The 230686-nt window shown below is 42.8% G+C and carries 206 protein-coding genes, 1 tRNA gene and 5 pseudogenes (1 of these 212 cut by a window edge); 112 read left to right on the top strand and 100 right to left on the bottom strand.

Annotated features, from left to right (window positions below; all coding sequences use genetic code 11):
• Nucleotides 1–416, top strand: the final stretch of a protein-coding gene (locus GKR48_RS01845) for a peptidase (protein ID WP_154626524.1). Its footprint begins 793 nt before the window's first position; only the last 416 of its 1209 coding nucleotides appear in the window; its start codon lies off the left edge, out of view; its stop codon occupies nt 414–416.
• Between the two features lie 7 nt (nt 417–423).
• A complete protein-coding gene (locus tag GKR48_RS01840) occupies nt 424–1143 on the top strand; it encodes an Lnb N-terminal periplasmic domain-containing protein (RefSeq protein ID WP_230088559.1) in 720 nt (239 codons plus the stop codon).
• 101 nt (nt 1144–1244) lie between these two features.
• Here the strand turns inward: GKR48_RS01840 and adiA are convergent, their stop codons facing one another.
• Together adiA and GKR48_RS01830 are read right to left on the bottom strand one after the other, a co-directional pair.
• Nucleotides 1245–3515: an arginine decarboxylase gene (adiA, locus tag GKR48_RS01835; protein WP_154626522.1), complete on the bottom strand. Its 2271-nt coding sequence runs from the start codon at nt 3513–3515 to the stop codon at nt 1245–1247.
• 96 nt (nt 3516–3611) lie between these two features.
• Nucleotides 3612–4472 carry a MurR/RpiR family transcriptional regulator gene (locus tag GKR48_RS01830; protein WP_154626520.1) on the bottom strand — a complete coding sequence of 287 codons (861 nt, stop codon included), beginning with the start codon at nt 4470–4472 and terminating at the stop codon, nt 3612–3614.
• A gap of 251 nt (nt 4473–4723) precedes the next feature.
• On the opposite strand from GKR48_RS01830, the gene murQ reads away from it, so the two are divergent.
• Together murQ and murP are read left to right on the top strand one after the other, a co-directional pair.
• Nucleotides 4724–5635, top strand: a complete 912-nt coding sequence (gene murQ / locus GKR48_RS01825) for an N-acetylmuramic acid 6-phosphate etherase (RefSeq protein WP_154626518.1) — start codon at nt 4724–4726, stop codon at nt 5633–5635.
• Between the two features lie 27 nt (nt 5636–5662).
• On the top strand, nt 5663–7132 hold the full coding sequence (gene murP / locus GKR48_RS01820; RefSeq protein ID WP_154626516.1) for a PTS N-acetylmuramic acid transporter subunit IIBC: 1470 nt from the start codon (nt 5663–5665) through the stop codon (nt 7130–7132).
• 141 nt (nt 7133–7273) lie between these two features.
• Here the strand turns inward: murP and GKR48_RS01815 are convergent, their stop codons facing one another.
• Entirely contained in the window at nt 7274–7879 is a 606-nt protein-coding gene (locus GKR48_RS01815; protein WP_108478756.1) for a LysE family translocator, read from the bottom strand.
• A 113-nt stretch (nt 7880–7992) separates the two neighbouring features.
• Between GKR48_RS01815 and GKR48_RS01810 the strand changes: the two genes are divergently transcribed.
• From GKR48_RS01810 to GKR48_RS01800, 3 genes are read left to right on the top strand one after another with little or no spacing between them, the layout of a single operon-like run.
• Entirely contained in the window at nt 7993–8976 is a 984-nt protein-coding gene (locus GKR48_RS01810; RefSeq protein WP_154626514.1) for a hydrolase, read from the top strand.
• The gene (locus GKR48_RS01805; RefSeq protein ID WP_108478754.1) at nt 8973–9191 is read left to right on the top strand and encodes a YheU family protein; all 219 of its coding nucleotides are present in this window, start codon (nt 8973–8975) and stop codon (nt 9189–9191) included. The genes GKR48_RS01810 and GKR48_RS01805 overlap by 4 nt, the downstream gene beginning before the upstream one ends.
• Before the next feature lie 48 nt (nt 9192–9239).
• Entirely contained in the window at nt 9240–10106 is an 867-nt protein-coding gene (locus tag GKR48_RS01800; RefSeq protein WP_154626512.1) for a phosphoribulokinase, read from the top strand.
• Between the two features lie 79 nt (nt 10107–10185).
• Here GKR48_RS01800 and GKR48_RS01795 read toward each other — a convergent pair whose 3' ends face one another.
• Nucleotides 10186–10590 (bottom strand): OsmC family protein, encoded by a 405-nt coding sequence (locus GKR48_RS01795; RefSeq protein WP_154626510.1) that lies wholly within the window; start codon nt 10588–10590, stop codon nt 10186–10188.
• A 324-nt stretch (nt 10591–10914) separates the two neighbouring features.
• Between GKR48_RS01795 and crp the strand changes: the two genes are divergently transcribed.
• Nucleotides 10915–11547: a cAMP-activated global transcriptional regulator CRP gene (gene crp / locus GKR48_RS01790; protein WP_006659550.1), complete on the top strand. Its 633-nt coding sequence runs from the start codon at nt 10915–10917 to the stop codon at nt 11545–11547.
• 211 nt (nt 11548–11758) lie between these two features.
• The gene (locus tag GKR48_RS01785) at nt 11759–13297 is read left to right on the top strand and encodes a hypothetical protein (RefSeq protein ID WP_154626508.1); all 1539 of its coding nucleotides are present in this window, start codon (nt 11759–11761) and stop codon (nt 13295–13297) included.
• Between the two features lie 60 nt (nt 13298–13357).
• Here GKR48_RS01785 and GKR48_RS01780 read toward each other — a convergent pair whose 3' ends face one another.
• The 3 genes from GKR48_RS01780 to ppiA all read right to left on the bottom strand — a co-directional run bounded on the left by GKR48_RS01780 (nt 13358) and on the right by ppiA (nt 16298).
• On the bottom strand, nt 13358–14572 hold the full coding sequence (locus GKR48_RS01780; RefSeq protein ID WP_154626506.1) for an aspartate aminotransferase family protein: 1215 nt from the start codon (nt 14570–14572) through the stop codon (nt 13358–13360).
• A gap of 131 nt (nt 14573–14703) precedes the next feature.
• Nucleotides 14704–15279, bottom strand: a complete 576-nt coding sequence (locus GKR48_RS01775) for an aminodeoxychorismate synthase component II (RefSeq protein WP_154602318.1) — start codon at nt 15277–15279, stop codon at nt 14704–14706.
• Between the two features lie 446 nt (nt 15280–15725).
• Nucleotides 15726–16298: a peptidylprolyl isomerase A gene (gene ppiA / locus GKR48_RS01770; RefSeq protein WP_108478750.1), complete on the bottom strand. Its 573-nt coding sequence runs from the start codon at nt 16296–16298 to the stop codon at nt 15726–15728.
• A gap of 267 nt (nt 16299–16565) precedes the next feature.
• On the opposite strand from ppiA, the gene yihA reads away from it, so the two are divergent.
• On the top strand, nt 16566–17186 hold the full coding sequence (gene yihA / locus GKR48_RS01765) for a ribosome biogenesis GTP-binding protein YihA/YsxC (RefSeq protein WP_132496945.1): 621 nt from the start codon (nt 16566–16568) through the stop codon (nt 17184–17186).
• A gap of 113 nt (nt 17187–17299) precedes the next feature.
• Here yihA and GKR48_RS18290 read toward each other — a convergent pair whose 3' ends face one another.
• The 5 genes from GKR48_RS18290 to GKR48_RS01745 form a co-directional block, all read right to left on the bottom strand.
• A complete protein-coding gene (locus GKR48_RS18290) occupies nt 17300–17347 on the bottom strand; it encodes a hypothetical protein (protein WP_438361642.1) in 48 nt (15 codons plus the stop codon).
• A gap of 522 nt (nt 17348–17869) precedes the next feature.
• Nucleotides 17870–20674 carry a DNA polymerase I gene (polA, locus tag GKR48_RS01760; RefSeq protein ID WP_154626504.1) on the bottom strand — a complete coding sequence of 935 codons (2805 nt, stop codon included), beginning with the start codon at nt 20672–20674 and terminating at the stop codon, nt 17870–17872.
• Nucleotides 20675–21003: 329 nt separating this feature from the next.
• Nucleotides 21004–21627, bottom strand: coding sequence for a thiol:disulfide interchange protein DsbA (gene dsbA, locus GKR48_RS01755; protein ID WP_036948659.1), 624 nt, complete (start codon nt 21625–21627; stop codon nt 21004–21006).
• Nucleotides 21628–21660: 33 nt separating this feature from the next.
• Nucleotides 21661–22662 (bottom strand): serine/threonine protein kinase, encoded by a 1002-nt coding sequence (locus GKR48_RS01750; protein ID WP_418055364.1) that lies wholly within the window; start codon nt 22660–22662, stop codon nt 21661–21663.
• Nucleotides 22663–22932 carry a YihD family protein gene (locus tag GKR48_RS01745; RefSeq protein ID WP_006659561.1) on the bottom strand — a complete coding sequence of 90 codons (270 nt, stop codon included), beginning with the start codon at nt 22930–22932 and terminating at the stop codon, nt 22663–22665. It lies immediately after the preceding gene.
• Between the two features lie 214 nt (nt 22933–23146).
• Between GKR48_RS01745 and mobA the strand changes: the two genes are divergently transcribed.
• Entirely contained in the window at nt 23147–23740 is a 594-nt protein-coding gene (gene mobA, locus GKR48_RS01740) for a molybdenum cofactor guanylyltransferase MobA (RefSeq protein ID WP_154626502.1), read from the top strand.
• Nucleotides 23737–24255 carry a molybdopterin-guanine dinucleotide biosynthesis protein MobB gene (gene mobB, locus GKR48_RS01735; RefSeq protein WP_154602313.1) on the top strand — a complete coding sequence of 173 codons (519 nt, stop codon included), beginning with the start codon at nt 23737–23739 and terminating at the stop codon, nt 24253–24255. The genes mobA and mobB overlap by 4 nt, the downstream gene beginning before the upstream one ends.
• A 34-nt stretch (nt 24256–24289) precedes the next feature.
• On the opposite strand, the gene GKR48_RS01730 is transcribed toward mobB, so the two are convergent.
• The 6 genes from GKR48_RS01730 to GKR48_RS01705 all read right to left on the bottom strand — a co-directional run bounded on the left by GKR48_RS01730 (nt 24290) and on the right by GKR48_RS01705 (nt 30105).
• On the bottom strand, nt 24290–25303 hold the full coding sequence (locus tag GKR48_RS01730) for a LacI family DNA-binding transcriptional regulator (protein ID WP_154626501.1): 1014 nt from the start codon (nt 25301–25303) through the stop codon (nt 24290–24292).
• Nucleotides 25300–26040, bottom strand: coding sequence for a ribonuclease Z (locus GKR48_RS01725; RefSeq protein ID WP_154626498.1), 741 nt, complete (start codon nt 26038–26040; stop codon nt 25300–25302). The genes GKR48_RS01730 and GKR48_RS01725 overlap by 4 nt, the downstream gene beginning before the upstream one ends.
• Nucleotides 26030–27106, bottom strand: a complete 1077-nt coding sequence (locus tag GKR48_RS01720; RefSeq protein ID WP_154626496.1) for an ABC transporter ATP-binding protein — start codon at nt 27104–27106, stop codon at nt 26030–26032. The genes GKR48_RS01725 and GKR48_RS01720 overlap by 11 nt, the downstream gene beginning before the upstream one ends.
• 12 nt (nt 27107–27118) lie before the next feature.
• Complete coding sequence (locus GKR48_RS01715) at nt 27119–27931, bottom strand: carbohydrate ABC transporter permease (protein ID WP_154626494.1); 813 nt, start codon at nt 27929–27931, stop codon at nt 27119–27121.
• Between the two features lie 2 nt (nt 27932–27933).
• Nucleotides 27934–28797: a carbohydrate ABC transporter permease gene (locus GKR48_RS01710; RefSeq protein ID WP_154626492.1), complete on the bottom strand. Its 864-nt coding sequence runs from the start codon at nt 28795–28797 to the stop codon at nt 27934–27936.
• A 90-nt stretch (nt 28798–28887) separates the two neighbouring features.
• Nucleotides 28888–30105: an ABC transporter substrate-binding protein gene (locus GKR48_RS01705; RefSeq protein WP_154626490.1), complete on the bottom strand. Its 1218-nt coding sequence runs from the start codon at nt 30103–30105 to the stop codon at nt 28888–28890.
• 222 nt (nt 30106–30327) lie between these two features.
• Here GKR48_RS01705 and GKR48_RS01700 point away from each other — a divergent pair, with 222 nt between their 5' ends.
• Together GKR48_RS01700 and GKR48_RS01695 are read left to right on the top strand one after the other, a co-directional pair.
• On the top strand, nt 30328–31026 hold the full coding sequence (locus tag GKR48_RS01700; RefSeq protein ID WP_154626488.1) for a helix-turn-helix transcriptional regulator: 699 nt from the start codon (nt 30328–30330) through the stop codon (nt 31024–31026).
• A 50-nt stretch (nt 31027–31076) separates the two neighbouring features.
• The gene (locus GKR48_RS01695; RefSeq protein WP_154626486.1) at nt 31077–31676 is read left to right on the top strand and encodes a glutathione S-transferase family protein; all 600 of its coding nucleotides are present in this window, start codon (nt 31077–31079) and stop codon (nt 31674–31676) included.
• An 87-nt stretch (nt 31677–31763) separates the two neighbouring features.
• Here the strand turns inward: GKR48_RS01695 and gorA are convergent, their stop codons facing one another.
• Both gorA and GKR48_RS01685 read right to left on the bottom strand, forming a co-directional pair.
• Nucleotides 31764–33116 carry a glutathione-disulfide reductase gene (gene gorA / locus GKR48_RS01690; protein WP_154626484.1) on the bottom strand — a complete coding sequence of 451 codons (1353 nt, stop codon included), beginning with the start codon at nt 33114–33116 and terminating at the stop codon, nt 31764–31766.
• 117 nt (nt 33117–33233) lie between these two features.
• Nucleotides 33234–34076, bottom strand: coding sequence for a 23S rRNA (adenine(2030)-N(6))-methyltransferase RlmJ (locus tag GKR48_RS01685; RefSeq protein ID WP_154626482.1), 843 nt, complete (start codon nt 34074–34076; stop codon nt 33234–33236).
• A gap of 229 nt (nt 34077–34305) precedes the next feature.
• Here GKR48_RS01685 and GKR48_RS01680 point away from each other — a divergent pair, with 229 nt between their 5' ends.
• Both GKR48_RS01680 and yhjD read left to right on the top strand, forming a co-directional pair.
• Nucleotides 34306–34707, top strand: coding sequence for a DUF1090 domain-containing protein (locus GKR48_RS01680; RefSeq protein ID WP_154626480.1), 402 nt, complete (start codon nt 34306–34308; stop codon nt 34705–34707).
• Nucleotides 34708–34882: 175 nt separating this feature from the next.
• Entirely contained in the window at nt 34883–35875 is a 993-nt protein-coding gene (gene yhjD, locus GKR48_RS01675; protein ID WP_154626478.1) for an inner membrane protein YhjD, read from the top strand.
• Nucleotides 35876–35938: 63 nt separating this feature from the next.
• Here yhjD and GKR48_RS01670 read toward each other — a convergent pair whose 3' ends face one another.
• A complete protein-coding gene (locus tag GKR48_RS01670; RefSeq protein ID WP_154626476.1) occupies nt 35939–36997 on the bottom strand; it encodes an NAD(P)H-dependent flavin oxidoreductase in 1059 nt (352 codons plus the stop codon).
• 244 nt (nt 36998–37241) lie between these two features.
• Here GKR48_RS01670 and GKR48_RS01665 point away from each other — a divergent pair, with 244 nt between their 5' ends.
• The gene (locus GKR48_RS01665) at nt 37242–38234 is read left to right on the top strand and encodes a serine hydrolase domain-containing protein (RefSeq protein WP_154626474.1); all 993 of its coding nucleotides are present in this window, start codon (nt 37242–37244) and stop codon (nt 38232–38234) included.
• A gap of 60 nt (nt 38235–38294) precedes the next feature.
• Here the strand turns inward: GKR48_RS01665 and GKR48_RS01660 are convergent, their stop codons facing one another.
• From GKR48_RS01660 to glyQ, 10 genes are all read right to left on the bottom strand, one after another.
• The gene (locus GKR48_RS01660; protein ID WP_154626472.1) at nt 38295–39830 is read right to left on the bottom strand and encodes a M16 family metallopeptidase; all 1536 of its coding nucleotides are present in this window, start codon (nt 39828–39830) and stop codon (nt 38295–38297) included.
• Between the two features lie 354 nt (nt 39831–40184).
• Nucleotides 40185–40883 carry a HAMP domain-containing protein gene (locus tag GKR48_RS01655; RefSeq protein ID WP_154626470.1) on the bottom strand — a complete coding sequence of 233 codons (699 nt, stop codon included), beginning with the start codon at nt 40881–40883 and terminating at the stop codon, nt 40185–40187.
• 195 nt (nt 40884–41078) lie between these two features.
• Entirely contained in the window at nt 41079–42089 is a 1011-nt protein-coding gene (gene dppF, locus GKR48_RS01650) for a dipeptide ABC transporter ATP-binding subunit DppF (RefSeq protein WP_154626467.1), read from the bottom strand.
• Nucleotides 42086–43066, bottom strand: a complete 981-nt coding sequence (gene dppD, locus GKR48_RS01645; RefSeq protein ID WP_036948618.1) for a dipeptide ABC transporter ATP-binding protein — start codon at nt 43064–43066, stop codon at nt 42086–42088. The genes dppF and dppD overlap by 4 nt, the downstream gene beginning before the upstream one ends.
• Nucleotides 43067–43078: 12 nt before the next feature.
• Nucleotides 43079–43981, bottom strand: a complete 903-nt coding sequence (dppC, locus tag GKR48_RS01640) for a dipeptide ABC transporter permease DppC (RefSeq protein WP_036948615.1) — start codon at nt 43979–43981, stop codon at nt 43079–43081.
• An 11-nt stretch (nt 43982–43992) separates the two neighbouring features.
• Nucleotides 43993–45012, bottom strand: a complete 1020-nt coding sequence (gene dppB / locus GKR48_RS01635) for a dipeptide ABC transporter permease DppB (RefSeq protein WP_036948611.1) — start codon at nt 45010–45012, stop codon at nt 43993–43995.
• Nucleotides 45013–45188: 176 nt separating this feature from the next.
• Nucleotides 45189–46799: a dipeptide ABC transporter periplasmic-binding protein DppA gene (gene dppA / locus GKR48_RS01630; protein ID WP_154626465.1), complete on the bottom strand. Its 1611-nt coding sequence runs from the start codon at nt 46797–46799 to the stop codon at nt 45189–45191.
• A 705-nt stretch (nt 46800–47504) separates the two neighbouring features.
• Nucleotides 47505–47581 (bottom strand) — tRNA-Pro (locus GKR48_RS01625).
• Nucleotides 47582–47812: 231 nt separating this feature from the next.
• The gene (gene glyS / locus GKR48_RS01620) at nt 47813–49882 is read right to left on the bottom strand and encodes a glycine--tRNA ligase subunit beta (protein ID WP_154626463.1); all 2070 of its coding nucleotides are present in this window, start codon (nt 49880–49882) and stop codon (nt 47813–47815) included.
• Between the two features lie 9 nt (nt 49883–49891).
• On the bottom strand, nt 49892–50800 hold the full coding sequence (glyQ, locus tag GKR48_RS01615; protein ID WP_006659589.1) for a glycine--tRNA ligase subunit alpha: 909 nt from the start codon (nt 50798–50800) through the stop codon (nt 49892–49894).
• A 201-nt stretch (nt 50801–51001) separates the two neighbouring features.
• On the opposite strand from glyQ, the gene GKR48_RS01610 reads away from it, so the two are divergent.
• Nucleotides 51002–51565, top strand: a complete 564-nt coding sequence (locus tag GKR48_RS01610; protein ID WP_154626461.1) for a DNA-3-methyladenine glycosylase I — start codon at nt 51002–51004, stop codon at nt 51563–51565.
• 205 nt (nt 51566–51770) lie between these two features.
• On the top strand, nt 51771–53027 hold the full coding sequence (locus GKR48_RS01605) for a valine--pyruvate transaminase (protein ID WP_154626459.1): 1257 nt from the start codon (nt 51771–51773) through the stop codon (nt 53025–53027).
• Nucleotides 53028–53246: 219 nt separating this feature from the next.
• Here GKR48_RS01605 and GKR48_RS01600 read toward each other — a convergent pair whose 3' ends face one another.
• Entirely contained in the window at nt 53247–54905 is a 1659-nt protein-coding gene (locus GKR48_RS01600; protein ID WP_154626457.1) for a putative transporter, read from the bottom strand.
• 330 nt (nt 54906–55235) lie between these two features.
• Between GKR48_RS01600 and GKR48_RS01595 the strand changes: the two genes are divergently transcribed.
• Nucleotides 55236–55589, top strand: coding sequence for a YceK/YidQ family lipoprotein (locus GKR48_RS01595; protein WP_154626455.1), 354 nt, complete (start codon nt 55236–55238; stop codon nt 55587–55589).
• A gap of 288 nt (nt 55590–55877) precedes the next feature.
• On the opposite strand, the gene GKR48_RS01590 is transcribed toward GKR48_RS01595, so the two are convergent.
• Nucleotides 55878–57206 carry a DUF3748 domain-containing protein gene (locus tag GKR48_RS01590; protein ID WP_195848211.1) on the bottom strand — a complete coding sequence of 443 codons (1329 nt, stop codon included), beginning with the start codon at nt 57204–57206 and terminating at the stop codon, nt 55878–55880.
• 123 nt (nt 57207–57329) lie between these two features.
• Between GKR48_RS01590 and GKR48_RS01585 the strand changes: the two genes are divergently transcribed.
• A complete protein-coding gene (locus tag GKR48_RS01585) occupies nt 57330–57944 on the top strand; it encodes a trimeric intracellular cation channel family protein (protein WP_036948588.1) in 615 nt (204 codons plus the stop codon).
• A 37-nt stretch (nt 57945–57981) separates the two neighbouring features.
• On the opposite strand, the gene ligB is transcribed toward GKR48_RS01585, so the two are convergent.
• Complete coding sequence (gene ligB, locus GKR48_RS01580; protein ID WP_154626453.1) at nt 57982–59694, bottom strand: NAD-dependent DNA ligase LigB; 1713 nt, start codon at nt 59692–59694, stop codon at nt 57982–57984.
• Nucleotides 59695–60006: 312 nt separating this feature from the next.
• On the opposite strand from ligB, the gene gmk reads away from it, so the two are divergent.
• Genes gmk through recG form a run of 5 tightly spaced genes read left to right on the top strand, consistent with a single transcriptional unit; the run spans nt 60007 to nt 65946 of the window.
• Nucleotides 60007–60630, top strand: a complete 624-nt coding sequence (gene gmk / locus GKR48_RS01575; RefSeq protein WP_036948585.1) for a guanylate kinase — start codon at nt 60007–60009, stop codon at nt 60628–60630.
• 56 nt (nt 60631–60686) lie between these two features.
• The gene (gene rpoZ / locus GKR48_RS01570) at nt 60687–60962 is read left to right on the top strand and encodes a DNA-directed RNA polymerase subunit omega (RefSeq protein WP_006659598.1); all 276 of its coding nucleotides are present in this window, start codon (nt 60687–60689) and stop codon (nt 60960–60962) included.
• A 19-nt stretch (nt 60963–60981) separates the two neighbouring features.
• Complete coding sequence (gene spoT / locus GKR48_RS01565) at nt 60982–63111, top strand: bifunctional GTP diphosphokinase/guanosine-3',5'-bis pyrophosphate 3'-pyrophosphohydrolase (RefSeq protein WP_154626451.1); 2130 nt, start codon at nt 60982–60984, stop codon at nt 63109–63111.
• A 30-nt stretch (nt 63112–63141) separates the two neighbouring features.
• Nucleotides 63142–63855 (top strand): tRNA (guanosine(18)-2'-O)-methyltransferase TrmH, encoded by a 714-nt coding sequence (gene trmH, locus GKR48_RS01560; RefSeq protein ID WP_154626449.1) that lies wholly within the window; start codon nt 63142–63144, stop codon nt 63853–63855.
• Nucleotides 63856–63864: 9 nt separating this feature from the next.
• Nucleotides 63865–65946 carry an ATP-dependent DNA helicase RecG gene (gene recG / locus GKR48_RS01555; RefSeq protein ID WP_154626447.1) on the top strand — a complete coding sequence of 694 codons (2082 nt, stop codon included), beginning with the start codon at nt 63865–63867 and terminating at the stop codon, nt 65944–65946.
• Nucleotides 65947–66063: 117 nt separating this feature from the next.
• Here the strand turns inward: recG and gltS are convergent, their stop codons facing one another.
• Entirely contained in the window at nt 66064–67278 is a 1215-nt protein-coding gene (gene gltS / locus GKR48_RS01550) for a sodium/glutamate symporter (RefSeq protein ID WP_154626445.1), read from the bottom strand.
• A gap of 235 nt (nt 67279–67513) precedes the next feature.
• Here gltS and GKR48_RS01545 point away from each other — a divergent pair, with 235 nt between their 5' ends.
• The gene (locus GKR48_RS01545; protein ID WP_154626443.1) at nt 67514–68902 is read left to right on the top strand and encodes a uracil-xanthine permease family protein; all 1389 of its coding nucleotides are present in this window, start codon (nt 67514–67516) and stop codon (nt 68900–68902) included.
• 125 nt (nt 68903–69027) lie between these two features.
• Nucleotides 69028–70821, top strand: coding sequence for an AsmA family protein (locus GKR48_RS01540; RefSeq protein WP_336431101.1), 1794 nt, complete (start codon nt 69028–69030; stop codon nt 70819–70821).
• A gap of 96 nt (nt 70822–70917) precedes the next feature.
• On the opposite strand, the gene fabY is transcribed toward GKR48_RS01540, so the two are convergent.
• From fabY to typA, 4 genes are all read right to left on the bottom strand, one after another.
• Nucleotides 70918–71841: a fatty acid biosynthesis protein FabY gene (gene fabY / locus GKR48_RS01535; RefSeq protein ID WP_154626441.1), complete on the bottom strand. Its 924-nt coding sequence runs from the start codon at nt 71839–71841 to the stop codon at nt 70918–70920.
• Between the two features lie 24 nt (nt 71842–71865).
• A complete protein-coding gene (gene dtd, locus GKR48_RS01530; RefSeq protein ID WP_154602280.1) occupies nt 71866–72303 on the bottom strand; it encodes a D-aminoacyl-tRNA deacylase in 438 nt (145 codons plus the stop codon).
• 54 nt (nt 72304–72357) lie between these two features.
• Entirely contained in the window at nt 72358–72972 is a 615-nt protein-coding gene (gene yihX / locus GKR48_RS01525; RefSeq protein WP_036948558.1) for a glucose-1-phosphatase, read from the bottom strand.
• A gap of 250 nt (nt 72973–73222) precedes the next feature.
• Complete coding sequence (gene typA, locus GKR48_RS01520) at nt 73223–75046, bottom strand: ribosome-dependent GTPase TypA (RefSeq protein ID WP_154601657.1); 1824 nt, start codon at nt 75044–75046, stop codon at nt 73223–73225.
• A 426-nt stretch (nt 75047–75472) separates the two neighbouring features.
• On the opposite strand from typA, the gene GKR48_RS17820 reads away from it, so the two are divergent.
• The 28 genes and pseudogenes from GKR48_RS17820 (at nt 75473) to GKR48_RS01385 (ending at nt 101104) form a co-directional block, all read left to right on the top strand.
• Entirely contained in the window at nt 75473–76213 is a 741-nt protein-coding gene (locus tag GKR48_RS17820) for a PadR family transcriptional regulator (protein WP_230088557.1), read from the top strand.
• 347 nt (nt 76214–76560) lie between these two features.
• A complete protein-coding gene (gene glnA, locus GKR48_RS01510; RefSeq protein ID WP_154626438.1) occupies nt 76561–77970 on the top strand; it encodes a glutamate--ammonia ligase in 1410 nt (469 codons plus the stop codon).
• Between the two features lie 164 nt (nt 77971–78134).
• The gene (gene glnL / locus GKR48_RS01505; protein ID WP_154626436.1) at nt 78135–79184 is read left to right on the top strand and encodes a nitrogen regulation protein NR(II); all 1050 of its coding nucleotides are present in this window, start codon (nt 78135–78137) and stop codon (nt 79182–79184) included.
• A 9-nt stretch (nt 79185–79193) separates the two neighbouring features.
• Nucleotides 79194–80642 carry a nitrogen regulation protein NR(I) gene (gene glnG, locus GKR48_RS01500; RefSeq protein WP_154626435.1) on the top strand — a complete coding sequence of 483 codons (1449 nt, stop codon included), beginning with the start codon at nt 79194–79196 and terminating at the stop codon, nt 80640–80642.
• Nucleotides 80643–80946: 304 nt separating this feature from the next.
• Entirely contained in the window at nt 80947–81468 is a 522-nt protein-coding gene (locus tag GKR48_RS01495; protein ID WP_154626433.1) for a fimbrial protein, read from the top strand.
• Nucleotides 81469–81521: 53 nt separating this feature from the next.
• Nucleotides 81522–82190: a fimbrial biogenesis chaperone gene (locus tag GKR48_RS01490; RefSeq protein WP_154626431.1), complete on the top strand. Its 669-nt coding sequence runs from the start codon at nt 81522–81524 to the stop codon at nt 82188–82190.
• Between the two features lie 22 nt (nt 82191–82212).
• Complete coding sequence (locus GKR48_RS01485) at nt 82213–84738, top strand: fimbria/pilus outer membrane usher protein (protein ID WP_154626429.1); 2526 nt, start codon at nt 82213–82215, stop codon at nt 84736–84738.
• An 11-nt stretch (nt 84739–84749) separates the two neighbouring features.
• Complete coding sequence (locus GKR48_RS01480; RefSeq protein WP_154626427.1) at nt 84750–85724, top strand: fimbrial protein; 975 nt, start codon at nt 84750–84752, stop codon at nt 85722–85724.
• A gap of 8 nt (nt 85725–85732) precedes the next feature.
• The gene (locus GKR48_RS01475; RefSeq protein ID WP_154626425.1) at nt 85733–86242 is read left to right on the top strand and encodes a fimbrial protein; all 510 of its coding nucleotides are present in this window, start codon (nt 85733–85735) and stop codon (nt 86240–86242) included.
• Nucleotides 86243–86312: 70 nt separating this feature from the next.
• A complete protein-coding gene (locus GKR48_RS01470) occupies nt 86313–86585 on the top strand; it encodes a helix-turn-helix domain-containing protein (RefSeq protein ID WP_154626423.1) in 273 nt (90 codons plus the stop codon).
• 510 nt (nt 86586–87095) lie between these two features.
• Nucleotides 87096–87630 (top strand): annotated as a pseudogene (locus GKR48_RS01465) (fimbrial protein).
• Between the two features lie 57 nt (nt 87631–87687).
• Nucleotides 87688–88354 (top strand): annotated as a pseudogene (locus GKR48_RS01460) (fimbrial biogenesis chaperone).
• Between the two features lie 26 nt (nt 88355–88380).
• Nucleotides 88381–90268, top strand: a pseudogene (locus GKR48_RS01455) (fimbria/pilus outer membrane usher protein); the annotation flags it as partial.
• A 21-nt stretch (nt 90269–90289) separates the two neighbouring features.
• Nucleotides 90290–90475, top strand: a pseudogene (locus tag GKR48_RS17720) (fimbrial protein); the annotation flags it as partial.
• A gap of 9 nt (nt 90476–90484) precedes the next feature.
• A complete protein-coding gene (locus GKR48_RS01450; RefSeq protein ID WP_006659627.1) occupies nt 90485–91000 on the top strand; it encodes a fimbrial protein in 516 nt (171 codons plus the stop codon).
• Between the two features lie 11 nt (nt 91001–91011).
• Nucleotides 91012–91509 (top strand): fimbrial protein, encoded by a 498-nt coding sequence (locus GKR48_RS01445; protein ID WP_154626421.1) that lies wholly within the window; start codon nt 91012–91014, stop codon nt 91507–91509.
• Between the two features lie 249 nt (nt 91510–91758).
• Entirely contained in the window at nt 91759–92034 is a 276-nt protein-coding gene (locus GKR48_RS01440) for a helix-turn-helix domain-containing protein (RefSeq protein WP_006659629.1), read from the top strand.
• Nucleotides 92034–92381 carry a helix-turn-helix domain-containing protein gene (locus GKR48_RS01435; protein WP_336431104.1) on the top strand — a complete coding sequence of 116 codons (348 nt, stop codon included), beginning with the start codon at nt 92034–92036 and terminating at the stop codon, nt 92379–92381. The genes GKR48_RS01440 and GKR48_RS01435 overlap by 1 nt, the downstream gene beginning before the upstream one ends.
• Before the next feature lie 89 nt (nt 92382–92470).
• Nucleotides 92471–93442, top strand: a complete 972-nt coding sequence (locus GKR48_RS01430) for a fimbrial protein (protein ID WP_154626417.1) — start codon at nt 92471–92473, stop codon at nt 93440–93442.
• 546 nt (nt 93443–93988) lie between these two features.
• Nucleotides 93989–94519 carry a fimbrial protein gene (locus GKR48_RS01425; protein WP_154626415.1) on the top strand — a complete coding sequence of 177 codons (531 nt, stop codon included), beginning with the start codon at nt 93989–93991 and terminating at the stop codon, nt 94517–94519.
• A gap of 66 nt (nt 94520–94585) precedes the next feature.
• Complete coding sequence (locus GKR48_RS01420; protein WP_154626413.1) at nt 94586–95257, top strand: fimbrial biogenesis chaperone; 672 nt, start codon at nt 94586–94588, stop codon at nt 95255–95257.
• Between the two features lie 24 nt (nt 95258–95281).
• Nucleotides 95282–97777, top strand: a complete 2496-nt coding sequence (locus GKR48_RS01415) for a fimbria/pilus outer membrane usher protein (RefSeq protein ID WP_154626411.1) — start codon at nt 95282–95284, stop codon at nt 97775–97777.
• Between the two features lie 11 nt (nt 97778–97788).
• Entirely contained in the window at nt 97789–98769 is a 981-nt protein-coding gene (locus GKR48_RS01410) for a fimbrial protein (RefSeq protein WP_154626409.1), read from the top strand.
• A 9-nt stretch (nt 98770–98778) separates the two neighbouring features.
• Nucleotides 98779–99285 carry a fimbrial protein gene (locus GKR48_RS01405; protein ID WP_006663083.1) on the top strand — a complete coding sequence of 169 codons (507 nt, stop codon included), beginning with the start codon at nt 98779–98781 and terminating at the stop codon, nt 99283–99285.
• 10 nt (nt 99286–99295) lie between these two features.
• Nucleotides 99296–99790: a fimbrial protein gene (locus GKR48_RS01400; protein WP_154626407.1), complete on the top strand. Its 495-nt coding sequence runs from the start codon at nt 99296–99298 to the stop codon at nt 99788–99790.
• 258 nt (nt 99791–100048) lie between these two features.
• Nucleotides 100049–100333, top strand: coding sequence for a helix-turn-helix domain-containing protein (locus tag GKR48_RS01395; protein ID WP_154626405.1), 285 nt, complete (start codon nt 100049–100051; stop codon nt 100331–100333).
• A gap of 178 nt (nt 100334–100511) precedes the next feature.
• A complete protein-coding gene (locus GKR48_RS01390; RefSeq protein WP_154626403.1) occupies nt 100512–100739 on the top strand; it encodes a helix-turn-helix domain-containing protein in 228 nt (75 codons plus the stop codon).
• A gap of 77 nt (nt 100740–100816) precedes the next feature.
• Nucleotides 100817–101104, top strand: a complete 288-nt coding sequence (locus GKR48_RS01385; protein WP_154626401.1) for a helix-turn-helix domain-containing protein — start codon at nt 100817–100819, stop codon at nt 101102–101104.
• A gap of 67 nt (nt 101105–101171) precedes the next feature.
• On the opposite strand, the gene GKR48_RS01380 is transcribed toward GKR48_RS01385, so the two are convergent.
• Entirely contained in the window at nt 101172–102062 is an 891-nt protein-coding gene (locus GKR48_RS01380; RefSeq protein WP_154626399.1) for a LysR family transcriptional regulator, read from the bottom strand.
• A gap of 154 nt (nt 102063–102216) precedes the next feature.
• On the opposite strand from GKR48_RS01380, the gene ampC reads away from it, so the two are divergent.
• On the top strand, nt 102217–103359 hold the full coding sequence (gene ampC / locus GKR48_RS01375) for a class C beta-lactamase (protein WP_230088554.1): 1143 nt from the start codon (nt 102217–102219) through the stop codon (nt 103357–103359).
• 286 nt (nt 103360–103645) lie between these two features.
• Here ampC and hemN read toward each other — a convergent pair whose 3' ends face one another.
• The 14 genes from hemN to greB all read right to left on the bottom strand — a co-directional run bounded on the left by hemN (nt 103646) and on the right by greB (nt 118194).
• Nucleotides 103646–105019, bottom strand: a complete 1374-nt coding sequence (gene hemN, locus GKR48_RS01370; protein ID WP_154626397.1) for an oxygen-independent coproporphyrinogen III oxidase — start codon at nt 105017–105019, stop codon at nt 103646–103648.
• A gap of 215 nt (nt 105020–105234) precedes the next feature.
• Nucleotides 105235–105753 carry a Der GTPase-activating protein YihI gene (gene yihI / locus GKR48_RS01365; RefSeq protein ID WP_154626395.1) on the bottom strand — a complete coding sequence of 173 codons (519 nt, stop codon included), beginning with the start codon at nt 105751–105753 and terminating at the stop codon, nt 105235–105237.
• A gap of 441 nt (nt 105754–106194) precedes the next feature.
• On the bottom strand, nt 106195–107529 hold the full coding sequence (locus tag GKR48_RS01360; RefSeq protein WP_154626393.1) for an NCS2 family permease: 1335 nt from the start codon (nt 107527–107529) through the stop codon (nt 106195–106197).
• 227 nt (nt 107530–107756) lie between these two features.
• The gene (locus tag GKR48_RS01355) at nt 107757–108509 is read right to left on the bottom strand and encodes an amino acid ABC transporter permease (protein WP_154626391.1); all 753 of its coding nucleotides are present in this window, start codon (nt 108507–108509) and stop codon (nt 107757–107759) included.
• 1 nt (nt 108510) lies between these two features.
• Nucleotides 108511–109263 carry an amino acid ABC transporter permease gene (locus GKR48_RS01350; protein ID WP_154626389.1) on the bottom strand — a complete coding sequence of 251 codons (753 nt, stop codon included), beginning with the start codon at nt 109261–109263 and terminating at the stop codon, nt 108511–108513.
• Nucleotides 109264–109337: 74 nt separating this feature from the next.
• A complete protein-coding gene (locus GKR48_RS01345) occupies nt 109338–110177 on the bottom strand; it encodes an ABC transporter substrate-binding protein (RefSeq protein ID WP_036948477.1) in 840 nt (279 codons plus the stop codon).
• 240 nt (nt 110178–110417) lie between these two features.
• A complete protein-coding gene (phoU, locus tag GKR48_RS01340; RefSeq protein ID WP_154626387.1) occupies nt 110418–111149 on the bottom strand; it encodes a phosphate signaling complex protein PhoU in 732 nt (243 codons plus the stop codon).
• 13 nt (nt 111150–111162) lie between these two features.
• Nucleotides 111163–111939, bottom strand: coding sequence for a phosphate ABC transporter ATP-binding protein PstB (gene pstB, locus GKR48_RS01335; protein WP_154602252.1), 777 nt, complete (start codon nt 111937–111939; stop codon nt 111163–111165).
• A 38-nt stretch (nt 111940–111977) separates the two neighbouring features.
• Nucleotides 111978–112859: a phosphate ABC transporter permease PstA gene (gene pstA, locus GKR48_RS01330; protein WP_036948467.1), complete on the bottom strand. Its 882-nt coding sequence runs from the start codon at nt 112857–112859 to the stop codon at nt 111978–111980.
• A gap of 1 nt (nt 112860) precedes the next feature.
• Nucleotides 112861–113817, bottom strand: a complete 957-nt coding sequence (pstC, locus tag GKR48_RS01325) for a phosphate ABC transporter permease PstC (RefSeq protein WP_154626385.1) — start codon at nt 113815–113817, stop codon at nt 112861–112863.
• A gap of 110 nt (nt 113818–113927) precedes the next feature.
• Nucleotides 113928–114971 (bottom strand): phosphate ABC transporter substrate-binding protein PstS, encoded by a 1044-nt coding sequence (gene pstS, locus GKR48_RS01320; protein ID WP_154626383.1) that lies wholly within the window; start codon nt 114969–114971, stop codon nt 113928–113930.
• Between the two features lie 575 nt (nt 114972–115546).
• Entirely contained in the window at nt 115547–116878 is a 1332-nt protein-coding gene (gene envZ / locus GKR48_RS01315; RefSeq protein ID WP_154626381.1) for a two-component system sensor histidine kinase EnvZ, read from the bottom strand.
• Complete coding sequence (ompR, locus tag GKR48_RS18105; protein ID WP_154626379.1) at nt 116875–117594, bottom strand: osmolarity response regulator transcription factor OmpR; 720 nt, start codon at nt 117592–117594, stop codon at nt 116875–116877. The genes envZ and ompR overlap by 4 nt, the downstream gene beginning before the upstream one ends.
• A gap of 114 nt (nt 117595–117708) precedes the next feature.
• Nucleotides 117709–118194 (bottom strand): transcription elongation factor GreB, encoded by a 486-nt coding sequence (greB, locus tag GKR48_RS01305; RefSeq protein WP_036948453.1) that lies wholly within the window; start codon nt 118192–118194, stop codon nt 117709–117711.
• A 162-nt stretch (nt 118195–118356) separates the two neighbouring features.
• Here greB and GKR48_RS01300 point away from each other — a divergent pair, with 162 nt between their 5' ends.
• From GKR48_RS01300 to GKR48_RS01285, 4 genes are all read left to right on the top strand, one after another.
• Nucleotides 118357–120699 (top strand): Tex family protein, encoded by a 2343-nt coding sequence (locus tag GKR48_RS01300; protein ID WP_154626377.1) that lies wholly within the window; start codon nt 118357–118359, stop codon nt 120697–120699.
• Between the two features lie 448 nt (nt 120700–121147).
• Complete coding sequence (gene feoA / locus GKR48_RS01295) at nt 121148–121378, top strand: ferrous iron transporter A (RefSeq protein WP_154626375.1); 231 nt, start codon at nt 121148–121150, stop codon at nt 121376–121378.
• A gap of 56 nt (nt 121379–121434) precedes the next feature.
• On the top strand, nt 121435–123753 hold the full coding sequence (gene feoB, locus GKR48_RS01290) for a Fe(2+) transporter permease subunit FeoB (RefSeq protein WP_154626373.1): 2319 nt from the start codon (nt 121435–121437) through the stop codon (nt 123751–123753).
• A 10-nt stretch (nt 123754–123763) separates the two neighbouring features.
• Nucleotides 123764–123997, top strand: coding sequence for a FeoC-like transcriptional regulator (locus GKR48_RS01285; RefSeq protein WP_154602247.1), 234 nt, complete (start codon nt 123764–123766; stop codon nt 123995–123997).
• A 39-nt stretch (nt 123998–124036) separates the two neighbouring features.
• On the opposite strand, the gene bioH is transcribed toward GKR48_RS01285, so the two are convergent.
• A complete protein-coding gene (bioH, locus tag GKR48_RS01280) occupies nt 124037–124810 on the bottom strand; it encodes a pimeloyl-ACP methyl ester esterase BioH (protein ID WP_154626546.1) in 774 nt (257 codons plus the stop codon).
• 56 nt (nt 124811–124866) lie between these two features.
• Here bioH and GKR48_RS01275 point away from each other — a divergent pair, with 56 nt between their 5' ends.
• The 6 genes from GKR48_RS01275 (at nt 124867) to glpD (ending at nt 130025) form a co-directional block, all read left to right on the top strand.
• Nucleotides 124867–125550 carry a phosphoribosyltransferase family protein gene (locus tag GKR48_RS01275; protein WP_154626371.1) on the top strand — a complete coding sequence of 228 codons (684 nt, stop codon included), beginning with the start codon at nt 124867–124869 and terminating at the stop codon, nt 125548–125550.
• Between the two features lie 63 nt (nt 125551–125613).
• Complete coding sequence (nfuA, locus tag GKR48_RS01270) at nt 125614–126192, top strand: Fe-S biogenesis protein NfuA (protein WP_036948432.1); 579 nt, start codon at nt 125614–125616, stop codon at nt 126190–126192.
• 99 nt (nt 126193–126291) lie between these two features.
• Nucleotides 126292–126615 carry a thiosulfate sulfurtransferase GlpE gene (gene glpE / locus GKR48_RS01265; RefSeq protein ID WP_036948430.1) on the top strand — a complete coding sequence of 108 codons (324 nt, stop codon included), beginning with the start codon at nt 126292–126294 and terminating at the stop codon, nt 126613–126615.
• Nucleotides 126616–126631: 16 nt separating this feature from the next.
• A complete protein-coding gene (glpG, locus tag GKR48_RS01260; protein WP_154626369.1) occupies nt 126632–127477 on the top strand; it encodes a rhomboid family intramembrane serine protease GlpG in 846 nt (281 codons plus the stop codon).
• 27 nt (nt 127478–127504) lie between these two features.
• The gene (locus GKR48_RS01255; RefSeq protein ID WP_036948423.1) at nt 127505–128263 is read left to right on the top strand and encodes a DeoR/GlpR family transcriptional regulator; all 759 of its coding nucleotides are present in this window, start codon (nt 127505–127507) and stop codon (nt 128261–128263) included.
• Between the two features lie 259 nt (nt 128264–128522).
• Complete coding sequence (gene glpD / locus GKR48_RS01250; protein WP_154626367.1) at nt 128523–130025, top strand: glycerol-3-phosphate dehydrogenase; 1503 nt, start codon at nt 128523–128525, stop codon at nt 130023–130025.
• Nucleotides 130026–130166: 141 nt separating this feature from the next.
• Here the strand turns inward: glpD and GKR48_RS01245 are convergent, their stop codons facing one another.
• Complete coding sequence (locus tag GKR48_RS01245) at nt 130167–130307, bottom strand: hypothetical protein (protein ID WP_154626365.1); 141 nt, start codon at nt 130305–130307, stop codon at nt 130167–130169.
• A 431-nt stretch (nt 130308–130738) separates the two neighbouring features.
• On the opposite strand from GKR48_RS01245, the gene GKR48_RS01235 reads away from it, so the two are divergent.
• The gene (locus GKR48_RS01235) at nt 130739–132322 is read left to right on the top strand and encodes an ATP-binding cassette domain-containing protein (protein ID WP_154626363.1); all 1584 of its coding nucleotides are present in this window, start codon (nt 130739–130741) and stop codon (nt 132320–132322) included.
• Nucleotides 132323–132369: 47 nt separating this feature from the next.
• Here the strand turns inward: GKR48_RS01235 and GKR48_RS01230 are convergent, their stop codons facing one another.
• From GKR48_RS01230 to GKR48_RS01220, 3 genes are read right to left on the bottom strand one after another with little or no spacing between them, the layout of a single operon-like run.
• A complete protein-coding gene (locus GKR48_RS01230) occupies nt 132370–132900 on the bottom strand; it encodes a DUF2569 family protein (protein WP_154626361.1) in 531 nt (176 codons plus the stop codon).
• Between the two features lie 13 nt (nt 132901–132913).
• Complete coding sequence (locus tag GKR48_RS01225; RefSeq protein ID WP_154626359.1) at nt 132914–133273, bottom strand: DUF488 domain-containing protein; 360 nt, start codon at nt 133271–133273, stop codon at nt 132914–132916.
• Between the two features lie 28 nt (nt 133274–133301).
• On the bottom strand, nt 133302–133799 hold the full coding sequence (locus GKR48_RS01220) for a DUF2569 domain-containing protein (protein ID WP_154626357.1): 498 nt from the start codon (nt 133797–133799) through the stop codon (nt 133302–133304).
• Between the two features lie 210 nt (nt 133800–134009).
• Here GKR48_RS01220 and GKR48_RS01215 point away from each other — a divergent pair, with 210 nt between their 5' ends.
• Nucleotides 134010–134927 (top strand): DNA-3-methyladenine glycosylase family protein, encoded by a 918-nt coding sequence (locus GKR48_RS01215; protein WP_154626355.1) that lies wholly within the window; start codon nt 134010–134012, stop codon nt 134925–134927.
• A gap of 67 nt (nt 134928–134994) precedes the next feature.
• Here GKR48_RS01215 and poxB read toward each other — a convergent pair whose 3' ends face one another.
• Nucleotides 134995–136719 (bottom strand): ubiquinone-dependent pyruvate dehydrogenase, encoded by a 1725-nt coding sequence (gene poxB, locus GKR48_RS01210; RefSeq protein ID WP_154626353.1) that lies wholly within the window; start codon nt 136717–136719, stop codon nt 134995–134997.
• Nucleotides 136720–137019: 300 nt separating this feature from the next.
• Nucleotides 137020–137988: a 3-oxoacyl-ACP synthase III family protein gene (locus tag GKR48_RS01205; RefSeq protein ID WP_154626351.1), complete on the bottom strand. Its 969-nt coding sequence runs from the start codon at nt 137986–137988 to the stop codon at nt 137020–137022.
• A gap of 369 nt (nt 137989–138357) precedes the next feature.
• On the opposite strand from GKR48_RS01205, the gene proP reads away from it, so the two are divergent.
• The 7 genes and pseudogenes from proP to GKR48_RS01175 all read left to right on the top strand — a co-directional run bounded on the left by proP (nt 138358) and on the right by GKR48_RS01175 (nt 144466).
• Nucleotides 138358–139860 carry a glycine betaine/L-proline transporter ProP gene (gene proP / locus GKR48_RS01200; RefSeq protein ID WP_154626349.1) on the top strand — a complete coding sequence of 501 codons (1503 nt, stop codon included), beginning with the start codon at nt 138358–138360 and terminating at the stop codon, nt 139858–139860.
• A gap of 25 nt (nt 139861–139885) precedes the next feature.
• Nucleotides 139886–141310 carry a deoxyribodipyrimidine photo-lyase gene (phrB, locus tag GKR48_RS01195; RefSeq protein ID WP_154626347.1) on the top strand — a complete coding sequence of 475 codons (1425 nt, stop codon included), beginning with the start codon at nt 139886–139888 and terminating at the stop codon, nt 141308–141310.
• Between the two features lie 220 nt (nt 141311–141530).
• A complete protein-coding gene (locus tag GKR48_RS01190; RefSeq protein ID WP_230088553.1) occupies nt 141531–142934 on the top strand; it encodes an S-type pyocin domain-containing protein in 1404 nt (467 codons plus the stop codon).
• Entirely contained in the window at nt 142931–143437 is a 507-nt protein-coding gene (locus GKR48_RS01185; RefSeq protein WP_154626345.1) for a DUF6392 family protein, read from the top strand. The genes GKR48_RS01190 and GKR48_RS01185 overlap by 4 nt, the downstream gene beginning before the upstream one ends.
• Nucleotides 143434–143942: pseudogene (locus GKR48_RS18285) on the top strand (DUF6392 family protein). Before GKR48_RS01185 ends, GKR48_RS18285 begins: the two are co-directional and overlap by 4 nt.
• Nucleotides 143939–144109 (top strand): DUF6392 family protein, encoded by a 171-nt coding sequence (locus GKR48_RS18280; RefSeq protein ID WP_336298634.1) that lies wholly within the window; start codon nt 143939–143941, stop codon nt 144107–144109. Before GKR48_RS18285 ends, GKR48_RS18280 begins: the two are co-directional and overlap by 4 nt.
• Before the next feature lie 45 nt (nt 144110–144154).
• Nucleotides 144155–144466: a monooxygenase gene (locus GKR48_RS01175; protein ID WP_154602233.1), complete on the top strand. Its 312-nt coding sequence runs from the start codon at nt 144155–144157 to the stop codon at nt 144464–144466.
• A 45-nt stretch (nt 144467–144511) separates the two neighbouring features.
• On the opposite strand, the gene GKR48_RS01170 is transcribed toward GKR48_RS01175, so the two are convergent.
• From GKR48_RS01170 to paaZ, 3 genes are all read right to left on the bottom strand, one after another.
• A complete protein-coding gene (locus GKR48_RS01170; RefSeq protein WP_154626343.1) occupies nt 144512–144805 on the bottom strand; it encodes a type II toxin-antitoxin system RelE/ParE family toxin in 294 nt (97 codons plus the stop codon).
• Nucleotides 144798–145040: a type II toxin-antitoxin system ParD family antitoxin gene (locus GKR48_RS01165; RefSeq protein WP_006663118.1), complete on the bottom strand. Its 243-nt coding sequence runs from the start codon at nt 145038–145040 to the stop codon at nt 144798–144800. The genes GKR48_RS01170 and GKR48_RS01165 overlap by 8 nt, the downstream gene beginning before the upstream one ends.
• A 201-nt stretch (nt 145041–145241) precedes the next feature.
• Nucleotides 145242–147302: a phenylacetic acid degradation bifunctional protein PaaZ gene (gene paaZ, locus GKR48_RS01160; RefSeq protein ID WP_154626341.1), complete on the bottom strand. Its 2061-nt coding sequence runs from the start codon at nt 147300–147302 to the stop codon at nt 145242–145244.
• Nucleotides 147303–147628: 326 nt separating this feature from the next.
• Between paaZ and paaA the strand changes: the two genes are divergently transcribed.
• From paaA to paaY, 13 genes are all read left to right on the top strand, one after another.
• On the top strand, nt 147629–148567 hold the full coding sequence (gene paaA, locus GKR48_RS01155; RefSeq protein WP_154626339.1) for a 1,2-phenylacetyl-CoA epoxidase subunit PaaA: 939 nt from the start codon (nt 147629–147631) through the stop codon (nt 148565–148567).
• Nucleotides 148568–148587: 20 nt separating this feature from the next.
• The gene (gene paaB / locus GKR48_RS01150) at nt 148588–148875 is read left to right on the top strand and encodes a 1,2-phenylacetyl-CoA epoxidase subunit PaaB (RefSeq protein ID WP_036948387.1); all 288 of its coding nucleotides are present in this window, start codon (nt 148588–148590) and stop codon (nt 148873–148875) included.
• A gap of 10 nt (nt 148876–148885) precedes the next feature.
• A complete protein-coding gene (gene paaC / locus GKR48_RS01145) occupies nt 148886–149644 on the top strand; it encodes a 1,2-phenylacetyl-CoA epoxidase subunit PaaC (protein WP_154626337.1) in 759 nt (252 codons plus the stop codon).
• Nucleotides 149645–149649: 5 nt separating this feature from the next.
• A complete protein-coding gene (gene paaD, locus GKR48_RS01140) occupies nt 149650–150150 on the top strand; it encodes a 1,2-phenylacetyl-CoA epoxidase subunit PaaD (RefSeq protein WP_154626335.1) in 501 nt (166 codons plus the stop codon).
• A 10-nt stretch (nt 150151–150160) separates the two neighbouring features.
• Nucleotides 150161–151216: a 1,2-phenylacetyl-CoA epoxidase subunit PaaE gene (gene paaE, locus GKR48_RS01135; protein ID WP_154626332.1), complete on the top strand. Its 1056-nt coding sequence runs from the start codon at nt 150161–150163 to the stop codon at nt 151214–151216.
• A gap of 9 nt (nt 151217–151225) precedes the next feature.
• Nucleotides 151226–151999 carry a 2,3-dehydroadipyl-CoA hydratase PaaF gene (paaF, locus tag GKR48_RS01130; protein WP_154626330.1) on the top strand — a complete coding sequence of 258 codons (774 nt, stop codon included), beginning with the start codon at nt 151226–151228 and terminating at the stop codon, nt 151997–151999.
• 2 nt (nt 152000–152001) lie between these two features.
• Nucleotides 152002–152811 carry a 2-(1,2-epoxy-1,2-dihydrophenyl)acetyl-CoA isomerase PaaG gene (paaG, locus tag GKR48_RS01125; RefSeq protein ID WP_154626328.1) on the top strand — a complete coding sequence of 270 codons (810 nt, stop codon included), beginning with the start codon at nt 152002–152004 and terminating at the stop codon, nt 152809–152811.
• A gap of 2 nt (nt 152812–152813) precedes the next feature.
• On the top strand, nt 152814–154406 hold the full coding sequence (locus GKR48_RS01120; protein WP_154626326.1) for a 3-hydroxyacyl-CoA dehydrogenase: 1593 nt from the start codon (nt 152814–152816) through the stop codon (nt 154404–154406).
• A complete protein-coding gene (gene paaI, locus GKR48_RS01115; protein ID WP_154626324.1) occupies nt 154403–154843 on the top strand; it encodes a hydroxyphenylacetyl-CoA thioesterase PaaI in 441 nt (146 codons plus the stop codon). The genes GKR48_RS01120 and paaI overlap by 4 nt, the downstream gene beginning before the upstream one ends.
• Entirely contained in the window at nt 154840–156042 is a 1203-nt protein-coding gene (gene pcaF, locus GKR48_RS01110; protein WP_154626322.1) for a 3-oxoadipyl-CoA thiolase, read from the top strand. Before paaI ends, pcaF begins: the two co-directional genes overlap by 4 nt.
• A gap of 69 nt (nt 156043–156111) precedes the next feature.
• Nucleotides 156112–157425, top strand: coding sequence for a phenylacetate--CoA ligase PaaK (gene paaK / locus GKR48_RS01105; RefSeq protein ID WP_154626320.1), 1314 nt, complete (start codon nt 156112–156114; stop codon nt 157423–157425).
• A 152-nt stretch (nt 157426–157577) separates the two neighbouring features.
• Nucleotides 157578–158519, top strand: a complete 942-nt coding sequence (paaX, locus tag GKR48_RS01100) for a phenylacetic acid degradation operon negative regulatory protein PaaX (protein ID WP_154602220.1) — start codon at nt 157578–157580, stop codon at nt 158517–158519.
• Nucleotides 158520–158541: 22 nt separating this feature from the next.
• Nucleotides 158542–159135 (top strand): phenylacetic acid degradation protein PaaY, encoded by a 594-nt coding sequence (gene paaY / locus GKR48_RS01095; protein ID WP_154626318.1) that lies wholly within the window; start codon nt 158542–158544, stop codon nt 159133–159135.
• 53 nt (nt 159136–159188) lie between these two features.
• Here paaY and GKR48_RS01090 read toward each other — a convergent pair whose 3' ends face one another.
• Both GKR48_RS01090 and emrA read right to left on the bottom strand, forming a co-directional pair.
• Nucleotides 159189–160718: a DHA2 family efflux MFS transporter permease subunit gene (locus GKR48_RS01090; protein ID WP_154626316.1), complete on the bottom strand. Its 1530-nt coding sequence runs from the start codon at nt 160716–160718 to the stop codon at nt 159189–159191.
• Nucleotides 160719–160722: 4 nt separating this feature from the next.
• The gene (gene emrA / locus GKR48_RS01085; protein WP_154626314.1) at nt 160723–161895 is read right to left on the bottom strand and encodes a multidrug efflux MFS transporter periplasmic adaptor subunit EmrA; all 1173 of its coding nucleotides are present in this window, start codon (nt 161893–161895) and stop codon (nt 160723–160725) included.
• Nucleotides 161896–162370: 475 nt separating this feature from the next.
• Between emrA and GKR48_RS01080 the strand changes: the two genes are divergently transcribed.
• On the top strand, nt 162371–164422 hold the full coding sequence (locus GKR48_RS01080; protein WP_154626312.1) for a TonB-dependent receptor domain-containing protein: 2052 nt from the start codon (nt 162371–162373) through the stop codon (nt 164420–164422).
• Between the two features lie 15 nt (nt 164423–164437).
• Nucleotides 164438–165358 carry an alpha/beta hydrolase gene (locus GKR48_RS01075; RefSeq protein WP_154626310.1) on the top strand — a complete coding sequence of 307 codons (921 nt, stop codon included), beginning with the start codon at nt 164438–164440 and terminating at the stop codon, nt 165356–165358.
• Between the two features lie 64 nt (nt 165359–165422).
• On the opposite strand, the gene GKR48_RS01070 is transcribed toward GKR48_RS01075, so the two are convergent.
• From GKR48_RS01070 to GKR48_RS00980, 19 genes are all read right to left on the bottom strand, one after another.
• Nucleotides 165423–165683 carry an acyl carrier protein gene (locus tag GKR48_RS01070; RefSeq protein ID WP_154626308.1) on the bottom strand — a complete coding sequence of 87 codons (261 nt, stop codon included), beginning with the start codon at nt 165681–165683 and terminating at the stop codon, nt 165423–165425.
• A 9-nt stretch (nt 165684–165692) separates the two neighbouring features.
• Nucleotides 165693–167495, bottom strand: coding sequence for a hypothetical protein (locus GKR48_RS01065; protein ID WP_154626306.1), 1803 nt, complete (start codon nt 167493–167495; stop codon nt 165693–165695).
• A gap of 54 nt (nt 167496–167549) precedes the next feature.
• Nucleotides 167550–168659, bottom strand: coding sequence for a hypothetical protein (locus GKR48_RS01060; RefSeq protein WP_154626304.1), 1110 nt, complete (start codon nt 168657–168659; stop codon nt 167550–167552).
• 6 nt (nt 168660–168665) lie between these two features.
• Nucleotides 168666–169979 carry an IpaC/SipC family type III secretion system effector gene (locus GKR48_RS01055; RefSeq protein WP_154626302.1) on the bottom strand — a complete coding sequence of 438 codons (1314 nt, stop codon included), beginning with the start codon at nt 169977–169979 and terminating at the stop codon, nt 168666–168668.
• A gap of 19 nt (nt 169980–169998) precedes the next feature.
• Nucleotides 169999–172377 (bottom strand): type III secretion system translocon subunit SctE, encoded by a 2379-nt coding sequence (gene sctE / locus GKR48_RS01050; RefSeq protein WP_230088551.1) that lies wholly within the window; start codon nt 172375–172377, stop codon nt 169999–170001.
• Nucleotides 172378–172390: 13 nt separating this feature from the next.
• Nucleotides 172391–172909 (bottom strand): type III secretion system translocator chaperone SicA, encoded by a 519-nt coding sequence (gene sicA / locus GKR48_RS01045; protein WP_154626300.1) that lies wholly within the window; start codon nt 172907–172909, stop codon nt 172391–172393.
• A 128-nt stretch (nt 172910–173037) separates the two neighbouring features.
• Nucleotides 173038–174111, bottom strand: coding sequence for an EscU/YscU/HrcU family type III secretion system export apparatus switch protein (locus GKR48_RS01040; protein ID WP_154626298.1), 1074 nt, complete (start codon nt 174109–174111; stop codon nt 173038–173040).
• 32 nt (nt 174112–174143) lie between these two features.
• Entirely contained in the window at nt 174144–174938 is a 795-nt protein-coding gene (sctT, locus tag GKR48_RS01035) for a type III secretion system export apparatus subunit SctT (RefSeq protein ID WP_154626296.1), read from the bottom strand.
• Complete coding sequence (gene sctS / locus GKR48_RS01030) at nt 174935–175207, bottom strand: type III secretion system export apparatus subunit SctS (RefSeq protein ID WP_036949954.1); 273 nt, start codon at nt 175205–175207, stop codon at nt 174935–174937. The genes sctT and sctS overlap by 4 nt, the downstream gene beginning before the upstream one ends.
• A 16-nt stretch (nt 175208–175223) precedes the next feature.
• Nucleotides 175224–175889: an EscR/YscR/HrcR family type III secretion system export apparatus protein gene (locus GKR48_RS01025; RefSeq protein ID WP_036949952.1), complete on the bottom strand. Its 666-nt coding sequence runs from the start codon at nt 175887–175889 to the stop codon at nt 175224–175226.
• A gap of 2 nt (nt 175890–175891) precedes the next feature.
• Nucleotides 175892–176821: a FliM/FliN family flagellar motor switch protein gene (locus GKR48_RS01020; protein WP_154626294.1), complete on the bottom strand. Its 930-nt coding sequence runs from the start codon at nt 176819–176821 to the stop codon at nt 175892–175894.
• On the bottom strand, nt 176821–178089 hold the full coding sequence (locus GKR48_RS01015) for a SpaN/EivJ family type III secretion system needle length determinant (RefSeq protein ID WP_154626292.1): 1269 nt from the start codon (nt 178087–178089) through the stop codon (nt 176821–176823). The genes GKR48_RS01020 and GKR48_RS01015 overlap by 1 nt, the downstream gene beginning before the upstream one ends.
• Complete coding sequence (locus GKR48_RS01010) at nt 178064–178516, bottom strand: hypothetical protein (protein WP_154626290.1); 453 nt, start codon at nt 178514–178516, stop codon at nt 178064–178066. Before GKR48_RS01010 ends, GKR48_RS01015 begins: the two co-directional genes overlap by 26 nt.
• Nucleotides 178516–179808, bottom strand: a complete 1293-nt coding sequence (sctN, locus tag GKR48_RS01005) for a type III secretion system ATPase SctN (protein WP_154626540.1) — start codon at nt 179806–179808, stop codon at nt 178516–178518. The genes GKR48_RS01010 and sctN overlap by 1 nt, the downstream gene beginning before the upstream one ends.
• Nucleotides 179809–179814: 6 nt before the next feature.
• Nucleotides 179815–180219 (bottom strand): type III secretion system protein, encoded by a 405-nt coding sequence (locus GKR48_RS01000; protein WP_154626288.1) that lies wholly within the window; start codon nt 180217–180219, stop codon nt 179815–179817.
• A gap of 11 nt (nt 180220–180230) precedes the next feature.
• On the bottom strand, nt 180231–182297 hold the full coding sequence (locus GKR48_RS00995; protein WP_154626286.1) for an EscV/YscV/HrcV family type III secretion system export apparatus protein: 2067 nt from the start codon (nt 182295–182297) through the stop codon (nt 180231–180233).
• A gap of 23 nt (nt 182298–182320) precedes the next feature.
• Entirely contained in the window at nt 182321–183433 is a 1113-nt protein-coding gene (sctW, locus tag GKR48_RS00990) for a type III secretion system gatekeeper subunit SctW (protein WP_154626283.1), read from the bottom strand.
• The gene (gene sctC, locus GKR48_RS00985; RefSeq protein ID WP_154626281.1) at nt 183424–185124 is read right to left on the bottom strand and encodes a type III secretion system outer membrane ring subunit SctC; all 1701 of its coding nucleotides are present in this window, start codon (nt 185122–185124) and stop codon (nt 183424–183426) included. Before sctC ends, sctW begins: the two co-directional genes overlap by 10 nt.
• Nucleotides 185114–185923: an AraC family transcriptional regulator gene (locus GKR48_RS00980; RefSeq protein ID WP_154626279.1), complete on the bottom strand. Its 810-nt coding sequence runs from the start codon at nt 185921–185923 to the stop codon at nt 185114–185116. Before GKR48_RS00980 ends, sctC begins: the two co-directional genes overlap by 11 nt.
• Nucleotides 185924–186141: 218 nt before the next feature.
• Between GKR48_RS00980 and GKR48_RS00975 the strand changes: the two genes are divergently transcribed.
• The 15 genes from GKR48_RS00975 to GKR48_RS00905 all read left to right on the top strand — a co-directional run bounded on the left by GKR48_RS00975 (nt 186142) and on the right by GKR48_RS00905 (nt 206742).
• Nucleotides 186142–187335: a PrgH/EprH family type III secretion apparatus protein gene (locus tag GKR48_RS00975; RefSeq protein ID WP_154626277.1), complete on the top strand. Its 1194-nt coding sequence runs from the start codon at nt 186142–186144 to the stop codon at nt 187333–187335.
• A gap of 13 nt (nt 187336–187348) precedes the next feature.
• Nucleotides 187349–187660, top strand: coding sequence for an EscF/YscF/HrpA family type III secretion system needle major subunit (locus GKR48_RS00970; RefSeq protein ID WP_154626275.1), 312 nt, complete (start codon nt 187349–187351; stop codon nt 187658–187660).
• 63 nt (nt 187661–187723) lie between these two features.
• The gene (gene sctI / locus GKR48_RS00965; RefSeq protein WP_154626273.1) at nt 187724–188020 is read left to right on the top strand and encodes a type III secretion system inner rod subunit SctI; all 297 of its coding nucleotides are present in this window, start codon (nt 187724–187726) and stop codon (nt 188018–188020) included.
• Between the two features lie 3 nt (nt 188021–188023).
• Nucleotides 188024–188779, top strand: coding sequence for a type III secretion system inner membrane ring lipoprotein SctJ (gene sctJ, locus GKR48_RS00960; RefSeq protein WP_154626271.1), 756 nt, complete (start codon nt 188024–188026; stop codon nt 188777–188779).
• Entirely contained in the window at nt 188763–189314 is a 552-nt protein-coding gene (locus GKR48_RS00955) for a hypothetical protein (RefSeq protein ID WP_154626269.1), read from the top strand. The genes sctJ and GKR48_RS00955 overlap by 17 nt, the downstream gene beginning before the upstream one ends.
• Nucleotides 189292–189990: a hypothetical protein gene (locus tag GKR48_RS00950; protein WP_195848210.1), complete on the top strand. Its 699-nt coding sequence runs from the start codon at nt 189292–189294 to the stop codon at nt 189988–189990. The genes GKR48_RS00955 and GKR48_RS00950 overlap by 23 nt, the downstream gene beginning before the upstream one ends.
• Nucleotides 189980–190465 carry a hypothetical protein gene (locus GKR48_RS00945; RefSeq protein ID WP_230088550.1) on the top strand — a complete coding sequence of 162 codons (486 nt, stop codon included), beginning with the start codon at nt 189980–189982 and terminating at the stop codon, nt 190463–190465. The genes GKR48_RS00950 and GKR48_RS00945 overlap by 11 nt, the downstream gene beginning before the upstream one ends.
• A 336-nt stretch (nt 190466–190801) precedes the next feature.
• Nucleotides 190802–191230 (top strand): winged helix-turn-helix domain-containing protein, encoded by a 429-nt coding sequence (locus GKR48_RS00940; RefSeq protein ID WP_154626267.1) that lies wholly within the window; start codon nt 190802–190804, stop codon nt 191228–191230.
• A 26-nt stretch (nt 191231–191256) separates the two neighbouring features.
• Entirely contained in the window at nt 191257–191682 is a 426-nt protein-coding gene (locus tag GKR48_RS00935; protein WP_154626265.1) for a YbaY family lipoprotein, read from the top strand.
• Nucleotides 191683–192010: 328 nt separating this feature from the next.
• Nucleotides 192011–192304: a LysM peptidoglycan-binding domain-containing protein gene (locus GKR48_RS00930; RefSeq protein WP_154626263.1), complete on the top strand. Its 294-nt coding sequence runs from the start codon at nt 192011–192013 to the stop codon at nt 192302–192304.
• Nucleotides 192305–192383: 79 nt separating this feature from the next.
• A complete protein-coding gene (locus GKR48_RS00925; RefSeq protein ID WP_154626261.1) occupies nt 192384–193583 on the top strand; it encodes an IS91 family transposase in 1200 nt (399 codons plus the stop codon).
• 200 nt (nt 193584–193783) lie between these two features.
• Nucleotides 193784–201814: an Ig-like domain-containing protein gene (locus tag GKR48_RS00920; protein ID WP_336431103.1), complete on the top strand. Its 8031-nt coding sequence runs from the start codon at nt 193784–193786 to the stop codon at nt 201812–201814.
• Nucleotides 201815–202766: 952 nt separating this feature from the next.
• Entirely contained in the window at nt 202767–203060 is a 294-nt protein-coding gene (locus GKR48_RS00915) for a helix-turn-helix domain-containing protein (protein ID WP_154626257.1), read from the top strand.
• 214 nt (nt 203061–203274) lie between these two features.
• Entirely contained in the window at nt 203275–205101 is a 1827-nt protein-coding gene (locus GKR48_RS00910) for an FUSC family protein (RefSeq protein ID WP_154626255.1), read from the top strand.
• A gap of 399 nt (nt 205102–205500) precedes the next feature.
• Entirely contained in the window at nt 205501–206742 is a 1242-nt protein-coding gene (locus tag GKR48_RS00905; protein ID WP_154626253.1) for a Zn-dependent hydrolase, read from the top strand.
• Nucleotides 206743–206824: 82 nt separating this feature from the next.
• Here the strand turns inward: GKR48_RS00905 and GKR48_RS00900 are convergent, their stop codons facing one another.
• Together GKR48_RS00900 and dcuC are read right to left on the bottom strand one after the other, a co-directional pair.
• Nucleotides 206825–208090 (bottom strand): amidohydrolase, encoded by a 1266-nt coding sequence (locus GKR48_RS00900; RefSeq protein WP_036949898.1) that lies wholly within the window; start codon nt 208088–208090, stop codon nt 206825–206827.
• A 15-nt stretch (nt 208091–208105) separates the two neighbouring features.
• Complete coding sequence (gene dcuC, locus GKR48_RS00895) at nt 208106–209380, bottom strand: C4-dicarboxylate transporter DcuC (RefSeq protein WP_154626251.1); 1275 nt, start codon at nt 209378–209380, stop codon at nt 208106–208108.
• A gap of 787 nt (nt 209381–210167) precedes the next feature.
• Here dcuC and codB point away from each other — a divergent pair.
• The 6 genes from codB to GKR48_RS00865 all read left to right on the top strand — a co-directional run bounded on the left by codB (nt 210168) and on the right by GKR48_RS00865 (nt 216633).
• Nucleotides 210168–211415: a cytosine permease gene (codB, locus tag GKR48_RS00890; protein WP_272521927.1), complete on the top strand. Its 1248-nt coding sequence runs from the start codon at nt 210168–210170 to the stop codon at nt 211413–211415.
• A complete protein-coding gene (locus GKR48_RS00885) occupies nt 211408–212706 on the top strand; it encodes a cytosine deaminase (protein WP_336431099.1) in 1299 nt (432 codons plus the stop codon). The genes codB and GKR48_RS00885 overlap by 8 nt, the downstream gene beginning before the upstream one ends.
• 172 nt (nt 212707–212878) lie before the next feature.
• Complete coding sequence (locus tag GKR48_RS00880) at nt 212879–213550, top strand: heavy metal response regulator transcription factor (RefSeq protein WP_154626247.1); 672 nt, start codon at nt 212879–212881, stop codon at nt 213548–213550.
• Entirely contained in the window at nt 213547–214908 is a 1362-nt protein-coding gene (locus tag GKR48_RS00875) for a heavy metal sensor histidine kinase (protein WP_154626245.1), read from the top strand. Before GKR48_RS00880 ends, GKR48_RS00875 begins: the two co-directional genes overlap by 4 nt.
• 109 nt (nt 214909–215017) lie before the next feature.
• Entirely contained in the window at nt 215018–216025 is a 1008-nt protein-coding gene (gene msrP, locus GKR48_RS00870) for a protein-methionine-sulfoxide reductase catalytic subunit MsrP (RefSeq protein ID WP_195848209.1), read from the top strand.
• On the top strand, nt 216025–216633 hold the full coding sequence (locus GKR48_RS00865; protein ID WP_154626241.1) for a sulfite oxidase heme-binding subunit YedZ: 609 nt from the start codon (nt 216025–216027) through the stop codon (nt 216631–216633). Before msrP ends, GKR48_RS00865 begins: the two co-directional genes overlap by 1 nt.
• Nucleotides 216634–216670: 37 nt before the next feature.
• Here GKR48_RS00865 and dmsD read toward each other — a convergent pair whose 3' ends face one another.
• The 13 genes from dmsD to GKR48_RS00800 all read right to left on the bottom strand — a co-directional run bounded on the left by dmsD (nt 216671) and on the right by GKR48_RS00800 (nt 230453).
• Nucleotides 216671–217285 (bottom strand): Tat proofreading chaperone DmsD, encoded by a 615-nt coding sequence (gene dmsD / locus GKR48_RS00860; RefSeq protein ID WP_154626239.1) that lies wholly within the window; start codon nt 217283–217285, stop codon nt 216671–216673.
• 108 nt (nt 217286–217393) lie between these two features.
• Nucleotides 217394–218251: a DmsC/YnfH family molybdoenzyme membrane anchor subunit gene (locus tag GKR48_RS00855; RefSeq protein WP_132496824.1), complete on the bottom strand. Its 858-nt coding sequence runs from the start codon at nt 218249–218251 to the stop codon at nt 217394–217396.
• 1 nt (nt 218252) lies between these two features.
• The gene (locus tag GKR48_RS00850) at nt 218253–218870 is read right to left on the bottom strand and encodes a DMSO/selenate family reductase complex B subunit (protein WP_036950397.1); all 618 of its coding nucleotides are present in this window, start codon (nt 218868–218870) and stop codon (nt 218253–218255) included.
• A gap of 11 nt (nt 218871–218881) precedes the next feature.
• Entirely contained in the window at nt 218882–221326 is a 2445-nt protein-coding gene (gene dmsA, locus GKR48_RS00845) for a dimethylsulfoxide reductase subunit A (RefSeq protein ID WP_154626237.1), read from the bottom strand.
• Between the two features lie 417 nt (nt 221327–221743).
• A complete protein-coding gene (locus GKR48_RS00840; protein ID WP_154626234.1) occupies nt 221744–221953 on the bottom strand; it encodes a hypothetical protein in 210 nt (69 codons plus the stop codon).
• Nucleotides 221954–222072: 119 nt separating this feature from the next.
• Nucleotides 222073–222504, bottom strand: a complete 432-nt coding sequence (locus tag GKR48_RS00835; protein WP_154626232.1) for a hypothetical protein — start codon at nt 222502–222504, stop codon at nt 222073–222075.
• Nucleotides 222505–222752: 248 nt separating this feature from the next.
• A complete protein-coding gene (locus tag GKR48_RS00830; protein ID WP_154626230.1) occupies nt 222753–223223 on the bottom strand; it encodes a helicase-related protein in 471 nt (156 codons plus the stop codon).
• A gap of 453 nt (nt 223224–223676) precedes the next feature.
• On the bottom strand, nt 223677–224354 hold the full coding sequence (locus GKR48_RS00825) for a fimbrial protein (RefSeq protein WP_154626227.1): 678 nt from the start codon (nt 224352–224354) through the stop codon (nt 223677–223679).
• A gap of 69 nt (nt 224355–224423) precedes the next feature.
• On the bottom strand, nt 224424–226040 hold the full coding sequence (locus tag GKR48_RS00820) for a fimbrial protein (protein WP_154626225.1): 1617 nt from the start codon (nt 226038–226040) through the stop codon (nt 224424–224426).
• Between the two features lie 25 nt (nt 226041–226065).
• Complete coding sequence (locus GKR48_RS00815; RefSeq protein ID WP_154626223.1) at nt 226066–228561, bottom strand: TcfC E-set like domain-containing protein; 2496 nt, start codon at nt 228559–228561, stop codon at nt 226066–226068.
• 19 nt (nt 228562–228580) lie between these two features.
• The gene (locus tag GKR48_RS00810; protein ID WP_154626221.1) at nt 228581–229264 is read right to left on the bottom strand and encodes a hypothetical protein; all 684 of its coding nucleotides are present in this window, start codon (nt 229262–229264) and stop codon (nt 228581–228583) included.
• A gap of 95 nt (nt 229265–229359) precedes the next feature.
• Nucleotides 229360–229968 (bottom strand): common pilus major fimbrillin subunit EcpA, encoded by a 609-nt coding sequence (gene ecpA / locus GKR48_RS00805; protein WP_154626219.1) that lies wholly within the window; start codon nt 229966–229968, stop codon nt 229360–229362.
• Nucleotides 229969–230132: 164 nt separating this feature from the next.
• Nucleotides 230133–230453, bottom strand: coding sequence for a helix-turn-helix domain-containing protein (locus tag GKR48_RS00800; protein ID WP_154626217.1), 321 nt, complete (start codon nt 230451–230453; stop codon nt 230133–230135).
• Between the last annotated feature and the right edge of the window lie 233 nt (nt 230454–230686).

The raw sequence follows: 230686 nt of genomic DNA, 5'->3' as shown, positions 1-230686 counted from the left end.
GCGATACAGCGCAATTTTTGCAGATATTAAAATCCACCGAGGAAAACAATGACACGGGAGTTTTTCAAATCAGCTATCTTGATGAAATGAAAATTGCGCCGCCATCAAACTTCAAATTAACCATTGAAGGGATCAGCAAAGAAAAATTAGACGCATTCTGGCAAGAGTACAGTAAAGACACGACTTATAATTTAACGAATCGCAATTGTTCAACCGTCGTTTCTTTGGCGCTAATAAAAAGTACCGAGGGATATTTTACTGAGAAAAAAGGCGGCTTCATGCTGCTACTTAAATTGCTCTTTAGCCCTGAGCTTTGGGTCATGTCCCAACTCAGAAAACATGCAAGTATAATGACGTGGACACCGGGCATTGTTTTAGATTATTCCCGCGCCATGTCTGTTTTATTAAAAATGTAGCGTGTAGATGAGCAATCTATTACCTCAAAATGAGTGGAGAACCGAGTATCGCTATAAATCCCATATGGATTTTAATCACGAAACTTCGGACGTCACCATTCATAATTTTCGCTCTTTTCAGTTTGCCGATAAGAATGAATACACTTGGGATACAAAGCATTACAACCTGTCTAACTTGCAAAGCGTAGACTTAGTTCAATCCCACTGGTCTGGTAAAATGATAGCCCATGTCTTTCTGAGCTTCGGTTTTACCAATGGGGACTATGTCTCTTTCTCTATCGAGACAAGGCGAAAAACACATCAACAATTTTCGGTTTGGAAGGGTTTTTTCTATAACTACGATATTATCTATGTGGTCGCTGATGAGCAGGATTTAATTGGTACTCGCGTTAATTTACGCAATGAGCAGGTCTATATTTATCCCTTAAATTTAGATAAGCCACTTATTACCGAACTGTTTCTCAATTATATGAGTAAACTTAATCAGCTCAAAGAGACCAATGAAAAATATCATTCTATGTGGAATAACTGCACGACCAGTATTTATAAAATTGCCAAGAAAACCTATCCTGATTTTAAATTTAACTGGAAACTGTTAGTCAGTGGCTACGCTTCTCAATATTGTCATCAATTAGGTTTTATTGAAGATAAAGATTATTTTAATAAACAAAAAATCCCAATCATTCCATTAATTAACCACACATTCTCACACCAGATAAGGCGTTAATTCCGCTCATAGTAACCGGCAGAAAGGTACAATAGATCCTTAGCTAATCCCTGATAAGGATCTATTTTCGGTATTAAGCCCTAAATTTAATTACATTCTCACTATCGAACTTTCACGCACATCACATGGTATTCACCATTAATTTTTTCTGTACCTTCCGTTTCATGTTCAAAGCCCGGAAACTCGCTATCCCACGCTTGTAAACTGCGTAAATAACCAATATGCGGGCTGTTGGTTTCGCCAAAGCTTTCGCCGGATAACAACATTGGGATCCCCGGTGGATAAGGAATAATCGAGTTCGCTGCAATACGCCCAGCCAGCTTATCTAACGGCACAGCTTCAACGCGGTTCGCAACAATCTGTTGATAGGCATCACGCGGACTCATCATGACATTGGGTAACTCTGAATAGGCTTGATTCAGCTGGCTACCCGGATTATTGCGCTGCAAGTAAGCAAACATCTTATCCCCCAAGTCTCTCAGCCCCATCTCACCATAAATTTCAGGCGCGACTTCCACCACTTCAGGTAACACTTTTTTCAGCTGCGTGTTGGCATCGTAGTGGCGTTTAAAGGAGAGCAATGCATTAACTAATGTGCCCCATTTCCCTTTAGTGATCCCCATAGAAAACAGGAACATAATTTGGAAATCGGTAGTACGGGTCGGCACAATACCATAATGATTTAGCCATGCGGTCACGAGCGCCGCAGGGACACCGGAATCGAGCAGCTTGCCATCGTCCCCCATTCCTGGCGCCAAAATACTCACTTTGATAGGGTCTAACATCGCCCAATCTGCGGGAATATTTTTGAAACCATGCCACGTATCTTCAGGGTTCATTACCCAACAGCTTTGCTCTTTCATCAGCAATTCAACAGGCGCAAACTCAAAATCGTAGCGCTCGCCAGTTGCAGGATCCTTCACCGTTTCCTGATTCCACGGTTTGAAAAACCACTCGCCATCATTTTGGAACTCTTTGTACAGATAGCCGAGTGATTGACGAAAGTCGATGGCTTCGCGGATCACTTCATCCGTTAATGAGCGCCCGCTATTCCCATCCATCATATCTGCCGCAATATCGTTTGAGGCGCAAATGGCATACAGCGGCGAGGTGGTTGCATGCATGTGATAGGCTTGATTAAAACGATTAAAATCAATAGCGTTACGTCCATTCCGCACATGAATAAACGAAGCTTGAGACAGCGCATTCAGTAATTTATGGGTTGAGTGAGTCGCGAAAATGGTAGGGTCATCCTCTTTGCGCTCTTCATCACGCATCGCGAAATGGTCACGGTAAATCGGGTTAAATCGCGCGTAACCGTACCATGCCTCATCAAAATGAATTCTATCGAGGGATTTATCCAATAGATTTTGCACTTTACGCGCGTTGTAGCAAACACCATCATAAGTGCAGTTTGTCACCACGCTATAGGCAGGTTTTTTGCCAACTTTATCCGCGGTGAACGGGTTGTTAGCGATTTTTTCTTGGATAGCTTCAGGAGACATTTCCGTTGGATAAATCGGCCCAATAATCCCATAGCGGTTACGACTCGGGACCATATAAACAGGTTTTGCTCCCGTTAAAATCAAGCCTTGTTCGATGGATTTATGACAGTTTCGGTCAATAACCACCACGTCGTCATCCGTCATGCAAGCTTGCATAATGGTGCGGTTCGAACCCGAAGTTCCGACCACAACGGAATAGGATTGGTCAGCACCAAAAATCCGTGCCGCGTTTTTCTCGCACTCCCCAAATGCCCCTGTGTGGTCGAGCAACGAACCCACAGCAACTCGCTCGATACCGATATCTGTGCGGAATAAATTTTCACCAAAAAAGTCGTGATAAATACGCCCAGCGGGCGTTTTGGTAAAGCCGACACCCCCTTGGTGTCCCGGCGCTGCCCATGAATGTTCATGTACATCACTGTATTTAATTAAACTTTTCATTAATGGCGGGAGTAACTGTGCACGGTAACGGATGATAGCAGCGAGCACGCGTCCGGCAATAAAGTCCGCCGAATCCTCTAAAATCCATGCAAACTCATCCACCTGCTCCATCATTTTTCTATCAAATGCCACTAAGGCTTCTTCACGATCACTCAAGAGAAAAACGGGTACATCTTCTTGGCGGCGATGAAGCTGGGTAATTAGCCGATGTGCTTGGGCTTGCTCTTCTTTATCGGACATATCTCGCCCGTAAAGCAAGCAGTCAATGCTGGTGTTTGAGCGAATATAGGCAAGACCGTCTTCAAAATCACGGATAATGACCGTTTCGACGTGTTCGTCATTCAGTTCGCTTGCCAGCCGTGCAACCGCATGGCTGATCACAGAATCTTCATCTGTTAGCTCGGTATAAACGATCAATGCCCTCATGGACTCTCCCTCAATGAATTGTTTTAAGCGAAATAATGCCTCCTTTAGTCTTAACGCAGATAAGATTATTTTGCAAAGTTATCGAGGTATTAATAGTTATTCGTCAAGTTTATTAATCATCACTTTGGCATTCATCACCAATGCTTTTGCTTTATCTTCCCGTTTTTGTAACAACGCCATGAACAGTAAATCGGTCAGGGTATTTTGTGCCGTTCTTGAAGAAATTGATGAGCTGCGCCATTCGTTCTCTTCTGCCACACTTTCCAACATATAGTCTGACATTTGAGCGAGTGGAGACTCTTTCGAGCGCGTAATAGCGATAACACAAGCGCCATTTTGGTGACCAATATTGGCAGCAGTGAGCATATCTTTGCGCTTTCCAGAGAAGGAAATCACGATTTGCACATCTTTCGGCGTCAAGGTTAATGCTGCCGCAATTTGAACGTGATGATCCGGCTCCACGAGCGTGGTAATGCCGATTTTCTGAAGCTTATAACTTAAATCTTTCGCAGTGAGTCCTGAGCCGCCAATCCCAACAATTTGCACGCGTTGTGCACTATCTATGCGCTGAATGATTTTTTCAAATTGTTTGAAATCAAGACGTTTTGTGGTTTCTGTGATGGAATAATTTTTCTCTAATGCCAGCTTCTGCGCGACCACCATCAAGCTATCCGTTTGCGTAATACGGTTATGCAACGCGCGGTGAGGCTCCCCCAACTCTTGCTGTTGGCGACCAATGATTTCACTTAGCGCCAATTTCAGCGCAGGGTACCCCTTTACACCTAACTTTTGACTAAACTTCACTATAGCGGATTGACTGATCCCCAATTGCTCCGCTAACTGTGAAGATGATAGTTTCAGCACATTTTCCGGACTTTCTAAGATAAATTGTGCAATTTTACGTTGATTTTCCGCAAGTCGCGGTAATAGGTACGTGATGGTATCGAGTAACGTCATAGTAGCCCTCAAGAAGATAAACCTTCATCGACAGAATAAATTTACAAATAAATTATTCCTTTAATAAGAACTCAATGCTTGGTAATTAATTATTAAAATTCAAATCACTATTAATTTACAGGGCAATAAATAACCAAATTTATTCGCTTATATTGACAAGAGAGAATAGATAGCACCGTGATGATTATCACATCAAAGGAATAAATAATTCCATAGCATACCCCTCATGATACGTTTAAGGAGTTATTACTATGTCGATTGATTTAAGCAAGATGGTCACGGAAAGCCGTAACGAAGCCAGCACCCACATTGACCAATTATCTACCATTGAAATGCTGCAAGTCATCAACAATGAAGATAAAAAAGTCCCTTTGGCTGTCGAAAAAACCTTACCGCAAATTGCACAATTGGTCGATAAAGTTGCGGCAGCTTTCCAACAAGGTGGTCGTCTAATTTATTCCGGGGCGGGTACTTCGGGACGTTTAGGGATCCTCGATGCCAGTGAGTGCCCTCCTACCTATGGAACCCCACATGAACAAGTGATTGGGCTGATTGCCGGTGGTCACCAAGCAATCTTCCGTGCCGTTGAAAATGCGGAAGATAAACCCGAATTAGGGGAGCAAGACTTAAAGAATATCGATTTCAATCAAAAAGATATTCTAGTTGGGATCGCCGCCAGTGGCCGCACGCCTTATGTTCTAGGTGCCATGAAATATGCACATTCCTTAGGTGCAACCGTTGCCTCAATTAGCTGTAACCCTGATAGCCCTGTCTCTCAAGCCGCTGACATTGCTATCACCCCGATTGTGGGCGCTGAAGTTGTCACCGGCTCTTCGCGCATGAAAGCGGGAACCGCACAGAAACTGATTTTAAATATGATCACCACTGGGGCGATGATCCGCATCGGTAAAGTCTTTGGCAATTTAATGGTCGATGTGGAAGCGACTAACGCTAAGCTCATTGAGCGCCAGACTAAGATTGTGATGGAAGCAACCGAATGCGACCGCCAAAGCGCAGAATCTGCATTACAACAATGTGATAGACACTGTAAAACAGCGATCTTGATGATTTTATCTGGCTTAAATGCTGATGAAGCTCGTCAATTGCTCGCTAAAAATCATGGCTTTATTCGCACTGCCCTCAACATCGCAAAATCCGTCTAATCGACGGATCTCTATGAGAGAAACAGTATGGCTAAAATAACAAATGAAATGATACAGCAGATCCTGCAACACGTGGGTGGCGGTCGCAATATTAAGCAGTGCGGTAACTGCATGACGCGTTTACGGCTTACCTTACATGATGACCAGTTTATCGATAAAACCGAAATCAAAAAAATCCCCGGCGTACTGGGCGTAATTGAAAGTGACGACCAGCTGCAAATTGTTTTGGGCCCTGGAAAAGCCCAAGCCGCCGCGGATTTAATGAAGCAAATGTTAGAAAATGGCGAAGCGGATGATGCCCATGACTCTGCTGCGACCCAAGATCTGAAAGAGATTGCTTCAGCCAATAAACAGCAGCTGAAGAAAAAACAAACCAGCGCCGTTCATCGCTTTTTATCTAAATTTGCGACTATTTTTACCCCATTAATTCCGGGCTTTATCGGCGCGGGTCTCTTAATGGGCTTGGCCTCATTACTCACATTATTATCAGCGAACCAAAACTTATTCCCTGCGGATTCAACCCAGCTTGCCCACCTCAAAAGCTTAATTGCGTATATGAGTGTATTCGGTAAAGGGTTATTCACCTTTATGGGATTGTTGATTGGTTATAACGCCCAAAAAGCGTTTGGGGGAAGTGGCGTTAACGGTGCCATTATCGCTGCGCTGTTTATTTTAGGTTACGACCCGGCGGCCACTAAAGGCTTCTATTCCGGTATGACAGACTTCTTTGGTTGGTATATTGACCCGAGAGGCAACATTATCGGGATCCTAATTGCCTGTATTTTTGGTGCTTGGGTTGAAAAACAAGTGCGTAAAATCATTCCGGCTAGTTTGGATATTATTTTAACCTCAACCATTACGCTGTTAATCGTCGGCGCTGCAACCTTTGTCTTCATCATGCCTATTGGCGTTTGGTTATTCGAAGGAATGTCTTGGCTATTCATGCACTTAAACGGAAACCCTATCGGCACAGCCGTCTTAGCGGGTCTGTTCCTGATTGCGGTAATGTTCGGTGTCCACCAAGGCTTTATTCCAGTGTATGTCGCGTTAGTTGAAGCGCAAGGGTTTAACTCGTTATTCCCAATCTTAGCGATGGCAGGTGCAGGTCAAGTGGGTGCGGCACTGGCACTGTATGTGAAGGCGAAGAAAGGCTCTGTTACCCGCAGCCAAATTGGTGGTGCACTCTTCCCCGGCTTCTTAGGTATTGGTGAACCATTGATTTACGGGGTGACGTTACCACGAGTGAAACCGTTTGTGACCGCCTGTTTAGGGGGCGCGGCCGGTGGTTTCTTTATCGGTGCCATCGCGTGGATGGGTCTACCTGTAGGGTTAAATACCGTATTCGGCCCTTCAGGATTAATCGCTATTCCACTGATGACGTCAGACCAAGGCGTGCTTCCTGCAATGGCGGTGTATGCAGGCGGTGTCTTAGTCTCTTATCTGTGCGGGTTTATTTTCACCTATCTGTTCGGTAGTAAAAATGTCGATTTAGACTAGAGGATAACGTGGATTGAAAAACAAAAAAGGCACCTAAGGTGCCTTTTTGTTACTTTCATATTGTGTTCGTCGGCTTACATCTTTCAGCGTCATAAGGAGAGCACCGTCTCTGTATCCCTACCCACTTAATTTATTGAGACGTTACTCCAACCAAATTAATGGCACACACGCGGCGGTCAGTATCCCCATCACTAGGTTGAAAATAAACCATGCACGGCGGCTACGTAAGAAAACCCCAATCAAAGAACCGAAGCCCATCCAAATCAAGCCTGCGACAAAATTCACAATCACAAAAGCGATGCTCATTACAATGATGGACTGAGTAAATAACTCGCCTGGAAGACTAAAACTCCCTACCGCCCCTAACCCCATCATCCATGCTTTCGGATTTAAGAACTGCAATAGTCCGCCTTGAAACCAAGTGACGCTTTTAGAGGCTTTGCTGTCTGTTTTGAGTGGCTCGTAGCTGGCGGTAGCGGTTTTCCATGCTAGCCATAATAAATAAACGCTACCAATGATTTTCAACACAATATGAATTGCAGGATATAATAGTAATAGTGCGGCAACGCCAAACGCAGACAAATATAAAATTGACTGCATGCCCAGCATAATTCCTAATAATAATCCGATACTGCGACGAAAACCGTAGTTAGCTGCACAAGAGGTCAACAACATGTTGTTAGGGCCGGGTGTGACTGCTGCAATGAATAAAAACGTAAAAAGCGAAAAAATTAGCCCCAGAGTCATTTATACTATGTTCCTCAACCTAAATTTGTTTCTAAGTTTGTTTACTTGCATCGCAGAAAAATAACAGTATGTTATGTGACTCACAAGCGTTCCACTAAATAAAAAATAAGGCCATGTCAGAAAATTTCCGCCCTATGAGTTGGGCAAAAAACCCTCATCTCCAAACCTTATTGCCAAGGATCTTTCGCCGTACCCCGAAAATTATCCCAACATGGCAGCGATTAGAATTGCCTGACGGTGATTTTATCGATCTTGCTTGGAGTGAAAATCCAGAAAAAGCGAGCAAAAAACCTCGTTTAGTGATTTTTCATGGGTTGGAAGGAAATTTTAAAAGCCCCTATGCCCACGGGATGTTAGAAAGCGCCCAAAAGCAAGGGTGGCTCGGCGTGATCATGCATTTTAGAGGATGCAGCGGTGAACCTAACCGTCAAAAACGTATTTACCATTCTGGTGAAACTAGTGATGCACGTTATTTCTTACATTGGCTAAAACAGACATGGGGGGAAGCACCAACTGCTGCTGTAGGTTATTCCCTTGGCGGTAATATGCTAGCCTGTTATTTAGCGGAAAATGGTGAGAAAGCTGAATTAGATGCCGGCGTTGTTGTCTCGGCTCCATTAATGCTCGAAGCCTGCTCCATGAAAATGGAGAAAGGAATTTCTCAGCTCTATCAACGCTACCTATTAAATGGGTTGAAACGTAACGCCACCCGCAAACTGGTACGCTACCCTGGTTCACTCCCTCTTAATTTGTTGCAGCTTAAACAGTTAAAACGCATTCGTGAATTTGATGATGTGATCACCGCGCGTATTCATGGTTTTGATGATGCTGCGGATTATTATCAAAAATGCAGCGCACTACCTAAGTTATCTCAGATTACTAAGCCAACCCTGATTATTCACGCAAAAGACGACCCGTTTATGGCGCCCGAAGTCGTGCCTGATTTAAGTCATTTACCTGAAAATATTGAATACCAAATGACGGAACATGGTGGACACGTCGGCTTTGTCGGCGGTAGTTTTAGAAAGCCACAAATGTGGTTAGAAACTCGTATTCCTCTGTGGCTAACAGCGTATTTGAATGAGCAAAAATCATGATTATTCCGTGGAAAGATCTCGCTCCTGAAACGCTCGAAAACCTTATCGAGAGTTATGTTTTACGCGAAGGAACCGATTACGGCGTTCACGAAAAAAGCTTGCAGGACAAAGTGAATGATGTGAAACGGCAGTTAGTTTCTGGCGAAATTGTGCTAGTCTGGTCTGAGTTACATGAATCGGTAAATTTCATGCCTAATAACCAGTTTCGCCCGTAGCGCTGTTTCTCAAAAATAGTGGTCATGGCGTAAAACAGGGAGTCCACTATGTCGAAGAAGCATCCGATTATTGCAGTGACGGGTTCGAGTGGCGCAGGAACAACCTCAACGAGCCAAGCTTTTCGTAAAATTTTCCATCAATTAAATATCCGCCCAGCCACCCTTGAGGGCGATAGTTTTCACCGTTATACCCGCCCTGAAATGGATATGGCTATTCGTAAAGCCCGCGAGCAAGGGCGCCATATCAGTTATTTCGGCCCTGAGGCCAACGATTTTTCTCTACTTGAACAGACGCTAATTGACTATGCTAAAACTGGCAGCGGTCAATCTCGAAAATATTTACATACTTACGATGAAGCGGTGCCCTATGGTCTGCAACCTGGTACGTTTACCCCGTGGGAATCGCTACCAGCCAATACCGATGTGCTGTTTTATGAAGGATTACATGGCGGCGTTGTCACCCCAGAACATGATGTTGCTCAGCATGTTGATTTACTTGTCGGTGTGGTGCCGATTGTTAACCTTGAATGGATTCAGAAATTGATCCGAGATACCACTGAGCGAGGGCATTCTCGTGAAGCCGTGATGGATTCGGTTGTACGTTCGATGGGTGACTATATTAACTATATTACGCCGCAGTTTTCCCGTACTCATATTAACTTCCAGCGGGTTCCTACCGTTGACACCTCTAACCCTTTCTCTGCCAAAGCAATACCTTCACAGGACGAAAGTTTTATCGTTATTCGCTTTAGAGGATTAGAGCAGATCGATTTCCCTTATTTATTATCCATGTTAAATGGCTCGTTTATTTCAGCGATGAATACCATTGTGGTACCCGGTGGGAAATTAGGACTCGCGATGGAACTTATTATGATGCCATTAGTGGAAAAATTAATGAAACAGCGAAATGGGTAGTTTGAGATTCTCATTAAAGAGATAAATAACAAGATGCTTATCTTAATTGTCGATAAGCATCTTAATAGCAAGAAAACAATTACGGCGTTTTAATTTCGAAGCTATGAGTCACGTTAACTGTTTTTTCTAACATGATAGCAACGGAACAATATTTTTCTGCAGAAAGTTGAACCGCACGCTCCACTACTTTGTCCGTTAGTTCACGTCCCGTCACAATAAAATGTAGGTTGATATCCGTAAAATAACGCGGGGCTTCTTCACGACGCTGTGAAGTTAACTTCACTTCACAATCAACAATATCCTGACGACCTTTTTGTAAAATAGAAACCACATCAATCGCACTGCATCCGCCTGCCGCCATTAGAACCATTTCCATCGGACTTGGTGCTTTATCGCCCGCATTACCATCCATCATAATTTGATGACCTGATGCCGACTCACCTAGAAAAGAGAGCCCTTCAACCCACTTTACGCGTGCTTCCATTTTTTATTCCTCTCGAAAATAGTGATATTTATCGCCATATTGTTCCATATATCTAGACAATGTTATATCAGCATTATTAGGCTGAAGCGATACAGGGAAGACTTTCGGCATTGGATATGATACAAACAATGGTCAGTTGATAGGATTAAGATCAAAACTCAACGATTTAATTGATTATATTATACAATTGATATTAATTTGCGTTGGCCTAGAGCAGCATTAATAATAGGCATCAATGCGACTTAATATGCTAAGCTAGACACTTTAAAGTCAGCCTTTTCCTACTTTTCGAAAGGTTGCAATAACATACAGAGGATAACGCTAATGGTTCTCGGCAAGCCACAAACAGACCCTACTCTTGAATGGTTTTTGTCACACTGCCATATTCATAAGTATCCATCCAAGAGCACTCTGATCCATCAGGGTGAAAAAGCAGAAACCCTTTACTACATTGTTAAAGGCTCAGTGGCTGTTTTAATCAAAGATGAAGAAGGCAAGGAAATGATTCTCTCTTACCTAAATCAGGGAGATTTCATTGGCGAACTTGGGTTATTTGAAGAAGGGCAAGAACGTACTGCGTGGGTTCGCGCGAAAGTTGCTTGCGAAGTCGCGGAAATTTCTTACAAAAAATTCCGTCAGCTGATTCAAGTCAATCCAGATATCCTGATGCGCCTTTCCGCGCAAATGGCGAATCGTTTGCAAACCACATCCGAAAAAGTGGGTAACCTTGCATTCTTAGATGTTACTGGTCGTATTGCTCAAACCTTGTTGAATTTAGCTAAACAGCCTGATGCGATGACTCACCCAGACGGTATGCAAATCAAAATTACTCGTCAGGAAATCGGTCAAATCGTAGGTTGCTCTCGCGAAACTGTCGGTCGTATTTTAAAGATGCTGGAAGATCAAAACTTAATCTCCGCACACGGCAAAACGATTGTTGTTTACGGTACCCGCTGATTTGCCTTTCAGCCTCACCCTTTTGGGTGGGGCTTCGATATTGAAATAGCTTTATACTCCACGTACAAAGCTATTTTTCTTACTTAGGATCCTTTATTTCCCCCTCTCATCTATATACTCTCATTGATGAGTATCGTTTCTTTATATAATTATAGTTAATTGTCAAACTAATATAGTGGTAACTAAACCATTATTAAGAGTTGACAACACGATGATTAAAAATATCAATCCAAGAAGCGAAAGTATCATTAATATCAATGATAATAAAACCATAACCACTTCATCATTATCTAATAAAATAAAAAAAACCAGTAATATTGGTTCATGCGTACCCGATAATAATCACCTATCTAATTTACATTATCAAAAAAAGCATTTCGCCGTATCGACTTGTCATTTTGAGCCAAGTGAACAAAAAGAAATTAATCTAATTAAATACTCACCTCCAGTAGAGAAAATAACACTTCCCTATAAATACCATGAGGCTATTGAAGCTAATGGTCATTTTCTAATTCTTAAATCCCCACGTATTTTCAACCATTCCGTCTCAATAAAAAATGAGCCACTTATTAATGAGAAACAGGATGCCGAACTAATGCTAATTGATAAAACAAGTACTCCAGAAACCAACGTTTTTAAAGATTTTAAATTAAATCGTTCATCAAGCAGATTTTCAAACTTGATTTTAGAAATAAAATCGACTCATGAAAAAGGCATTCGTTATTTAAAAAGTATATTTAATAAAAATAAGAATGAGAAATTTCGTGTTACTTTTAAAAAGGAAATTAAGATCCCAATAAAACATGAAGAAACAAGATCAAGTGAAGTAATCACTCATCAGAATACTGCATCGACTCAGAAGGTTGAGAACAACCTTAGCACTCTAAAATCATCACAAGCTAAATTAGCTGAACAGCTAAAAAAAATAGAGACAGACAAAGAGAATGAAATAAAAGCAGATGAAGAGAGAATAAGAAAAGAAGCTGAATCAAGTATGATACAGAAAGCTTCTATTTCAAAAATAAAAGATGAGAATGAAGCAAAGAGCAGTGATACCGAATTTGAGTTCAATGAGGAGTTTGAGTGGAATGATGATACCAATCATATTCAAGATAGTTTACAAAAAAAAATCACCGACCGTCTTGTTAGCTTAGCAATTCCATCAACACATCAACTAAATAAATTACTTATTGATGAGACTGACATGAAGTCAATAAATCGACACTTAGAAAATATGGATTCACTGAACAAGATAGAAAGTCAGTTATATTCTAGCAATGAAAGCTTAAATTCTAACTCATCAAGCCATTATTCGAATAATTCTAATGACTCTGGATATTTATCAGAAAATACAAAAGCACAGAAAAAAATAGAAACAGACTCCACTAAACTGAAAGATAATAACTCAAACCATGCCACATATAATAAAACTGATAAAGTATTACCTAGAAGAAATATAAAAGTAAAACCAACCGTTAGAACATATCAATTTAATGGGGAAATATACCAAACTAAAACATCAATGCTAAGAGCTAAACATAATAGTAAAAAATATCAGTTTCCACTAAATAGAAAATCACCAGAAATAGCATCAAATCAAGGAAAACCCGATACTAAAAAATTAGATGCGCTGTTGAAAAAAACGCAAGAAACCCTTCATGGTCTAAATAGTCTAAGCGAGCAAATATCCAAAGAAGAAGTACATTCTGCGAAGATTAAAATAAAATTAGCTAAGCTTAATAACAAGTAACAACTTGAAGAATAGTTCAGTGACAGAGGCAAATTTGCCTCTGTCACTATAAAAAGACAATTAAGCCAGCAGTTTGCTAATTGCAGTTTCCAATTTCGCCATACCGCTATTAATTTCATCTTCAGAAATAATCAGCGATGGAGTAAAGCGCAATACATTCGTGCCCGCATTAAGCATCATCAGCCCTTCTGCAGCACAAGCTTGTAGAATATCTTTTGAGCGATTCAGCAATTTGCCATTCAGTTCTGCGCCAATTAATAAGCCCATTCCGCGAATTTCAGCAAAAATTCCATATTGGTCATTAAGCTTGTTTAAATGGGCAACAAATAACTCACGACGCTTAGCAACACCATCGAGTACTTCATCGGTATTGATGATATCGAAAGCGGCATTACCGACCGCACACGCTAGCGGATTACCGCCATAAGTGGTTCCGTGTGAACCCACTTCCATAGTATTAGCAATTTCCGCGGTTGTGATCATCGCACTGATAGGGAAACCGCCTCCGAGCGCTTTTGCAGTGGTTAATATATCGGGAGTGACATCGTAGTGCATATAAGAGAATAATTTCCCCGTACGCCCCATTCCACTTTGCACTTCATCAAAAATAAGTAATGCATTATTTTCATCGCAAAGTTTACGAACTCCTTGCAGAAATTCTGATGTTGCTGGGGTTACCCCGCCTTCCCCTTGAACCGGCTCCAATACCACTGCGCAAGTATTTTCATCAATCACGGCTTTAACGGCATCAAGGTCATTAAAAGGCACGTGAATAATATCAGCTGGCTTTGGACCAAAACCATCTGCATATTTCGCTTGTCCGCCAACTGAGACAGTAAATAATGTTCTGCCGTGGAATGCTTGCTTGAATGCAATGATCTTCGTTTTATACGGGCTATATTTGGTGATGGCATAACGACGCGCTAGCTTGAATGCGGCTTCATTCGCTTCAGACCCTGAGTTCACAAAGAATGCACGATCCGCAAACGTTGCTTTCGTTAATTTTTGGGCTAGTTTTAACGCCTGTTCATTGGTAAAAACATTGCTCACATGCCAAAGTTTTTCGCTTTGCTCACGTACAGCCGCAACGAGGCTTGGATGGCAATGACCTAGCGCTAAAACCGCGATCCCGCCTGCGAAATCAATGTATTCTTTACCTTGCTGATCCCAAACGCGGCTGCCTTCGCCTTTAACTGGAATAAATTCAGCTGGCGAAAAAATAGGTAACATGACCTGATCAAAAGTCTGCCGATTGACTGCGTGTTGTTCTGACATACCCCTCACCTGCTCTTTATCGAATGCTTAAGTGAAAATATAAGCATCAAATATGAATAAAAAATCAATAAAGAGCAATAGGGAAGGGTAAAATATGCATAATTAATTTTGCTATTCGCGAAAATCAACCACTAATACTTGAGAAAATTACTCAACAGCTCATGACCTTGTTCGCTGAGAATACTTTCAGGATGGAATTGAACCCCTTCAATAGGCAGGGTTTTATGGCGGATCCCCATAATTTCATCGATATCCCCGTTATTCAGTGACCACGCGGAGACATCAAAAGAGGCGGGTAGCGTTTCTGCTGCAATCACTAAAGAGTGATAGCGAGTCACGGTTAAAGGCCGATTCAGTCCTTTAAATACCCCTTGATGATTATGGTGGATAGATGACGTTTTGCCGTGCATCACTTCTCGTGCTTTCACAACAGACGCGCCAAATGCTTGCCCAATAGCTTGATGCCCTAGGCAAATACCCAAAATAGGTAATTTTCCGGCGAAATATTTTATCGCTTCCAACGAAATTCCCGCCTCATCAGGCGTGCAAGGACCCGGTGAAATGACCAAATGGGTTGGAGCCAGTTGTTCAATTTCTTCAATGGTAATTTCGTCATTACGTTTCACCAGCACTTCCGCCCCTAGTTCGCAGAAATATTGGTATAAGTTGTATGTAAATGAATCGTAATTATCAATAAGTAAAAGCATAGTAGCCTATCCGACTGATTTTTATCATTATAAGTTTTTTGTTTATGCATAATTCGTGGTGGTTAGCAATTAGAACGCGTCCCAAAAACCATAAATTATCACAAAGGGCGGCTATCATAGCACAGCCAAGACAGGAAAATAGCTTATTTACGTCAAGCAACCCACTTTCAGTACAAAATTTCCATATAAAAATCATGGTATTATGTTCACAAAAATATAACAACATTCAAAATTTGATAATAAATGCTTTAAATACAATGGAATAAAATAGAAGCAATCAGACTAATAAAAAAACAATTAAACGCATGAGTGATGATGAAATAGAAGTGAGTTGGGATGACTTATAATGGAAAGAATTTAAGAAAAAATGCAAAGAAAGGCTTTATGATAAGAGGATGATTAACAAGAACCACCCTCTCTATTAGACGATATTACAGCAAACAGTATTAAGGCTTTTTAATCACTTCCGCGGAAATAATCGTAATAGGTTCAACAGGAACATTTTGATATGGACCTACGTTCTCTGTTTTCACTTTAGAAATTTTGTCTGCAACATCCATTCCTTTAACAACTTTACCAAATACCGCATAGCCGAAATCACGTTGCCCGTGATCTAAAAATGCGTTATCAGCAACATTAATAAAGAATTGGCTGGTTGCACTGTCTTTATTTGCGCTACGAGCCATTGAAATAGTGCCACGTAAATTACGTAAACCATTATCAGCTTCGTTAGCGATTGGTGCACGGGTTTGTTTTTGCTGCAATTCTTTATTAAAACCGCCGCCTTGGATCATAAATCCAGGAATAACACGATGGAAGGTTGTTCCGTTGTAATAGCCTTCATTAACATATTGTAGGAAGTTTTCAGTACTAACAGGGGCTTTTTTACTATTGAGTTCTAATTCAATATTACCTGCAGAGGTGACTAATTTAACGTAAGTTTCACCCGCGGCTAATGCAAGAGAAGTGGTGCTCATTGCACAGATTGCCAATAATGGCACAAAAATTCGTTTCAACATTCAAGATCCCTTTTGTTAATACCCAAAAACATATTAATGCCCAATTCTAGAGCGAAGCGGGGGTAATTGCTAAAGATTTACCTATATTTACGCCAAATAGTTAAATTTCGCTGAATTAAATTAATTGTAGAGCAATTTAATGAAAAAGCCTTCGCATAATGTCATTCTCAAATAGATATCACACCAAATATCCCCCTTTTGTTGTTTGTATGCTATTCAGTCGCTATAATCCCCCAGCCTTTTGAGGCTACTCAGGGAGAACCACCAATGGCAATTAAAAACCACAACTACCACATGACAAAATTTGTCATCAGTGCCCCCGATATCCGTCATCTACCAAAAGATACGGGTATTGAGGTGGCGTTTGCTGGCCGATCTAACGCGGGCAAATCCAGTGCATTAAATGCATTAACACAGCAAAAAAGCTTAGCGCGAACCAGTAAAACACCGGGAAGAACTCAGCTTATCAACCTATTTGAAGTTGAAGAGGGCATTCGCCTAGTTGACCTTCCGGGCTACGGTTATGCCGAAGTACCTGAAGAGATGAAGCGCAAATGGCAGCAAGCTCTCGGTGAATATTTGCAGAAAAGAGAATGTATCAAAGGGTTAGTGATTTTGATGGATATCCGCCATCCATTAAAAGACCTCGATATGCAGATGATCGAATGGTCCGTCGCCATGAGCATTCCTGTTCTTGTTCTACTGACTAAAGCAGATAAGCTCGCATCAGGCGCAAGAAAGAAACAGTTAATGGAAGTTCGCCAAGCATTAGCACCGTTATCAGCGGAAGGCGATATTGAAGTGGAATATTTCTCTGCCCTGAAAAAAATGGGTATCGATAAATTACGTATCAAACTCGACAGTTGGTATAGTAACGCCGCAGAATAATCTTTTCATTCCTTGTACGCCAATCGCGGCGTACAACGGTCTATGCCGTTAGCGCATCAGAATTTATGCAAAAAAAATGCTCCAGTCAAAAACTTGACTGGAGCAGCTAATATTCAGCTAAATCCGATTACGTGAAGTAAAAGGTCTGAAAGATAGAACATCTTACCTCTGTACCCTACGCCTGATAATGTACTTTATTTTCCGCTCGAAAAAAAGGCTTTTTGTAGTTTTTTTTCAAAGCTTACTACGATTCAGCCCTTTAAATTGCCTAATAATTCGTTAAAAACGTATTTTTACTACATATTTATGAGATCTAAGTCGCATAATAACAACCTTCTCCATCCCAGCGATATATTTAAAATTCAGTGTTTTACCCATGAATTATGTGAAATTTAAAGGGAATAAAACGCCTCCAATTTACTGCGTAAATACCACTATAAAAATATTCCAAACATAAAAAAACACCCCAAACATTGTCGCCAACCTTTGGGGTGCCTTACATTATCTTTTGCTTAGCTCTTGCTTTTAGTTTTTACATCTAAGATCGTTGTGCCAACCAATACTCTAAATAGTTCATGTTGTGGTAAGGCGGTGAACGAAGACAGCTTGGGGAGCATACACAAGTATGTGACCCAAGTGGCTGAGTGAAACCAACGCCGCCACAGCGTGAAATATGACGAGTATTAATGGGCTTCGTCCCAGTTCGAGCCAACCCCCACCTCCACTTTCAGAGGAACATCCAGTACCATACTCTGCTCCATCAGCGCCTGAACCTTCGCTTTCACCTTCTCTAACTCGGACTCTTTGACTTCAAACACCAGTTCATCGTGCACCTGCATGAGCATATCCGCATCTGGTTTTTCAGTTTCGAGCCAGTTATCTACCGCTATCATCGCTTTTTTGATGATGTCGGCAGCAGTACCTTGCATTGGGGCGTTGATCGCTTCGCGTTCTGCCGCTTTACGGCGCATACCATTACTGGATTTAATATCTGCAAGATACAATCTACGGCCTTCTAGTGTCTCAACATAACCTTGTTCAGACGCTTGCAGACGCGTATTTTCCATATAACGCAACACACCTGGATAACGCTCAAAGTAGAGATCCATATAACGCTGCGCTTCTCCACGAGGGATCCCTAACTGGCGAGCCAAACCAAATGCACTCATGCCATAAATCAAACCGAAGTTAATCGCTTTTGCACTACGGCGTTGGTCGCTGGTAACTTCCTCTAATGGAACCCCAAACACTTCGGCTGCGGTGGCTCTATGGATATCTTTACCTTCCGCAAACGCCGTCAATAAGCCTTTGTCTTGGGAAAGGTGTGCCATAATACGCAATTCAATTTGCGAATAGTCCGCCGCCATCACTTTGTAGCCATCACGCGCCACGAACGCTTGGCGGATACGGCGACCTTCTTCAGTACGCACAGGAATATTTTGCAAGTTCGGGTCACGGGAAGACAAACGCCCCGTCGCCGTTACTGCTTGGTGATAAGAGGTATGCACACGATGAGTTTTTGGATTAATCATCAGCGGCAGCTTATCCGTATAAGTAGATTTTAGCTTCGCTAAGCTACGATGCTCTAACAGTAACTTTGGTAATGCATGGTTTAATGCCAGCTCTTCCAATACTTCTTCGTTGGTTGAAGCGGCGCCACTTGGCGTTTTCTTGATAACTGGCAATTGCAGTTTTTCGAATAAAATCGTCTGCAACTGTTTCGGAGATGCCAAATTGAACTCTTCACCCGCTAACTCAAACGCCTGTTTTTCCAGCTCAGCTAAACGCGCGGTGATAACCTGAGACTGCGCTCCTAATGCCGCCGCGTCAATCAGTACACCTTTGCGCTCCATACGCACCAACACTGGCACCAACGGCATTTCGATATTTTGGAAAACGTGGGCTAATTTTGGCTCGGCTTCCAGTTGCGGATACAGCGCTTGATGCAGCAGCAATGTCACATCCGCATCTTCCGCCGCATAATTTGCCGCTTGTTCCAATGGAATTTGGTTAAAGGTTAACTGCTTTTTGCCTTTACCCGCTATCTCTTCAAAACTCACGGTCTTATGGTTGAGATGGCGATCTGCCAGGCTGTCCATATCATGACGTCCCATGCCTGCCACACTGTTCAACACATAAGATTCCAACATAGTGTCAAACTTGATGCCTTTTAGCGAAATATCGTAATTTAATAACACTTCCGCATCGTATTTTAGATTCTGACCGATTTTGCCGATTTTCTCATTTTCTAAGATAGGCTTCATCACTGCCAAAACGTCTTTTAAAGGCAACTGATCTGGTGCATCAAGATAGTCATGTCCCACGGGTAAATACGCAGCATGACCCACTTCGATGGCAAAAGACATCCCGACTAATCGAGCTTCTTGGGTATCCAAGCTGTCGGTTTCTGTATCAAAGGCAAACAGTGTTGCTTCACTGAGCTTTTTCACCCAGTTATCTAACTGTTCTTTATCGAGAATTGTTTGGTAATTTTCAGCACATAACGTTGGAACTGCTGGCTTAGATTTTGTCGCAGACTGGCTTTCTGGTGCACGGTAACTTTCTGCGGCTTTAGTCGGTTTTGCCCCTTTGCCATCCATCCAGCTACCATTTTCAACATCGGCCAACCAGCGTTTAAATTCATAACGGCTAAACAGCGAATGAAGTTTATCCGCATCCAGTTCCGTCACTTTGAGTTCTTCACACGGTTTTTCTAGCTCAACATCCGTTTTAATCGTCGCCAATTGGTAAGATAACAGTGCAAGTTCACGGTTCTCTTCCATTTTTGGTGCGAGGGTCTTAGAACCACGGAAACCGAGTGGAGCAATCGCATCTAAGTTTTTATAGATGTCATCTAAGCTACCAATACCTTGCAATAACGCTAATGCGGTTTTTTCACCGACACCCGGTACGCCCGGAATGTTATCGGATGAGTCACCCATTAAGGCTAAAAAGTCGATAATTAAGCTTGGTGGAACCCCATACTTCGCTTCCACTTCTTCAGGGCCTAAGATGGTATTGGTCATCGTGTTGATCAGGGTGATATTCGGCTCCACCAACTGCGCCATATCTTTATCGCCCGTACTGATCAGCACTGGCATCCCTTTGCTGCTCGCTTCACGCGCCAACGTACCGATGACGTCATCCGCCTCCACACCAGGCACCACTAGCAGCGGCAGCCCCATCGCTTCCACCATTTCATGCAATGGTGCGATTTGAGCGCGCAGATCGTCCGGCATTGGCGGGCGATGGGATTTGTAGCTTTCAAACAGTTCATCACGGAACGTTTTTCCCTTGGCATCAAAGACAACCGCCACATGACTCGGGGTATATTGCATGATCAGGCTACGCAGCATATTCAACACGCCATACATCGCTCCGGTCGGTTCACCAGCGCTGTTGGTCAATGGAGGGAATGCATGATAAGCACGGTACAGGTAGGAAGAGCCATCTACCAAAATAAGGGGATTTTCAGCAATCTGAGCCATAATCTGTCATCATCTTTTTTATCGGGAATGAATGGGGGATAGGATGCCACATTGTGGCTTCAGATACACCTTGAGATTCAATGTCCCGCCAAGTTATCCCATTTTTTACACGATAACTTCCTGTGGATAACTTTGTGAGTAAAATTTAGTTATCTAAAGGATTCAATGAGTAAGAGAATTGCAAGAAGAAAACAATAAAATAAAATCAATAAGTTAGCTAATGAGGCTTTGATTTATCGCAAATCAGGGGGAATGGTCGAATTGTGGATATTGATAACGGACAATCAGCAAATAAAAAGATAGCGGCAAATTGCCGCTATCTTCACGGATTATTTTTTACTGACTAAGAAGTTCACAACTTTTGAGTATTCTTTAGCATAATCCTCTGCGTTATCGACAGAAATTCCGTTATTACGGATTTGATATTTACCATCGACGAATAACGCTGGCACGCCACGCAGTTTTAAATCTTGTGCTGCATTTTGTTGCTTCGCGACGAGTGATTTCACGACAAAGCTATTCAGCGCTGCATCGTATTCTTCACCTGTTACGCCTGCTTTAATAAACGCATTACGGATATCTGCAGGGGTATTGATAGTTTGCGTTTTCTGAATGCCTTCAAACAGAATTGGCGTCACTTTATCTTCAACCTTCAGCACCATCGCCACAGCCCACGCTTGAGTCATTTGAGCGCCTAGAGGGCCTAAGAAATCAACGTGATAACGCGCTTTAGTGACACCTTCTGGCAGGTTTTTCTCAACCGTTTGTGGCACTTTGTAGATGCTTTCAAACTGATAACAGTGTGGGCAGTAGAATGAGAAAAACTCCAGCACTTGCGGTAAGTCTTGCACCGGAGGCTTAACATCCGTGTACTCTTTACCTTCTGAATAATTTGCTGCCGCAGCACCAAAAGACATGGCGATACCAATCAAAGCCAACATGATTTTTTTCATAGAAAACTTTCTCCAAAAACACAGTCTTAAATATTAAAATTGCGGGTTCAATTGCAAAGGAGCATCTAACAACCGCTCAGTTTGCTGTGCAAACTCGATAGATTGCTTTTGCCAAAAATCAGCAGATTGGATCCAAGAAAATGCTTTCGGGAAAGCGGGATCTTGCCAGCGACGAAGGATCCATCCTAAATAATGCACCATTCGCATCGCACGTAGCGGTTCAATCAGCTTTAACTCACGTACATCAAAATCACAAAACTCGTTATACGCTTCTAATAACGTATCCAGTTGGATAATTTGCTCTTGGCGCGAACCATTAAGCAACATCCATAGATCTTGCACCGCAGGGCCATTGCGTGCATCGTCAAAATCCACCAGCCACGCTTCATCACGCCACAAAATATTGCCGGGATGGCAATCCCCTTGTAGGCGAATAAAAGATTGCTGAGCAGGCCACAGGGCTTTAACTTGGGCAATCAACTTATCGAGTGAATCTATCAATGGTGCTTTATCACGCTCAGTAATTAATGAACTGGCGGCGATAATATTTCTCGGTTGGTCGAGATACTCTTCCACACCAAGAGTCGGACGAAATGCAAAGTTTCGCTGTTTACCGATTTGATGCACTCGCCCTAATAAATGGCCGACACCCTCAAGCTGGAATAAATTGTCCGTTTCATATTGGCGCCCTCCGATACTCGGAAAGAGTGCAAACATAAACCCACCAAACTCTAATACTGTTTGTCCGGCAAATTCTAACGGCGCAGCCACCGATAAGCCTTCATCTTGCAGCTCAAGGGTAAAATCATGCTCCTCTTGAATTTGAGAACGGTTCCAACGTTCAGGACGATAAAATTTCACCACATAGCGCTGGCGATTTTCATCCTGAAATTGGAAAACGCGATTTTCATAGCTGTTAAGCTCTGTCAGCCCTGATTCTGGGTAAATCCCCGCTTCCATCAGCGCATCAAGGATCAAATCAGGGGAGATCCCACTAAAGTGGAAGCTCGATTGTTCTGTTAAATCCATGTTCATTTAATCTTTTATGATGCCACGAGCACGTAGAATGGCCGTTTTAAAATCATCTTCGTAATCTTTTTGAATACCGGGGATCACCGCATTGCTGTCGGTGCCACGCATTTTTAGATGATAAATTAATACGTCGTCTGTCAGTTCAGATAAACTGCCTTTAAAACCTGCTTCATCTGCCAGTTTTTGCAGTAATTGCACTAAATTTAAATCTGAATTGTCCTTCCATACTGGATGCAGAAGTTCGATGACTTCATTTAAACGATGGCATTTCATGTTTATTCCTTATCACGAATATTCGATACAAGTTACCAATAATCCTACAAGAGAAAAAGGGAACAGTTGTCAATCTAAGTAAAGTTTAACCGTTTCTTGTATTAATATTCATTGATTTTATAGGAAAATAGAATAGATTTTAGCTGTTACTATACTCAAAAAACTACTTAAGTTCGTTAAAACATTTTCGCTAAGATTTTCAGAGATATTGAACATGTCATTTCGTCAGTCGATTACAGGCGTGATCCTCGCAGGGGGCAAAGGCACCCGCATGGGTGGCCAAGATAAGGGTTTAATTCCTTTATTGGGTAAGCCGCTATACCGCTATATTATTGAACGTTTGCAGCCGCAAGTCGGTCAATTGATGATCAATGCTAATCGCCACCATGCAGAATATGCACAAAGCCAGCTGCCCGTTTTCACGGATTTAACCGCAGATTTTTCGGGCCCCTTAGCAGGGATGCAAGCTGCACTTCATCAAGTCACCACCGATTGGCTGCTATTTGTCCCTTGTGATGTTCCCGAATTCCCAACTGATTTAGCCGAAAAAATGTTTCGCGAAAAAGGCAAGCACCTTGCCTGCTACGCCTGTGATAACGAACGAGAACACCCGACATTTACCCTACTCCATCGGTCTCTCCAGAAACCGTTGGATGATTACCTCGCAAGAGGAGATCGCAAATTGATGCTATTTATGCGTGAGATCGATGCAAAAGGCGTCATATTTACCTCTGAAACTGGCACATTTGCTAACTTAAATACGCCGGAAGATAGCCGTAACTGGGAGTTACAACAAAAAAAATCATGAACCAGAACACGTTACCTCTACTCGGGATCACCGCCTACAGTGGCACCGGGAAAACAACTTTGCTCAAGAAAGTTATCCCTTTACTGAGACAGCGTCATGTTCGTGTGGGCTTAATCAAGCACACGCATCACGATATGGAAATTGATACGCCGGGCAAAGACAGTTATGAATTACGCAAAGCAGGTGCAGACCAAACGTTAGTGGCAAGCAATCAGCGCTGGGCATTAATGACCGAAACCCCTGAATGCAATGAAATGGATCTGAGCTATCTCGCCAGCCGCTTTGATCCTGCTTCGCTAGATCTGATCTTAGTGGAAGGATTCAAGAGTGAGCCCATCGATAAAATCGCACTATTTCGCTCCGATGTAGGTAAACCGCTAAACGGCTTAATCGACGAGTACGTTGTGGCGGTTGCCAGCGACGAAATTATCGATACTGACGTCCCGCAATTGGATATCAATAATCCTGAACAGGTGGCGGACTATATTGTTTCCTGGTGGCAAAAAAGCCAGTAAATTGCCTCTCTAAATGCCTCATTCGAGGCATTTTTTATGCGCTTTTGCGCACAATCAGCTCAGGTTCAAGCTTGATAAGATTCGGTTGATTCTCTGACTGCGCCCAAATGCCTTCGAGCAAGGTAATCACTTGCTGGGCAATACGATTCACAGGCTGCGCCAATGTGGTGAGCTGATACCCTTGCCACCCCGCCATCGGAATATCATCACACCCCACGAGTCTGAGTTGTGCAGGAACCGCGATATTCAACTCTTGCCGGCAACAATCCATTACCCCCAGCGCCAAAGAATCTGCGGCACAAAATAAGCCATCCAGCGATTGAAGTTGCTGCTGATGCTGCAACGCCGCCTCAAAGCCTGCTTGATAACGATAACTCCCCGCGGATAGACATACGGGTTCAGGATAGCCCGCAGCCATTAAATAGCGTTTAAAACCTTGATAGCGCTCATTTGATGCCTGCCCATCTCCACGCCCTGCCAGAAATCCCAACTGAGTTAAGCCTAAACTTAATAGATATTTTGCCGCCATTTCCCCGGCTAATTGGTTATCTGTTTGTACTGAAGGGATCAATCCCGCATCATCACTGCGCCCCAATGTAATTAGCGGTAAAGAGAGCTTTAAACATTGATGAAAATGCTCCGCTGGCAGTGACCCCACCACAGCGACCACTCCATCAATTTGGTATCCCGATAATTGCAAAATCGCCGCATCAAGGTCGTCCGCCTGTTTCACATTCAATAGCATTGGCTGTTTCCTGTGCCCTTGTAATGCGCTGGATAAGGCTTCAAACAAATAGGATTCATACGGGTTCGATAAATCACTGACAAGGATCGCCACGATATTGGAACGTTTTTTCTGATTAGGCGTGCTCAGTGTACGAGCAAAAAAATTAGGTTGATAACCCAGTTGCTTCGCCGCATCTAAAATCTTTTGCTGCTTTTTCGGGTGGATACTCGCGCCCTCCGTAAATGCCCGGGATACCGACGAACGGGAAACGCCTGCCACCTCAGCCACATCCGATGCCGTCACTTTTCGATTTTGCATCATGATAAGCATTCCCCCTGCTGAGCCAACTGAAGAAACGGATATTCGACAATATGTTCACTCAAACTATCTCGGGAGCGCTGCTCAATATGATAAAGCCGCCATTGGCTATTCGATTTTGGAGATAACTTTTGTAATCGCTGCTGTAGTGACGCCCAAGAGCCATGACTCGGATGAATATCGAGGGTTTCACATTCCAAAAATACCCAATCACTTTGTAGTGCCAGTTGTTCCCCTTGGGGCGAAATCTCACCATCCCCTGAGTAAAACAGACTGCGCCCCGAATTCGCAGTCAGGTGCAAACTACGGTTACTGACCGAATGTTGAGTTAACGCCGTCGTCACTTTCCAATCACCAATAAATTGAATCTCTTCACTATTTTGTTGGATGATTTCAAAACCTAATTGCGCTTTAGGCCAATGGGCAAAGGCAAGAAGCGGCGCTAATAGCCCCCATTGTTCCCGCTGAGCAATAATCGTCAGTGGGCGCTTTCGCCGGTATGAATCCATCCAGTTAAGCAAGGAGGTTAGCCCCAAACAGTGGTCAGGGTGGGTATGGGTCAAGTAGATAGCATCTAACTCTTCCACATGCATTTTTCCAAACAGCGCTTGAGGCACCGTTGGACCACAATCCACCAGCAATTGATAATCTGACTCTTCCACCAGAATGCTGGCATTGATGCGCTCACTATCATAAGCATCCCCCGTTCCCACTACCGTAATTTGAAAGCTAGGCTGCATAGTTTTTCCTTGTTTTAGCCATTTCAATCCGTTGTTCTTGCTCATCAAAAAAGTGCAACGTCGAACGCGCTAAGCTTATGGGTAACTTATCTCCCAAACCATAAACTTGGTCACTTTCCACCACAAAATGCTGCCCTTGCAGAGAACCGGAGCCTTGTAGAGAACCGGAGCCTTGTAGAAAACCATAGTAGAGTCGTGAATGCCCGAGAGGCTCCACCACCGTGATTGGCATAAAGGCATCTGGATTTTGGCTATCCACCACCACTTGATTAGGGCGAACGCCCACACACTCTGCCCCAGCAGGGAGCGAAATATTGATTGAATCGAACATTTTCGGTGCGAGAAAATTCATCACCGGTGACCCAATAAACGACGCTACAAATTTATTGGCTGGCTTCTGGTACAGTGTTTCAGGTGTGCCGACTTGCTCAATACATCCTTGATTTAAAACCACAATGCGGTCAGCCAACGTCATCGCTTCAACTTGGTCGTGAGTCACGTAAATCATGGTGGCTTTCAAGTTTTGGTGAAGTTGCTTCAAGTAAATGCGCATCTCCCCGCGTAATTTGGCATCAAGGTTAGACAGTGGCTCATCAAACAAAAATAACTCAGGGTCACGCACAATCGCACGTCCAATCGCCACCCGTTGACGCTGCCCACCAGATAGCGCAGATGGGAGTCGGTCAAGTAAAGGGGTGAGTTGTAAACTCTCAGCGGTTTCCCGTACTTTTTGGGTAATTTCTTGTGCACTCATCCCCGCCATCTTCAGTGGGAATCCCATATTTTTCTCTACGCTCATATGGGGATACAGGGCGTAGGATTGGAACACCATTGCCACTTGTCGCAGTGAGGGATGTACATCATTTAGAGGTTGACCATTGAGTTTCAGCTCCCCCTCGGTGATGGATTCAAGCCCTGCAATCATGCGTAGCAACGTGGATTTCCCGCAGCCAGAAGGCCCGACAAACACCACAAATTCGCCATTGTCGATGGTTAAATCCACTTGCGGGATCACGCAGTGCCCTGCGTAGCTTTTACCAATGTTAATCAGTTCGAGTTTTTTCATGATAAGTGCCTACTATTTCAATCCCATCGAGAAGCCACGTAATAAATAGCGCTGCATATAGCCCGCCAGTGCCAACATCGGCAACGAAGAAACAATCCCTATCGCCATCATTTCTCCCCACGCGGTACCGTCTTCAGTCATAAAGTTGGAGATAAATAATGGGATGGTGAATTTGTCTGGCGTATGAATAAATAACAGCGAGAATAAAAACTCATTCCAGCCGAGGATCATGGAAAAAATCGCCGTCGCGACTAACCCCGGCGCACAAAGCGGAAAGACGATATAGGCTAAACGCCGCAGTAAGTTCGCCCCATCCATCGCTCCCGCCTCTTCAATTTCTAATGGAATATCGCGAATAAAGCCAAGCAGCATCCAGATACAAAACGGCAAGGTATACACCTGATAAGACAAAATCAGCCCAATGCGCGTATTCAGTAATCCGACATGGTTCATCAAGGAATAGAGCGGGATGGCAATCACAATCGGCGGCATCATTTTGATAATCAATACACCGAGCAAAAACACGTTATCGAGCTTAGCGGGGAAGCGATAACGCACTAAGGCGTAAGCACAAAAGAATGCTAGCACCACCGAAACCGCCGTTGCCCCCACCGAGACTAAAACCGTATTGCCCACTAAACGCAGTAAATCCCCTTCAAATAGCTTTTCAAACGACGATAAGCTCGGTTGACTTGGCAGTAATTGCGCCCCCGATTGCATAATTTCAGACGGGGATTTAAACGCGGTACCGAACATCCAAATAATCGGCAGCGTCATGAAAAACACCGCCAACCAAACTAACAATGTGTGTATTTTGGCTTTCATGATCAGCGTCCTTTCATGACGTTGCGGGCATAAATCAATGTCATCAGCAAGGAGATCGCCAACATCACTAACGCCGCCGCACTGGCCATGCCCAAGTCAAAGAAGCGGAAACCGTATTTATAGACAAACATGGATAATGTCTCGGTTGAATTTCCGGGGCCGCCCCCCGTCATCACATACACTTTGTCGAATAACTTAAAGGTATCGATAGAGCGCAGTAAAAACGCCAACATTAGTTGCTTTTTGATCAGTGGAAGCGTGATGTACACAAAGGATTTCCAGCCTTTTGCACCATCCACCATCGCCGCTTCACCAATATCTTTAGGAATGGATTGCAAGCCCGCCAAAATGATCAAAAATGCCATTGGCGTCCATTGCCATGTATCTACTAACGCAATGGAATATAAGGCTAAATCTGGATTGAATAACCACTCTTGGGCGGGTAAGCCCACCGCCACCAGCAGGCTATTTAAGAATCCAAAATCGTAGTTATACCAAGAGCGCCAAATCGAGGAGCACACCAGCGTGGAGAGCATCATCGGGTAGATAATGATGGGCAATGCAAATTTACGCCCAGAAAATTGACGGTTAAACAGCAGTGCTAGCCACAGCCCTAAAAGAACTTGGGCGATGGATGCCACGAGGGTAAAAATGAACGTATTTTTGATGGCTGCCAAAAAGAAAAAGTCATCAAACAATTCAGAGAAATTCGACCAGCCAATAAAATGGTAGCTGTCATCGATATAATCCACTTGCCCAAATGCGTGATACAGCACAGATACGATGGGATACAGCGTCAATAACCCCAGCATAATCAACGCTGGGAGGAGTAGCCAAAACAACTGTTTACGGTTTTCAAATAACATACTCAGCATTCCATAAAGGCGCTAGAAACTAGCGCCATGAAAACATCACTATTTTTTGGGTGCTATTTTTTGGGTGCTATTTTTTGGGTGCTATTTTTTGGTACTACGTTCAATGCGTTTTTGCGCTTGTTCCAAAGCTTGCTCAGCAGTCATTTGCCCCATCATCGCCATTTGTAAAAAGTCCCCAAGAATACTTTCCACTTCGGCCCAATTTTGAATGCGTGGGCGCGCTTTACCGGCTTCTAATGCGGCAGCTTGTTGCGGATACCAACGGTATTGACTGACAACTTGCGGGTCTGCATACACGCTATGGCGCGTCGGCGGCGTACCGAAGTTTAGTGCTAACGCTTTTTGCATTTCGGCGCTGCTAGCAAATGCGAGGAATTGCTCCGCTTCTGCTTTGTTTTTCGCGTCCGCCGGAATGGCAAGCTGCCAAATACCCAGCATCGGTGCTGGCTGTCCGATTTCTGCTGGCGGTGCCATCATTTCCATTTTGCCGACCACATTCGAGACTTTAGCGTTATCAAGATCAGGAACCCAAGCTGGCCACACTTCGATTGCCATCGCGGCAGTACCTTTTTGTAATGCATCGCGAACTTCATCGGCGTTAAACACATCCACCCCTTTCGGCGCATATTGCTTCATCGCTAAGAAGGTTTCTAACGCTTGTTTGGCTTGCAGGGTATTTAAGGTCGGTTTTCTGTTTTTATCGACAACATCACCACCATATCCCCATAAAATGGGTAAAAATCCCGTCACGATCGAGTTACCTTTCACACCACGATAAACCACGCCATTGGCTTTGCCATCTTGGCTAATGGTTTTCGCTGAGTTCAACACATCCGTCCATGTTTTCGGTTGCTGAAGTTTGTACTGGTCGAATAGGTCTTTATTCCACGCGAACATCGCTACGTTACCGACCATTGGCAATGCATAGCTCGCACCTTTGCCATCTTGGCGACCGATATCCACGGTGGATTGAATAAAGTCTTTATCTTGAAGTGAATCAGGAAGTGGAGATAACCACTTATTGGCTAGGAATTCAGGTGCCCATGTGTCATCCATTAAAATCACATCATAGTTACCGGTTTTTTCACGCATCGAGAGCACGACGCTTTCATACAACCCTTTACTTGGACGCTTCACTAAGGTGATTTCAGCCTTAGGATTATTTTTTTTATATTCATCGACCACAAACTGCATCGCATCACCGTAGCTGCTATCTCGTCCGGCAATAATTAATTCTGAGGCGCTAGCGCCAAGTGTTGAGGCTATCAGAGCGGATGTTAATAATGTGCGCTTAATCATTTGCTTCTCCTAGTGGGTGTCTCTTGTTTTTCTGTACGAATTTTCGGTTGAGTCGTTTTGCACACGCGTTCAAATTGCCATGGCAGGCTACGGCGGGAAGATGACAATCAGATTAAGGTGAAATGAAGGTTTTATTCAGAATGACAAAGACGATTGGAATTCAATAGCGGCTTTCTTTAGTATGATGGCAATTCTTTGCATAGCATCCTAACTGAGAGCCGAATGACTCGCACCCAACGCTTACTCACACTGATCCAGATCCTGAAAGAAAATCGCTATCCAGTCACTGCAGACGCCCTCGCCTGTCAGTTAGAGGTGAGTGTTCGTTCCATTTATCGGGATATTGAATCACTGCGAGATCAGGGGGCTGAAATTACCGGGGAAGCGGGCATTGGTTATCAGTTAAAAAGCGGATTATTACTGCCACCATTAATGTTCGATGAAAATGAGCTGGAAGCACTGATATTAGGTTTACGCTGGGTACAAAGTAATGCCGATGAAGAACTCAAAAACTCTGCCCTGCGCGCACTCAATAAAATTAATGCTGTGGTGGGTAAAGAGGCGCAGATCATCCTAAACAGTAATACGTTATTTGCCCCAACGACCCAACTTAATGAAATCGACGAGCATGTGGCTAAAAATTTACGCCTGAGTTTACGGGAAGAGCGCAAAGCCAAAATCGCGTATGTGGATATTAAAGGGCAATCCAGTGAACGGATTATTTGGCCCATTGCGGTAGGCTATATGAAAGACACCCAAGTGTTAGCTGCGTGGTGCGAGCTGCGTCAAAGCTATCGCCATTTCCGCTTAGATAGAATGCAATCTTACACCGTGTTAAGCGACACACTTCCCTACCCGAAAGGCTATTTACTCACCCGCTGGCAGCAAGAAGTCTTGTGCGTCGCTCCTGACAATTTCTGACACTGTCTTCGCTTATAGTCAGTGCTCTACTTCATTTAAGGAAAATCACGATGAGCGAGCTAGTTCTATTTACCAATGCAATGTCCCGCGGCAATACCGCTGAATTACTCTTAAAAATGATGGACGTTCCCTATAAGCGCATTGAATTAGCTTATGGTGCAGAGATGCACACCAAGGAATACCTTGCCATTAATCCGATGGCAAAAGTGCCCGCATTAGTTGATGGAGATGTCATTGTTACTGAATGTGCGGCGATTTGTCTTTATTTAGCCGATAAATTTATTGAAAAGGGCTTTGCTCCTGCGCTCAATAGCCCTGAGCGTGGTGCTTATTACCGATGGTTTTTATTCACCGCAGGTCCGATTGAATCTGCGTTTACCGTCCTTGATTTAGGTGTGGAATTAACAGAAGAACAGCAAAAATCGTCAGGCTTTGGCAGCGTTGAACGCACTTTAGCAACGCTAGATATCTGCCTAGCCAGCGCCAAGCCCTATATTTGCGGTGAAACATTAACCGCAGTGGATGTGTATGTCGGCTGCTTTGTGATGTTTTTAACTAAATATTGCAACTATACCGCCACCCCTGCGATGCAAACTTATATGGATAGCTTAGCAACACACCCAGAGATTGCTGCGCTGCTAGCGATATAGTACGTATTTTCATCACCGTGAAATACAAAAAGGCGCAGAATTAACCTGCGCCTTTTTAATTTCTCGCTAAAGAGAGTTAAACGATGCTTAACGCATTGTCACAAACTCTTCGGCAGCAGTCGGGTGGATTGCGACAGTGTTGTCGAAATCTTTCTTGGTTGCGCCCATTTTGAGAGCGACCGCGAAGCCTTGCAGCATTTCATCCATACCAAAACCGATACCGTGGATGCCGACAATTTTCTCTTCTTTACCCACACACACCAGCTTCATGCGGCATGGTTGGCGATGAGAAGTCACAGCGGTATACATCGCAGTAAATGAAGATTTGTAGCATTTCACTGCATCTTCGCCATATTTTTCAATGGCTTCTGGCTCGGTTAAACCTACTGTGCCAATTGGCGGATGGCTGAATACCACCGTTGGTACGTTGGTGTAATCTAAATGCTCGTCAGGCTTGTTATTAAATAAACGCTCAGACAAACGGCGACCCGCAGCAACCGCTACTGGCGTTAACTCTACCGCACCGGTGTTATCGCCTACCGCGTACACGCCAGCAACATTAGTATTCTGATATTTATCGACTTTAATATAGCCTTTCGCGTTTAGCTCAACGCCTGCCGCTTCAATATTCAGGTTATCCGTCATTGGCTCACGACCGATTGCCCAAATCAGCGCATCAACCGTTTGCTCGTGACCATTTTCTAATTTCAGTGTCAGTGAACCATCTGCATTTTTAACCACTTCTTTCGGAATGGATTCTGTGTGCAGCGTTGGGCCTTCTGCGTTCATCACTTCCACTAACGTTTCAACGATAAGTGGATCAAAGGCACGTAGAGGTGCATGTTTACGCACAAACAGGTGCGCTTCGCTACCTAAACCATTTAAAACACCCGCCAGTTCAACAGCGATATAGCCTGCACCGACGACAGCAACACGTTTAGGCAGCGCTTCCAGCTCAAAGAAACCGTCAGAGGTCATGCCATATTCTGCGCCAGGGATCGCAGGGATCACCGGACGACCACCCGTTGCGATCAGAATATGATCCGCGGTGTAAATTTCGCCATTCACTTCAACAGTATGTGCATCAACAAAACGAGCAAAACCTTTAATTACATCGACTTTATTATTGCCAAGTACGCGATCGTAAGATTGGTGGATACGGTCGATATAAGCTGTACGGCTCTCAATTAATTTCTTCCAGTTGAAATCATTGATAGTAGTATCGAAACCATAATCTGGACCATAAGCACGAATTGCTTCAGAAATTTGCGCTGCATGCCACATCACTTTTTTCGGTACACAACCGACGTTAACACAAGTGCCGCCTAACTCTTTAGCTTCAATCAGGGCACACTTTTGTCCGTACATCGCCGCACGGTTCATTGACGCAATACCGCCGCTACCGCCGCCAATTGCAATATAGTCGTAATGTTTGCTCATAACTTGGTTGTTCCCATTTGTTGAATTACGAATACGTTAATATTCTCTTATTATGCTATGTAAACATAAACATTTAAGATAGCTATTGCCTGTTACTGCAATAGCCAGAGTCTATTGTTACTCAGGTACAATCCACTCAACTAATGTATGCCCAGTGCCTTCTGGCACCAGTGTTTTATGTAACCATGGCAGGACATTTTTCATCTGCTGCTCAAGTTTCCAAGGCGGGTTAATGACAATCATACCGGATGCCGTCATGCCGCGTTGATCGCTGTCAGGGCGCACCGCTAATTCAATTTGCAGAATTTTACGGATACCCGTTGCTTCTAGCTGGTTCACCATACGTTTGATTTGCTGGCGCAGAACCACTGGATACCAAATCGCATAAGTGCCTGTTGCGAAACGTTTGTAACCTTCGACGACGCCTTTTACGACCGCTTCGTAGTCTGATTTCATCTCATAAGGTGGATCCATCAGCATAAAACCACGGCGGCTTTGTGGAGGTAATTTCGATTTTAACTGTTGATAACCATCTTCGCGGGCAACTTGTGCACGCTCATCGCGAGAAAATTCAGCACGCAATAGTGGATAATCACTTGGGTGTAACTCAGTTAAAATCAGTTTATCGTGCTCACGCAGTAAATGTTTCGCTAATAGTGGCGAGCCCGGGTAATAGCGTAAGCGACCGTTTTCATTTAAACGGCGTACAACTTGCATATAAGGCAATAGTTCCTCAGGTAAGTCCGGTTGCTCCCAAACTCGTGCAATCCCTTCGAGATACTCCCCTGTTTTTTCTGAATGTTCGCTGGTTAATTGATAACGACCCGCGCCGGAATGGGTATCCAGATACAGAAATGGTTTCTCTTTTTCTTTAAGAGACTCAATGATCAGACTTTGCACCGTATGTTTGAGAACATCCGCATGGTTGCCTGCGTGAAAGCTATGACGATAACTTAACATGTCGCGTTTATTTCCTGAGGAATTCAGCAGTCACTTTTGTGAATGCTGTTAATAGAATCTGTACAGAAGGTCTGTTGAATGAAAAATAGACCAAATAATTTCTTTCGCGCCATTATAGCTAAAATTTGATGGGATTGTCATAGTGACAAAACATGACAAAATTGCACATGACCTTTCCTTTCCAAAAAGTTATCCTAAGCAAAATTAAAAACCATAATAGGGAAAACAAATGAAACGAGTATTTATAATATCTTCCATATTAGCTGTATTTTTAGTGAATAATCCTGCAATAGCAGGTAATTCATCCCAAGGGTGTGAAATCAAAAAGCAGAAAATTGAAACTCAGCTCAAATATGCCAAAGCACACGGTAATACCTACCGTGTAAATGGCTTAGAGCGCGCACTCGAAAACGTTAACCGCTACTGTACCTCTGATTCGCTGTATCGCGATAGCCAGGAGAAAATTGCCGAAAAGCAAAAAAAAGTTGCTGAGCGCGAAGCTGAATTGCAGGAATCTATTCAAAAAGGTGACCCTGAAAAAATCGCTAAACATAAGCGTAAAGTTGCCGAAGCAAAGGCAGAGCTTCAAGAAGCCCAAGACCTTTCAGACATCTACAAAGATACCCTTTAATAAAAATTAAAGTTTAATCAAATAGTTAATTGTTATTCTTTATCTCACCCTATGCCTAATTTTGGATAAATAAAGGCATAGGGTGAAATTATCAACAAACTTAGGCTATAGTATAAAAGAATATAGAATGGTGAATTATAAGCATATTTTGATTAAGCAGTGAAAAGGGGAACGCATGTCAGACATGCAAGATGAGCAACAAAAAGAGACCAACAAATTAAAATCCACTCTAAACAAAAGCCTAGATGGCAGTAAAAAAGCCCTAACGTTCTCAATGAGGGTGGTTGATTTTGTTTGTGCAATTCCATTTATTGCACATTTAATCCGCACGGCTCAACGTTTTACCGATAGAATGGGTAACCAGTTTGGCGCCGCAATTACCTATTTCTCATTTTTATCTCTAATCCCCGTACTGATGTTTAGCTTCGCTGCGGCAGGTTTCGTGTTAGCCAGCAATCCTGAATTACTTGAAAAGCTCATTCGTGGCATTTCTGCCAACATTACTGATCCCACACTTGCCAATACTCTTGAACAGACCATTGATACCGCCATCCGCCAACGTACCACCGTGGGGTTAACGGGTTTAGCATTAGCCGTTTACTCTGGAGTTAACTGGGTGAATAACTTGCGCTTAGCCATTTTGGCGCAATCTCGTACCATTTGGGAACGGAATGAAGCCGAGCAAGAAAATATCATTTTCCGCTATGTTCGTGATTTTTTCGCGCTAATTGGCTTACTAATTGCGTTGATTGTCACTATTACACTGACCTCCGTAGCAGGCTCTGCGCAAGCGACCATTGTCAGTACACTTGGCTTAGACAGCATTGAGTGGCTTAAGCCCGTTTGGACCCTGATTGGTTTAGCGATTTCAATTACTGCTAACTTCTTATTATTTTTGTGGATTTTCTGGATTTTACCACGTATGCAGCACCGTCGCCGCTCACTGCTGAAAGGCACCTTACTCGCTGCTATTGGGTTTGAAATCATCAAATCTGTCATGACATGGATTTTACCAACCTTAGCCTCTTCACCATCGGGCGCAGCTTTCGGTTCAGTATTGGGGTTAATGGCATTTTTCTATTTCTTTGCCCGACTCACGCTCTTTTGCGCCGCGTGGATTGCCACGGATGAGCCGAAAGGTGGTACACAAGACGTTCTCACTTCTTAAATATCCATCATAGGGGAATGACGGATTTATCATTCCCCTCACTCATTTATTCCATTTCTTTGCTTATTGCATCTCTTTAATGAGCGTCGCCATCAAATCTTTTGCGCTCATTTCACGGACTTTTGCCACATTTTGTCCCGCCCAATGGGCTGCAAATTCATCACTGCCTGAGTGAGTAGCCGCGGCATTCAGCTGCTTACCCACATCGTAAGCAATCGGGTAATCTGGCAATTTATTCACATCATATTCCTGCCCTGCCTGCATAAATTGATTGAAAATACCTCGAGCAGGCCGCCCTGAGATAGCGGCAGTTAAATAAGTATTGTCCATCGTTTGGCTTTTCAGCTTACGACGATATCCTTCATTTGCCGCAGATTCTGGGCATAACAGAAAGGCGGTTCCTAATTGTGCGGCAGAGGCACCATGAGCAAGGGCTTGCTTGATATCCGCACCGTCCATGATCCCCCCTGTTGCAATAATCGGTAATTGGCTGTGTTTAGCAAGTAGAGCAACCAACTGATTGGTCGTCAGTTCTTCATCTTTGGATTGCATATCAAACATACCACGGTGTCCACCCGCTTCTATTCCTTGCGCCACAATCGCATCAATACCCGCTTGTTCAATTAACTGAGCTTCATGTAAGTTTGTCGCCGTCGCCATCGTAAAAATACCTTTTTCTTTCAAGGCATTAACAACTTCACGAGACGGCACATTGAAGTGGAAACTCACAACTGCGGGTTTCATTTCTAAGAAAAGCGCCAACATGGCTGGGTTATCTAAAAATGAGAGATAAATTTCATCCAATTGCTCCGGAGCTTGATGGTTAAATTGCTGAAATTTAGGCTGCAAATGTGCCAACCAAGCCTGTTCATTCTGGTTATTGCGTTGTGGTGTCGTATGGCAAAACACATTCACATTAAACGGTTTGTCCGTCAGTGCTTGAGTGGCAGCAATCATTGACCTTGCTTGATCTACCGAGCTCGCACCCAGTGCTAAGGAGCCCAATCCACCCGCCTCACAAACAGCGGCTACCAATGCAGGTGTTGAAACAACCGCCATAGGTGCTTGAATAATAGGATAACGTAGGTCGAGGCGATACAGTAATACATTGGAATGGCTCATACTTTCCTTACCTTTTTATGCTTACACGATAGATGAATAGCATGTTAATAAATTGCATATAATATGTATCTTTATCATTCTATCCCAATATTAATCCAATGAACCTAACTGTTTTTCGGAATGTGATAACAGCCGCATTTCTCATTACTATCATAAAATTAGCAAACTAAACTCATTCTAAGCGTGTATGTTATAGCGATAAACTGCCAAAGATACAGTGAGCCCGCGCCTAAGGAAGCCGACAATGCTAATCTCGCAATTGGAAAATCTATCTTGTGGTGTCGTCGTTTATTACCATAATCAGCCACAAAACTGCATTGGAACATTCTGCGCGCGAGGTAGCGATCTTGCGGGGAAACCATTAACTGTCGATACGCCTTTGCGCATTGCGAGTAACACCAAACCCTTTACCACCGCGGCGATTTTACGCTTGGCTGAAATGGGAAAACTATTTGTGGATGACGGTATTTCTCATTATATTTCACCAAAATACAATCAATTACTCTCACCAAAATATGACACTGAGGCGATTACCATCCGCTACCTACTCAACCACAGTAGCGGACTATTGGATCATGCCAACGAAGAATACCTCAAAGACGTCTTAAAGCGCCCTGATTATCAATGGACACGTTCAGAGCAAATTGAGCTATATGTTCAGCAAGACCACTCCTTTTTCCGTCCTTCCGAAGCTTTTATCTATTCCGATACGGGCTATATTCTGCTTGGAAATATTATTGAGCGAATGACGGGGCAAGCATTGGGAGAAGCCGTCCGAGAACTTTTGAAATTTAATGAAATTGGCTTGCAGAGCGCTTACTGGGAAACGTTTGAGTCCCCTGCCACAACGGAACCTCGTGCAAAACAGTACCTCGGAAAACTCGATTGCTCCGACATGGATCCTTCAATGGATGTGTATGGCGGTGGTGGCTTAGTGATGTCCTCGAAACAAATGGCGCAGTTCTTTGAAGCGCTATTTAGCGGTAAGATTTTTACCAAATCAGAAACCTTAGACACCATGTTAAGTGCAGGTTCCCATGAAGGGGCGCAAGGTTATCGACAAGGGATCATGGTCAACGAGGTTAACGGCATGACACTCTATTCCCATTTAGGCTTTTGGGGTTCCGTTGCGTACTACTCACCGGCAACTCAAACCAGTGCTGCGGGTTTTGTGGATAATCGAGATTCACGGAACGTACTGATAAACGCAATTGAAGCATTGTTGACGTCTAAATAAAGAGCTATCAACACAAAGAATAACCCTCACTAGTGAGGGTTATTCTTATTCAGTTGACCACTAACGAGTCAGCGGTGCTGGAATCGGTAACGCTGGTGCAGGTCCACCTTCTTGAGGCTCTGCTACGGCTGGAGATTCCTCCGGTGCTGCCTCCACAACCGCAGGCAATTTAGGCCATAACACTTGCGTGAATTTCTGACGAATTTGCTCCGCATCCATGGTCTGTTTTTCTTTCGGTTGCGCTAAGACAATCGCTGCTTCTTGAGACAGTAAACGACGCGCTTCCATGTTCACTTGTTCAAGATTTTGAGTCCCTAAGAACGCTTGTCTGAGTAATTGATACTGCTCAGGAGCGATATCCACAACACCATTTTGTTGTGAAATCAAACGCTGGCTAATTAACACATCTGTACTGGTACGCGCATATGCCGCAAACAGTTGTGATAATTGAACCTGCTTCTCTTTCATCATGTCATTGAACAGCTCTGGGTCAATACCATTTTGATTGATTGCCGCCAGCTCATTCAACGCCACATCCGCCACTGCGGCCATTTTTTCTGGTGGTGCAGAAATGGCTAACGTACAGCTCGCTTTTTGATACTGAACACGACAATCTAAGCCTGGAGTCACACCATCTTCAGCAAACTTTTGTTTAAAGGTTTTCTGCAATGAGCGGTAAATGGCTTCACGAGCGAGGTCGCTTCCCCAATAACGCAGCAAGACGTTGGAATCTTTAATTGGTAACCAATCGATATCCCAAATTAAAGAAAGCGTATCTTGCGTTGATTTATCTTGAAGAATATCAATTGCCTGAGGCTTAACTGACGATAAAACGGCAACCGAAACAGGCTCAGAGCGCTTGCCTTCTAATGATGAAAATGCTTGAGTAATACTGTCAGATAACATGCGAGAATCCACATGCCCCGCGACGTATAACGTCATAACATCAGGTGTGTACCATTTTTGATAGAACGAATTCACACTGGCTAAATCGACTTTACCGTTTGGCTTCTGCCCTGGATCATAACCTAGCATCGCCGACCCATTGAGACGAGCACGCCAAACAGGGTCATTGGCATTTACAGGCAAGGTAGCCACTGGAATATTAGGAGCGGTTAAGCCACTCTGCAATGAATTCTCAGTATACTGCGCCCCAGCGACAGACGTTGCCAACCAACTTAATGCTTGTTTCACCAAATCAGGGCGGTTGTTAGGCAGGCTTAAACTATAAATTGTGTAGTCGTAAGAAACCACGGCTGGAGGTAACGGCATATCAGGGTCGGTTGCCTGACGCCAAAAATTTTGTAATGTAGCTGCAGGGAAAGCTTCAGATTGATGGAATAGCGCCATTCGAGGGATCAGATAACTGTACCCTTTTTCACTGGCTTTTTCAGATAACGAACCTGTTTTAATGGCTAACCGAAGTTGGATTCGATCATTTGGACGCTGTGGTGTTTGTAATAACTGCCAATTAAAGCCATTCTCGAGCTTTCCTTGCTGCCATGCTGGATCGGGTTGTAAAGGTTCAGCACTAGCAAAACCAGTGACTGATAAAAGTACCACGCCGATGATATATCGCACTTTCAAACCCTGCATGTAGACCCCTATGTTCTTTATATCCTTGTATTTAACCGTAAACAGCAACAAAAAAATTAACGAAAAACGCTAATTGACTCGGTTAAGCGATATAGTTTGGCTTCATCAAAAATTTGATTATCACTATACCCGAAAAAAACATCGTTGCATGTTATTGAGATCATTGGACTGCACTCACTACACTAAGTCGCTACGTTGATCACTAAAATACATCTTGAATACCGCCATCTCAATGGAGGATGTTTTGTATTTTTGAACACTATAAATAGCGAGAGCCGCCTGAATCTTGTCACTAACAATATGATAGGTATGTGTAATGATATTAGACCACAAACCTTATAACATGTTCATGGCTTAATCTGAATTTTGTCGTTTTATTTGACGATGATAACCTTTCGCCAATAACCCTATCTCATCATCTTGATGATATTGAGAAACGTCCAAATGGTCGACGTGTGGATTTGCTTGCAACTCCCCCGCCATTTTACGCAGTGGGCGTACAATCATGCGGCTCACACACCACGTCATTGCAATAGAGATAATCAGCGCTAGCAGCAAATACGTTGTCGTTAACAACGCAAATGTGTTGAGTGCAAAACGATAAACCCGGTTAGAATCCACTTGTAACGTCAAATAACCTTGAGGTTTCGCTTGTGGCGCCATCGTGCCATAGGCATACAATGGGACAGTCATCTCCACCGGAATACCAATCAGCGGTAAAGACCATTCAGGGATCGGTTTCGGCGTGGCAAAGCTTAAATTCATTACCGTCGCATTATCCACCGTCACAATAGCTTTTCCCATAATCCCCGAGGTTTTCAGGCTCACAAGTAGCCTTTTGGCTTCGTTTAAATCGGAACTAAGTAGCGAATCCGTCAATGGTTTTTGGACTTGAACTACGGCATTACTCAGTTGATTTAAATAATCTTGTTTGCGCTGTTCTAAGAGGTAAGTAAATTGAATGGACAAAAAAAGTGCAAGAAAAAGCAACGTAATCACAAAGAATACGATCATGCTCTTAAACGTGAGTGAACGTTGGACACGAGTGTTCATTTCCCACAACCTTCCTAATCAAGCTGCTTTTTAAAGAAAAAATCGGACAAACAGTATACTTGATTTTCCGTATAAAAGTGCAGCTTTAAAAAAGAAAGATCACTTATTTAGGATAAGCTCCAAATTAACCGCTAAAGTGAGTAAATACAGCATGAAGAAACGGCAGAAAGTCTGCTTTTCTGCCGTCTAAAGTGATTAATTTGCGACTATTACCTGCTTTTCGTCTTCATCAACGGCAAAACAAGCGACTAACTGCTCACGGTAGTTTTTCAATGCTGGTTGAGATTGCGTGCATGGACCAAAAGCGCGTCGGCAACGTGCTGCAAACGCACACCCCGGAGGCGGATTCATTGGGCTCGGTAATTCTCCCGTTAATTTGATCCGCTCACGGCGCTGGTCAGGGTTCAAGCGTGGTGTCGCTGAAAGCAGCGCTTGAGTGTATGGGTGCTGAGGATTATTAAAAATCTGCTCTTTAGTCCCTTTTTCCACACAACGCCCCAGATACATCACCATCACTTCATCCGCGATATGCTCAACCACCGACAAATCGTGGGAAATGAACACATAGGAAAGTCCCAATTCTTGCTGTAAATCCATCATCAGGTTCAATACCTGAGCACGTACAGACACATCCAACGCCGATACTGGCTCATCCGCCACCACGACATCCGGATCCAACATCAATCCACGGGCGATAGCGATACGTTGACGCTGCCCACCAGAAAACATGTGTGGATAACGACTATAGTGCTCTGTTTTCAAACCTACTTTTGCCATCATCGACAACACTTTTTCTTTGCGCTGCTCTTTCGATAGCGAGGTGTTAATCAATAAAGGCTCTTCCAAAATTTGCCCGACTTTTTTACGCGGGTTCAACGAACCATACGGATTTTGGAAGACGATTTGGATTTTTTGACGACGTAATTTCTCTGCCGCTTTATCTTTAATCAGTAAGTTTTGATCACGATAATACAGTTCACCGTCTGATGGCTGCTCAATCATCGTTAACAGGCGCCCAAGTGTGGATTTCCCACAACCCGACTCCCCAACCACGGCTAATGTTTTCCCTTTTTCTAGTTCAAAAGAGACACCATCAAGCGCTTTGAGTGTTTTCTCCTTCGAGAAAACGCCGCCTTTCACAGAATAATATTTTTTTAAGTCCACCGCTTTTAAGAGCGGCGTTCCTTTGGCTTGTTGCTCACTCATAGCGTTGGTCTCCCCATATCATCCAGTGGCATGTGACATTTCACCTGACGGTCACCAATGGTTTGTAACGCAGGCTCTTCTTGGCGACAACGATCCGTTGCATACGGGCAACGCGGGTTGAGCAAGCACCCTTCAGGGCGGTCATACTTACCGGGTACAACACCCGGCAAGGAAGCTAAACGCGATTTGTTGCTAGCAAACTCAGGCAGTGCACGCAGCAATGCTTGGGTATAGGGGTGTCTTGGATGTTTAAAAATATCCTTCGCTTTCGCAGACTCAACCACTTGCCCTGCGTACATCACGATAATATGGTGCGCGGCTTCCGACACTAACGCTAAGTCATGGGTAATCAGTACTAGCGCCATATTTTCTTGTTGTTGTAATTCCAACAATAATTCGATGATTTGCGCTTGAATGGTCACATCAAGCGCCGTAGTGGGTTCATCGGCGATCAACAACTTTGGGCGACACGCAATCGCCATCGCAATCATAATTCGCTGACTCATTCCACCAGATAACTGGTGTGGATAGACGTCAAGGCGCGATTGAGGATCAGGAATTCCCACCATGTTTAGCAGATCAATTGCCCGCTGTTTACGGGTGCTTCGATTGCCCCCTTGGTGTACTTTTAACGCTTCCATAATTTGATAACCGACTGTAAAGCACGGGTTCAAACTAGTCATCGGGTCTTGGAAAATCATGGCAACATCTGCGCCGACAATTTGACGACGCTCTTTTTCAGGGATGGACAATAAATCACGTCCATCAAATTGCAACGATTTCGCCATCACTTTGCCGGGGTAATCAATTAACCCCATGATAGCCAGTGAGCTAACTGATTTACCTGAACCTGATTCACCGACGATCCCCACCACTTGCCCTTTCTCAACTTGGTAGCTGATGCGGTCAACGGCGCGAAACGGGGTTCCTTCGTCACCAAAGTGAACGGAAAGTTCTTCTACATTTAACAATGCCATTAGATTACCTCATCACTGCTTGAGTTTTGGATCAAAGGCGTCACGTAAACCATCACCCATCAGGTTAAACGCTAATACCGTTAATAAAATTGCTAATCCAGGGAACGTGACAACCCACCATGCGCTTTGTGCGAACTGCAACACATCAGACAACATAGTTCCCCATTCTGGAGTTGGTGGCTGCGCCCCCATTCCCAGAAAACCCAGTGCAGCCATATCTAAGATGGCATTCGAGAATCCTAAAGAGGCCTGTACAATCAGTGGTGCCAGACAGTTAGGTAAAATATTGACGAACATTTGACGCAACGCCCCTGCACCCGCCACTCTCGAGGCAGTCACATAGTCACGATTCACTTCTACCAGTACCGCAGCTCGTGTTAAACGAATATAGTGCGGTAATGCCACAAAGGTTAACGCTATCGAGGCATTGACAATCGAGGGACCGAAAATAGCCACCAAGACTAACGCTAACAGCAAGCTTGGCAGAGCCAACATAATGTCGACGACACGCATAATCAGCGCATCCACTACACCGCCAAAATAACCCGCGATCACCCCAATCGTTACCCCCATAATCAGGGATAACACCACCACGAGACAGCCCACTAATAACGAGAGCCTTGCTCCGTACATTAGGCGAGATAATAAATCGCGCCCAACATCATCCGTGCCAAGAATAAACTCCCATGACCCCCCTTCTTCCCAGACGGGTGGCGTCAACAATGCCTGACGGAATTGCTCATCAGGAGCATGAGGCGCTAATACCCCCGCAAGGATCGCAATTAACACCATTAAAATGATGTAGAACATCCCCACGACCGCGCCTTTGTTGCGCTTAAAATAATGCCAAAATTCTTGTAATGGTGTCATCGGCTTCGGGGCGCTGACAGCTTTCGACTCAGTTGTTTGAGACATGTTTGCGCTCCTTATTTCTTATGACGAATACGTGGGTTAACAATGCCATACAGCACATCAACCACTAAGTTAACGAAAATAATCAACGTTGCGACCAGTAAGACGCCACCTTGAACCACTGGATAATCTCGACGTTGTAATCCTTCAATTAACCAACGACCTAACCCCGGCCATGAGAAAATGGTTTCCGTCAAAATCGCACCGGCGAGCATCACACCGACCTGCAGACCAATTACCGTGACAACCGGCAGTAATGCGTTACGCAGGGCGTGAATTAAAATCACACGAGCACGACTAACACCTTTGGCTCTCGCCGTACGAATATAGTCTTCCCCTAATACTTCCAGCATCGCCGAGCGGGTCATACGCACAATCACAGCCAGTGGAATGGTTCCGAGTACAATGGATGGCAAAATTAAGTGTTCCACTGCATCTTTGAAGTCTCCCGCTTCCCCCCAAATTAGGGTATCAATCAGCATAAAGCCCGTGAGCGGATTCGAGTCATCAAGGAAAACGGTGTCACTTACCCTTCCCGCAACGGGAGTGAGATCCCACTGAACAGAGACCAGCATGATCAACATGATCCCCCACCAGAAGATCGGCATAGAGTAGCCCGTTAATGAAACACCGATCGCCGTGTGATCGAAAATTGAACCACGTTTAACTGCCGCTAAAACCCCGACAGGGATACCAACAGAAACCGCAAAAATCATGGCGCAAGTGGCTAGTTCTACGGTGGCTAAAAAGCGAGGTAAAAATTCTTCCCAAACGCCGATTCGGCTTTTTAAGGAGATCCCTAAGTCGCCATGCATTATGCCGTTCAGGTAATGGAGGTATTGTTTCCAAAGTGGCTGGTCGAGTCCTAATTCAGCCATTAAATAAGCGTGTCTTTCTGGGGATAATCCGCGTTCACCCGCCATAATCATGACAGGGTCGCCTGGGATCATGTGAACGAAAGCAAAAGTAAGTAGCGTGATACCGATAAAGGTGGGGATCACGAGCCCGAATCGTCGGAGGATAAATTGCAGCATATCCTGAGTCTCTTTAATAATGCCGTCGACGGCTCTTAGTCCGCTTGGCTGGTCAGAAAAACAACGTTTTCATCTGCTCACAAATAACTAAATTTATCTGCATCTTCTGAACGTCAGAGGAGAAAACGCCCTCCGCTGCAAAGAGGCAACGAAGGGCATTTACAGATTAAAAACAATTACTTATCAATGTCTACGTTTTCGAAGTGGTGTTTACCTAACGGATCAACCACGTAGCCTTTTACTTCTTTACGCACAGGCTCAAACACGGTGGAGTGAGCGATGATCAGCGCAGGCGCTTGTTCGTTCATGACCACTTGAGCTTGTTTGTACAGTTCGACACGTTTGTTGTGATCAGATGTCATACGTGCCGGCTGGATCACGTCTTCAAAGCTTTGATTACACCATTTAGAGTAGTTAGAACCCTGTTTTTTCGCGGCGCAGCTGAATAAGGTCGCGAAGAAGTTATCAGGATCACCATTGTCCCCTGTCCAACCCATCATCACCGTTTGAGGCTCGCCGCTCTTAGCACGTTTCAGGTATTCACCCCACTCGTAGCTAACCACTTTCGATTTAACGCCGATTTTCGCCCAGTCAGCTTGGATCATTTCTGCCATTCGACGAGCATTCGGGTTATATGGACGTTGAACTGGCATTGCCCACAGGTCAATTTCAAAACCTTCTGGGAAGCCCGCTTCCGCCAGCAATTTTTTGGCTTTTTCTGGGTTATATTCGGTATCTTTAATCGCGTCGTTGTAACCCCACATAGTTGGTGGAATTAAGTTTTTCGCTTTTTGACCCGCACCTTGATAAACCGCTTGGATAATGGCGTCTTTGTTCACTGCCATCGACAGCGCTTGACGAACTTTTTGGTTATCCAGTGGTTTTTTCTCAACGTTGTAAGACAGGTAGCCTACGTTCAGACCTGGCTGCTCCAACAAGGTAATGTCTTTATCTGCTTTCATGCGCTCTAAGTCTGCCGGGTTTGGATACGGCATCACTTGGCACTCATTTTTTTGCAGTTTAGCATAACGCACTGACGCGTCAGGGGTGATAGAGAAGACTAAACGGTCAATCTTCGGTACTGTGCCCCAGTAATCTTTGTTTGCTTTGTACAGAATACGAGAATCTTTCTGATACTGTTGCAGTTCAAAAGGCCCTGTTCCGATTGGGTTCAGGTCAACTTTCTCTGGGGTTTTTGCCTTCAACATTTGATCAGCATATTCCGCTGATAAGATTGATGCGAAGTCCATTGCCATATCCGCTAAGAATGGTGCTTCTGGGCGTGTTAATGTGATACGGACGGTGTTGTCGTCGACTTTCTCAACTTTGTCGATGATTTTATCCATGTCCATTCCCATAAAGTATTCATAGCTGCCGCCAGAAACTTTGTGGTATGGGTGGTTTGGATCTTTTTGGCGCATGAACGTGTAGATCACGTCATCCGCATTTAAGTCGCGGCTTGGTTTGAAATCTTTATTGGAGTGCCATTTCACGCCTTTACGCAGGTGGAATGTGTACACTTTACCATCGTCACTGACTTCCCAGCTTTCTGCTAAGCCCGGCTCAATTTCAGTTGTACCTAGCTTAAATTCAACCAAACGGTTATACAGAGGGATTGAACTCGCATCATAAGTTGTTCCAGAGGTGAATAACTGCGGGTTAAAACCTTCAGGTGAACCTTCAGAACAATAAACCAGTGTTTTAGCCTGTACTGAGGCTGATACCGCTAAAGCAGCTAATGTTAAGCCTACCGCCAATAAACCTGTCTTTTTCATCGAGAGCGTCATTGGTAATGCTCCTGTGGTGTATGTTGTTTTATCGAATACTGAAATCCATCTTGGATAAGACAGATGCCGTATCTGTATTTTTTGTTATTCACTATGCAATTAATCAACTGGAATACATTTCGTCAATAGCATTATTCACTGTAACAATTTCGCTTAAATAACATTTTTCGAATAATTTTGGTGTAAATATAGCCTTATATGTTACAAAAATGTTTATTTTATAGCGATTATAACCACAGAAACATTACTGGATAGATTTTTATAAGGACGTTAATTATTTGTATATTTGTGATTAAGTGCTGAATTACTGAGCGGAAATAGTGGGCAATACAAAAAATTGCAACATAAAACGCTAAATAGGATTCACATGAAACTATTTGTTAGCTGATTGTTTTGCATGTTTTTTATACTAAAAAGAATTATTGGCGGATTTATATATCCTCTTACCATTTTCAGGGGATCACGGGGGAAAATACCAATCACATTATGAAAGCGGGTTTTGATTAGCGGACTTGTTTTGATAGGTAGACTTGTTTTGATAGGTAGACTTATTTTGTTCTGAGGCGCTTAGCTTAAAAGCAATGGAAAGCTTATTAATACGTCATGTGCATTAAATGAGCGCAATAGTCGTCACTAAAAGTGAGCTGGAAAAATGAGAGAGATAGAAACGAAAAAACCCACCTCAATGAGGTGGGTTTTAGAATTTGGTCGGCGAGAGAGGATTCGAACCTCCGACCCACTGGTCCCAAACCAGTTGCGCTACCAAGCTGCGCTACTCGCCGAAAACGGTGTGAATAATACTGCCAAGAATGGGGATCGTCAACCCTATTTTTCGCTAAAACCGTTCGTATGCTGATAAAACCATCAAAATGGTATGGTTTCTTATTTTTACGTCTATTTTTGGGTAAAAAATAAGCGCTAAAAATATTTTAGCGCTTATTTATCCCAATCATTGGGAAGGTCATATTTATGCAATTATTTTCTAAATCAAAAATAACCGACTAAAAATCAACCTATTGAAGCAGTGAAATATCTGCTACTTTTAAGAATAGCTCGCGAAGCTGGCTTAACAGTGTTAAACGGTTATTCCGCACAGCAGGATCTTCATCCATCACCATAACGTTCGCAAAGAACTCATCAACCACTTCACGTAAAGAGGCTAACTCAACGAGTGCTTCTTGGTAGTTACGTTCAGCAAACATTGGCGCAAGCTTGTCTTGCAGTACCACAACGTGAGTCGCTAACTTCACTTCTTCTGGTGTTTTCAGTACAGACGCTAACACGCTATCAGCGAGTTTCTCCTCTGACTTACTCAGAATGTTAGAAACACGTTTGTTAGCAGCTGCCAGCGCTTGTGCTTCTTCTAAAGAACGGAAGTGAGTCACTGCTTTAACACGCGCATCGAAGTCAGCTGGCTGAGTTGGGCGACGTGCTAATACGGCTTGGATAGTGTCAATGCTGTAGCCTAGTTCTTGGTACCAAGAACGGAAGCGCCCCAGCATGAACTCAACCACATCTTCCACGACATTTTTGTTAGTTAGTTTATCGCCATACAGACGCACAGCCTCTTGGGTCATTTCCACAAGATCAAGCTGATAGCCTTTTTCAACGATAATACGTAACACACCTAATGCCGCACGGCGCAGAGCGAATGGGTCTTTATCCCCTTTCGGATGCTGGCCGATACCGAAAATACCTGCGAGGGTATCCATTTTTTCTGCTAATGCTAATGCCGCAGAAACATCGGTAGATGGCAGTTCATCCCCCGCAAAACGCGGTTGATATTGTTCTTTCAGTGCAAGAGCAACATCTTCTGACTCACCGTCATGGCGAGCATAGTGCATTCCCATGACACCTTGAGTGTCTGTGAATTCAAAGACCATGTTGGTCATTAAGTCACATTTAGCCAGTAAGCCTGCACGAGTTGCGTGATTTACATCCGCACCAATCTTGCTTGCAATCCAACCCGCTAACGCTTCTAAGCGGTCAGTTTTATCACGCAGAGTACCTAGCTGTTGCTGGAACAGAACGGTTTCTAAACGTGGTAAGTTATCTTCTAAGCGCTGCTTACGGTCAGTTTTGAAGAAGAATTCCGCATCCGCTAAACGCGGGCGAACAACTTTTTCGTTACCGGAGATAATTTGCTGAGGATCTGATGACTCAATATTCGCCACGAAGATAAAGTTCGGCATTAACTTGCCTGCATTATCATAAACAGGGAAATATTTTTGGTCGCCTTTCATGGTGTATACCAGTGCTTCAGCAGGAACTTCTAAGAATTTCTCTTCGAATTTTGCTGTTAATACTACTGGCCATTCAACCAAAGAAGTCACTTCTTCAACTAAGCTGTCGGTTAAGTCTGCTTTACCGCCCAACGCCTGAGCTGCTTTTTCTGCATCGGCAATAATTGTCGCTTTACGCTCAGCGTAATCTGCGATTACTTTACCGCGAGTGCGTAAAATTTCTGGGTATTGTTCCGCGTTATCGATAGTAAATTCAGCTTCACCCATAAAACGGTGACCGCGAATAATACGATCGCTCTTAATACCAAGAATTTCACCCTTCACAACATCGCTACCCAGCAGTAATGTCACAGTATGTACAGGACGTACAAACTGAGTTTCTTTATCTGCCCAGCGCATTAATTTAGGAATAGGTAATTTCGCCAGTGAACGGCTAACCATATCAATCAATAATTCGCTGACTGGCTGCCCTTTCATTTGTGCGCGATACAGTAACCATTCGCCTTTATCGGTAGTTAAGCGTTCTGCTTGGTCAACGGTGATCCCACAGCCACGCGCCCAACCTTCAGCTGCTTTTGTTGGTTTACCTTCAGCATCAAATGCTTGGGAAATTGCAGGGCCACGTTTTTCAACTTCGCGATCTGGCTGAGCCGCGGATAAGTTTTCCACTTTCAGCGCTAAACGACGAGGTGCAGCAAACCAGTTCACTGCACCATGAGCGATATCTGCACCATCTAATTCCGCAGTAAAGTTAGCTGCGAATGATTCTGCAAGAGAACGAAGAGCCTTCGGCGGTAACTCTTCTGTACCGATTTCCACTAGGAAAGTCTGTTGAGTCATGACAGCCTCTTAGTTCTTATGACACATAGGGAAACCCAGCGCTTCACGAGAAGCATAATAAGCTTCTGCCACCCCTTTCGTCAGGGTACGGATGCGTAAAATATAGCGCTGGCGTTCTGTGACTGAAATTGCCTTACGGGCATCCAGTAAGTTAAAGGTATGAGCCGCTTTTAAAATACGCTCATAAGCCGGAAGTGGCAAAGGCGTTTCTAAAGCAAGCAGATATTGAGCTTCTTTCTCATACTCTTCGAAGCACTTGAATAAGAACTCAACATTGGCATGTTCAAAGTTATACGTGGATTGCTCAACTTCGTTTTGGTGATAAATATCGCCATACGTGGTTTTACCAAGCGGGCCATCACACCAAACCAGATCGTACACGCTATCAACGCCTTGAATATACATAGCAAGACGCTCAAGACCATAAGTGATTTCACCGGTAACAGGCTTACACTCCAAACCACCCACTTGCTGGAAGTAAGTGAACTGAGTCACTTCCATACCATTTAGCCAAACTTCCCAGCCCAGACCCCAAGCACCCAGTGTTGGGTTTTCCCAGTTATCTTCCACAAAGCGGATATCATGGACTGTTGGGTCAATACCAAGTTCTTTTAATGAACCTAAGTACAACTCTTGGATATTGTCAGGTGAAGGCTTAATGATCACCTGAAATTGGTAATAGTGCTGTAGACGGTTCGGGTTTTCACCATAGCGACCATCTGTTGGTCGGCGAGATGGCTGAACATAAGCTGCCGCGATAGGTTCTGGACCTAAAGCGCGCAAACACGTCATTGGGTGTGAAGTACCTGCGCCGACTTCCATGTCCAGTGGTTGAACAATGGTACAGCCTTGGCGCGCCCAGTAATCCTGTAATGTCAGGATAAGACCTTGAAAGGTTTTGGTATCAAACTTTTGCATGTTAGATCCGCACGCGATACGTGAAATTTAAGAAAGTGACCAGTATACCCTTTGACCGCCAGATATACAGCAATGAATACGCCTGTAACCATTCTAAAAAGAAAAAAAATTAATTTCATCTCTTTAAAACTGTATTTTTATACAGTATAAAGATTCTATTCTTGCCCACAAGCTGAACATTATTAGAAAAAGGATGAAAAAATGGAAACTTCAGTTACTCGCTGTCATTGGGTCAATCAAGATCCCGAATATATTGCCTATCACGATAATGAATGGGGAAAACCCACCAAAGATAATCAAGAATTGTTTGAAATGATCTGCCTCGAAGGTCAGCAAGCAGGGCTCTCTTGGTACACCATTTTGAAAAAGCGCCAAGGGTACCGAGAGCTGTTCCATCAGTTTGATCCCGAAAAGATTGCCATGATGGATGAAAAAGACGTAGAGCGGCTTATGCAAGACTCAAGGATCATTCGTAATCGATTAAAAATTAACGCGATTATTGCTAACGCCAAAGCTTATTTAGCGATGAAAAACCAAGGAATAGATTTTTCTACTTTCATTTGGGGCTTTGTGAACCACCAACCCATCGTCAATAAATGGACTGAATCCGCACAACTTCCTACAGAAACAGAGCTTTCTAAGACGTTGTCTAAAACACTGAAAAAACATGGCTTCAAATTTGTAGGCTCTGTGACTTGCTACGCCTTTATGCAAGCCACCGGGATGGTTAATGACCACCTTGTAAATTGTTGCCAATATCGATAAATCAAAATTTATCGATGGAAACTGAACACATAACAACATAAATAAACTAAGCTTAGTCAATAAGTTAATCCAAAAAACCAATTTATTACCTATGTTTGACATTTTATATGAAAAAGAACTGCAATTAAGCTATTGAACTCTAGATAGGAGCGCGGTATGTTGGAAATTCCATTAACAACCTAATAAACAAATGTGAATAAATACAATGAATTTCTCTAAATTTGGTAATAAATTTGCTCAGAATTCAGGTATTTCAGAATTAATGAAAGACTTGAATGAAGGCCTCAGAACCCCCGGCGCTATTATGCTTGGCGGTGGAAACCCAGCTCATATCCCTGAGATGGATAAATATTTCCAAGACCTCCTCGCTGAAATGTGTGCCAATGGGCAATTAACCGATACCTTGTGTAACTATGATGGTCCTCAAGGCAAAGATGCCATGTTGAAAGCGCTAGCAGCAACTCTAAAAGCGAAACTAGGCTGGGATATCAGCGCGAAAAATATTGCGCTAACAAACGGCAGCCAAAGTGCGTTTTTCTATCTATTTAACCTACTTGCTGGTCGCTTTGAAGATGGTATCTCTCGTAAAGTTCTTTTCCCAATTGCCCCTGAATATGTGGGTTATGCAGATTCTGGACTTGATGACGACCTTTTTGTGGCAAATAAGCCGCAAATTGAGTTTTTACCTGATGGGCAGTTTAAATATCACGTTGATTTTAACACCCTTGAAATTACTGAAGATATTGGCGTTATCTGTGTATCTCGCCCAACCAATCCAACAGGGAACGTGATCACTGATGAGGAAGTTCTGCATCTTGACCAATTAGCTAAGCAACACAATATTCCATTATTGATTGATAATGCGTATGGCGTTCCCTTCCCCGGTATTATCTTTAGCGAAGCCACACCATTTTGGAATGAAAATGTCATTCTGTGCATGAGCTTGTCAAAACTCGGTCTACCAGGAACTCGTTGCGGGATTATTATTGGTAGCGAAGAGTTAATTGATGCCATCAGTAATATGAATGGCATTATTAGCCTTGCTCCGGGAGGTATCGGTCCAAGCATCGCGCTTGAAATGCTACAGCGTGACGATTTGTTTAAGCTTTCTCAGAATGTTGTTGGGCCATTCTATAAGCAGCGCGTGGAAGAAGTGATAAAGATCATTCGCCGCTATATTCCTGAAGATAAATGCCTAATTCATAAGCCTGAAGGCGCTATTTTCTTATGGTTGTGGTTTAAAGACCTGCCGATTAGTTGTTTAGAGCTCTATCAACGCTTAAAAGCACGTGGTGTGTTGATGGTTCCGGGACATTACTTTTTCCCAGGACTTGAAGAAGATTGGCAACATGCCCATGAATGTATGCGAATGAACTATGTGCCTGAACCAGAAAAAATTGAGCAAGGGATTCAAATCCTTGCTCAAGAATTAGAAAAAGCCTATCAAGAATCTGAACGCTGAATCTAGAAATTGAGTTAAAAAAAGCCCTTTCTATTGAGGAAAGGGCCAAAATTAGCGAGAACTCCATAATTGAAATCGAATATATTTGTTCACGACAAATTTTATTCGCGGTTATTAAACCACTTTTTTGATATCAGTTATGGCGAGAACAAAGACCAATTACACCTTTATATAGACGGATACTTTTTCTCCACACCCTATTCCTTTCATGACTCACAATCATAATGCCCAAAATAAGATGGCTAACAACTGCGGCGAAATAATGCGTAAAAACATGGCTAAAGGGTATACCGTGGCATAAGAAAGAGCCGGTGCTCCGCTGGTTGGGTGGATATTATTTGCAAAAGCTAATGCTGGCGGATCTGTCATAGACCCAGCCAACACACCGCATAGGCTTAAATAATTCATTTTGCCGAAAATACGAGCGACTAAGCCGGTGATAAACAGAGGAATAAAGGTAATTAATAGCCCATAGCCAATCCATGTAAGCCCATCCCCTTGAATAAGAGTTTCAATAAAACTCCCTCCCGAATTCAGTCCTACAACCGCTAAGAACATCACAATACCAAGCTCTCTCAACGCTAAATTTGCACTTGGTGGCATAAACCAATACAGCCGGCCAATGGTACCTATTCGCCCAAGAATCAAAGCAACAACTAATGGCCCGCCCGCTAAACCCAACTTCAATGCAGCAGGAAAGCCCGGTACAAATATCGGTAACGAGCCTAAAACAACTCCCAAACCTATCCCAATAAATACCGGCAGCATCTGGACTTGCTGTAATTTCTGTTTCGCGTTTCCAAGTATTGCAGTAACCGCTTCAATTGATTCAGGACGACCAACAATATTGAGAATATCACCAAATTGCAGTACGGAATTGTTGTTTGCCATCAGGTCAATCCCTGTCCGGTTCAAACGCGTTACCACCACATCATATTTCTGCTTGAGATTCAGCTCTTTTAAGCGTTTACTTAGTACAGCGTCATTAGTCACGACCACTCGAACAGAATGCAATACAGAACTGGAAGTTGATAATGACGCTTCAACCTCTTCACCAAGAATGAGGCGAACTTTATTTAAATCCTCTTTTTGCCCAACAACATGCAGTAAATCCCCAAGGTGTATTTCTGTCGTCGGTTGAGGTACCACCATCATTTCCCCGCGTTTTAGCCGCGAGCAAACAATATCTTCGCTGCCAAGCATGGGTATATCTTGCATCATCAAGCCATCAAGATTGGTATTGCGCACCGCGATGTTCATCGTTTGCAGTGAGTCACGATGCTGAACATTCGCACTATTGAACTCCGCGGCTTCTTTATCTACTGAGATACGGAAGACAATACGAACTAGCCACATCACCAGCAAAATACCGCAGATTCCCATCGGGTAAGCCATCGCATACCCCATTCCCATTTGTCCCACCAAACTCGGGTCTGACCCTAAATCAGATAGAATTTGCTGCCCAGCCCCTAACGATGGCGTATTCGTGACTGCGCCCGAGAAAATGCCCAAAATAATCGGTAGAGGGATATCTGCAATTTTATAGATAATAGCGGTAACGACTGCCCCTAAAATAACCACCATCAAGGCAAAGCCATTAAGTTTTAAACCAGAAACACGTAAAGAAGAGAAAAAACCGGGTCCAACTTGTATCCCGATGGTATAAACGAAGAGGATCAAACCAAATTCTTGAATAAAATGCAGCATGTCATTATTGAGAGACAAGCCATAACTTCGCGCAAAATGCCCAACAATAATTCCACCAAAAAGAACCCCGCCAATCCCTAAGCCCACATTGCGGATTTTCCAATTACCTATCCATAAGCCTAGTGCGGCAGCTAATGCTAATAAACTGACTGTAAGCGCTAATTCACTCATAGACCGCTATCCTTTTGACAACAATGAACCAAAATACGGGACATACGGAGTTATTACATTTGCAACTGAATCGATTGTGCCAAATAAACACAGAGGAAGTTGTGTGATAGAGCACAGTTCACAGCAATTCAATTGAGCAATTTTATACTTTAGTTAAAAACAATTTAATTGCTAATTATTAACATCACCGACATAAAATAATACAAAAAAGAGCTATTATTCAGAGGGTATCTTAAATAATAATAGGGTCGTTCGATTGTGAATTTTTAGTTTTTAGTTATTATGATCTCTGATTAGACAAAATCCATTTCAATGCAGGTCAACATATATATGCCAAGCTTGATTTTTTTTAGGTCGTTCGCATTTTCCACATTATTGACTCTTACATTAAGTGGCTGCTCCAGTATTATGACTCATGCAGGCCCTACTGATAGCTATTATCCTGGAACAAAAAATAGTGTTGATATGCTGCAACATGAAGATACGGGCTGGGTAGTTAAGCCATTACTGGTTATCGATTTACCATTTACTGCACTTATGGATACATTATTAATCCCCATGGATTATATGCATTCAAACGGCTCACAAGAGGCCGACTCACCGAAAAAACGTTTAGAACAACTTGATAAACAGCAACTTGATAAACAGCAACTTGATAAACAACAGCCAAAGAACCCTCAATGATTGCCCTATATTAAAGTAACTTATTGATGCTCTAATCAGGAATATAATACTTAAAATACAATTAATATTATTAACTTAATTTAGGTTAATAACACCTTTATCTTACTGACTAAATTTCCATCTTTTTTTATCTATTTTATTAATCCAATACTTATTAATTTCAAGTCAATATACTTTAATTGAATATTGAGCATTTAATTTAATGATGACCTGAACTCTCTTTTTCTGAAGAATAAAGAGATGAAATTCCATCTTTTTATTCTTCATAGGTGTTATTCCAGATAAAATTTAATTAGATAGTCCTGTTTCGACAATATAAATCTGCCTAAACCCATCAATATCTCGCATAAATGCTACAAATTTATCATTTGGAGAAAAGACAACGGCATCTGCAACAGGGGCTATTTCTGTTCTTTGGGTTAACCGTTCTAAATTTCCGGTCGCTACATGGCAACGCACAACGCTATTGTCATACACAAAGCAGAGATACTCACCGGTCTTATTCCAACTAAATGCAGACTGAATTGAAGACTCGCCAAATGTCACTTGGGTGGGTGTCCCTGTTGCCGTTGCCACCAACCATAGTTGCACAATGCCATGATCATCATGCATCAAACAAGCAATTGATTCGCCATTTGGTGAAGAACGTAACCAGTGTCTTGGCTGTTTCGCTAACCCTGGAAATTTCCGATGATGCGTATACGTTAAGCGCCTTTGTTTCACATTCTTAGGCGGCGCTGGCATGGTTTTTTCGGTACCTTGCAGAGGTTCATCACCTTGGATTTTGAATTCATTGGGGTCTTCGGGTAAATCAACTAAATAAACTTCAGGGATCACGTCACCATTTTGATGATGTGTATCTCCGATAAACGCTAATGCGCGTGCTTGCCACTGACCTTGTTGATCCATATAACCATGTTGACCAATCCATCCCTCTTCATAAGCTCGGCTTATCTCGTCACTATTCGGAGTTGGCGCCAAAGTCGTCTTCGTCACAACACTACAGAAAAAATTGCCGCTATATTCTCTTTCATGACCAATAGGTTCAACGGTCACAGCGCCTGCAGGTACAGCAACAGCCACATTGCGTTGGTCTAATTGGATATCGAGTTCATGCAAAACATGGTCATTATAGGTAAAGCTCAGCCACTTCCCGTCAGGGCTGAAAACATGAACATGCGTTCCGCCTCTGAGCGCACCCTCCATATAAGGTGGCGTAATACACATTGCATCAATCGGATGAGCAATACCAAGTTGGTTTTCATCAACGTAAATACCCCGGCGATGATGGAAATCATACTGCCAAGACTCATCGGGATATTCTGGTCCCTGAATAAAAGCATAACGAGGCGGATTTTCAGCGCTTACAGTGACTACGCCAACATGGGCACCATGCAATCCTCGATAGATTTCCACTTTTTGATGAGTTGTAACATGAATTTTTTCTATGGTTTTCCCTGTAAATGAACTGCCACTTGGTCGAACATCATAAGCTAACCACTGGCTATCTGGTGTCCAAACATTAATATTTGTAAGCTGATGACTCCGCGAATCCTCAGTAATACATATTTCTTTATAAGGCATTTTATTGTTCAATCTGTTATCCTTTGACATCATTTAACACAGGCTATCGGATTACTTTAACTAATCAATTCTTTAAGAGAATAAAAAATCTCAGTCGAGAAGTTTCACAAGTAATATTACCCTTAGACAATCACTATAGTATTGAATAAAACCATCATGTTATTAAGTGTTCTCTATATTATTGGTATTACTGCCGAAGCCATGACAGGCGCTTTAGCTGCTGGACGCCGTAAAATGGATGTCTTTGGCGTGATCATTATTGCTTCTGCAACAGCCATCGGCGGTGGCTCTGTCCGTGATATTCTACTCGGTCACTATCCTCTAGGTTGGGTTGCCCACCCCGAATACATCATGACCGTGGCAGGTGCTGCCATTGTCACCATATGGATAGCCCCGATGATGAAACACCTTCGCCGGCTCTTCTTAATACTTGATGCGATTGGTTTAATCGTCTTCTCTATTCTTGGTGCTCAAATCGCCCTCGATATGAATTATAGCCCTATCATTGCCGCCATTGCGGCCGTGGTTACAGGTGTATTTGGCGGTGTTCTTCGTGACATGCTGTGTAACACCATCCCTCTGGTTTTCCAAAAAGAAGTATACGCTGGCGTCTCTTTTGCTGCCGCATGGTTATATATCGGTTTGCTATATACACCGCTTCCGAAAGATATTGTGGTCATTATCACGTTGGTCGCAGGCTTAAGCGCGAGATTGCTCGCCATCCGCTACCGCTTGGGATTACCTATTTTTAATTACGAAAGCCAAGATTAACCAAAACTGATTTTCCTATCAGCCATTCGTTTAACCGCTAATGGCTGATATCTAGCTTCTGCAAAGTATACAGTTCCAGCAAAGTGTATAGCGCCTTCTGAATTTCAGGCTCTGCCAGCCAGTATTTTAATGCCTGTTTCCGCTTTTCAGATAAACCTAGCGCCTCCACAGTCTCTTGTTCACTCAATTCTTCTATCGTGGATATCTTGTTTAGCTGTCCGATTTCTAAAGGAATTCCAAGTCCTTTCAACCAGTTTACTATCGGCTGCATCGATGTTTTTTGTAGCTGACTCAGCGCATTTGTCGTTTTCTTATTCTTAGGTAATGAATCTTGCCAATGAGGAGAAAGCCAGCCAAGTAACGTTGAGAGTCCATATTTCTCCACCCATATCTTCCATGTTTTTTCACCCACCCCGCTAATCTTTAACTGTTTGCCTAGCCAAGCAAGGCGGGCAACAAATTGAGGTGCACAATCCGGTGTATATGATAAACAGCTCAATGAATGAAAACTTTCGAGAGATGATGTATCTGGATACTGACGCAGCTCTCGCCGCCAAATGACTTGCTCCATAAATGGAGTACCATGCCCAGATAATGTTAGCTGGACTTTATCCCCAACTAGCACATCCTTTTGCTTCCATGAATTGAGTGAGCCAATACGTATTTTGCTTACTTGTTTATCATCAATCGTGATGGGCTCAATGTTAGCAATAACATTTACTGCCCCTGATTTCCCTACCCGAAAAGTGAAATCAACAACTTCGGAAACCACGCTTTTTAATGGGTATTTCCATGCCACGCTCCAACTGTTTTGGTTTGCCTGCCAAGCTGATGCTGGTGGCGATGGAAAGCTTTTCAATACAATACCGTCAGTTGCAAATGGCATCGATGCTGAATAATAGTAGTCACGCCACTTGGCTGCTGATTGATAGTTTGCGATTGGATGGCTATATCGTTGTGCCAACTCAAATCCTAGCCTATTTAATTCACTCAATTGACGATTCATAGCGACAGAGTTATCAGGCCATGCCCAAATAAAAATGCCGATATCATCTGTGACCTGTGTAGGTAGCTCCTTGCGCATCAACCAACCCGCAATTTTACTCCGTGCATTTTTTCCACCGTCTGCATTTTGAACATGTCCATTGAGCCTCCAGAACAGTTCCCCCTGTAAAACAAGAGATTGCTTCGTTGAAATAGTTTTGGGGATAGCTTGAATAAAATCGGCTTTATCTCGCCAATTAAGCCCTTCACTCCCATTACCCCGACTGATCATTGACACTAAACGTCCATTTTCATAGTGCAGCGTCACCGCAACACCATCGACTTTAGGTTGCAACCAAACTTCATGACGAGGCGCTATCCATGTGGCTATTTCTTCTGATTTCAATTTTTTCAACCCCGTATGGGGTATGGGATGCTTTATTAATTGTTCAGTTTTAGGCTGTAATGGTTGTGTTAGAGTGTCAGGCAAATTTTGACAACGCTGTCCCTGCTGCCACTTCGCCAAAAGTTGATCATAAACTTCATCACTTACGCCGCTCACACCGTTGATTTGATATTGCCTATCCCACTCTTGTAGCTGCTCCCCCAACCGCAGCTGCTCCGTTCTTATGAATTCATTATCTAATGAGCGGCATGCTTGTTGAGAACCTAGCGTTTCCGCATCGTAGCCTATTGAAATAACAGATTGAAGTAATAGGCAGAACCAACCAAATTTCCAGAGTTTCCTGACTGAAAAATAATGCATAATATCCCTATTATATTTACGTTTAATACCATGTTCCGAACCGCTATGTGTTGCATTGCATTCTGAGTCAATAAATCAAGGGCGGCAGCAGGCAATGCCGTTAATTGCATAGCGCTTCGCAAAACAGATGGTATTTTCATTAAGTTAAATTTATTTTCTGGAAGGCGTTCACAATTTTCCAATAACCAAAATTTTTTTTACTCTTATTTCATGGTTAATTGATATCGCTGCATGTTGTCTTAAGTACGTGTATACTATGTAGGGTTTATCACTATCTTTTATGTCTAACCCACAAATATTCAAGAAATCATCATGATACAAGGCACGTTATATATTCTCTCTGCTCCTAGTGGCGCAGGTAAGTCCAGTCTTATCCAAGCATTATTGAAGACACAACCGTTGTATGACACTCAAGTTTCTGTTTCTCATACAACTCGAGCTGCACGCCCAGGCGAAATTCATGGCGAGCATTACTTCTTTGTTTCTGAAGCTGAATTTCTTCAGATGGTTGAGAACAATGACTTTTTAGAACATGCCTGTGTTTTCGGTAACTACTACGGCACCTCAAAACCTATTATTGAGGAAGTCTTGAATAGTGGCGTGGATGTATTTCTCGATATTGACTGGCAAGGTGCTCAGCAAATTCGCGCGAAAATGCCAGAAGCACGTAGTATCTTTATCCTACCGCCATCAAAAGATGAGCTATATCGCCGTCTGCGTGGTCGTGGTCAAGATAGTGATGAAGTCATTGAAAAGCGTATGTCACAAGCCGTTGGCGAAATTGAGCATTACAATGAATACGATTACGTCATTGTAAACGACGATTTCAACACCGCACTGAGCGATTTACAATCTATCATGCGTGCTGAGCGCTTGAGATTAGGTCGCCAAGTCCAGCGACATGATGCTTTAATCAGCAAATTACTAGCAGACTGAGAATAGTTTCAGTATCATATCAGGTCATTTTTTTATTTCTTTGGAGTAGCACACTTATGGCACGCGTAACTGTTCAAGACGCAGTAGAAAAAATTGGTAACCGTTTTGACCTCGTACTGGTCGCAGCACGTAGAGCTCGTCAGTTACAAACTGGTGGTAAAGATCCTTTAGTTCCAGAAGAAAACGATAAGCACACTGTTATCGCGCTACGTGAAGTAGAAGAAGGTTTAATTAACGGTCACATTTTGGATGTGCGTGAACGCCAAGAACAGCAAGAGCAAGAAGCCGCTGAAATGCAGGCAGTTTCTGCGATCGCTGAAGGTCGTCGCTAATTACTAAGGTGGGTCTGCCTTGTATCTGTTTGAAAGCCTAAATCTCATAATTCAACAATATCTCCCAAAAGAGCAAGTTGAATTACTGAAAAAAGCCTATGTTGTCGCACGGGATGCTCATGAAGGGCAGACCCGTTCCAGTGGTGAGCCTTATATTACTCACCCTGTTGCTGTTGCTTGTATTCTGGCTGAAATGCGTTTGGATCATGAAACACTGATGGCCGCGCTACTTCATGATGTGATTGAAGATACTCCAGCGACATTTCAAGACATAGAGCAACTGTTTGGAACCACCGTCGCCGGCTTAGTCGAAGGGGTTTCCAAACTGGATAAGCTAAATTTCCGCGACAAGAAAGAAGCTCAAGCAGAAAACTTCCGTAAAATGATCATGGCAATGGTGAAAGATATCCGTGTCATTTTGATCAAACTGGCAGACCGCACTCACAATATGCGCACGCTTGGGTCATTACGACCCGATAAGCGTCGCCGCATAGCGCGTGAAACACTGGAAATCTACAGCCCTCTCGCGCACCGCTTAGGTATCCACCATATTAAAACCGAGCTCGAAGAGTTAGGTTTCGAAGCGCTTTATCCAAACCGTTATCGTGTTATCAAGGAAGTGGTGAAATCCGCTCGTGGTAACCGTAAAGAAATGATCCAAAAAATCCTTTCTGAAATTGACGGTCGATTAACGGAAGCGGGTGTACATTGCACAGTCAGTGGTCGCGAAAAACATCTGTATTCTATCTATCGAAAAATGCATCAAAAAGAGCAGCGATTCCATTCGATTATGGATATCTATGCTTTTAGGGTCATCGTTGAAGACGTTGATACCTGCTACCGTGTTTTAGGGCAAATGCACAGTCTTTATAAACCTCGTCCGGGGCGAATCAAAGACTATATTGCTATTCCTAAAGCGAACGGCTACCAATCTCTCCACACCTCATTAATTGGGCCTCATGGGGTACCAGTCGAAGTACAAATTCGTACCGAAGATATGGACCAAATGGCCGAAATGGGTGTTGCTGCTCACTGGGCATATAAAGAACAAGGCGAATTGGGAACCACTGCGCAGGTGAAAGCCCAGCGTTGGATGCAAAGCTTGCTCGAACTCCAACAGAGTGCGGGAAGCTCATTTGAATTTATTGAAAGCGTAAAATCAGACCTCTTTCCTGATGAAATTTACGTCTTCACCCCCGAAGGTCGTATTGTCGAATTGCCGACAGGCGCGACCCCTGTGGACTTTGCGTATGCTGTGCATACTGACATCGGTCATGCCTGTGTGGGTGCGCGAGTTGACCGCCAACCTTACCCACTCTCTCAGTCACTTTCTAGCGGTCAAACGGTAGAAATTATTACTGCGCCGGGCGCTCGACCAAATGCGGCATGGTTGAACTTTGTCGTTAGCTCAAAAGCGCGTGCAAAAATCCGCCAGTTACTGAAGAATTTAAAACGCGAAGACTCCGTTAATTTAGGGCGTCGCCTACTCAATCATGCGCTAGGTGCAGGCACCAAAATCACGGATATACCTCGTGAAAGCATCGATGCCGAATTAGCTCGCATGAAGCTCCACTCGATTGATGATTTACTTGCCGAAATTGGTTTAGGTAATGCCATGAGTGTTGTGGTGGCTCGCAACTTGCAAAGTAACCCTCAAAGTGCTCAGCCAAGTGCCGTTGAAGAACCAGTGATTACGGAAAACCGTAATAAGCTGTCCATCAAAGGGGCTGATGGCGTCTTAATTACCTTTGCAAAATGCTGCCGTCCTATTCCGGGCGACCCAATTATTGCGCATATTAGCCCAGGTAAAGGATTGGTTATTCACCATGAATCTTGCCGCAATATCCGTGGTTATCAGAAAGAACCGGATAAATTTATGGCTGTCGAGTGGGATACCGAAACAGACACGGATTTTATCGCTGAAATTAAAGTCGATATGATAAACCATCAAGGTGCCCTTGCTAACTTGACCGCCGCTATCAATGATGCGAACTCAAGTATTCAAAGCATGAACACTGAAGAGAAAGATGGTCGTGTTTACTGTGCCTTTATTCGCTTGTCGATTAAAAACCGTATTCAGTTGGCTAACGTGATGCGTAAAATTCGTATCATGCCAGACGTTCTACGCGTCAGCCGTAACCGTAATTAGTCGATACCATTAAAAACACGAACTCTCACTATGAATGAACGCCGCTATCGCCGCATTTGCCAAATGATGGCGATGCGGCAGCCCGACCTAACACTCTGCCTTGAAGAAATTCATAAGCCTCATAATGTTTCTGCGATTGTGCGCAGTGCTGATGCTGTCGGGATCCACAAAATTCATGCCATTTGGCCAGACCAACAGGTTAAACTCTCTGTCTCTTCTGCGGCGGGGAGTAATAGTTGGGTAAAAGTCATTTCGCACCAGTCCACAGAAAGTGCCATTACTCAGATAAAATCCCAAGGTATGCAGGTTTTAGTGACAAATCTGTCAGATACGGCTGTCGATTTTCGAGAAATTGATTATACCCGCCCAACCTGTATTATGGTGGGGCAAGAGAAAACGGGCATATCAGACAAGGCATTAGCCCTTGCAGATCAACATATTATCATCCCAATGGTTGGTATGGTGCAGTCACTCAATGTCTCTGTCGCCTCTGCGCTTATTTTGTATGAAGCCCAGCGTCAGCGCCAACTCGCAGGCATGTATGAGCGAGAAAATAGTCTATTATCTGAGCAAGAACAACAAGAATGGCTATTTGAAGGTGGCTATCCTGTATTGGCTGAAGTGACTAAACGCAAAGGGCTTCCTCGCCCATTTATCAATCAGCAAGGTCAGATAGAAGCCGATGATGCTTGGTGGGCACAAATGCAGCTTTCTGAAAAAATGAAGAGAAAACAACTCAGTTAAGGAATCGACATGAACCGTGGTCTGCTTAATACCATTTCACTGACTTCACTTCATGGCATTGGTGCCAGCCAGTCAGAAAAAATGAGTAAAATCGGGTTGAACACAGTTCAGGACTTGCTTCTGCATTTTCCACTGCGTTATGAAGATCATACGCGTCTTTATCAGATTAAAGATTTGATGCCCGGCACAACAGCCACTATCACCGGTCACGTTCTACAAACCAAAGTCGTCTTTGGACGTAAAAGAATGATGACCTGCCTGATCAGTGATGGTACAGGCAACCTCACACTGCGTTTTTTCAATTTCTCTGCCGCGATGAAAAACAGTTTAGCCGAAGGCCGCCAAGTGACTGCCTATGGAGAAGTGCGTCGTGGTAATACTGGGCCTGAAATCATTCACCCTGAATATAAAGTCTCTCAAGAAACAGATAATATCGCCCTTCAAGAGAACCTAACGCCAGTTTATCCGACAACTGAAGGCGTCCGCCAAGCCACATTGCGTAAAGTGATGGAACAAGCGCTAGCCATGCTAGAAAGTGGCAATATTCAAGAATTACTGCCTGAAGAGTTCAGCCGTAGTCTAATTAGCCTCCCTGATGCCATCCGACTGTTACACACTCCGCCACCGGATGTTTCGTTAGATGAGTTGGAAAAGGGGCATCACCCAGCTCAAAAGCGTTTGATCCTTGAAGAGTTACTGGCTCACCATTTAAGTATGCTCGCCATTCGGGCGGGTAATGAGCGGCTCTATGCCGAGCCGCTGGTATCTTCAGGGAAATTTAAAACACCTTTACTGGCAAATTTACCGTTCTCACCAACTAACGCGCAAAAACGCGTCGTGGCAGAAATCGAAACTGATTTACAAAAAAATGCCCCCATGATGCGTTTGATCCAAGGGGATGTCGGTTCCGGTAAAACTCTTGTAGCTGCATTAGCCGCACTGTGCGCCATTGAAAATGGTAAACAAGTTGCCTTAATGGCACCGACTGAAATTCTTGCAGAACAGCACGCGAACACCTTTAAGCAGTGGTTTGAACCTCTAGGTATCAAAGTAGGCTGGTTAGCGGGTAAGCAAAAAGGTAAAGCGCGCCAGCAACAACAAGATGCCATCGCGAGTGGTGAAGTCTCGATGGTCGTCGGTACCCATGCAATCTTCCAAGAGCAAGTGAGCTTTCACTCTTTAGGGTTAGTCATCATTGATGAACAACACCGCTTTGGTGTTCACCAGCGGCTCGCTCTGCGTGAAAAAGGTGAACAACAAGGATTTCATCCACATCAATTAATCATGACCGCTACGCCAATTCCACGCACGCTGGCGATGACTGCCTATGCCGATCTCGATACCTCCGTGATTGACGAGCTTCCACCAGGAAGAACCCCAGTCACTACAGTAGCGATCCCAGATACCCGACGTAGTGATATTGTCGAGCGCGTTCGACAAGCCTGTTTAGAGGAAGGGCGACAAGCTTATTGGGTGTGTACATTGATTGATGACTCAGAGGTGCTTGAAGCTCAAGCTGCCCAAGTTACCAGCGAAGAACTCGCACTGGCACTACCTGAACTCAAAGTGGGGTTGGTACACGGTCGCATGAAACCCGCCGAAAAACAGAGCATCATGGCCGCATTTAAGAATAACGAAATCCAGTTACTTGTTGCTACCACCGTTATCGAAGTGGGGGTGGATGTTCCGAACGCAAGTCTGATGATTATTGATAACCCCGAGCGGCTTGGGCTAGCACAATTACACCAACTGCGGGGGCGAGTTGGTCGTGGCTCTGTCGCATCTCACTGTGTGCTACTTTATAAAACACCGCTCACTCACACTGCTAAACAGCGCTTACAAGTTTTACGAGATAGCAACGATGGCTTTGTCATTGCTCAAAAAGATTTAGAAATTCGAGGCCCCGGAGAGCTGCTAGGTACAAGGCAGACAGGAAATGCGGATTTTAAAGTGGCGGATTTGCTACGAGATCAATATATGTTGCCAGAAGTACAACGGTTAGCACGCCATATCCAGCAAAACTACCCTGAGCACGCCCAGAAGATTATTGAACGCTGGCTCCCTGAGCGCGAACAATATAGCCACGCTTAAATTTTTTCCTACCTTAAAATGAAAATTGCCGTGAACACATCCATGTCCACGGCAATACCTGCTTTATTTATACATTTAGTTATATATGTTTGTATTTACTTCAATACTTGTTCTGCACTAGCCGCCAATCGTTGGGAAAACCGGCAGCCATAAGTAGAACTTAATCACTAACGCATTCACAATATCGATAAAGAACGCTCCAACCATTGGCACGACTAAGAATGCGAGGTGGGATGGACCAAACTTATCGGTGACCGCTTGCATGTTAGCGATAGCGGTTGGTGTTGCCCCTAAACCGAAGCCACAGTGACCCGCAGCTAAAATGGCAGCATCATAGTTTTTGCCCATCACTCGGAAGGTAACAAAAATTGCATACCCTGCCATAACGCAAGCTTGAACGCCGAGAATGACTAACATTGGGATTGCTAAAGACGCCAATTCCCACAGTTTTAAACTCATTAATGCCATGGCTAAGAATAAGGATAGGCTGACGTTACCCATGACAGAAACCGCGCGGTCAAATACTCGGTAAAAACCAAGCAAAGATAGGCTGTTACTTAAGATAACACCGACGAACAATACGCAAACAAACTTAGGCAGTGCAAATGCGGTGCCTGATAGTAGCCCAGCAATCCAGCTTCCTGCTAGCAAACAGATAGCAATCAACGCAATAGTTTCAATCAACACCATCGAGTTGATCATACGGTTGGATTGTGGTTTTTCAAATGCGGTTGGAACATCTTTTTCCTCATCCGCTGTACCAGGTGTTGGGATATTGCGAATTAAGAAACGTGCAACAGGACCACCAATCAGTCCCCCAAGTACTAAACCAAAGGTTGCACAAGCCATCGCAACTTCAGTTGCACTCTTGAAGCCATAGTCTTCAGTAAAAATTTTACCCCAAGCGGCGCCTGTACCATGTCCACCAGATAAAGTGATTGAGCCGGCCAATAGCCCCATCAGAGGGTCTAAACCTAATAATTTCGCAAGTGCGATACCGACTGTATTTTGAACCAGCAATAAACCGACAACGACAAAAATGAAGATTAACAATGCTTTACCGCCAGCTTTTAAGCTCGCTAAGTTAGCATTCAAACCAATGGTTGCAAAGAATGCGAGCATCATCGGTTCTTGCAGTGATAAGTCGAAGGAGAGGCTCCAATCAAATACTTGCTTAACCACTAACAGGGTAAAAGCAACTAATAATCCCCCCGCAACGGGTTCGGGGATAGTGTATTTTTCAAGAAATGAAACTGACTTTACCAGTTTACGTCCGAGTAATAGCACGAGCGTGGCTGCCACCAGAGTGCCGTAGACATCGAGATGATACATTTACGTACCTCGTCTGTTGTTAATATTATTTAAAACTAATTAGACGTTATTTTTTTCCTTAAAACGCCAAAAGCAGGTGCAGGGATTAGAAAAAAAAATCGCGATAAATACAAGTTAAAACATATAAAAATGTGACACTCATAATTTTAATTGATACTTTCTTTTATTTGGCGCAAACGATTGCTTTTTGTGTAATTCTCTTTAAAATGCGCTTTTTGCTAGTGGAACTGGAATAATGAACTCAACGGCATCTGAAGAACAACATGTTGAAAAAACAGTACAAAATCAAAGCGAACTGATATATCGCCTTGAAGATAGACCGCCTTTACCTCAGGCGTTGTTTGCTGCTGGACAGCATCTATTGGCAATGTTTGTCGCGGTTATTACCCCCGCAATGCTGATTTGCCAAGCACTTGGGCTACCTGCTCACGACACCCAGCGCATTATCAGCATGTCATTGTTTGCTTCGGGAATTGCTTCCCTGATCCAGATCCGCGCATGGGGCCCTGTCGGCTCAGGATTACTTTCCATTCAAGGCACCAGTTTCAACTTTGTTGCACCGCTGATTATGGGCGGCGTTGCACTTAAACAAGGCGGAGCCGATATTCCATCCATGATGGCGGCGCTATTCGGTACATTAATGGTCGCTGCGCTAACCGAAGTTATCCTGTCTCGCTTCTTACATTTAGCTCGTCGAGTTATCACGCCGCTGGTTTCTGGTGTCGTGGTCATGATCATTGGTTTATCACTGATTCAAGTCGGTTTAACCTCAATCGGTGGGGGTTACAGTGCGCTTGCCGATAACACATTTGGTTCCCCTGATAACCTCATTCTTGCAGGCATTGTGTTAGCCGTCATTATCCTGTTAACGCGCCAGAAGAACCCGTACTTACGCGTTGCATCATTAGTGATTGCGATGGCAGTAGGCTACCTTGCTGCTTGGTGGATGAATATGCTGCCAACTGCTCAAACCAGTGATGCCAATCAACCTCTGATTACAATTCCTGAACCTTTTTATTATGGTCTCTCTTTTGATTGGAATTTACTCATTCCACTAATTCTGATTTTTATGGTGACCTCGTTAGAGACCATTGGTGACATCACTGCAACGTCGGATGTCTCTGAGCAGCCAGTGCGTGGCCCTCTGTATATGAAACGCATCAAAGGTGGCGTATTAGCAAATGGCTTAAACTCTATGGTTTCTGCGGTATTTAATACTTTCCCTAACTCCTGTTTTGGTCAGAACAATGGCGTCATTCAATTAACAGGTGTTGCTAGCCGCTACGTGGGTTACTTAGTGGCGTTGATGTTAGTGCTACTGGGTCTGTTCCCTGCGGTAGCGGGTTTTGTGCAACAAATTCCTGAACCTGTTCTGGGTGGTGCAACCATTGTGATGTTCGGCACAATTGCGGCATCAGGTGTGCGCATCGTTTCTCGTGAACCACTCAACCGCCGTGCAATTATGATCATTGCATTGTCTCTAGCTGTAGGAATGGGGGTTTCTCAACAACCACTGATCCTGCAATTTGCGCCTGACTGGCTGAAAACCCTATTTTCATCCGGTATTGCGGCAGGTGGTTTAACGGCAATCGTGCTGAACCTGATTTTCCCTCACGAAAAATAGTTCCCTTCACCGCCGCAAGAGTTGAACACGCCGGCGGTTCTTCTGTATGCTATCCTTGAGTTGCCGATATATTAAACATGTCGGCAATTTCTATTTTTATCTGATTGATAAGGGAGCAGACAAACGTGAAAGGGTTAATGAGGTTTTTCGGCTATATTTTTCTGCTTCTTTTGATTGTCTTTCTTGCTGGTTATATTGCCTTACAAACCCGATGGGGAGCAGGTTACGCCAGCCAACTTCTGAGTAAATTTACGCCTTACGATATTAACGTCGGCATTATGGGACATCAGTTCTCAGAGCCAGGTAAGTTTATTTTCCAAGACATTAAGATTGAATCAAACAACAAGCAGCTAGAATTAGATGCTCGGCAAATTGTGGTGGATATCAATTGGCGACATATTTTCAGTGGTGAAGCTATTCAACGCTTAACCATCACTCAAGGCGATTTATCTGCAAATTTTACCGATAACGCATCGCCGCTACCGCTTTCTGCGAAAGTCCTGCAATTTGAAAATAGCCAGATTCAATTAACTCAAGACAAAAACACCGTTCAAGTTGCAGGGTTTACTGGAGGTATAACCCCATGGAAACCGACAACTGAAAATCCATTTGGTTATGGTGATTTTCGCTTTACCACCAGCCAGTTAACCTTGAATTCCCTCCCTTTTAGAAATGTTGCGATCACGGGAAAATTACAAGAAAAAGTGACGGACTTTAGCCAAATCAGCGGCTACCTGAATAATGGGGCGATCACGGGTAAAGGAAAATGGTTTGCTGATGGTTCTATCACCATTGATAACCTGTCGATGAATAAAGTGGGCTGGCAGAATGACTTAACCTTTGATGCGCTGTTTGATGCAATAAACAGTGACCGAACTTTGCAAATCAACCAATTACAGCTGACCAATGTAGATATTCAAGGACGTGATTGGGCGCTGTCCGGCTTGAGCTGCGAAGTTGATCAAATTGCTTTGGTGAGAGGGAGTTGGAGCAGCCCCAAAAGCCATATTAATTTCAATGTCGATCAATTAGTTATCCAAGACCAACAAGTGGATACGCTCATCGGTGAGTTGAACATTGACGGTGATAACCTCAATGTTGATAAGCTCTCCGGCTACTACAATAAAGGGATTTTTAACCTGAGTGCGATTTGGCAACGTAATGATAAATCACTGACTATCACTGAAGGGACCCTCGCTGGGGTTCTGTATACCTTGCCAGATAATTGGCTGTCGTTCTTTGCTCAACCCGCACCTGCGTGGTTATCCACATTTGTTATTGATAATTTCACCGTCACGCAATCTTTGCTGATGAATATTCAACCTGAGTTTCCTTTCGAATTTACCGCGTTAAGCGGCAACATTCGCTATGTTGACCTGATCAAGCAGAAACAGTGGGGAATTTGGAAGGGACAAGCTACCTTCAATGCTGATGCAGGTACCATCAATCAAGTGATGATCCGCCGTCCTCTTTTAGAAATAGCAGGAAGTAATGGGCGTACCGCCGCAAGTCTCAGTGGCAGCGTTGACCGTGGTATCGCAAAAATCGGTTTACTAACGCAGCAAGAGCCGAATAAAGTACCTTTTGAATTACGTGCATCAGGCACCAACATTGATTTAGGTAATTTAAACCAGTGGGGCTGGTCAGGCTTTTCACCGCAGATGTGGGGGGATTTTGAGGCATCATTACAAGGGGATTTACTCGCATCACCTCTGGCATCAAGCCTCAACGGGAAGTTAACCGCTAAGCCACTTCAAGGAAGCGTTCAACTGCGTACTGTAGTTGATGGTCATGTGGCGTCTGGCATTGCTGCCGTAGAGCCATCAGCAAAGCCCCAAACCGAACCAGAATCACACACTGCACCAGCAGAGAATACCTACCCTGTTGATAGGCATGTTCCTGATATGGTTACTCAATAAGGCAGTGAATCAATAAGCAATAAAAAGCAGGCTCATCCCTTCGGATTGCCTGCTTTTTCGATGAATAACCTAAAAACAGTCAGTCACCTAAAGACATTATTCGCTTTTCTCTTTCTTCGTTTCTGGCAGCACCATATATACACCGCTAAATACCGCACCCACTTGGTTTTCTGCATTACTCACATGCACTTCCAGTTTTACCCGCGCTTTACTTCCTCGGGCGAGGCGGTCTAAATCCCCACTAAGATGTGAGAGATCCGCCACGGCGGTTGGACGTCCACTGACGGGTTTTGCGTAGCGAATATTGGCATCTACCAGCACAATTTCTCCGCCTAATTGATGCTCTTGCAGCAGCAACCAAATCATTCCCCAGCCAGTTAAGGTGGCGAGGGAAAATTGGCTTCCAGCAAAAATCGTATTATGGGGGTTTTGGTTCCCTGCTTCTGGCATAGTCGTCACAAAGCGTTTTCCTGTGTACTGTTCAATACGTACACCCATTTTTTCACTCAATGGGATATGCTTGTGCCAAGCTTGCTGAAGCTCACCGCACCAATCAGGGCGATGAAGAATTTGGTCAAGGGTTTCAATCGGTTTGATCATCAAATAGTGCCGAACAGGCGTTTTCAGCTCCCCAGTGACTTCACCACGACGTTCAAAGCCCATTTTGGCGAAGAAAGGTACGGCTTCTTCTCGTACACTGGAAACGATGCGTTTAACACCTTCGCGCCTTGCAATGGTTTCAAGCGCCATAATAATCAGTTTGCCTAAGCCCTTGCCTTGCATGACTGGGTTAACGGCGAGAAAGCGAATAGCGCCTTCGTTATCGGCATTAATATATAGGCGCCCAATGGCCAAAATACGATTTTTTTCATCAACCACCATTTGGTGGTGAGCAGTTAAATCATAACCGTCTTTTTCAGAGCCAAGGGGTTGTTTGAACGGTTCTCGCAGCATTGACCAGCGAAATTGGTAGTATGCGGCGAATTCAAGCTCATCTTTTGGTGTCCGTAGATGGTACATCTCCCCCCTCCTTTAAACGATTTTCTACACTTGCAGCCAAAAAGTGACGGGCCCATCATTGGTCAGGCTAACCTGCATGTCCGCCGCAAATTCACCCGTTTCTGTCACGATGCCTTGTGCACGGCTTTGCTCAACAAAATATTGATACAGCTGATCCGCTTTCGTCGGCTCCGCCCCGCCAGAGAAACTTGGGCGCATCCCTTTCTTGGTATCTGCGGCTAACGTAAACTGCGAAACCACTAATAAGCTTCCGCCTGCTTGTTGTACGTTAAGGTTCATTTTGCCTTGTTCGTCGCTAAAAATACGATAGCCAAGGACTTTCTCACATAGGCGTTTTGCTTTCTGCTCATCATCGTCTTTTTCAACACCGAGCAGAACTAAAAGACCAGGGCCAATTTGCCCTACTGTTTTTTCATCAACAACCACACTCGCGTGAGTGACTCTTTGGATTAATGCAATCATGGGTACTCGATAAAAAAGGAGTAACGTCGCCGTTACTCCTTATTAAGAACTGGATTATTCGACTTCGGCGCTAAAATCGTAAGTGCGAAAATATTCAGGAACGGTGTCTTTATTCAGGACATGAACACCTTTGATACCAAGTGCTTCAGCTGCTTTTACGTTTTCTTCTACATCATCAAAGAACACCGCATCAGCTGCTTCAAATTCTTCAGATTCCAGAACATATTTGAAAATTTCTGGGTCTGGTTTACGCATTCCTAAATCTTGGGATAGATACAGGAAGTCAGAGGACGCTGCAATTTCAGGGTAGTGTTCTGGCCAATAATCAAGATGCAGGCGGTTAGTGTTAGATAACACGACAACGCGATGACCTTGCTCACGCAGACGTTCCATAATATCAATGACTTCTGGTCTTAGTGAGATGAAAATTGAGTGCCAGCCTTCCGCAAAATCTTCAAAGCTTAGGGTAATACCTAATTCTTCACAAAGCAGTTCAGCAAATTCGATATCTGAAATTTTGCCACACTCATGGAGTTGGAAGATATTGCCAAAAGTGAATCGCTTTTTGATTTCTGAACTTGGGGTACCACTCAGTTCAGACCACTTATCAAACACACGATTGAAGTCGATATCAATAATCACATTACCCATATCGAAGATATACAGCATAAATTGTCCTCTTAGTTATTCATTAAATTTACTTTAATCATTATTGAGGCAACTGAACAGTCCTAATTGAGGATTATTAAGGTTATTTTTTCAATTTATCGATTAAGCAAATTGGCTAGAGGAACTGTGTTTGTGTCTGGATAAACAAATTTTATCCGCTGATATAACTAAATTTGTCTATCGTTCGATTTTTGCGCATAAAAAAAGGTGCCATATTTGGCACCTTCTATTTTAATTCAAAAACTAACGATTAGTCTTCTTTAGAACGGCTCGCACGACGGCGGTCATTCTCTGTCAAGTGGCGCTTACGCAGACGAATTGACAGTGGAGTAACTTCAACTAATTCATCATCATCGATAAACTCAAGAGCTTGTTCCAGAGTCATTTTGATAGGTGGTGACAGAGTTGTCGCTTCATCAGTACCTGACGCACGCATGTTAGTCAGTTTTTTACCGGTTAAGCAGTTAACAGTCAGGTCGTTAGAACGTGAGTGAATACCGATGATTTGGCCTTCATACACTTCAGCACCGTGACCTAAGAATAACTTACCGCGGTCTTGCAGGCTGTACAGTGCATATGCAACTGCTTTACCTTGACCGTTAGAGATCAGAACACCGTTTTGACGGCCGCCGATTTCGCCTGGGCGAACATCGTCGTAATGGCTGAATGTAGAGTACAGTAAGCCAGTACCTGAAGTCATAGTCATGAACTCAGTACGGAAGCCAATCAGACCACGGCTAGGAATGATGTAGTCTAAACGTACACGACCTTTACCGTCTGGCATCATGTCACGCAGGTCACCTTTACGCTCACCTAACGCTTTCATCACGTCGCCTTGGTTTTGTTCTTCAACATCCAAAGTTACTTGTTCGAATGGCTCTTGTTTACGACCATCGATTTCACGAATGATAACTTTTGGACGAGAAACCGCTAATTCGAAGCCTTCACGACGCATGTTTTCGATCAGAACAGATAAGTGCAGCTCACCACGACCAGAAACGCGGAATGCATCTGGATCTTGCGTTTCTTCAACACGCAGTGCAACGTTGTGAACCAGTTCTTTATTCAGACGGTCAAGGATTTGACGTGAAGTAACGAACTTACCTTCTTTACCACAGAATGGCGAGGTGTTAACACAGTAGAACATGCTAACTGTAGGCTCATCAACCGCCAGTGCAGGCAGTGCTTCAACGTTACCCACTTGGCAGATAGTGTCAGAAATATTCAGTTCACCTAAACCAGTCAGTGCAACAATGTCGCCAGCTTCAGCTTGTTGTGAATCGATACGCTCTAAACCTAAGTGAGTCAGAACTTTACCGATTTTACCGTTGCGAGTTTTACCTTCGCTATCGATAACAGTCACTTGTTGGTTAGGTTTAACAGTACCACGCTTGATGCGACCGATACCGATAACACCTAAGTAGCTGTTGTAATCTAACTGAGAAACTTGCATCTGGAATGGACCTTCCAGATCAACTTTTGGTGGCTCAACGTGTTCCACGATAGCTTCGTACAGTGGAGTCATGTCTTCAGCCATATCAGTATGGTCAAGACCTGCGATACCGTTTAATGCAGATGCATAAACGATAGGGAAATCTAATTGCTCATCCGTAGCACCTAAGTTCACGAATAAGTCGAATACTTGGTCAACAACCCAATCAGGACGCGCGCCTGGGCGGTCAACTTTGTTGATAACAACAATTGGACGTAAACCGTGGTCGAACGCTTTTTGCGTTACGAAGCGAGTTTGTGGCATTGGGCCGTCCATCGCATCAACAACCAGCAGAACGCAGTCAACCATGGACATAACACGTTCAACTTCACCACCGAAGTCGGCGTGACCCGGGGTGTCTACGATATTGATGTGATAACCATTCCATTGGATAGCGGTGTTTTTAGCAAGGATTGTAATACCACGCTCTTTCTCCAAGTCATTGGAGTCCATAACACGCTCATCAACAGTTTCACGTTCACCGAAAGTGCCGGACTGTTGCAGTAATTTACCAACCAGTGTTGTCTTGCCATGGTCAACGTGAGCGATGATGGCGATGTTTCTTAAGTTTTGAATTGACAAGGATTTTTACCGTTTAATTGACAGGAAAGGAATATGCTTTATGAGTTGTTGTAATGCCCAAAGCATACTTTCTACGTTAATTTGCTGTTATTTTACACGTTTTTCCACACAAGTGGAATAAATGTGAAAGCCATCACTATTAAAAAAGTTTTTAGCTAAAAAACATTCAGTTGCGTCGTCGTGCAAAGATGCTCAAAAAAATAGCAATTATCAGCACTAGGAAATCACAAAGTGGCAGGATAATACGCTAAAAAGGAAATATTAGCAGCCGAAAAAAAGAATAAAAAATAAACTTTCTTCGCCTATCACTCGTTTAAATGTATTTTTTAATATTTAGATATATCTAATTTGACGGTTTAGATATATCGGAATAAAGTGAACCTATCAAAGCAATTTAGATATATCGAAATAATAACAGAGGTTCCTATGAGAATACATCAATGCCGTCATGTTTATTCCTCACATCATGACGAACACCAACGAGGACACGGTGGCTGCTGCCACAATGGCGAGCACCAAGAACATCGCCATGGTCATGATCACAATGAATGCTGTCACGGCGAAGGGCGTCGTGGTCGTGGACACGGTGAAGATTGCCACGGCGAGGGTCGTCATGGTCGTGGACACGGTGAAGGCTGTCACGGCGAAGGGCGTCGCGGGCGTGGCAAAGGCTTACGTCGCCTATTTGACCATGGAGATTTGCACATTATGGTGCTCTCTTTAGTGGCAAAAAAACCGAGCTATGGCTATGAAATCATCAAAGACATCCAAGAAGCATCCAATGGCTTATATGTACCAAGCCCAGGGGTCATCTACCCAACCTTAACCCTATTGGAAGAACAAGGCTTTTTGGAATCCCAAATTGTCGAGCGTAACCGCAAAAGTTTCTCTATTACGCCTGAAGGAGCTGAACACCTCGCGCAGAATAAAGAAACTGAAGCCGTTATCAGCCGTAAATTAGCCAAAGCCCGTGAGCTACAGCAAGGCAGCAATTTATCGGAAGATATCGAGATGGCGGTGAGCCGTTTTAAAGCCCTGCTCCGCCATAAAATGGTGCTCAAGCAATTAAATGAAGAACAAACTCATCAAATTGCGGCGATCATCAATGATGCTGTCAAACAAATTGAAGAAGTGAATACGTTATTAACTGACAGTAATGACGAATAAACCTTTTTATATCTCTAAAAATACCAACGGTGTGGTGCAGATCAATGGCACTGCGCCGTTTTTGTTTCCTTTCTTTATTAATTGCACCATATTGGTGCGATAAATCTTTTCCTTGCACCAATACAGCGCAGTGATAGACTGTTTTTTAGCCTAACCATTGCCATCTTCTTGTCATCATCCCCATTTACGATGATTTTAAAAGTTGGCACGCTTTTCGCTTATATAACCCTAGAGAGCTTGCAATGTTGTTAATGAAATAATCATTAATCTTGTGAAGCCAGATAAACCAACTTATGCACACCTTAATTGCTGCGTAAGTTGATTAGACCCGACCAGGAGAGCCGAGAATGTCCGCTAAACATGTTTTATCGTTAATCGAAGAGCACAATGTAAGATTTATTGATCTGCGTTTTACTGATACCAAAGGTAAAGAGCAACACATCACTATCCCTGCTCATCAAGTTGACGAGGACTTCTTTGAAGAAGGCCAAATGTTTGATGGCTCATCCATCGGTGGCTGGAAAGGCATCAACGAGTCTGACATGGTATTAATGCCTGACGCATCTACCGCAATGTTAGACCCATTCTACGCCGATAATACCTTAATCATCCGTTGCGATATTTTAGAGCCAGGCACTATGCAAGGCTACGATCGCGACCCTCGCTCTATCTCTAAACGCGCTGAAGATTTCCTGCGCTCTAGCGGCATTGCGGATATGGTGTTATTTGGACCTGAACCAGAATTTTTCGTGTTCGATGACATCCGCTTCGGCAACAGCATGCACAGCAGCTACTATCACATTGATGATATCGAAGCCGCATGGAACACTGGCACTAAATACGAAGGCGGTAACAAAGGTCACCGTCCAGCGGTGAAAGGCGGTTACTTCCCAGTACCACCAGTAGACTCATCACAAGATTTACGTTCAGCTATGTGTACCACAATGGAAGAGATGGGCTTAGTAGTTGAAGCTCACCACCATGAAGTGGCAACTGCAGGTCAAAACGAAATCGCAACTCGCTTTAATACCATGACCAAAAAAGCGGATGAGACTCAAATTTACAAATACGTTGTCCATAACGTTGCACACGCATACGGCAAGACTGCGACCTTTATGCCAAAACCATTAGTGGGTGATAACGGTTCCGGTATGCACTGCCACATGTCGTTATCTAAAGGTGGCGTGAACCTGTTTGCAGGTGACAAATATGGCGGATTATCTGAGATGGCGCTGTACTACATCGGCGGTATCATCAAACACGCTCGCGCACTGAACGCATTCACTAACCCAACGACTAACTCCTACAAGCGTTTAGTCCCAGGTTTTGAAGCACCAGTCATGCTGGCTTACTCTGCACGTAACCGCTCTGCTTCTATCCGTATCCCAGTGGTCGCAAGCACGAAAGCACGTCGTATCGAAGTTCGCTTCCCAGACCCAGCAGCTAACCCATACTTAGCGTTTGCTGCTCAGTTAATGGCGGGTCTTGATGGCATCATCAACAAGATCCACCCGGGCGATGCAATGGACAAAAACCTGTACGACTTACCGCCAGAAGAAGCCAAAGAGATCCCAACTGTTGCGAACTCTTTAGAAGAAGCACTGGCTGAACTGGATAAAAACCGTGAGTTCTTAACTCGTGGTGGTGTATTTACTGACGACGCTATCGACGCTTACATCGAATTACTACGTGCCGATATCCAACGCGTTCGTATGACGCCACACCCACTCGAATTTGAAATGTACTACAGTGCGTAACACGCCGTTCCACTGATAGTCTTTGTTGCCGTGAAGCACTTGCCCCATCTTTGGATGGGGCCTTTTCTCTGCACCGAGTGATAAACAGCAAATATTGGCTTCGACGTATCGGTTAATCAGTAAATAACGTATAATGCACCAAAATAGTGCAGGAGCAATATTACATGAAAGCCGAGCATTTACCTGTCCCCGAACATCTCCTCGATTCCTTAATTAACAGCGTATTAGTGCTGGATTACGATTTAATCATCCATTATGCCAATCATGCGGCCTTACAAATTTTGGCACAAAGCCCCCGTAAGCTCTATGGCACGCCGCTCCCGTTACTATTCAATTATTGTTCATTAAATGATGAGCAGATGCTCAATAGCCTCAAAACAGGCCATAGTTTTACCGAAAACGAAGTGACTCTGGTGCTCAATAACCACTCTCACATGATGTCTTTGAGTGCTCAGCCCTTATCCGACCAATTTATTCTTGTCGAACTGTCCCAATTAGATAGCCAGCGACGCCTTAGCCAAGAGTTAGCGCAAAATGCCCAGCAGCTTGCTGCCCGTGAATTGATCCGTGGGCTTGCCCATGAAATCAAAAATCCATTAGGGGGATTACGTGGTGCGGCGCAATTATTGTCTAAGGCGCTGCCCGACCCGCAGCTAAACGAATATACCCAAGTGATTATTGAGCAAGCCGACCGCTTACGCGCGTTGGTTGATAGGCTACTAGGCCCTCAATATCCGGGACCAAAAACCGAGCAAAGTATCCATCATAGTGTGGAAAATGTGATGCGTTTAGTTGGATTAGAAAAACCGGACAATATCACGCTGGTTCGCGATTACGATCCAAGCCTCCCCGACCTTGAATATTATCCAGACCAAGTGGAGCAAGTGCTACTCAACATCACGCGTAATGCCTTGCAAGCGCTTGGCGATACGGGTGGCACCATCACTTTACGCACTCGCACTGCATTCCAAGTGATGCTGCAAGGAGAGCGCTATAGGCTGGCTGCACGGATTGATATTGAAGATAACGGGCCCGGTATTCCACTTACTATCCAAGATACGCTATTTTACCCGATGGTTAGTGGTCGCCCTGATGGCACCGGCTTAGGCTTATCTATTGCACGCAGCTTAGTGGATCAACATGCGGGGAAAATTGAGTTTACCAGTTGGCCGGGTCACACCGCGTTTTCTATTTATCTACCCATCAAAAAATAGGAGATAGCCATGCAAAAGGGAAAAATCTGGGTTGTTGACGATGACAGTTCAATCCGCTGGGTACTGGAACGCGCACTCAACAGTGCCGAACTTAATTGCACCTGTTTTGATAGCGCCGATGCGGTGCTTGCTGCCCTCAACAATGACGTCCCTGACGTATTGCTCTCCGATATTCGTATGCCAGGTATGGACGGGCTTGCTTTACTCTCCCAGATAAAACAGTCCCATCCATTACTGCCGATTATTATCATGACCGCGCACTCGGATTTAGATGCCGCTGTTAATGCCTATCAATCAGGTGCCTTTGACTATCTCCCTAAACCTTTTGATATCGATGAAACCGTCGCCTTAGTGGAGCGGGCGCTAAGCCATAGCCGTGAGCAAAACAGTACTGCTAGCGATAAACCGCAAACCACCGTGATTTCGTCAACGATGATCGGTGAAGCCCCTGCCATGCAGGAGGTATATCGAATTATTGGGCGTCTTTCCCGCTCCTCGATCAGTGTGCTTATCAACGGGGAATCCGGTACAGGTAAAGAGCTCGTTGCCCACGCGTTGCATCAACACAGCCCACGCGCCAACGAACCTTTTATCGCCTTAAATATGGCGGCAATCCCAAAAGATTTAATTGAATCCGAGCTATTTGGTCATGAAAAAGGAGCTTTCACAGGCGCATCCCAAGTTCGCCAAGGACGTTTTGAGCAAGCCAATCGAGGTTCACTATTCCTCGATGAAATCGGTGATATGCCGCTGGATGTGCAAACGCGTTTATTGCGAGTACTGGCTGAAGGACAATTTTACCGAATTGGTGGCTATACCCCTGTTAAAGTCGATGTCCGTATTATCGCAGCTACCCACCAAAATTTGGAAAAACGCGTAGAGGAAGGGCTATTTCGTGAAGACTTATTCCATCGATTGAATGTCATCCGAGTGCAATTACCGCCATTGCGCGAACGCGTTGAAGATATTCCTCGTCTCGCCCATTACTTTTTGCAAAATACCGCCAAAGAATTGGGCGTTGAAAGCAAAGTTCTCCACCCTGATAGCATTAAACTTTTACAGCACTACCCTTGGTCAGGTAACGTACGTCAATTAGAGAATGTCTGTCGGTGGTTAACCGTCATGGCTGCCAGCCAAGAAGTGCTGCCACAAGATTTACCGAGCGATCTGTTTGGTAAACAAGAATCCACCAAAGTGACTAAAGATCCGCGTTCACCATCCACTAACGCAGTCGATCCTAATACCACATGGTGTGATCTCTTAGAGAAATGGACCGATCTCGCGTTACACGCTGGTAAACAAGATCTGTTTAATGATGCCATGCCATTACTTGAAAAAACCATGCTCAATTGCGCACTTAAATATACCCACGGACATAAACAAGAAGCAGCGCGTTTATTAGGCTGGGGAAGAAATACCTTAACGAGAAAATTAAAAGAATTAGGCATAGAGAAATAACGTTACTGAATTTTAAAATAGCAGCGTTCTAATAATGAACATCGGGTAATAAATAAATTACCCGATATAATAAATAAACATCATCATTAGAATATCAAACTGTAATTATCAATAAACCTAAAAAAAAAGAAAACCTAAAAAAACAGAGGATAATAAAACAAAAAGACATCATATAAAGAAAAGGAAATAGATAAATACACATTTTTCTTTAAAAAAGAGAAAAGTCATAACGTAAATATCCAAATAATAATCTAAAATTAAAATAGAGCATGATAAGCTCATCGATTATTTTGGAGGTCTCCTTATGAAGAAAAATACATTTAAATTATTATTTCCGGTAATTTTATTGTTTTCAAGCCAACCTGCTATCTCTGTAGATGGTAATATTGAATTTATTGGTGAAATTATAGATCAAGCCTGTGAAGTAAAAACAGAATCAAAAAATATCCAAGTCAATCTAGGTCGAATTCCAAAAGCTAATCTGCCTAGTGTGGGAAGTAAATCAACATCGGTTCCGTTCACAATAAAATTAATTAATTGCCCTACCGCTATCACAAGCGCTAAAGTCTCATTTGATGCGATACCTTATACAAATGACAATACCGTTATAGCATTAAAGTCTACGTCTAATGCAACAGGCGTAGGTGTTCAGCTTACCGATTATAGAAATGCAATCATTACCTTGTTGTCACCATCCAGTGAATACCCTTTATCATCGAATGTTGAAAATGACCTTAATTTTACTGCCAATTATATCACCAAAGCGCTCCCTATTACTCCAGGTACAGCCAATGCCTCTGCAACTTTTTTGATTATTTATAACTAAGCTAATTTCAATAACTAATATCAATAGCTTTATCCAATATTGATGGTGAAAATATGAAGAACTACTTTTCTTTTTTTATATTGTTTTTTACTCTGATAACAACTGCATATGGTGGTGTTATTATTGGAGGGACCCGTGTTATTTATAACGAAGGTGCCAAAGATGCTAGTATAATCATTGAAAACCCTGATGAAATTGCTTATTTAATTCAATCATGGATTGATGATACTGAAAATAATCCTCAGTCAATCTTTTCTATTACGCCTCCGTTATTTAAACTCCCATCAGAAAGTACAAACACACTACGTATTTTTCTAACAGAGAACACATTACCAGATAATCGAGAATCGCTATTCTGGCTAAATATTAAGAACATTCCCTCGGTGAAATTTAAAGAAAACTCACTACAGATTGCCTTTAGATCTCAAATGAAATTAATCTATCGACCGTCATTATTAAAAGATGTCAATTTTAACAATGAGCAGAAAAAGATGATTTGGTCTAAAACAAAAAATACATTAACAGTAAAAAACCCAACTCCTTATTATATCAATTTTCAACGAATTTCCTTTAATGGAACAAACTTGAAAAATGTGACTTATGTAGCCCCTTTTTCTTCATCCTCTTTCAACATCAACGATCCCAGCCTTCATGGAACGGTTACATGGGAATTGATTAATGATTATGGTGCTTCAACCCAAGTTACAGAAAAGAGCATCTAAGTTTTCGTACTGGGAGGTGGAAATGAAAACATATATTTCTATTTTTTTGTGTTTTTTAAATATAGCATCTTCTCATGCCACCACTAAAATACAGAAAGATGATAGAGATATATCTGATAATGATATCGACTATTTTGAGTCAGATTTTCTAGAAGGTCGAAATAAAGAGAACATCGACTTATCTTTATTCGAGAGTCAAAAACAGTTAGCTGGTAGCTATTTTGTCTACATCTACGTGAATAAAAATTATATTGATGCTCAAAAAATATTATTCAATCAAGGTGACCAGAATAAATTAATACCATGCTTATCTTTGACTGATTTAAAGCAATTTGGTATCAAAACTGAGCTGTTTCCCGCCCTACAAAAAGACCAATCCGCTTGTACAAACTTATCCGCGATCCCAGATGCGAAAAGTGAGTTTGATTTTAACACTCAACGCTTATATCTCAGCATGCCGCAAATCGCCTTGAACAATACTCCTAGAGGCTACATCGATTTATCTCAAGTGGATAATGGCATCAATGCTGCAATGCTAAACTACAGCTACAATGGCTCAAAAGATCACAGTCGAACGCATAACGGTACCACAACAACGAACTATATTAACTTACGCCCGAGCCTTAATTGGGGCTCATGGCGTTTTCGTAACTACTCCACATGGTCGAACAATGGCTACCAACCCAGCCAATGGAATAACGTTTACACTTATGGTACACGCAATATTAATCAGATCAAAAGCCAGCTAACTGTAGGTGATGGAGTCACACCTTCAATGGTTTTTGACAGTGTTTCCTTTAGAGGAATTCAATTAGCAACTGACAATGAAATGTATCCAGAAAGTTTACGTGGGTATGCCCCAACAGTAAGAGGCATTGCACGTAGTAACGCACAAATTACTATTCGACAAAACAGCTATATTATTTATCAGACCAACGTTGCAGCGGGTCCTTTCGAAATCAATGATCTCTATCCTACTGGTAGCAGCGGTGACTTACAGGTGACGATTAAGGAATCGAATGGCTCTGAACAACATCAAATTGTCCCCTTCGCATCTTTACCGATCTTACAGCGAGAAGGCTATCTATTTTACAGTATGACGGGGGGGCAATATCGCTCTTATAACAATCATGTAGATCAACAAGATTTTACACAATTGTCTCTCGTCTATGGATTACCGAATAGTATGACTGCATATGGAGGCATTCAATATAGTGATAATTATCAAGCTCAATCACTAGGTCTTGGTAAAAACTTAGGGGATTTCGGCGCACTTTCTGTTGATATCACATATGCCCATTCCACTCCCAATAATAGCGCCTCAACCCAAGGGCAATCCTATCGATTTCGCTACAATAAAAACCTCAACCAAATGGGCACAAATATCACCTTAGCAGGCTATCGCTACTCAACTAGTGGCTACTACAGCTTATCTGAAGTTTTTGACGGATACCAAAACACTGACTCAACCCAACAAATTGAACGACGCCGTAATCGAATAGAAACATCCATTAGCCAAAGTTTATCGGAGAATTATGGTTCAGTTTCTGTTAGCTATGTTAATGAAGATTATTGGAACAGCCATCGCAAAACAGAGTCATCCAATATCAGTTATAGCAATACTTGGGAATCAATTAGCTATAGTTTAAACTATACTTATGATAAAAATACCTATTCTTATCAAGGCATTGCAAACCCAGCTTTCAATCATAATGCGAATCATTTATTCGCCTTTTCAATCAGCGTTCCTTTTGATTTTTTTGATGATACTGCCTACCTCAATTTCAACACAAATTTTAGCAATAAAAATAGCAATTCAAGCACCGTGGGCATTTCCGCCTCTCAGCTAAATAACCGTTTCAATTGGAGCATGCAACAAGGCTATACCAATGATAACCGGCAAAATACTGGCAATTTCAACGCCAGTTATAAAGGGCAAATCGGCTCAATCAATGGAGGAAGCGGATATACTAGCGATAACTATAACCTCTACTATGGTGCAAATGGCAGCCTCCTCATTCATTCCGAGGGGATTGTTTTAGGTCAACAACTCGGGGAAACCGCAGCTTTAGTTGAAATTCCTCAAGCTCCCAATATCCCAATTACTAATAATGCGGGCGTGAGCACAAATGCTCAAGGTTATGCATTAGTGCCTAATATCAGCCCCTACCGTAAAAATATGATTGGGATTGACGTATCTGATATACCAGAAAATACCGAGATGGAAATAACAAGTCAGACCGTTGTGCCTAGCCGAGGCGCTATTGTCAAAACGCATTTCCAAGCAAACCTTGGCTATCGTGCATTTATTACATTGTCCATGAGTAATGGGCAACTCGTTCCATTTGGGGCGCAAGCGATATCCACAGATCACCATATCCCGCTAGGAATGGTCGATGCTCACGGTAAAATTTTCTTATCTGGATTAAATGAACAAGGTCGTTTTGATATCCAATTTAATAATCAACCACTTTGTCATGTGCAATACAGCTTAGTGAATCAACCCAACTACCTTGGTTTGTATAAAACAACCGCGATTTGCCATTAAAAGAGGCCTATATGAACCATTCATTTTCTCTAAAGCTGATATTTATGTTGATGAGTTTATTTCTGTATTCGCAATATACGACAGCTGCGTGCATCCAAAATCCGAGATTTATGAATTTACAGTTCTATGTACCAAACCGAACATTCAACATTATGTATGATGATATAACAACCAAAGACTTAGATACCATCGTAATACCTTATGGCACAGGTCCAATCAATACAAATAGCAGTAGCGGTAGTGATTGCGGTACCACTGACTTACATGGGAGGTTTATTAATGGTTGGATACCAGTCAACAATTTTGCCCCGACTAATATTCCCGGAATTAGTGTGGCAGTACAAACAGGAGCAAAGGCTTGGTTCAATTATTTAATCCCAGGTAAGCCTATTTCAAACTGGAATATTGTCGAAACTCAGTGGATCATCGTTTTCAGAAAAACAGGAAGAGTATCACAACCTGGTACGTTAACTTCTGGGCGAGTCGCTCAAATGTACCAAACAAATACCAGACCAACGAATTCAACGTGGTATTTAACTACCCTCAATATACCAGCAAATGCTATTCGTATTAACGTATTAAGTTGCTCAACAAAAAGTAAAACATACAACATTGATATGGGGGACTGGAATGAAAATCATTTTAAAAAAATCAACGACACAAGTACCCCCGTTGCAATTCCAATCGCACTGACTTGCATGGCTGGCACTAATATAAAAGCAACCATCACCAGTAATGCGGGATATGCCGATGCAACAACAGGAAAACTAAAATTATTCGGTAATAACTCAGCAACGGGTATTGCTATTCAACTGTTAGATAAAAATAGCAATCCCATTCGTTTAAATTACAAGAATAGCTTACAGGATAATGTTCCCAACGGTGATTACCTATTTAACTGGAAAGCACGTTACATACAGATAGCTCCGACGATTACGCCGGGAATGGCGAACTCAACCGCTGTTGTTAATATTCTCTATGAATAGGATAAACCATGAAAAGTAACTGGGTTTCCTTCATTTTGTTCGGGTCTTTATTATTGAGTTTCTACGGTATCGCAGGAGATAGCATCACCTTAAATTTTAACGGCAATATAAAAGCGGCGCCTTGCCAGATAGAACAAACTAATTATGTAATTGATTTAAAAGCAACTAATATTGTAAACCTTCGCAATGGTCAACAAGCTCCATGGGTAGGCTTTAGTATTAAATTAAAAGATTGCCCTACGAATACCCGTGAATCTATTGTGACATTAACAGGAACCGTTGAGCCCACTAATTCAGATTATTTTATCAACAGCGGCACAGCGAAAAATGTCGCTTTAGATTTAGTCACGGGAACCAGTTTAAGCCGCGTAAAAAACGGAACCCAAATTACAACGCCAATTAACGTACAAACTCGCCAAGCTGAAATTCCTTTTTCTGCGCGTGTCACTAGCTTGAATAATGCCATGGTTGCGGGCACCTTTCGCAGCCATGTCGAGTTTACTTTCACATATAATTAGTTCATTTTTTACACACAGTGTGCCCTATGAAAAACTATCACTGTTACTTATATAAATTGAGAGGTGCAAAATGCATGATATATACCCAATATCCGAAATCATTGGTCATAAAATAAAATTTCTTCGAGAGCGAAAAATATTGTCGTTGCAGGAAGTTGCGAATGCGATCGGTATTGATGAAATACAACAAGCTCGTTATGAAAAGGGACAATCTCGAATTCCGATTGATAAATTAAAGCAGTATGCCAACTACTTCGAGATTAACATGGTGACTTTTTTTATTTTTACTGAGAAAGAAAAGAAAACAATCAGAGCGTATGTACAAAAAAAAGCAGGTTCATAATCTGATTGTTTTTTTGAATATAAAAATAAAATTAGTCATTATTAATATAGCCTCTCATTCAGATTATTGAAATGAGATATAAAAACACATCAAAAATTCACTTAAATTATATCAAATAACAATTAAGTATAATTTAGATGATTATTTTACAACACTCCTAGTCACCATTAGAAAAACAAATGAAACATTAATTCACCCCTCCCACTCATACGGTGTATCTCCTTAACTAACCATTAGCAATATGTAAATAATGAAATTAAATATTTATTTTAAATACTCATTTTAAGTATCATTTAAAAACATCCACACTTATAAAAATAACCTATTAAAAAACCCAACTTCTACCGTGATTTAAAAAACAAAAACAGAACAAAGTAAACAATCAATTAAATCTAAAAAACCAAAAACTTGTTTAATGTTAAAATAAAATTCAAAATATCCGTCAATTGGGTAATTCATTATTTTAATGAACCTCAATTATTCAAATAAAATATCTCTCGGAGAAAATAAATGAAAAAGAATTTACTGGCATCGTTAATTGCTGCGTCTTCTATTTTTGCTGTAAATAGTGCATTAGCGGCAGATGGAACTATTGATTTCACGGGTGAAATCACTGACCAAGCGTGTGAATTAGCCGCTGGCTCTGACGCATTAAAAGTGAACTTAGGTAAAGTATCTAAGAAAGCATTACCAAGTGCAGGAAGTACTGCCGCTGCAACAAAATTTACTATTAAATTAATTAATTAATTGCCCAACAACTGTGACATCAGCATCCGTAAAATTTGATGCAACCTCTTACCCTGGAGATGACTCTGTTATTGAACTTAAAGATGCAGGTCAATCTGGTGTTGCTAAAGGTGTTGGTATCCAAATCACCGATGATGTAAATACCGTTATTCCTCTATTTACTGCATCTAAAGCTTATCCTTTGAAAGATGGTGTTGAAAATAACCTAGATTTTAGAGCTCGTTATATTGCTCAAACCGACAGCGTTGATGTGGGTTTAGCAAATGCAAATGCAACATTTACAATTAACTATAATTAATTAGTGATTAAGGTTTAAATAGAATTAAGCCTTAATATTCTATTCAATGGTGGTAATATGAAATTTATTGTTTACTCTCTTATCTCTTTATTCACGCTTATTAATACTGCTTATGCTGGTGTCATTATTGGTGGAACTCGTGTTATTTATTCTGAAGGAAATAAAGATGTGAGTATTTCTGTTGAAAATCCAGATAAAATCCCCTATTTAATACAATCTTGGATAGAAGGTATTGATGAAAAAAACAATCTGACTTCACTATCACACCACCATTATTTAGACTAAACCCTGAAAAAACTAATGCTTTGCGAATTTTTTTAACTGAAAACAAACTTCCTCAGGATAAAGAATCTTTATTCTGGCTAAATATAAAAACGATTCCAGCAACTGAGCGTACAGAAAACTCATTACAGATTGCATTTAAAACTCAGATGAAGCTAATTTATCGCCCTTCAATTATTAAAAATGTTAATTTTGAAGAAGAGCAAAAAAATTAACATGGTTGAAATCAGGAAAAACGCTTACTGTTAATAATCCAACGCCTTATTACATGAATTTCCAGAGCATTACGTTTAATGGAAAAAAAGTTAATGATGTTTCCTATGCAGCACCGCTGACAACCACAACGTTTGAAATTAATGATATGGCAACGAGTGGAACAATTAAATGGGAAGTTATTAATGACTATGGTGCTGCCGAAAAACCCGCCGAAATAAAAATATAGAAAATATAACAGTAGGTCACAACCCAATGAAAATAAATAAAATATGCTTTGGCCTATTTTTATATCTAGGCTATACGGTTTCACTGTATGCAGAAGATAATACAGATAATAACGTGTATTTCGACCCTGATTTTTTAGAACTACCGAATAAAGATGCCGTTGATTTAAGTCAGTTTGAAAATAATGAACAATTAGCTGGAAGTTACTATGTAGATATTTACGTTAACACTAACTTAATCGGTGCAAAAAACTTAATTTTGATAAGAACAGTGATAATCAATTAATACCCTGTTTATCTCTCGCTGATTTAACAGATTTCGGTGTAAAAACGGCTACATACCCTGAGTTACAAAGTACGGGCACTGACTGTGTGAATTTAGCCGCAATACCTGACGCTAAAAGTCACTTTGAGTTTGACTCACAACGGTTGTATTTGAGTATTCCGCAGATTGCCTTAGACAAAAACCCTCGCGGTTATGTGAATTTAGAGAATATTGATAATGGGATTAATGCCTTAATACTGAATTACAGCTATAGCGGCGCCAAAAATTATGACCGTAAAAAAGGGGGTTCTGATACGACTTCAAACTATGTGAATTTAAGACCTGGCTTAAATATTGGGGCTTGGCGCCTGCGCAACTATACCACTTGGTCGAGTCATGATGGTCAATCCAATAAATGGGATACGGTATACACCTACGCCTCTCGCGGTATTAATCGCATTAAAAGCCAGCTAACACTTGGAGATAGCGTATCACCATCAATGGTGTTTGATAGCGTGCCATTTCGAGGTGCTCAGTTAGCCACTGATGATGATATGTACCCTGAGAGTTTACGCGGCTATGCCCCCGTTGTTCGGGGAATCGCGCGTAGTAACGCACAAATTACTATCCGCCAGAATGGCTACACTATTTACCAAACCGAAGTGGCTGCTGGTCCTTTTGAAATCAATGATCTGTATCCTACTGGTGGCAGTGGCGACCTTCACGTCACTATCAAAGAATCAAATGGTAGCGAACAGTATCAAATTGTCCCATTTGCATCCTTACCTGTATTACAGCGTGAGGGCTATTTCTCTTATAGTGCAACTGGTGGACAATATCGCGCCTATGATAGCCAGTGGATAAAACACATTTTGGTCAATTTACTGCCATTTATGGTCTCCCTTATGGGATCACCGCCTATGGTGGGAGTCAATTCAGTGAAAAATATCAATCTTATTCCATTGGTGCGGGGCAAAACCTAGGGCAATTAGGTGCAGTGTCTATCGATGTCACCCATGCAAATGCCAAGTTTAGTGACGATAGCAAAGAACAAGGGCAATCTTACCGCTTCCGTTACAATAAAAATATCAATGATATAGGAACAAACATAGCCTTAGCAGGCTACCGATATTCCATAAAAGGTTACTATAGCTTATCGGAAGTATTTGATACTTTTAGAGACACTCACTATACGCCAGAAATTGAACGACGCCGTAACCGCGGCGAAATTACTCTCAGCCAAAACCTTGGGGAAAATTACGGATCATTATCGATTGGTTACGTAAATGAAGATTATTGGAATAGTGACAAAAAAACCCAGTCAGCCACACTAGGATACAGCAATAGCTGGCAAGGCATCAGTTACGGCATTAATTACACCTATAACCGGGATACCAGCACATATGCTTATCAAGGGAAGAGCCAAGGTCAAAGTGAAAACGATCACCAACTCGCCTTAAACGTCAGTATTCCCATTAATCTATTTGATAGTACTTTTTACTACAACCTCAATACAAACAGCAGTAGCGGCGGTCCAAACTCTGGAAATATGGGACTTTCGGCTAGCCAATTGGATAACCGCCTCAACTGGAGTATTCAACAAGGTTATACCTCCCAAGGGCAAGGCGCATCTGGGAAATTAGCCTTATCTGGTGCGGATAAAGCCACTGGAGTAGCGATTCAATTACTAGATAAAAATAGTGTCCCCATAAAACTCAATACTAAAAATAGTTTACAAAATAGCGTGCCTGCCGGTGATTATATGTTTAATTGGAAAGCTCGTTATATTAAAACAGCAGATAAAATAACACCCGGAAGTGCGAATTCAACAGCCACTGTTAATATCCGTTATGAATAGGAAAAAATAATGAAAAAGTTAATACTCCCTTTATTCTTAGCGAATAGCCTATTCATCAGCGTAGGTGCTTTTTCTGCAAGTACAGTGACGCTTAATTTTAAAGGCAATATTAAAGCGGCAACTTGCAATATTTCTGGTGGAAATAACATCGATATTGACTTGAAACGAATGCCCGTCGATTTATTTAATCAGCCACAAAGTGGGTCTGATTGGAAAATGTTTAACATCGATATGAATAACTGCTCTTCTTATGTGAATCAAATAGTCCTCACATTTAGTGGAACCGCAGATACAAATAATATCAATGACCTATATAAAAATACGGGTACAGCAAAAAATATTGCAGTACAACTTGAAAGTGGGGATGGCACAACCCCGCTAGGCAATCAAAAAGTGTTACGGGTTCCGCTAGGTGGAAAAAACAGCCTCAGCATTCCGTTAAGAACCCGCGCATTTAGTGCGCTTGGTAATGCGAGTGCAGGTTCTGTTTCTGCCAATATTACAGCCACTATCACTTATCTATGAGGAAGAGAACAATGAAAAAAATCATACTTTCATTATTACTCCTAACATCTCCCTTAACGGTCATGGCGCAGGCTGCCAATATTCATGTCCATGGCTATGTCACCGCATTGCCATGTGAGTTAGAAAAAGCTAACTATCTTATTGACCTAAAAAAGGTCAATGTTTGGAATATTCGTGATACTCAAACATCTCCTTGGGTAGATTTTACGATTAAATTAAAAAATTGCCCTGTAGATACCCAAGAAGCGATGATGGTAATTAACGGAACACCAGATAATGTCGTAACCAATTACTTTATTAATAGTGGCAGTGCCAAAAATGTCGCATTAAATTTAGCTTATGGCGAAAATAAAATAACGGTAAAAAATGGCGAAAAAATTACGGCACCAGTCAATACCCAAACTCGTACCGTTGAAATACCACTATCCGCAAGAATGGCAGGATATGGTACAGGAATGACGGGGGGCTCTTTTAAAAGTCATCTTGACTTCACGCTTATTTATCATTAGTAAATCTTTAAGCGATAATCTTATTTTAACAAGCCAATTAAGACATTAAGTATTCACTAGATAAAAACAATGTTCCCTAATTGAAATTCTAATTATGAATCTCCATATAAAATAAATAACTTTAATTGAGGTGATATAAGTCAAGATATCAATATAAATACCTGATAGATATATATTTAAGGTAATGGTATTCATTTGCCTTCTGTTAACTCATTTAACATATCGCAAATAATAAAAAGAGGTTAAATAATGAAAAATAGCTACCCGGTCTCTGCTGTTATTGGATATAAAATAAGAGAACTACGTAAGGAAAAAGGGTTATCCCTACTTGCTGTAGCTAAAACTATTGGAATTAGTGAGCAACAGCAATTACGTTATGAACGTGGACATAATCGGATATCGATAGATCGGCTCAAACAATATGCTATTTACTTTAATATTAATATTAATGACTTCTTTTTATTTAATGAGCACGAAAAGGAAAAAATAAAAAGGGAACTGAGAAGAAAGCTAGAAATACAGTAATTTTACTTAATCCTACTGGTCATTATGATGAAAAAAATACATCCAAAATTGTCGGTGTCCGAATTAGGACACTGAGGAAAGATCGCAATATGAGTATCCAGCAGCTTAGTTCGCTATTGGGAATCAGTCAGCAACATCAATCTCGCCATGAACTAGGCGAAATGAGAATTCATGTTGATACACTTTATGCTATTTCAGAAATACTGGAGCTGGATATCCAAGAGTTAATGAGTGATTTTATCGATTCATATAGCTGTACATACACCTCTGATAAAAAGGAAAAAGACAATTTATTAGTCGCCGAATTGCTCTTATCACCAGAACAAAATTTCTCCTTATATAAATAACCAAATCAATATTGGCAGGAAATGACCTGCCAATATCACTGTCTACATATACTATTTGCTGTATTTGATACTCTTAATCAGGAGCAAACATGCACTTTAATTTAAAAAAAATATCTTTTTCTTTTTGTCTCTTTGTCTATTCTGGGTTTTCCTTTGCTGCATGTATTCAAAATCCTAGATTAAATAACATTACTGTTAATGTCCCGACCAGGACATATACCATTCAATATGATGATGCTTCATCTAAAGAACTTGGTCGATTTATTGTCACGTTTGCCAATGGCGATATTAATACCTATTCAGGTAAAAATGGACAATGCGGACAAGCTCGGCTCTATGCCAGCTATGTTAATGGTTGGGTGCCTAACGCGAATAAGGTTGCGGCGACCAATGTTGCCGGTATTAGTGTCGAAATTGTAGCCACTGCAATAGGCAGCATTAATGTCTACAGTCGCTACCCTGTTCAAGGACGACTACCTTGGACCATTGTTGCACCTCAATGGACCATGATCATTCGTAAAACAGGCGCGGTACCTCAATCTGGTAGCTTAAAGGCGGGCAGTGTGGCTCGGTTAATCCAAGATAATCCTAATCACGTTAACTGGAATTTATCTACTCTCAATATTCCCGCCAATGCCATTAAAATTAATGTTGCTAAATGTTCTACGAAGTCGAGCAACTACACCATTAACCTTGGCGAACGATACGATACTCAATTTAAAAATATTGGGGATGTGAGCACAAACGTCAATATCCCTATCACCCTTAGCTGTGCGGCAGGCACGAATATTAAAACAACCGTCACGAGCAGCGCAGGCTACGTGGATGCGGCAACTGGAAAGATTAAACTCTCTGGAACAGGCTCTGCCACTGGCATTGGTATACAATTGCTTGATAGAAATAACTCACCGATACAGCTTAATACTAAAAATAGCTTACAAAATAATGTTGCTAACGGAGATTATATTTTCAACTGGAAAGCCCGCTATGTAAAAACAGCCGAAAAAGTGACACCCGGTACAGCAAACTCCACTGCCACCGTGAATATTCGCTATGAATAATCAAATTAATTCTATCTGCTATTAATTTTACTTTAACCGTAGATAGAATTAACACATCAATACGCGACCACTTATAAAAATATAAAAAACCTAATAAAAAACGTTCTCATACTTATTTAGACTATTCATTTAAGAGCATTAGACTCCCTTCATTCTTTTTTAGATAATACATATTTGTACATTAGAAAAATCAAACCATCCTCATCCAAACTTTAAATTTAAATAATCACTATATGAGAGATGCGTTATAGTTTAAAATTACAAAATAATTATTTTTAGTTTTATATCGTTATTTCACTTTATCCCCCAATCTGATAAACCAGTAAAAAACAATAATTAAAAACGTTTAATCTTAAAAATAACGCATGTTGAGTTTATTTATTTATTAATTACTTAATATTTATAAACTGATTATATTTACCTAAAAACCCACCATCTTGTTTATTTATAAAAATAGTCGCAAAATACTCGTGCTTTGTGTAAGCAAACAAATAAATATATTTCCTCAATAAGATTGAATATCGAATTAAGTTTCGGAGAGTTAAAATGAAAAAACACGTTATTGCATCTTTAATTGCAACGAGCACCTTATTAATTTCTGCCCATGGTTTTGCAAAAGATGGCGATATTAATTTCACTGGTGAAATTATCGATAATGCCTGCCAACTCGCAACAGGTTCTGATGCTATCCAAGTGAATTTAGGTAAAGTATCTAAAACAGCATTACCAAGCACAGGCAGTACAGCAGCTGCAACCAAATTTACTATCCAATTAGAAAACTGCCCTGCTGCAGTCACTAGCGCAACCGTAAAATTCGATGGTGTTGCTTATGACGGTAACAACAACGTTCTACAAGTCACCAATCCAAATACATCAGGCGTTGCAACGGGTGTTGGGATCCAAATTCAAGACGTAAAAGGCGTTACTGTTCCACTGTATAGCATTTCTAATCCATACACATTGCAAGAAACCGTTGTGAATAACTTAGATTTTACTGCGCGTTATATCGCGATGTCTGACACAGTCACTGCGGGTCAAGCGAACTCAACTGCAACCTTCACGATTAACTATAACTAATTATTAATTATTAATTAAGGTTTATACGGATATAAGCCTTAATTATTCTTACTCAGTGGTGGCAATATGAAAACAATAATTTCTGTCTGTATCATGCTAATTGCGCTCAGCCAGTCGGCCTATGCAGGTGTGATTATCGGGGGAACTCGCGTCATTTATCCAGAAGGAAATAAGGACGTCAGTATTAGCGTCGAAAATCCGGATAAAGTGCCTTATTTAATTCAATCATGGATTGAAAATGCCAATGAAGGCAAGCAAACGGATTTTACTATTACGCCGCCACTTTTTCGTTTAAACCAAGAAAAAACCAATGCCCTGCGCATATTTTTAACCCAAAACACCCTGCCTAATGATAGGGAATCTTTATTTTGGCTGAATATTAAAACTATTCCTGCGACTGAAAAGAAAACGGAAAATTCATTAAAAATTGCTTTTAAAACTCAAATGAAGCTCATTTATCGACCGAGTGCAATAAGCAACGTGGATTTTGCGGAAGAACAAAAAAAATTAACGTGGTCGAAAGTGGGTACATCCATCACCGTTAAAAATCCGACGCCTTATTACATGAATTTTCAAAGTATCAGCTTTAATGGCAAAAAAGCGGAAAACATTTCGTACGTCGCCCCATTTTCAACCAAGTCCTTCACTATTCATAGTCCTGAACTGCACGGCACAATTAAATGGGAAGTGATTAATGATTATGGCTCAGCAAATAATCCGGCGGAAATAAAAATATAGCCTTAATAGCAATTAGGTTTATCTATGAAAATAAATAAAATATGCCTTAGCCTATTTATCGCCTTAGGCTATATTGCGACATCTTCAGCAGAACCAGAAACTTATTTTGACCCTGAGTTTCTTGAGCTGCCCAATAAAGAATCGGTAGATTTAAGTCAATTTGAGCGTAATGAGCAGTTGCCTGGTCAATATTATGTCGACATTTACATTAATAAGAGCCTCATTGGTTCAAAAAGTGTCACGTTTTCGACTAATGCTAAAAAAGAGCTAGAACCGTGCCTGACGCTCAGTGACTTAAAAGATGTCGGCGTTAAAGTTGCAGATTATCCTAATCTGCAAACCTCAGGGAATGCGTGCGTGAATCTATCAGCAATCCCTGATGCTAAAAGTGAGTTTGAATTTGGCTCTCAGCGGCTGTATTTAAGTATTCCGCAAATTGCGTTGAATATGAACCCACGGGGCTACGTCGATCTTGCTGCGATTGATGATGGGGTCAATGCGTTATTACTCAATTATAGCTATAACGGCTCACGTAATACGGATCGTAAAAATGATAAAAATAGCTCTAACTCTAACTATGTAAACCTACGTCCGGGACTCAATATCGGTCCGTGGCGTCTGCGTAATTACACCATATGGCAAAGTAGTGACGGGCAACGGAATAAATGGGACACGGTATACACCTATTTGAGCCGTAATATCAATGCGATAAAAAGCCAGTTAATTCTCGGGGATAGTACATCGCCTTCGGCTATTTTTGATAGTGTGCCCTTTCGTGGAGCCCAGCTTGCCACCGACGATGATATGAATCCAGAAAGCTTGCGAGGCTATGCGCCAGTAGTACGTGGTATTGCGCGCAGTAATGCGCAGATTACCATTCGTCAAAACGGCTACACCATTTACCAAACAGACGTTGCGGCAGGCCCTTTTGAAATTAACGATCTCTACCCAACAGGGGGAAGTGGAGACTTACACGTTACGATCAAAGAAGCCAACGGCAGCGAGCAGTATCAAATTATTCCGTATGCTTCTTTGCCGGTTTTACAGCGTGAAGGCTATGTCTCTTACAGTGTGACGGGCGGGCAATACCGCAGCTATGATAGCAGTGTGGATAAAAAACCCTTCGCACAATTCACATTGATCTACGGCTTACCGTGGGGGCTGACTGCCTTTGGCGGGAGTCAAGTGAGTGATAAGTATCAAGCTTATTCCGTTGGCGCAGGACAAAACTTAGGGCGATTTGGTGCGTTATCGATTGACGTCACCCACGCGAATTCCACCTTAAATAATGGCACCAGCGAAAGCGGGCAATCTTACCGCTTTCGTTATAACAAAAACCTGAATGACATCGGCACCAACATCGCGCTTGCTGGCTACCGTTATTCAACTCAAGGCTTTTACAGCCTGGCAGAAGTGTTTGACGGTTATCGAAAAAATGGTTTTAGCCCACTGTACGAACGCCGCCGCAACCGCGGGGAAATCACACTAAGCCAGAGCTTAGGAGATCGTTGGGGGTCGTTATCTGTCGGGTTCGTGAGTGAAGATTACTGGAACAGCGATCGCAAAACTCAGTCTACGACTATTGGCTATAACAATAGTTGGAACAATATCAGTTACGGGCTGAACTACAGTTACAACAAAAATACCAACCCGAACCAGAACAGTGGTGGACGTAATAATAAAGAGGATGATCATCAATTTGCCTTTACGGTCAGTGTGCCGTTTAGCGTGTTCGAAGACACCTTCTATTACAACTTTAACAGTACCAGCAGCAGTGCCAATGGCTCATCGGGCAGTATGGGGATTTCAGCAACTCAGCTAAATAACCGTTTGAATTGGAGCGCGCAGCAAAATTTCCCAACCCGAGATTCTGGCGCGTCAGGTAACTTGAATGGTAGCTATCGTGGGCAATACGGGGAAATTTCAGGAGGAACGGGCTACAGCACCAATAATTACACACTGTATTACGGTGCGAGTGGCAGTGTGGTGGCGCATTCCGGAGGAGTCGTATTAGGTCAGCAATTGGGTGAAACCGCTGCCTTAGTGGAGATTCCCGATGCTGCTAACGTTCCGATATTGAACCAAACCGGCGTACAGACTAACGGGCAAGGCTACGCATTAGTCCCCTATGTGACGGCTTATCGCAGTAATGGGATCCAGATTGATACCAGTAAATTACCAAGTGATACCGAAGTGGAGTTAACGACCCAGAATGTCGCGCCAAGCCGTGGAGCCATTGCCAAAGCCAGCTTTAATGCCAATGTAGGGTATCGCGCTATCATGACCTTACATTTTAAAGATGGTAAACCCGTGCCTTTCGGCGCACAGGCGGTTTTTCCGAACAATAATCAGCTCAATGCTATGGTCGGTAATGACGGAGAAATTTACCTGTCGGGAATGCCGGAAAGCGGTTCATATACCATTCAATATAACGATAAACAGCAGTGCCAAGTGACGTATAACTTAGCAGGTTTACCGAATTATATTGGCTTATATAAAACCACTGCGGTTTGCCAATAAGGAAAAATAAAATGAAAAAATTCATTATTCAATTCACATGTACTATAGGATGCTTATTTTTATATTCTGGCTACGGTTATTCTGCAGCCTGTGCTAAAAACGCCAAATTGAATAACCGAACTGAATATATTCCTGATAGAACATATACTATTCAATATGATGATAGTAGCACCACAGTTTTAGATACTATTACATTAACCTATGGAGCTGCACCTTTATCTGTAACTGCTAATCCAAGTGGCTGCTACAATATTGGACTACGACTACTCAACAGCGCACCAATAACAGATACGACGATATCTACATCTATTTCCGGTATTACTTTTACTGCTGAAACCGCGGGATTAACAGTACGCCAACCGTTTAGTTATTGGTACAGTAGTGCTTCATTAGTCAATATTCGTAGCCCTTCATGGATAATTAAAGTACAAAAGACCGGTTATGTCCGAACAGGCGGAACCTTGGATGCTCGGACTATAGGAACACTACAGGGGCTTGGCAATGAAAATGGTGTCAATACACACTGGATTTGGAATTTAACTACAGCGAAACTTCCCGCAAATACAATGAAAATTATTGTGCTAAGTTGTTCACTAAAAAATAATCAAAACACTTATAATATTAATATGGGTGATTGGTATGATACCCAATTTAAAAATATTAATGATACACAAGGAACGGTTGACATTCCTATTTCATTAAGTTGCTTATCAGGCACTAATATTAAGGTTACCGTCACATCTGATAATATTGATAATGCAGCAAATGGGCGATTAGGCTTAGTTGGTGCTAATAGTGCCAAGGGTATTGCAGTACAATTATTAAATAATGCAGGAAGCCCCATTACATTAAATCAGCAGTTTACCCAACAAGATGGCGTAACCCAAACAGATTATATTTTCGGGTGGAAAGCTCGCTATATTAAAACGGCCGCAACGGTCACACCAGGGACTGCAAATGCCAATGCCACTGTTAATATTCTTTATGAATAGGAATAGTTTATGAGAAATTTAATTATATTTATAATTAACCTCTGTATCCCATTAATAGCGAATGCCGGTGATACTGTCTATTTAAAGTTTACGGGAAATATAAAAGCAGCTACGTGTAATTTAACTGCTGGAAATAGTGTAGATATTGATCTAAATACATGGCCTGCAGACAGTTTTTACTCTGCTCAAAGTGGTACAGATTGGAAACCATTTACGCTCGAGTTAAAAGATTGCTCCTCGTTTATTAATAGCGTGAGATTAACATTTACAGGGACTGCGGACAGCACCGATATTACAAGCCTATACAAAAATAATGGGACAGCGACCAATATTGCCATCCAATTACAGAGTGGTGACGGTGCGACACCATTGGGGAATAGCAAAGTATTAACCATTCCGACCAACGGGCAGCCTTTGGTGAGCATTCCCCTACGTACACGGGCATTTTCCTCGCTCGGTAATGGTACCTCTGGCACCTTATCCGCCAATATTACTGCCACCATTACCTATTTATAAAAGGCTGACCATGAAAAGAATTTTATTCAGTTTACTGGGATTATTCACGCTACCTGCAATGGCGGAAAGCGTCAATATTTATGTGCACGGTAACGTAGTTACCATGCCCTGCAAAGTAGAAAATACCAGTTATAACGTGGAGCTTGGTAAGATAAACCGTTGGAATTATCGTAGCCCTGCTCAAAGCCCGTGGGTAGATTTTTCTATCAAATTAGTTAATTGCCCAGTATCAACAAAAAATGCCAAATTCAGTGTCAATGGTACAGCCGATGCTACGGACAATAACTATTTTGTGAATACCGGTAGCTCGACTGGCGGTTTACTCCATTTAGCGCAAAAGAGTAATAAAGCCACTATCAAGAATGGCAGTGTGCTAAATATCGTTATCAACAGCACCACAAAATCTGCTGAAATTCCATTATCTGCAAGAATGATTAGCCTTCAACCGATGTTCATGCCAGGAGACTTTAAAAGTCATTTAGAGTTTTCACTAAGTTATCCATAAAAGGTGATTGTAAATATATCATTCTAATAGCCTAGTGATATTTATATTTTATATCGGTTTTAAATAAGGAATATCTAATGGCTAATTATATTTCTTGTCGAAAATCAAAATATATTAAAACGGTAGCAATGGTAACATCGGGAATGGAAAATATGAATATCACTGTAAATATTCGCTATAAACAGATAGGAAATAGATTATTTATTACATATTTTATGAAATAGCAATTCTATTAGACAGTGAAAAAAGGAGTAAATGATGCCAGAATACTATCCTATTTCCCGAATTATTGGTAAGAAGATTACGTATTATAGGAAAATGAATGGAATGTCTCTTTGTGACATTTCTAAAATGATTAATGTCAGTGAACAACAGCAATCCCGCTATGAACGCGGTGTTAATCGTATTAATTTAGATAGGCTTCACCAATATGCTAGGATATTTAGTATTGACTTAATCGATTTTTTTGATCTCAATGAACATGATACCGATAATATAAAGCAGAATATTGAAAAACAATCCAATAAAGATAATACTAAATAGTAATTTAAGCATAATTGCCATTTATTGAGAAAAGTTTTCATTTATTGATCTAACACTATAGTTTCTTAGAGTAATTAATGCTAAGTTTATAATCATATTGAGCTCATTATACTTTATTAGATCATCGAACTAAGATTGATTTTTTTGAATTATTGATTTACTCACAGGGATACTCAATATGTCTAAAAATTATCTCATATCTCAAATGATCGATAGTAAAATCATTTACTATCGCAAAATGAATGGAGTCACATTACAGAAGCTTGCTGATACAATCGGTGTGAGCAAACAACAGCAGTCACGTTATGAAAGAGGAGTTAATAGAATTAGTTTAGATAGATTAGCTCAATATGCAAACTATTTTGATATTGATCTTAACTGTCTTTTAGACATCAATGATAAATAAGTATTTTGATATCTTCTATTTATTTAATAGTCATCGCTAAATAGCTCTCATAATAAATATACCTAGGAGTTAAAGGTATGGAGAAAATAGTATCAAAAGCTGTCGGTTTAAAAATAAGAGCCCTTAGAGAGAACCGCGGCATTAGTGGAAAACAACTGAGCGAACAAATGGGGATCAGTCAGCAACACTTATCACGCTACGAAAATGGCGATGTGAATATTCATGTGGATACGCTCTACCATTTTTCACTTATTTTCTCGGTCGACCCGAACTATTTCTTTGCGGAGTTTAATGAAATAACTGGCAGCCGCGAGGAGCAAGACAGTAAAAAAAGTTATTACGCCGCTGAGTCAGTGGTTGTTTAATGACTACTTTTCACAGCTCATTTTATTTTGCAATCGGTGCTTCAGAATTTAAGCACCGATTTATCATCTATAACCCATTCCCGTTATTGGATTCTTCCAGTAACCATTGCTGAAAAATCGCCATTGCTGGTGTCATTGGTTTGGATTTTAATCGACTCAGCCAATAACCGCCTAGGGTCACGGAAATATCAAACGGTTGCACCAAACTCCCTGCACTTAGCTCCTGTTCAAACATACAACTTGGCGCAATCGCGATACCCTCCATAAGTAATGCCGCTTCCACCATTAAACGGGAAGAATCGAAAACAGGACCTTTCACTCGCCACGGCTCTACATTGGCAGCTAAAAACCATTTATCCCATTCATCTTTTCGGTAGGAACGCATTAATGGAAAGTTTTGCAAATCAATGGGGCTCTTAAGTTTACGGGCAATTTTTTCAGCGCAAAGTACCGTATGTGGTGCTGAAAATAATGGGGTATTTTCGACTAATGGCCATAGCCCTTCACCAAAGCGAATAGCAAAATCGGCTCCTTCCCCTGCGAGATTCACCACATTATTGTGCGTCATAATACGCAAATCGATATAGGGATAGCGTTCAGAAAAACGCGATAATCGTGGTAGCAGCCAACCGACCGCAAAGGTACCCACCACAGAAACATTCAGAACTTCATGATAATGGCCATCTTCGAATTGCTGCAATAATGATTCGATTTGGTCGAAAGATCGGCTAACCACAGGCAATAATGCCAAACCTTCATCTGTTAGCGCCAGCCCTCTTGGTAAACGAATAAATAGCTCCAAACCCAATTGCTCTTCCAGCGCACGAACTTGCTGGCTTACTGCGGCTTGAGTCACATTTAGCTCCATGCCCGCCCGCGTAAAGCTTAAGTGACGCGCTGATGCCTCAAAAGCTCTGAGAGCATTCAGCGGTAAACGGTAACGAGCGTTCTCAGCCATAAGATTTTCTTTTGCCTCATCGAATTTTATATCGTTTTAATTCATACGCGAAAAGCCGCATACTCCAACACCAGAATCACTCTTCCTTTGGTATGTGACCGCTTTTTGCTTGTCACTCATCATAACTAAAACTTTTATTTAAATGGATATCTGTATGAAAAATCTTTTTCGTCACGGACGGCTGCTTGTCGCCGTCAGTTTGGCATTAACGTCATTATCTAGCGCGGCATTAACACAGTCTGACGTGGACAGTATTATCAAGCCGTTAATGAAACAGCAGCAAATTCCAGGCATGTCAGTAGCAATTTCCGTTGATGGAAAACACTTTATTTACCATTATGGAATCCAATCCAAGCAGACCAAAGTCCCTGTCACCGATAATACGCTGTATGAAATTGGCTCTTTATCAAAAACATTCACGGCAACGCTAGCTTCCTATGCCCAAGGGCAAGGTAAGCTCGATTTTTCTCAGCCCGTGAGCCACTATTTGCCAGAATTAAAAAATACGGTATTTGATAAAGTGACAGTGATGAATTTAGCCACACATACTTCTGGCTTATCTCTCTTTGTTCCCAACACCGTGACGAATAGTGCTGAGTTAATCCAGTATTATCAACAATGGTCTCCAGAAAAACCGATTGGTGAATATCGTTCTTATTCGAATCTCGGAGTGGGTTTATTGGGAATGGTTACCGCAAAACAGCTGGGAACGACATTTTCGCAAGCGACAGATAACATGATGTTACCTGCTTTGGGGATGAAACATACCTATTTGCAGGTTCCTCAACATCAGCAACAGAATTATGCTCAAGGTTATAATAAGCAACATCAACCTGTCCGCGTAACCCCAGAGATCTTAGATAATGAAGCCTACGGTTTGAAATCGACAGCTAAGGATTTGATTCGTTTTCTCGATATCAATATGCAAGTTGTCGACGTGAAGAAATCTTGGCAGGAAGCGGTCGAAGATACCCATACGGGTGTGTATATGACGGATTCTTTTGTGCAAGATTTAATGTGGGAAAGTTATCCATGGCCAGTCTCTTTGGATCAATTGCAACAAGGCAACCGTGATGATATGGCGCTTAAACCACAAAAAGTTGAAGCTATTCAACCACCACTGCCACCAGAGTCTGCTGCGTTCTATAACAAAACAGGCTCCACCAACGGGTTTGCAGCTTATGCAGCCTTTATTCCCGACGAAAAAATTGGCATCGTGCTGCTCTCTAACCAATGGTACCCAATCCCTGAGCGCATCAACGCCGCCTACCAGCTAATCGAAAAAGTGAAACACTAGCCCTGTGAAATATGCAGAATCTGGAATCTGGAATCTGGAATCTGGAATCTGGAATCTGGAATCTGGAATCTGGAATCTGGAATCTGGAATCTGGAATCTGGAATCTGGAATCTGGAATCTGGAATCTGGAATGTTTTAAATAACTATCTAATAAACATCCAATGTTCTAAATAATTCACGTTGTGGCTAGGCGTCAAACGAGGTTATCTCGGGGAGCATACAAAAGTATGTGACCCGAGTGACCGAGAGCAGACAACAAAGCCACGGCGTGAAGTATGACGAACATTTAGATGACCCGGGAGAATTGGCGAACACGCATTTGACTTCTAAGATAAACATCAAAACACATACACACATTACGAATCAGCAATCGCCCGCGCGGCGTGACTTTTATCCCCGTTTCACTGACTTCCACCAGCCCATCTTCTGCCATTGGTTTGAGTAGTTCCAGGTCTTCTTTGAAATAGGTTTTGAAGTCAATTGGGTAGAGCGCTTCAATTTGCGCAAAGTTCAATTGGAAGTTGCAGATCAATGTTTTGATTACGTCACGGCGCAGGCAATCGTCATCTGTTAGCACTAATCCACGCCATAGGGCATGCCCTTTTTCTTCCACTTGCGCGTAGTAGGTTTTTAAATCTTTCTGATTTTGGGCGTAGTTATCGCCGAGCATACTGATCGCAGATACCCCTAATCCTAATAAATCGCAATCCCCTTGGGTGGTATAACCTTGGAAATTACGATGTAAAATTCCTTCTCGCTGTGCCACTGCCAGTTCATCTTCAGGGCGAGCAAAGTGATCCATCCCGATAAATTGATAACCGTCGGATGTCAGCGTTGCGATAGTATCTTGCAGAATATCCAGTTTTTGCTCTGCCGTTGGCAGGTCTTCATCTTTGATTTTACGCTGCGCCGCAAATAAATTCGGCAAATGTGCGTAGTTGAAAACGCTTAAACGATCAGGCGCAAGCTCCGCCACTTTTTTCAATGTAAACGCGAAGCTTTCAGGGGTCTGTTTTGGTAAACCGTAAATCAGGTCGATACTGGTTGAAGTGAAGCCAGTCTCTTTCGCACGTTTAATTAGCGCAAAAATAAACTCTTCATCTTGCTCGCGGTTAACCAGAACTTGCACTTCTTTATTAAAGTCTTGGACACCCATGCTTAGACGGTTAAAGCCTTCACTGCGCAGATGGTCAATCATGTCGAGTTCGATTTCACGGGGATCGACTTCAATGGACATCTCCGCATCCGGCGCAAAATGAAAATGTTTTTTCAGCAAGCCAACTAAATGACTCACTTGTGCCTTGTCTAGATACGTTGGTGTACCGCCGCCCCAGTGCATTTGAGTCACTGTACGATTTTTAAGTAACGCAGCACGCTGGATAATTTCTTTTTCAATGACTTCTAAATACTCATCCGCTTTATGTTTTTGGCGAGTGACTAGCTTATTACAGCCGCAGAAATAGCACAGTTTGTGGCAAAATGGGATATGCACATACAGAGACAAAGGACGGTCAGGATAACGTTGAGTTGCCTCAATAAAAGCCTGTTCGTTGTAGTCTTGATTAAACTCTAAGGCTGTTGGATAAGAGGTATAACGCGGGCCTGAATAGTTATATTTCTGGATGAGAGAGAGATCCCAAACAATATTTTGCTCTGACATTGATATTCCTTAATTGACCACAAGCTCGAAAGCATCACTGTTAATTATATCTCTTTAGATTATTTTTTAGCTATTTATGTAAAGAGTCTATACCGCAAAGATTATAGCGATGTTAGGAAAAACAGATCTGATGCAACATCAAAGAAAAGGAAGATAAGCGAGAAATTAAGCAGCGTTCCTCCCGCTTAGCACGAGAGGAACAAATAGAGAGGTAATTATTTACTTTTTAAGATGCGCATAATGTCATCAAATTTCTCTTCTTCCTCTTCATCACCGTCTTCGTCCGCATATTCGATACCGAGGATATTCATCAGTTCATCGATGCGATCTAAGCAGGTATCAACATATTGCTGCTCTTGCGCAGTGATGGTTTCGCCATCTTCTAGGCGTGCCAGAATCGCATCTAAGCGATCGTTGCTTTCTAGCATTTCCAGTTCTTTTTCTGGCGTCAGTTTTTCTTTAGCAACTGGCTTTTCTTTCACGACAGGACGCACTACCGGCTGGTTACTTTCAACCACCAATGGAATTGGTTTTTTACTACCAATACGTGGGTCAGCCTGAACATTTTGTCCATTTTTTTGACCATTCGAAGCACCATCTTGGTTACGGCTACCAGACTTATGCCCGCGATGTTTTTTCTCGCGTTTACGCTCACGGCCTTCTGCGTTGAGCTCTTCTTTCGTCTTACGGTATTTTTTCTTCAGTTTTGCGGTCGGTTTTTTCGGTGAATTCATGGTTTGCTACCTTGATAAAATCAGTTTCTGCTGCGGAATCTAGCAGGATCCCTTAAGCAGCGAAAGCACTACTTTGCAATTTAGGTGAATTTTATCTCACTTTGCATTCGCAACAGTACTTTAATGATTATACCTTAAATAATTTGAGTTGCATGCAAGCAACAAAAAGGGAAGCCCGTTGAAGGGTCTTGCACTCAGAATAGAGATTTATGTTTTGAGCGATATTCTAGGTAATTCAAGTTGCCTAAGCATTCCAATGCTCTCAATAGCTGTATCACCAGGGGGCAAAAATAGAGAGTCACCTTGAGCAATGCTCTAAATAGTTTGTGCTGTAGCAAGGCGGCAAGAGTTGCTAATCCCTAGGAGCATACACAAGTATGTGACTAGGGTTAGCAATTGAAGCCAACGCCGCTACAGCGCAAAATATGACGAGCATTAATATTAGGCGTCGACGAGAACCATTTTGAGTAAGAACATCGCTGCGACTAAAATCACACACAGACCCAGATCACGCCAACGCCCTGTACCAATCTTCATCGCACAGTACGCAATAAAGCCTAACGCAATACCTTCGGTAATCGAGAAACTAAATGGCATCATGACCGCAGTAATAAACGCCGGAACGGATTCCGTTAAGTCATCCCATTTCACGCGCGTTAAGCTTGAAGTCATCAGAACGCCAACATAAATCAGCGCGCCTGCGGTTGCATAAGCAGGAACCATGCCTGCCAGCGGAGAGATAAACATGGTCAACAGGAATAACACACCAACGACAATCGCGGTTAAACCTGTACGACCGCCCACCGATACCCCTGAAGAGCTTTCGATATACGCTGTTACGGACGAAGTCCCCATTGCAGAACCAGCCACCGAACTTAAGCTATCCACATACAACGCTTGCTTCATGCGAGGGAAAGTCCCACGCTCGTTGGTAATACCGGCTTTGTCTGTTACCCCAATCATGGTGCCCGAGGAGTCAAACAGGTTTACCAACATAAAGGCAAAGATAACCCCAGAAAGTGCCAGATCCAGTGAGCCAGCAAAGTCCACTTGGCCAACAACACTGGTAATACTTGGTGGCATTGAGAAAATGCCTGTATATTTCACATCGCCCAGCGCTAAGCCAATCAGCGTCGTCACGGCGATAGACACCAATACTGCCGCATGAATATTACGCGCCGCTAAAATGGCAATAATGAAAAAGCCTAATGCCCCTAACCACACATTATGGTGAGTTAGGTTACCAATCGAGACTAAGGTATCTGGGTTTGCGACGATAATACCGGAGTTCTTCAGTCCCATCATGGCGATAAACAGACCGATACCGCTGGTGATCCCCACGCGTAAACTCAGAGGAATATTCGCGATAATCCAATAACGAATCCGGAATAACGTCAGAATAAATAAGCCCACTGCGCCCCAGAATACCGCGCCCATAGCGACTTGCCATGAATAGCCCATCGCCCCAACGACCACAAAAGCAAAGAAAGCGTTTAGCCCCATCGCAGGTGCAACGGCGATAGGTAAGTTTGCCAGTAAGCCCATTAAAATACTGCCGATGGCTGCAATTAAACAGGTAGTTACGAATACCGCTTTGATATCCATGCCAGCGACGGACAAAATTTGTGGGTTAACGAAAACGATATATACCATCGTCAGGAAGGTGGTGAACCCTGCAACAAGCTCTGTTCTTGCGGTGGTACCGTGTTCTTGTAATTTAAACACACGCTGAAACAGACCCTGCGATTGCGAGGAGCCAGATGATTGATTAGTCATTAAAATGCGCCTTGTCGAAATGTCATGCCCTAGATTGCCAATGGATGCGTGGTGGGCACGAAAAAAAGTTTTTTTCGGCTCATGGTACAACTAAACGGTCCAAAAGAAAACGATTGCGTCATTTTAAATAAGTCGCATTTCCTAACTGACTGATACTGTAAATGAATATCGAGGGAGATATGGCGGTTGTCACACCGCCATTGAGGAATTTCGCCGCCTTTGTACGATTAAGAAAGCGCAATCAGCTTTTGACGGCGCCAAAACAGCCAACCACGTTTTGCTGAACGGCTGCGCGTTGCACTTTTATCACTGAGTCTTTTCGCCACTTGATTGGCAATAATTTCTACTGACAGGCACATCACAAAGTAGATAAATGCCACAAACAGGAACACCTCCAACGGATAGATCATTTCACGGTTATTCACCTGTGTGGCTAAGAATGACAGCTCCGCCACTCCTACAATATACGCCAGGGAGGTATCTTTAATTAACGCAACCCATTGGTTAATAAAGGAAGGCACCATCATACGTAAGGCTTGAGGTAACACCACATTCCAGAGAACCTGCCAACGATTAAACCCTAACGATAACCCCGCGTTCCATTGCCCTTGACCGATAGCAAGAATTCCCGCTTTCACACCATGCGCTAGATAGGCTGAAGTGATCAACGCCAGTGCACATACTACCGCCGCAACGCCTGGAATTTCGGTTCCGAAGACAATCGGCAATAGAAAGTAAGTCCAAAAAATCAACATAATGACGGGAATGGCACGGAAAAACCCTAAAACAGCGGCAAAAAGGTTCATCCAGAAACCACGTAGCATCGCCAGTGCAATACCGCCCAATGTACCGAGGACAATAGATGCGGCGCCAGCCAATATGCTCATAATTAGCGTTAGAGCGGCTCCTTCCAATGGTCCATCAGGGTAAGCCCCAAATAGCAAATATTGCCAGTTGTCTGTAATGATTGAAAAATCCATCTTATACCCCCTGAGCCAACTGACGCTGTTGTCGCCACTGACCCCAGCCTTCCATAAAGGCGATAATTGCGATGTACAGTACTGTTGCTAAACCAAATGCAGCAAATGTTTGTAATGATTGACTATCCACTTGGCGTGATACATAAGAGAGCTCCGCTACCCCGATCGCCATGGTTAATGATGAGTTTTTGACGACGTTCATGTATTGCCCTAACAGTGGCGGTAACGCGATTTTTACGGCTTGCGGTAAAATCACTAAACGCATGGACTGCCATGAAGTCAGTCCTAAAGCGAGAGCCGCTTGTTTCTGCCCTTGGCGCACTCCTCGGATACCTGAGCGAACTTCTTCCGCAATGAAAGGTACGGTGTATAGCGTCAAACCGACAAATCCCGCCAAAAACTCAAAGGATGGCCAGCTTAATGTCATCCCTAAAAATTCAATTTCATGAGGCGTATTCAGCCATTCCATCGCTGATTCAGGGAGAATCTCTCCCGAGGCGAAGTACCAGAAAAACAGTTGCACCAATAGCGGCGTATTACGGAAAATCGAAATATAAACAGTCACAAACCAGCGTAGCGGCGCAATTTGACTGTCTCTTGCTGAAGCAGCAATAAAACCTAATAGCGTGGCAGCGATGATCGTACAAATCGAGATCCAAACTGTGAGCAAAAAGCCATAGCCAAACCACTCAAGATATTGTGGTGCTAGTAGATGCGCAGACCAGAAGTCACCGCTAAAAAATTTGTCGAACATATTTCGCCTCGCTATAACTGACAACCCCTGCAACATGGCAGGGGCGTTTACTCTCACTAAACGACATCATTAACTTAAGATTTAGGCTGTTCGCTCAAAGGGGCAAATTTGAATTCACCGCGTGGTTGTGCCGCTTTGGTGTCTGGACCAAACCAACGGTTATAAATTTCATTCGCTTTGCCTTCTTTCTCCAGTTTCAGCAAGGTGGCGTTTACGTTCTCAATTAAACGTGTTTCCCCTTTGCTCGCGCCTAACGCTTGGTACTCTTTTGTTAAGCTAAACGGTGAAATTTCAAAGTCTGCTTTCACTTTTTCTGGCAAGTTACCTAGCAAGCCCACCAGTTTAGCGTCGTCTTGGGTGATCGCTTGTACGTTACCGTTACGCAGCGCTGCGAAAGCTTGCGGGGTATCGTCGTAAGAGATGACTTTGGTATTCGGGAAGCGTTCACGCAGAGTCACTTCCTGCACGGTGCCTTTATCTGCACCAATACGCAGTGGGGCGATATCTTCAGGGGTTTTCAGTACGCCTTTACGAGCGATAAATTTTTGCCCTGTTGCAAAGTCAGGAATGGAGAAATCCACCTGTTTTGCACGTTCGTCTGTAATTGTGAAGTTGGCACCAATCAGGTCAACTTTGCCGGATGTTAGCAGTGGAATGCGGTTAGCCGGGTTGGTTGGACGCAGCTCTAATTTCACGCCAAGATCATCCGCAATCGCTTGAGCGATATCGATATCATAGCCGGCGAGTTTTTTGGTTTTAGGATCAATAAATCCGAATGGGGGATTACTGTCAAAAACAGAAATGCGGATCACTCCCGCTTGTTTAATATCATCTAATTTATCTGCGCTAGCGACATTCGCTGTCAGCGCCAGACCTGCAACTAAAAGTGCGGAAGTAAGAAAACGAGCTTTCATTGAATACCCCTAACGGTAAATTTGTGTAAATCGACCATCACAAGCTATCAACTATTTCTTAGCACTTGAAATAATATTAAATAATATATTTATATCAATTTGGAATATGCATGGACATAAAAAAAGGGGTGAAAATCCATCGGAGCGACCCCTAAAATGTTGCAGATTAAGACTCTTATCGAGCAAGAAGAAAATGAAGAAGATGAACACTGAGGTGCGAACACCTCAGTGGTTTAACAATTACTCTTTATTGCTGTCTTTCGAGCTAGTCAGCATTCTTTCAAGGCTGTCCCCACCCACATGGCGGAAATCTTGCCCTTTAACATAGTAGAAAATAAATTCACAAATGTTCTGGCAACGGTCACCGATACGCTCAATGGAGCGAGCACAGAACAGCGCGGTTAAAACGCTTGGAATGGTACGCGGATCTTCCATCATGTACGTCATTAACTGACGAACAATCCCTTCGTACTCTTGGTCTACCTTTTCATCTTCACGATAAATACGGATAGCTTCTTCCAAGTCCATGCGCGCAAAAGCATCCAGCACGTCATGCAGCATTTGCACGGTATGGCGACCTAATGATTCCAAGCTCACCAATAATGGCTGGTGCTGCTGAGAGAATTTTTCCAGTGCGGTTTGGCAGATTTTATCCGCGACGTCACCGATTCTTTCCAGTTCAGCGATAGTTTTTGAGATTGCCATAATCAAACGTAAGTCGCTTGCGGTTGGCTGGCGCTTCGCGATGATTTTGACGCACTCTTCATCGATTGCCACTTCCATCATGTTGACTTTGTGGTCGTTGGCAATCACTTCTCGCGCTAGGGCTTCATCCTGATTATGCATCGCAGTGATAGCCTTGGTGAGCTGCTCTTCAACTAGCCCCCCCATGGTCATCAACTCAGTATGGATATGTTCCAGTTCAGCGTTGAACTGCCCTGATATATGTTTGTTGTGGTTCAGCGTATCCATCGTCGGCTCCATATCAACCGTAGCGGCCAGTAATATAATCTTCAGTTTGTTTCATTTCTGGGGTGGTGAACATCTTGTCAGTGTTGTTAAATTCCACCAACTCACCCAAGTACATAAATGCCGTGTAATCAGAGCAGCGTGCCGCTTGTTGCATGTTGTGGGTCACTATCACCACCGTGTATTCTGACTTCAATTCCGTGATCAGCTCTTCAATACGCCCCGTTGAAATTGGGTCCAGAGCAGAACATGGCTCATCAAGTAACAGAACTTCTGGGCGAATAGCGATACCGCGCGCAATACACAGACGCTGTTGCTGACCACCAGAGAGGCTGTAGCCGCTTTGGTGAAGTTTATCTTTGGTTTCATTCCACAGTGCCGCTTTTGTCAGTGCCCACTGCACACGCTCGTCCATTTCGACGCGGGACAGCTTTTCAAACAAACGCACACCGAACGCGATATTGTCGTAGATAGACATTGGGAATGGCGTGGGTTTTTGGAACACCATACCGACTTTCGCACGTAATAACGCGATGTCTTGTTTGTCAGTCAGGATGTTTTGACCATCCAGTAAAATTTCGCCTTCAGCGCGTTGCTCGCCATACAGTTCGTACATTTTGTTGAAGGTACGCAGCAGCGTGGATTTACCACAACCTGATGGGCCGATAAACGCGGTCACTTTGTTCTTTTCAATGTCTAAAGAGATATTCTTCAGCGCGTGAAACTTTCCATAGTAGAAGTTAAGGTCACGAACTTTAATTTTACTGTTTGCAATATCGTTTGCATTAATCATGGCTACTTCTCTCTATCAATTCTTTTATTCGTCTGGGGTTAGTGTTTTTTCTGTGCAAACACAACACGGGCAATGATATTGATTAACAGGACACATAAGGTGATTAGGAGAACCCCTGCCCATGCTAATTGCTGCCATTCAGAGAACGGACTCATTGCAAATTTGAAGATAGTGACGGGTAAGTTAGCAATTGGCTCATTCATGTCGGTACTCCAGAATTGATTCGACAGTGACGTGAACAGCAGCGGTGCGGTTTCCCCAGCAATACGCGCAATAGCCAGCAAAATACCAGTAATAATCCCAGATACAGATGCTTTTAATGTAATGGATAAAATCATTTTCCATTTTGGCGTGCCCAGTGCATATGCCGCTTCACGCAGGCTATCAGGCACGAGCTTCAACATGTTCTCAGTGGTACGGATAACAATTGGGATTTGCAGTAATGCAAGTGCAATCACCCCTGCCCAACCCGAGAAATGCTGCATTTGAGCCACCACAATGGTGTAAACAAACAGACCAACCACAATTGAAGGCGCAGATAACAGAATGTCGTTAATAAAACGCGTCACCGAAGCTAACCACGACTTACGACCATATTCCGCTAAGTAGATACCCGCTAAGATCCCTAATGGTGTTCCGATAACGGTCGCCCATAAGATTAGCAATCCACTTCCCACAATGGCGTTCGCCAAACCACCGCCTTCTGTATTTGGCGGCGGTGTCATTTCAGTAAACAGATTGAGGGACATGCCATCAATCCCTTTGGTTACCGTGGAGAATAAAATCCACACTAACCAGAACAAACCAAATGCCATCGTCAGCATAGAGACTAATAATGCCATTCTGTTGACTTGACGGCGCCATGCTTGGCGGCGTGCACGTTCTTTTTGATTCACTACAACAGGTTCAGAAATCGACATATTAGCGTCCCTCATTCTTAGCAAGGCGCATTACCATCAGCTTGGAAATCGCCAGAACGATGAAGGTAATCACAAACAGAATTAAACCAAGTTCCATCAGTGCCGCTGTGTGTAAACCACTTTCCGCTTCAGCAAATTCGTTCGCCAGCGCAGAGGTAATACTGTTACCCGGCATAAACAGTGAAGGGCTATCGAGCTGGTAAGTGTTACCAATGACGAATGTCACCGCCATGGTTTCTCCCAGAGCACGACCTAACCCCAGCATCACTCCGCCAATCACTCCATTACGGGTATAAGGCAGAACGATATTCCAAATCACTTCCCATGTGGTACAGCCAATTCCGTAGGCTGACTCTTTCATCATCACAGGAGTTTGTTCAAATACATCGCGCATTACCGAGGCAATATAAGGGATGATCATAATGGCAAGGATAATACCTGCCGCAAGAATACCGATACCAAATGCTGGGCCTGAGAACAGTTCGCCAACAATTGGAATGCTCGACATGACATTACCAACGGGTTCTTGGAAGTATTCTGCAAATAACGGTGCGAAGACAAAGAGTCCCCACATACCATAAACAATACTTGGGATTGCAGCGAGAAGCTCAATCGCAATACCTAATGGGCGTTTTAACCAGTTAGGTGCTAGCTCTGTTAAGAATAATGCGATACCAAAACTCACGGGTACGGCAATGATCAGAGCGATTAATGATGTGACGATGGTGCCGTAGATAGGCACTAATGCACCAAATTGTTCTGCTGGCGCATCCCACTCTTTATTCCACAAAAACGAAAACCCGAATTTCTGCATACTTGGCCAAGATGCGAAAATCAGGGAAATAATAATGCCACCAAGCATGAGGAGAGTGATTAGCGCTGCTATTTTGACTAATGCACTAAAAATCACGTCGCCCGATTTACTAGGGGCTTTGAATGCCGTTATTTTTTCGGCCATGCGCTTTGTTCTCATTCCATGCCTACTTTTCAGTAGGACTTACGTTACTACGGTGAATAAGCGGGAGCTATTCCTCAGCCCCGCTTACCCTTTTCCAACCCGAGGGGCACTTAGAACAGTGCTTTACCTTGGCTATCTTTTACTTCTGTTTTCCATGCTGCACGTACTGCGGTCACAACTTCTTGAGGTAACACAGCGTAATCTAATGCTTCTGCTTGTTTACCACCTTTGTCGTAAGCCCAGTTGAAGAAATCAAGAACCGCTTTACCTTTCTCAGCATCCGCTTGTTGCTTGTGAACTAAAATGAATGTGGTCGAGGTAATTGGCCATGCGTTAGCACCTTCACGGTTAGTCAGGTCTTGTGCAAATGATTTAGACCAGTCCACTTTTTTCGCTGCTGCGCTAAAGCTTTCACCTGTTGGTGAAACTGGCTGACCATCTGCAGAAACCAGCTTAGTATACGCAAGATTATTCTGTTTTGCGTAAGCATATTCTACATAGCCGATAGAGCCTGGCAGACGTTGAACAAAGGCTGCAACGCCGTCGTTACCTTTACCGCCTACGCTGTTTTTCGGCCAGTTAACCGTTGAACCTGCACCAACTTCATCTTTCCAATTTGAGCTAACTTTTGCTAAGTAGCTTGTGAAGACGAATGTGGTACCAGAACCATCAGAGCGGCGAACCACAGCGATATTTTGGTCAGGTAATTTTACGTTTGGATTCAATTTTGCGATAGCTGGGTCATTCCATTTAGTAATTTTACCTAAGTAGATGTCGCCCAGAGTTTTACCATCAAGAACCAGCTGATTAGATTCGATGCCTTTAACGTTTACCGCTAAAACCACGCCACCAATCACGGTTGGGAATTGGAATAAGCCGTCTTCTTTGAGTTTTTCATCAGTCAATGGTGCATCAGACGCACCGAAATCAACTGTTTTTGCATTAATTTGTTTTACACCACCAGAAGAACCGATCCCCTGATAGTTAATTTTATTACCTGTTTCTTTCTGATAAGTATCTGCCCACTTCGCATAAACAGGAGCAGGGAATGTCGCGCCAGCTCCGGTCAGGCTGGTAGCAGCAAAAGAAGACATTGCAGTCAGAGATAAGGTTGCTGCCATTACGCTTGCTAGTGTGGTACGCATCATTTTCATAATCCCTCCGGGGATGTAAGAAATAATCAAGTATTAAATTATTGGGTGTATGTCACGGTAGGGAAAATAGGACAATTGAGTTACGGCAATATGTCAGGTTTATGACAGTTTTATGACATTTGCGGATTTTATCGACATGATTAAGTGTAGCAGAATGGGATGAAAATAATTTTTTTCTTATTTTTCAACTAACTAAATAAGATTAATGAATATGACAGCTTAGCGTTTGGAATATGACATATTGTCATAAATGAAAAAATTTCTTTCTCTTTTTCTCGTTCTATCTTTCTATCTTTCTATCTTTCTATCTTTCTATCTTTCTATCTTTCTATCTTTCTATCTTTCTAACACAGTATATCTCTAAGTATTTCAGCTTGTAGGTAGGCGACAAGCAAAGATATCTCAGGGAGCATACATGAGTATGTGACCTGAGTAGCTGAGCGTAGTCAACACCCCTACAAGTTGAAATACGACGAGATACGGCAAGTGAAGATATCCCTAGGAGCATACATGAGTATGTGACCTGAGTAGCTGAGCGTAGTCAACACCCCTACAAGTTGAAATACGACGAGATATCAGTCTTCGCGTTCTTTTAGGGGGAGAAGGGCTCTAATAGCAAACCCGCCACGCTCACTTTTATGGATCTCAATATTCCCTTCGTGAGCATCTATAATTCTGCGAATTATTGCAAGCCCCAGCCCTGTACCTTTGTTGCTGCGGGCTTTTTCACCCTGTACAAACGGCTGGAATAGGCGTTGAATGTCTTCTTCTTTGATCCCTGCACCGTCATCTTCAACTTGGAACCAAACGTAATCTTCGTTTTTACCACTGCTGACTTTGATCCAGCCATTTCCGTAGCGATAAGCGTTGACTATCATGTTGGTAATCGCGCGTTTGATAGCAAGATGGTTACCATTAAACATCACTGGCCCTGGGACTAAATTGGTTTCAATTTCTCCCACGACGTTGGTTTCAGCAACAACAGCCTCATTGAGGATGGTGTTAAGGTCGCAGAACTCCATATCCATCTCTTGCCCTGTTTTAAGGTAAGACATGAATTGACCGATGATTGCGTCACACTCTTCAATATCTTTATTGATAGATTCAGCAAGATAACCATCTTCAGGCCCCATCATTTCCGTTGCGAGACGAATGCGGGTTAGTGGCGTTCTAAGGTCATGACTGACCCCTGCCATTAATACTGTACGATCATTTTCGAGGGATTTTATCCCTGCCGCCATATGGTTGAACGAACGAATAGCCGCACGCACCTCAGTGGCACCTTTCTCTTGCATCGGCGGCATAACATGCCCCTTACCGACCTCACCCGCGTGATACTCCAGCTCTAATAATGGCTTGTTTTGATAGCGAATATAGAGCCAAACCCCCGCAAAGATAGTGAGGAAGACCGTGAGTGTATAGCGGAAAACTTGAGAAAACTGATTCTGACCGATTTCGGTGAGTGGAACGCGCACCCAAATATCCGGTGCTAGGTAGGATGTTAACCACAATATCGGATACTCACGCCCAAGTTCCAGATGCACGCTGGCCTTACCACCTAAGTATTCCGACATGTTTTCACTTAGAAAATCATACTCTTTTGCCCAGTTTAATCCCTCTTCCATCGCCGCTGAATGGGCGTAAAAGGTAATCCCAAGCTCATTGTAGATTTTTTTACGTAATGCGGGTGAAACTCGTACTGAGGTTCCATCTTGTAGAACCATTTTCTCTGTCATTAATGTTCGCACTTCATAAGCAAGCACTTTATTGAACTGCTGTAAGCTTGGCATCACAACAAAATTCAATACAACCATGTAGCTGGTCACAAGGCTTGCGAACAGGAGCGCAACGAACAAAAATAACGAGCGAGAAAATGTACTACGTCGTGAGAACCTCAGTCGCTTCATGCTTTACTTCCATCTGGAACAAATACGTATCCTAAGCCCCAAACGGTTTGAATGTAACGTGGGTGCGCAGGATCTTCTTCAACCATACGGCGTAAACGTGAAATTTGAACGTCGATAGAACGTTCCATCGCACTGTATTCACGACCTCGAGCCAAACTCATCAGTTTGTCACGAGATAATGGTTCGCGTGGATAAGAAACTAATACTTTCAACACCGCAAACTCACCACTGGTTAATGGCATATTCTCTTCGCCTTGGAACATTTCACGGGTTCCGAGGTTCAGTTTGAATTTACCAAAAGTGATGACGGCATCATCTTGCGATGGCGCACCCGGTAACTCGTTCGCTTGGCGACGCAGCACCGCACGAATACGCGCTAACAGTTCACGAGGGTTAAACGGTTTAGGGATATAGTCATCCGCACCAATTTCTAAGCCCACAATACGGTCAACTTCTTCGCCTTTCGCGGTAACCATAATGATTGGAATTGGGTTGTTTTGACTACGTAAACGACGGCAAATAGATAAGCCATCTTCCCCAGGAAGCATTAAGTCCAATACGATTAAATGAATAGATTCCCGCGTTAGAATTCTGTCCATCTGTTCAGCATTCGCTGCACTTCTTACCTGAAAACCCTGCTCGGTGAGGTAACGTTCAAGCAGAGCACGTAAACGCATATCATCATCGACGACGAGAACTTTATAACTTTCCTGCATTTATAGCCCCCAAAGTGTGGAATTTTAGAATTATTCTGCTGATGAAAGTAACAAAAATAATATTCATGCCATTAATTTACCATTAACACTAACTTTAATGAATCATTTTACCCTTTAACTGATTAATGGTTTATAGCTAATCTCTAGCACAAAATACGTGACTTTTCCGCCCGGCGTGGTAACGACCACTTCATCATCAACCTGCTTGCCAATTAATGCGCGAGCGACTGGTGAATCGATAGAAATCCACTGCTTAGCAGGATCAAATTCATCAGCCCCCACTAACCGGAAAATTCTGATATTTTCATTATCATCTTCAAGCTTAACCCATGCGCCAAAAAATACACGCCCCTCTTGTCGAGGATCGGGTTCAACAATTCTAAGCTGATCCAATCTTTTGGATAAAAAACGAATACGGCGGTCTATTTCCCGCAACCGTTTTTTACCGTAGATATATTCTGCGTTTTCGGAACGGTCTCCCTGAGCTGCTGCTTCAGAGACGGATTGTGTTACTCGAGGGCGCTCTTCTTTCCAAAGATACTTAAGTTCTTTGTCTAAAGCGTCCCATCCTTCACGGGTAATTAAAAGGCTCTTATTCATCTCATTAAAGGTATATAAATCGGATAATTATAATATTTTATAAAATATAATCTGCGACTTGCCTACCACTAGGCAAAAATTCTGTCTGGCAATTCTGTCTACCAGCAAGTATAACTGTGCAGTCTATTTTCACTGTTCTTTGAGTAGGTATTTAAACACGACATGAATGAAACTCTAAGCCAAATTATTGCGGCCGAACTACAAGCCCAACCAAAACAGGTGTTTTCAGCCATTACATTATTGGATGAAGGCAATACCGTCCCATTTATCGCCCGCTACCGTAAAGAGGTTACGGGGGGATTGGATGACACTCAGCTACGTCAGCTAGAGAGCCGTTTAGGGTATTTGAGAGAGTTAAACGACCGTAAGCAAACCATTCTAAAATCCATTGAGGAACAAGGTAAGCTTACTCCAGAACTCGCTTCTGCCATCAATACAACGCTGAATAAAACCGAACTCGAAGACCTTTACCTTCCTTACAAACCAAAGCGCCGTACTCGTGGGCAAATTGCTATCGAAGCGGGCTTAGAACCCTTAGCGGATACGTTGTGGAACGATCCGAGCCAATCACCGGATACACTTGCACAAAGCTATATTGACGCAGATAAAGGCATCGCGGATACCAAAGCCGCTTTAGATGGTGCTCGCTACATCCTAATGGAACGTTTCGCCGAAGATGCATCCTTATTAGCGAAAGTTCGCGACTATATTTGGAAAAATGCGCACATTGTTTCTGTTGTTGCTGATGGCAAACAGACTGAAGGTGTGAAATTTAGCGACTATTTTGATCACCATGAACCCGTTGCTCACGTTCCTTCACACCGCGCTTTGGCCATGTTCCGTGGTCGCAATGAAGGTGTTTTGCAGTTATCCCTCAACTGTGACCCTCAGTTTGAAGAGCCGCCAAAAGAGAGCTATTGCGAAGAAATTATTACTCGCCATTTAGATGTGCGTTTGAACAATGCCCCCGCTGATCAATGGCGTAAAGCCGTCATCAGCTGGACTTGGCGAGTCAAAGTGCTACTGCACTTAGAAACTGAAATCATGAGCGCCCTGCGCGAGAAAGCGGAAGAAGAAGCGATTAACGTATTTGCCCGTAATCTTAGTGACTTATTGATGGCAGCTCCTGCGGGTATGCGTGCCACGATGGGGCTCGATCCGGGCTTACGTACAGGTGTAAAAGTGGCAGTCGTTGATGCGACGGGTAAAGTGATGGCGACGGATACCATTTACCCGCACACTGGCCAAGCTGCCAAAGCGGCTGCTATCGTGGCAGCATTATGTCAAAAATATCACGTCGAGCTGGTCGCGATTGGTAACGGAACCGCATCACGAGAAACGGAGCGCTTCTTTGCTGAAGTACAAAAACAGTTCCCTGACATCACGGCACAAAAAGTGATTGTCAGTGAAGCAGGCGCCTCTGTTTATTCTGCTTCTGAACTGGCAGCATTAGAATTTCCTGACTTAGACGTATCTCTGCGTGGCGCGGTTTCTATTGCTCGCCGCTTACAAGACCCACTAGCTGAGCTGGTGAAAATCGACCCGAAATCTATCGGGGTCGGCCAGTACCAACATGATGTTAGCCAAACTCAGCTAGCCCGTAAGTTAGATGCGGTCGTTGAAGACTGCGTAAACTCCGTCGGCGTAGATTTAAATACCGCTTCTGTGGCGCTACTCACCCGTGTTGCAGGGTTGAGCAAAATGATCGCGCAAAATGTTGTCGATTGGCGCGATGCGAATGGTCAATTTAATGACAGAAAACAGTTGCTCAAAGTCGCTCGTTTAGGGCCAAAAGCCTTTGAGCAGTGTGCTGGTTTCTTACGTATCACCAATGGGGATAACCCACTGGATGCCTCAACGGTTCACCCAGAAGCCTACCCAATTGTTGAAAAAATCCTTGAAGCTGTGCGCCAGCCACTAAAAGAAATTATGGGCAATTCACAGGTATTAAATGGCTTAAGCCCACGTGAATTTACCACCGAACAGTTTGGGGTTCCTACCGTTACAGACATCATTAAAGAGCTGGAAAAACCGGGTCGTGACCCACGCCCTGAGTTTAAAACGGCGACCTTTGCTGACGGTGTCGAAACAATGAATGACTTAACACCGGGAATGATCTTAGAAGGCGCAGTGACTAACGTCACTAACTTCGGGGCATTTGTGGATATTGGTGTTCATCAAGATGGTCTGGTGCATATTTCTTCCCTTTCAAACAGCTACGTTGAAGATCCTCACAAAGTTGTCAAAACGGGTGACATTGTGAAAGTCAAAGTGCTGGATGTGGATATTGCTCGTAAGCGTATTGCACTCACTATGCGCTTAGATGAACAAGCAGGTGAAGGTAGCAGCGCACCTCGCAGTGCGGCTCCAGCGCAAGATAGAAATACCCGCAAAGCCCCTGCTTCGCGAGGGAATGCACGAGGAAATTCATCATCTAACTCTGCGGCGTCTAGCAACAGTGCGATGAGTGATGCACTGGCTGCCGCTTTTGGTAAAAAACGCTAAGACATGATGCCCTTGCCGTTTCATCGGTAAGGGCATTTATTAAAATGCATTTAATCATCTCTCAGTATTTAATTTAAACATATTCCATTTTTCTTATAAAAATAAATTAAATAACTAATTCAATTTATTATCTGCATTTTGTCTTATTTAATTATATTAGTTAACAATACTAACATCTGTATTTTAGTTTTAAAAAACGCCACCAACTAAATCCCTTTTTGATCCACATCATTTAATATTGCCCGAAAAAGAGGCTAAATATAACCATGGTAGATGATTATGATTCTCATTGTTAATTAGATTTAATTTTATCTTCCACTTTATTTCTTTTAAAGATAACCACTTTTATAATAATAATTATCAATATTATTCTTAATAACACTCTCTGTAATTTAACATCGTAATTTTCATGTTAAATCAACAGAATAAACCGTAATTGGAAGGTACTATGTCCATACTTCCTCAATGCAGTTATAAAATACTTGGCTTTTCACCAGAGATAAGTCCAGCCTATCGCCAAAAACTGCTTTCCCTTGGTCTGCTCCCAGGCTCAGTGTTCAAAGTTGTGCGCGTAGCGCCGTTTGGTGATCCTGTGCAAATTGAAACTCATCGCGTCAGCTTAGTATTACGCAAAAAAGATTTAGCACTCATTAACTTAGATGAAGCGCAAACGAACTAATTATTTTTGGATTAATTCCAATAAAGATTTTCATTTTCACGACTGGCATACACACTATGAAACCATTAACTATCGGCCTTATTGGCAACCCTAACGCAGGTAAAACAACCTTGTTTAACCAGTTAACAGGGTCACGTCAGCGCGTCGGTAACTGGGCAGGAGTGACCGTCGAACGTAAAGTTGGACGCTTCCACACCCCTGAACACAAGATTGAACTTGTTGATTTACCAGGTACTTATTCCCTTACGACTATTTCAGAGCAAACCTCTCTCGATGAGCAAATCGCCTGCTACTTTATTTTAAGTGGCGAAGCCGACATGTTGATCAACGTGGTGGATGCCTCAAACCTCGAGCGCAATTTATATCTGACATTACAACTTGTTGAGCTAGGTGTTCCCTGCATCGTCGCACTGAACATGTTGGATATAGCCAAAAGCCAACATATCGATATCGATGTAAAACAGCTCGAAAAGCAGCTCGGTTGCCCAGTGATCCCAATGGTCTCTACCCGTGCAACAGGCCTTGAACAGCTCAAACAAGCGATTGATAGCCATCCTCAAAATAGCCAACAAGCCCTAGTGCAATATCCACCACAACTGTTACAAACCGTGGATATGCTTTCAGAGCAAATTTCTGCTCAGCAATTTAGTCAGCAGCAGCGCCGTTGGTTAGCTCTCCAAATTTTAGAAGGCGATATTTATAGCCGCCAGCGAGCTGATATCTCCGAACAAGTATTTGCTGAAACTCGCCTTAAACTCAAAGAGACCTTGCAAGAAGAACCTGAATTACTCATTGCAGATGCTCGCTATCAATCCATTGCCTCAATTTGTGACGCCGCGATTAATAACAGTGCCGCTGAGCCGAATAAACTCACTCAAGCGCTGGATAAATTTATCTTGAGCCGCTGGCTTGGCGTGCCAATTTTCTTGTTCGTGATGTACCTGATGTTCGTCCTTGCGATCAATATCGGTGGCGCTTTACAGCCGTTCTTTGAAGGGGCGTCTGAGGCTATCTTTATTCATGGCATTCAATGGATTGGTGCAACCGCAAACTTCCCTGATTGGTTGACCATTTTCCTTGCTCAAGGTGTTGGCGGTGGTATCAATACGGTTCTGCCACTAGTACCACAAATCGGTATGATGTACCTGTTTTTATCTATTTTGGAAGACTCCGGCTATATGGCTCGAGCGGCTTTCGTGATGGATAGACTGATGCAAGCGCTGGGTTTACCGGGTAAATCTTTTGTTCCTTTGATTGTTGGCTTCGGTTGTAACGTACCTTCCATCATGGGCGCACGCACCTTAGATGCACCTCGTGAACGCTTGATCACTGTGCTTATGGCGCCGTTTATGTCCTGCGGCGCTCGCTTAGCTATTTTCGCAGTATTTGCAGCGGCGTTCTTTGGTAAAAATGGCGCAAGCGTCGTGTTTTCCCTCTACATTCTCGGTATTGTCGTGGCAATCCTAACAGGCCTGCTACTGAAACATACCTTGATGCGCGGTGAAGCATCCCCGTTTGTGATGGAACTGCCGGTCTACCATGTACCTCATGCAAAAACATTGCTCATCCAAACTTGGCAGCGTTTAAAAGGCTTCGTGATCCGTGCGGGTAAAGTCATTGTGGTGGCGAGCATTTTCATTGGCGCGCTAAACAGCTTTTCGTTATCCGGTAAGCCTGTGGACAACATCAATGATTCCGCGCTGGCTTCCGTCAGTAAAGTGATCACTCCAGTATTACAGCCTATTGGTGTGCACAATGATAACTGGCAAGCAACTGTCGGTTTGATCACTGGTGCAATGGCTAAAGAAGTGGTTGTTGGGACCTTAAATACCCTGTACACCGCCGAGGCGATCACCAGCGAACCTTTCGATGCCGAATCTTTTGACCTGCTCGATGAGTTAGGTGCAGCAGTCACGGATACATGGGATAGCTTAAAAGAGACATTCTCCATCAGTGCATTATCCAACCCAATCGAAGCGAGTATGGGTGATGCCGAGATGGCAACAGGCTCCATGGGTACCATGGCGGCGAAATTTGGTTCGGATATCGCAGCGTATAGTTACTTAATCTTTGTGCTGCTGTATGTGCCTTGTGTGTCAGTAATGGGGGCAATCGCCCGTGAAACCAACAAAAGCTGGATGACATTCTCTATTCTGTGGGGATTAAACGTGGCTTATAGCCTCGCAGCACTGTTCTATCAAGCTGCCACATTTAGCGAACATCCACAAAGCAGCTTGGTCATAATTGGTGCTGTGCTGCTGTTTAATATTGTACTCATCACCCTCCTACGCCGTATGCGCAGCCGTGTGACGTTCAATATTAAATCCAAAACAGCGCAACAGTGTTCTGGTTGTTCTAACAACAGTTGCCACTAAGGAAAATACGATGGCCAGCTTGCTACAAGTCCGAGATTTAATTGCATTATATGGGCAAGCTGACATTGCGCTTCTGAGTTCTCAACTAAACGCCCCTGCTGCACTGGTGAATGCGATGGCTGAAAAGCTGGTCAGCATGGGGAAAATTGAAAAAGTCGATGTAAGCGCGTGCCTTACGGGTACCAGTTGTAAAGGATGCCCCGAGAGTCACGATTGCTCACATTTTGTCTATAAGATTAAATAGTGGTTTTCATCTCAGCGAATCAGCTTCTAATGCACTGATTTAGCTCAATGACTTCGCAAACTGAATCAATGTTTCACAAAACTCATCGGGATGAGAAATAAACGGCGCATGGGCGCTATTGCGCATCACAACGGATAATGAATTAGGATACAACTCGTCTAATTTCCCTACGATTTTACGCGGAACCAAGCCATCTAAATAACCATAAATGCGTAAGAAAGGCACCTGTAAATGAGTGAGTTCCTCACGTAAATCTTCAGTACGTAAAGATTCCAGCCCCATATTCAAGGCTTCAACCGATGGCATTGGCAGCGCCAATACTACAGATTTCAATGTACGCGCATCCTCACGGGCGCTTTCAGTTCCCAATGTTTGCAGTGCTAAAAAACGCTCAACGGTACGCTGGAAATTTTCAGACAGCATCTGTTCAAAATTAAGTAAGACTTCAGGTTTGATACCTTGCCACTCATCATGAGCACCAAAGCAAGGGGAAGATGCTACGGTGATTAAGGCTTTTACCTCATTTGGGTGATCGAGCGCGATACGGCTTGCCACTAACCCACCGAGTGACCATCCCAGCCAAATCGCATTTTTAGGCGCCTGTTCCCAGACAACATCAGCCATGGATTGAATACTCATTGGCGTAAAATCATGGCTACGCCCATAACCCGGTAAATCAACTAAATGGATGCGAAATTGCGAAGCCAGTCGAGGAATAATTGTTTGCCAGACTTCGGCGTTCAATCCCCATCCGTGCAGTAACACAATATCTTGTTTTCCTTCACCCACTGTCTGCCAATATAGCGTCGCCATGATTACACTCTCTTCAATATTATTTTCATTCTGATTTTTCAATCTAGGACTCGCCTATGCTAGCAATGGAAGGGGTCTGTTGGCTATGCCGACAGTTATTAAAAATTCCCCATCAAGGGATATGTAGCTTTTGTATCAAAAGCTTACCGCCAATGCCGAAAGTTTGTCCACAATGCGCTCTCCCGAGTGAATATCACCAATTTCCTTGCGGACGCTGCCTTGTGCAGCCACCACCTTGGCAGAAGCTAATTACCGTAACGCCGTATCAAGCGCCATTACGCCAGCTTATCCATCAATATAAATTTCGTTATCGACCCCAGCTTGCCATCCCTCTGACGCGAGTGTTTTTACTTTATTGGTTGAATGGATATCGCCAACGGCAATGGAAAAAACCCGACTTATTGATAACCATTCCTCCCCATCCTCGACGATGTTGGCATCGAGGATTTGATCACATGGCATTAATTGGTGGTAATTTGACCACATGGTTAAATATTGCCTATTCACAAAATTCATTATTGCGCTCTCGTGATACACTGGCGCAAGTTTCATTAACACGTAAACAGCGCCGCAATAACCTAAAAGAGGCATTTACCCTTGAAACTTCGGTTTCAGGTCTACACATAGCTATTATTGATGATGTGATTACAACTGGCTCAACCATGCATGCAGCCGCTCAATTGTTGATTTGTGCGGGAGCGCATACTGTTGACGCGTGGTCACTCTGTCGCACCTTGTAGGATGGGTGTAAATGGGCGTATTATAACCAACTAAAGCAGTCAACTATTATTGAGCAAGAGATTATGATTAATATTACAGAAGCAGCACAGACTCACTTCTCCAAGTTATTGGAAAGCCAAGAGTCAGGAACCCAAATTCGAGTATTTGTCATTAACCCAGGCACACCAACCGCTGAGTGTGGTGTTTCTTATTGCCCTCCTGGTGCCGTAGAAGCCACCGATAAAGAGCTGAAGTTTGAAAAACTCTCTGCTTACGTTGATGAAATTAGTGCACCATTCTTAGAAGATGCTGAGATTGATTTCGTCACTGACCAATTAGGCTCTCAATTAACCTTAAAAGCACCGAATGCGAAAATGCGTAAAGTGTCTGAAGATGCGCCATTAATTGAGCGTGTTGAATACGTTTTACAGTCACAAATTAACCCACAACTAGCGAGCCATGGTGGTCGTGTTTCATTAATGGAAATCACCGAAGATGGTTTTGCTATCCTGCAATTCGGCGGCGGCTGTAACGGTTGTTCCATGGTCGATGTGACGCTGAAAGAAGGTATCGAAAAAGAATTACTGAAAATGTTCGAAGGTGAATTAAAAGGCGTTAAAGACCTGACTGAACACCAACGCGGCGAGCACTCTTTCTACTAATAGATTCTGCTCACCCGCATTTTCTACTGAGTATCGGAGTATCCTCAGCACACCTGTGGATGCTCTTTCATAACATTTCTTCTAACTTTCCGGTATTTTATGGACCATTTTGAGACACTAACACCCGAACAAGCTTATCAGCACTGGTTAGATGGCACTGCTATTCTTGTCGATGTTCGCGATCCCCAAAGTTTTCGTGCTGGTCACGCGACAGGCGCTTATCACTTAACCAATGAGTCACTTCACCCGTTTGTCGAAAAAACAGATTACGAACAAACGATTATGGTGATGTGCTACCACGGTCACAGCAGCCAAGGCGCGGCGCAATACTTAATTAATATTGGTTTTGAATCTGTATATAGTATTAATGGCGGATTTGAGGCATGGTCACGGGAATACCCACAAGCCATTACGGCGCTCTAAACGAGACAACGTATTTATGATCCACATTATCTCTTTTGAAAATCCACGGATGGCTCAAGCGTTTGTCGATTATATGGCAGGACAAAATATCCCACTACAGCTCCATCCTTCCAACGACCAACAACATTATGAACTTTGGCTAGCCGATGAGCAGCATACGGAGCAAGTACGCCAAGAGTTAGAAACCTTTTTACGTAACCCTAATGATCCCCGTTACCTCGAAGCCAGCTGGCAAACGGGTCGTACAGACGCCCAATTTCAATATCGTAACTATCTGACATTCAGTTATTTAAAACAGCAATCCGGCCCATTGACTATCGCCGTTATTTTGCTGTCTATCGCGGTCTATCTTTGGGTCACCCTGACAGATCCCCGTGTCGTTCTATACTATCTAGGTTGGCCTATTGGTGATCAGCAAAGCGAATTGTGGCGTTGGATAAGCCCAGCGTTCGTTCACTTTTCTATTTCGCACATTGGTTTCAACCTTGCGCTCTGGTGGTTTTTGGCCGGGCAAGTTGAGAAAAAAATGGGCACAGGAAAACTGTTCACCATTTTATTAGTCTCCGCATTATTCAGTAACTGGGGTCAATCCCTATTCAGTGAAAATAACTTCGGTGGCTTATCGGGTGTCGTTTATGCACTGGTTAGCTATGTTTGGCTCACTGGCGAACGTCGCCCAGAAGTCGGTATCGGCATCCCTCGCGGGCTCATGGTATTCTCGATTATCTGGTTATTCTTCGGTTACTTTGACCTGCTCGGTATGGACATTGCTAATGCCGCACATACTTCAGGGTTAATTATCGGATTATTGATGGGAATATGGGATAATAGGCTCAGTTTTAAACACCAAGGTTCCAAATAGAACATTTTATAATTAGAGGCTAATGCTGTGAAACAAACCCAGAGACATGATGCAATTGTTGAACTTGTGCGTCTTCAGGGATATGTCAGTACTGAAGAACTTGTCGAGCAGTTTGAGGTTAGCCCTCAGACCATTCGCCGAGACCTCAATGATCTTGCTGAACAAAATAAAATCCTACGACACCATGGTGGCGCAGCCTTGCCTTCGAGTTCCGTCAATACCGCCTACAATGACCGCAAAACCATGTGGTCTGAGGAAAAAGCGCGTATTGCTCAACGTGTGGCAAGCCAAATTCCTGACGGCGCAACCCTATTTATTGATATTGGTACAACCCCTGAGGCTGTCGCCCACGCATTGGTTAATCATAAAAACCTGCGCGTCGTGACCAACAACCTGAACGTCGCAACATTGCTCATGGCAAAAGAGGATTTTCGTTTGATTCTCGCAGGCGGTGAAGTTCGTTCTCGTGATGGCGGGATTGTCGGTGAAGCCACCCTCGACTTTATCTCTCAGTTTAGGCTGGATTATGGCATTCTGGGGATCAGTGGGATTGATATGGATGGCTCATTGCTTGAGTTTGATTATCATGAAGTTCGCACCAAGCGCGCGATTATTGAAAACTCTCGTCATGTCATGTTGGTTACCGACCACTCCAAATTTGGTCGAAATGCGATGGTAAATTTAGGTAATATGAATCTAATCAATACCTTGTTTACCACCCAAGCACCTCCAGCCAGTATTCTAAAGGTTATCGAACAGCATAACGTTCAATTAGAGCTCTGCTAGCCCCCCAGCTTTAACTTTCCCAATGATGGTAGCTTGTCTACCATCAATTCTTATTTTTTCCTTTCTTTTCATTCTGTTGTCATCCCTTTGTCATATTACCAATTTATTAAACAGATTAAATTTATACACAAAATGTTATTAGCATCACGCGCTTGTTATTTTTATGGATTACAGGTTGGCAGACGTACAAAATTTGATTACAATTAAATGAGCGAAAACGAACATTATAGAAAATGGTTCGAACATCTCAGGGGGATGCATGGAAACGAAAGACTTGATTGTAATTGGCGGCGGAATCAACGGCGCTGGTATTGCAGCTGATGCTGCTGGGCGTGGATTATCTGTACTGCTGCTTGAATCTCAAGACTTAGCGAGTGCAACTTCATCTGCAAGTTCGAAACTGATCCACGGTGGTTTACGCTACCTCGAACATTATGAATTTAGACTGGTGAGTGAAGCACTTGCAGAGCGTGAGGTCTTATTACGACTGGCTCCGCACATCGCATTCCCAATGCGCTTCCGTCTACCTCATCAGCCTCACTTACGCCCAGCTTGGATGATCCGTATTGGCCTATTCCTGTACGATCACTTAGGCAAACGCGTTAGCCTGCCAAGTAGCAAGAGCTTAAAATTCAACCAAAATTCTGTGTTGAAACCAGAACTAACCAAAGGTTTCGAATACTCAGATTGCTGGGTTGATGATGCGCGTTTAGTGGTATTGAACGCTCAAGAAGTAGTTCGTAAAAACGGTGAAGTTCGCACTCGCACAAAAGTGACTCGCGCATACCGTGAAAATGGTCTTTGGGTGGTTGAAGCTCAAGACTTACGTACTGGCGAAACTCATACTTGGAAAGCTAAAGGTCTAGTCAACGCAACAGGACCTTGGGTTAAAGAGTTCTTCGATGATGGCTTAAAACTGAAATCCCCTTATGGTATTCGTCTGATCAAAGGCAGCCATATTGTGGTTCCACGCGCTCACGATGAGCCACAAGCGTATATCCTGCAAAACGAAGATAACCGAATCGTCTTTGTGATCCCTTGGATGGATGAATTCTCAATTATCGGTACTACCGATGTTGAGTACAAAGGGGATCCAAAAGATGTAAAAATTGACGAAAACGAAGTCAATTATCTGCTGAAAGTGTATAACGATCACTTCAAAAAACAGCTGACCAAACAAGATATTGTGTGGGATTACTCAGGTGTTCGCCCTCTGTGTGATGACGAATCAGACTCTCCACAAGCTATCACTCGTGACTACACATTAGATGTTCACGATGAAGATGGAAAAGCGCCATTACTGTCAGTATTCGGTGGTAAATTAACCACTTACCGTAAACTGGCTGAAGCGGCTGTAGGTAAATTAGCGGCATACTATCCGCATGCTGGCGAGCCTTGGACTAAAAACGGTCAATTACCGGGTGGCGATATCGAAGGTTGTGACCGCGATGGTTACGCACGCGTATTAACCCAGCATTACCCATGGCTCCCAGAAGGCTTAGCACTGCGTTACGCAAGAACTTACGGCAGCAACAGTAAGTTGATTTTAGCGGGCGCAAACTCAGTGTCTGATTTAGGTGAAGCATTCGGCGCAAATGTCTATGAAGCCGAATTACGCTACTTGGTCGAAAATGAGTGGGTTGTAGAATTAGACGATGCAATTTGGCGTCGTACCAAATTGGGCATGTGGCTGAACGACGCTGAGAAACAGCGCATTGCACAATGGCTTGCAGAGCACACGAAAGTGGCTGTGACAGCATAATCTCGTAAGAGATACGCAGTAAGATAGAATCGTAAAAAACTCGTTGTTGTACCAAAAGCGCCTATCTGTGCCCACAGACTGGCGCTTTTACTTTTATGAACACTCTAAAAATTGAATATTGTCATCAATTCTGGATTGAATCTATTTCAATGTCGTGGACGTAATGTTATTAGGGTAAAGCTCATTTGCGATATCGCTAAATTGGCGAGCGACATGGTATAGGCGCAATATCATCTCATCCGCTTCTTGCGCTGTGATATCCGCAACATCCGCCTGCGTCATTTTAATGTCAGTCGCTCTAAACGTAATCTTTCACAGAGTTTTTTGACAACTTCACTCGGTTTACTCAAGCTTAAATCCAACATATTATGCCTTAAGTTAAAATATCGCCGTTAACACACAATATTATGGATTTAGAAGACAATTACTGAAAGTTTACTTTTTATACAGCCCATGCTTGCATCCACCTCGCAACCCTGTTTATAATTCACCCGCAATTTTGCCCCTTCTAAAGTGAGTCTTTCCGACGATGAACTAAGTCCTGCCAGAAAATATTCACAATACCTTGTTTAAGGTCATTATTTTTCTGTTCTTGGCAGACACAGTTTTCATCGCTTCTTTTTCGAAATAGGCTTTTTAAAAGAAAATGCTTCGAAAAATAATAGTGCGAAAGATAGCGTAACGTTGTCTGCCCTCTCTATTTGGAGGTCTCTATGACAATAGCTAATCCAGCTCTCGCGTGCCATTTTTCACAATTAACCATCGAGTTCGACCAATCCACACTCTTTCCGCCATTGAGTGGTAGCTTATTTCGCCAAAAAAATGCACTAATTGGTCACAATGGTCGTGGAAAATCCGTATTAATGCGATTACTTGCCGAACAACTCACCCCCACTCACGGTAAAGTTGATTGGCATTTACCGATAATTCATGTGGATCAACTCAACCGCTTAACGGGTAATACCATTGCTCAAGCACTAGGTATTGATGCACTTTGGCAAGCCTTTTTATGCATTGAACAAGGTCTTGGCACCATGACCGATTTCGAGCTAACGGAAGATAATTGGCATCTGCCTGCAACATGGGAAATGCTGTTAGCGTCTGCGCAGCTAACAGCATCAATGGATGCCACTATAGAACAACTCAGCGGTGGTGAACGCACTCGCCTAGCGTTATGTGGTGCATTTTTATATCCTGACCATTTTCTTTTACTCGACGAACCCGACAACCACCTTGACCAACAAGGACGCCATTGGCTAAGTGAAAAGCTCAGTCAGCACAAAGCTGGCTGTTTAGTCATCAGCCATAACCGCCATCTTCTTGAAGAAATGAACGCTATTTTTGAATTAACCGATAAAGGCTTAGTGGAATACGGTGGAAATTACACCCTGTATGATGAGCAAAAAACCTTTGCTATCAATGCGATTGAAGCAGAAGGCGAACAACTCGAAAAGCAGATCCGCCAAGAGAAAAAACAGCAGCAAGCCACCCTACAAAAAGCTGCTCAGCGACGCAAGCAAGGTGAAAGCATTCGCTATGGCGGTTCCCAATCCTTATTGTTACTCGATATGCAGAAAAATAGATCCGAAAAAAGGCAATCTAGTGTAGCGGAGCGTCACCAGCGTGTATTAGGCGAATTACAACATCAACATCAGCAAAATCAAGACAAAGTTAGCCATATTCAGCCTCAAAAGATGGTACTCAGTTACCGAAGCGAAGGTGGAAAAATGCGCATTTTTGTCTCCCAATTGACACTACCTTATGGGCAAACGGCACCACTCTCATTTACCGCCTATAGCGGTGAACATTGGCATATTCAAGGACGCAATGGCTCTGGAAAATCCACCCTATTAAAAGTGTTGGCAAATCAGTTGCAGGCGCTGTCTGGAGAATGTCGCATCAGCGGTGATTTTTGCTATTTAGACCAACATCTGAATCTTTTGGATAAGTCATTACCCGTTGCCGAGGCACTCTATCAATATCAGCCAGCGATTTCCGTAGAGCAGTGGAGAACTCAATTGGGTATGTTACGTATTCGAGGGGATAAATCGTTACTGCCGTTGTGCCAGCTCAGTGGTGGCGAGCAGCTCAAAGCGACACTCCTAGCTTTGACGCATAGCTCTCATCCTCCCGCCGTTTTACTGCTCGATGAGCCAGATAATCACTTAGATTTAGATTCAAAACAGCTGTTGGAAGGGCTATTACGGGATTACCAAGGGACGCTGTTACTGGTTTCTCATGATGAGGCATTTGTGGAGCAATGCAATATTACCCATTACTTACCACTAGGCAGTTAATAAAGATTAAATAATGAGCTGTATGGGCTGTGCTTTACAGCCCTTTCTTAATTCACAAAGGTCTTTTTTACGCGGGCAGAAACCAGAAAATAGGGAACCCAAATCAAGCAATAAAAACTGCCATTAAAAAAGCTGGTAATGTAGCTATAGTCGATTTCGAGGTGAAACGCGACGGGAAAGGCGATGCGCGAGGCACCAATCACTGCGACATAGAGCATCATCGTAATGATAAACAACCCTTTAACCATGGATTTCTTTTTAAATACCGCAATGAACGACCCCACCATTAATGCGATAATCACCCCAAGGCTGAGCTGAACAGCATAAAATCCAGAGGCAAAACCTGACATATAAAAGTCCGATGCAGGGTTTGTTGCCAGCGACCAAGCACCTTGAACCTCAGCAATATCATTCACCATCATTTTGACCAAATTACCCAGCATATACAGCTGACCTAACAGAGGTAAAATCAGCCAGCCACCAATCCCTTGGAGGGATTTTTGAGGTTTAGTATGACTCTGCACCGGTATTTGAGCCGCGGGCAATGATTCGGGATTAGATGATAAATTCACATCCATAGTAATAACCTTTTTATTCTTTACGTTCTTTGAGTTTTTCTTCGATAAAAGCTTTCAGTACCAATGCCTGATTATGTTGCGTATCTTTGGCGCTATATAACAACGTGATGTCCCCTTGCTGCGCTTTCGCAAATACAGCGTGCCATGCATCATTTTGCTGTAGTTCTTGCTGATATTGCGTTACAAACTGCTCAAACTGGTCAGTATGTTGATGAAACCATTTGCGCAATTCATTGGAGGGCGCAACCGCTTTGTTCCATTCATCACACTGCAAATCTACCTTTTTGATCCCACGAGGCCACAGTCTATCCACCAAAATGCGATAACCATCTTGAGGGCTACAAGGGTCATAGACTCGTTTACAGTAAATCATCAGCAGGCTCCACAGTCATTGGGGTTTACTAATTAATAAACGTATTGCGAACACGCACAGAGACAAAAAAGTAAGGCACCCAGACGAAACAACCAAATAACCCTCGTATCAATTCACGAATATCATTGGAATCTATTTCGAGGTCTAACAATTGATTGGCAAGCACCAAATCAAAAACCATCACAGCCAATGAAAAAATTTGGAAAAAGGCATACACCTTAATAATTAATTTTTTCTTAGTGAAAAAGAGATAACAAAGATACAGAACTGTACCGTAAATAATCGCGTTACCAACCGTTTCAAAATATATCACTTCTTTGAATAACGGAATGAAATAGTCTGAACCTGGGGACGTCAATTCGCTCCAGTATTCAATCACTTCTTGATTATGATGCCAAAGTCTAAACGGCATAAATAGTGCCGAAAAAATCACCCCAAGCAAGGGGAGAATTAACCATCCACCGATACCATTTAATTCTGGCTTAGGCTTTGGCGCAGGGAGCATTTCATTATTTTCTGCGTTCATCTTCACATCCTTGATTTAATTTATGCAGTTAATCTGCTCACCTATTTGCGCAAGAATTTGCTGAATAGGTATGGGCAAGCTAAATTAGCACATGATTATCTGAATCACCTTTTTGCTAAGCTAACATACTCTAACGGCTAAAAATGTAGCGTGTGACGTTTTTTGTCAAAAATTAACCAAAAATGAGCATAAATCAGAAGAAGACGAACTATGGCATCAACGCAATCCGTTTCTATATCACTGCCACTTCATTACCGTATTGATGATTTTTTTGCCTTTCACTTGAGGGATCCGCAAAATATCGCCGAGATTGTTGAAAAAAACACCTTGCGCAAAGGGATCATCTGGCAAGAACACGCTGCGCAAATTCGCCTATCCATTAACGGCCAAGCCACTGACAATAAACAAGCAATATTGCAGCTTGATGTTGATAATGCAGAAACATCGCCTTCCTTAAATGAGCTACACACGCTTGCGATTCATTTACTCGGATTGAATCAACCCGTTGAGCAATTTGAAGAAAAATACCTTACCCACCCAATACTGGGTAAACTGATTGCGCCACAGCGAGGTGTGCGAGTGTATCAATCCGCCACCACGTTTGAAGCGCTCGTATGGGCCATTATCGGCCAGCAAATTAGTGTTCTTGCTGCCATCGCCATCCGCCGACGTTTTATTCAAGCTGTCGGGCAGCAGCATTCATCAGGCATTTGGTGCTTTCCCACCGTCGCCTCAGTCATCAATGTGGACGATGAAATTTTACGGCAAGCGGGTTTTTCTCTTGGAAAAATCATCGCCTTACGCGGGCTGTGTGCCGCTATTCAGGCGGGTGAATTAGACCTAGACAACGCCGTTACCCCTGAAAACGTCCATGAGGTCACCGAAAAATTGCTGGCTATCAAAGGTATTGGACCTTGGACAGTAAGTTATGGATTGCTGCGCGGATTTAATTACCTAGATGGTTCCCTGCATGGGGATGTTGCCGTACGACGCAATTTACAAACTTTATTAGCTCAAGATGCGCAACCATCTGCGAAAGAAACCCAACAATGGCTAGCCCAATTTGCACCGTGGCGAGCACTGATTGCCGCTCATCTTTGGCGCAGCCAATCCGCTGCAGGATATTAAACAAAAATCCCTAATCCAGTACGCTGAATTAGGGATTTATTTATGATGCTACTCGATTAGATAGTGATTAACGCAACCAGTTGGTTTTCACCAATTGCACCACTTCATCACCGCGACCGCTCATAATTGCCTTCAGCATATATAAGCTAAAACCTTTGGCTTCTTGCGCTTCAATCTCTGGAGGCATTGAAAGCTCTTGCTTCGCCGTCAATACATCCACAACAACTGGGCCATCATGAGCAAAAGCTTCTTTCAGCGCACCGTCCAGATCTTCACTTTTCTCAACGCGAATACCTTTGATACCTGCCGCATTGGCAATTGCTGCAAAGTTTGGATTCTGTAAATCGGTGCCCGCAGTCATAAAGCCTGCAACCTTCATTTCCATCGCCACAAAGCCCAATACGCCGTTGTTATGAATGATGATTTTTACTGGTAATTTCATCTGCGACAGCGAAATAAAGTCACCCATCAACATACTGAAACCACCATCGCCACACATTGCAACCACTTGGCGATTTTTATCAACCGCTTGCGCACCAATCGCTTGTGGCATTGCGTTTGCCATCGAACCATGGTTAAACGAACCGATCAGGCGACGTTTACCGTTCATTTTCAAGTAACGCGCAGCCCACACCGTTGGTGTGCCCACATCGCAGGTAAAGATAGTATCGTCGTTCGCCAGCTCGCTCAGCTTGGTGGCTAAATATTGTGGATGGATCAGCCCTTCATGGCCCGGCTTAGCTAAATCATCCAGCCCTTTACGCGCCTCGGCATAGTGCTTCAGTGCACCATCCAAATGTTTACGATTCTGCTTCGCCGTTAAATGTGGCTGTAGGGCAGTCAATGTCTCCTTAATATCCCCGATTAGCCCCATATCAATATGGCAATGGGAGCCTAAGCTTCCGGCATTCAGGTCAATTTGAATAATTTTCGCGTCTGTTGGGTAGAACGGACGATATGGGAATTGGGTACCTAACAACACAACGGTATCCGCATTCATCATTGCGTGGTAGCCTGATGAAAAACCGATTAACCCTGTCATTCCCACACTATTTGGGTTATCCCACTCAATATGCTCTTTACCACGCAACGCATGTACCACTGGCGCATTCAAAGTTTCTGCCAGTTTCACCACTTCATCATGAGCGCCAGCACAGCCATTACCGCAGAACAACGTGATGTTTTCTGACTGATTCAGTGCTTCTGCTAATTTTTCAATTTCAGGACGCTGAGGCATGATCAGAGGTGCTTGTGGCTGATACCACTCTTCTTTCGCCGATTCTGGTGCATCTTTCAGGGCGATATCACCCGGAATAACGACAACGGAAACGCCTTTATTCAGGATCGCTTTACGCATCGCTATGCCCAGAACTTGTTGAATTTGCTCAGGGTTAGTCACCATTTCACAATAGTGGCTACATTCACGGAACAGTTCTGTTGGATGGGTTTCTTGGAAGTAATTACTACCGATTTCACTCGATGGGATATGCGCAGCAATGGCTAATACAGGTACACGGTTACGATGGCAATCATACAATCCGTTGATTAAGTGCATGTTTCCAGGTCCACAAGAACCCGCACACACCGCTAACTCACCCGTTAGTTGCGCTTCTGCGCCCGCGGCAAATGCAGCCACTTCTTCATGACGGGTACCTAACCACTCAATAGACTCTTGCTTACGTAGACTATCCGTTAAACCGTTTAATGAGTCCCCAGTGACTCCCCAGATGCGCTTAACACCTGCGTTATCCAGTACTTTCGCAATATAGGATGCAATACTCTGTTTTTTCATAATGGCACTCTTTTTAAGTCGGATTAAATTCAGTTTATTCTTGTTAACCGCTACATATTTAACAAGCGATGCTGCTCTTAAAATACTTCCCGTAATATTCTTTCAATTCTAACTAAATCAATTCACCATTCCTACCAATGCAGTACATTCAAAAACAGAACAAGATATTCATCCGCGAATATCGAAAGAAGAATGAGATAACAGGACAAATTTAAGGTCGTAAAAAGAGGGTTAGTTTCAGTTATGAACAACCCAGCAAAATCCCGTTTATTTTGCACGTATCGAAAATCATAAATCTCTTTATATTTTCCAAAGAACGATTCCGAATTGATAACCTGCACCTAACGTCCAAAATAAGACAATATCTTCATCACGGAGTAAATTCTTTTTCTGGTGGCAATAATAAGCAATAAATGGGCTAGTTGCCCCTGTATAACCATATTCATCCGCAATATATTCTATTTTTTTATTAGGAATATTTAATGCTTCTGCCAATTCTGAAATATTGCTTTTCATTACCTGAGAGAAGAAAAAACAACTTATATCATCAATAGTTAACCCATTACTTTTTAATAATTTGTCAATGTGATAAATAGCATGAGGCAAACACTCTTTTGTTGTAAATTTACCCCAGTAAATTTTCTCATCTTGCATATTTTGGCTCTGTGAAAAACCATGCTTAGGAAAACGGGTCTCCCGGCAAAAATTCGAATCCGTATAATAAAAGCTATCCATCAAACCAGAGCTTGTCCCGTTTTGTACTTTTTCTAATGTCATAGCAACTGCTGCATCCCCAAAGAGAACCGATGGGAATAGCTCATTTTGATTACATAGATTTGAAAGATGGTCCGAGGCAACAATAAGGGCTTTTTTAGCTGTTTTTTTCATCTTTAGTATGATTGCAGCCTGCTCGAATGCCATTAACATTCCGAGGCAATTACCGTTAATATCAATACATACACACTCATTTTTTAAGGCTAAATGATGATGTAAATATAGGGCATTAAGTGGTGACAAATATTCCATCGTCGTTGAGGCAAATATCAAAACATCGATATCCTTATCACTCATTGAGGCTAATGCATTAATCGACATCGTCAACGCATTTTCATCAGGCTGGATCGTGATATATCGCTGCCTCTGCCCAAAATCATTCAATAATTCCGGTAAATTTTTGATATTTGGATACTTATCAAAATAATATTGGTTATTCCTAATATTTTCAGGATGGTAGATATGAATAGATGAAATTTTTATTGCCTCATTCATTGCATTTCCCTTATTTGTATTAGTTTACCCCCATGGTATAATCCACCAATTAATAAAAAACAATCAACACAAACCACCACATTTTACATTTTGTCGATATTATTGTATTATTGAATCATATTTGACTATCTAAAGGTGATATTTTTGCTTTATTTCAAAAACATAATAAATCAGTATTTCCCTATCAATACACTTCGTTATAAAAACTTGATATAGCTTATTCAACAAGCTTCTTAATCAATAAATTTCCATTCAATTAGTTTAGATACTGCATTTAATTATCCATACTAATTTTCATTATTTGCAGATTGTCCGAGCAAATCGGATCGGGAAACCCACATCTTAAAATTCAAATAAGAGGATGGTTCCATGAAGATCAGAAAGAAAAAAGAAAAACCATTAAATATCAACGATATTACAATTATTGATGATGGAAAATTGAAAAAAGCAATCACAGCGGCTTCGCTGGGTAATGCGATGGAATGGTTCGACTTCGGTGTTTACGGCTTCTTAGCCTATGTACTGGGTCAAGTCTTCTTTCCGGACGCATCACCGAGCGTTCAGATGATTGCGGCGTTAGCCACCTTCTCCGTACCTTTCTTGGTTAGACCCCTTGGGGGCGTTGTCTTCGGTATTCTCGGGGATAAATACGGTCGACAAAAAGTGCTGTCCATGACCATTATTATTATGGCAATCAGTACCTTCTGTATCGGTCTGATCCCATCATACGAGAAAATTGGTATTTGGGCGCCTATCTTATTACTGCTCGCTAAATTGGCTCAAGGTTTCTCAGTAGGTGGTGAATATTCCGGTGCAGCCATCTTTGTTGCTGAATATTCCCCTGACCGTAAGCGTGGCTTTATGGGCAGTTGGTTAGACTTCGGTTCTATCGCAGGTTTTGTGATGGGTGCAGGTGTCGTCGTACTGATTTCAAGCCTTGTCGGAGAAGCTAACTTCCACGATTGGGGATGGAGAATTCCGTTCTTCTTAGCCTTACCGTTAGGTATTATCGGTCTCTATTTACGTCATTCATTGGAAGAAACCCCTGCATTCCAGCAACATATTGAAAGCTTAGAGCAGCAAGACAAAGCCAATATCCAGAACCCACCGAAAGTCTCTTTCCGTGAAGTTGCATCTAAATATTGGAAAAGCTTGATGATTTGTGTCGGCTTAGTTATCGCCACTAACGTGACGTACTATATGCTGCTGACCTATATGCCGAGCTATTTGTCCCATAATTTGAACTACTCGACCGACCACGGTGTGTTGATTATTATCGCTATTATGATTGGTATGCTGTTTGTTCAGCCAATCATTGGTTTAGCCAGTGACAAAATTGGTCGCCGACCTTTTGTGATCATGGGCAGCGTAGGGTTAATTGTGTTGGCTTACCCCGCATTTATGATGATTAATAGCGGCTCTGTTGGCTTAATTTTTGTCGGATTGTTGATTCTTGCAGTATTACTCAACTGCTTTACAGGGGTGATGGCATCGATTTTACCGGCTATTTTCCCTACCCATATTCGTTATAGTGCATTAGCCATCGCTTTTAATATTTCGGTATTAATTGCGGGTGCAACACCAACAGCGGCGGCATGGTTAGTTGAAGCGACTAATGACTTGTATATGCCTGCATATTATCTGATAGTCATTGCATTAATTGGTCTGTATACCGGTATTAGAATGCCAGAAACGGCCAATAAACCACTGCGTGGTGCAACACCGGCGGCCTCAGATAAAGCGGAGGCAAAAGAAATTTTGAGTGAGCATTTTGACAATATCGAACAGAAAGTTGAAGATATCGAGCAACAAATTGCCGAGCTGGAAAAACAGCGCCAATCGCTAATCAACCAGCACCCAAAATTAGATTAACCCTTAAAAAACAGCGAGGAAAGCGATGTCGGCTTGTCACTTAGTTTGGTTTCGCAACGATCTACGAGTCACCGATAATAAAGCGCTTACCTTTGCTTGTGAGGATCCTACTGCCACTGTGATTGGCGTCTATATTGCGACGCCAGAACAGTGGGCAACTCACAACGTATCACCAAGGCAAATTGCCTTTTTGCATCAAAACCTGGTGGAGCTACAACACGCTTTAGCGAAACGGGGCATTCCCCTGATTTGCCATACCGCGGCAACCTTTGCGGATTCCGTGAAATGGTTGCTGGATTTTGCCCAACAGCAAAATGCCACAGGGTTATATTTCAATCACCAGTACGAGTTAAATGAACGCTTGAGGGATGAACAGTTACGCCAGCAGTCGCAACATCTGAATATTTTCACCTATGATGATGCGCTATTACTTCCGCCAGGTTCAGTGACGACCCAAAAAGAGGATATGTACCAAGTCTATACCCCGTTTCGGCGCGCCTTTTTGAGCCAATTGCTGATGAGTGATTTTCGCTCGTTTCCTGCACCCAAACCACGGGGAGCCGCGTTAACCGTTGAAAATACACCTCCACTTTTTGCTCATCAACCTGTTGAAACTTCATCGCAATTTATTGCCGGAGAGCAAGCTGCATTAGCGAAGTTACGGCAGTTTTGCAGCGAGCGCGTACAAGATTACCAACGCGACCGAGATATTCCCGCCATTGATGGTACTAGCCAATTATCCCCGTATTTAGCCCTTGGGGTGCTTTCACCTCGCCAATGTGTGAATCGCTTATTGGCAGAGAACCCGCAGGTTTTTGACTCCCAAGAAAGTGGCGGTTTTAGCTGGCTAAATGAATTAATTTGGCGAGAATTTTATAGTCATCTACTGGTCGCTTTTCCACGCCTTTGTCGCCACCAGCCATTTATTAAATGGACGCAACATATTCAATGGAATCCTGATGACGCTATATTTTCGGCATGGAAAAGTGGACAAACAGGCTACCCAATTGTGGATGCCGCCATGCGCCAGCTCAACCAAACAGGCTGGATGCATAACCGACTACGGATGATTGTGGCGAGTTTTTTAGTCAAGGATTTGCTAGTCGATTGGCGCAAAGGCGAGCACTACTTTATGAGCCAGTTAATCGATGGCACTTTGGCGGCGAATAATGGCGGCTGGCAATGGTCAGCGTCAACGGGGGTTGATGCCTCGCCGTGGTTCCGTATTTTTAACCCAACCACTCAGGGGAAAAAATTCGATCCACAAGGCACGTTTATCCGCGAGTGGCTTCCCGAACTTCGCGATGTTCCCGAGACGTTTATTCACGAACCCCATACATGGGCTGAATCTCACCAAGTCTCTCTGAATTATCCAACCCCCATCGTTGACCATAAGCAAGCACGGCTGATGACGCTGGAAGCGTTTGAGGCAGGAAAGCAGGCTGTATAGCGTTAGTTTTGCCATTTTTTCACGAGCTCCATACTGATATAACGCTTCCTTTTCATTTTCTGAAACATCCTTATTTCCTCAATCTATAATTCTACCTTATCTAAAATTCAGACTAAGTCTAAATCAATTAAATGGTGAATTTGAGTTAATCTCACTATACGGTCTTAATGAGGTCATAACATTTTAAGATTGAAGCCTGCTGCTAAAAGGAGATGCTCGGATGCCAGAAAATAATTACATTGGAAGTGCAAGTAGCCGAACAAATATAGGAACATCAACGACAACGGTTTATGTCACCGTCCCGAAACTACGATTTTTCATGGAGCCTAGAGCGCTATCTTTTGCTCCTGCTCAATCTATCCCGCTTTCTCCACCAGCAACCTCAATATCAAAACCATCAATATCCCCGAAAGATGCCTTAGATGTTTTAACTCAGGTAGTTAAAGCGCCAAATCCGATGACGATATTATTGATGGGTCTCTTTTACTCACCGAGTGTGGGTGATGCGACAATGGACCGTATTTTTATTGGTCGTCCTCTTGAGAAGCGACTCATTTTTGGTGGTTTTTCTCGTTCTGCATCAACGGTATCTACCTATGACTATACGTCGGAAGCTTTTTTAAGAGAAATAGCTGCGGCAAAAAGTACGGTAACAACCCGTGTTCGTTTTCGAGTCATAGTAGACGAAGAGACGGGAAACCCGAAAATTGCTGGGTATGAAGTGGATGAAAAAAGTGGATTAGATAGGGTAAGAGTCCGCTTTGCTGAAATTCATGAGGATGGCACGGCGACATTTTCAGACCCTGAGTTTAAAGGGCAATTTTTTTGGGATCTCAAAGAGAATACGGTGGAATACAATGATTACACCGCTCAAGAAGTCGCAGAAAAACCAATATTAGGTTTTCAGTCCGTTAAATTTAGTTTAGATAACGGACGTCGGGAAAGCATCGTTCATGATGGTGGTGAAATTGGACATACATCCCCACCAACCCCTTTACCTGAACCGCAAAAAATTTGGAGTTTGCCAAATCCCATTCCCGATATTGAAAAACCAGAAATAACCGTAAGTCCGATACCCGAGCAATCAACGGGATGGATTGAATGGGTGCCTATTCACGAAACGGATTTTAATGATTATGTGATTGTCGATCCTCGAGGGGAAGTACCTGCAATCTATGTGTTTTTTCAAAAAGAGCCAGTCGATGATTTGGAAGTGGATTATTACGATAATTTTAAAGGGCGCCCTAGAAAAGATTTGTATGAAGTTGACCATCTGCCATCTCAAGCTGCTATTAAGCTCTATTTAATTAAAAAATATCCTGATATTTCAAAGGAAAAGCTCGATATAATGTTAGGGCAAGTAGCATCAATTGCTATCCCTAAAGAAGTTCATCGGAAATGCAGTGAAACTTACGGTGGACGAAATAACAGTTGGGTTGATCTTGACGATGGCTCATCACTACGTCGAAAGGTATTCGATGCACAAAATTTACGAGAAGCCGTTGAGCGAAATTGGGCAGCTAACCGAGAATGTTTGGAAAATGAAGGTTACGATAACAAATTACTGGATGAAAAATTAGACAAAATACACGAGCTAAACGAAGCAAAAGGATTATACAAATGAGTGTAAATATTGAAGCGTTAGTACAACGGTTAGGGGATACCTATGATGAACTTTATCGTGACGGGTTAATCCCTTATAAAACAAAACCTCAAGGCAACTCTGGAGATGATGATTTAAGCCTGAGAATGACAAAAGAGTATGTATTTTTATCTTTTGATAATCCATCTAAAAAATTATCACAGATTACGATGACGTTGATCCCTGATAATGTCAAAAATCAATGGGTTTTCCCAAATAAAATACCTTTTGGATTAGAACAAGTCATGACTGACCGCTGGTTTTATGCACACATAGGTGACCCTATAAGAGTTGCCCCAGAAAAAGTAGTTATGGGCTTTGAATTTGGTAAATCAGAAGTATTTATTTTAAATGATTCAAGTCTGAAGAAAAAAACATCTATTTTGGTCAGTTATCATCCTGTAATGAAAGGTTTTGCACAATCAGTAACATTTGAGTTGTTAGATAACTTAGAAAAACGCTGGAAAGTAGATCATTACAAATGAGTGTAAATATTGAAACGTTAGTACAACGGTTAAGGGATACCTATGATGAACTTTGTCACGACGGGTTAATCCCTTATAAAACAAAACCTCAAGGCAACTCTGGAGATGATGTATTAACACTTAGAATGTCAAAGGAATATACATTTTTAGCATTTGATAATCCGTCCAAAAAATTATCACAGATTACTATGACTCTCATACCAGATAATAAGCGTAATGGGTGGATTTTCCGAACCAAATTCCCTTTGGATTAGAGCAAGTGATGTCTTATGTTTGGTTTTATGAGCATATAGGCAATCCAATAAGGCAAGCTCCTGAAGATGTTATTTTGGGTATTCCTATAGGAAAAACAGAGGTATTTAAACTAAGCATTACAACGCAATCTATGGAGCCTATAGCTATGATTGTGAGCTTTCATCCCGAGATGAAAACGCTTGCTCAAGAAGTTACTTTTGAAGTATTAGCGAATTTAGAAAAACGCTGGAAAGTAGATCATTACAAATGAGTGTAAACATTGAAGCGTTAGTACAACGGTTAGGGGATACCTATGATGAGCTTTATCGCGACGGGTTAATCCCTTATAAAACTAAGCCCCAAGGGAATTCAGCTCATGATATCCACACTCCCTGCCCTTATTTCCCCCCAATCCCCAATTTGATCAATCCTAAATAGAAATTACTGGTTATGATAACTAGACAACAACAATAGGAGGCAATAATGCAGGTGATTTTACAGGTTGATTTCCCATACCAAGGCCCATGGGGTGAAGAGATGGCGGCGGCAATGGAAGGATTAGCGCAATCCATTAACCAAGAACCGGGGTTTATTTGGAAGATTTGGACTGAAAACCAACAGACCCAACGGGCGGGGGGTATTTACTTATTTGCTAACCAAGCCGATGCGCAAGCGTATCTCGAAATGCACAGTGCGCGACTCAAATCCTTTGGTGTACCTGAAGTGAGCGGGCAAATTTTTAGTGTAAATACCGCACTCAGCCAGCTGAACCAAGCGCAATTTATTCAAAAATAGTTTCTATGGAGAGGGCATTTTTGCCTTCTCTTATCCCGTTAAAATTTACTCAGCAAAATCCAATTCATCGACATCCACAGATTGATGAATAACGCGAGAGATAAAAATAAATGGGGTTTGGGGCATGTAATATATGGAATGTTTTTTAAACTCAAATCGCCTCATCCCTTCACATATCCAATGACACTCTTTTCCTATCCATGGCGAACTAGCCAGTAACTCAAACGTTTTTTTTAATTCATTATGGTATTTTTTCGCTTGATTAACACCGAACTGCCGTATTGTGTAACGAGCAATTTGATAAATATCTTCTTCCGCAACTTGGGAAATTTTATACATTTAAATCCTTTTCCGCTCTGGCAAAAATGTCATCCATACTGCTTTCACTTTCAGGTGAATTCAGTCCATCCAATACCATTTTTCTCACATATTCAAGCCGTTGCTCTCTCTCTTCCATCATACGCAATGCGTCCCTTATCACTTCTGATGTATTGCCATAGCGACCAGACTGGATCATATCGCCAATAAAACGGTTGAAGTGCTCCCCCAATGTCACACTTGTTACTCTCGCCATAAACTCACCCACCATAGAATTGTATTACTCAGTCATACAACTATAGCAATGAATTTCTGTTGCTTCCAGCCAGCAAAAACTGAGGGGGCATTTTTGCCCTCTCAGGCCATTGACAAACCCATCAGGTTTAGAAATGGCTCTTTTGGGTTGTAAAATTAACAAGGAAAATCAATTCATTGATTTTCGCCTGATAACACAACATCAAAAATCCCCGTGGCGACGTTCCACCAGCGTTAAAATACTGTACAGCGCCACGATATCGTTATGCTGATTAAACACTTGGACATCCCACTCGATAACCCCATTAGGCTTATCTTCGGCTTTTTTCTGCACCTTTTTGATCTTTTTCTTGCATGTTAAGCGCACTTGGATGGTATCGCCGATTTTTACAGGTTCGATAAAACGTAAGTTTTCCATCCCATAGTTAGCGATAACCGGCCCAACTCCCGCATCCACAAACAGGCCCGCCGCCGCCGATACCACAAAATAGCCGTGGGCGATGCGCTCGCCAAACATGGATTGCTCGGCGCCGAGTTTATCCACATGCACATAGAAATTGTCCCCGCTAAGGCAGGCAAAATTCACAATATCCGCTTCAGTCACCGTGCGTCTCGCGGTCAGTAACGTGTCGCCAATCACTAACTCTTCGAAATATTTACGGAATGGATGCACCACATCGGCAATGGCCTCAGCCCCGCGCATCCACTGTTTGCTAATTGCGGTCAGCATGGATGGGCTACCTTGAAGTGCCGTGCGCTGCATATAATGTTTTACGGCTCGCAAACCACCGAGCTCTTCACCGCCCCCAGCACGCCCCGGGCCACCATGTACCAACATTGGCAAAGGCGAGCCGTGCCCCGTGGACTCTTTCGATGCCGCTTCATCCAGAATAAACATCCGTCCGTGCGCCCGTGCCGCTGCGCGGATCACCGTCTGCGCCACTTGGCTATCGGCAGTCACTAACGAGCCAACTAAGCTTCCGCCTCCTAGCGCCGCCAATTGCACCGCTTGATCTAACCCGTCATAACTCATTAATGTCGCCACGGGACCAAACGCCTCGGTTTCATGTACCGCCTGATGCACAAATGGCTCGGCACAGTACAGCAATGTCGGTGGGAAAAATGCCCCTTTTTCGCTATCGCCAGCCACCACCTGCATATTGGTAAAGCTACCACCGCACAAGCGTTCGCAACCATTGGCGAGCAGATAATTCACTTTATCCTGCACGTCTTGGCGCTGTTCAAGGTTAATCAATGCGCCCATTCGAACCCCTTCGGCAGCAGGATCGCCCACCGCGACATTCGAGATACGTTTTAGGAGGGCATTTTTCACATTTTCCAACTGAGTTTTAGGGACAATAATTCGGCGAATTGCAGTACATTTTTGCCCCGCCTTCGTCGTCATTTCATTAACCACTTCTTTGATAAACAGCGCAAATTCTGGTTGTTCAGGCTGAACATCCGCACCTAAAATGGCGCAGTTCAATGAATCTGCTTCCATCGTAAAAGGCACAGATTTTTGATTGATGCGCGGGTGAGATTTGAGTTTTTGTCCAGTTCCCGCTGAGCCTGTAAAGGTCACCACATCTTCAAAATCAAGGTGGTCGAACATATCCCCAACGCCGCCACAAATTAATTGAATCGCCCCTTCGGGAACTAACCCGCTCTCCACCATCAATTTCACCATCGCGTGAGTCAGTTGCGCGGATGCGCTAGCAGGTTTGATGATAGCAGGCATTCCCGCTAGCCACGTTGGCGCCAGTTTTTCTAGCATACCCCAGCACGGAAAGTTGAACGCATTGATGTGCAAAGCCACGCCACGGCGCGACGTTAAAATATGGCGGGCAACAAACTGCCCCTGTTTTGATAGCGGGATCATCTCGTCTTCTGACCACACGGTATCATCCGGCAGCTCACGGCTTGCCAGCCCCGCGTAGGAAAATAGAGTGCCTATCCCCCCTTCGATATCTACCCAACTGTCTGATTTAGTGGCGCCTGTCTGGGCTGAAATGGCGTATAACGCCTCTTTATGGGCAAGCAAATGTCGAGCAACGGCTTTGAGCATCTCTCCACGCTGTTGAAACGTTAATTTTCCTAGCGCCTCACCACCGACATCACGTCCGTATTGTAGGCTTTGCGCTAATGGCAGCCCTTCAGAGGTCACGGCATAGAGTGCTTCATTGGTTAGCGCATGAAAAATCGGACGACCTTCCTCTGCTCCTGTTGCCCACTTCCCCATAATGTAACTTGTTAAATGTTGCATGTTCCATCTCCAGAAAAACGACAATAAACCACTTTTAGATGTTAAATATGTATCACATAAACAATCATAGATGCCAATCGAAATTTAACAAATAAAACACAAATAGAGTTAATTTGAGTATTTAGGACAAGAATCACACAAAAAATGATGGATTTATCAGTTTGATTTATATAGATATAGTTTAATTGCTTGTGAAGTGAATCGCAAAAACCCTACAAACAGCATTGATCTTATTGTTAACTATTCCTAGCATTAATGTTAAATAAATGTGTTTCATATTTTTATATAAACTTTATTTTTATGAATCACTTTAACGGAAGATAACAATGAACAAGCAAAATCAAATCCACTTCGATGCCAAAATCGAAGCCGACATCGCCATCGAGCCCAAAGATTGGATGCCCGATGCCTACCGACAAAACCTCATTCGCCAGATTGGGCAGCACGCCCATTCAGAAGTGATTGGTATGCTGCCGGAAGCCAACTGGCTCACTCGCGCCCCAACCCTACGCCGTAAAGCCGTTCTGCTAGCAAAAATTCAAGATGAAGCAGGACATGGTTTATACCTCTACAGCGCCGCAGAGACGTTGGGTTGCTCTCGCCAAGACATCTACCAAAAGATGCTCGACGAAAAGATGAAATACTCCTCCATTTTTAACTATCCGACACTCAACTGGGCAGATGTGGGCGTGATTGGCTGGCTGGTTGATGGCGCAGCAATTGTCAACCAAGTGGCACTGTGCCGTGCCTCTTATGGGCCTTACGCCCGTGCGATGGTGAAAATCTGCAAAGAGGAGAGTTTTCACCAACGCCAAGGCTATGAAACCGTCATGGCACTAGCTGAAGGGACTGATGAGCAAAAAGCCATGCTGCAAGACTCTATCAACCGCTTTTGGTGGCCAGTATTAATGATGTTTGGTCCGAATGATTCTGATTCCCCTCATAGCGCCCAAAGTATGGCGTGGAAAATCAAACGCTTCAGTAATGACGAGCTGCGCCAGAAATTTGTGGATAACACCGTACCGCAGGTGGAAGCCCTCGGCATGACCATCCCCGACCCTGACCTGCACTGGGATGACGCGCTAGGTCACTACCGTTTTGGTGAGATTGATTGGGAAGAGTTCTACCAAGTGATTAAAGGGCAAGGGATCTGCAACCAAGAACGCCTTGATGCGAAACGTAAAGGTTGGGAAGACGGAGCTTGGGTGCGCGAAGGCGCAATGGCTCACAGTCAAAAACAAAAAGCCATTAAATCTGCGGCTTAGCCACCCAGAAGGAAAAGACCATGAACAATCAAGATTGGCCACTGTATGAAGTGTTTGTTCGCAGTAAACAAGGTTTAGCCCACCGCCATGTGGGAAGTTTGCACGCCGCCGATGACCAAATGGCCCTGGAAAATGCTCGCGATGCCTACACTCGCCGTAGCGAAGGTTGCTCCATTTGGGTCGTCAAAGCCGCTCATTTGGTCGCATCTCAACCTGATGAAAAAGATCAATTTTTTGACCCTGCGGATAGCAAGGTTTACCGCCACCCGACCTTTTACACCATCCCTGATGGCATCAAAAACATGTAAGGAGCTTGAAATGACCGAAAAACAGCAGCTCCAACATTATGTTTTACGCCTCGGAGACACTCCACTGATTCTGGCACAGCGCCTGTGCGAGTGGTGCGGTCACGCCCCTGAAATCGAAATTGACCTTGCGCTGTCTAACATCGGCTTAGATTTACTGGGGCAAGCGCGCAATTTCCTGAGCTACGCCGCACAACTCAAAGGCGCAGGCTACAACGAAGACAAGCTGGCTTACCTGCGTGATGAGCGTGAATTCAGCAATTTATTGCTTGTTGAACAACCGAATGATGGCTTCAACGATACCCTCGTACGCCAGTTTTTTATCGATGCCTACCATGTGCCCCTGTACAGCGCACTGGCTCAAAGCCGTGACCCACAGCTTGCCGCCATTGCCGAAAAATCCCTTAAAGAAGCCCTGTACCACCTGCGTTTTAGCCGCGGTTGGATGATCCGATTAGGGGATGGTACCGCACTGAGCCAACAAAAAATCCAGCAATCCATCAATCGCTTATGGCGCTTTACGGGCGAATTGTTCCATGCCGATGAAATTGAAATTACGTTAAGCGAGGCAGGCATTGCCGTTGACCCGCGCACACTGCGCAACGTTTGGCTGCAAGCCGTGAATGAAACCTTTGAAGAAGCCACTCTCAGCCTACCTGAGCAAGCTGCTTATCGATTAGGTGGCAAACAAGGCAGCCACACTGAGCACCTCGGTTTAATTCTCACGCAGCTGCAATTTGTGCAACGCGCTTACCCCAACAGCCAGTGGTGATAGCGATGGAACAGAGAATGCAACTTCAATCCCCCGATATTCATCAGATCTGGCAGCAGCTTCAACAGATCCCTGACCCTGAATTGCCAGCTCTGTCTATTACTGATCTCGGCATGGTGCGCCATGTGAAGCCGACCGAACAAGGCTGGCAAATTGGGTTTACCCCAACCTATTCAGGCTGCCCCGCCACCGAATTTTTAATCAATGAAATCAAAACGGTTCTCGATAGCGCTGGTTTTTCACCTGTGGATGTAGAAGTGGTATTAACCCCCGCATGGACGACGGACTGGATGAACCAAGATGCCAAAAGGCGCTTACGTGAATTTGGCATTGCCCCCCCACAAGGCACCGCCTGTGAGCATCCTGAACATACAGGGGCAATTTATTGCCCCCGTTGTGACAGCGAACAGACGGAAAAAATTAGCGAGTTTGGCTCTACCGCCTGCAAAGCGCTGTATCGCTGCAATGAATGCTTAGAACCGTTTGATTACTTTAAATGTATTTAAGGGCACACTCATGACTGTCTTTCACCGTTTAAGTATTGCCGCTATTGACCGTGACACGCCCGATGCCGTGGCGGTCACCTTTCATATTCCTGAATCTTTGCAAGCGCAGTATCGTTACCGTCCGGGCCAACATTTGACGTTGAAAGCTGCGATTAACGGCGAAAATCTTCGTCGCTGCTACTCCATCTGTAGCGCCCCCGATGAAAACGGGCTAAAAATTGGCGTTAAAGCTATCTACGAAGGGCGATTTTCTAACTTTATCAACCAACAACTGAATGTTGGGGATAGCTTAGAAGTGATGATCCCCCAAGGGCAATTTGGCTACCAACCCGATAGCCAGCAACAAGGGCACTATTTAGCCGTGGCTGCAGGCTCCGGCATTACCCCGCTGTTATCCATCATCAAAGCCACATTGCAAACCGAGCCAAATAGCCGTTTTGTGCTGATTTACGGTAATCGCAATAGCCGTTCAGTGATGTTCAAAGAAGCCATTGCTGACTTAAAAAACCGCTTTGCTACCCGTTTTCAAGTGCTGTATCTGTTTAGCCAAGAGCCGCAAGAGAGCGCGTTACTCAGCGGGCGCATTGATGCGCAGCAACTTAGTGCCTTAGGGAAATCTCTGCTCAATTTTAGCCAATTCGACCGCGCTTTCATTTGCGGTCCAGAATCCATGATGGATGAAGTCCAAGAAACTTTAATTCATCACGGCATGGCACAAGAGCGCGTACATACCGAGCGCTTTAATACCTCTGGCGCGAAATTCAAACCGACCATTGCCACCAGTGAAAGCCGCCAAGTTACTCTTTTGTTAGATGGGCGCACCCTAAATATCAATATGGATGGGCAAGATGACAGCATCCTCGACGCCGCACTGCGCCAAGGTGCTGATCTGCCTTACGCCTGTAAAGGTGGTGTTTGCGCCACCTGCAAATGTAAGTTGCGCTCGGGAGAGATTGAAATGGGTGTGAACTACAGCCTCGAGCCTGACCAAATTGCCGCCGGTTATATCCTCAGCTGCCAAGCATGGCCAAAAGGGGATGGCGTGGTATTGGACTTTGATGTGTAGGGATGAGCAATGGAAAATAATTGGATTTTATCTCAACAACATCACCGCGTTCTGACACTAACGCTTAATCGCCCCGATGTACGCAACGCACTGAGTACGCCGTGCCTTGAATTACTGGTTAAGCATCTTGAGCATGCGCAAACCGATGACAATATCGGCGCTATCGTCATCACGGGCAACCCACGTTTCTTTGCCGCAGGGGCTGATCTTAAAGAGCTTCAACAGCAAACCGTTGCCAGCGCCATCACGGATAAACGTCCACAAGTTTGGCGCCGTTTTGCACAAATCAGCAAGCCGATTATTTGTGCCGCCAATGGCTACGCGTTAGGGGCTGGGTTCGAGTTACTGCTCGCCAGCGACATCATTATTGCGGGGGAATCCGCTCGCTTTGGCTTACCGGAAATTACCCTTGGACTGATCCCCGGTGCGGGCGGTACTCAGCGCCTAATTCGCGCAGTGGGCAAATCCCTTGCCATGCAGATGGTACTCACCGGAGAAACCATCAACGCTGAGCAAGCTAAACAAGCCGGATTAGTCAGTGAAGTGTGCGTGGACGCACTCACCCTTGAACGCGCTCAAGCTATCGCCACACGCATCACAGGACATGCGCCTTTAGCCGTAAACGCCGCCAAAGCTGCGCTAGTAAGCGCCCACGAAACTCACCTGACCGAAGGCTTAAAACTGGAGCGCCAGTATTTTGTCAACCTTGCGGGTACTGACGATCGCCAAGAGGGGATCGCCGCCTTTTTCGAAAAACGATCCCCCCAATTTACAGGACGCTAACCATGATAAATGACATCGCTCTCACCGAAGAGATGATCCTTACAACGCTGGAAGATGGGGTGCTCACGATTACCTTAAACCGCCCTGAACGCCTAAATAGCTTTAACGATGAGATGCATCGCCAGCTGAGCACGGCAATAAAAATCGCCGAGCGCGACGAAACTGTACGCTGCTTAGTGATCACTGGCGCAGGTCGTGGATTCTGTGCGGGGCAAGATCTGAACGATCGTAATGTTGCCGTCGGATCCGAAGCCCCTGATCTGGGATTTTCCGTCGAAACTTACTATAACCCACTGATCCGCCGTCTCGTCGCCTTACCCAAGCCGATTATTTGCGCCGTTAACGGTGTTGCCGCAGGTGCGGGAGCGGCAATAGCCCTTGCAGGAGATATTGTTATCGCCGCGAAAAGCGCCAGCTTTATTCAATCATTTTGCCGCCTCGGGCTGGTGCCTGATTCCGGTGGAAGCTGGTTTTTACCACAATTAGTCGGTCGTGCCCGTGCCATGGGTATGGCGATGCTAGGGGATAAAATCAGCGCGGAACAAGCATTGCAGTGGGGCATGATTTGGCAAGTCACGGAAAATGACCAACTCGCCACCACCGTGGGCAACCTCGCAAAGCATCTTGCGACTCAACCGACTTATGGGTTAGGGCTGATCAAAAAAGCCATTCACAGTGCCGCCACTAATACCCTTGATGAGCAGCTCAATTTAGAGCGAGATTTACAGCGCTTAGGCGGGCGCAGCCATGATTATCGCGAAGGCGTCGATGCGTTTTTAAATAAACGCAAACCGACGTTCCAAGGGAAATAACCATGACAGCTTCTCTACAGATACACAATCCACCTATACACGGTCTATCCATAAATAAGGTCGCAGTTATTGGTGCGGGCACCATGGGCATTGGGATTGCGCAAGTCGCTGCCAGTGCAGGTCTGTACGTGCAACTTTTTGATGTCAATACGCAAGTGTTGCAGCAATCTTTAACGGCACTCACCGCTCGTTTACGCAAACGCGTTGAACAAGGTAAAGCGGACGCCAAAAGCACAGAAGAAACTCTTGCTCGCCTCCATGTTGCCGACAGCCTTTCTGCCCTTGCTGACGCCGATTTAGTGATTGAAGCAGTCGCTGAGAAACTCACCATTAAGCAGGCTATATTCAGTGAACTTGAAGATATTTGTCGCGAAAACACGATTTTTGCTAGCAATACTTCGTCATTATCTATCACGGCGATTGCTAGCGTACTCAAGCATCCTGAACGCATGGCTGGCTTACACTTTTTTAACCCTGCTCCTGTGATGAAGCTAGTCGAAGTGATCCGTGGGCTTGAAACCGCAGAGCACGTGGTTGAAACCCTAAAAACCCTGACACTGGCATTCAATAAAATTCCGGTGATTTGCCGCTCCACACCGGGCTTTATTGTTAATCGCGTAGCAAGGCCTTTTTATGCGGAAACCTTACGAGCACTGGAAGAACAAGTGGGCAACCCCGCTACATTAGACAGTGTGATGCGCGATGCCGGAGGCTTTTCCATGGGGCCTTTGCAACTGACGGATTTAATCGGCCATGACGTTAATTACGCCGTGACGGAGTCCATGTTTCAAGCATTTGGCTATGACCCGCGTTTCCAAACCGCATTTGCGCAATTGGCGTTGGTGCAAGCGGGGCATTTTGGGCGCAAATCCGGTCGTGGATTTTATGATTACGCCACTGATAATCATGATGATCATAATAAATCCGCATCTCGGGTCGATGTTGCGCCTTCCATCGTGCAGTCTCACCAGCTCGACATCAAAGCCTATGGAAATTGGCAAATATTTCCTGAACTTAAGCAACTCTTACAGCAAAACGGGATCTGCCTCGAAGAAGCTGAACAAAAAACGCACCAGTCACCCTCACTGGTTGTTAACGGGGTTATTATTATGTTAACAAATGGTGAAATGACATCCACTCTTGCGCAAAAGCTTGATAAGCCCGTGGTGCAGTTTGATTTATCCGCCAACTACGTTGCGGCAACCACTATCGCTATCAGTTGCGCAGTACAAAATAGCCACCAGCAAAACCAAGATGCGATTGCCTTTTTTCAATCCCTCGGCAAGCAAGTGATTGTGCTACCGGACTACCCTGCGCTATTAACCCTGCGCACCGTTGCCATGTTGTGCAATGAGGCTTTGGATGTGGTGAATAAAGGCGTCGCAAGCGCACAAGATACTGATTTGGCGATGTGTTTCGGCGTGAATTACCCGAAAGGGCCACTAGCATGGGGCGCTCAAATCGGTTGGTCACATATTTTGCACACCCTTGAACATTTAACCGATTTCTATGGGGACACGCGTTATCGCCCCAACCCATTACTACGCCAGCTTGCCGCCGGTTTTCAATCACTTTCATTGGAGACATTGCCATGAATTCACTGCCCAACATCACCCTCGCCCAGCAAGCGGCACATGCCATGTACCGCGATGACACTTGCGCCAAAGCCATGGGTATGGTGATTGAAGATGTGGCCGAGGGCTATGCGCAACTCACCATGGTGGTTACCCCCAACATGCTGAACGGGCACAAAACCTGTCACGGCGGGCAGTTGTTTAGTCTGGCAGATACCGCGTTTGCGTATGCCTGCAACAGCCAAGGTTATGCTGCCGTCGCCTCCATGTGTTCCATCGATTTTCTGCGCCCCGGTTTTGAAGGGGATTTACTGACCGCCACCGCCAAAATGCAGCATCAAGGTAAACGCAGTGGGTTATATGAAGTAGAGATTACCAACCAAGATGGCAAACCACTGGCGCTGTTTCAAGGTCGTTCCCACCGTTTAGGTCACCGTTTAGTTGGAGAAGCCTCATGAATGACGCCTATATTTGCGATGGTATTCGCACCCCGATTGGTCGCTATGGCGGCGCATTATCTTCACTACGCCCCGATGACCTTTCAGCCATCACGCTCAAAGCACTAATGGTACGCAACCCACAGCTAGATTGGAGCCTAACCGATGACATTATCCTCGGCTGCGCCAATCAAGCGGGGGAAGATAACCGCAACGTCGCACGAATGGCGGGGCTACTGTCTGGCTTGCCGATTTCAGTATCTGGCACCACCATCAATCGCCTGTGCGGCTCTGGCTTAGATGCCATCGCCCTTGCCGCTCGCAGCATCAAAGCTGGGGAATCGGGATTGATGATTGCCGGCGGAGTGGAATCCATGAGCCGTGCACCGTTTGTGATGGGAAAACAAGATGCTGCCTTTTCTCGCCAAGCGCAAATGTTTGATACCACCATAGGCTGGCGATTTATCAACCCATTAATGGAGCAGCAATTCTCCACTGATTCCATGCCAGAAACCGCCGAAAACGTGGCATACACCTACAAAATCAGCCGCGAAGACCAAGATGCTTTTGCTCTGCGCAGCCAACAGCGTACCGAAGCGGCTCGCCTTAAAGGCATCTTTGCCGAAGAGATTGTTCCCGTCACCGTGAAATTGCGTAAATCAGAGCAGCAAGTGACGGAAGATGAACACCCGCGTCCTGAAACCACCCACGAACAACTGCAAAAACTGAAAGCGCCGTTTCGTGAAAATGGCTGCGTCACTGCGGGCAATGCTTCGGGCGTTAATGATGGCGCCGCAGCCTTAATCATCGCCTCTGAAGCGGTTGCCAAGCAGCAAGGATTAACCCCGCGAGCGCGAGTCATAGCCACAGCCACTTGCGGCGTTGAACCACGCTTAATGGGCATTGGTCCACTACCTGCCACACAAAAAGTCTTAAAGATGGCAGGGCTGACTATCGAACAAATGGATGTTATTGAACTGAATGAAGCCTTTGCCGCTCAAGCACTGGCGGTATTGCGAGGCTTAGGTCTGCCAGATGACGCCCCGCAGGTTAACCCCAATGGTGGAGCTATCTCCTTAGGGCATCCGCTGGGTATGAGCGGCTCTCGCTTGGTGATTTCCGCCATGAATGAACTGCATCGTAAGCAAGGTCGCTACGGGTTATGCACCATGTGCATCGGTGTGGGTCAAGGTATTGCAATGATTATTGAACGAATCTGAATAACAAAACTGCCTGACTCCCCCTACACCTGCTCAGGCAAGTATCAATAATAATAAGGATTGGCAATTATGAGCATGACACAACACGATAATATCGACCCGATCGAGTTTGCTTCTCGCGATGAGATCGAGGCACTGCAATTCTCGCGAATGAAGTGGACACTCACTCACGCATACGAAAATGTGCCAATGTACCGCAAAAAATTCGATGCCGCGGGCGTACACCCTGACGATTTTAAACAGCTTAGCGACATCGAAAAATTTCCCTATACCACTAAGCAGGATTTACGTGAAAACTACCCATTCGACACTTTTGCCGTGCCAATGGATCAAATTACCCGCATTCACGCCTCGTCGGGTACCACAGGTCACCCAACGGTTGTCGGTTATACCCAACAAGATATTGATAACTGGGCAGATTTAATCGCTCGTAGCCTACGCTCTGCGGGTGCGACTCGCGGTGACAAAGTACACGTGGCCTACGGTTACGGGCTATTTACTGGTGGGCTCGGGGCGCACTATGGGGCAGAGCGTCTTGGTGCGGCGGTTATTCCCATGTCCAGCGGTCAAACCGAGAAACAAGCGCAGCTAATTGTCGATTTTAAGCCCGATATCATCATGGTGACGCCATCTTACTGCCTTAGTATTATCGACGAACTTGAGAAAATCATGGGCGGAGACGCTAGTAAGTGCTCACTAAGAATTGGTGTCTTTGGTGCAGAACCGTGGACAGAATCCCTCAGAACTGAAATTGAAACTCGCCTAGGAATCAAAGCCTTAGATATTTATGGTTTATCTGAAGTGATGGGACCCGGCGTAGCCATGGAATGCGCAGACTCTGAAGCAAGCGGCCCAACCATCTGGGAAGACCACTTTTACCCTGAAATTATCTGCCCAAATAGCCTAAAAACCCTCGGTCATGGGGAACATGGTGAGTTAGTGTTCACTACCCTCACAAAAGAAGCCATGCCAGTGATCCGCTACCGAACCCGCGACCTTACTCACCTAAAATCTGGTGGAAACCGCCAGATGCGCAGTATCGGAAAAATCACGGGTCGCTCCGATGACATGATGATTATCCGTGGTGTGAACGTTTTCCCGTCTCAAATTGAAGAGCAAATCATGCAATTCAAAGAGTTATCGCCACACTACCAACTGGAAATTGGGCGCAAAGGCAATATGGATAACCTCTCTGTGCGCGTTGAGCTCAAACACCCTGAGCAGCTGACTTTTGATGAACGCTGTAATATCTGCCACAACCTCAAACACCGTATTAAATCCATGGTGGGGATCAGCACCCGAGTGAGTATCGTCAACTGTGGGGATATCCCGCGTTCACAAGGCAAAGCCCAGCGCGTAATTGATACACGAATTGCCGTCTAATTGCCGAGAATGAGGTGTATTCATGATGAATACGCCTCTCGGCCGGTTTCCTCATAATGCTCACACTCTTTGGCACGAAAACAAGACAATCGACTAGTTTTTGTCTAAGATTTGCCAAGCACCTGATACATAAATTTTAGGGATAAAATCATATGGAAACCAAACTCAGCCAATTTATACACTACGCCATTGAGAGCCAGCCTATCAGCGGAACGTCGCTTATCAGCTCCCTATATGGAGATGCTTTGCACCACCGTGGTGGCGAAGTTTGGCTAGGTAGCCTGACCAAATTGCTTGAGCCAATGGGTTTTTCCGACCGCTTTGTGCGCACCTCCGTGTTTCGTCTACAAAAAGAAAACTGGCTGGATGTCGAAAAAATAGGCCGCCGCAGCTACTACCGTATTTCAGAGCGCGGACAAAACCGCTTTCGCCGAGCGGAAAGCAAAATTTACCTCAGCGAACAGCCTGAATGGGATGGCACATGGGATTTACTACTGCTGGAAAGCGCGGATAAAGACGAAAAAATCCGCCTTAAAAAAGAGTTTGGTTGGCTCGGGTTTGGGCAATTTAATAGCGGCTTGATGGCTGCGCCAAGCCGGACACAAAGCGATATTCCTGCCTTACTGGGGGAGTTAAACGCGGCTGACCAAGTGATTTACTTCCGTGCCAACTATCCCTTTAATCGCTCTGAGAAGAAATTAAAAGAGTTGGTGTTCGATGCCTGGTCGCTCCCTGAGATTTCAGAACATTATCATCAATTTATCAACTTATTCCGCCCAGTAGCATTATTGCTAAAAGAACATGGGGAACAGACAATTTCCCCTGAATTATGTTTTCAGCTGCGCCTATTACTGATCCATTTTTATCGCCGCGTGATCTTAAAAGACCCGTTGCTCCCTGATGAACTGCTTCCAGCACAATGGGAAGGGCATATTGCGCGCCACTTGTGCACCAATATTTACCAGCGTATCGACCAGGGTGCCACCCAGTACGTCACCGACTTGTGTGAAACCACCGTTGGCGAACTACCACACCCCTCCAGCGCCTATTATCGACGTTTTGGGGGTATTCTTCGAGAGCTGGCAGCCGCATAATCACTTTGCTAAAGGAACCTTTATGCCATTTTATCAAATTGACGGTATCACCCCTGTCGTTAGCCCAGAAAGTTTTGTTCACCCTACTGCCGTGATCATTGGCGATGTGGTCATTGGTAAGCGCGTTTATATTGGACCCAATGCCAGTTTACGCGGAGATTTTGGGCGACTGATTATTAAAGATGGGGCGAATGTGCAGGATAACTGCGTGATGCATGGTTTTCCGCAATTCGATACCATCATTGAGGAAGATGGGCACATTGGTCACGGTGCTATTTTGCATGGCTGTCATATCAAACGTAATGCGCTCGTCGGCATGAACAGTGTCATCATGGATGGTGCGGTTGTTGGCGAAAATTCAATTGTTGGGGCTTGCGCGTTTATCAAGGCTGATGCGCAATTTCCTGATAACAGTTTAATTGTGGGCACGCCAGCCAAAGTGCTGCGCAACCTTTCAGAGCAAGAAATTGAATGGAAAAGTAAAGGCACACTGGATTACCAAGCGTTAGTTACCCGCTGCCTAAATACTTTCCAAGAAGCGACACCACTTGCGGAAGAAGAGCCGAACCGTCCAAAACTGGTATTTGACGATATCATTCCAAAATCCAGATTATAAAACTATTCCGTAAAAGATAGGGCACGTGCCAACAACTCACGCGCCCTATCCTGTTAGTGTTTATTCACTTTGCTGCCAAACGGCGGCTTCGCAAACCATACCGTCACAATCAACGCAATAAACACCCAGCCACATAACCAGAAAATCTCATTCGCCGCGATAATCAACCCTTGACTGGTGATCTGCTGAGCAATAAAGCCGGAGGTTTGCTCCGTGGTCATGCCATGCGCCGCCATCCCTTGGTACATATCAAGGGATTCTGGGTTGTAATCCGTAATAAATTCAGTGAGCTGGCTATGATGCACTGCCTCCCTATCGCTCCACAGCGTGGTGGTGATCGATGTTCCAATTGAGCCCGCCAACGTACGGAAAAAGTTCGCCAAGCTGGAAGCCGAAGCTAATTTTTCAGGGGGCAGCCCCGACAGCGTCAAGGTGGTCAACGGCATAAAGAAACAGGCTACTGCCATTCCCTGCACCAACTGCGGCCAGACAACGGCATCGAACCCCATGGATGGCTCAAAAGTATAGGCTCGCCAGAAGAAGCAAATGGCATAAAACACGAAACTAAAAGTGACTATCCAGCGAATATCTAAGAAATCCGAGAGTTTCGCGACAGGTGCTGAGAACAATACGGGTAAAAGACCTATTGGTGCGAGCGCTAACCCTGCCCATGTTGCGGTATAGCCGTACACTTCTTGCAGTAGCTGCGGCAAAAGTACGATCGCCCCAAAATACGCCATATAGGCCAAACTAACCGAAATGGTACCAATGGTAAAATTGCGGGATTTAAACAGCGATAATTCGACGATCGGGTTTTTGGAGGTCAGTTCCCAGATAACCATGAAGACCAGCGCAATTGCGGAGATCACTGCAAGAATCACAATCTCATTGGACGCTAACCAACCGAGCTCTTTTCCTTTATCCAACAGTACCTGCAAGCAGCCCACGCCGACGGATAACAGTGCTAAGCCGATCACATTGAATGGCACTTTCACCACTGTCGATTCCATTCCTTTCAGAATGATCGAGCCAACAATGATCACAAAGATCCCCAGCGGGATATTCATAAAGAAGATCCAGCTCCAATGGAAGTTATCGCTGATATAGCCGCCGAAAATAGGCCCAAAAACAGGGGCTAAAATAATGGTCATCGACCAAAATGCCAACGCCATATTCTGCATTTTCGGTGGATAACACCGCATGATGAGACTTTGTGACAACGGGATAACAGGCCCTGCAACCGCCCCTTGTAGCACACGGAACAAAATCAACATACCAAGGCTGTCGGAAAAACCACATAGTAATGAAAACAGCGTAAACAGTGCCGTTGCCCACAGAAAGACTCTTATTTCCCCGAACCGTTTGGCTAGAAAACCCGAAATCGCGATAGAAATGGCATTCGATACCCCAAATGAGGTGATCACCCACGTCCCTTGAGAGACGGACACCCCAAGGTTTCCCGCAATCGTCGGGATAGCCACGTTGGCAATCGTGGAGTCCAACACCTGCATAAATGTCGCCAGAGACAGGGCGATAGTCGCCCAGACGAGTTTAGCCCCTTTTAGCGGTTGAATATCAGCCATGAGACTAATCCGCGTTATCGCTGATAATGGTATCGATCACCTGATCCACATCGTTTAACTTCAGCACCAAAACATCACTTTCAAACGCGGGAATTGTACGTTGCACTTCCGACAATACAGGACCATTTTGGTCTTTAATATCGATGGTCACATTCATGGATAAACCGATACGTAGCGGGTATTTCGCCACTTGCTCAGGGTCTAACTCCACGCGAACGGGTAGACGCTGCACCACTTTAATCCAGTTCCCTGTGGCATTTTGCGCAGGCAGCAATGAGAATGCACTGCCCGTCCCCATATCCAGCCCCACTACCGTACCTTTGTAACTCACATTGCTACCATAAAAATCACTGTTAATCGTGACCGGCTGACCGATACGCACATTTTCAAGTTGCGTCTCTTTAAAGTTAGCGTCGACCCAAACGGGTTGAACCGGCACAATCGCCATTAACGAGCTTTGCGGGCTGACTTGGGAACCCACTTGCACATTACGGCGAGAGACATATCCCGTCATCGGGCTTTTGATTTCTGTCCGCTGTAGATTGATCCACGCACTGCGCACGCTATCCGCCGCTTGTTGCACCGCTGGCTGGTTTTTCAGTGGCGTATTACGCAACAACGCACGGTTGGCATTGTATTGTTGAATCGAAATATCCAGCGCTGCTTGCGCCAGTTGCACCGCTTCTTGAGAGTGCTGCAAATCCTCTTTTGAAATCGTCCCACTGCGACCTAATGCTGCACGGCGCTGATAATCTTTTTGCGCTTGCGCAAGCGAAACTCGATTTTGTTGGATTTGGGCTTGGTACTGGTCCCCATTGATATACAACTCTTTGGTTTTGCGCACAGTGGACGCTAAATCATGTTTGGCCTGTTCATAGGCCAGTTGCGCATTCGTTTTATCCAGCACCACCAGCACATCACCCGCTTTCACCAAGTCAGTATTCTCAAAGTTCACTTGAGTGACATTTCCGGTGGTTTGCGCAACGATAGGAATTTGCAAACCCGACACATAGGCATCATCGGTATATTCTTGAAAACGCAGAACCAAAAACCAATACGCGCCATAGGCAACAAACAACAAAACAATAATAACCGTAGCGATGATCATCCACAGTGTTCTTTTATTTTCTTGCTTCGTTTTTTGATGCTCTTCAATTGAATTTGTCGGTTGTTCCATAATAACTCTCAAGGGAAATAAACTTTATTCTAGCAATAGAACCTATCTTTACGAACTCATCGTGATAATGCAATAGGCAACTGTTTTATATTAACTAAATATCCATTTTAATTTTTATTTTCTGTTTTAAATCAATATTCAACCTTTTTTAAAATTAGAAAATTTAAATATAATCAAAAAAAGATGAAGTTATTTAAAGATAATAAAAACATTCTAAATAAGATAATTGTGAGTCGTTAAATAATAATCGGCATTTATTTCTTTCATTCCCAAATAGCTATTCTCTCATTTTTCAGTCTATTTCCTACTTTTTGTACGGTTTTTTACGCTCTCTCGTTCCCTCGCACAAAATGTTAACCGTGATCAAACTTTGCCCAAAAAATAGCTCGCTAATTATTTATTTTCTATCTGTATCGGTGTTAGTATTCGAAAACATTATGATTATCATTATCATTTAGTTTTGCTAGGGAAAAACATGAAAACGCACTATCACTACTCTTTAATCGCTGCAGGTGTTTGCGCAGCGTTGGCTTCATTTAGCACCACAGCAGAAGAAAATTCAGACAAAATGATTGTTACCGCATCGGGTTATTCCCAGCAATTACGCGATGCCCCTGCCAGCGTTACCGTCATTACTGCCGAGCAGTTACAAAATAAACCTGTTCGCGACTTAGCTGATGCCGTCAAAGATGTTGAAGGTGTCAGTGTCGTCGGCAGCGCCAATAAACAAGATATTAATATTCGCGGGTTATCCGGTGAATACACTCTGATTCTGGTGGATGGTCGTCGCCAAAATAGCCGTGAATCTCGCCCAAATGGTAGCGGCGGCTTTGAAGCAGGCTTTATGCCGCCTGTTGAAGCTATCGAGCGTATCGAAGTGATCCGTGGCCCAATGTCCTCCTTGTATGGCTCTGATGCCATGGGCGGCGTCATTAACATCATCACCAAGAAAGTGACCAATGAGTGGCACGGTAGCGTCACCACGGGCGCAATTATTCAAGAAAATAGCGAAAGCGGCGACTCCATGGACGGTAATTTCTACCTGTCTGGTCCGCTGATTAAAGATAAACTAGGTCTGCAACTGTATGGTGGCGGCGATTACCGTAAGGAAGATAAAATTCCGGATGGTCATGATAAGAAAGATAATAAAAGCCTGACAGCAAAATTAACTTTCACGCCAATGGAAAACCAAACCTTCTTACTTGAAGCGGGTAGAACTACCCAAGAACGCTATGCTGAACCGGGTAAATCCCTCGCTGAATACTCCATGTTTAATGGTGTAAAACGGGATAACACCAAATCAGAAACTCACAATAACCGTAATCATATGGCGCTGACGTACAAAGGCGACTGGGATGTGATTCAAACAGAAGTGAGTGTTTATCAAGAACAAACCAAACGTAAAACCAAAGCCGAAACCAAAGACGCAAAAACAGGGTTGTATAATTACGCTTATGAGGCTCGCGTGCCTGAAATCACGAATACCGTCGTGGATGGTAAAGTGGTTGCTTTCCTACCGGACAATATTTTGACGGCGGGAACCCAATACCAGCATGCGAAGCTGAAAGATACGTCAGCGACAGGCGCAAAAACTACTGAGAATGTCTCTCTGACTGCGGATCAATACGCTCTGTTTTTAGAAGATGAGTTTACTGCCACTGAAAATCTGATTTTAACCGGTGGTATCCGTTTAGATCATCATGAATTCTATGGTGACCACTGGAACCCGCGCGGTTATGCCATTTACCATCTGACCGATGAAATCACCATCAAGGGTGGAGTATCACAAGCTTTCCGCGCACCAACACTGCGTGAAATTAGCCCGAACTACAAAACATCGACAGAGAAAGGTAAAGGGATCATTTACGGTAACGACAACCTGAAACCGGAAAAAAGCTTTAACCAAGAGATTGGGATCGCCTATGACCATGAATCTGGTTTCAATGCGAGCGTCATGTTCTTCAATACTGACTTTAAAAATAAACTCACCAGCTACTACACCGGTGATAAAGACCCAGTGACAGGCTTGAACCTGTACACCTACGACAACGTCGGTGAAGCCAACATCAAAGGGGTAGAAATCGCGGCGGGTATTCCATTTGCCGAAGATTGGAACCTTAGCCTGAACTACACTTACACCGATTCAGAGCGTAAAAGTAATGATGAAAAACTCACCAGCGGTAAATCCCTCAAAGGCTACCCATTGGATAAAACACCGAAACATTTAGCGAATGCGAAGCTAGATTGGCAATATAGCCCAGACCTCAACTTATACACCCGTGCGCATTATGAAGGTGAGCAAGTTTGGGCGGCACAACGTAACGGTTCTTCCGTTCCACGTTACCGTAAAGGCTATACCACCATGGACGTAGGCGCGACGTATCAGTTGCTGAAAAATACCAAACTGAACTTTGCTGTCTTAAACATCGCTAACGAGAAAGGCTCTAAAATTGATGCTGAGAATGGCGGTAACTGGGATGTTGAAGACGGTCGCCGTTACTGGGCGAATGTCAACGTGACATTCTAATCCCTGATTGCGGGTATGACGCTTATCGCTGATTACCCGCTGATTCTTTTTCGTTCGATGGCAATCCCAATGATAAAAAAACTGTTTATGGCGAGCCTATTGATGTGTATCGCAAGCAATACTTGGGCACGCCCCAACCCGAATATTCCCGAATTTGATGCACGTGTGGCGGACGTATACACGGTGCAGCACCATGATATGCGCAATGGCCAGCGCGAGCTGCGCATCTACAGCGCCGTTCCACAGAATATCTTAGAAAAGCGCCCCGTGCTGTTTATGTTAGATGGGAATGGTCTGTACCCGCTCGCGGTCAATCAGGCTGCTCAGCAATTTTCCCCAGAAAAATTACCGATTATTATTGGTATCGGCTACCCCAGCCCTGAAGCGTTCCCTAAGAAAGAACGCACGTACGACTATACGCCGAAAGTTGCTGGAGACGCATTCCAACACGGTGGTGGTGCAGAATCTCTGTACCAGTTTCTCACCTTCACCATTCGCCCATGGGCTGAGCAACAGTTCCCGATAGATACCCAACGCGAAACGCTATTTGGGCACTCATTTGGCGGTTTATTTACCCTGATGGCGTACCAAGATCACCCTGCGGATTTCCAGCATTTTGTCGCGGCAAGCCCGTCATTGTGGTGGGGAGAAGGGAAAATGGTGAATTTAGATAAGTTAACGCGCCCGTCGAAAGCATCGCCGCTAGATATCACCCTCGGGGAGTTAGAAGAGACGCCGGATTTAAGCCGTTTAACCGATGAGCAAAAGCAGAATTATCAAACGCGCAAAAGTTGGATTTCTCCGCGTGAAGTGTGTGAAGCCATAAACAGCCCTCAACGGGTTTGTGATTTCACCTTATTTGCGGGCAAAACCCATGGTAGCGTCATTCCCGATGCCATCAAGAAAGCGTTGGAAATCGCAACATCCGAGCCATAAAAAATCGGTTTCCTGCCCAAAAGCACGAAACCGAGTTATTATCGATAAAAACTGGCTAGACAACTTAACTGTCTGTGGTGGCACTAACAAGGTAATCCACAATATCTTGTAAGCGTTGCCACTTCATCCACACTTCATCCCGCAATGGCTGTTCGGTATATTCCTCAATCGCCGCAATCAATTCCAACAGCTCTAAAGAATCGATATGCACATCGGCAATCAGCTCCGCATCCATGGAATAGGTTTTGTTGATACCTGAATACTCACGAATTTGCTGAAGATGGCGCACTAACCATTGCTGCGCCATATCCTGTTGTGGGGTCATGTCATTACCTTATGGAAAACGTTTGGCGTCATCGTTATAATACCGCTCGACTTCCGCTTGGTTTGCTCTTAAAGCGCCGCGCTCTGTACCTGTGAAAAGCTTATCGGCTTTCGCGATAGAATCTGCAAACATTTGCTCCGCAGGTACCGTTTGTGGAGCTACACGTAACCCTTGATAAATTTCTTTATCTGCTTGGTTTGCTCTTAAAGCGCCACGCTCCGTACCTGTGAAAAACTTATCGGCTTTCGCGGTAGAATCTGCAAACATTTGCTCCGCAGGTACCGTTTGTGGAGCTGCACGTAACCCTTGATAAATTTCTTTATCTGCTTGGCTATGGTTTAACCCTCCGACTGTCGTGACAACGGGTTTCGCTTCATTCTCTGATCCATTGCTCGATGTCCAGCCCGACTCAGTTCGAATATAGCGATTCTGAAAACCTGGATTTTTCGGCAATAGCCATTGAATATCCGCAATATATTTTCGAGGTTGCTCAGCCAGCTCTTTTACCTCTGGGCTTTCTAACTCAATCTCGAGCTTAATCTCTTCCTTAGCAGGTTGAGGGCGAACGCTGTTTGCATTCTCCGATGGCGCTCTTAACTCAGGGCGGTTCTTTTTCATTGAACCTCCGTCAATTTCGTCTTTCAAAACAGTAGTCGATACGGGAACTGGCGCTCTGTATTGAGTCCATTCCGATGGATCATGCTTAGGCGTATTGATGACCGCATTTATCCCTTGGGACAGTGGTGGTGGCAATACCCTTTCCCCAAAATTATTTTGTGATTTTGTCGTGCTGCCGCTGGATGCCCCGTTATGATAGTGGTTGATATTGTAAGTATTACCGACATTTCTATAATTGGTAGTATTAGCTGCATTCGGCGCTAAAGCGGGCGATAACACTGGATGCGGATATCCAGCGTCAATTTCATCCCCCGCCAAATCATGCGGATTTGATGCAGGTTTTTGATGTGCCGACTCACTTGCATTATTCATATCGTTGAATGAACGAATGTGCTCAATTTTGCTTTCTAATTCTAAAAATACGTTATATAGCTGAAGCGATTTATCCGCAAAAGATGTTTTTCCATGCTGTTTATATTCTTGAATATAGCCTTCCATTTTCAGCTTGCTTTGATGTTCTAGCATGCTCACGAGGGTATCATTCACATCACAGCTATCAACATCGGCTCTATCAAAAACTTCCGCTAACTTGTCTTTAAGTGCAGGGTTCACATATTTCTCAACAAAACGGCCAGAAATAGTTTGCCATCTGTTCTCACCAAGACTTTTAAATACGGATGCCATTTTTTTATCAAAAACGCGTTCTTCACTATTTAAAATATTTTCAAATTGCGAATATTTATTTGCTTGTGTATTTAGCGAGTTAACTAAATCTGCCGCAGACTGCAAAAGTCCAGGTTCACGATTGATTTCATCCTGCGTTAATAAGCTTAAAAGAATTAAACTATTCTCTGGACGATAATTAATCTCTTGTAGAATCAAATTACCACTCGCACCCGCACATAGTACCGATAAGATCATTTTCTCTGAAATTTTTGGAAATGTTTCATTTAACATCTGATGAATAGCCTTAGCTTGTTTACGATGATTAACTCGGTGTAATTCATTACGATCTCCGGCAATCGAAACTTGATCATTTGTTGTGGAATTTCCAGGGAAATGGCTTTGCCCCCCTATCGAGTTAACAGTCGAAATTTGTGAACTGATAGGATTATTACCTACCCGCGATGTGGCATTTAATGATATATCTGACGAACGCCTAATCTCGGAATTAGTGCTTCCAATAATAGTCATAAAAACTCCTCATAGTTTCTTATGATTAAAATTAAATAAGATAAATAACTTAAATTACATATTGATCAGGCCATTATTATTCTGATTTAAATCTTTTATTAACTGAATAAGTAACTGAACCAGAGTATCAAAATGGCTATTATCCTGACGAAAAGTCTCTAATAAACGAGAAACACTGCTATTCACCGAGTTTTTTTGGGCATCAATCGCGGTTTGGAGACTTTGGAACTGTTGTGTCATAACATCTTCGCCACTCCACCCAGCAGGAGAGTTTTTGATAGCTAATAAAATTTCTCTGATTGGCTTAAAATCTGGATAAACTTGTATCTCATTCCCACTTTTTTTAACCGTGAATCCTTGTCCTGATAATTTTTTTTCCCAAAAACTAAATTCAACATTGATGTCCGAACCCGCTTTAATTGTATATAAAGGCGGAGTTTTCGTACCATACTCGCTAGAATCTAGAGTACTAAGATAATCTCTCATCTTATTTTTACTGTGGGTATTCTGATCCGTTGGGTTTTTCTTACCAAGATTTTCACCCCACATTTCGCAATATTCTGTTAATAATTGACTTTCAGTATATGAAGATGACGTGTAAAAGGATTCGTAATCAGAATATGAAATACCTGAATATTTTGATATGGCTAAATCAAACTCCACCATGAACTTTTTTGGGGTGAAATGTATTTTACCATCACTACCGGATTTAATACTGTCGCTCAACTTACCTAATGCGGTATTCACATCTTGCATATATTTCGTAGAGGCTTTAACGATTTCGCCATATGTTTTCTGGTAATCCCCGTGGATTTTTTCAATTAAGTCTTGTGTTGCCTCAATATGACTACGACCATCTTCAACTGGTTGGGGGATCCGCCGAAACTGATCAGATGAACGTTCCATCTTCCTTATCATTACGCGGTATTGCTCTTGGACATCATCAACATTACCCGAAATGACATTTGGACGAAATGGGGCTTCATCCACTGGCGCCCCCAACTGTAGCGCCAACTGAGCACCTTGCTGGTAAACATCTAAAGATGGGTCTAATACCAAACCTTTCTCAATAACGGGAGAGGTGTTCTGAACATCTACATGCTTAGTAGCTGGCGCATTAACTGACGCCCGCGGATTTAAATGTATTGGTGTGATGATTTCCATCGTGACTTAGCCTCTTACCATACTTTGGAAGGTGCGCAATTGACTTTCACGGATTTCACGCAGGTACTCAATCATCTGTTTAACCAAGTCTAGGCTTTTATCCACTTGCTTATCCTTGTCCGCAGAGACGGTACGCGCCATATCAGCAACAGATTGCTGAGTCATTTTGTTAGCTTCTTCTGATTTTACATTCACCTGATTCGCCGACGTCACCATTTGACCTGCATTATCGGACATGCGGGAGCCTTGCTCTGCAATCCCTATCTGAGTACGTGTTTTGTTCATGACGCGCTCATGCTCATCGCGCTCAGCTAATCCTAATTTATTGGTACGCTGGGCCGCTTCAGCACCTCGCTGATTAGCCAGTGCTTGCTGCGCAGGTGTCGCTTGGTCCGCCAGCTCCACTTTTACGCCGTTTTTAGTTTTTAATTCAAGGGAATTATTTTTAGGAGATGACAGTGTACTTGCATTGAGCTCATTTAAACGATCCGCAGCGGAGCCATTTTGGTTTGCTCTGACTAAATTGTGCTTAATTGACTGATTCTGTTTATGCAGTCCTCGAGCTTGAAAAGCCGTTCCTGCCGCAGTAATGGCTAAAGACGTGAAAAAGCCAGTCAGTGCACCATTGAACATCTCCTTGCCTTCTTTAATGGTCGAGTCAGCTGCCGCTTCAACCATTTTCGCATTCAGCGTTAAGAAATCAGCACTGATACGACGATCCGATATATTTAGCTCGGCAACTACTTTGCGTACAATTTTGAGTAATTCCAGCATAATATCACTGCTGATAATGCCAACGAATTGTTGCTCTTTCACTCCCTCAATTGATTTAGCCGACTTTTTATCTGAGTCAATCACATTTGAGTTTTGTAGCAATGTATTGAAGAAACTACTGCCTATTATCACTTGAATGGCTAGAGCGATTTGTTTGTAATCAGTCTCATCAAGTTGCTGATTATTTGCTAACACCTGATTGAGCGTTTTGCTCTCTTCGGTAAAGACTTTCTCTACTGCGTGTTGAGATTGCTCTGGTGTGATTTGAATAAAGCTGGATAAATCACTTAATAACGTATTTTTTTCCACTTCCCCCAACGTTGATAATGCAGCGTGTATTTGGGGTTCGGTCATCGTGGATGTCGGTACAGGTAAGATAGGTTTTTCAACAGCACTTTCAGCAAAATTAGCTGAAATGTCGTGGAATTGAACGTCCCGGCGCACTCCATTTGTTGTAAACAATTGAGTTTTAAGCTTAAGCGCAAATTCAGCGTCATTCTGTTGAGCCTGTGTAAGTAAATTTGATGATTGAATCAAAATCGCCATATAAATATTCTCCAAAAATTTAAGCGAAACGAGCTGCTTTCAGCATCTCGGCTTTAGAGTTGTTTGATTGGTTAAGAGCGGTCATCATGCCTCTGAACATTTCATCCAGTTGCTCATAGTTTTTTGATAGGGATTTGATTAATTCATCTAGCAATGTAGTTAATGCCTGAATAGTTTCATTATTCAAGATCATGCCTGCTAGCATCTCTTTCATATCGCGCATCTGAGCCGCGGCTTCTAAACGTAATCCCCCGGATGTTGTTACATTGGCAACAGAAAGACCCGCACCCGCTCCTTTCATACCAACTTCTAAACGAGCCATATTGACGCTTTGATTTTTCCCTGTAGACGCCGCTTTTTGCGTCGTCTTAGCGATATCTTTTACATCATCAAGTTTGTCAGCAACTTTGGCTAATTTGGCCGAGTCACCCACTTTGACCATTTGCCCGCCAAGGGATATATAATCAGAGGATGCATCAGCGGTTTTCGCGATATTTTGAACATCGTCGAATTTATCGGCAACTTTGGCTAATTTGGCCGAGTCACCCACTTTGACCATTTGCCCGCCAAGGGATACATAATCAGAGGATGCATCAGCGGTTTTCGCGATATTTTGAACATCGTCGAATTTATCGGCAACTTTGGCTAATTTGGCCGAGTCACCCACTTTGACCATTTGCCCGCCAAGGGATACATAATCAGAGGATGCATCAGCGGTTTTCGCGATATTTTGAACATCGTCGAATTTATCGGCTAACTTAGAGAACTTGGTCAGTTTAACCATCTCATCTGCACTATCCGCAACTGACTGCCCAACTTTTGTACCTTTAGTGGCAATATTTCCCAATGCATTAGTGAAACTTTGTGGCATGGATTTAATGGCGCTCTTTAATAAGGTACCGACATTCTTTGCCAACATTTTAGTAACGTTACTAACTGTATTTGCGATGTTTTTGGCAAATGATGACATAGAAAGCAAAGAGATTGCTAAGAATGCAATGGCCGCCAACACCATGCCGACAATACTGCCTATCTTCTTAGCTTCTTCTTCCGGAACACCAAAGGTAATCAGCATATCGGTCACGGCACTGGAAATTTCGGCTGCAAGCATTTGCATCAAGCTTCCATGACCCGTTTCCTCTAGCACAATGTCAGCAATTGACATTGCAACACCAATAGCGGCAATCGCTAATGTTAGCGGAGCTGCTGTACCAAATGTTGCCACTGTGGCAATGACCGAAACAGCTAGCAGCACATAGCTAAAAATTTTACTGGCACAAGATGCCGCTTTGTTGGCATCTGCCGCTTTACGTTCGGCTTCTGCCGCTTCTTTGGCTTTTTTATCTGAATCTTTACGAGAGGCTTCACTGATTGTCATCATCAGCTCTTCTTGCTCTCTCATATTGCGAACTGAATCTTCATTCATCGCTTTTTTTAATTGAGCCGTTAACATCGTTAGAAGCGCAAGCGTGTTTTCCCATTTTTCACCATCAACATTCGTTTGCAGTGGTGCGGTCTCTATAAATTGATTTAATTTTTGACGATCTTCATCAGCAGTTGCCGCTAACTTTGTGGAATCACTCAGCAATGAATCTAATGATGAATTTAGCTGGCTAATCTCATTTTTGAGCACACTAAGTTCGGTACCCAGTTCTGTAATGTTTGACTCTAATGTTTTTTGCTGTTGGGTGATGAGCTTTATTTCGCTTGAAAGCTGCGTAATACTCGCTTCCAACATCACCTCTTGGTTATGAACTTCTTCGGTATAAGGTTTTGGAGAAGAATTCAATTGACCTAATGCTGTTTGGCTTTTAGCTAACTTAGCGCTTAGCTCAGTAAGCTTCCGTTCATTACTGGCAAATAGAGATTTGCTATTTGAAAGTTGGTTAACAAGTTCATTAGATTTAAGGTTAAGCGGCTTTAGCTGAGCCTTTTTTTCAACCACTTTGTCATGAGCTTCATTCAGTCGCTCAGTAGAGCCAGAAAATGATTTTAATAACTCAGCACCTTGCTGACGCAGAGATTCTGATTCAATATTCAATAACTGTAGACGGTCATTTAATTCACTAATATTGCCTTCGTGTAATAACTTGCGAATAGAGGAAAACGTTTCAAGCAGTATCGCATTCGCGTTAAACCCGTTGCCTTGCTGAGCCTCTGGAGACATCTTCATTGCCGACATTTTGGGTTTGACTAGTTTGGGAAGATGTTCTGAACCCTGACGCTTCATTTGTTCTGAAGACACCAGCTCAGCACATGCCAATTCTAAGGCTAATACCGCTTTTGCGCTCGCTTCGCCCAATCCCAAAGGATTATTCCCTTGTAAGAAGGTGTGAATATTATTAATTCGATCATTACCTGAAGCGTTACTGATGCCCGGCATGGTGACTTGACTCATGGTATTTCCTTCTTTAAGTATTAGAGTCCGATAACTCTGATGGCTCTGCTTTTTCGAGATTTGTCTTTAAAGCACTCAAATAAGCCTCTGATTTTTTCTTTAAATCTGCATCAAAACTGTTTTCAACTACGCTTTCAAAACAGTGAATTGCCGCACTGCTCTTCTTTAGCATCAAATTGCACTGCCCTGCATGGAACAATGGTCGGTAATCATTTTTCGCCAAAACAAAGGCGAGTGCGTATAATTCCGTTGCTTTCTCATAACGTTTCGTTAATTGATAAACAGCCGCTAATCCCATGACATAGTCAGTGTTATAAAAATCGTAAGTACTTAAAAAGCGAAAGAATGTTTCCGCTTCTTCTAATTTTCCTTGCTGATAAAATTCATAAGCATAAGCATAAATACCATCCATTGTTGTCTGTGGAATACCATGAATATCTTTATATGTTGCACCATCCATAAGTGCGCTTGTAATTCCGTCTAGTAATGCTTCCATGTCAATCTGTGTATTTTCTGTTTCAGTATGATTCATATTTTCACCTCGTTATTAATACGTGATATATGATGCAAACTGCTCTGTTGCATCATAATTAATAAAATTTTCCATTTCTTATAAAAAACGATTCAATGCATGAATAGTTTATTCATGGCACCATCGATTCATGATGAAATTAACCGCTCCAATGCTTCATCAACATTTATTCCTAATTTTTCTAATTCCACGCGAATCAGCCAATTAATTATTTGCATAACATCCTGCAATCCATTTTCATCAATAAAGCTATTTTTTTTATAATTTCGCCATATTTGACGAGCCAAAATAATGTCTCTTACTACAGGTACATTCTGTTGCTCTGCATATTTAATAACGGCTTTCGCTTGCACCCCACGTGTTTTTAACATTAAGAAAGGTAGTGGTGCGATATTCGAATCATAATAAATTAACATGGCAATATGTGTCGGATTTGCCATAACGAACGTCGAGTTTTTAATATTTGATTTCACTTCCTCTGATAGTATTTCTTGGTGTAGTCCCTTACGTGCACTTTTAATATGAGGGTCACCTTCATTATCTTTGTGCTCTTTTTTGACTTCCTGTTTTTCCATTTTTAGGTTTTTAATAAATAAGAAAAACTCAGCAATTGCATCCACCAACACAATAATGATCGCTACCGCGAGAAAGACAAATACAAATATAATACAAAGACTTACCCACTTATCTGTCATGCCATTGATCGTAGTACGGTATAACATAAAAATTTCGTGCCGCCACACCACAAAAAAAGTGGCCGCGGAAACGCTAAAGACCAACAAGTACAAAATGGCTTTAATCAGTTCTTTAAGCGAATTTAAAGAGAATATTTTTTTAAATCCGGCAATTGGGTTTAATTTTTTAAAATCGAGTTTGATTGCTTCGGTCGCTAATCTAAATCGACTCTGTAATAGTGAAATAATGGTTCCTGATAAAAAACAGGCAATCAAAACAGGCACCACTATACTCAAAAATACTTTTGAGAACTGCCAAAGTAAATTATCGATATAAATATCATGTGGGTTTAATAATAATTTTTTCATTAACCCACCCAGTTCATATAAACTGGACATTCCGCCAATAACAAATGCACCTGTGACTAATACAATCGCCGCTATGGTGTCCTTACTTTTATAGCTTTGTCCTTTTTTGGCTGAATCTTTTATTTTCTTGTCGGTAGGCTTTTCTGTTTTTTCAGCCATAACACAGCCTCATAATTCCGCATCAGTAATCACTAAGGCGAATGAAAAATAGTTTTTAATGGCGACATCGAAATCATATTGACCAATATATCCGGAACTTCATTTTGGAAATAAAGTAAAAACACAATAAAAGCGATGATCGACTTAATTGCCAAAGACAATGAAAATGCATTTAATTGCGGACAAAAACGGGAATATAATCCAAGTGCCACTTCCGAAATAAATAGCGTCACAATAATCGGCGCCGTTAATATCACACCATTCACCACTGCCTTATTTAACCATTCCCCTAACGGCAAACTATTAAATGAAGTAAACCCATGGGCAAAGGGCAATAATTGGTAGCTTTGTGCAAATACGTTGGCGAGTTGGTACATTCCCCCTTGCGCCAAAAACACCATACACACGATATAACTGATAAATACCGCTAATTCAGAGGCTTCCGTACCACTTGCTGGGTCTACAATACTACTAATGGTTTCCCCCCGCTGGGTATCTATCAACTCGCCGATAACATTGGCAATCATAAATGGCAGCCCTAAAATCAGTGCCAATACAATGCCAATACTGACTTCGTAAATAAAAACCTCACTGAGGCTGATTTCATCCCAATTTATTTCGCGGGCGGTAAGATAAGGCCACATCCCTAACGCCAAATACGCGACGACACAGTTTTTAATGATCCCGCCATTGAGCAATTTATTACTCAAAAAAGGCAAAAAAAACATGACAGGGGCAATACGCAACCACGCAAATGCGACTTTCACTAGCCCTTGCTGAAAATTAAAATACAAGGACGACGCCAATGAGAGCATCTCCTGATTCATCCAAATAACCCTATCGCTGGCAAAGCGGTTGTCATGACTTCAATGGCGTAATTCATCACTTTATCCGCCAGCCAACCTGAAATCATAAACAAGGAACCAAACACAGCTAATAGCTTGATACCAAATGGTAACGTCTGTTCCTGAAGCTGGGTCACGGTTTGTAAAAGCCCCACTAACAGCCCCACTACCGTCGCCACAATCACGGGAATAGCCGACAATATGACGATCAACAACATCGCTTTATTACTGACATAAATGATTGAATCCATTTTCTATTCCCTTACGTCAATGTTGTGCGAGTTCGAAATACTGCATCACCAACCCTTTCGAAATCAGTGACCATCCATCAATTGCCACAAACAAAATCAATTTCACTGGCACTGAGATAGTCACGGGACTCATCATCATCATACCGAGTGCCAACAGAATGCTTGAGATCACCAAATCGATAACCACAAACGGTAAATAGATATAAAAACCAATTTCAAACGCAGATTTAATTTCACTCAATGCGTAGGCTGGTAGTAATGAAAATAGCGTTGGCGCCGCTTGCTCTTCTTGCACCTCGGCTTCCGTTTTACCCTGCTGAATAGACTCGAAGAAATTTACTAATTGAGGATCGGAATATTTCACTAAGTAATCTTTATAACGCCCTAGCCCGTTATCAACGAAGTTGTCGATGGATTCCACATTGCTAAAATCCACGCTTTCGTGGCGCATATAATTGTTCACATCTTGCAGCACAGGCATCATCACAAAAATGGACAGTAGTAAGGCAATACCATTGAGTGCCATCGTTGAAGGCACTTGTTGTACTCCCATCGCATTGCGCACCATAATCAGCACAATCGAAATTTTTAGATAGCAAGTTCCAGCTGCAATAATAAAAGGCAGAAGCGTGGAAAAGGCGATAAGGACTAATAAAGGTATTTCATTCGGAACCGTTGGCATGCTTATAACCTTTTATCACCTAAGCTTACCAAGCGCTTAATTTCTAAGCCTAATTCGTCACTATCACCAATATAGGTCAGCTCGCCTTCTGCGATCAGTTGTTTGTTCGCATACACCTTCACTTCGCGTTCTTTATTTTCACCAATTGAGTAGACTGCCCCTGGCTGGAGCGAATTCAATTCCTCTACACTGATGTCTGAATGACCCAATACAAAGGTCAATTTGACCGTGAGGTCGTGTAAATTAAAAGGACGAACAGTTTCATCAACAAACTCCTCTTCCACCGCAGAAGCTATCTGTTCGTCATCTGCTGTCATTAACTGTTCAATCATAAAAATGCCTTCTTGTTGTTTTTGAAAATGGGCCAATACACGCCCTGCAACGGTCATATCTAATTGCAATTGCTGAATACGCAGCACATCGCCAAGCGCGATAGACTGCAAAGTTTTACTACTGATATGGCTATAACCTAAAATCCAGTCGGCTTGCAGCTTAAGCTGCTCGACTACCCCGTTTTGCGCCTTACGCTCGGTTAGCCCTTCAATAGGCTCAGCTAACAACACAATGCCAAGTTTCTTTTCTTTCACCGTGAACCTTGGTTGTTGGAGCTGTTCATCATCAATAATCTCGACATCATGACAACGGAATTGCTCGGAGAAGAACGTCTTTCCGGTATTTTCATAAGTAAAAATTTTGCATAAGCTTTTGGTATCTAAGAGATTCCATGCATAGTGAGCCAAATTAGGCCAGCGGTGACGGCACCATTCTTCAGCATTTATCAGCACTTGAGTTTTTTGCTTTTTACTGTGTAGGGTGACTTGAAAATAGCGTTCTCCAACCTTGGGAATATGCATGTCTAAGTCCCATTGAAAACGCTGCTGCCACTCTCTCACCTGCTTTTCTCGGTGGCTAATTCGATGAATGTTTAGCATTAGAACTCCTCATCTTGCTGATGCTGTTGCTGTCGTTGACGCTGTTGACCTTCCTGCTCTTCACGTCGGATCACCATTTTTTGTTCACCTGTCCATAAATGCTGGTTGTCTTGCAAAGCCTGCTGAACTTCATGGCTTAGCGTTGATGCCACCACCTGATCTTTGTTGGCGCTCGCTAAAGCAAAAGAGACCGTTGGTGCATTTTGCCATTGGCTAAAGGTGTAGCTCAGGGTGCGAGAAGGCACCGTTTTGAAACTTTCACTCTCGGAAGCTGCCATCAATTCAGCAACTTTGCTTGCCATGGAAGAGGCTTGCTGCATATGTGCTGGGGTTTGGGAAGCTGAAGCTTGAGAAGTAGGAGTTTGGGGCATCACAGTCAGTGATTTCTCCCCCATCTCTGCACGCACTTGCGCGACGATATTTTTGGTAATATCCATTTCATCCGGTTGAATCACTTCTGATTTTTCAATATTGAAGTTTTTCATATCAGGAAAATGTTGAGGTGCAGGACGCTCATTTGGTACAGGACGCTCATTTGGTGCAGGTCTGACGTCGTGACTCGTAGAGGCATTCAGCCCCTTAACCTCATGTTGAATTTGCATGCTAGGTTCAAAAGAAGACTGAATTTCACTCACTAAATTCGATTGACCATCACGCAGAGGTGACTTCAATACAGCGATATCCACGACTTCAGTCTGCTGCGCTAATGGGACGCTCATCCATTGAGTTTGCTTTACGCTTGTCGGATTATCTGACAAAAATCGAGCGGCTTTTTGTTCCATAGCTTTTGTTTTAACGGTTTTCTTGTCCGCCAATTGACTGACCGATACCGTCCCAATATTGGCGTTAAACGTGACCTGTGGAATATCGTTTTCACTCACCATGTGCCCTAATGAGTCATCGGGTTGTGCACTTAGCGAATGATTTGCTTCGCTATTGTTTTTATCTGAGCCATACTCTGCAGAGAGAAATGCCATTTTCCCACCAGAGTGCATGTGCTGGATTTGAGTCGGCAAGTTCAACAGAACGGGTACCGCCAACTCTTCTACTGGTTTTTTAAGCTTTTTATTATTACCAGTCACTTGAGTCAGTTTTTTTTGAACAATATCCTGAGCAGCTTTTTTGACTGAATGCTGCTGCCCGCCTTCCTTTTGAAAACCCGTTTTTTGCTGATCATATTGTTGATGATGAAAACCTAGCGATGAACTTTTACCTTCCATCATGGAATTAAATTTACTTTCACTAGGCAGTGATTTTATTGTCGACATGAACAAACTGCTCCTCAATTTCATTTTGTTGCTGGCGCTCTAATTTTAACCACTGCGCCCTACGTTGTTGCTTGAGATATTTTCGGAATTTCTCGCACTTATTACGCAAAATGGACGTCTGTTCAGTCATTTGCTGCTTCAATAAATGATACTTAGATAATTCAGCGTCGATGTTTTCTATCTGAAATTCACATTGGGCGATTTCTGATAAAACCACGGCTTTTTGCCGTTGACGTTCCCAAAAATCCATTTGAGTTAATTCTTCAGATTTTTCATACATCCCCACCTGTAGAGCTAATATGGCAATCCGTTGGTGAATATCTTGACGCTGTTGCTGCAACTGCAAAATGGCGTGTTTCAGCTTGCTTTGCTCTAACTGCACTCTTTCGAGACGCTTTTCAGCCAGCGTTAATAATTGATTAATCATCAGGATGCCAAATGGTGTAATCGGGCTAACATCTCCTCAAAGCCCTCTGACTCATCCATGTTTTGTTGTAAGAAATGATTGATATCCTGCTGTTTATCTAAAGCACGGTCATTTTCTTGGCTTTCACCTCGCTGGTATTCCCCTAATTCGAGGTACAGCTTTATCTGCTCTAAACGAGATAAATTTTCACGAATATCGACAGCAAATTGGCGATGTTCCGGCGTTGTCACCTTCTGAAAAACACGGCTAATACTGTGCAAAATATCAATCGCGGGGTAATGTCCTCGCCCCGCAAGTTTGTGACTGAGATAAATGTGCCCATCCAAAATAGAGCGAATTTCATCTCCAATAGGGTCGGCTTCTTCCTCGCTTTCTAATAACACTGTGTAAAACGCAGTAATAGAGCCCTGTTTTACGCGCCCTGGGCGTTCGAGTAATAACGGGAGTTGCTCGAAAACAGAGGCGGGATAACCACGGCGTGCAGGGAGTTCCCCTGCTGCGAGTGCCACATCGCGCAATGCCCTTGCATAACGGGTCATTGAATCGACATACAATAAAACCTGTTTTCCTAAATCACGGAAATATTCCGCCATCGCTGTCGCCAACAAGGCGGCATTACAACGCTCAATCGGCGGGCTGTCGGAGGTGGCATACACTAAAATGGTTTTATCCGCATGGGGGGACTGCTTGAGTTCTTCAATAAACTCAATCACTTCTCGCCCGCGCTCACCAATCAATGCCACAATATGAATATCCCCGTGAGCGTGATTGATCAGCATGTTCATTAATGAAGTTTTACCGCTACCCGCCGCGGCAAAAATACCGATACGCTGACCTAACCCGCACGTGAGCAATCCATCGATAGCACGAATTCCTGTGACCATCGGTTCATTGACTGGGCGGCGTTTATTCACACTCACTGGAGGATTATCGATGCGTTGCAGCTTAGTTTTTAACTGTGTAATTTCGCTATTTTTCTGACTTAATGCGCCTTCTAATTCCCCTGCTGCATTAAAAATATTCCCAGCCAGATGCTCTCCCATTTGAAATACAAACGGATAACCACTTGGGCGAATAACCACTTCACGAGTGAGGCCCTGAGCTCGACCAATTAGGCTCAGTACCGTTAGCCCTTCTTTGAAGCCTATCACTTGCGCTTTGGCGATAACTTTTGGCTGTGCCAATGACTGCTCAATAAAGCAGATCTCGCCAATAAATACGCCATCCAATGGGGCTTCAATCAGGCATCCATGAATGCGCACAGGATGTGCGCAAACGTCAAAAATTTTCATCATCAATTACGATAATTGCAGGCGTAATTCGTTAACGCATTCAAAAAATTCTTCAAAAGAATCAGCAAATACCTGCATGTCATCCAATGAAGTCACCTTTAATACCGCGGATAACACTAAGTTATTTTCCATAATATTTAATGCAGGTTGCCCCGGATGAAAATTACGCGGTACATACTCTAAAATGCTTTTTAATAATGAAGCGCTGGATGCCTCGAGTCGGCTGTAATTACATTCCATTAAGTTGCACCAAATAATTAAATCATCGGATGACAAATCAATATTAATCGCAGGTGCATCATTCATTTCAAGTTGAATGTTGGAATGGCAATCAAGCTGCGGATTAACTAAATCACTGCGCCCCATGGCATTTAAAAATTCATTCAATTTCTCGACAAAGCGGTATTTCATTTACGTGTTCCTTATATTGTTTTAATAACGTTGACCTTCACCATTTCGGAAACCTCATTAAATGAGAGCACCTCAAGTTCAGGGAAACGACCTTCTAAGATTTTTTTCACAAACCGGCGGATATCCACAGGTACCAGTACATTGACATCCCTAACAGATAAATAACTGTTTTCTAATGCCAATTCAGCTGCTTGAATAAGCTCATTGCTTTTTTCAGGTTCTAGATGCAAATAAACGCCACCGGATGATTGGCGGATACCTTGACGAATGGTGTCTTCCAGTTCGGCATTCACCATTAAGACATTCAAGCGCCCTTCCACCGAGAAACGGGATGAGATATAACGCGCCATGGAGCTGCGAATATGCTCTACCAGCATCATGCTGTCTTTCTCTTTGGGCACCCATTGCACTAAGGTTTCAACAATTAACTTCATATTACGCACCGAAATTTTTTCCATTAATAAACGTTGGAAAACTTCCGTGACTTTTTGTACGGTGGCGTGGCGATAACATTCTTTCAGCAATTCGGGGTATTTTCTTTCAAGATCATCCAGTAAATTTTTAGTTTCTTGGATCCCGAAGAATTCATTGATGTGACGTAATAACAACGTACTGACGCAATCAATCATTTCTGTCACGTCGTCGCGCACTAATAGACCAAGTTGCTCTACATTTTCGCTGTATTGGTTGTCAAACCAGGTGCTGACTGAACCATATTCATCGGTATATTTGATAAGTTCCATACCAAGATATTCCAACTCATCATTCGCCGTCAGTAAGCGCTGACCATGAAAATAGACATCGTATTCACCCGCTTTGACTTCGTTTATTAGCACCACAATTTTGTTTTCGGGCACGATAGGCGAATAGTTAATGGCAATATCTGGGATGCGGTATCCATAGCGAATAAACACATCTTTTTTCATGCGAGATAAAAAATTATTATCTTCTAGATGCTGCTTATATTGCTGATTAACCGAGATAATGACGGGTAAGGTTTCTGGAATATATTCATCGTCGAAATCATCATTCGCGCGTTGAGTTTCCCCTTCAGTGGCTTCGGTTTGCAGATTTTCTTCACCTAATTGCTGCTCTTTTCGCTGTGCTTTGCGCTTTTTAAAATAGCGAGTGGCAAATAATCCCATCAGCAATGCCGCAAGGAACAAGAAAATGGCTGTTGGAAATCCGGGTAAAAAGCCCATAAATAGCACGATAAATGCGGTGATCAGGATGGTAAAATCATTGTCGAAAAGTTCAGAAACAATGTTTTCGCCTAAGTTTTTATCATTGCCACCCACGCGGGTTACAATAAAGCCAGCACTGATAGAGATAAGCAGCGCGGGTATTTGCGCGACCAACCCATCACCGATAGTTAATAATGTGAAGGTATTTAATGCCGTAGAGATGTCCATACCTTGCTGAGCCGTACCCACTGATATCCCGCCGATTAAGTTGACGAAAATAATCACGATACCGGCAATGGCATCCCCTTTGATAAACTTCATCGCACCGTCAAAAGAACCGAATAACTGGCTCTCTTTTTCCAGTTCGCCACGTTTAACTTTCACGGCCGCTTCATCGATAACGCCAGCGCGTAAATCCGCATCGATACTCATCTGTTTTCCGGGCATCGCATCCAAAGAAAAGCGAGCTGCCACTTCAGCAATACGTTCTGAACCTTTGGTGATAACAATAAATTGCACGATAGTCACGATGGCGAATACCACCATTCCCACCACTAAATTGTCCTGAATAACGAACTGACCGAAAGTATCGATAATATCGCCAGCATCCGCTTCAAGCAGGATAAGTCGGCTGGTACTGATAGATAGTGCCAATCTAAATAACGTGCTAATCAGCAAAATAGACGGGAAGGATTGGAAGTTAAGGACTCGCGTAATATAAAACGAGCTCATAAAGATCAGCACCGAAATCATAATGTTCAGTGCAATCAATAAATCGACCAAGACGGTAGGTAACGGAATAATCAGCATCGCAATAACCATCACCATGATGACTAGCACCATCAGCTCAGGGCGATTACGGATCTGCAGTAAAAATCCGGTTAAGTTTTTCATGAAATCGTGTATTTCCTATCAAATTAGGGTTGTCGACGTAAGCGCTGCTCTTGCGCCAACAGTTGATCCATCTGTATTTTTAATTGGTCGAGTAATTCATCACGCGCTTCCAATGAGTAAAAAATGGCAACGGGAATAATTGAAAACGCAATAATCAGAAGCTGAACAAAGCGGGCGCGTAGATCCGTAGTCATGGCACTTAATTGCGCCTGAATGTAATTCACAAGCTTGTCATTAAAACTTTCTTGGCTCCGGATCCCACTAGTAAATAGTTGGCTTAGCACTTTCTCCAACTGGTTTTGCTGCAAGTGGTTTTGTGACAAGTATGCTTGCTGGCGAAACAGACCCGATTGGAGAAATTGCTGACTAAATGTGCGGTCTAGTGACTGCAGCTCACGTAGACGACCAATTCGTGTAAAGAAGCTGCCAAACTCACTGATATTGAGGTCTCCCAGCGGCAGTGCTTGTAAATCACACGCCAAGGCTCTTGCGAGATAGCGCATCATGTTTTCGCGTTGAGCCAGTTCCATCCCTTCCACCCACTGTTCGTATAAATAGACCACTGGACCGTCATAGCCGATAAATTCGCGGTATACGGTACGTAAGTTCCCAGCACTTTCACGCAGAGTTTGGGCAAACGCTTTTGCGATTAGCGCGATGTTTGCGCCTGCCTGCGCCATACGGTTGGTGTCTTCTGTTAGCAGTAACCGCTCTAACTCTTGTAAAGCCTCTATCTGTTCTTGCTTAAGTTTCTTTCGGTTAATCAGCGCAGCTAATACCATTAATAAATCACTGGGATCCGTGAAATACTGCAATAGAAATGCGCGTAATTGCTGAGGCGTCATCATTTGGCGATTTAAAATCCCCTCAATGCGCAACACTTTTTCATCCGCATTATTTTCTAGGATGCGCTCTGCAAACTGCATCCACTCTTCATCCTGCCCTTGCTTTGAACCGCTGCGACGAACGTGGCTCGCCGCCAGCATCGCCATGGAAGCATATTCGCTTGAGCTATCAATCACCCCCGCACCGCGCGCAGCTTCATCAGAGTCATCACTGGTTTTCGTAGCTGTACGACTCTTATCTTGCGCGTTCAGTAGCATGCGGTTGCTGTAGCTCAGCGGAGTTATTGCCATGAGTCCCTCATGTATTGCTGGAGGAACTGTACGGTTCCATGCAGTTGGCTATCTTTTTGTGTAATACGGGTTTTCTCGGAAAATTGTCGCCCATCCCACACTTCGTTTTCATCCAGTAAACGCGGCTGGATTAAAAAGATGCGCACCATCTTTTGTTGATTAGTCGAGCTATGACGGAATAAGCCACCTACCCAAGGGATATCGCCAAGAAGAGGAATTTTACTTTCATTTTCAATATATTGGTCGCGGGTATAGCCACCAATTAGCAGACTGCTATCTTTGGCGATACGTGCCACTGTATTAATACTGGTGCGGTTAACAGTCGGAAGCCCTTCAACGCTGGACGTTTTGCCGCTGCTATCACGGTTTTCTGCTCCGTCTTCGATATTGACTTCCATTTCAACACTTTGACCAGCTGAAATGCGCGGCATGACGCTGATCATCGTGCCGTAAGTGACAGATTCGAGGGTTGCGGTACGTTCACCTTGTAGCTTGGCGTAGAAACTGGTGTTGTTATCAAACAGCGCAGGAACGTTTTCTTGGGTTAGCAACACAGGGCGCGAGACAATTTGGCTATTACCATTTTTGCTTAGCGCATCAATTTGTACTAAAAACTTACTGCTATCGGGCAAAGTGCTTCGATTGAAAGAAACAGAGCCGCCTCCCACATTAAAAGAGCCCACTTCCCAATTCACCCCTAAGTTATCCAACTCAGAGCGCGTGATATCGATGATCCACAAGGAAAGCTCAACTTGGCGGCGGCGGTTATCTAATGTTTTAATTAAATCGCGAACGTAACGGATCTGTTCAGGGCTACCTTTCACAATCAGGCTGTTACTATCAGGATGGGCAACCAGAGAAAAACTACTATTTGATGCGCCACCACGTCTGACAGTGACTTGACGATTTTCAGAACGAGCGCCACCAATTGGTGCATCCATCAAGGCATCAATTTCATCCCCATCGGTATTGAGCTTTGCAGGTAAAATTTCGAGGGTTTCTTCGACGCTACTCCCCCCATTTTTAAACAGGGAACTGATCACCGATAACATACCGGGAACAGTGATCGATTGACCACGTAATGAGTAGCTTCGGTCGCTTACAGAGGCATGCTTCAGCGGGATCACCGCGACATTACCACTGGTTTTTTCTTCTTGTTTGCGTTGCTCGCCAAGATACAGCGCAGCACCTTTAATCAACTCAACATAGAGCGGTGGTCCCGACACAAATAACATCGTGTCGCCACCTTGGGAACGCACAGGAAAACGCGCGTCATAGATGCCATTACGCTGGATATAGCTGATAACTTGCTGGCTACTGACTTTGTGAGTCGGAATAATCAGACTACGCATTTCACTATTATCATAGACATAAATGCCTGCGCCATCGTCATACCAAACTAATGCGATACGACGCGTTAAGGCTTTAAACATTTCATCGGCATTCGCGAGATTAAAATTTCCCGTCACTTTTTTCTGGGACGCCAATTTACTTAAAATAATCGGTTTGTTAATTTGTTCTGCTACAGCATCAAACACTTTACCTACCGCGATATTATTCGCCACAAACGTGTCTGCACTTCTTTCTTTCGTCACTGGCTCTGCAATCATCATTTCTGATTGAGCGGTATTGATATTTACACTCAGTAAAAACAGCGAAATAAAAATCGCCATTAATTTTTTACTGTTCATATAACGTTGCTCCAAGGTGCCTTATTTCTGATGGGGTTAATCCCAATTCTTTTTTCAAATCATTCGTGAAGTGAGAGGCAGAGCAGTAACCTGCTTCTAACCCAACATCTAGAATAGAACTTTCACTTTCAATTAATTGCAAAATGGCCGCCCCCATACGTACGCCCATAATTTTGCGTTTAGCGGTTTTATTAAAGTTTTCTCGGTAGAGTTGTCTAAAATAAGAAGCTGAAATGCCATAACGGGCACACAGTTGATTAATATTGGCGTTTTTGTCTTGCTGAGCCGCTGAAATTAAAAAGCGCATCATTCCATACGCTTCGTAGCGTCTTAATACATCACACCAATCATCAAATAACGGCTGCTTTTTAATGATCAGATCAATCACGATATTTTTAATTAAAACAGGTTCTGATATTTCATCGTCAAATAGAATGAATTCACCTAATTGATTTTCATCACTCTCTCTGGTCGCTTTTTTTGCAAGAAAGGATTGCCCCATTGCAGTATCAATAATAGCAAGTGTTTCAACGAGTTCTGATAATTCCATGGTATAGATATTCCATAAAGATTTATCTTCAATCGTTAATTCATCCAGACCGCAAACAAAGATAGCGGGTTCTTGTACCTTAATATTTAAATTTGTATACCGAGATTTATAACAAAGCGTCGCTTTTTCTGTGATTATATTTTCTATTGAGTCTATAGTTTCCTTTGGTATTGACAAGACCAATACGTCTTGTAAAGAAAAGCAACTATTTCTACTCGCCAATAATTTAGCAATATCTTCATTCGACATTATAAATAGACCTTATCCATTGATTTTTACTTGATATAGGTTCATTGATTAAATAGAAAAAAACAAATGAATACTCTGGAATAGTTTGGAATGAACCATAAAAATACAGGGTGTGAATGAATAAGATAAATTCAGCTGACTATATTATGTTCTTATATTTAAATACTGACCATTGAAGTCAATATGATTCGTTATTTTTTATTAATTGAGATTATCTTATGATAGAAACAAAAAACCACACCTGCATAATGAAAATTATTAGTGGTTCGATGAATAGTCAAGAGCTAATGATTAACATCGATAAAAATCTTATTATCGTTGGGCAACATACTAAATACAAAACTGAAATAGATGAAAACGGTTTTACAACCTATTATATTCCTAGTGAACATACCCAGTGTGAGTTTTCTATTGTTTCTCATGACGAATCTAGTAATAGTCTTGCAATTAATTTTCAACAAGATGGAAAAAGTCGCCATTTCACTGTCACACTACAAGAAATATTGCTTATTGACACATTTCCAATCGCAATTAAGCTATTGAATACTGAATGGAATCACCCCGAGAGAGCCACAAAGCCATTGCCTTCTCAATCGCTCTCACCTACAGAACATAATTCCATTGCCATAAAACAGAAACCAAAGTTTAATCAGAAATGGCTTTTTGCTTTCTTATTACTATTTGTCGTTGTTTTTATATTATTCGTTGAATTCCAAAATAATCCAAAAAATAATGCTGAAAAACAAATTAAAAATATTGATAATATATTAAAAGGAAGTTATTACCCTATTATCTACACAAAAAATAAAAACGGAGAAATACTTATTCTCGTCAAATCTCAAAGAGATGAAGATTGGAGCCGTCAAGTTTTATTAAAGTCAGGTTATCAAGAGAAATACATTATCAGAAAAGCAAGTTCTCTTGAAAAAGAAATTGAAGACAAGTTAATAGATACTGTACCTAATTTATTAAAAGTTGATATTAGCAATCCTTGTCAACCCATTATTCGAGTCGTGAAAAACCCACTACCGAATAATGATGACAAAAACATTAATCGAATTTTATCTAATTACTTCAGTTGTTATAACCAAAGCCAACTTGTACAAATTCCTCTTGAGGTACTCATCAAGAAAGCAGAATTAGGGTTGACTGAAAGTAATGTGAAATGGCAAAGAATAACCAAAGGTAACTACGTTATCTTTGTTATAAGAGATAGTTTAAATGATAAACAGACTCTCTCTTTAATTAGCTTCACCAATTCATTTAGTCAAAAGTGGGGAACCAAGCAAATTCAATTTTCCGTCTCCCTTGCCAATAATGAACTGGCTGGAAAATCGTTTATCACTCATACCAACGGTATTACGTTGTTAGGTAATAATCATTGGTTATTTAACTCAAACCAACCTAATTAATGAGGTAATAAATATGGCAACTCCAGGTATTAGTAATACAGAGGGCAATTGGGATGCATCTGCATTAGAACAAGAGTCTACCACAGTAACAGATAACAAATGGGGCATGATGTATCGCAGTTCCGCTGGTATTAGCGAAAGAACTAAGACTATCGCTGATGAATTAAAGTCTATGATTGACAACCCAAATCTGGAAGTCGATAACCCGCTCGTTCTGGGTAAAATCACAGCCTTAAGCGGTAACTATAATATGGCACGTCAATTACAAAGTAACGTAATGAAGTCCATTAAAGATGCGGCACAAGCCATTATTCGTAACGTGTAAGCCCGTAGCGTGTTATTTAAATCAGAGCATCACTCACCTGATGCTCTCTTATAGAGAATATTTATGTTACCAATTAATCCAATCTCTACACTATCAGATATCGCGGATATAGCTCCGGTCATACCTGCAGCTATTCTACTGGAAGATAAAGTGAAACAGTTATTTGCTGAGTACACGACCTCTGTGAGCCAAGAAAAAGCAGATATTCTGGAGAAAATGAAGACCGTTGACCCAAGCGATCCCGCTAAGTTATTGGAATTACAAAACCAAGTGGGTAATTACAGCCTCGCCTTGAATATGGTCAGCACACTCACACATAAAAGTGTTTCTGCCATCGATACTGTATTAAAAGCACAATAAACCATGAATATATTAAAGAAATTCCTATTAATCGGGTTTATTGGCTTGCTGCTCGGCTGTGATAACCAGCTATTACTGAGCAATTTAAGCCAGCGCCAAAGCAACGAAGTGCTTGCGATTTTGCAAGAGCATGGTGTGGAAGCCAAGCGTAAGCAGGATTCTAAAAATGGGGACTCTATTCGCGTAGCGCCTGACGACTTTGTGATTGCGGTGGATCTTTTACGCCAATACAACCTGCCATCCAAAGATCCGGTGGAAATTATTGATGCCTTTCCTGGGGATTCGTTAGTTGCCTCACCGCAAGCCGAACGAACGCGATTATTATCCTTGATTGAACAACGGCTTGAGCAGTCTTTACTGACCATTCCTAATGTGGTCAATGCGCGAGTACATGTGAGCTACCCTATTTCGGGTAATGGTCCCGTAAAACAGGCACAAAAAGTCTCCAGTCTCGTCACTTACTCCGGTAATGAAGACCCGAAGGTGATGATGAATAAGATTAAGTTATTCCTCAATAATAGCTTTGCCGAAACCACCTATGACAATGTTTCTGTCGTGATAGTCAGTCGCCCTCCGCTGCTGTATCAAACAAAAAATGGTCCAACACCGGCATTTAATCCAGTGATTGCCGTTGCTTTAATCACCGCATTAATCGGCATGCTAATTGCACTTGGGTTGTATTTATACCATCGCAACAATAAACAAAGCGATGAAAATGAAGAAGAGGCGGAAAAATCAAACCATGCCCCTATTGAGTAAGCTGCTGGTTGACCAAAAAAACATTTTCTTAGCACCGGGGGATTATTTTCACTCGGAGTTTGTTGATGAGCATTATCATCAGCTACCCGTTCCGCTACAACAGCTGCAAAATTTGCAGCTTATTGAGCAATATCAATTAGATTTACCCGATGAAAAAACGTTGATATTACCCGAGATACTTGCCGAAAATTGGTCATTATTACCTTCCGTGGCATGGGGCTTGGGCGTTATTCAGTACCCGGGGCCTCTGCCTTGGTGGGGGGAGCTATCTCAATATCGACAATTACATCAGAAATTTAGCCATCCTTTATGGCAAGACATGACACATTCCATCGATACGCCTCAGCATTTACTTGCACTAGGCGCTGAGCAGCTTTTGATGTGTTTAAACACCTTTAGTCACGGCTATGCTACCCGCGCAAAATATATGTTTAGCCGCAGCACACAGCAGATGATCCCTCACACGGCTTCCAATCTGCTACCTTGGAATATTATTGAAGAAACTTGCCGCTATGTCAGAGAACACACAACCTAATATCCAGCAGACCTTAATTGAAAATGTGCTGATTAAACATCCGGTTTTAGACACCAATAGATATGTCCAGTCGGTTGTTAAACAGGCACATCAAAAAGCCAAAGCACATGTTCAACAAGCTCAGCAGTCTGAGAAAAGTATTCATGCTATCGCCTATCAACAAGGCTACCAAGATGGATTAACACAGCTTTTGAATGATTTTATTGGCGCTCTCAATGACAGTGAAGCCCAATACCAAAATAAGGTGAGCCAAACGGAACACCAATTAACTCAATTACTCATCGGTTTGTTTACTGACTTACGCCTACAGGAAATTGTGGCAGAACATTTCGCTCAATTACAATCCGAATCTCGCCATGTTCAATTACACATACCGGCATCATTGCAAGCCAAGATAAGTTCTCGAGCTAACGGCGCCAAAATATGTACTAGCCCCGATAATTCAATCACATTAGAAGTGAATAACGAAATTACACAATTCACGCCAAAACTGGCGGCAGAGAAAGTATTACCGCATATTTTTCCGATTTCGACCCGTTGTTTAACTTTGCAACAACATAAACAAGCTTATGCACTATTAATTCAACAAAAACAGCTAATTCAACAAAAACACGCTCTCCAACAAGAATTCGCTTTTCAACAAGAAGAAACAAGGAGGGAAAAACATGAAAATTGACTCTAATTTGCTGAATACTTTGTCAGCTTCGCGTACTCATGGCAATACGCCATCGAGTATATCCGATCTACACACTAAAATGAGTACCCTTTGGAAATCCCATAACAGCATGAAAGATATACAGAACTATCAGGCAAAAAACATCCCCCACATTTCGGAGGATAAAAATACTAAAATACAAAACTTTATTACTGAATTTAAACATTTGGATAGTGATAAAACACGATTCGCGTTGGTGTTTAAAACCATGGTAAATTTGAATCGCAATGATAAAGAGTCATTCATTGCTCAAATCGTCCAAACATTAAAGTCGTCATCTGAATCTGACCCTGCTTTATATAAAGGTTTCACTAAAGCTATTCAACGTTATATGTCAATAAGTTTAATGAATGCACCATTTACAGAACAATTGAATAAAAACATGACTAGCTTTAATCTTGATGGCGATGAAGATGAAGATTCATCAATTATATAACCCCAACGATTGAATAACTCTGTACTATTAAATTAGTTCATATCTTAAATTTTCACCGACGAATATTTATAAGCTTAGAGTACATTTTTTATAATCTAAGCTTTTTAACTCCCTCTCCTTTTAAAAACATAAAAAAAATAAATTTGAAATTGATATATACACTCACAGATAGTAGTTTAAATTTACATCACCAAAACACATTGTTCGAATTTAAAAAAACGCTTTGATTCTTCATCTATTCATTACCCTACTGTTTTTTTATATTCAACACAATTTTACTGATGATTACGATGTTGAGAATTAATTTTATATTAAACTATATTTGTGGGAAATATTATGAATAACACGGAATACAATCAAATAGAGCCAATGATGCTTTTATGTGGTCAAGTCGTTTATGACCCACTGAAGAGAACGCTATCTCGCGGAAAAAGAACCGTGAATTTATCTGAAAATGAATCCTGCCTCTTAAAGCTGTTGTTATTAAAAACAAATAGCAAGCGAGAAGTGATGCACGAAATTTGGGAAAAGCGTGGAACGATCGTGACTGAAAGCAGTTACTACAAATTAGTCAGGCAATTACGGCAATCATTTAAGAAAGTAGAGTTAGATGAAAATCTCATCATGACACTACCTAGAATTGGTATCTTGTACACTGGTGAAAAATCAGAAATGCCAATTTTATCAAGGGTTAATGAAAGAAAAAACATGTATACGTATGTTCGCTGTTTTTTTCAGAAAGTATTCAATCGTTCATATCAATAAATTATTTATATAAAAGAAGAAAAACCATGCCAAGAATTGCTATATCAAAACCTATTTTACATTCAATTTTCATATTATCTTGTTGTTTATTTTTATTTGCGTGTAAAAATCCAATAAGTCAAAGTCGAAATACATTTAATATTCAAGGTGATATTTATAGCCAATCTATCGATATTCCTAGTGAAGCATTAATTACTTTTTCAGTGACCCCAATAAACGGAAATAGTTACTCTGAAAAAAGTCATTATGATTATACTTTTACAACCAGAAAATCAGCGAGAACCGTTAATTTTTCCATTAATTTACCGGAATCTCTATTAACCCAAGGTCACTATTTTGGATTAAGCGTGAGAGTTGAAAAAAAGGGTGAATTACTGATGATGAGTAATCAAATTGCACCTTTAAACCAAGCCACATCTGCGAGGCTTTCTTTAAAAGTAAATTCTATTTGATTTATTCGATTAAAGAATATCAGCACTTGCAGCATTCAAATACTTTAATGCTTAACAAAAAATTTTTAAATGCATAAATCGACAGAACAGAAAATTAGTAGTCACTAGAATTTATTGGAATTCTTTTTTTGTTAAGCAAAATTCTAAGTTATTCAAAAAATAGATCTAACAAAAATAAATATACTTCATTCAAATATAAACCGAATGATGTTGAGTATTGACAGCTCATTTTAATGACTGCGCGAATCTTAAGGATAGTTAGAAACCAAGGATTTTTAAAATACTCATTAAAGACATTTAATTAACGCTATATTCTCGGAGCCCCTTAATGAATCGCAAGTCTAAGGATTTTATTCCTTATCATGTTACATTTATCGCGTGGATAAATATTGCAACGCAGATTAGTTTTCCTTTGGCATCAATTTTTTCACCTGTCGTAGCCAATGCATTTACAGAACAAAACCATCAACAACGTACGTTTTTATTACCAAAAAAAAATACGCTTACTTTAAAAGAAACTCTGCCATATACACTACAAGCGGGAGAAACAACTCAAAGTATTGCCAAAAAATATAATATAAGTTTGGAACAATTACGTCAGCTTAATCAATTTAGAACATAAGCACGCCTTTGGCGTGAGCATCGCGGCAGAGCCGCTCTATTTCTAGGCAACGCCCTTCTCGTCTTTTATACTCTACTCTATGTATATTCCCAGGCCCGCTAAATTATTATTTCAGTACGATGACGGATGGAACCGCTTCATTGAGAACAATCATGTCGATGAATGGCAGCTCCTTTCTGTTGAAAAGATGCTCGCTTGTAGCACTTGTGCTATGGGCGTTCGCCGTTATTGTTGCTCTTCTCCTGAATGCACGCACTCACGCTTCTTTTGTCAAACCTGTAAATCCAAAGCCTGCAGTGCCTGTGGCCTCAAAGGCACCGAACAGTGGATCGCCCAACAGCGACATATTTTGCCAGACTGCGAATGGCAACATATCACTCTCACGATGCCCCACCTGCTTTGGCCTTTCTTCAACAACAACTGGCCATTACTTAATCAACTTTTTCGTTGTGCCACCCGTGCCATGCTAAAACATGCCAGACGCAATGGGCTCGAAATTGGTATTTTTTGCGCCTTACATACTTATGGTCGCCAACTTAATCAACATCCGCACATTCATTTATCAGTGACACGAGGCGGTCTCTCGAAATATCACACCTGGAAACCCATTTTTTTCAAAAAGAAAGACGTCGAAAAAGTCTGGCGTAGTGCCGTTATTCGGCTCCTTCGAGACAATTATCCTCAGTTACAACCGAATAAATTACCTGGCTTCGGGCACATTCGGGATTACCCGACCTGGTGTCGTTATCTCAATGCCCAGTTTCAACGTTATTGGAAAGTGCATTTTGCCAAAAAGACCCGAGGGGCTTGGTACAATGTAAAATATCTGGGCCGTTATCTTAAACGTCCCCCCATCTCCGCCTCTCAGCTGAAACATTACAGCGGCGGCGCGGTGGTTCATCATTACTATGACCACCACAGTCAACAATATCGACGACAGACCTTATCCCAAGAAGAAATGATACGGCGTTATGTTAGTCATATCCCTGCACGCCATTTTAAGATGATCCGCTATTACGGTTTTTTAGCCAATCGCAAACGCGGCAGTTTATTACCTAAGGTGTATGATGCGTTGGATATCATGTCCCCTAGCGTACCCGAAAAACCGGGCTTTGCGGCACTGATGAAAGGGTTTTTAAACACAGAGCCGTACCAATGTATTTTATGTGGAAACCGACTGCGATTTATGAGCGCGGAAAAAGGACTACACGCAGCCACTTTATTATCAGAAAGACGGAATAAAATGGCCAAAAAACGATGGTTACAAACGGCAGCCTAGGATCAGTGTACCTATAATTAGGCTTTTAGGTGATAATTTAAGCAAATTGCCATTATCATTGCTCATCAACGAAAAAACGGCCAGAATTTAATAGAAATAGAGAGTTCAAAATACCCTAATTAATGTGTCACTGTATTGATTGAGATTCCTAACCATGAACGTTTTCACACAATTTTGAGGCCCTAAAAGCCGGCGATGAACTGGATATTCCTATAGCTCCGTTACCGGTTTTAGAATGGGAAAACGAAAAACCAGTTTATATTCCACCAGAAGCGCCGAGTGAAGGAGAAATCAAACTGGCACAGTTTGCTTCCAAAGCAGGTCAGTTTTTTACAAAGCAACCTAATCATGAAAAAACTAAAGCATTCACCCAAGAGCTCATCACGACCGCAGCAAGTAGCTATCTGCAAGATTGGTTTAATCATTTTGGTAGCTCACAAATAAAGCTGGTCGCGGATAAAAAATTTTCATTAAAAAATTCGCAAATTGATTTACTGCTGCCTATTTATGAAAACGAAGAAAGTTTATTCTTTACTCAGGGTAGTTTTCACCGTCAAGATAAGCGTATTGAAACCAACCTCGGTTTTGGTGCACGCTGGTACGGTGAAAATCAAATGGTTGGCGGGAATACCTTCTTTGACTATGATATATCGCGTGGTCATTCTCGTTTAGGATTAGGTGTTGAATATCGCCGTGACTTCTTAAAATTGTCAGGCAACAGCTATCATCGTCTTAGCAGCTGGCGCAATGCTCTAGAATTAGTCGATCATTCGGCTAGACCATCTAATGGATGGGATCTCCGCGCAGAAGGTTGGCTACCTATCTATCCACATATTGGTGGAAAGCTCACTTACGAACAATATTATGGTGATGATGTCGCTCTATTCGGTACCAAAAATTTACAACGTGATCCATATTCCATCAATGTCGGCCTCAACTATACTCCGATTCCATTAATCACATTCAATGCGGAACATCGCCAAGGAAAAGCCAGCAAGAAAGATTCGCGAATTGGTTTACAACTGAACTACCAATTTGGCAAAAGCTTGAAGCAACATTTGGATCCAGAGTCCGTCAATGCATTTCGCTCACTCATGGGCAATCGTTATGATTTTGTCAGTCGTAACAACCATATCGTTTTGGATTATAAAAAAAATGACGTAATCCACTTAAACATAACGAACTCTGTCACAGGCTACGCAGGGGAAAAGATCCCTTTAAATTTCACAGTAACCAGCAAATATGGCTTAAGTCACATAAAATGGGATGCTGAAGCACTGGTTGCAGCTGGGGGCCGCATACTCAATGAAAATGGTCAATATAGCCTTGTGTTGCCTTCCTATAAAAATACCAAAAATGCAAACAATTACACCATTACCGCCATTGCTATTGACAAGAAAGGAAATACCTCTTCCAAAGCCATTATCCGTGTTTCGGTTACTCAACCTGCTATTCACACCCTAAAAAGTGTCGTTTCATCCAGCAAAATTGATTTAATCGCTGATGGCAAAAGCAGCCAAAAACTGTCGTTATCCATTAAAGATAAAGCAGGAAATGTCATTGACCTGGCGCCCAAAGAAATCATGCTTGAGCGAGCCACAACTCGAAAATTGAAAAGAGCGATGCCAGCTAGGGGGTTAAAAGCACCACCACCAGCCAAATACACCGCCATCAGCCCATTTTTTCGCTTAGCGGCCGGACAATATGAAGCGACATTAACCGCAGGCACTAAGCCTGAAAGCTTTATATTGGTTCCCAAAGCCCGTAATGCCGCCTTCCCTGAAATCAAAGTCACTATCGTTGCGGATACGACAACGACTCAAGCCACAAAGCCAACTGTCAATACCCAAACCCCTCAGGTCGCTAACGGAAAAGCGCCAGTGGAGGTGAAAACACAGCTTAAAGATGCGAATGGCAACCCTATCATTAATAGTGTAGTGACTTGGAGCTCCAACAAAGATCCGCAAAAAGTGATATTCACCCCTGTGAGCAGTACAACAGATAACAACGGCTATGCCACCACTCTCGTCAACAGCACACAATCTGGTGATGTAGTGATCACCGCAACACCGTCGACGGGTGCGCCACAAGACGTCACGCTAACATTTATCCCGGATGCCACCACTGTGGTGGTGCAACCGCAAAATATTAACATTACTCAAAATGGCTCAACTGCTGATGGGAAAAAACCCAATTTGGTGTCAATTACCATTACCGACCAATTTGGCAACCCATTACCAAATATCGATGTGCAATTTGCAACTGATAAAGGAGCTCTCGCCAATACCCTCGTAAAAACGGATGCTAATGGGGTTGCGCAAACCGCGATCACTAGTAAGCAAGCGGGTGAAGCGAATGTGACGATTACTGTGGATGGCAAAGACGTCCAACATAAAGTTCAATTTGTGGGAGATAACTCAACACCGCAAATCGCAAAACCAATCATCAACCAGGCAACGCAAATCGCCGATGGTCAAAAGCCAATTGAAATCACCACAAAATTAGTCGATGCCCATAATAACCCACTGCCAAATACGGTCGTAACATGGAGCTCAAATAAAAACGCCAATGATGTTCAGTTTGCGCAGCAGACCACTACAACCGATGCTAATGGTCTAGCAACCACCACTATTACCAGCACTGTGGCAGGGGAGATTATCATTACAGCCACTGCGCCGAATGCGACACCACAAGAAGTGAAAGTGGATTTCTTGCCTGATACCACAACAGCTGTGGTGCAATCGAATAATATTCAAGTATCCCAGCCAAGCACTGTCGCGAACAGTCACTCGGCAAATACCATTTCTATTACCGTGACCGATGCAAAAGGTAACCTACTTCCAAATGTCGAGGTCACATTCGCTACAGATAAAGGAACATTAGCTGATAGCAAAGTGACCACAAACAGCCAAGGGGTTGCACAAACCGCTATTTCCAGCGATAAAGCTGGAGATGCTACCGTGACGATCACCGTGGATGGCAAAGATGTTAAACAGATTATCTCGTTTGTTGGGGATAAAAACACACCACAGGTTGTGAAACCGACAACCAATACCGCCTCACAGATTGCCAATGGTAATAAGCCATTTGAAGTCAAAACACAAATTGTGGATGCCAATAATAACCCGCTACCAAATACCGTAGTTAATTGGACATCAAATAAGAAGGACAATGAGGTTAGCTTCTCTGAAACCAGTAGTATTACTGATGCCAATGGCTTTGCTATAACTCAAGTCACCAGTACTGTTTCAGGTGATGTCGTGATCACGGCTGTAACACCTAACGCCACATCACGCGACATTATCCTTACGTTTTTACCGGATCCAACCACTGCAACGATTAAACCTGCAGATATCACTGTCGGTTCAATGACACCCGTTGCGAATGGAGTGACAGGCAATCCAATTGCAGTTACCGTGACCGATGCTAATGGCAACGTTGTTCCAAATGTTGAAGTTCAATTTACAACCAATAACGGTTCTCTGACTGACCCAAAAGTGATGACAGATAACCAAGGTGTGGCAAAAACCACCATCACTAGCAATCAAGCTGGAGATGCCAAAATCACAGTGACTGTTGGTGGAACATCGTTTGATAAAACTGTCGTATTCATTGCAAATATACAAACGGCGAATGTCAGTTCAGTCATGCCAGAAGTTAAAAGTCAGTATCTCGCCGATGGCAAAATGACCGTCACTTATACTGCAAAAATTGTGGATGCCAATAACAACCCCGTTTCTGGTGTTGATGTCGACTGGCTGTCTAACTTAAGTGCATCGGAAGTGAAATTTAGCCAAGTAAAAACCAAGACCAATACCCAAGGGGAAACGACGACCACCATAACCAGCACAAAAGCTGAAATGGTGGTCGTGACAGCATCGACAAATGGCGATGGGAAGATGGCAAAAGAGATTTATTTTGTTGCCGATAAAGCCCAAGCTAAAATCACATCGTTGAACGTCAAGCAGTCAACTATCGTAGCTAATGGCGTGGATAAAACCGATGTTTACGTCTTCGTGGAAGATAACTACGGTAACCCTGTTGAAGGTATAGATATTCAATTACAGACGAACAATGGTGCCGTACTCTCCGTGGTCACAGCGTTCTCTAAAACAGATATCAATGGCTTGGTTCACGCCACACTGTCTACCTCACAAGCTGCCAATAATATTATGGTTGCAGCAGTATTAGCGAACGGTAGCCAACAACCGATTTCGAGCACCGTAAAAGCGGTCGCTGATAATACGACGGCGACGGTGACGATTACATCATCAGTGAACCAAGTGCAAATTCGCCCACAAGCCCAGAAAGTGTTACTGACGGCAACTGTCGTTGATAACCTGAACAACCCATTAGTTGAAACACCTGTCACTTGGCTCAGTGATAACAACACACTGAGTATAAACACCACACGTACCGATCATCGAGGGCAAGTTACCGTTGAATTATCGGGCTATATTGCAGGAGAAACGACGGTCACCGCACAACTGCTTAACCGCCGTGAAGCACAGGAAAAAATTCAATTTATTGCTGGAGATGCAAACCCACTATATAGTTTCTTTGAGATTAAACCACAAACTATTGTGGCGAATAATCGTGAACAAGCGACAGCCACGTTGACCTTACGTGACCAATGGAATAACCCAGTTACAGGGCAAACAATTGATTGGGATAGTAACAACAACGCCATTACATTTACGGATTCAAAAGAGCTAGCGAACACCGGTGAGTACCAAGTTAAAGTGAGTGGTAACCTTGCTGATACCATTGATATCACAGCTAGAAATGGTGCTGTTTTCAAACAGAAAAGCCTCGGTTTAATTGCAGACAGCGCCACCGCGCTCATCAAGGACATTAACATCACCAGTAACGCCTCAGTTCCTGCTGATGGCATCAGCCGCATTACTGTACAAGCAACCATTACAGATGCCGCCAATAATCTGGCGCCTGCGGGTATTGCTATTGGTTGGCGTAGTGATGTTGGTGAGCTATCACAACCCGTTAGCCGCACAGATAATAACGGTATTGCCCAAATTACTTTAACTAGCACACAAGCAGGAAAAGGCAACGTCACCGCCATTTTAGGTCAAAATACTAAGCAAACCGTTCAAAATATCGAGTTCTTAGCAGGGAACGTTTCTAGCAGCACCTCAAGCGTTGCGCTGAGCACTCCATCATTAACCGCAGCAACAGGTGAAACTGAAATTACCGTTACGCTGAAAGATGACATTGGAAACCGACTGGGTAACTTGGCGAATAAAATCAAGCTGGATTACTCAACTGATTTGGGCTTAGCAAAATCACCGACTTTCACAGAGATAACGCCTGTAGGAACCTATCGTGCGAAGTTAAACAGCACCAAAGCAGGCAAGACAGACATTACAGTCCTTGTTGATGGTGTGACTTTGAACCAGATATCCCCTCTGACTGTAATTGCTGACACACAAAGCGCACAGGTACGTGGTAATATCCAGATTTCAAAAGCAACGGAAACCGTCGGCAATAAAGTCACTGTCAGCGCCCAGTTTGAAGATGCTAATGGTAACCAACTCGGCGCAGGTATTCCTGTATTCTGGACGGCTAATGATGGCAGTCAATTGTCGGATAACCAAACAACCACTGATGCTAATGGACGTAGCGAAATTACCGTTCAACGTAATGATGTTGGTTATGCAAATATCACCGTTAACTTAACATCGCAAAACACGAAAACTGCCCCAACTATCTCCTTTACACAAGGCGCGATTGATGTCAGTAAAACAGTATTCAATGTAACCCCTGCCACAGTTGTGGCGGGTCAACCTGCGACGGTTGAGCTGATATTAAAGGATCAGTTTGGTAATTTATTAACCAATCAAATACCTGCTATTCAAATCAGTAGCAATAACAATGATGTAAGAATTGCTTCGGTAACGATGCCATCGGCTGGGGTATATCACGCGGTTGTGAGCAGTGATAAAACAGGTGTTGCCATATTATCAGCAAACCTCAACGGCAGCGTATTGTCGCAAACCTTAACGTTGAATGTGACCAGTGACAAAGCTACTAGCATCATCACCAGCGTAGTTCCCAGCACCAATAACATTCGGGCGGGTAATAGCCAAGGCGTAGTTTATACTGCCAAGGTTGTGGATCAGTTCCATAACCCGGTACCGCAGGTAAATGTCTCATGGCACTTACAGGGTAAAGCAGAACCTTTCCCACACTCATCAATAACAGATATTAACGGTAGCACTAAAATTACGGTCACCAGCCATACCGTAGGTGCATTAGTGATGACAGCCGCACTTTCCGCAAGCGAAGATAAAAAAGCCAGTGTGGTTAACGTCCTTGCTGGTACGGTAAACATCGCCAACTCTACCTTTACGACCAGTAAAACTGATATTGGTCCAGATGGACTAGAAAGCACCTTGTTCACGGTTAAATTGCAAGATGATTTTGGCAACGCCTTACTGAATGAAACGGTTGATATTACAAGTAATGTCCCAACTCAGGATTTTACTATCAGTCCAGTCACCAATCACCAAGATGGTCACTACAGTGCAACAGCTACCGCGACGAAGCAAGGCACCGTTAAGGTCACAGCAAAAGTTGGCAATAAAACCATTGCCAACCCGATTGAAATCAAAGTCGACGCCATTAACCCAACGCTACGTTTTGACAACATGCAACAGCGCCTGACTTACTCTTCCGCGGTGAATAATGGTCAGGTTGTTAAGGGGTTACCAAATGGTGCTCAACCCATTTGGTCCAGTGATAACACCAGTATTGCCACCGTGGATCAACAAGGGAAAGTAAAGTTAAAAAAGGCTGGGCGCACCAAGATTTGGGCTCGCATCGATGGAAATGGCATATATAAATCCGCAGCGGCTAGCTATGAGGTAGACATTGAAAAAGCCAAACCAAACTTAGTATTAACCAGTGTAGACACTATTTCCGCAGTTTGGTCGGATAACCAAGCTCACGATATTCAAACTTCATTTGGTAATACGGATGTCACTACCGCCATTCCTCTCGAATATGTCAGCCAAAATACTAACATCGCCCAAATGGATTCTGTTTCTGGTGCAATTACTCAGGTCAAGCCTGGAGTAGCAAAACTGACAGTGCGTTCCAAAGAAACGGATCAGTTTGTTTCTGAAAGCCAAGATATTACCTATAACCTCGCAAAAGCACGTTTTAATGTTAATTTTAACCAACAAGAGCAAGAAATTACGGATCAGCGTAATCTTTTTAGGCTACAACAAACCAGTGTTGCTATCCCACCTAAAGCAGACATTGAATGGAACTCAGGAGCCAATAATGTCGTTAATATTGCCAAAAATGGCTCGGTTCAAAGCCTAGGCAAAGGCGAAGCCAATTTAACCATGACAGTAAAAGCCAATGATTACTTTGAGCAAAGTAGTGGTAATTATAAGGTCAAGGTATACACAAAGCCTTTAATTACGATAAATTCAATCTCTTATGGAAATAATGGCAACCAAGAAACTAACGCATCGTATTGGTCCCCCGTTTATACCGACGATAACCTAACGGTTAACTGGTCTGTCGCAGGAACAAGTGATTTTGATATGCCTTCTGATGTCAAAATCGTCATAACAAAACCAGATGGCGGGATAGATAGCGTTCCATCATCGGTTACTAGCGGCCCGCGTTCAAATACCTATGCGCCAAAACAAAGCTATTTGAAAAATAACCAAAAAGTTAAAGTTGAAATTATTGCTATAGGTAAGTCCCAACACAGAATTGAAAACCGAATCCAAGCTGTTGATGTTCCTATTGTTATAACTGAACCCAAATATATCGGAAACTTATCTATTAGCTATAAGACTTTCGCTTACGTCGTAGGAGACGACGTAGTTGATAACGATAATAGTTGTAATCCTCCTTCTGCTATTTTCAATAACCATCGTAATGCGATTGTATTCCCTAAAGTATATATTGGGTTATCAGGAAAACAATTATTAGAGAATATTCAGGTGAGTCATCAGATATTAAAGTCTGAATATAGCGGGAGTGAATCGTTTAGTTCAGATAGGCTAACGTATCCAGTACTGACAAATCCAACTCATGGTCTAGATACCTATGAGTACACATATTCACAGGTTAAGAATAAGGCAATAAAAAATGAATGTTATACGACTCATAAAGGTAACGGAAACCTCACCACAATACTAGAATTTGCAGGCCAACAATCTAAACTCCAAACCCATTTCTCTTGGAGGGGTTAGTAACTTATTCCACAGGGCGCTTTGCGCCCTGTGAGGTTGATGACAAAGAGGGATAAAAAAACGTGGTTTTTCCCTCTTTGTGTTATCAGGTGAAAATCAATAAATTGTAACGCCTAAGTAAATACTCGTAAGATATTAGAGATTTTTAAACATATGATTAAATCACAATATGAATTTTATTACCTTATTGATAGCCGTATAACGAATATTTATACTACGAAGATTAAAACAGGAAATCCTTTACTACTAAAGTGGCATACCATTTAGTACAATTTGACTTAAAAGGATTAATGCAAAGTTTTAATGTTAATCATCATACAAACCTCTCACTGACTCACCAAATCTTTGATACTAAAATAACTATCACTTTAAAAAAACAAAAAAGAAAATAGAAATCAAAATATTTTCATTTCTATTAAGATGCCTAGAATATACATATTTCACAGAATCATAGAAAATTGATCAAATAATGATCTTCCTAGATTGATGCCTTTATGAAATAAATCAAAAACCCAAAACAATTAAGCCAAATCACAGAGGTTAAATATAAAAATATAATATTGTTAATGTTTTATTTTCTGTTTTTTTTGGTTTTATGTATCGATATAAGGTAAATTAATGATTTATTGTGTTGATCAAAAACAGTACACTGAAATTTACATTTGTTATAACATTGCATAGATTTAAATTTAAATCATTGAAAATAAAAAAATAATCCTCAATCCAAAGATTTAAAATTAATAATAGTAAACATGTAAATATTTAAGGCGTCATTTTGGGACTAATTGAAAATAATTATAAGGATAGTATATCATTCAGTGAGTGGCACTTGAGGGTCACTATATATTTAGCCAAAATTTAAAAGGCACAGATTATATTAAATCACTTTTATAAAATCTGAAAAATTCACATTGATTGTTATCTCAACAATATAATTTAATAGAGAATATTTATGAATAGAAAATTTCCTGTCGCTTATGCTGTCGGACAAAAAATCAAGTCATTAAGAAAGTCTCAAGGTTATACTGTGTTTCAATTAGCACGAGAATGTAATATCAGTGAACAACAGCTATTCCGTTATGAACGAGGTGTTAATCGTATTGATATTGATTGCTTAGCTAGAGTAACAAAAATATTAGATGTTAATATCAGTGATATATTTTGTGATGTATTTCAAGACAATCAAGATACTAAATACGAAAATAAAATCCAAGAATCCGTTGAGTCTTACGCACAATGTGCGTAATTAGCATTCCGTATTAACTTCAATTATTTCTTGATTTTAAAAAGTCCATATATGATGTTCCTGTATAAAAAGTAAAAGCCTGTTTTCAGGCTTTTACTTTTTATTTTACTTCGAGCTCTGTTTTGCCAATATAGAAGCCTTCCACCTTTGTTTGCGCTTTTCCCTCACAAGCACTACCCTATATGCTGTTTTATTCACCAATCTGCAAAAGACCATGTCACAACCAACTACATTAATGCAGCGATTCGGATTTGATTCTGACCGTTTACGCTTTGCAATGATCACCGCCTGCGCATCCATTCTCGCGCTATTTATTGCAAAATATTTTGGACTTGCTCACCCCCAATGGGCGGCAATGACTGTATGGGCTTCCGCGCAACCTTGGCGTGAAAACTTATTAGAAAAAAGTTGGTGGCGGTTTGCTGGCACTGTTATTGGTGTCGTTGCTGGCATTGTACTCATTCAAATTCACCTAATCAGCCCATTATTATTTGTGATCGGTTTAGCCGGATGGTTAGGTGCATGCAGCGGTATTGGACAGCTACAAAAAGGCTTTGTGGCTTATGGCACTTTTTTAGCGGGCTATTCTGCCGTGATGGTGAGTATGCTCAGCGTTCATGCCACCGACAATATTTTTTCCGTTGCATGGGATCGATTTTGGACTATTTTAGTGGGTGTATTATGTGCGGTTTTGTTTAATTTTTTATTTACCTCCAAGCGTGAACAAGCATCCATCATCGCGTTAAAGCAACAAATTGATCAGCAGTTTTACACTATGTTGCACCGTTCTTTATATAGAAAAGAGTCGATTAAACAACAGGACATTGACGCTTTATGGCAGCAAATGGCCACCTATGATGAACAGTTAGAGGCCAACCGTATTGGGTGGCGTTATCACCGTAAACAAGTCGTAAAAGCTCGCCAACAACTACTCGCTCAAAGCCAAATTTTGCTACAACTTGATAAATTTAAAGAGGTAGCGGCATTTCCATTTCCAGCGACACTACCGACTGAATCACAATGGAAACATATCCTGTCTCTGTGCCCAACTGGCGTATTGAAAAATCTCTTAATCCCGCTGTTTTATGTGTCAAAAGGGTTATCCATCAAGGCACAACACCGTGTAGATAAGCTAAAACTCCACCATGACCGCATTGCCGCTTGGCAAACTTTTGCACGCTCGTTTGTTGCCATTGCCACCGTCGGCTTACTCTGGTTAGCGACTCAATGGCAAGCTCTCGCCTATCTAACGCTAGGTTTATCCGTGATGATCGCATTGTTCGCATCCCTTGATTACCCTGCAAGGTTTATGAAAAACATCTTTACGGGACAATCTTTTGGGGCACTTTCCGCGTTGGTTTGTACTTGGTGTCTATGGCCATTCGCATCATCATCATGGCAAATGACCTTATTCATTGTGCCCGTTATCATCAGTGGAATTTTAGTTTTCGCCCACAAGAAACTGATTTTAATCGCCTTTGATTACATTATGGTCTCTTTGATCTTACTGCAACCAAACTACCCTTTTACATTAAGTTTTCCAGAAAGCCTCGGTAATGCCATCGCCATTATTTGTGGACCGTTAGTCGCGATGGGGGCTTTTTATTGGATTTACCCAACAAATCCGAAAAAACGTTACCAAAACCTTATTTTACTCAGCGAACAACAATTTAAGATGGGTCTTCATAAGATTATTTCAGGACAAAAACCATCAACATCACAGATGAGCCATCGCCTATTCAGCGGGTTAATATTGGCGCGTAAGAGTGATTATCCATTTGATAGAACAATACAATTTTTTGCCATCCGCCACGCTATTTGGCTCAATCTGATGCAAGTTTATAAACAATTTTCTGACTCTGAATCACACAATCGCGCCCTAAAAGGACTCGTTTTACGTTTGCAGCACCCACAGACTGATGTTGAAAAAATTCACCGTCTTCTGCAAACACTATTACGTAGGCAACAAAATAGTGCTGAATTACGTCAATTATATAATGATGTTCACCTCTACCTATATTATTTAGATAATAACAATTGAATATAAAAAATAACAATCAGTGAGAGATTGAAAACAATAAAATAAATTATCGCTCTAAATTGATTATAAAAAATAAATCTCTTATTTAAATTATAGAGCCCCAACATATCATTAATAAATAATAAAAAAAATCGAGGGTTCATTTAAAAAAATTTTAAGTAAACCCTCGATAAACCCAATCTATCACAAACGTAAAATTTGTTATATTTTCGTTTAATATCAGTAATTTGATAAATATCATACAACCCTCTCTTTTTCACTCTTCTGTTTGACTTACCCAATTCCTATTTGCATAGTGGTACTCATAATAATTTTTATACTTTTCTGTTTTTTATTTTCAATCCTGTCTATTCCAATAAATTTAAATATATCTGATTACAACTTATGAAAGAGGTTTTCATGACTAGGGAATTATTTTCTACTAATGAAATGAAATTATTATTTGAAAAATTAGCATCCTTTACGGTTTATCCTGAAAATAAAGGTGTGACACGTTTGGCCTATACACCCACAGACCAATTGGCACACCAATACATGATAGAAACCATGCAAAAAGCAGGGTTTACTGTTCGCCAAGATGCGATAGGGAATATTTTCTGCCGATTACCGGGAAAAAATCCCGACTTACCTGCTGTTGGCACTGGCTCTCATTTGGACACGGTTCCTAATGGTGGTGCTTATGATGGTACGCTTGGTGTCGTGGCAGGGTTTTATGCGTTGATGCAATTTGAGCCACAGCAATTATCCCGTTCCCTTGAACTCGTTATTTTCAGGGCGGAAGAATCCAGCCGATTTGGCTTTTCCTGTATTGGCAGCAAAGTGTTACTTGGGAAAGTTGATCGTGAAAAGTGGGCTCTCAACCGAGATGATGATGGACGCAGTTTTTTCGATGTCCTCGATAGTCTTGGTTACCCAAGCCACGAAATTGAACAGTGCCAATTGGCGGACAACCATTATTCAGCGTTTATCGAAATGCATATCGAACAAGGTCGGCGCCTTGAACTTGAAGAAAAATCAGTGGGAATTGTGAACGGAATTGCCGCGCCAACCCGCTTCCAAGTTCAGGTGACAGGGCATGCAGATCACTCCGGTGCCACGCCAATGTATCAACGCCACGATGCATTAGTGGCCAGCGCCGCCATTATCAGTGATGTGAATCGCGCGGCTTGCCGTGAATCTGTATGGGGAACCGTCGGTACCATTGGGAAACTCAATGTATATCCAAATTCCATGAACGTGATTCCCGGTGAAGTGAACTTCTTAGTCGATATTCGCGGTATTGAGCCAGAAAGTATTGCCCGCGTTGCCACTCACTTGAAAAATTCCATTAAAAAATCTGAACAAGACAACGATGTTTCGATTCAAATTCGTGAAATTTCAGCAGAAGCACCGGTGAAATTAAATAACGAGATTTGTCAGTGCATTGAACAACATTGCCTTGAGCAAAACATCGGTTATATGACCATGTTGAGCGGTGCTGGTCATGACTCTATGAATCTCGCCCAAAAATTCCCAACCGCCATGATTTTCACACCATCAAAAAATGGGATTAGCCATCACCCTGATGAATTTACGGATTTCGATGACATTATTATTGCCGCCAATCTATTGAAAGATACCCTGCATTCTTTAGCAAAATAAAGCGTTAGCAAAATAATTCTTAGCAAAGTGAAAAAAGCCGCTGGGAGATTACTCTCTCAGCGGCTTTTCCCATCACCCAAAATTACATTAATGACACCAAACATCCGGTATACAGCTGATAGGCTGTTAACATCTGTTTTTCATCGAAATCAAAATTAGCTTGGTGATGCCCTGCGGTTCTGTCTGCACCGACAACAAAATACAGAGATTTACCCCCATGACGCTGGACGCGTTTTGCCAAGATAGTGGCATCTTCGCTACCGCCAAACGGGCGAGTCGCCACTGCCGTTAATTCCCCATGTTGCCCTACCACACTTGCTAAGGTATCAATCAGCTCTTGGTCATTGGTTAAATCAACCGCTTCTCCCATCACTTCACTTTCCATTTCTAACTGGAAGCTGTGCGCGGAACCTTCTGCCATGCGAATCGCATTTTCGCTCATAAAGCGGTTAATCTCTTCATTTTCACCACGGACTTCTATCTGCATTTGCGCATAGGATGGCGTCACATTTCGCCCTTCACCGGCATTCAGTACTCCAACGTTAATGCGCGACATTCCTTTACCGTGTCTTGAAATTCCCAACATTTGCGTTGTGGCATGACAAGCGCCGGCTAACGCATTACGCCCCAATTCAGGCTCAGCTCCCGCATGGGATGGTGCGCCTTTGAAACGAAAATCCAGTTTTGTTGTGCAGAGGAAATGGGTTGGGTTAATCACAATTTCACCGCTATTGGCAATGAACCCTAAGTGCGCCCCTAAGAAATAATCCACATCATCCACAATGCCACTTTCTGCCATCGCTCTCGCACCACGAACGCCTTCTTCCGCAGGTTGGAATAACAGTTTTACTTTGCCAGATAAGCTCTCTTTATTTGCCACTAACCAATGCGCAACCGCTAAACCAATCGCGATATGCCCATCATGACCACACGCGTGCATTTCGCCAGGATGACAAGAGCTAAAATTATCATTTTTTGGTCGATGGGTTTCATCGGTACTTTCTGTCACGCCGACACAGTCAATGTCAAAACGTAGTGCGATTGTCGGTCCCGCTTTGCCGCTATCGAAAATGGCAACACACCCTGTCAGCTCCTGCATTTCAGCCAACAGATTTTCATCAACTTGGTGCTTTCTCGCCACCGCTAAACCTTTATCAACCACTTTTTGTTGGCGTCCAAAGGCATATTCAGGGTTGATCACTTGCGGGCCCACTTTGACGTCCAAGTTTAAACGACGCAGTTCTTCAACGATTTTTGCTGTGGTTAAAAACTCAGACCAACCAATTTCCGGGTATTGATGAAATTCACGACGCCATTGAGTCAGTTGTTCTAATGTAATGTTTGACATGTTATCTCCTTAAAATTAAAGCATGATGAGCGCAATGAAGATCACCCCAACAATCATGCCGGGCGCAGTACGCTTCACAATTTCCATCGGGTTCACATTGGCTAAGCCTGCACAGACGATAGCTGCACCTGCTAACGGTGACATGGTTCTACCCAGTGCACCTGAAATTGCAGAAGCCATCCCCAAGTCAGGAATTTCATAACCAAATTGCTGGGCAAATGGTGTTACCGTTTCGTTGAAAGCAAACGCGGCTGCATCACCTGAACCCGTGATAATTCCCATTAAGAATGGGCCCAATGTCCCACCCCAACGTGCAAATTCAGGAGAGTGGATCAGAAAACCAATAAAGGAATCAATTAAGCCAGATGCTTTGAGACCCGCAGAGAAAACGGCAGCAGCGATGATGATCCCAAGAACATCCCCATAAGCATTCCCCATTCCTTTAAAAAACTCTTTAGTAATGGTTGAAGGGTTAGTACGCGTGATAACTAACGCATAAATTGCCCCGATGACCATCGCTGCTGGCACACTGATTTGATACGCTTTCAGTGCATCCATAAATGGCAAAATTAATATAATCAATGGAATAAACGGCGCTGTCGCGTAAAGATAATTTGGTTGCTCTGCCGCTGCGTTTTGTTCTGTGCCTGCGGTGCCATTCACTTCAACAACCGCTTTCATGTTGTACTCTTTTTTCACTAAAGCCACTACCGCTAAGGAAACGGCGGCGATACCCCCAACGGCTAAGCTGTATGGCCCGTGGCGAGCAATTAAGTCAACAATGCTCATGTTCGACATCTGCGCCACAAATGGGTTATGTGACAACCCGGGACTCAGCATAGAACCTATCGTACCGCACAGCACGGCACCACCAGCAATAGCTGGGTGAATACGCGCAGCAATCAGTAACGGAATCAATGTCGCACCCACCGCAGCAGCACACCCAGCCGCAGAAGGGATCGCGATATTAATAAAGAAAGTCAGTACGACTGCCGCGGGGATCAGGAAAAAACCCAGTCGAGTCAGAACACGAGATAACACCAGTACTAAGTGTTTATCGCACTTGGTGTATTTCATCACATAGGCAAAACCCATACTGGAACAAATGGCTTGGATCAGCGGAGCCGAAACCATGCGCTCGCTAAATGCATTTAAGGCATCCATTGGCACAAGGCTAATAATACAAAGTACTAGCCCCGCAGCAATTAATACCATCCGAGTTTCATATTTTTTAATTAAAAGATAAATTGTAGCAACGATAACTAATGCCGCGATAATTTGTATTATCATGACTAACCTCTTTTATTCCCTGGAGAAATAGATAGAACAAATAAAGAAAAGAATGAATTTTTTAATTGGTAATTCATTGTGAACTTTAATTGTTTTATTTAATTGAGGAATATCAATTTTAATTCCCTATCTGGAAATTAACCGCCATTTTGTGATCAGCGCGATGTTTACTATAAAAAAATCATTCAAAATTAAAAAATATCCTTTAAAAACATAATCATGATCAACCAGAAAGAAACATTAAACTCCGTCAAAATGACTATAAAATATACGTTGTTATCATTTTGGTAATATTGAAACTCTTTTTTTACTCTTTACTTATTAAATTACATAAATAATTAGATTTATAAATAAAGATTCTCATTTAGATTGAAATCATGTTTTAATCAAAAAAATGAGTAATAAATCCCAATCAACAATTTAAATGCGTAATAATAAATAAAATATTAAAAGTTGTTTTAACATTATATTTTATTGAATAAATATAAATAAAAAAAACGAACTATCGACACCCACACATTCGGAAGTCTTTTATCTTAATTTCACGTTTTTTGTTTGTATCATTAGCTGTTTTGACCACAGATTTTCATCGTGATTTTATCTCACCCCATCAGGCCTTTTACCGTCTCACGCCCTTTCCAGTGACGCGACAGACTAGAATAAAAAATGAACAAAAGCATAATTCATTAATTCTTTTTAAGAATGTACGAAACCGTTTGCTTTTTATTTTTACGGCTATAGAATTCGTCAGATTTTTTTGGCCAGAGGAAAGCTACAGGAGGCAATTGTGTCCGGTGATAAAAATTATAGTCATGAGCCAGTACCCATATCCGCAAGAAAAGGCGGGCTCGCATTAACCTTTGTAATGCTGGGTTTAACGTTCTTTTCCGCCAGCATGTGGACCGGAGGCGCTCTCGGTACCGGTCTTAGTTTCAACGATTTCTTCCTCGCAGTTCTCATTGGTAATCTTATTCTTGGTGTCTACACCGCCTTCCTTGGTTTTATCGGTTCTAAAACAGGCTTAACAACCCACCTTCTTGCTCGTTATTCTTTCGGTATTCGCGGCTCTTGGCTCCCTTCTTTCTTACTTGGCGGTACACAGGTCGGCTGGTTCGGCGTCGGCGTTGCCATGTTCGCCATTCCTGTCGGTAAAGCTACAGGTTGGGATATCAACTTACTGATTGGTATTTCAGGTATTTTGATGACCGTCACCGTGTTCTTCGGTATTTCCGCGTTAACCGTGCTGTCCATTGTCGCCGTCCCTGCCATTGCTATCTTAGGAAGCTACTCCGTGTATCTTGCCGTGACTGATGCCGGTGGTTTAAGCGCTATGCAAATGGTAAAACCGGAACAACCTATCGATTTCAACCTCGCACTGGCGATGGTCGTCGGTTCATTTGTCAGTGCGGGAACTTTAACCGCTGACTTCGTACGCTTCGGGCGTAAGCCGAAAATCGCGGTACTGGTGGCGATTGTGGCGTTCTTCTTGGGTAACTCACTGATGTTTATCTTCGGTGCGGCGGGAGCAGCTTCCTTAGGCATGGCGGATATCTCCGACGTGATGATCGCGCAAGGATTACTCTTACCCGCAATTATCGTACTTGGTTTGAACATTTGGACAACCAACGACAACGCGCTATACGCATCTGGCTTAGGGTTCGCCAACATTACGGGCTTATCCAGCAAGACGTTATCCATTATCAACGGCTTAGTGGGCACACTCTGCGCACTGTGGCTGTACAACAACTTTGTTAGCTGGCTGACCTTTTTATCCGCAGCCATTCCACCGATTGGTGGCATTATCATCGCGGATTACTTAATGTATCGTCATCGCTATGCCACTTTTGACATGAGCAAAATGCGCGATGTGAATATCAGTGCGTTGATAGCCGTGGCTGCGGGTGTTGCCGCAGGACATTGGCTGCCGGGAATTGTCCCAGTTAACGCAGTGCTTGGCGGCGCTATCTGCTACGCCATCCTGAATCCACTATTGAATCGCGTACGCGCCACTAATTCGGAGATGACCCGTGCTTAATCAACATATTCAACATATCCACAATATCCGTTTGCCTGAGCGTGAAGGCCTGTGGCGAATCGATATTGAAAATCAACAAATTAAAGCTATCGTTCCGCAGCCCAAAGGTGAAGTATTAGCGAACAGCCTTGATGGTGAAGGTGGCTTAGCCATTCCACCGTTTGTTGAGCCACACATTCATTTGGACACAACGCAAACCGCTGGGCAGCCAAATTGGAACCAGTCTGGCACCCTGTTTGAAGGGATTGAACGCTCGGCTGAACGCAAAGCAATGCTAACCCATGACGATGTGAAACAGCGCGCTTGGCAGACGTTAAAATGGCAGATTGCTAACGGTATCCAACATGTTCGTACCCACGTTGACGTTTCCGATGCCACTTTAACGGCACTGAAAGCGATGCTGGAAGTGAAAAAAGAAGTTGCGCCTTGGGTGGATATGCAGATCGTTGCTTTCCCGCAAGAAGGGATCATGTCCTATCCAAACGGCGAAGAGCTATTAGAAGAAGCACTACGTTTAGGGGCGGATGTAGTCGGGGCCATCCCGCACTTTGAATTCACCCGTGAATATGGTGTGGAATCACTTCATAAAACTTTTGCGCTGGCACAAAAATATGACCGTTTAATCGATGTTCACTGTGATGAAATTGATGATGAACAGTCACGTTTTGTCGAAACTGTTGCCGCCCTTGCTCATCGTGAAAATATGGGCGCGCGCGTTACCGCCAGCCATACCACAGCCATGCACTCATACAATGGGGCTTATGCATCCCGTTTATTCCGTTTGCTGAAAATGTCAGGGATTAACTTCGTCGCCAACCCGTTAGTGAACATTCACTTACAAGGTCGTTTCGATACCTATCCAAAGCGCCGTGGTATCACCCGCGTGAAGGAAATGCTCGCCGCAAATATCAATGTCTGCTTCGGTCACGACGATGTGTTCGACCCGTGGTATCCACTCGGCACCGCAAATATGCTGCAAGTGCTGCATATGGGTCTGCATGTTTGCCAACTGATGGGCTATGGCCAAATTAATGATGGTTTAAAGCTTATCACTGAGCACAGTGCGAAAACGTTGAATTTGCAAAACTACGGTATCGATGAAGGGAAACGCGCAAGCCTGCTGATCCTGCCTGCTGAAAACGGTTTTGATGCAGTACGCCGCCAAGTGCCAGTACGCTATTCCATCCGCGATGGTCGCGTGATTGCCACTACGCAACCAACTGTGACTCAAATTCAACTCGACGATGTCGAGACGATTCGTTACGGCTATCAGCCACATAGCGAGAACTAAGCTTTACCCCAGCACGGGGCTTGTTGAGCCTGCAATCAATGAGTGCCCCGTGTTTCTTTCCTCTGAAATATCTTCATTTACCTCATTTTTATTGCTAAACCCCAGACTGTTTCTTTACAGTAAAAGTTTCTTTAATATGAATTAAGTCAAATAAAACGATTACTGGGTTTCCATGAGAATACTATTAATTGAAGATCACCTAAAAACCCAAGGCTGGGTTAAAAATGGCTTAGAAGAAGCCGGTTTTCTAGTGGATGTGGCTAACGATGGTCGCGATGGACTCTACTTTGCATTAGAAAACAATTATCAATTGGTTATTCTCGATATCATGCTGCCCGGTATGAGTGGCTGGGATATTTTAAAAATCTTACGTACCGCCAAAAGTATTCCCGTTATTTGCCTCACGGCTCGGGATGCCGTAGACGATCGAATTAAAGGCTTAGAGCTTGGTGCCAATGACTACCTTGTAAAACCATTTTCGTTTTCTGAATTATTAGCGCGCGTTAAAAACCAACTCAAAGTGAATCAACCAACCTCGACAACCATGACGATTGCAGATCTAAAGATAGACCTGACCCGTCATGATGTTGAACGCGGAGGAAAGAAAATAATCTTAACCCGCCAAGAGTTTTCTTTGTTGCTGTTTTTCGTGCTGCATAGTGATGAAATTTTACCGAGAACCTTAATTGCCAGTGAGGTTTGGGGCATCGACTTTGACAGTGATACCAATATCATCGATGTCGCCATCCGTCGATTGAGAAAGAAAATTGATGATGAGTTTGAAATTAAGCTTATCGAAACCATTCGAGGGATGGGATACCGCTTAAATAGGCCAATAGAATGAAAAAAAAGTCGCTGCGCTTTCAACTTATTTCCCTGTTTATCATTCTGATGGTCGCTAATGCTGGCATCGTGACATGGGTTTTGTATCACTCGCTGAAAAATGAGCTGTCAGAACAAGACAATAATTTGCTAGTAAACCGCGCGGAACAACTCGCTAAGTTAATTTCGGGTGGCATCGATATCAAAACGCTGCCGATGTATTTCCAAAGTATGATGGACATGCGCCAAGATTTAATCCAAATTTCTGATGCGAGTGGGCACATACTCGTCGCGACTAACAGCGAACTTCTGGATACCCAACCACTGCGGCTAGTTAACCTCGAGCAGCTCAATATCCATGCAATCAACCATTGGCAAACCACACAAAGCATTCCCATCTCCGCGGTCTATTTCGCCATGAGCTCACCATTAGGGCAGCTCCATATAGTACTCGGTAAAGTCTCCGTCGATCGCAGCGGGGTATTAACCCAATATTTAACCCAAAGCGTGCTTGTGTCTGCCCTCTCAATACTGTTGATGGGATTACTGAGTTTATGGCTGTTGAAAAAAGGGCTCTCCGATATTCAATCACTGAGTCAGATCACGATCAAAACAGACGTTCATGCATTGAATGATCCGATCGATATTGATCAGCTTCCACAAGAGTTAAAAGAGCTGGGCGAATCAATGAATACCATGCGCCAACGGCTAAAACATGACTTTGTTAAACTAACCCAGTTCGCCGATGATTTAGCGCATGAGCTAAGAACGCCCATTAATGCTATTCGAGTGCAAAATGAAATTACGCTCCAGCGTTCCCGCAATGTGAGCGAATATGAAGAGGTCATCATTAGCAATATTGAAGAGCTCGATAAGCTGGCACAGATGATCCAAAGCACATTATTTATTGCTCGTGCTGAAAATAAAAACATTACGTTGAATCGAGAAAATCTCTCAATCTCAGCATTAGTGAATGAGGTTTATGAACTATTTTCTGCGTATGCAGAAGAGAAGCAAATTACGTTGTATTGTGAATCTTCAACTCTCACACTTGATGCTGATCCGGTATTACTCAGCCGTGTATTCATGAATGTTATTGCTAATGCGATTAAATACTCTCACCCAAACACTCGCGTGGTCACCCAAATCGTAGAGCTTCCCCAGCAACGAGAAATCCGCATCACTAACCAAGGGGAACCACTACAAAATAGCACGGAAATTTTCACCCGTTTTTGGCGCGGAGATAATGCCAGAACCACGGAGGGAACTGGGTTGGGGCTGGCGATTGTCAAAGCCATTGTTGAACTACATGGCGGTTCGGTTAGCTTTGAACATAATGCAGGTACCAGCACTATTACGCTAACATTTCCTACAATCTAAAATTTCCTACAATTAAGTAAGATGACAAATTTGTCATCTTACTGTCAGCCACTTTTATCACGCATTCGGTATAACTGATCTCATTCCTCTTTTTGCTATGGAGCGCACAATGAAAAAGTTACCTAAAATCCCCGGATCTCAAATCACGGATGAGTCCGTTTTTTTTATGAAGCGCCGGCAGCTACTCAAAGCCTTAGGTGTGGGAGCGGCAGGTTTAACCGTTGCAGCGACAGCAAATGCCGGCTTATTTTCTTGGTTAAGTGACGATGCCCCAGCAACGCCCGCGACGCCAAGAAAAACCCTCACATTTATTCAGCCTGAAGAATTTCAGTCATCGTTAACACTGACGCCCGAAGATAAAGTGACTGGCTATAATAACTTTTATGAGTTTGGGCTAGGGAAATCAGACCCAGCTGAAAACGCACATACCCTCATTACCGACGAATGGACGGTCACTATTGATGGGGAAGTGAATCGTCCTTTGACCCTGAATTTAGATGATATCAACACCAAGTTTCCCCTAGAGGAGCGCATCTATCGCATGCGCTGCGTCGAAGCTTGGTCAATGGTTATTCCTTGGGTGGGTTTTCCATTAGCTAAATTATTGGCCTTGGTGGAACCCACCAGCAAAGCCAAATATGTCGCCTTTGAAACCCGTTATGCTCCTGAACAGATGCCGGGACAAAAAAGCCGTTATATCGGCGGTGGTTTACCTTATCCCTATGTTGAAGGGCTGCGTTTAGATGAGGCCATGAATCCACTAACCTTACTTGCCACTGGCGTATATGGAAAGACATTACCCAATCAAAATGGCGCCCCGATCCGCTTGGTTGTCCCTTGGAAATATGGCTTTAAAGGAATTAAATCTATCGTCAAAATTCGCCTAACTGAGCAGATGCCAGACACCACATGGAACCTATCCGCACCCAGTGAATATGGTTTTTTTGCCAATGTGAACCCGCAAGTTGATCATCCTCGTTGGTCACAAGCGACCGAGCGTTTTATTGGCGCAGGGGGTTTAGGTCAAGTGACCCGACAGCCTACTTTGCTGTTTAATGGATATGGTGACCAAGTCGCAAACTTGTATCAGGGGATGGACTTACGGAGATACTTTTAATGCCCCAAGAAAACAGGCTATTAGTGAGATTAACCAAAGGAGGCTTTCATCTTATTGCTCTGCTTCCTTTGGTATGGCTGGTTTTTTTAATTGATACCCAGCGACTTGGCGCAGACCCCGCTAAAGATATCCAACATTTTACGGGGATAGCTGCGTTACGTTTGCTCGTCGTTATCGCCCTGATCCCCGTTATCGCTAAATTATTGCGATTTACCACGCTGTTTCAGACACGAAAATTACTGGGATTATGGTGTTTTTTCTGGGCTGTACTGCATTTGAGTAGCTATTTATTACTGGAGATTGGCATCAATAATTTAGCACTCTTTTTCGAGGAAGTTTTTTCGCGGGTCTACTTAGTGATTGGCGCCACTGCTTGGCTATGCTTATTTTTAATGGCGGTGAGTTCGTTCAACCGCATACGAATGAGCCTCGGCGTATGGTGGAAAAGAATTCACATGCTGCTTTACCCAACGCTATTACTCGCACTTTGCCACTATGCTTTGTCATTAAAAACCCTAACGCCTGAGCCAATCATTTACTTAGTGTTAGTGGGTAGTGCCTTTGCTTATCGCGTTTGGAACCAACAAAAACAGCAGATCAAACCTTAAAATAAGTTGGCGATCCCCAAGATCGCCAACCAATTCATCAGCGATAAAAAATCAGCTTTTTATCCACCTCAATATTCATCGAATCCTGCCAAGCCACCAGCGTTAAATGCGCCAGCTTACTCAACCCCACATAAAATGGAGAATCGCCTTTTTCCTGTATTTTGTCTAAATAGAGCAGGCCCCATGGCAAAATATGTTTACCGAGTAATTCAGAAAGATTTTCAGGTTGGTGTTCCGCTACCCAAGCCACCATCATCATCAATAAACCAAAATGGTCTTCGGGCTCGTTTTGCGTTAAATGAATATCAATTTGATTGGCTTGCATCCACTCGCGAAGTTGCAAGGTAGACTCGCCAAACAGCACATTTTCTTTATCAAGCCAGACCGATCCCCACGGTGGAGAAGGAAGTGCGTAAGGGCCAATAAAGAGGCGTTGATAGGCTTCATCAAGGGTTTCATCATCACGTTGCATTGCCGCCATCTCTGCGGCAATCCCTTGTTTTTGCGCTTCAGAGCCGTAATGCCAATCTGCTACCCACTCGCCTGATACCAATAATTCGATAATTTCGGGCACTTGGTCAGGGGAATAATAGAATGCCGCACCAAGGATCCGAGCTGTCACAGAAACATCATTTAAAGCGAGTTCGTTCATGGTGTGTAATCCACTGTTCATGTGTTATTTGTTGTTTTGCTTATTATTGATAAAAATTCTTGGAAACGAAAGGCTTAGCAGAAAGTTGCTAAGCCTTTGAGATGACGATTAGTTAACGGCCATGCCCACGGTCATGTGCAGACCATAGAACACACCGCGTCCAACAATCTCGCCCGCCAACACTAACAGGGTACCGATACCCAAGTTAATAACGGATGGATTACGTTTCGCGATTAACGGCATGATCCAGCAGCCCAGTCCCATCGCTACGGCAACAATCTTAATATCCATTAAGAAGCCGTAATCAGGCACTAAATCCGTTGCTTTTTGTACTGCGGTTTCAATGCTCGCCAAGTCAAATCCTTGGGAAATTGCCGCGGCTGCACTCACTAATAATGCTATCGCACTCAATGCAGGGAGACGACGGATACATTGCAGGTCAAACCCAGCCACACGCAATAACAGCGCGGCTAAGATAGGCCCACCCAAGAATGCCGTTAGCACGAAGTTGATCATGGTGTAGCTGTTATTCCATGTTGGTACCGTTGGGATTTGATACACACGGGAAGTTGCCACCACAAAGATAGCCGCAAGAACAGCCACCACCACTAACCATAATTTACCTAGCGCAGCCGGCATTTTATTTAACACTGCCAACAACCAATACAAGCCACCAAAGGCAAAGAAGATTGCACCACTGGCAATTTCATTACTCAGTGAAGAAGCCCCTAAGCGGTTGAAGGCATTAAATGCACGCAATGGGGTCCCCATGTGCATCGTGGATAATAAGAAACCAATTCCCATTAACACCCACAGGCCGAACATGCTGTAATGCACTTTGCGGTTAAGTTCAGGGGATAATTTTCCACTTAACAAAACCGCTGCCATCACAATAAATGCACCTGCAACACTTTGACCAATAACGGTGAAAAACATCAATGGCCATTCATGAATTCCCGCGCCCATATTAAACTTCCTCCGGGTTAGCCAGATGACCCGTGGTATCACCGACAGGTTTGCTATTGGCATTCAATTTTAAAACGATGTTTGGATGAGTATATTCAGCCGATGGTAATGGTGCGATTTCCGCTAAATCACCATATTTAGCGCGTAGCTCTTCTATCGGCGCCATATCCAATGCACGTAATGGGCAAGATTCCACACAGATTGGTTTTTTGCCTTCTGCAACACGCTCATAGCAACCATCACATTTGGTCATATGACCTTTGACTTGGTCGAATTGAGGCGCACCGTAAGGACACGCCATGCTGCAATAGCGGCAACCAATACAGACCTCTTCATCCACCACCACAAACCCATCTTCGCGTTTGTGCATCGCACCACTTGGGCACACTTTGGCACACGCTGGGTCATCACAGTGGTTACACGAAATAGATAGGTAATAGGCGAAAACATTCTGCCCATAAACACCATCTTGCTCAGTCCAATCACCGCCCGCATATTCATAAATACGGCGGAAATTCACTTCTGGAGATAAGTTTTTAAAGTCTTTGCACGCTAACTCACAGGTTTTGCAGCCAGTGCAACGACTTGAATCGATATAAAAACCATATTGCGTTGACATATCTGGCATCCTTAAGCTTTCACAACTTCAACAAGATTAGAGTGTGATGGGTTCCCTTTCGCCAATGGCGATGGACGTTGAGTGGTCAGCACGTTAATGCTGCCCGCATGATCAACGCGGTTACCATCCGGGTCATACCATGCACCCTCACCCAAACCAACCACACCCGGTAAAATACGTGGGGTGACTTTGACGTTGACACGCACTTCGCCTCGGTCATTGTAGACACGGACTAAATCCCCATGTTTCAGGGAGCGTTTCGCCGCATCTTGTGGGTTGATCCATAACTCTTGAGGACAAGCCGCTTTCAATACATCCACGTTGCCATACGTTGAGTGGGTACGTGATTTATAGTGGAAGCCCGTCAACTGTAATGGGAATTTTTCCATTAATGGGTCGCCGTACTGCTCAAACCCAACGGAATAGACTGGCAATGGATGGATCACATCCCCTTCTTCCAGCTCCCATGAATTTTGCAGCTCCGCCAATTGCGCGGAATAGATCTCGATTTTGCCTGATGGCGTGGTCAATGGGTTTGCAATTGGGTCTTCGCGGAAGCTTTGGTAAGCCACATGGTGACCTTTAGGGTCACGTTTTTTGAAAATACCTTGCTCACGGAACTCTTCGAACGTTGGCAGCTCCGGTAATGCAGCGCGAGATTGTTCGTATAAATGGCGCAACCACTCTTCTTGGGTACGATTTTCAGTAAACTGCTCACCGACCCCCATACGTTTGGCAATTTCGCTGGTCATTTCATAAATATTGCGGCTTTCAAAACGCGGTTTGATAGCTTGATCAGCAAAAATAACGTAGGACATATTCCCCGCGGAAGCATCCATACAGAAATCCATTTGCTCAGATGCAGTGCAGTCTGGCAGTAAGATATCGGCATATTTTGCAGAGGCGGTCATGTGGTTATCAATCACCACAATCATTTCGCACTTAGACTCGTCTTGCAGGATATCGTGGGTACGGTTGATTTCTGAATGTTGGTTAACTAAACAGTTACCAGCGTAGTTCCATACCATTTTAATTGGCACATCCAATTTGTCTTTACCACGGACACCATCACGGGTAGCCGTCATTTCAGGACCACGCAGGATAGCGTCTGTCCACATAAACATGGAAATGCTAGTTTGCACTGGGTTAGTTAAGGTCGGCATACGCACGAATGGAATACTGTAAGAGCCTTCACGAGCCCCCGTATTACCGCCATGAATACCGATGTTACCGGTTAAAATCGCGAGCATTGAGATAGCACGAGACGTCAGTTCACCATTAGAACGACGCTGAGGTCCCCAACCTTGCACAATGTAAGCCGGTTTTGCGGTACCGATTTCACGAGCTAATTTCACAATGCGCGCCGCCGGAATACCGGTGATGGATGCTGCCCATTCAGGGGTTTTCGCTTGACCGTCAGGACCATCACCTAGGATATAAGCTTTGTAGTGCGCATTTTTGGGTGCGCCAGCTGGCATGGTGGTTTCATCATAACCCACGCAATATTTATCTAAGAATGGCTTATCCACTAAGTCTTCTTTGATCATCACATACGCAATAGCGTTAACCAGCGCCGCATCAGTACCCGGACGAATTGGGATCCATTCATCTTCACGCCCTGCACCTGTATCGGTGTAGCGTGGATCGATGATGATCATTTTTGCGTTAGATTTTTCGCGTGCTTGTTCAACATAGTAAGTCACCCCGCCGCCGCTCATACGCGTTTCGCCAGGGTTGTTACCAAACATCACGACTAATTTAGAGTTTTCGATATCTGATGGACTGTTACCGTCTGCCCAGCCACCAAAAGTGTAATTCAGACCTGCCGCAATTTGTGCGGTACTGTAGTCGCCATAATGATTTAAATAGCCACCACAACAGTTCATGAGACGCGCAATTAAAGTCGCGCCTGGTGGCCATGATTTTGTCATGGTACCGCCAAGAGTACCTGTACCGTAGTTCAGGTAAATTGACTCATTACCATAATCTTTAATTAAGCGTTTCATGTTATCGGCAATAGCGTCGAAAGCTTCTTCCCAACTGATTCGCTTAAATTTACCTTCACCGCGTTTGCCTACACGCATCATTGGGTAGCGCAGGCGGTCTGGGTTATAGACGCGGCGGCGCATAGAGCGGCCACGTAAACATGCACGGACTTGGTGCAGCTCTTCATACACGTCATTACCGGTATTATCGGTTTCGACGTATTTGATTTCGCCGTCTACAACATGCATGCGCAGTGGGCAACGGCTTCCGCAGTTAACTGTACACGCACTCCAAACAACTTTTTCATTTCCTGATGGTGTCGATGTTTTTTGCTCTGTTTCCGCTGAAGCGCTAAACGGAAGAGAAAATCCTCCCGCGGCGGCGGCTAAACCTGTCACGGCGCCCGCTTTCACAAAGCCGCGACGGCTAAGAGGAGCAAAAACAGCAGCTTTCTCTTTTATATTGGCCATATATAACTCGCTCACTTAAATTGCAATTGCTTAAAATAATAAGAAGTTTTTTCGCTAAAATAACGGAATAAAAAATGTAGTTTGTGTGCCATTAGCGATAAAACCGCCAGCCACATAATTAGAGGTAATTAGAATTTTTGATTGAGTTAATAATATCAATCGGAGAATTTGAGAGATTGTTTTACATCAATAAACATATTGATAATCAACATAGTGAACTATTCTTTGTCGCTTAATTCGTGGTTGACTCTGGAAATTCGTTATATATTAAAACATATAGATTGAGCATTATGGAATTTAAAACAGATCTTTGAATGATAATTATTATCAGTGTTATTTTTTAATATAGTCATGCCAAGTTAAAAAGGCAAAAAATAATGCATACATTTGCCTTCCGGTGAAAAATTTCTCATAAGATTATAATCCAATATTTAATTTTGCTTCTAAAATTAGCATTTCACTTTCTTCATTCATCTGCATATTATTAATTATATTACCATCAATGATAACACTATTTTCAATTGATAATGATAAATAGTCTTTATAATTGCTAACAATTAACTCAGATAATCCTCGACTAAAACCATCATTTATTAAATGAAATAACTGACTTATCAATAGTTCCATATTTAAGCCTGAGATAAAAATTATCATTAATTAATTTCATGTCATTTAAAACCTCAATAAACTTAAATAAATTGTAATCCAAAAATTATCTTCCTCCTTTATCCTTACTATTGCTAAATTTATTTTTTGAAATTTAGTTTTTTATTTATATTAACCCAATTCTGTATATACCCTTCACCAAAAACCTCATCACCCCATTTTCCAACAAAAACCATTTCTTTTTTTGAGCCCTCCTTAATGCTACCCCAATATTTTATAAATTTATTTACTATAAACTTAAAAGGTTTGTTTTCTATTTTCCAGCTTAAGAACATTGCATAGAATGCCTGTGCATCTTTATTTTTCATTCGTGATAAATCAGTATATTTGCTATTATCTATTTTGCTAATAAATAATGAATCTATCACTTCCATCAATGATTCTTCATCAGATATTAATGGATTGCATTTTCTATATTTTTCAATCTCTATCTCTATAGTCTTCTCTAATTTATGAACATTTATCTCAGATATATTATTCTCATATAAAGCATGACAAACATCAGTTGACAAATATTCTCCAGAATAATCATCTAAAATACCATTCTCTAAATTCTCTAATCTATCAATAGAACGATTAAAACTTTCATGTTACTTTCATTGATTATTGTTCCTTCCAATAAAACATTATAAACTGGGTCACTTCTTTCTTTGTCAACTTTAGATACATTTTTTATAAAATTAATCAAGTTACTCCTTTTACCTGTGTATTCATCAGTTCCTATAATAAATATTTTTGGCAATAACATGTTGATTTTTATTTATTTTTTATCTGAAAATATATCGCCAAACCTATTAATTCCACCTACAAGATTATTAAATTGAGAATGACTAAGTAGTGACTGACCTTTTTTATTTTCTAAAACAAATAATCTTTCCACTGGTAAATTAACTCCTTCAAGGAGAGTTGATGTTGTTATGAGAAATTTTATTTTTTTAGAATTTTTAAATACTGTTTCAATATATAACCTAACATTATCGGTCATAGAGCCATGATGATACACTATACCCTTTCTTAAACATTTAATTATTTGAGTAAAGAAGTATGTCAAATCCTTTTTTATGCTTTTTTCCTCTAGGTTAAAAAAAGGAGATGCAATTTCAAAATTATCAAAGAATTCATTAATGATGATGTGCGATAAGAGCTCACCAATCATTCCTTTTTTAGTATTCTCTGATGTATTCTCATATCGCTCGAGAAAAGCTTGTAGAGTCGGGGCATAACGATACATAGCATAGATTTATTTTCTCCATGACAAATCCGTACAAGATGCTTCCTTAATACTTGCTTAAGTTCATCTGAAAAATCTAATATATGGCATAAACCATAACCATCTTCAATCTGAATGTATACACCTGCTAATGATTTTACCGTTTATAACTCTTAACATAAGATTACTTTCACAAAATATATCATACTTCAATATATTGAAGTGTTAACAAAGTCATAACTATGGTCTTTACATTATTTTCCATTTCTAATGGAATAATTTTATCTAATATAAATCTGATGCTAAATATTTACTCAAAAACAGATCAATTGATCGCCAATGAAAAACAAAAACACTTAACATATTGATTTTACTTTAATATTTAAATTAATATCGCTTTAAAAAATATTATTCCGTTTTTAAAATGTATACATAGCTTTCAGCTATAGAAGATACTTGATATTAACAACACCGCTACTCACAGTTACCCACCGCGTAATATTTATCAAAAATCACAATGTACTTGCGGCTTTTCTTGGCTAAACGCGCATCTTGATACGTTTGATTAGGTAACAGGTAAAGGACGTAAGGCTCAGTATCATCCTCTGCATTGCAATTGTTATGCAGCAACACTCTAAAATAGGTATTCCCTGTATTTTTCAACATGCCTGCATTTTGGTCTAGCGTATATTTAAAATCAGGCTGTTTGGGTCTCACGACGAAATACGTTTCTAAACTGACCGTTGGGTAAAACAGCGGCTGTTTACGTTGCTCATTATCATTTTGCATTTCAAGTGGCGTTTCACTAATAATAATTTTGTAATAGCGCTCTTGGTTGTCCACGGTTCCGCGATAAAAAATTTTAAAGAATTCCTGCTCTCCCGGTAATAGAATTTTCTTCAGTGGAGTAAAGATAATTTCCCCATTATGAATGGCTCGCCCTTGCTCATGGCTGCCCGGCTTATCAATTTGATACGCACTAAAGCTGTATAAATTGGTCTTTTTCGTATCGTTAATATAGGGCTTAGAAAAAAATTCTTTCTCGGACTCCATCGAGGAGATGTCCGAATTAATGTAAAGCGCATAAACGCTAGCATTGAATGAAAACAGTGTGCAGAGCAATAAGAATTTCAGCAAAGAATTGAGTTTCATATTTAACCTGTTAGCGCTGAAGAAAAAGGCGACTGAATACTGAATGAGTCGCCTAAAAAATGAATGAGTTTATTGAATATCGGGCCCTGTCCAGATGGCTTTTACTGTCACCGTCCCGCTTGCGGATACTGTCCCTAGCCAATCAATGCCATCTAACGTAAAGAAAGAATTCGCCTCATTCATTGGGAATAGCAAGTCTAAATTGGTGCGATAAAAGGAACCTAAATCTTCATTTGGTCTTGCCCACGGCGTCTCTTCCCATAACGCATTTTTGAGGGAAATTTCATTGCTATCGCAGCTGGCTCGGTAAGACTCTAAGCTTCCCGTGTAATTTTTAAATGACAAATACGCCGAAAATGGCACTTTGAATTTGTCATCATTGGAGCTAAACAAGCAGTACGATTGTCCTTTCAGCGTGGTACTTGGGCCTTCCACTTTGGCGGTGATTGAATCTGCCTGCCTTGGTCCGCTGGTCGTCACAATATAATTAAATTCAATTGGCGGCTCTTCATTTCCCACTTTCCCGGTTTTCGATTGGTTCGGGTTAAAGTCGGCAGGGATAATACTGATCCCATAATCCCGCGGTTTAATAATCAAATAATTCGATGGTGTGAACTCATAAAACCCTGATTGTGGTAACGGAGACTGAAAAGCAAACGTATAAACACTATCCGCTAAGGTCACGTTCGAGTTAGGGGAAGCATCAACAATCGATTTCAAATACGTATTTGATAGAAATACTTCAATAAAATTCGAACCATTATTAAAGATCTCCGACATATTGGTGGTCGCTGACCAGTTCGTCCAGCGGGTACTATTGGTTCCTTTATATTGGATAACATTAGCTCGAGGAGCCGCAGTCAAACCGAGTTTTTGATGATCGATATACATACGGACAGTAAACGAACCACTGATTGATGAGCCTTTCGTTTCTAATTCAACGAGCTGGCAAATAACACCAGAAACGTTTCCAACAATTCCCGTAGTACAGAAGTTGGAGCCCAACCCAACCGTTGGGTTACCGTTACTATCCACGAAAACTTCCTGCAAAGCCCCCGTTCCTTTCAGGATAATATTTCCCTTTTTATTCGTTGGAATGTAGTGCTGCTGAGTCGAGGTTCGCCCACCGCTGGTCATACAGGTCGAATTACTCAGGTCATAATCATCTCGGCTCGTACAAGTTCTTAAATCAAACGTGTATTCGGTTCCCGGCGGTAATTCTGCAATCCAACGGTAAAATGATTCAGAAAAGACGGGTCTGGAGTAACCGGATTCTCCTGGTGTTCCTGTTTGCTGAATTTTATACGCACCATTATCCCGCAATTGTTGAGCTGACCAATAGGATGTCGCAGGGCAATTTCGGTTGTTTGTCATACAACGGTTCCCCACAAATGGCTGGTTTACAGGGGAGTTTTCTAGCCAAATATCCCCCTTATTATAGGTCGAGCTAAAAGGGGCTCCGGTATACCCCATATAGCCTAAGCTTAATTGGCTATTTCGTTGATATTTAGTAAAAACGTTGGATCCAGAAAAGCGAGGATCAACCCTGTTGGCAACGATAAAAAATTCGTTATCAATCTGGTTCTCAACAATGACGTATTCCTGCAATGGTGCTGTCGCTGCCAATGCATTTGACGTGAGTACCGCCAGTGAAAAACAGAGTGCTGATGTCGATAATACTCGCATGTTTTATTAACCTTAAAATTGAGAGTTAGCGTTTTGCTAATGCTTCTTGAGGCTCACAAGTCACCTCACCTACCCATAAAGCACCGCGTGCCCCTTGTAGGTTTAAATCGGCTTCGCAGATCGTTTTCTCATCTTCTTGCAATAACGAGATCACGGGATAGCGCACATCAACGTCCATGGAGAATTCCCCATTCTTATCGGTTTTTGTTCGCCCAATATGGTTACGAATCGAGGCATATTTGATGTATTCACCATCTGGTGATTTAAGCCGTCCAAATACGGTAACTAACTGACGAACTTCAGGTTGATAAAACGCGATATTACCCGGATACAGCGTGACGGATTTATTGCGTCCAGAGGCAATGTCAAAACTGTCTTTTGACTTCCCGTCGTTCATTAACTGGATGTCGTAATCTGAATAGGGTGACAATGGAATAAAGGTATTTTTTCCGCTGATTGGGTAATTTTGCCCATTCACCTTCGCCACCATGCTACCGGCACCTTGAATCTCTGAATTAATAATGACCCCTGATTTTCCTTGGTTGCCGCTTGGTGTGATCATGCCGTTGCTATAAGCCACCGATCCGCGAGAGGTTAAGTTTCCGTTCAGTCGGTCGCTATCCGGTCGGTTAATCGTGACGGTGCCTGAGTTATATTTCATGTCATAAGAAGCGTAAGCCAGCGTCGAAAAATCTGATTCGCCATTATCTTTGTCACGCACTAACTTAGAGACTGAAATTCCCGCATTAGTGATCGGCGAGTTTTCAAAACTCTTGTTGGCGTAAATATTGGCTTTCATGTTGCCGTTCGTGGAAGAAACGCCTGTGCTTAACCACGTAGACAGCGGTAATGAGAAGTCCAAATTCACATATTTTTCGTTGGTACTGTTTTGACTATCATAGTGATAACGCTGTACACCGGCTCTGAGCCCAACGGTTCCATAGCGCCCAGAAAACAGCGTATTCGCATATTCGTAGTTAATTGAATCGCTGCCTACGCGACGGTCTTTGGTATTACTGATCGTGAATGAGCCAGCTCTATCAATTAGCTTGTCGAAGTTAAATGTACCGCCATAGGAATAGTTATCCGCATCATAAAGCGGTAAATCCCCTTCAATCACCGTCCGCTCTCGTGATGCCCAAAGGGAGCCATAACCATCCGGAATACTAATAGAAATCGTGCCAATGTTGCGATGGCTGCCGTGGTTTTCCAGCATGCCCTGCCAAGAAACCGAGATATAATTATTAATCGACGCGTTGATGCTCGTTTCTTGAACCAGGAATTTATCAAAACCATAGTTTGACATCTGAAAGCGTATCCCTGACAGCACAGGGAAGTTATAGGCGAATGATGCGCCCGCTAAATAGCTTTTTTCTGGAGTTTGGCTGTGACGATCTTCGCCACGGACATAATTTCTTTTATCGAAGTCAACATAACCCCCGTACATTTCCCAATTCAGTTTGTCGAAGTTTCCTCCGATTGCCCCTAAGGATTTATTAATTGTCTGGTTTTGGGTGGTGACCACTTTCCCATCAACAACCGTTTCGATAGTCACGTCATAAATACCAAAAGGTAGTGTACTGGTGTCTACCTCAAAGTTACCCATTGGGAAGTTTTGGATGTTCAGAAGCTTACCTTGGCGATAAATACGAACTTCACCAGGGCTATTTAAGAAGGCATAAATAGGGGTCAGTGACTGCTGTTTAGTGTTGACGACACTCGCGGAGTTATTCCCGATAGTGACCGCATAAATTTTGCTACTACTCAACGCAGTTAAGCTCGCAATAGACTGTAAATTCCACGTACTCATTAAACCCAATGCGACACGCAGTCCATTAAAGTCCCGCTCATACATCGCTCGGTATAATTCAACATTCGCATTGGATTTACCAATGCTATAAGCCGACGCATTGATATTAAAATGGTGTTCTGCTGCGGCAAATAATGCGTCTAAATTGAAATAGCTACTGGAGCTATTTTTTGCATTTTTTACCTGACTTTGGAATACACCTAAATCATAGTTTGCCACTGCCGAAAGTGAATTAACGGATGAATCACCTAAAACAGAATGCCTTGCGTGGGTTTTCGGTGCAAAAGCAGCTTTATCAACATCTAATGATAAATTAAATGATGAGATATTTAATTTCAGCACCGCATTATTGTCGATAACAATACCATTGGTATCATCAAAAACAGTATTTTGTTTATTTTCGATCTTTTCAACCAATACATTGTTTAGTTTTGGTCCTTGCGTACTGTCAATGAGCTGAATACTGGATAATTTAATTTTACCTTGGTCAATGACAATAACTGCATCCGCGATTTTATCTTCGCTTTGGTTGTTTTTAGCATCATCACTTAATCGTAGAAAAACAGGCACAGACATTCCTTCTTCCAATGCACTCACAAATGCCGGAGGAATAATGTAACCACCAATTTTAATACTCTTCATCTCACTAGCATGAATGGTGTTTGAAAAAAAAATGCTTAATATTGATAAAGCAATAACACTCTTACGCATGATTAAAGTCCGTTATTAATTATTTGACGACAATGAAATCTCCTTTGTGCCAAATACCTACGCTAGATTTTTTATTATTAAGATCGACAAACTGTAATTTCACAGCTAAATGTGGCATGAGGTAATAACGCTCACGACAAATACCATCCACACTGTATTTTTGTTTTTCAGGTAAACATGGCCCTGATGCCACCACACGAAATGAACTATTCCCTATATTGGAAACTTGGGAGTTTGCATATTGGTAATTAAATTTTTCAATTCTTGGTGCAACAACCAAGATAGTGCTAATAGTCGCTGAGGTTGTCGCTGAAGCAGATTTTGCACTTTGAGTGACTCCGCTTTCACCAATAGGGTCATCTTTCCAATTTAATCGGTAATAACGTTCTTTATCGTCTTTGGGGCCTTGATAAATAATTTTAAACACATCTTTTGCTTGCCCTGGCAAAATCAAATTAGCAGGGGTTGATAATATTTCGTTGGGATCCGTTACTGGAATAACTTTTCCATTCTCAAGTGGTGAGTCTATTTTCTCGATAGTTAAATTAACGAGCCTTGCCGTATTAACCGTATTTTCAATTTCTTTTGCTAATGAGTCTTCATCTGACGATATGATTTCAGTGATATTTCCTACATTAACCGCAAAGCTCATTTTTAGTGGAAGAATAGATAATAAAGCTAATGCTAGTGTTATTTTTTTCATAATTATTAATTTTAAAAAAGATAACGATAAAGATAATATTTCCCTATAGTATCTTTATCGTGAAAATTAGTTATTCACTAAGCGTAAATAATCAATTAAGGAGCTGGTGTGAAAGTACCATCCCAAGTTGCAGTGAACTGAACTTTAACATCACCATCCCATGAACCGTCGGTCAGTGCTTTGAAGTCTGTCGCTGCGCCAGCCACTTCCGCGCTAGCAATAACGAAAGTGAACTCACCACGGTCAGTTGCACGCTCTGAACCATTGTAGATACCATCTGCAGCTAAGTTATCTAAACCTGATGTTAAGCTTTTTGAAGTATCGATTAACACAGTGTCAGTCGTTTTATTCAGATCTTCACCATTCCATTTAACGCCAACAGTTAATTTAGAATCATCTGTTGTTCTCGCTAAAGTGTTAGAAATGATTTTTGATGCTAATTTAAAATCTGTTGCACCTGATTGACCTTGAATAGCGATATCAAATGCGCCATTTTGTTGGTTAAAGCTTTTCTGACCTTCTGCATAGTTAAATGTTAAGCTTTTTAATGGCGTAACAACCAGCATACTTGTCGTATCTTTAATTGCGGTCGCTTGCCATGTTGCTGTCGCTTGAGCAGTACGAGTGTCAGCATTAGCCACTGTAGCAAAGGAAGCAGCAATAATTGTTGATAGCAAAACAGATGCCATTTTTTTATTTAACATGTTGTTCTCTCTATTTAATATCCATGAAGAAAAATATAATTGCATAGCATAAAAAACACATTCATTGTGTGTTTTATAAAAGACAATCTTAATTTTCCATAGATGAAATAATAATAAAATAACCAGATAATACTGATTATTTTATTCTTAAATTAAGAAGAAAATTAGCAATTATTTATGATGGTTTTTGTTGAATAGCTTTTCCAAGAAATATATCTCCCAATATTTTCTTTGCTATCTTTTTCTCTTTCTGAGTTTACTTCACTATCAACATACTTTATAACATCAACCCATCTTTTATCTAAAATACTTAAAAATATATCTAATTGATCTAAGGTAATCGCAGTGATTCCCATTTCGTATCGGGATATCTGTTGCTGGCTAATACCTATTAACTTTGCCAACTGCTTTCCCGTCATGTTTTTCTCTTTTCGCGCTTTTCTTAAAAAAGTTCCCACCTGGCCACTAATTATATTAGATTTCATTAACCACACTCCAATATAAAGAAATAAGTTATTTAACTTTTATTAATAATAAATACATTAAAATAAGAGTAAAAACGTTTATATCGATCGAACGAGAATATTTTGATAGGCGCAGCCTATCAAAACTCAATTTATTGATCGACAGGCTTTATTAAAATACAACGAGCGCGAGTACTCTTAATATGATAGGTATATTTAACTAACTGATATATTAAATAAAATTTAATTCAATT

This window comes from Providencia sp. wls1943 (assembly GCF_009706275.1).
Taxonomy (GTDB): domain Bacteria; phylum Pseudomonadota; class Gammaproteobacteria; order Enterobacterales; family Enterobacteriaceae; genus Providencia; species Providencia zhijiangensis.
Note: the sequence above shows the minus strand (reverse complement) of the source record. Positions and strands in the feature narration are given on the sequence as shown.

What these genes read in the sequence shown, in the direction of transcription:
- GKR48_RS00925 (WP_154626261.1), top strand. Translation starts at nt 192,384, where the DNA reads ATGTATATTCCCAGGCCCGCTAAATTATTATTTCAGTACGATGACGGA.
- dppD (WP_036948618.1), bottom strand. Translation starts at nt 43,066, where the DNA reads ATGGCATTGTTAAATGTAGAAGAACTTTCCGTTCACTTTGGTGACGAA.
- gltS (WP_154626445.1), bottom strand. Translation starts at nt 67,278, where the DNA reads ATGTATCATCTCGATGTCTACGGCACTCTGGTGGCAGCCACGCTCGTG.
- GKR48_RS01710 (WP_154626492.1), bottom strand. Translation starts at nt 28,797, where the DNA reads ATGTTATTTGAAAACCGTAAACAGTTGTTTTGGCTACTCCTCCCAGCG.
- GKR48_RS01080 (WP_154626312.1), top strand. Translation starts at nt 162,371, where the DNA reads ATGAAAACGCACTATCACTACTCTTTAATCGCTGCAGGTGTTTGCGCA.
- GKR48_RS00810 (WP_154626221.1), bottom strand. Translation starts at nt 229,264, where the DNA reads ATGAAAAAAATAACACTAGCATTAGCTTTATTATCTATTCTTCCACTA.
- GKR48_RS00980 (WP_154626279.1), bottom strand. Translation starts at nt 185,923, where the DNA reads ATGTCGAATGAAGATATTGCTAAATTATTGGCGAGTAGAAATAGTTGC.
- GKR48_RS01025 (WP_036949952.1), bottom strand. Translation starts at nt 175,889, where the DNA reads ATGCCAACGGTTCCGAATGAAATACCTTTATTAGTCCTTATCGCCTTT.
- GKR48_RS01785 (WP_154626508.1), top strand. Translation starts at nt 11,759, where the DNA reads ATGATTAAAAATATCAATCCAAGAAGCGAAAGTATCATTAATATCAAT.
- paaK (WP_154626320.1), top strand. Translation starts at nt 156,112, where the DNA reads ATGAGCATGACACAACACGATAATATCGACCCGATCGAGTTTGCTTCT.
- paaA (WP_154626339.1), top strand. Translation starts at nt 147,629, where the DNA reads ATGAACAAGCAAAATCAAATCCACTTCGATGCCAAAATCGAAGCCGAC.
- paaE (WP_154626332.1), top strand. Translation starts at nt 150,161, where the DNA reads ATGACTGTCTTTCACCGTTTAAGTATTGCCGCTATTGACCGTGACACG.
- GKR48_RS01775 (WP_154602318.1), bottom strand. Translation starts at nt 15,279, where the DNA reads ATGCTTTTACTTATTGATAATTACGATTCATTTACATACAACTTATAC.
- GKR48_RS01475 (WP_154626425.1), top strand. Translation starts at nt 85,733, where the DNA reads ATGAAAAGTAACTGGGTTTCCTTCATTTTGTTCGGGTCTTTATTATTG.
- GKR48_RS01700 (WP_154626488.1), top strand. Translation starts at nt 30,328, where the DNA reads ATGACTCGCACCCAACGCTTACTCACACTGATCCAGATCCTGAAAGAA.
- GKR48_RS01055 (WP_154626302.1), bottom strand. Translation starts at nt 169,979, where the DNA reads ATGGCGATTTTGATTCAATCATCAAATTTACTTACACAGGCTCAACAG.
- dppA (WP_154626465.1), bottom strand. Translation starts at nt 46,799, where the DNA reads ATGACGCTCTCGATGAAAAAGACAGGTTTATTGGCGGTAGGCTTAACA.
- GKR48_RS01380 (WP_154626399.1), bottom strand. Translation starts at nt 102,062, where the DNA reads ATGGCTGAGAACGCTCGTTACCGTTTACCGCTGAATGCTCTCAGAGCT.
- GKR48_RS01345 (WP_036948477.1), bottom strand. Translation starts at nt 110,177, where the DNA reads ATGAAAGCTCGTTTTCTTACTTCCGCACTTTTAGTTGCAGGTCTGGCG.
- GKR48_RS01585 (WP_036948588.1), top strand. Translation starts at nt 57,330, where the DNA reads ATGTTATTAAGTGTTCTCTATATTATTGGTATTACTGCCGAAGCCATG.
- glyQ (WP_006659589.1), bottom strand. Translation starts at nt 50,800, where the DNA reads ATGCAAAAGTTTGATACCAAAACCTTTCAAGGTCTTATCCTGACATTA.
- GKR48_RS00995 (WP_154626286.1), bottom strand. Translation starts at nt 182,297, where the DNA reads ATGAAAAACTTAACCGGATTTTTACTGCAGATCCGTAATCGCCCTGAG.
- nfuA (WP_036948432.1), top strand. Translation starts at nt 125,614, where the DNA reads ATGATTAATATTACAGAAGCAGCACAGACTCACTTCTCCAAGTTATTG.
- phoU (WP_154626387.1), bottom strand. Translation starts at nt 111,149, where the DNA reads ATGGATACGCTGAACCACAACAAACATATATCAGGGCAGTTCAACGCT.
- phrB (WP_154626347.1), top strand. Translation starts at nt 139,886, where the DNA reads ATGTCGGCTTGTCACTTAGTTTGGTTTCGCAACGATCTACGAGTCACC.
- GKR48_RS01385 (WP_154626401.1), top strand. Translation starts at nt 100,817, where the DNA reads ATGGAGAAAATAGTATCAAAAGCTGTCGGTTTAAAAATAAGAGCCCTT.
- glyS (WP_154626463.1), bottom strand. Translation starts at nt 49,882, where the DNA reads ATGACTCAACAGACTTTCCTAGTGGAAATCGGTACAGAAGAGTTACCG.
- GKR48_RS01400 (WP_154626407.1), top strand. Translation starts at nt 99,296, where the DNA reads ATGAAAAGAATTTTATTCAGTTTACTGGGATTATTCACGCTACCTGCA.
- dmsA (WP_154626237.1), bottom strand. Translation starts at nt 221,326, where the DNA reads ATGGCCAATATAAAAGAGAAAGCTGCTGTTTTTGCTCCTCTTAGCCGT.
- GKR48_RS00865 (WP_154626241.1), top strand. Translation starts at nt 216,025, where the DNA reads ATGCCCCAAGAAAACAGGCTATTAGTGAGATTAACCAAAGGAGGCTTT.
- GKR48_RS01725 (WP_154626498.1), bottom strand. Translation starts at nt 26,040, where the DNA reads ATGCAGCCTAGCTTTCAAATTACGGTAGTGGGAACGGGGGATGCTTAT.
- GKR48_RS01190 (WP_230088553.1), top strand. Translation starts at nt 141,531, where the DNA reads ATGCCAGAAAATAATTACATTGGAAGTGCAAGTAGCCGAACAAATATA.
- paaZ (WP_154626341.1), bottom strand. Translation starts at nt 147,302, where the DNA reads ATGCAACATTTAACAAGTTACATTATGGGGAAGTGGGCAACAGGAGCA.
- GKR48_RS01060 (WP_154626304.1), bottom strand. Translation starts at nt 168,659, where the DNA reads ATGGAAATCATCACACCAATACATTTAAATCCGCGGGCGTCAGTTAAT.
- feoA (WP_154626375.1), top strand. Translation starts at nt 121,148, where the DNA reads ATGTCCATACTTCCTCAATGCAGTTATAAAATACTTGGCTTTTCACCA.
- sctI (WP_154626273.1), top strand. Translation starts at nt 187,724, where the DNA reads ATGTTACCAATTAATCCAATCTCTACACTATCAGATATCGCGGATATA.
- GKR48_RS01590 (WP_195848211.1), bottom strand. Translation starts at nt 57,206, where the DNA reads ATGATGTCAAAGGATAACAGATTGAACAATAAAATGCCTTATAAAGAA.
- GKR48_RS00825 (WP_154626227.1), bottom strand. Translation starts at nt 224,354, where the DNA reads ATGAAACTCAATTCTTTGCTGAAATTCTTATTGCTCTGCACACTGTTT.
- adiA (WP_154626522.1), bottom strand. Translation starts at nt 3,515, where the DNA reads ATGAGGGCATTGATCGTTTATACCGAGCTAACAGATGAAGATTCTGTG.
- pcaF (WP_154626322.1), top strand. Translation starts at nt 154,840, where the DNA reads ATGAATGACGCCTATATTTGCGATGGTATTCGCACCCCGATTGGTCGC.
- GKR48_RS00850 (WP_036950397.1), bottom strand. Translation starts at nt 218,870, where the DNA reads ATGTCAACGCAATATGGTTTTTATATCGATTCAAGTCGTTGCACTGGC.
- paaC (WP_154626337.1), top strand. Translation starts at nt 148,886, where the DNA reads ATGACCGAAAAACAGCAGCTCCAACATTATGTTTTACGCCTCGGAGAC.
- ppiA (WP_108478750.1), bottom strand. Translation starts at nt 16,298, where the DNA reads ATGTTGAAACGAATTTTTGTGCCATTATTGGCAATCTGTGCAATGAGC.
- proP (WP_154626349.1), top strand. Translation starts at nt 138,358, where the DNA reads ATGAAGATCAGAAAGAAAAAAGAAAAACCATTAAATATCAACGATATT.
- GKR48_RS01410 (WP_154626409.1), top strand. Translation starts at nt 97,789, where the DNA reads ATGAAAAAATTCATTATTCAATTCACATGTACTATAGGATGCTTATTT.
- glnA (WP_154626438.1), top strand. Translation starts at nt 76,561, where the DNA reads ATGTCCGCTAAACATGTTTTATCGTTAATCGAAGAGCACAATGTAAGA.
- GKR48_RS01490 (WP_154626431.1), top strand. Translation starts at nt 81,522, where the DNA reads ATGAAGAACTACTTTTCTTTTTTTATATTGTTTTTTACTCTGATAACA.
- GKR48_RS00950 (WP_195848210.1), top strand. Translation starts at nt 189,292, where the DNA reads ATGTCAGAGAACACACAACCTAATATCCAGCAGACCTTAATTGAAAAT.
- GKR48_RS00945 (WP_230088550.1), top strand. Translation starts at nt 189,980, where the DNA reads ATGAAAATTGACTCTAATTTGCTGAATACTTTGTCAGCTTCGCGTACT.
- GKR48_RS00815 (WP_154626223.1), bottom strand. Translation starts at nt 228,561, where the DNA reads ATGCGTAAGAGTGTTATTGCTTTATCAATATTAAGCATTTTTTTTTCA.
- paaI (WP_154626324.1), top strand. Translation starts at nt 154,403, where the DNA reads ATGAATTCACTGCCCAACATCACCCTCGCCCAGCAAGCGGCACATGCC.
- sicA (WP_154626300.1), bottom strand. Translation starts at nt 172,909, where the DNA reads ATGAATCATACTGAAACAGAAAATACACAGATTGACATGGAAGCATTA.
- pstB (WP_154602252.1), bottom strand. Translation starts at nt 111,939, where the DNA reads ATGATTAATGCAAACGATATTGCAAACAGTAAAATTAAAGTTCGTGAC.
- GKR48_RS00855 (WP_132496824.1), bottom strand. Translation starts at nt 218,251, where the DNA reads ATGGGCGCGGGAATTCATGAATGGCCATTGATGTTTTTCACCGTTATT.
- GKR48_RS00800 (WP_154626217.1), bottom strand. Translation starts at nt 230,453, where the DNA reads ATGAAATCTAATATAATTAGTGGCCAGGTGGGAACTTTTTTAAGAAAA.
- GKR48_RS01015 (WP_154626292.1), bottom strand. Translation starts at nt 178,089, where the DNA reads ATGTCGACAATAAAATCACTGCCTAGTGAAAGTAAATTTAATTCCATG.
- dsbA (WP_036948659.1), bottom strand. Translation starts at nt 21,627, where the DNA reads ATGAAAAAAATCATGTTGGCTTTGATTGGTATCGCCATGTCTTTTGGT.
- GKR48_RS17820 (WP_230088557.1), top strand. Translation starts at nt 75,473, where the DNA reads ATGAGAATACATCAATGCCGTCATGTTTATTCCTCACATCATGACGAA.
- feoB (WP_154626373.1), top strand. Translation starts at nt 121,435, where the DNA reads ATGAAACCATTAACTATCGGCCTTATTGGCAACCCTAACGCAGGTAAA.
- sctW (WP_154626283.1), bottom strand. Translation starts at nt 183,433, where the DNA reads ATGGCAATAACTCCGCTGAGCTACAGCAACCGCATGCTACTGAACGCG.
- GKR48_RS00910 (WP_154626255.1), top strand. Translation starts at nt 203,275, where the DNA reads ATGTCACAACCAACTACATTAATGCAGCGATTCGGATTTGATTCTGAC.
- fabY (WP_154626441.1), bottom strand. Translation starts at nt 71,841, where the DNA reads ATGTACCATCTACGGACACCAAAAGATGAGCTTGAATTCGCCGCATAC.
- GKR48_RS01175 (WP_154602233.1), top strand. Translation starts at nt 144,155, where the DNA reads ATGCAGGTGATTTTACAGGTTGATTTCCCATACCAAGGCCCATGGGGT.
- GKR48_RS01445 (WP_154626421.1), top strand. Translation starts at nt 91,012, where the DNA reads ATGAAAAAAATCATACTTTCATTATTACTCCTAACATCTCCCTTAACG.
- GKR48_RS01185 (WP_154626345.1), top strand. Translation starts at nt 142,931, where the DNA reads ATGAGTGTAAATATTGAAGCGTTAGTACAACGGTTAGGGGATACCTAT.
- mobA (WP_154626502.1), top strand. Translation starts at nt 23,147, where the DNA reads ATGTCATTTCGTCAGTCGATTACAGGCGTGATCCTCGCAGGGGGCAAA.
- sctT (WP_154626296.1), bottom strand. Translation starts at nt 174,938, where the DNA reads ATGAATCAGGAGATGCTCTCATTGGCGTCGTCCTTGTATTTTAATTTT.
- bioH (WP_154626546.1), bottom strand. Translation starts at nt 124,810, where the DNA reads ATGGCGACGCTATATTGGCAGACAGTGGGTGAAGGAAAACAAGATATT.
- GKR48_RS01230 (WP_154626361.1), bottom strand. Translation starts at nt 132,900, where the DNA reads ATGGATGTGAATTTATCATCTAATCCCGAATCATTGCCCGCGGCTCAA.
- GKR48_RS01665 (WP_154626474.1), top strand. Translation starts at nt 37,242, where the DNA reads ATGCTAATCTCGCAATTGGAAAATCTATCTTGTGGTGTCGTCGTTTAT.
- GKR48_RS01010 (WP_154626290.1), bottom strand. Translation starts at nt 178,516, where the DNA reads ATGATTAATCAATTATTAACGCTGGCTGAAAAGCGTCTCGAAAGAGTG.
- dppB (WP_036948611.1), bottom strand. Translation starts at nt 45,012, where the DNA reads ATGCTGCAATTTATCCTCCGACGATTCGGGCTCGTGATCCCCACCTTT.
- GKR48_RS01680 (WP_154626480.1), top strand. Translation starts at nt 34,306, where the DNA reads ATGAAACGAGTATTTATAATATCTTCCATATTAGCTGTATTTTTAGTG.
- GKR48_RS01450 (WP_006659627.1), top strand. Translation starts at nt 90,485, where the DNA reads ATGAAAAAGTTAATACTCCCTTTATTCTTAGCGAATAGCCTATTCATC.
- GKR48_RS01495 (WP_154626433.1), top strand. Translation starts at nt 80,947, where the DNA reads ATGAAGAAAAATACATTTAAATTATTATTTCCGGTAATTTTATTGTTT.
- GKR48_RS01215 (WP_154626355.1), top strand. Translation starts at nt 134,010, where the DNA reads ATGGCATCAACGCAATCCGTTTCTATATCACTGCCACTTCATTACCGT.
- GKR48_RS01685 (WP_154626482.1), bottom strand. Translation starts at nt 34,076, where the DNA reads ATGTTAAGTTATCGTCATAGCTTTCACGCAGGCAACCATGCGGATGTT.
- GKR48_RS00935 (WP_154626265.1), top strand. Translation starts at nt 191,257, where the DNA reads ATGCCAAGAATTGCTATATCAAAACCTATTTTACATTCAATTTTCATA.
- sctJ (WP_154626271.1), top strand. Translation starts at nt 188,024, where the DNA reads ATGAATATATTAAAGAAATTCCTATTAATCGGGTTTATTGGCTTGCTG.
- emrA (WP_154626314.1), bottom strand. Translation starts at nt 161,895, where the DNA reads ATGGAACAACCGACAAATTCAATTGAAGAGCATCAAAAAACGAAGCAA.
- paaB (WP_036948387.1), top strand. Translation starts at nt 148,588, where the DNA reads ATGAACAATCAAGATTGGCCACTGTATGAAGTGTTTGTTCGCAGTAAA.
- GKR48_RS01355 (WP_154626391.1), bottom strand. Translation starts at nt 108,509, where the DNA reads ATGGATTTTTCAATCATTACAGACAACTGGCAATATTTGCTATTTGGG.
- GKR48_RS01245 (WP_154626365.1), bottom strand. Translation starts at nt 130,307, where the DNA reads ATGACGCAGGCGGATGTTGCGGATATCACAGCGCAAGAAGCGGATGAG.
- GKR48_RS01805 (WP_108478754.1), top strand. Translation starts at nt 8,973, where the DNA reads ATGATTATTCCGTGGAAAGATCTCGCTCCTGAAACGCTCGAAAACCTT.
- GKR48_RS00830 (WP_154626230.1), bottom strand. Translation starts at nt 223,223, where the DNA reads ATGTATCGTTATGCCCCGACTCTACAAGCTTTTCTCGAGCGATATGAG.
- GKR48_RS01830 (WP_154626520.1), bottom strand. Translation starts at nt 4,472, where the DNA reads ATGACGTTACTCGATACCATCACGTACCTATTACCGCGACTTGCGGAA.
- GKR48_RS01405 (WP_006663083.1), top strand. Translation starts at nt 98,779, where the DNA reads ATGAGAAATTTAATTATATTTATAATTAACCTCTGTATCCCATTAATA.
- GKR48_RS01285 (WP_154602247.1), top strand. Translation starts at nt 123,764, where the DNA reads ATGGCCAGCTTGCTACAAGTCCGAGATTTAATTGCATTATATGGGCAA.
- paaY (WP_154626318.1), top strand. Translation starts at nt 158,542, where the DNA reads ATGCCATTTTATCAAATTGACGGTATCACCCCTGTCGTTAGCCCAGAA.
- GKR48_RS01075 (WP_154626310.1), top strand. Translation starts at nt 164,438, where the DNA reads ATGACGCTTATCGCTGATTACCCGCTGATTCTTTTTCGTTCGATGGCA.
- GKR48_RS01485 (WP_154626429.1), top strand. Translation starts at nt 82,213, where the DNA reads ATGAAAACATATATTTCTATTTTTTTGTGTTTTTTAAATATAGCATCT.
- paaD (WP_154626335.1), top strand. Translation starts at nt 149,650, where the DNA reads ATGGAACAGAGAATGCAACTTCAATCCCCCGATATTCATCAGATCTGG.
- paaG (WP_154626328.1), top strand. Translation starts at nt 152,002, where the DNA reads ATGATAAATGACATCGCTCTCACCGAAGAGATGATCCTTACAACGCTG.
- GKR48_RS01595 (WP_154626455.1), top strand. Translation starts at nt 55,236, where the DNA reads ATGCCAAGCTTGATTTTTTTTAGGTCGTTCGCATTTTCCACATTATTG.
- sctS (WP_036949954.1), bottom strand. Translation starts at nt 175,207, where the DNA reads ATGGATTCAATCATTTATGTCAGTAATAAAGCGATGTTGTTGATCGTC.
- glpE (WP_036948430.1), top strand. Translation starts at nt 126,292, where the DNA reads ATGGACCATTTTGAGACACTAACACCCGAACAAGCTTATCAGCACTGG.
- murQ (WP_154626518.1), top strand. Translation starts at nt 4,724, where the DNA reads ATGTCGATTGATTTAAGCAAGATGGTCACGGAAAGCCGTAACGAAGCC.
- GKR48_RS01395 (WP_154626405.1), top strand. Translation starts at nt 100,049, where the DNA reads ATGCCAGAATACTATCCTATTTCCCGAATTATTGGTAAGAAGATTACG.
- GKR48_RS01610 (WP_154626461.1), top strand. Translation starts at nt 51,002, where the DNA reads ATGGAAACTTCAGTTACTCGCTGTCATTGGGTCAATCAAGATCCCGAA.
- GKR48_RS01430 (WP_154626417.1), top strand. Translation starts at nt 92,471, where the DNA reads ATGCACTTTAATTTAAAAAAAATATCTTTTTCTTTTTGTCTCTTTGTC.
- pstS (WP_154626383.1), bottom strand. Translation starts at nt 114,971, where the DNA reads ATGAAAATGATGCGTACCACACTAGCAAGCGTAATGGCAGCAACCTTA.
- dppC (WP_036948615.1), bottom strand. Translation starts at nt 43,981, where the DNA reads ATGTCTCAAACAACTGAGTCGAAAGCTGTCAGCGCCCCGAAGCCGATG.
- dcuC (WP_154626251.1), bottom strand. Translation starts at nt 209,380, where the DNA reads ATGATAATACAAATTATCGCGGCATTAGTTATCGTTGCTACAATTTAT.
- glpG (WP_154626369.1), top strand. Translation starts at nt 126,632, where the DNA reads ATGATCCACATTATCTCTTTTGAAAATCCACGGATGGCTCAAGCGTTT.
- yihI (WP_154626395.1), bottom strand. Translation starts at nt 105,753, where the DNA reads ATGAATTCACCGAAAAAACCGACCGCAAAACTGAAGAAAAAATACCGT.
- msrP (WP_195848209.1), top strand. Translation starts at nt 215,018, where the DNA reads ATGAAAAAGTTACCTAAAATCCCCGGATCTCAAATCACGGATGAGTCC.
- GKR48_RS01660 (WP_154626472.1), bottom strand. Translation starts at nt 39,830, where the DNA reads ATGCAGGGTTTGAAAGTGCGATATATCATCGGCGTGGTACTTTTATCA.
- glnL (WP_154626436.1), top strand. Translation starts at nt 78,135, where the DNA reads ATGAAAGCCGAGCATTTACCTGTCCCCGAACATCTCCTCGATTCCTTA.
- GKR48_RS01605 (WP_154626459.1), top strand. Translation starts at nt 51,771, where the DNA reads ATGAATTTCTCTAAATTTGGTAATAAATTTGCTCAGAATTCAGGTATT.
- GKR48_RS01705 (WP_154626490.1), bottom strand. Translation starts at nt 30,105, where the DNA reads ATGATTAAGCGCACATTATTAACATCCGCTCTGATAGCCTCAACACTT.
- trmH (WP_154626449.1), top strand. Translation starts at nt 63,142, where the DNA reads ATGAATGAACGCCGCTATCGCCGCATTTGCCAAATGATGGCGATGCGG.
- GKR48_RS00840 (WP_154626234.1), bottom strand. Translation starts at nt 221,953, where the DNA reads ATGGAACTATTGATAAGTCAGTTATTTCATTTAATAAATGATGGTTTT.
- GKR48_RS01090 (WP_154626316.1), bottom strand. Translation starts at nt 160,718, where the DNA reads ATGGCTGATATTCAACCGCTAAAAGGGGCTAAACTCGTCTGGGCGACT.
- glnG (WP_154626435.1), top strand. Translation starts at nt 79,194, where the DNA reads ATGCAAAAGGGAAAAATCTGGGTTGTTGACGATGACAGTTCAATCCGC.
- GKR48_RS01600 (WP_154626457.1), bottom strand. Translation starts at nt 54,905, where the DNA reads ATGAGTGAATTAGCGCTTACAGTCAGTTTATTAGCATTAGCTGCCGCA.
- GKR48_RS01165 (WP_006663118.1), bottom strand. Translation starts at nt 145,040, where the DNA reads ATGGCGAGAGTAACAAGTGTGACATTGGGGGAGCACTTCAACCGTTTT.
- gmk (WP_036948585.1), top strand. Translation starts at nt 60,007, where the DNA reads ATGATACAAGGCACGTTATATATTCTCTCTGCTCCTAGTGGCGCAGGT.
- GKR48_RS01300 (WP_154626377.1), top strand. Translation starts at nt 118,357, where the DNA reads ATGAATGAAACTCTAAGCCAAATTATTGCGGCCGAACTACAAGCCCAA.
- GKR48_RS01840 (WP_230088559.1), top strand. Translation starts at nt 424, where the DNA reads ATGAGCAATCTATTACCTCAAAATGAGTGGAGAACCGAGTATCGCTAT.
- GKR48_RS00955 (WP_154626269.1), top strand. Translation starts at nt 188,763, where the DNA reads ATGCCCCTATTGAGTAAGCTGCTGGTTGACCAAAAAAACATTTTCTTA.
- GKR48_RS00875 (WP_154626245.1), top strand. Translation starts at nt 213,547, where the DNA reads ATGAAAAAAAAGTCGCTGCGCTTTCAACTTATTTCCCTGTTTATCATT.
- GKR48_RS01040 (WP_154626298.1), bottom strand. Translation starts at nt 174,111, where the DNA reads ATGGCTGAAAAAACAGAAAAGCCTACCGACAAGAAAATAAAAGATTCA.
- GKR48_RS01235 (WP_154626363.1), top strand. Translation starts at nt 130,739, where the DNA reads ATGACAATAGCTAATCCAGCTCTCGCGTGCCATTTTTCACAATTAACC.
- GKR48_RS01655 (WP_154626470.1), bottom strand. Translation starts at nt 40,883, where the DNA reads ATGAACACTCGTGTCCAACGTTCACTCACGTTTAAGAGCATGATCGTA.
- sctE (WP_230088551.1), bottom strand. Translation starts at nt 172,377, where the DNA reads ATGAGTCAAGTCACCATGCCGGGCATCAGTAACGCTTCAGGTAATGAT.
- crp (WP_006659550.1), top strand. Translation starts at nt 10,915, where the DNA reads ATGGTTCTCGGCAAGCCACAAACAGACCCTACTCTTGAATGGTTTTTG.
- ecpA (WP_154626219.1), bottom strand. Translation starts at nt 229,968, where the DNA reads ATGTTAAATAAAAAAATGGCATCTGTTTTGCTATCAACAATTATTGCT.
- GKR48_RS01360 (WP_154626393.1), bottom strand. Translation starts at nt 107,529, where the DNA reads ATGACTAATCAATCATCTGGCTCCTCGCAATCGCAGGGTCTGTTTCAG.
- ligB (WP_154626453.1), bottom strand. Translation starts at nt 59,694, where the DNA reads ATGCATTATTTTTCAGTCAGGAAACTCTGGAAATTTGGTTGGTTCTGC.
- pstA (WP_036948467.1), bottom strand. Translation starts at nt 112,859, where the DNA reads ATGTCGATTTCTGAACCTGTTGTAGTGAATCAAAAAGAACGTGCACGC.
- GKR48_RS00820 (WP_154626225.1), bottom strand. Translation starts at nt 226,040, where the DNA reads ATGCGAGTATTATCGACATCAGCACTCTGTTTTTCACTGGCGGTACTC.
- dtd (WP_154602280.1), bottom strand. Translation starts at nt 72,303, where the DNA reads ATGATTGCATTAATCCAAAGAGTCACTCACGCGAGTGTGGTTGTTGAT.
- GKR48_RS00915 (WP_154626257.1), top strand. Translation starts at nt 202,767, where the DNA reads ATGAATAGAAAATTTCCTGTCGCTTATGCTGTCGGACAAAAAATCAAG.
- GKR48_RS01415 (WP_154626411.1), top strand. Translation starts at nt 95,282, where the DNA reads ATGAAAATAAATAAAATATGCCTTAGCCTATTTATCGCCTTAGGCTAT.
- GKR48_RS01730 (WP_154626501.1), bottom strand. Translation starts at nt 25,303, where the DNA reads ATGATGCAAAATCGAAAAGTGACGGCATCGGATGTGGCTGAGGTGGCA.
- GKR48_RS01810 (WP_154626514.1), top strand. Translation starts at nt 7,993, where the DNA reads ATGTCAGAAAATTTCCGCCCTATGAGTTGGGCAAAAAACCCTCATCTC.
- murP (WP_154626516.1), top strand. Translation starts at nt 5,663, where the DNA reads ATGGCTAAAATAACAAATGAAATGATACAGCAGATCCTGCAACACGTG.
- GKR48_RS01120 (WP_154626326.1), top strand. Translation starts at nt 152,814, where the DNA reads ATGACAGCTTCTCTACAGATACACAATCCACCTATACACGGTCTATCC.
- sctN (WP_154626540.1), bottom strand. Translation starts at nt 179,808, where the DNA reads ATGAAAATTTTTGACGTTTGCGCACATCCTGTGCGCATTCATGGATGC.
- GKR48_RS18280 (WP_336298634.1), top strand. Translation starts at nt 143,939, where the DNA reads ATGAGTGTAAACATTGAAGCGTTAGTACAACGGTTAGGGGATACCTAT.
- GKR48_RS01695 (WP_154626486.1), top strand. Translation starts at nt 31,077, where the DNA reads ATGAGCGAGCTAGTTCTATTTACCAATGCAATGTCCCGCGGCAATACC.
- recG (WP_154626447.1), top strand. Translation starts at nt 63,865, where the DNA reads ATGAACCGTGGTCTGCTTAATACCATTTCACTGACTTCACTTCATGGC.
- GKR48_RS01205 (WP_154626351.1), bottom strand. Translation starts at nt 137,988, where the DNA reads ATGAATGAGGCAATAAAAATTTCATCTATTCATATCTACCATCCTGAA.
- GKR48_RS01720 (WP_154626496.1), bottom strand. Translation starts at nt 27,106, where the DNA reads ATGAAAAAACTCGAACTGATTAACATTGGTAAAAGCTACGCAGGGCAC.
- GKR48_RS01275 (WP_154626371.1), top strand. Translation starts at nt 124,867, where the DNA reads ATGCTAGCAATGGAAGGGGTCTGTTGGCTATGCCGACAGTTATTAAAA.
- GKR48_RS01545 (WP_154626443.1), top strand. Translation starts at nt 67,514, where the DNA reads ATGAACTCAACGGCATCTGAAGAACAACATGTTGAAAAAACAGTACAA.
- GKR48_RS01795 (WP_154626510.1), bottom strand. Translation starts at nt 10,590, where the DNA reads ATGGAAGCACGCGTAAAGTGGGTTGAAGGGCTCTCTTTTCTAGGTGAG.
- yhjD (WP_154626478.1), top strand. Translation starts at nt 34,883, where the DNA reads ATGTCAGACATGCAAGATGAGCAACAAAAAGAGACCAACAAATTAAAA.
- envZ (WP_154626381.1), bottom strand. Translation starts at nt 116,878, where the DNA reads ATGAAGCGACTGAGGTTCTCACGACGTAGTACATTTTCTCGCTCGTTA.
- poxB (WP_154626353.1), bottom strand. Translation starts at nt 136,719, where the DNA reads ATGAAAAAACAGAGTATTGCATCCTATATTGCGAAAGTACTGGATAAC.
- pstC (WP_154626385.1), bottom strand. Translation starts at nt 113,817, where the DNA reads ATGGCCGAAAAAATAACGGCATTCAAAGCCCCTAGTAAATCGGGCGAC.
- yihX (WP_036948558.1), bottom strand. Translation starts at nt 72,972, where the DNA reads ATGCTGTATATCTTCGATATGGGTAATGTGATTATTGATATCGACTTC.
- GKR48_RS01425 (WP_154626415.1), top strand. Translation starts at nt 93,989, where the DNA reads ATGAAAAAACACGTTATTGCATCTTTAATTGCAACGAGCACCTTATTA.
- polA (WP_154626504.1), bottom strand. Translation starts at nt 20,674, where the DNA reads ATGGCTCAGATTGCTGAAAATCCCCTTATTTTGGTAGATGGCTCTTCC.
- paaX (WP_154602220.1), top strand. Translation starts at nt 157,578, where the DNA reads ATGGAAACCAAACTCAGCCAATTTATACACTACGCCATTGAGAGCCAG.
- GKR48_RS00900 (WP_036949898.1), bottom strand. Translation starts at nt 208,090, where the DNA reads ATGTCAAACATTACATTAGAACAACTGACTCAATGGCGTCGTGAATTT.
- GKR48_RS01480 (WP_154626427.1), top strand. Translation starts at nt 84,750, where the DNA reads ATGAACCATTCATTTTCTCTAAAGCTGATATTTATGTTGATGAGTTTA.
- glpD (WP_154626367.1), top strand. Translation starts at nt 128,523, where the DNA reads ATGGAAACGAAAGACTTGATTGTAATTGGCGGCGGAATCAACGGCGCT.
- GKR48_RS01440 (WP_006659629.1), top strand. Translation starts at nt 91,759, where the DNA reads ATGAAAAATAGCTACCCGGTCTCTGCTGTTATTGGATATAAAATAAGA.
- yihA (WP_132496945.1), top strand. Translation starts at nt 16,566, where the DNA reads ATGGCAATTAAAAACCACAACTACCACATGACAAAATTTGTCATCAGT.
- paaF (WP_154626330.1), top strand. Translation starts at nt 151,226, where the DNA reads ATGGAAAATAATTGGATTTTATCTCAACAACATCACCGCGTTCTGACA.
- GKR48_RS01420 (WP_154626413.1), top strand. Translation starts at nt 94,586, where the DNA reads ATGAAAACAATAATTTCTGTCTGTATCATGCTAATTGCGCTCAGCCAG.
- GKR48_RS00940 (WP_154626267.1), top strand. Translation starts at nt 190,802, where the DNA reads ATGAATAACACGGAATACAATCAAATAGAGCCAATGATGCTTTTATGT.
- GKR48_RS01780 (WP_154626506.1), bottom strand. Translation starts at nt 14,572, where the DNA reads ATGTCAGAACAACACGCAGTCAATCGGCAGACTTTTGATCAGGTCATG.
- gorA (WP_154626484.1), bottom strand. Translation starts at nt 33,116, where the DNA reads ATGAGCAAACATTACGACTATATTGCAATTGGCGGCGGTAGCGGCGGT.
- GKR48_RS01225 (WP_154626359.1), bottom strand. Translation starts at nt 133,273, where the DNA reads ATGATTTACTGTAAACGAGTCTATGACCCTTGTAGCCCTCAAGATGGT.
- GKR48_RS01750 (WP_418055364.1), bottom strand. Translation starts at nt 22,662, where the DNA reads ATGAACATGGATTTAACAGAACAATCGAGCTTCCACTTTAGTGGGATC.
- hemN (WP_154626397.1), bottom strand. Translation starts at nt 105,019, where the DNA reads ATGTCAGAGCAAAATATTGTTTGGGATCTCTCTCTCATCCAGAAATAT.
- GKR48_RS01070 (WP_154626308.1), bottom strand. Translation starts at nt 165,683, where the DNA reads ATGACCCCACAACAGGATATGGCGCAGCAATGGTTAGTGCGCCATCTT.
- ampC (WP_230088554.1), top strand. Translation starts at nt 102,217, where the DNA reads ATGAAAAATCTTTTTCGTCACGGACGGCTGCTTGTCGCCGTCAGTTTG.
- dmsD (WP_154626239.1), bottom strand. Translation starts at nt 217,285, where the DNA reads ATGAACGAACTCGCTTTAAATGATGTTTCTGTGACAGCTCGGATCCTT.
- sctC (WP_154626281.1), bottom strand. Translation starts at nt 185,124, where the DNA reads ATGAACAGTAAAAAATTAATGGCGATTTTTATTTCGCTGTTTTTACTG.
- GKR48_RS00970 (WP_154626275.1), top strand. Translation starts at nt 187,349, where the DNA reads ATGGCAACTCCAGGTATTAGTAATACAGAGGGCAATTGGGATGCATCT.
- GKR48_RS00975 (WP_154626277.1), top strand. Translation starts at nt 186,142, where the DNA reads ATGATAGAAACAAAAAACCACACCTGCATAATGAAAATTATTAGTGGT.
- GKR48_RS01220 (WP_154626357.1), bottom strand. Translation starts at nt 133,799, where the DNA reads ATGAACGCAGAAAATAATGAAATGCTCCCTGCGCCAAAGCCTAAGCCA.
- dppF (WP_154626467.1), bottom strand. Translation starts at nt 42,089, where the DNA reads ATGAGTGAGCAACAAGCCAAAGGAACGCCGCTCTTAAAAGCGGTGGAC.
- GKR48_RS01800 (WP_154626512.1), top strand. Translation starts at nt 9,240, where the DNA reads ATGTCGAAGAAGCATCCGATTATTGCAGTGACGGGTTCGAGTGGCGCA.
- GKR48_RS00905 (WP_154626253.1), top strand. Translation starts at nt 205,501, where the DNA reads ATGACTAGGGAATTATTTTCTACTAATGAAATGAAATTATTATTTGAA.
- greB (WP_036948453.1), bottom strand. Translation starts at nt 118,194, where the DNA reads ATGAATAAGAGCCTTTTAATTACCCGTGAAGGATGGGACGCTTTAGAC.
- ompR (WP_154626379.1), bottom strand. Translation starts at nt 117,594, where the DNA reads ATGCAGGAAAGTTATAAAGTTCTCGTCGTCGATGATGATATGCGTTTA.
- GKR48_RS00930 (WP_154626263.1), top strand. Translation starts at nt 192,011, where the DNA reads ATGAATCGCAAGTCTAAGGATTTTATTCCTTATCATGTTACATTTATC.
- GKR48_RS01815 (WP_108478756.1), bottom strand. Translation starts at nt 7,879, where the DNA reads ATGACTCTGGGGCTAATTTTTTCGCTTTTTACGTTTTTATTCATTGCA.
- GKR48_RS01715 (WP_154626494.1), bottom strand. Translation starts at nt 27,931, where the DNA reads ATGAAAGCCAAAATACACACATTGTTAGTTTGGTTGGCGGTGTTTTTC.
- GKR48_RS01350 (WP_154626389.1), bottom strand. Translation starts at nt 109,263, where the DNA reads ATGTTCGACAAATTTTTTAGCGGTGACTTCTGGTCTGCGCATCTACTA.
- mobB (WP_154602313.1), top strand. Translation starts at nt 23,737, where the DNA reads ATGAACCAGAACACGTTACCTCTACTCGGGATCACCGCCTACAGTGGC.
- GKR48_RS01670 (WP_154626476.1), bottom strand. Translation starts at nt 36,997, where the DNA reads ATGAGCCATTCCAATGTATTACTGTATCGCCTCGACCTACGTTATCCT.
- GKR48_RS01000 (WP_154626288.1), bottom strand. Translation starts at nt 180,219, where the DNA reads ATGAAATACCGCTTTGTCGAGAAATTGAATGAATTTTTAAATGCCATG.
- GKR48_RS01745 (WP_006659561.1), bottom strand. Translation starts at nt 22,932, where the DNA reads ATGAAATGCCATCGTTTAAATGAAGTCATCGAACTTCTGCATCCAGTA.
- rpoZ (WP_006659598.1), top strand. Translation starts at nt 60,687, where the DNA reads ATGGCACGCGTAACTGTTCAAGACGCAGTAGAAAAAATTGGTAACCGT.
- GKR48_RS01390 (WP_154626403.1), top strand. Translation starts at nt 100,512, where the DNA reads ATGTCTAAAAATTATCTCATATCTCAAATGATCGATAGTAAAATCATT.
- GKR48_RS01170 (WP_154626343.1), bottom strand. Translation starts at nt 144,805, where the DNA reads ATGTATAAAATTTCCCAAGTTGCGGAAGAAGATATTTATCAAATTGCT.
- GKR48_RS00880 (WP_154626247.1), top strand. Translation starts at nt 212,879, where the DNA reads ATGAGAATACTATTAATTGAAGATCACCTAAAAACCCAAGGCTGGGTT.
- GKR48_RS01020 (WP_154626294.1), bottom strand. Translation starts at nt 176,821, where the DNA reads ATGCTAAACATTCATCGAATTAGCCACCGAGAAAAGCAGGTGAGAGAG.
- GKR48_RS01065 (WP_154626306.1), bottom strand. Translation starts at nt 167,495, where the DNA reads ATGACTATTATTGGAAGCACTAATTCCGAGATTAGGCGTTCGTCAGAT.
- GKR48_RS01470 (WP_154626423.1), top strand. Translation starts at nt 86,313, where the DNA reads ATGCATGATATATACCCAATATCCGAAATCATTGGTCATAAAATAAAA.